The following is a 230686-nucleotide window of genomic DNA, read 5'->3' as shown; positions in this document are numbered from 1 at the left end:
CCCATTATAATTCACACCCGGAATGTAAAACATCATCTCTCTCTGTCCGCTTAATCCATTGTAACTGCGAGTATACTCATAACCTAGTTTTTGCATATTCTCATCCGGTAATGAAACTGATTGTTGCCCAGTACTACCACCCATACTTGAAAAGATAGGTAAAGGCAGCACGGTATAATTAACCTTTTGATCCACCCAAGGTACAAGAATACCCTCAATGACTTTAGCTTTGTAAGTCTGCAAAGTTCCGTTCAAAAAACCACTGAAGTTCACTTGCCCCGTCTGCACTTGATCCGGTCCGCTAATCTGGCTCATCAACTGCTCGCTGTACATCGCACGCTCATAACTGGAACTTGTTAAATACTGATTGCCGACAATAACTCCGAATAATGCCACGACCGATACAACGAGCGATAGAGATAATGTACGAATCGTTGTTTTTCGTTTGGCCTTTTTAATCATTTTGCTCACATCCACTGCATCTTCCTGTTCAAACGGTCGGTTCATTCTCACTCACTCCCATACTTTTTCTTAAATTGTTGTCTGGCTTGATATAACGATGCTTTAACTTGCTCCATCCGCATGTCAAGCAACTCCGCAATCTCCTGGTACGAGAGCTCCATCTCATATTTCATAATCAGCAGTTGTCTGTGCAGCGGAGCAAGTTCACCGAGCACAGCTTCCACTGTTTCTTTCTTCTCCTGCTGTAGAATGGCATCCTCAGGAAGCGTTGAATCCGGTATTTCCACACTTTCGATGGGAACCATCGCCCATTTCTTCCGGCGGCAGAGATCATAATAACGGTTGATCGCAACTTTATAGAGCCACGCGCTGAACTTCCCTTTTTCAATCGAGTCGATATATAAAAAAGCTTTGTACACCGTTTCCTGCAAAATATCCTCTGCATCCGATGGGGAAGCACCTAATCTGATTAGATAGTGCCGGATTTCTCTAAGTTTAGGCTGTAGTTGTTCATTTATCTGTCCGGCGTCCATGCTTCACCACCTTTCATAGGTATAACGGGCGGATGAACTGAATGTTAATCGTTCAGTTAAAAAAGTTTTGCGGCCTAGTGTATGTACATAAAAAAATCCCGGCGCACGAGCACCGAGATTCTCTGTAAAGATGGACGTTTATAGATCTTTGTTAATCCTAAATATAACATATATCACTTTTCATTCATCGAAGTTATTAACGCCCCGAAACCCGGCCTTCCATCTTGCGGAATCGAATCAAAGACCAGATCGTCAGCAATGCAAGTACACCGAGACAGATGCTAATACTGAACCGGTTGCCTTCATCAAACACAAACATCAGAGCAATGACGCTCAGGATCAAGACAACGGCTCCGGTGATGTAAGGAAATCCCCACACCTTGAATGTAGGCTGCACCGGATACTTTTTACGCAATTTAAGCTGAGAAGCAGCGATGCAGATCCAGACCAGAATCACAACAAAGCCCGGAACCGCAAGCAACACTCTAAACAGCTGATCTTGGGCAAACAATCCTAACAAGGAACCTGCCAGCAGAACAACGGTACACACCAGCAATGTATTAATCGGGCTACCGTTGCGGTTGGTTTTGGCGAGTGCTTTGGGTGCCTCCCCGCCGACAGCCATAGAGTGCATCATGCGGGATGCCCCATAAATGCCCGAGTTCGCCGCGGACAACACCGCCGTCACCAAGATAAAGTTCATAATATGTGCAGCACCCGGCAGACCAGTTGACGCCAGTACCTGTACAAATGGGCTGCTTTCCGGCCCAATCTCGTTCCAAGGAATCAGACCACAGATGATCAGAATCGGCAAAGTGAAGAATAAAATGATTCTGAACATGAAATTGCCCACGATCTTGGGCATCACTTTCTCCGCATTTTCCGTTTCCGTCAAGGTCAGGCCGATCAGCTCCGATCCTCCATACGAGAACATAACTACAAGCAGGGCCGAGAAGATCGACGTCAATCCGTTCGGAAAGAACCCGCCAGCTTGTGTATAGTTTTGCAGATATGGTGTGTTGTCACTTGGAATAATACCAAAGATCAGCCCTGCCCCGAGCACGATAAAAATAATAATCATCGCAATTTTGATCCCGGCCAGCCAAAACTCGAATTCCCCGAATACACCCACACTGAGTAGATTCACCAATATAATGAAAGCCGCACATGCCAGACTGAGCATCCACAGCGGTACGTCCGCGAACCAATATTGCAGGAAACTGCCCGCTGCGATGACTTCGATAACACATACGGATAACCACAGGAAGCAATACATCCATCCCATAATAAACGAAACTCTGCTTCCGAACGCTTCCTGTACAAAATCTTTCATATTTCTGTTCTTGTACACCGTAGCCATCTCTGCCATGGCAGCCATAACCACAAGCAGCAGTAATCCGGCAAAAATGTACGTTACAATGACACCTGGGCCTGCAAGTCCAATCGTGCCTGCGCTCCCTTTAAAAATGCCTGTCCCAATGACACCCCCCATCGCCATAAAGGTAATGTGTCTGGGTTTTAATTTTTTCTGTAATGATTCTTCCGTCTGAGTCTGAGCCAATTGAAATCCTCCTGAGGTACAAAAACGTCTGTAATCCTTGTCTATTTTTTTGAGCAATATAAAGTCCAGTATACCCTATCCATGATGAAACAGCCCACCCATTCTGTATGGCCAATTCATCCCAAACATATGACATGCCTATGATTTATACCCTTTAAGTGTACAAAGTAATCGGTATGTTGCCCATGTTACCAAACAATATCCCACCCCATACATCAGCCATACATCCAGGTTGGCGGTGAACGTCGCCCAATCACTGGTGATAAACAACAAAGGCAGCAAGAAAGATACACCCAAAGCAATTGTCCTACTGCACCGTTTCGAAGCCTTCAAAACATACCAGCAAGCCCCCATAATTACAGCCAACATAGGACACAACACAAATACCGGAAACAAGGGGTTCATTCCTTCAAACCACCAGTAGAGCATGTTCCATGCCCCCTCCATTCTCTGATGCGTCACAGCGTTCAAATCCCGAATTTTAGTTTACCACTTTTTGCGCTGTATGAACTGTATCAAATGTTTCATTTTTTCCTCAAAACTATAAACACTTCAACGCATAAATTAACGTCAAAAACCAGCCCCCCTATACTAGAGAGACTGGCTGTTTTCGTTAAGATTCGTCATCTATAATGTTATTTAATAACTTTGGTCATAAATGAACTGTTCGGGTCTAGAATATAATCCGCAAACGGCTCGCAATATTCAAAACCAAAGTCTTCATACAGCTTGCGTGCCGGGATAAAAGAATCCATCGAACCCGTTTCCAGACTGATACGCTGATATCCGCGAGTTGTCGCCTCTGCAATGATATGCGTCAAAATATGGCGGGCTACCCCTTTGCGTAAATGAGCGGAAGCCGTACGCATCGATTTCAGTTCAGCATGCTCCGCGTTCAGTTCCTTGATCGCCCCGCAGCCGAGCAGTTCCTCTCCGTCCCATGCACACCAGAACGTAATCTCGGGTTTCTTCAGTCCATCCAGATTCAGTGCATGTATACTTTCTGGCGGCGAATCCGCTGCCATGCCCATCAAATGTTCCGCGATTAACGCTTTTACCTGATTTCCATTCAAATCATCCACTCTTATTTCCATCGTTCCCACTCCTGCCGACATTTTGTAATTTATCTCTCTCCACGAAGCTGATCAATGATTATATATTACAACGATGTCAGGTTTTATGACAACAGTCACTTCATGCTGGAAAACGATAAGAAAGTGGGTGGATTATATTATGATTGCTGATACGATACTGCTGTCATCTGGCATGGCTCACACGCAAACATGTAATACACACCTTCACCATTTTCCTGAATCATCTCACCGTCCAACTGTCCGATGGCTTTCATCGTAGCAGAGCAGGCTGGACATACTGGATAATCTGCATCTTGCACCCAGCCGGGGTGACCCCCAACCTGTGATATAGAAGGTTCCATTGCCCACTCACTACCATGGAAAGGCTGACGTGGTTCAGACGCAATATGGAACAAACGCCGCTGTTCCTGTTCCCGTGCTCCTTCTGCCCTTTCTCCCTCGCCAACAAGGCTGCCTACCTCTAAGGTGTTTGAGCCTATTCCCGAAACATCTACGCTCATCTCTTCCACATCAATATCATCAAAACCATCCGGCTTCAAATTATGTCTACTCCAGATCGGATTCCCTGTTGCATCCATCTCCATGTACACCACGCTGAAACCGCTACAGACCAGACAGGTCTGCACATCAAGGTGTGGAGCGTTCCAGTGAACAGAATGAAGCGCCGGATGTTTCACCTGTAAATTCATTAAGCTAATGAATGGATTGCTGCACCACGGGCAATGAGTGGAGCTTGGTACAAGTAAAGAAACCGGAGCACCCTCAAGGTTTTCCCTCTCTCTTCCCGCTACGTTGCTCTCTCCTGTTTCATATAGTGAATAACTTGGGGTGATAAACAATTCCCTGCGTTGACCATCTTCGGTTAACTCCCAGCCTGCTTGTAAGGTATAACGCTCAGGTGCCACATACAGCCTGCTAGCCCAGTCAGGCGGAGACTGCTTCCACTGCCAGAACTGTTGTACAACCACTTCGTCACCGATATAAGCCAGCATGATCAGGATATGGTTTCGATTCTCTTCATCCGTATTCACCCGTTGTAACAGATGATCTCGCATTTCCCCAGAGGCGCTCTTGAACAAAACCGCTGGATAAACGATCTCCCGCTCCAACAGCTCCGGAATCTCCGCAATCAGGGGCAGATCATGGTAACACACAAGGTACAGCAAAATGTCCTTGCCCGTGTCCTCATCATCTGAGCGAATCAGTTCCATCGCGTATTGTTTCATCTCATGCTGCTGCTCTGTTGATAGGGACAGATACACCTGTTCCATGGAGTTTTTATACGGTACGTACCGAATAAGTTCATCGTATGTGCGGGGTTCATGCATGATTTTCAAAATCTGCACTGCGTCCGTAATGCCCTCATACAGATCGACATCACGCCGATTCGCTTCAATATAACGCTGATGTGCCTCCCGTTCCATCTCCTGCTTGCAAGGCATACAATACCCACCTGTTTTAGCTGCTGTTGCTGGTAAAATCATATGGTCGCATCCTTCGCGTACACACGGAATACGTTCTGTCATGCTCCCGCCTCCTTCAACCTTTAGGAATGATATCCAAGTTGCTCCTTGGTGAATTCGTAAAACGCAAGTGCATCCTCACTGCTCGCAAATCCTGCTTGAGCTATTTTCTCACTGCCGCCGCCTTTGCCTTGGTATGCCCCGAGATTTCCTTTGAAAAACGGCCCGCACGCCCATTCCGGCGGCTGTCCATTCTGTGCCAGCACAACTTTCGCTTCCGAGATGCTGGCAAACAGCACCAAACCCTCATGCTCTTCTGTAAGTTTGGTAGCAAGGCTTTGCATGTCCTTGAGTGATTTGTCTTCGAAAATCCGGGCAATAACCAGCCCTTCCCGTGCCGCAAGCAGTTCCTGTGCGTAGTAAGCATCGTTGGTAGATTTTATAGCATTCAGCTCGCTTTGCAGCTGTTTCTGCTCCTGCTCCATTTTCTCAATACGCTCCAGCAGTTCGTCACGGCTTGTCTTTAATTTGGTCGTAATACCATTCAGTACTTCCTGTGCTTCCTTGAATTCGTTCAAGGCTCTTGTGCCGCATTTAAAATAAATCCGGGTACTGCCCTTAACCTTTTCGGTTTTCAGAAGCTTGATGATACCAATCTCGCCCGTTGCCGCTACATGTGTGCCACCGCAGGCATTGTGCTCCACACCTTCAATCTCCACGATGCGAAGGTCCTCCGTCACCGTAGGCTGCTTCACCAAAGGCAAACGCGCCGCTTCTTCCGCGGTAACCCATGAAGTACGAATCGCTGCATTGCGAACAATCTGCCGATTCACCTCTTGTTCAATCCTAGCGAGCTGTTCCGCGCTGAGAGTCTCCGCAGCTACGTCAATCGTTGCGTAGTCCGTGCCCAAGTGAAAACTGAGCGTCATCGCATCCGTCAGCTTCAACGTGACTGCCGACAACAAATGCTGGCCCGTATGATGCTGCATGTGGTCGAACCTCCGCTCCCAATCCAGCTCACATTGCACTTCATCCTGCTCCGGGGAACGTTCTAACTTATGCCACACTTCTCCATCTTCCAGATTCACATCCAGAACCGCAATGCCGCCAATCTGTCCCAGATCACACGGTTGTCCGCCTCCATGCGGATAAAATGCCGTCTCGGCGAGCGTAACGTATACGCCATCTTCTTTCGTCACTCGATTGGTAATATGTGTATGCCACTCGCGCGTGTACGCAGCGTCATAGTAGAGTTTTTGAGTCATTGAATGGATTCGTTCCCTTCTCGTTCAAGTAAGTTACATCTACTCTCAGATTACACTATTTCCCATAGCTAAAGCCAATATTGCTACTTCGCTCTCCACTTTCATGTAATTGAGATCTTTCTGTAGACTATAAACTATCTATTAAATTCTATGGTTCCGGGTCTACTCAATATAAAAAAGACCGCTCTGTAAGCCATAGCCTACAGAGCGGTCTATATTCTATCCAACGTTTCATCTGAAAATGTTGGATATGTAGCCCTTTGATTACACCGGAACGGAGATGACAGACTAATGCTGGAGAAGCGGAGCGCTCGCCTTTATCCCCCGATTTTCCCCTAAGGAAAAAGTTCAATAAAAATCGGGGGATAACAGCGATCGAAAGCATAGTCAGTCATCGGAGTGGTCAAGTGTAATCTAAGGCCACGCCATATCTTTTTTCACATTAAACCAAGTTCCAGAAGAGAACGGTATTCGCCACCGTCACCATCGTAAACAGCAACGTATTCACAAATGCCGCGAGCCATACATTATTCGTTTTCTCAAACAATTTGCGTGCGTATACGGCAGCGATGATCAGACATGGCACCAGCGCGAACAACAGAATGCCGTTCAGTGCTTGAGTTGGATACAGTGCCACACCTGTCATAAAGTCTTTGCCATACTGTGCCAGCATCCACAATACCAATCCGCCAACATTCAGTACAATCGCAAGGAACATACCACCGCGTTTGCCGCGCGTATTGGCGTTCAGTGCAACGGCACTCACAAAGTAATAGATCAGGAACAGTGGTGCATAACGCAGTGCAGTCACGAAATGTGCCTGTTCAAACGTACGTACCGCAAATGTCCAGATCCGGAAGTCCGTTCCGAAGATCGCCTGTACCGCGAACAATAGTGCATAGCCGATAACAATAGCGAGTACAGCTGTTACAAGGCTGGCAATAATGGTTCCGATATTCAAGCTAATGCCGTAATCACTGAAACGAGTGCCTGCCTCCTTTTTGGAGAAATAGTGGAATGCAAAGGTCACTAGAATCATAATCAACGCCGATACCAAGGCCCAGTATACGATCTGGTTCGTCGTTGGTTCATTGAAGTATGTGCCTGTAACGACAATTTTGCTCGCATAGTTAAACACAACCCACATGACCAGAGATACAATAGCCAGCAGCACGCTGCCTACGCCGATATTTTTCATCCGGCGGCTTGCCGCATAATCATTCTTTTTGCTTCCAGCCAAGATAAATCCAATGACTGCACCAAGCACACTTGCGATCAACAAGATCAGAGCAATGATACGCAATACATTCAATCCGTCTGCCGATTTATCCATTAGCGTTGGGAAAAGAATAGCCGGGATCAGCGTGCTGAACGCAATCGCGAGCCAGTAGATCGTTTTTTGCTTGCCACTTACGGCAGCGGAAACTGTTGCGATCTCGTTGCTAACCGCCTTACGCAGCAATGGCAGTCTAAGTAGCAACGTAATCAACGGTACAATCATCAGGAAGAAACCGATCAATGCTACAAAGTTAAAGGCTTCCTTCGCCCACCAGATCTGATTTCCCGATCCCAGATTCACATTCGTCTGGTTCGGTGACGTTACCCCATTGAAAGCATGTGCGTAAAAGTCGATCAGATGTCCCGTTGTCGTTGGTGAAAAATGGTTCCACGGGTGAGTCTGATTCGGTGTAAACATGATGTGCTCGCCTATTTGCGAAGGACGTACCACTTTGCCGTCAACCATCAGGTCACCAGACTGAACTTCAGTAAACTTGTCTGTTTCCGCTCTTGGCGCATCTGCAGCCAGTCCGAGGAATGCTTTACCCGAGATCGTTGCGGCAAAATCTTTGCGCATCACGGTGCCTTTGATTTCTTTTTCAGCGGCTGTTTTCTCTTCGTCGGATTTATTGAAGAAAAACTCGTCATACTTACCCGCAATCATCCCTACCGTACGGCTACCAAAAGCAGCTTGCAGCTGATCCTGTGGTGCCACGGCAGCGGCATATGAATAATCTGCCCCTACAGAGATTCCTGTATAGATCATACGATGTCCTGTTTGCAACGATGTCATCTCATCCATGTACATGGAGAGCAGCGTTGAGAATCCGCCCATGGAGTGCCCGCTCACAGCAACATATGCGTTACCTTTATCATCTTTTTTGGTGAAATCCTGATCATAGATATATTTAGCCGCATCGAATTGAGAATAAATCCAGAATGTGCCGAACATATCTTTCACCGGAATAGGTGCACTCCAGCGAGAGTCCCCGTGATCATACATATCAAGTGCGAGTACGATGTAACCACGTCTGGACATCTCAATGGCAGGTGCATCCTGCATTTCTTTCGTGTTTAAATAACCATGCGTTGTAATAATAACCGGTCTTTTGTCATCAGCACCCGCGCCTTTTGGCATGTACAGCAGACCCGATAACGTTCCGTGGTCGGCCTGGAATTTGATCTCTTTAACCTTGACGGAATAGAAGGATGTGTTGAACATGCCGGCAAACAAGCTGCCGAAAATAACTAGAACGAGTGATAAAACCAGCAACCCCTGCGGTTTTTTCAAGAATGATGTGACTGTTCTCATAGTTGGCTCCTTTAGTAATATAAAATGCGATATAACTTGAAATCCATATATTTACACATGCACTTCGATGACAGAATAACCTTCCGATCGCTGTTATCCCCAGATTTTTTGATTCCCTTTTATAAAGGGAAAATCCGGTGATAAAGGCGAACGCTTCGCTTCTTCAGGTTTTTTCTGTCCTCTCCGTTATTGTGTAATTTAATAGTTCAAATTATATAGATAAATAGATATCACTATGCATACGCTTCCCTCAAGGAAATGAGCGAGACAGCATGTCATAATGTAGTTAACAATACAAGCCAACAATAAATCTAAATTTAATTATTCAAATTCGATGTAAATGAGTACATGTAAATATTGACTCAATATAGCCTAAAAAAGGCACACATAACGACGCCGGACTCCGGCGCCGTCACCTGTGTCAATGCATATCTGTATCGTTCTGATATCTATATCGTCATGCAAACAAATTTAATGAACCTCTTCTTACTTCAAAGACTCGGACAGTTCGGTGAAAATAACACCCAGCGCATACGCGCCAGCATCCGGATATCCCAGACTTCGGTCACCGACCGTACCTGCGCGTCCCATACGTGCTACGATATCTTCGGTTTTCTTCGCACCTTCAACCGCTGCCGCCGCAGCTTTGGCAAATACAGCTTTGAAGTCATCGCCAGACTCTGCACTTTGCGTCCACGCATCTGCGCATGGTACGAGTGCATCGATCAACGTTTTATCGCCTACAACCGCACCGCGTCCGAAGGAACGCTCACCCGTTGCTTGAATGCCTTGAACGGCTGCCTGAATCATTTCAGCAAACTCAGCAACGTTCAAATGCTGCTTCTCACCTACCGCTTTGCCCGCTGCACGGAATGCCGAACCCCAGATTGGACCGGATGCTCCGCCGCAATACTCCATGATCACCAGAGAGCACGCATCGAGGAATGAGCCGATATCTTTTTTCTCTTCGTTAACGATGTGGTTCCACTCACGCTTCAATTGACGGAAACCTTTGGCTACACTCATCCCGAAGTCGCCGTCACCGGCATGGGAATCCAGTTCACAGAACGGCACTTCGTTCTTAATGATGATTTCGCCCATTTTATCGATCAGGTAAACCATGTTATCCAGTGAGAACTGATTATTTTCAACAACAGCTGCTGACGCATCCGTCTGCACCTCATAGGATACCGGAGCATCCTCAGTCACAACCGCTTCCAGCGCTTCGGAGTAAGCAACTTGTGCCACTGGAGGGCCAGACACTTTAAATGCAGGTGTGTCGCTTTCCTTAAACAACAAGGTTTTTAATTCCTCATCCAGCTTCAGAATCGTTACCGATGCACCCGCCATGTCAATACTGGTCATGTAGTTGCCCACGAATGTCGTCGCTACATTAAGACCCGCCTGTCCTGCAAGCTCACGTTGAACTGAATTGTTGAGCAGGTACAGTTCTTGCAGAGGTGTCGCACCAAAACCGTTCACAAGCACAGCGATCTCGGCAGACGCATCCTGATCCAGCTTCATATCTTTGAGCAATGCGGACACCATACGTCCTGCAAGCTCATCTGCAGAAACAATTTTTTCACGACGAATACCCGGCTCACCATGGATACCTACCCCGAACTCCATCTCGTCTTCCGCGATTTCGAAGGTTGGTGTTCCCTTGGCAGGCACCGTACAAGACGTGAATCCAAAACCGATACTGCGCACGTTCTGCGCCGCTTTCTCGGCAACAGCCTTCACTTCTTCCAGGCTACGTCCTTCTTCCGCTGCTGCGCCGGCAATTTTATGAACCAGAACGGTTCCGGCCACGCCGCGGCGTCCTACCGTATACAAGCTGTCTTGCACAGCGATGTCATCTTCCACACGTACATATTGCACGTTGATGCCATCTTCTTCAGCCAGATGTGCTGCGTTCTTGAAGTTCATCATGTCGCCGCTGTAGTTTTTGATGATGAGCAGTGTACCTTTGTTGCTTGCCGTTGCTTTGATCGCTTGATATACCTGGATTTGCGAAGGGGATGCAAATACATCGCCGCATACCGCTGCATCCAGCATACCTTTACCGACATAACCAGCATGTGCTGGCTCGTGACCGCTACCGCCGCCGCTGATCAGGCTGACTTTGTCCGCTTGAATCTCTCTGCGTTTGATCACTTTATATTTTTTCAGGAACTCCAGCTCCGGGTGCGCAAGCGCGATCCCGTTGCACATTTCCATGACAACATGTTCAGCCTGATTAATGATTTTTTTCATTTATTTTGCCTCCTGGCGTGCTTTGTACTCCCGTCCGATTCGGTCAGCTGCTGCGATCGCCGCGGCTACTTCAGGAACAGTAATCGGGAATGGCATCGCGTGGATGGATTCCTCTGGAATGCACGCAATCTCTGCTACTTTCAACAACTCTTCTTGTGTTATGGTTTCTACGCCGATATCTGCAAGACTTACAGGCAATCCTACGGAAAGACAGAAGTCCATCACTTGGTGCAATTCTTCGGTTGGCGCATTTTCAAGGACGAGCTGTGCAATCGTACCGAAGGACACTTTTTCACCGTGGAAATAGTGGTGTGTGCCTTCCAGAACTGTCAGACCATTGTGGATCGCATGAGCTGCAGCCAAACCTCCGCTTTCGAATCCAAGACCGGACAACAGGATGTTCGTTTCTACGATGTTTTCCAGGGCTTGAGTTACTACGTTGCTGTCGCTCGCTACTTTTGCTTTAGCGCCGTCCGTCAGCAGCATTTCGTAACACAATTTAGCAAGTGCCAGTGCTGCATTTGTCCCTACAGCAGAAGGTGTGTACCCTTCACGGGAACCCATTGGCAGACTTGCATTCACACGGGAGTACGATTTTGCTGTTGCTCTTGCCTCGAAGTAAGTAGACAGCGCATCTCCCATACCGGATACGAGGAAACGTGTTGGTGCATTCGCAATAACCGTTGTGTCTACGAGCACCACGCTTGGGCTTTGTTTGAAGTATGCATAATCGTCAAAAGAACCTTCTGGTGTGTACAATACTGCCGAGTGGCTTGTCGGCGCGTCTGTTGCTGCAATCGTTGGACAGATGATTAATGCATCACCTTCAGCAACACATTTTGCAGCATCAATGGCTTTACCGCCACCGAGACCGATCGTGCATGTGCAGCCTTTTTCTTTCGCAATTTCTTGCAAACGAGCAACTTCCTCACGTGAACATTCGCCTCTAAAACCGCTTTCAACAAACGTGATATTGAATTTTTCTGCTGTTGCATCCAGCTTGGCTTTAACACGCTGTACATCGTCCGGGTGTGCAATCAACAACGCAGAATCTCCGAAGGATTTTACGAAATAACCCAGGTTCAACAATTCGTCTTCGCCTTGCACGTACTTGGTTGGGCTGATAAATGCTTTTCTCATAATATGATATGCCTCCTAAAAGTAGATTCGATAGAATGTTTTGCGCAGCAACGCTTGTCCTTCTTGACTTGAATTCGGAGGTTAAGGTGGCTCGCTCCGTGTTACATCAAATTTTAATTGTTGCAATTGACCTAAATATAACGCAGAAACAAGAGGTTTACAGTGGACTTTGATAACAAATTATTATAATTTGCAATCGTAATTTTTTGCTTTTTCGCATAATCGTGGTATGTTATTGTCATGAGATGGTTGAATTATGACCTCCCATGTTCCATTACCCGTCCTGTTCACGTCTTAATATGTACAACTTTCAACTTTTTAACGACTCTCCGATCGATGAATTCGGTCTGCCACGGAGGTTTTTCATATGATTAAAGAATATCTGCACATCAATAAAATACTGGATCTGGACAAGTGGAAGCGCCTTCAAGATTCCCTTGCCACCGTCACCAAACTTGCCATTCTTACCGTCGATTATAAAGGCATACCCGTCACCAGCCACAGTAGCTGTCAAGCATTCTGCCAGAACGTTCGCAAAGATCCCGAGCTTCTTCCCTACTGCCAAAAATGTGATTCTCGCGGCGGTTTGGAAGCTGTCCGCCTTAACGAACCTTACGTTTATCTCTGTCATTTCAATATCATTGATATTGCGATTCCAATTACGATTGATGGAAAATACATTGGTGCTGTGATGGCTGGACAAGTCAAGCTGGCTGACCCCGAGAAGGGGAATGACCTAGAGCAGATTGTGACGTCCAAAAACGTACCGATGCATGATGCGAAAATGAAGGAGTTACAGGCAGAATATGATCAATTGCCCGTCATGACCTATGAGGAGATTGTAAAAATTTCGAATATGTTGTCGCTACTGTGCAACTATATTGTAGAAGAAGCTTTGAATAAAAATCTGCTAGTCGAGATGTTCGAGAAAGCTTCAGGCAATCAGGAGTCCGTCAACTTGTCCACCATCCTGCCAGGGTATTCGATCCGCAACATCGAGTCGATCAAAAAGGAAATGACCAATGCCATTGCGGACGCTTATCTCAAAAATAGTCCAAGTGACACGGAGAGCCTCAATCCGGTGCTCCAGCCTGCTTTTGAATATATCCATAGCCATAAGAGCGAACAAGTGTCTCTTAAACAAGCAGCCGATCTGTGCCACCTGAGTCCAAGCTACTTCAGCAGGTTATTCGCCAAGGAGACCGGAGAAAACTTCACCACCTATCTCGCCAAGCTCAAAGTCAAGTGGGCCAAACAGCTGCTGGAGGTCACGGACATGCCCGTTTCACAGATCAGCGATGAACTGGGATTTAATGAATCGGGGTATTTTATTAAAATATTTAAAAAGTTCGAGGAAATCACACCTGCCCTCTATCGTAAATATATTCAGGAGAGCTGATTAACCTGTGATATGTTTTTCATATCAATCATGCGCTTAATAGATATTTCACCTAATTATCTGCACTTGCTACAATGGAGTCCAGATGAGTAAGGAGGCATGACAAATGGAATATCGCAAATTGGGAAACAGCGGTTTAACCGTCAGTGAGATTTCGCTGGGCAACTGGATTACACATGGATCACAAGTTGATGATCCAACAGCACAAGCTTGTGTCCAAGCTGCATTGGAGGCAGGTATTACGACATTTGATACGGCAGACGTATATTCGGATACCAAGGCGGAAACCGTGCTGGGACAGGCTCTCAAGGGAGTACCAAGAGAGAGTATTGAACTATGCACCAAAGTCTGTCATCCAACTGGCCCAGGTCACAATAACAGAGGACTTTCCCGCAAACATATTATGGAAGCCTGCAGTGCTTCATTACAACGATTGCAAACGGATTATATCGATGTCTATTACGCTCACCGCTATGATCCACACACTCCACTGGAAGAGACATTCCTTGCGTTTGCTGATCTTGTTCGTCAAGGCAAGGTTCATTATATTGGGGTTAGTGAATGGACAGCTGCTCAGATTGAGCAAGGCTCCGCACTAGCTAAAGAGTTGCGTGTACCTTTCATCGCAAGTCAGCCGCAGTATTCGATGTTATGGCGTGTAATTGAGCAAGAAGTTGTGCCCGCAAGTGTACAGGCAGGTCTGGGACAGATTACATGGTCTCCACTCGCTCAAGGCATACTATCGGGTAAATACCTTCCGTATGAAGCAGTGCCACCCGGATCACGGGCAGCAGCTAAAGCAGGGAAACCCTTCTTCAACAAGCTCGCCGGTCGTTGGCTGCACGATGATGTGCTGACTGCTGTACAACAGCTTCTTCCTCTAGCGAAGGAACTAGATCTGACTCTTCCTCAACTCGCTGTTGCCTGGGTTCTTCAACATCCCTACGTCAGCTCAGTGATTATTGGGGCATCCGGGCCAGAACAGGTACTGGAAAATGTAAAAGCTTCCGGTGTAAAACTGGATCAGGATATCCTCACTCGAATGGATGAAATATTAGGAAAATGGATTGAGAGAAATCCTGTCCTGACAGGTTAGTGGTGATCAGTCGATCTTGTCCATGTGTATAAAACGGGTGACCACACCCTGATTCATGTCCGTCCGCCATGCCATGTATAAGGGCACGGAGGGCGGTTTTTCTATTAAAGGTAAAAATACCACACCTCTGCGCTGAAACACCTCCACCGAAGAAGGAACAATGGAAACTCCCATGCCTGCAGCAACGAGGTTCACAATCGTATACATTTGGATTGCTTCCTGCGTAATTCGCGGTTCTACCCCATGCTCCCTGCAATACTCCCGAACGAGACGATGAAACGGTGAGCCCAAATGGCTAGGGAACAAAATAAAATCCTCTTCCGCCAAGTCAGTAATCGACACTTGAATTTGCTCTGCCAAAGGGTGATCGTTTGGAACCACCACCATTAACGTTTCTTCCTGGAAGATCCGGAAAGACACATTTGGCGTATGCTCCTGATATCGTAAAAATCCAATATGGATCTGTCCATCTTGCAGTGCCTGCAGCTGTTCAGAAGATGTCATCTCACGCAGTGTAATTTCGATCTGTGGGTACGCTGCTCGAAATCGCCTTAGCATATCGACCATCATACTGCCTGAAGCCGAATCCACAAAAGCTACCGTTATATGACCAACGACGCCTTGGTCAACCTTCTGTGTGAGATGGATCGATCGTTCAAGCTGAGTCAAAATTAATCTTGCCTGATCTAGAAATACGGCTCCCGCAGGCGTTAGCCTAACCATCTTTTTCGTACGTTCCAACAGCTTAACACCTAGTTCTTCTTCCAGATTTCGGATCTGTTGACTCAGTGGCGGCTGAGTCATATTTAATCTTTCGGCCGCACGATGGAAATGAAGTTCCTCCGCCACGGCGATAAAGTAGCGTAACTTTCGAATATCCATTAAACCTGATCCACCTCCCACTGCCCTCTCCCGTTACTTCATCTGCTCATCCACCCAGATGGCAGACTCGGCATGCATCGTCATGAGTGCACAGAAATCAGACTTGATCTCGACCAAAGGGGCATCCTCACCGCTGTCATGTATGAGCATTAACACTTTTCCAGAGGATTCATCCAGAACGGCTATGCTACCCTCACCGAATCCGCCGATTGGAAAAAGCTTCAGCCCGCCAGGCAGGTCGTATTCCTTCTCGTACTCTCGATATGCATCCAGAAACTCGGGATACGCCCAATCCAGCTCTTTGACTGAATACAAGGCGGGATCACCAAAGTTACAGGCCCCGAATTCTAGTAGCAGCGCACGGTAAGCCGCAGGCAGCTTCACTTGGTACTTTTGCTCAAAATTGTTGATGTCCTGCTCGGTTTCAGGTTTACTGCCACTCCCCATCGATGTACCGTATGCCTGCACCAACAACTCTCGAATCGGGTCTAGTTCCACGGATCTCATCTGTTTTGCAACTCCCCGTCCAGCCAAGTCAGTGCATCTCGCAGCTTGTCCTGCGGCACCGTATCGTATCGGTCCCCTGTCGACATTTCAAATGAGCAGCTATTACCTCCGGTTTTGTTCAGATAAGATGTAATCGCGATATCAAACTGCTGCGCCATCTGCACAAGCAAGGGCTCTACCTCGGAAGCTGCGAGTGCAAAGTGAACGTGAAACATATTGGACACAGGCTGATCAGGAACCGTTCTGATTCCGTGGCATGCATTAAACAGTGAGGCCAGTTCCTTGGCCTGCTCGTAATAATGTCCCATTTTGCCAACACGTTCGTTGAAATAATACCGGGAGCTTAGAATATACGGATACAGTCCAATCAGATCGCCGCCATGCCGCCGTTTCCACACCTTGGATTCCTGCATGATCTCCGTATCCCCAGCAAGAATAGCTCCTGCAATGCCGCCAATGCCTTTGTAAAAAGAGATGTACACACTATCAAACAAACTGCAAATCTCCGCAGGTGTTTTCCCATAATAAGGTGTGATCTCGAACAGGCGTGCTCCGTCCAGATGCAGCTTGATCCCGTGCTCACGGCAGTACGTCGAGATCGCCTCCAATTCCTCATAAGCCGGCAGTTGCCCGCCAATCTCACGTTGTGGCAATTCAAGTAACAAACAGGCGTATTTCTCCTCAATCCCTTTCACATCGCCCAGTGTAATCAAACGATCCGCCTCGCCCAGCAAAATGCTTTCGATCTGATGCAACTCCTTTAGCCCATCTTCTTCATGAATCTCCAGATGAGACAGCGGATGATACGCCACGCGCTTGATACCTGCCCGGTCACACCAGATGCGAAGCGCAATCTGCTGCGCCATCGTGCCGCTTGGGAAAAATACCGCCGATTCCTTCCCTAGCACATCTGCCATCTCCTGTTGAAACTCATCAATGATTGAGCCATTCCCGTAGTGGTCACTGAACGTTTCTCCATCCACCTGTTCCAGCGCTTCCTGCAGCACTTTCACTTTGCGGCTACCGTGTCCGCCTATAATGTACTTTGCCTGATTAAACGCGTCAGGAAGTGTTACTTTGTTATTTTGTTCTACATCATTATCGTTTTGAGTGCCTGTACGTTTAACCAAAATCAATCACTCCTTTAATTATTCCGGTACCGTCATAATTTCCACTAGAGCCTGAAGTGCGTTAGAACTATGTTCACCATGAGCATACACAAATCCTACTTCCAAACGAGAATACGGATCAGGCAGTGATACAATGTCTACCTCACCTCTGGCTGCTGCTTGAGCCACCGAAGAACGAGGAAGCAAGGACACGCCTAAACCGGCAGTAACACCATTAATAATGGTATCGAGTGTCCCATATTCCATGACTTTTAGTGAATGAACCCCTTGAGTTTTCAAAAAATCCTCCGCTTGAGCTCGGTGGCTGCATCCAACCTCAAAAAATAACATCGGCCTGCTGAGTAGCACAGACATATCATGTTCACCTGGTTTAACGATCAGCACCAGCTCATCGTCGTACATTTTCATATAATTCAGCTTCTCATGTTTGACCGGACCATACACCAGAGCACCATGTAATTCATGCTCGATAACCTTTTGGTTCAGATCGTGTGTCCCCCCTGTCACAAGGGAATAATGTACATTGGGATAACTTGCACAATACTCCGCCAGTAGTGGCGTCAGGAAACGGGAGGCTGCGGTCTCGATTGAGCCTATACGAAGATTGCCAGCTGGTGGACTTCCATCCTGCGCGGCCTGCTCTGCTTCAGATAATAATTCCAATATTCGATCTGCATACCCTAGCAGATTCTCTCCTGCCGGAGTGAGTAACATCCCCCGATTGGAACGATGAAACAACGGCACTTGAAGCTGCGCTTCCAATTGTTTGATCCGTGTAGTTACGTTGGATTGCACATAATTAAGTGCGGTGGCGGCTTTAGTGATACTGCCTTCGCGGGCAACCGCCTGGAATATTTTCAAATCCCCTGCATCCATTTTCTTCTCACCTGCTTGTCTTTATATCAGAGCATTCCGCCCTATTGAGATGTCGTACATCAGGCTAAACACTCTTCATTTCTTCACGTATTCTTATCTATCATTATTCCTGATACTGACCTTCATTTCTGTTTATTTTACGTGTTTCCATCTCGCCTGTACAATGACACCGTAGACACCGTAATGAGTCTTCTATCTACTTTACAAGAACACTACAAACTGATGACAGAGTAACCATATTATACAGGGAGGTAACATCCATGAACGTATCCAAAACAATGAACGCCATCATACATTCAGGTCATCGCGGCCTTGAAGGTCTTCAATATTCAACCTTTCCAACACCTGAAGCAGGTCTCGGACAAGTCGTTGTAGAGCTTCGCGCAGCTGGACTTAATCATCGCGATCTCTTCATTATGTCAGATCGTACGCCTCAAGACACTCCGCTTATTCCCGGATCGGACGGGGCAGGCATTGTGGTAGAGGTTGGGGAAGATGTGAATCATCTTTCCGTAGGTGACGAGGTAATTATTCATCCGACGCTCGGCTGGGAGCATACCGCAGAAGTGCCTGTCGTTCCAGGTATAGTCGGCGGCCCTTCGCATGGAACACTAGCGCAATATATTACACTGCCTGCCAGCAATGTGCTGCCCAAACCTGAACATCTCTCCTGGATTGAAGCTGGTGTATTGTCTCTTTCTGCACTGACGGCGTATCGTGCGCTGTTCACTCGCGGGGGGCTGAAAGCAGGCGAACATCTTCTGATTCCCGGAATCGGAGGTGGTGTCGCAACGTATGCTCTTCTTATGGCTTTAGCTGCAGGAGCGAAGGTCACCGTAACATCTAGAAGTGAGGTTAAACGAGCTGAGGCATTACGTCTCGGGGCTCATCAAGCTTTAGACAGTCATGCCGATTGGAAGAGTACGATGAATATTCAAGAGCCTGTTGATATCATTCTGGACAGTATTGGACAAGCGATGTTCCCCAAATACGAAAGTGTCATCCGACCTGGCGGACGAATTGTGATGTTTGGTGCAAGCTCCGGCGATGACCTGCATGTGCCAATTCGTTCGATCTTTTTCCCGCAAATCAGCTTGATCGGTACCTCCATGGGTAGCCGTGAAGAGTTTGTGCAGATGTTGGAGTGGGTAGAAAAACATAAGATTCGTCCTGTCGTAGACAGCACTTATCCACTGCAAAATACGGCACAGGCGTTTGAACGCATGGAAAATGGCGAGCAGTTCGGCAATATCGCGATTACGATGCGCTAAACAACGACCTTTTTACCATGAACTTTCCCCTTATCAATGATAGACTAATGCTTAGACATGGTCATCAGATAGGGGGATTTGTCTTTGACTCGTTTTCTTAAACGTCACATGAAACGCACTATCATTTTGCTGGTTGTATTTTTGCTTGCTGCTCAGATCCCTCTGGTGAAGGAATTGCTGGCTAGAGGAGCTACAACTTTATACGTAGCTGTCAAATATCCAGATCAAACGATCACATTTGAACACTTTGAATATGAGCCGCACTTTGGCGACTATATCATTTCTTATAGGGCGTCAAAAGGTGCTGGCCCAGATCTAACATTAGCACCAAAAATGCTACCCATTTTCGTGAAATATGATCCATGGGATCAGCCTATGTCAGACTAACCGGGACTGCAATCACCTAAATCGTTCAATACATTTTATTATTCAGGAGGTTCGGTACAGTAATGTCCAATCATGAACATCTCGTCTTATTCGTTCGCAAAATTATGAACGCGGAAGGAACGGAGCAAGAGCTCGATGATATGTTGACTGAAGTGCAGAAAGCTCTTCCTTATGCGGAGGTCAGTAATCTGATTTTCTGGGATGAACGCGAATTAACTGCGGAGCAGATCGTAGAAGAAGCACTTCAAGCTCGCTCAATACAGCTCCCGCCCCAATCATGAACTTATGCAGGAGGTCATAATATACATGTCTAATGAAGAAAAAGATGTTGCAATCGGGGCTCTGGATTTAAACTTAGCCACTTCAGAGGAAAAACAGGAAGCACTCCGTCAGATCATCGAATTACATGATCCTGAACTCACTGCGCAGGTTCTTGCTCTTAGTATGAATACGCACGAGGAAGATTTAGTACGCATCGAAGCTTGGCGTGCACTAGGTATGGCAGAAAATTCTCCCCTCTTGCCTAATATCCGTGAAGCAGCAGGTCAGCTAGTACGTAATCCAGAAGAAGACGAGGATGTACAGATTTATGCTCTACTAGCGTTAGCCCTTCTCCCTGTTACCGAAGTTGAAATCCAGCTAGCTCAGGAGGTCATTGAATCGGAAGCCTACATACTGCTTCAAAGTGCTGCTTTTGATATTGTAAAAGCAAACAAACATCTACCGCATGCTGTGCTGGCGCTGGAATCACTCCAAACTCATTCCGAGTTCGGTACTTCGGCAGTACGGGAACTTCAATCTGTATCGGGACGTGATCAGTCATGAGTTCAAGTGATGAACAGCGATCGCCAGAGCAAGCTGGTCAACATTTAACAGAGGAAACGACTAAGGCAGTATATCTAACTCAAGGCGAGATTCATGCCATTCAGAAGGCACTTCTTTTTCTCAAATTCGAATGTGAAGAGACCGCCTCTTTGTTGTACTCAGGCAGTCCCTTATTAAATAGTTCTCTTAGCAAGCTGAGAGAAGCAGACATTCACGGCGAATTTTCCAATCAGTTCCACTCTCGCCCTAATCCTCATGCGGAAGCGTTTATGCGTGATAAGCTAGAGCGTTCCTATGCCGAAGAGCATGTTCCTCATGAACGGACAGAAGCACAACTGAATGACATTTGGCAGAGTTGCATGTTCCCTTTTCCCGTGGAGCTATACAAGCGGGGACTTGGTCCCAAATAGCTTAAAGTCCTTCCCCTGTGGAAGGGCAACCTACGTGAGTTGTTTATACATTAAGTGTTTCTGCGTTATATGCTTCTGCGTTAAGTGTTTTGTGTTTAGCTTCCCATCTTGATGTTTTCTGTAGAAACGTACATAAAGCCAGCCCAGGCATTCTCGGACGATCTAATAATGTATAGTTTAAATTCTTTCATTTCGGTCCACTATTGAAGCGAATTACAGGTATAATGTAGAAAAGTTGGATGATTCATTACATACAGGAGGCGAATTATGGAAACGGAAGGTTTACGGGGCGTCGAGCAGCTTGCTCTAAAGAAACATAAGATTTACAAACAGAGCCTGATTCGATATCTGGCGCGTTCCATGCTGGCCAGCATGTTCATTGGCTTCGGCGTAATTGTGGCATTTAAGACAGGTAATTTCTTCTACATGGAAGAATCCCCATTTACATACCCTATGGCAGCCATTACGTTCGGTGCGGCAATTATTCTGATTGCCTATGGCGGCGGTGACCTATTTACAGGTAATACGTTCTATTACACCTATGCGGCATTACGCAAAAAACTGCGCTGGTTTGAAGTGGTTAAGCTGTGGATTGCGAGCTACAGTGGAAACTTGATGGGCGCGGCGGTATTTGCCCTGTTGATTTATCTTACGGGACTATTCGATTCGGCACAGGTGAACGGTTTCTTACTCAGTGTAGTCGAGCACAAAATGGAAGCTCCAGCGATGCAGCTCTTTTTCCGCGGAATCCTCTGTAACTGGCTTGTGTGTCTGGCGTTCTTTGTACCGATGTTTATGAAAGAGAATGGCGCCAAGATGTTTGCCATGATGCTCTTTGTATTCTGCTTTTTTATCTCGGGATACGAGCACAGCATTGCGAATATGTGTACGTTTGCGATTGCGCTTGTGTTAAACCACCCGGGCACAATCTCGTTCGGTGGTGTGATTCACAACCTGGTACCTGTGACGCTCGGTAATCTCGTAGGGGGCGTGTTGCTGATGGGCTTCATGTACTATGCAGTGAACAAACCGTTCCTGGACGATGAAGAGACACATTAATTTTCGAAAAAAGGTCCTCCTTCCTGCCCAGTCTAACGACAGCGGCCCATGGTAAGAGGGAAACCCAAAACCCCCGGTGGTATCTCTCCTGCTCTGGAGATACCACCGGGGGTTTTACTTTACCTGCTGTCCATCCGGAGATAAAGGCGGATGGACAGGTTGTTCAATCATCCAAGTTTCCTGTACAGATTGCTTTATGATCTACTGATATAACAGATGCTTCACCCTGAATTAGGCCCCTGCTCGCTTCATCTCCAGATGCAGCAACGGAAACGGATTACCCGAGCTGTCCAGTTCGGATCGTCCTGTCTGCACAAATCCCAGCTTTTCATAAAACCTCGCTGCATCCTCATTCTGCTCATTCACATCTACTCTAAGTTCTGTACCTTTGATTTTCATCGTTTGATGAATCAGAAATCGCCCGACGCCTTGTCCCTGAAAATATTCGTCTACAAATAACATTTCAATAAAGCTATTGTCCAGACCGATAAAAGCGATCGGTTCCTGCTCGTTATCCAGTGCTTCCCAAACCTCTACTTGCTTCTGTTCCAGAGCTTCACTCACCATCTTTTTATAAAATAAAATGTGATGCTCCTCCAGAAAGGTATGTGTTGCTCGAACAGCACGCTCCCAGATCTTAACCAACTTGGCATGATCCTGCTCCCGATAAGGTACCATTAACATGTTCAATTCACTCTCCTTTGTCAGTAAACATGATGTAATGATGTAGGCATATAACCCGAACAGCTTTATTTTCCGGTAGGCTTACACCCAATTCCTGCGTATATCTTAGCATATTCGATCCCCCTCGACACCTGCGAACAGCATCACAACAAACCAACACGCAGATCATGTCACTTTTGTATATCCAAACGAAACGGTATAAACAACAGACCGCCTCCAATTGAGGCGGTCTGTAATCATTCATCTGTTGTCATTCATCTGTACATGTGTGGTTAGTGCTGCAACTGTGCCAGAATCTGCGGATCTTTGATTTTCTTGTCCTCAGCCAGCAGCGCGATCTTGGACAAAATCTCAGCGGTTCTTGGATCTTCATCCAGGAATGGCAGGAAGATTCTTCCGCGATGCTGGCTATGCACAGGCACGATATACATTGCACCAGTGGCCTGCTTGAAGACATTACCGCTTCCCAAATGAACGGCATATTCACCCAGTTCACCTTCGATTCGTGCATAATTGCCGTCCAAACGCACATTATCCAGCTTGAGCAAACGCAAAGACTCACTCACAATGACATGTCGCATCTCTATGGTCGTCAGACTTGCCTCCGGGTCCACACCGCCCACATGTGTGATGCTAACCACGAGATCAATATCACGCATGACCTCTGAGAAGAACACCTGTGGTACATCCTTCAATTCTACAGGTTTATACGTGCGACGATCATAGAATTGAACGGTCTCCAGCGTAGGTGCTTCGGTATCCGCCGGTGAGAACCAGTCAGCCATCGCATAAAGATTGGCGATTAAGTTGTGCTCGTAACTTACCTTCTGCAGTCCCTCTTCATAACTTACGGTCCACTGACGCCCTTTCAGCAAGCTTACCGTTTTATTTGGCTGAATCTGATAGCCTGCGTAGCGGCGAGATACTATGCCTTGAGCAAGCTCATCCTCATTAGGCAGATACAGTTCGCGGAAAACCTGCTTAAACGGCTGACGCTCCTGACGATTGAACAGATCCCGCTGGAATTCGCTCCACTTGCCGCTCCGATACAGATGTAGCGGATGTGCAATCAGCAGCTGATCCTCTTCATTCAAAACGTGAATAACTTCCTCGGCTCCCGGAGCAAGCAATCCACCGGCTGCAGCATCGAATCTTCCCAGCTGTTCACCCGATTTGAAAATCAACGTTTTCAACAACGGACGAATAACCGGATTGTTCATCAGACTAGCAATCTCCTGGCGCCTAAAGGAAGTGCCTGCGATCATGGAACGTTCCAGTTCCTGCCTAGCCCGTCGATACTGATCCACAAGATCGGATTTCAACTCTTTCAACTCTGCAATATATCCGTCCTTTTTGAAACGAGCTGGGACTGATTTCAGCACTTTGCCCTTGCTGACAATTACCAGATCCGACTGACCCTCCTCATCAATCACAAGGTGAGCCGCCGTATCTTCATCCAGTGCATGTGGTTCGAAGTAGGATTTCACCTCATCCAGCTTACGCGCCTCCATGTCCCACATCAGACGTGTTACATCGGCATACCCTGCGTTCCGTGCAAGATTCCCCAGTGCAATCTGGGATGCCAGTCCTTCACTAGCACGTCGCTGCGCTCCAAACTGCTTGCTCTGGAGCTGGAACTTCTGGATAAAGTCGTAGCGTTCTCTTACATCCTGATCCCGTTCTTCTGCCAGTGGTATGAGACTGTAGGTCAGTAAGTGATCCTTGTTGCGCTTGTCTGCAACCGAATCATACATTTCCTTCAGACTGAGTTTGCCAAGTGCCGCATCAGCAAACAATTGTGATCTGCGATGGTTGGCTCCGCCAGAGATATATTTGGCACAATCGTACAGCAGGTTGAACCGTTCTTCTCCAACCTCAGCATAAGCCTCTTCAAACCAAGCGATATCGAAGGCACCATCATTAAAGTCCTGCGGCGTAATTGGAGAATAATGCGCAACAATTGTCTCCTTCTCCGCACTGAATTGTTCATTAATGTGAGCATGGAAGTACCAAGCCGCACTACGGAGCCCTTTCCAGCCTAGATGTTTCGCCACAAGTTCCATCCATTGCGGTGCATACATGGCGGCCTCCAGCAGCTTTTTCTCCTTAACCGGATACTTCTGTAGGAGTTCCGCCAGCAACTGCTCATCTTCCCCAGCCCTTGGATGACAGTGCTTAATGAGATAACTGAACATTTCTTTACGCGTTGTATTACCTTCACCGTAACTATAAATATACCCACGAACAAACGTATCCTGATCCATGGCCGCAACCAGATGCACCCAATGTTCCATGCCTTCAATACGTTCCAGTTTCATAGCCAGATTACTCACTTCAGTAGATAGTTCCCCCCGGGTCAGTTCAATCTCCAGAATACGATTGACCACCGTATCGCGCAGATAAACCAGCTTCGGATCATCTTTGATCCGCTCTGTACGCGCGGAGGTCATGTCACGAACGAACAAATAACGGGACTGTCCCACCAACAGCTGACGGTAGATCTCCTGATCATTAATCAGCTCTAATTGATAGGCTCGCAGGAAATCATCAAGTGACAGGAGGGACAATGGATGGTAAGGCTCTACCAGATGAGAGAATTGATAAGCGGTTTGGAAGTATCGCTTGAAGCTCGCGTCGTCATACACGGCATTCCGGACGATATATTTCCACGGGTCTGTCAGAATCTGAAGCATTCCCATTTCCTTCTCCATTTGCTCTGCAGGCATACTTAAAATAATGGAACCCCATGCCTTTTCTGCAATCTCGAAGATTTCAGCTGGATCACTATCCTGAAATGCAGCCGAGATCAATGCATGAACCTGATCCTTATATGGCAGTGTGCCCATTAACTCGTGCAGCTTCACCATCTCATTCAATGAATAGGTCTGTTCGGCAAATGTTTTGCGCCAACCCTCTAGTAACGGCATCTTTCTTAATTGGTCATAATCATACTGCTCTCGATAAAAAGAATAATGTTCATCCAATGTGCCGTTCAGCTTGCCTAACTGCAGTTCGACATATAACTGTAGCAGCTCAATGCTGCTTAGACCGTTTTGCTCGAAATATTGCTTCCACACTTCATCCAATGGAAATTGATCCAGCTGTTTCATGTTTGACCGCTCTCCATAAGGAACTTTAGAGCGAAGACTTGTCCCCACAAGCAGTGTATCTTTGTAACCTGCATAATACTCCACGACATATTCATGATCCCTGTGCTCATGAACCAGTTCATTCAATCCTTTCAGGAAGGCACTGATCTTATCCAGAGAAGCACTAAATATATCCTTCGGCTTGTAGCCAGAAAGGTCACGTTCTTCATCGAGCAGCGGTTGCCGTTGATTCGGATCAAATAAACCATACCCATTGGAGGCTGTGTAACGACTTCCTTCTTCAAGCAGTTTGTCCAGCAGTTTCTGTTCCTTGGCCGTAGGCTTCTCCAGTTCTTCTGCGAATGGCTTGAGCTGTTCCAGTTGCTCTGCACGTGCCGTATCCGTTTTAATCTCCGTTAACAGTTCAAGTGCACCCAGACGTTGCAGCTCATTCTTCGTTTTTAGTAATCGTTGAACTGAATCTTTCAACTTCTCAACAGGTTGCAACAACAGGGCTTGAATCACCTTTTGCCGGAGTGACCCCGTCTTGAGTTTTAACAGTACTTCCATCTGCTGCAGCTCATTTTCGGTTAATACCAACTTTTTCACTTTTTGCAATGCACTTTCACGGTTACTCATGCTTTTGTCAGACAAACTTTCAAACACAAACTGGCGCTGCACCTCGTGATCAGGCTCTTGCACAAACTGCGACAGAAGCTCTCCGCGCATTTCGGGGCTTAATCGATCCTTGAGAGCAATGATCTCAGCAATCCATTCCGCATCCATATCATAAGCAGCCAAATACAACATTTTTTTGATGACGTCATCACTAGCGATCTGATAGTGCACAAAATCCAGCACACCTGAAGGCCCGCCTACACCGCCCTTAGGAATGAAGTCCAGCATCTGTTTGAATTGATCAAAGTCATGACGGCGTGCCTGTTTATCTTCAAGCACATCCCAGCGAGGCACATAGACACTACGTTGGTGCTCTCCCTCTTCAAAGCTCCAATTATGCGAATACGCCGCCGTATAATTTTGCACAACCCAGTGCATTAGTTCTGGATGTTGCACACCCAGATGATTACGCGCCATAGCAAGACGAAGCCCGAGGTACTGGCTATTGGCCAGAACGTACTGAGCTACAATCTTCTGGTACATCTCACCCTGATCCATGATCTCTGTAACCTTAGGTTGCAAATCATTCTCTTCAATGACCGCTGTGGCCCACAGGCTGATGAACAGTCTATTAGCGTTTTTCTCCTGTCTCCACGCCTCACGAACATCCTCATTCACCAGGGCCTCATAGGCCTGTTCAATTAATTGTGTCGCCACACGCTGGTTGGCCGCTTCAATCCCGATCCCTGTCCATACCCCCAAGGCTCTTACAACCGAGCTAAACCGAATGAGATTGTTGTCCAGGATAATTTTCAATATGTAAATATACGCTTCAAGCGTACCCTCATCCATTCGTTCCACAATGCTCTGGCGAAGCCCTTCCTGCAATCTTGCTGCAATTAGAAGCTCACCAACCATATGATACGCATCCACCTGTTCACTCATAAAAATGCCTTTGATCATCTCATTTGTCAGTAACGCAGCCTGATTATCCCCATAGATAATATCGTGCAGTGCCTGCTTGACTTCAACGTTCGAATGATCCAGTTCATAGGCAATACAGTCCGGCAGTACCGAGCGGAATTCATGCTGGTTAAGCATGTTTGGCTCACGAACGGTCAGATACTCTATCAAACTGAATCCTCTAGCCTCCATCCGGAATAATCCGAGCAGCTTGCGCATCACATGAACGACGTGTTGTCTTGGATCGGATGTCCGGAAAGGTCTGCGTTCATAGCTTGTACTATATGGGTAGAGCGTCGCACCTTCGGCAATATAACGGAATTTGGCAACAAACCCGTCAGAGGTCAGATGCTCAAGCACCTCAAGGATTGGCTGGAATAATGGCTGCTGCGTCTCCAACGCAAGGCTGATAAGCTGTCTTTCTATACTAAAATAGTCCCCTTCATCCCCACGCAAGTAAGTTGACTCTGCCAATGTTACCATGTATTTCGCTATTTCCAGCTCGGTGCCTGTAAGCGCACCTGCTCTCTCCTGTAATCCCTTTATATAAGCTTGTACCTGATCTTCCTGATTCATCCTGTTCTCCTCCTTATCATCCTGCTTCTCCCTACCACAGACGTCCGGCTAACATTGTGAAGCGGATAAATGTCACATGAGCTCCGTCCTCAATGCTTATCACATCATCCAGCTCTGCCAACTCTTCATCATTCAGAAACACTTTGTATAACCCATCTTCATAGGCAAGGATCGCGGCTTCCTTCGCTTCCCCGAGATTGGGAATACCCTCGCCATGCACCCTACCAAAACCCACTTTTCCCGTAGCTCCCTGCGCATCGATATCTTCAGGCATAAGATAGACAAGCATCGAAGCCGCATCTTTCCTCTCTTGAAAAGCTTGCACCTGCTGTTCGACCATACTCTCGATAAGCAGCCGAAGTGTGCGGGTTGTTTCCGGAAGTTCCGCCGCTTGTTTGGCGAGAGCCGGTTTACGTTTGCCCAAACTTTTCACTGTAATCCATACCTTCAAAGCATCGCTCCTCCTTTTTCATTGACTTCATTCATAACTTGCTTCACAGCTTCTTCCATAGCTTTGCCTATAAAAAAAAACAATTTATTACAAATGTCTACATCCCATTCAATCAAGAGTTAATACCCGAAAGCAATAGATTGCAAAACACACCAAATACGTACATATGTACCCCTAATGAACATCATAACTAAATTGTTCTTCTCTTTCATGGGCCAATATTCATGTTTCCATCGAACCAACGAACTAGGGCGTGTCTCGCCCCCCCCTAAAGCCCATTTGCACTTATAACGCAAAAAGCCGCTCCACCCCATGAAACATCATGAGATGTGCAGCTATTCAATCTTTTAACGATACGTAAATAAATGTATTAGACCAGTCGTAAGGGCTGAATTGTTACCGCTGCTGTTTTGAATCCAGGCATTCGGCAGAAGGGGTCCAGATCAGGTCTTGTTGCCCGGTTCACATTCTGGATCCCCCCCCAGTGCATAGGTACAAATAGCGTATCCTCACGGATGGATGCCCTGATTCGTGAACGAACAGTAAAGCTGCCATAGGCTGACTGAACCTCTACCCACTCCCCGTCACGAATGCGATGACGAGCAGCCGTCGACGGGTGAAGCTCAACGAAGTTTTCTAATTCCCGCGCCGCCAGTGCCGGACTTCTACGCGTTTGCACACCGGTTAGATAATGAGGAAGAATGCGCCCATTGGTTAGAATCAGGGGAAAATCGTCCGAGACATCATCCCAGCCCCGGCTTGATCCCAAAGTAAACGTAGCCCTACTGTCAGCATGTGCAAATCGATCATGAAACAGCAGACCCTCGCCCCGATCATCCTCGGAAGGACAAGGCCAGTATACTCCTTGCTCCTTACGCAGACGTTCATACGTAATCCCGTAATAATCTGCTACCCCGCCGCGACTTGCAATCCGCAGTTCGTTGAATATATCCTCAGCCTTCATATATTGGAACAACGAACCTTTACCCAGTTTCTCAGCAATGCGGCACAAAATGTCCCAATCATCTAATGTTTCTCCTGGTGCAATCCTTCCTTTTCCCCGCAGAAGAACCCGTCCCTCCAGATTGGTGAGTGTGCCTTCATTCTCCATATATGCTGTCACTGGCAGAACAAGATCCGCCATTCTGGCTGTTTCGGACAGAAACATATCGGCTACAACCAGAAAATCAAGCTTGCGAAGTCCCTCTTCCACCAAACGTACATTTGGATTCGAAACGACCGGATTAGAGCCCATCACGAGCAATGCACGAATCTCCTGCTCATGGATTCGTTCCATCATCTCATAAGCCGATACACCTTTGCCTGGCAAAAGAGCTGGGTCTATTCCCCAGATCGATGCTATATATGCACGATCCTCCTCATTTTCAATGGAACGATAACCTGGAAGCTGATCTGCCTTTTGCCCGTGTTCTCGTCCACCTTGTCCGTTTCCCTGCCCGGTTATGGCACCATATCCACAGCCTGTTCTTCCGATTTTGCCAGTCGCGAGCACCAGATTCAGAAAATGCCGAACAGCCATATGTCCATCCGTCTGTTGCTCCACCCCGCGTGCCGTCATGACCATGCCCGTTTGCGCTTTACCATAAGCCAAAGCTGCCTGACGAATCAAGTCCAGTTCAACTCCGCATGCTTCCGCGGCCTGTTCAAGCTCTAAAATTTCCATCTCTCGCACAAGTTCCTCGTATCCGGTTGTCCGTTCCTGAATAAAGCTAGAATCGGCCAACCCAGCATCCATAATGATCTTCAGCATCGCATCAGCCAGAATTGAATCCATACCTGGCTTTACCTGAAGGTGAAGATCAGCAATGGCTGCTGTTGCCGTCTTGCGAGGATCAATCACAATCATAAACGTTCCATTTTCCTTGGCTTCATTGAAGTACGGTAACAGCGTTGGCTGACACTCCGCTATGTTCGTCCCTGCCAGAATAATACACCTGGCTTTGGGAATATCCGAGAGCGGAAACGTTAAACCGCGATCCATTCCGAAAACTTTACTGCCCGCAGAAGCTGCTGCTGACATGCAGAAGCGACCGTTATAATCGATGTATTTGCTACGGAGTGCCACCCGCGTAAATTTCCCAAGCAGATACGCGGTTTCATTGGTCAACGAACCGCCGCCGTATACTCCTACGGTATCTAAGCCATAAGTCGCTTGGAGCCGTTGCATACGATCAGCAATCGTCTTTATCGCTTCATCCCATGAGCAAGGCTGCAGTTCTCCCTCGCGGCGAATGAGCGGATACATTAGACGCTCGGAACTAAACACTTGCTGGTGAGCATTCATGCCCTTTACGCAGAGTCGACCCTGCGAAGCTTTATTAGGCAAGCCCTGAACCGTATACTCCGCTACACTCTGACCTGCAACGGGAGCAGTAAGTTCTTCTACGGACATCTTGCATTGCACGCTGCAATAAGGACATTGAGTCTCTTTTACATATAGCTTAGACGTAGCTTGTTCCGTATCTATCGCTTCCATCATCACCCACTCCTTCCTATTCGAAATATTCATTAAGATCACGCTCTCGCCTGGGCAATGGGCACTTCAGAAAGTGTCCCAGCTCCTCCTTCAGCATCAGTTCCGCACTCTTGTATACGATTAAATGTAAGTTCCTGCTGTAACTGTGTATCCAAAAGCGTTTTCCGAATCGACATGATTCCAAGTCGTTCCGTCCACACCCATACTGGTTCATCAAACCAAGCCGTTTGCCGATACCATTGCAGACAGGCCGATGCGAGAATGAACGCTTGCTGCTCCGATTCGACTGTCCCGAGTAGAGAGCCTTCCTTCACCGGATGCCCAGCATGACCTCCGACATAAATTTCCCATCCAGCCGGAGAAGCCTGTAGTCCTAAATCCGCAACCAGCACATTCACCGGGGATCGAGAATCCCAGGCAATAGCGATGTTCACTTCGGAAGGCATCGTTGCAGTTTTCCAATAAGTACGTAGTCTCGTCTCCAGCTCACTTGCAGAAATACTGGAAGCCAATGATGACACATGTCGTTCCGAATAGATGTGAACCATCCGATCATGTTCCTGCGCAAGTTCCCCTTGTAAATCTTCCGAGTCCAGTCCGTATGGGTCTGTTTTCAGTTCTGTTTTCACATCATCTTCTGTAGAAGACAGTATGAACCCTGAAACATAAACATAATAGCGAATTGCAGGAAGGCATACCGGACACCCGTGTTCCGAATGCCAGTTCAGCCGCTTCAACAGTGAACTGATCTGTGCTCTTTCCAATGGAAGGACTGGAGATCCAAAGTTCGCGATGCCAACTTCTTTGGAAGATGTCCTCAGGATTACGCTCACCTGATCCTTCAGCTCTTCATGACTCATTTCCGTACAGTGACATACAGGCAGGATAACAGCCTTCTTCTCCGCACCGCCTGATTCAGCACTTGTGCTGAAACCTCCATCAAGCTCTACACGTTTCGCGTGTTTCAGCAGCGCAGCCACCATGGGTTTACAGCCGCCGCATGAACCTGAAGCTTTCGTTTGCTCTTTCACTTGTTCCTCGGTCTCCAGACCTTGCTCCTGAATAGCTTTCATAATTACTGCTTTCGTTACATTGTTGCAAGCGCAGACCGTTTCCTGACTTGGAAGAGCAGCAGCAGCCGTCTCTGCTGGATCTGTTGCGCCTTCTTTCGGAGCTGGAGCCAGTTCAGCTACATCCGCTCCACGCTGCACCAAGCTCAGCAGGGCTGTACCCTCGACCGTGTTGCCAAACAAAATGGCACCTCTGACCTTGCCAGCTTGCATCAGCACTTTTTTGTACGTGCCCTGAATGCCATCCAAGTGCTGAATCGCCGTTTGCATTCGGTCACCGCTGATTTCGCCTGCCGAGAAAACATCTACCCCCGATACTTTCAACTGAGAATAAGGGACAGAACCCGCATACCCCGGCACCTCCTGTCCGCACAATGTGCGCGCCAGTACCTTCCCCTGCTCATACAGCGGTGCTACCAGACCATAACTGATCCCCCGATGCTCTGCACATTCTCCCACGGCATATATATCAGGTACGCTGGTACGCATATGATCGTCAACCACAACAGCACGTTGTGTGGCAATGCCGCTTCTCCTGGCCAGATCCACATTCGGCCGAATTCCGACAGCGACAATGACAACCTGTGCCTCAAGCTTCGATCCATCTGTGAACAGCAGCCCCTGAGCTTGTGAACGTCCGGTAATCTTCTGCGTATTTTTATTCAAAAGAAAGGACATGCCCTGAGCTTCAAGCTCACGCTGAAGCATCAACGCAGCCTCGTAATCGAGTTGTCGATTCATAATATAAGGCGCATTATGAACCACCACGGCTTCCATCCCCAGATGCAGCAGCCCCCGTGCTGCCTCCAGCCCAAGCAAACCTCCACCGATAACAGCCGCTTTGCGGTACGTCTTGGAGTAATCTGCCATACGGGTACAATCGTCAATCGTGCGAAAGGACATGACACGTTCCTTATCGATCCCCGGAATGGGTGGAATGAACGGAGAAGAACCCGTCGCGAGGATCAATATGTCGTATGTTTCCTTTTTGCCAGATTCCGTCTCGATCAACTTGGTACGAGGATCGATCCGTTGCACAGTCTCACCTGTACACAACCGGATATTACGCTCTGCATACCAGGTCCAGTCATTGATGATGATGTCCTGTATGGAATGTTCACCCTGAAGAACTTTGGATAACATAATGCGATTGTAGTTAGGCCGGGGTTCCGTCCCGTAGATGACAATCTCATACGTATCCGGTGCCAGGTTAACAATTTCTTCTACACATTTCACTCCAGCCATGCCATTGCCGATAACCACCAGTTTCTTTCTACTCATGGGCCGCCCCCTATCCCTTTCACATCTGCAAACTAACAGAATAACCCCTTTTCCATTAAGGGAAAAGGGGCACCATTGCCTCCGAGCTCTACACGCCATTGTGCAGATTCTTATTAAATTCAGATTAATTGAATTTAAAATATATGTCAACTAAATTGACATAGAATATTGAAAATTAGGTTATGAACTAATTATTTCAAAATTTAATGTTATTTTTGTTGACATTACCTTTTTCTCTTTTTATAATTTGAATCAAAATCACAGCGATGTGATCATCTCAGAAGCGGGAACACAAAGACGTGTACCGCCTGTCGGCAACGGGGCCGCAAATCGTTCTGTATCAGGACGGCTTGCGGCCTTTTTCTGCCCAAACGAAAACATAGAGACATAACAAAGAACCTACTTGGATGAGGAGCGATGAGGAATGGTAGAGAGCAAAAGTTTTTGGAAAAGTGGGCATAAGCCCACGCTGTTCGGAGCATTTATGTATTTTGACATCAGTTTTATGATCTGGGGTATGCTCGGTCCGCTCGCCGTTATTATTGCCATGGATTATCCGATGACCCCATTGGAAAAAGCAAATTTGGTTGCCCTGCCCATTCTCGGGGGTTCCATCCTGCGGCTGGTGCTTGGCTTCATGTCCGATTATATTGGTCCCAAATTAACCGCTCAGATCGGTATGTTATTCACCCTCGTTCCATTGTTGCTAGGCTGGCTATGGGTGGATTCACTCAGCCAACTGTATGTCGTAGCACTTTTACTCGGCGTAGCAGGCGCTTCATTCGCTGCCGCACTGCCGCTTGCAGGTCAGTGGTATCCTAAAGAACATCAAGGACTTGCCATGGGTATAGCCGGAGCAGGTAATAGCGGAACGGTACTTGCTACATTGTTCGCCAACCGTCTTGCCACTCATTTTGGCAGCTGGGAAGTTGTTTTTGGACTCGCGATCATCCCGATTGTTATCGTCTTTATCCTCTTTTCGATCTTCGCCAAAAACAGTCCGAATCGTCCGGAACCCAAAAAGCTGTCTCAATACGGAACATTGCTTAAGCAAAAAGATGCATGGGTATTCTGTGCTTTCTATTGTGTTACCTTTGGCGGTTTCGTTGGACTTTGTAATTATCTGACCATTTTCTTTAATACCCAATATGGTCTTTCAGCGGTTCATGCCGCCGACATTACAACATTCTGTGTGATTGCAGGTAGCTTCTTCCGTCCTGTTGGCGGTTTCCTGGCAGATAAAATTGGCGGAACCCGAATGTTGACCTTTCTCTACTCCGGTGCCTGTATTATGCTACTCGGTGTATCTTTCCTGCCCCCTCTTCCGGTCGTCATTGTAATGTTGTTCCTCGGCATGATGTGCCTTGGAGCCGGGAATGGTTCTGTATTCCAACTCGTTCCACAACGTTTTGGCAACGAGATCGGCCTGATGACAGGCATCGTAGGTGCTGCCGGGGGTTTGGGTGGTTACGCGCTGCCACTCATTCTGGGACAACTGTATAGCACGTATCAGTCTTACACACCAGGCTTCGTTATTCTTAGTCTGATCGCCGCTGTATCCCTGTGTCTTGTTCTATTCATGCAATCCCGCTGGCGGGTAAGCTGGCTGAACAGAAGCGGCAAGGGAATTGCAGATTCAACGACACTGACGTCTTGATCCCATACCTGGGGCTGTCCAAGACAGGATTTCAAGCAATAGAAAAGCCTTCAAACCCACTTTAGCGGTGGTTTTGAAGGCTTTTTCGTTCAACGTTTGGGACTGGCTTATCCGTCGGTAGCCTTTTGGGACAGTCCCTCCAACCTTAACTATTCAAGCCGTGATGCTCAGGCCAGATATTTTTGAAGAATAATGACGGCATTATGTCCGCCGAACCCGAAAGAATTGGACATGCCGATCTGCAAGTTGGCCTCTCTTGCTACATTGGGGACGTAATCCAGATCACATTCAAGATCGCGCTGCTCCTGATTGATCGTTGGCGGAATAATACCATGCCGCAGTGTTTGAATAAGAGATATCGCTTCTGCTCCCCCCGCAGCACCCAACATATGACCTGTCATGGATTTGTTCGCAGTAATCGGAACACGATAGGCCGCTTCGCCAAAAAGCTGTTTGATCGCTCTCGTTTCAGAAAGATCACCTGCCTCTGTGCTGGTGGCATGAGCGTTGATCACATCGATATTTTCTGGCTCCAGTTGCGCATCTCGCAGCGCTGCCTTCATCGCCAGATAAGCACCTCGACCTTCGGGATGAGTGGCTACCATATGATATGCATCGGAAGTAGCCCCATATCCGATAACCTCGGCGAGAATATTCGCACCTCTTGCCTGTGCATGAGATAAGGCTTCCACAATCAGGATACCTGCTCCCTCAGCCATGACAAACCCGTCTCTGCCTGCATCAAATGGTCGGCTTGCCGCTGTATAAGCTTCATTCCTGGTCGATAACGCTGTTGCATTGCCGAAACTGGCTAGTGATATCTCGGTGACCGCCGCTTCGGTTCCTCCAGCAAAAATAACATCTGCTCCTCCGTGACGAATCAGACGGAACGCTTCACCAATGGCTGTGTTGCCTATAGAGCAAGCTGTTACCGGAGAGAGCGTTGGCCCCCAGCATCCAAATCTCATACTAACGGTGGCTGCCGCCATATTGGATATCATCATGGGTACAAGGGTTGGACTTACTCGCGATGCTCCACGTTCCGATAGAACGCTACCCTGATCCATTAAGGTTTGAATACCTCCAATGCCCGAGCCAATATATACACCGATCCGCTCTCGGTCTAGCGACTCCAGCACAAGCCCGGAATCCGCTAACGCCTGATCTGCTGCCGCAACAGCAAATTGTACAAACCGATCCATACGCCTAGCTTCTTTACGTCCAAATCTTGCTTCTCCATCAAAATCACGAATCAATCCGCCCATTCTCGTTTTATACAATGCGCTGTCCAGATGTTCGATTGGGGAAACGCCCGACCTGCCTTCTTTCAAAGCGTTCCAGAATGTATCTACATTATTGCCGAGTGGAGAGATCACACCCATTCCTGTAATTACAACACGTTCCATACTCATACCGGTGTGTCCTCCCTGTAACGTTCTTCATTTGGCTTCCTATTGCTTATGCATTCATAGTGCCATTTTTATATATCCTATTACAAGTTGGCGTTTATCATAGTATAATGACTACCATGATAAACAGATTGAAGGTGAAGTATTGAGTGAAACAATTCGATTACAAGCCCTGTCTGCTTTTTTGAAAACACAGCGTTCCAGGCTCTCCCCCGAAATGGTTGGTTTACCTGCCGGTGGGCGGCGAAGAACACCTGGTCTGAGAAGAGAAGAAGTGGCACAATTGGCCGGTGTGAGCACAACCTGGTACACCTGGCTGGAACAAGGGCGCAGTATCCAGGTATCACACTCGGTCTTAGATAATGTCGCTTCGGCACTCCGACTCACTGCAGATGAACGTAAATACTTGTTTTCACTAGCGATGGAGCATTATTCAGATCTTCCCGTACCGGAACCAGACACGCTTCAGCTTCACCCTTCATTACAGAAGATTTTGCAGGAGCTGCGATACTGTCCTACTATCATTTCCGATCGGCGTTGCTACATTGTGGGTTGGAATGAGGCTGCCGCACAGGTCTTTATGGACTTTGAACAGATTCCCTTAGAACAGCGTAATATGATCAGTCTGGTTTTTGATCGAAAAGAGTTGCGCAGGCTTGCGGTGAACTGGGAGGACTTCGTCAGCGGATTTTTATCCATTTTTCGTGGCTATTATGGTCGTTATGTCGACGATGAATGGTATAATTTATTTTTGGATGACATGATCAATCGCCACCCTGATTTTCAAACATTGTGGAAGCAAAGCAGTGTAAGCAGCGCTCCTGATGTATGGATCGAGTTCAGACATTCCAAAGCAGGCAAAATGTTGTTTGACCTTACTTCATTACAGGTTCAAGGCAATTCCGATTTGCGATGCAGCATTTATACACCCGCACCAGAAACGGCAACGGAGCGCAAACTCATGCAACTGCTTGAACGAAGTAATGAATCCTGAACTGCTAGCCGAGGAAAGCGACATCCATAACCTAACATATCTATATAACGTGGATTCAGAAAGGGACACCATGACCAAAGTGCTTATTATCGAGGACGACAACATGCTGGGTGACACTTTATCCTTGTATTTACAAGGTGAAGGATACGAAGTATCTCGTGTAGATACCATCGGGAGTGCACTTTTGCAGCTTGAGACCAGACCAGATATCATTTTAATAGACCTGATGTTACCTGATTCGGGAGGGAAAAATCCATGTGCAATCATGCGCGAACATACCTCCCTGCCGATGATTGTCATTTCTTCGTTAACCAAGGTGTCCGAACGTATTCGTTCATTAACCGACGGAGCAGATGATTTTGTCTGCAAACCTTTTAGCATGCAGGAATTAAAAGCACGTATGGAGGCTGTACTGCGACGTTATGCTTTATTAGAAAACTCCTTAGTGAGAGAAACGGAAACAGGGTTAACCCTTGATCTGGCACGCCGGACCATCCTGCTGAATAATCGCAGAGTCGAAACGACGTTTTCCGAATTTGAAATCATGAAACTGTTCGTTCTAAATCCTGGAAAAGTGTTCAGCCGTTACGCCCTGATCGAAGCCATCCGCGGAATAGATGCCTATATCAATGACCGCACCATCGATGTGCACATCACAAAACTCCGCAAGAAAATCGAAGATAACCCCAAAACCCCCCAATATATTCAAACCATCTGGGGGGTCGGATATAAATTTACACCTTAAGCATCACAAGATCGCTCTTCTGATCGCGTTTACCACGGGAGTGATTCCGTAATGTGATTAATTTCTTGCTGCACCTTCTGCAGGCTGGAGATCAGTTCATCTTCGGGAAATGGAACCGACAGAATGGATTCCAAATGTAGAACGGTTTGCAGCAGACTCACGGCATGCAGATGGGCCGCAACGCCTTTGAGAGAATGAGTACTTCTTACCATATCCTCCATCTGTTGATGATCTAGATAGGTCAGTATTTTTTGCTCAAACCCACCGTATTCCAGAGAAAACTTATTCAGTGCATACTGTAAAATGTGGAGTTTATCATCCATCTGTTTCAGCGCCTTGCCTGTATCAATCCCTCTGATTTGATGCATGCCTCTTAGATCAATCCAGGTTGTCAGTACGTCCTTGAGCTGCTGTTCATCCATCGGTTTGGTCAGAATGGCATTCATCCCTGACTCTAAATAGAGTTTATGATCTCTCTTCGCATTGTTCGCCGTAAGTGCAATAACGGGCAAGTGATCGTACTGCCTCATCTGGCGAATATGTTTAACCGCCTCCAGTCCGTCCATTTCCGGCATGTACAAATCCATCAATATTAACTTCCACTGCTTTACGTGCAGCTTCTCCAGCACTTCTATTCCATCATTTACCACTGTAACTTCAAAGCCAAGCTGCTGAAGCAGCACCCGAATCGCAATCTGATTAATCTCATGATCCTCTGCCACCAAAATGGCTCCCTGATACAATTGGCCAGAAGACGGATGCTTATTTATATTCTGGTTCAAATTCTGTGCTTCTCCATCCTGCAGTGCCAGCAATGCTTCAAATAGCCCGACACGGGTGATCGGCTTAAACAGGATTGCCCTCGGATCCCGATGGTATCGCTCGCTCGCACGAGTATCCCCGCTGACTGCACGCGTATATCCTAACACTTGAATCCGGACATCCTTCAATCTGTCCATTAAACGACCCCAATCCGGATCATCGTATACATGTTCCTTATCCATATCAAACATGATCAATATAGAAGACGATTCGTCACCGTCATGATCAAATTTGTGGTTAATCAGCACCTCTTCTAAAGAATCATAAAGTTCAGGCCTGAGTCCGAATGAACGCAGCATCTGTTCCAGATTCTCTGCAACTCTTCTGTCCCTTTCTACAATCATCACATTATTTACAGCATATAACAAAGGATAAGTTGGAAGGAATGAACGTTCCTCCGTTTCTGTCAATTCATATACCAGTTCAAATGTAAACATGCTGTATTCACCAAGTACACTTTCCACTTGCAAACTGCCGCCCAAAGAGGTGATTAGAAGGTAACAAATGACTAACCCCAAGCCAGATCCTCCGTACTTCCGATAGGTTGAGGGTTCTGCCTGACTGAACGGCACAAATAAACGCTCCATCTGTTCAGGAGAGATGCCAATCCCGGTATCCTCCACCTCAAAACGAACTTCAACACGTTGATCCTCAAGTGTAAGTACTTCCGCGTGAAATATGACATAGCCTTCATCCGTAAATTTGATAGCGTTGTTAAGCAGATTAATCAGAATTTGCTCCAATCGAAACGGATCACCGATTACCGTTAGAGGAAGCTCGGAATCGGTATGAAAAATGATCATAATGTCCTTGTTCCCGATGGTAGTACTGATCTGATCGGCCACTCGCTTGAATACATCCTCTAGAGAAAAGGGAACATTCTCGACATTAAACATGCCTGCTTCTATTTTTGAAAAATCTAAAATATCATTAACCAGCGTTAATAAGGATTGTGAGGATACGGTGATCTTGCTTATATAATCCTGCTGCTGAGGAGTTAGAGGTGTTCGTTGGAGCAAAGAGCTAAAACTGGTAATGCTGTTCAGTGGCGTCCGCAACTCATGGCTCATCAAGGCCAGGAACTCACTCTTTGCCTGACTGGCTTTATCTGCCTTCACACGTCTGTACCGGTCTGTGACATCCTGAAAGACCGCTTTAATCTGCTCACTGGATCTGGAGGATTTGAGCGGATAAAAATAAACTCGAACATGCAATTCATCACTTTCTCCGATCCGGAAGATCAACTCTGTGTCATGAGTGGTTCTGGTTGACACCACTTCTTGTAAAACCGTACCCCAACACTCTGACTTTTCCATCACGAGCAAGTCCGCGAGTGCACGACCAATAATCTGTTGCCTGTCTGCCTGAAGAACATCCAGAAACTTCTGGTTAATTGAAACGATGTTGCCCTTGATGTCCAACCCTGCCACCCAATTGGTGGATACTCGCTCCAGAACCCGGTAGCGCTCCTCACTTTCCTGAACCCTTCGTCTAACAGCACGGTGTTCCGTAATATCAAGTCCATACCCAATGATATACTTCACCACTCCGTCGTCTAAGATAGGCTCCAACTTGACGAGCGCATAATTCCCCTTATGCTCTATCTCAAAAAAAAAGTATTCACCTTTCAGGGCTCTGTTGAATTGTGTCTTCAAAAACTGTATTTTATCTGAAGGCAAAACACTAATATGCCCTACCTGGAAGCTCTCCTCCAGACTTCGCATATCCATACCCAGATGAGACAGCATCTCTCCTTCGAGCAAGAGAAATTCAAATTTCCCGTTCAGCTTGCGTAGTTTAAACGTAAATCCTGGCTGTCTGCGCAGCATCTCCAGCATCTCCTGCTCTTTTTGAATCACCAGATGTCTGTACTGATGATTCTGATTCAGGAAATAGATGAACAACACAACCAGCAACATACATAGAATTTGAGACAGCAAGGTAATCCAGTGACTATAAGGTGTCGATGGATACGTCATTACCATCGTGAACTGGTAAACCGAAATGAATAAGAGCGATCCGGAAAACCATCGGAGATTAAATTGGTGTATATACCTGAAATTCAAGGATACGGCCAGAACAAAAATAAGTTCATACAGTGCATAATCCAGGTTTTCAACAGACGGCAAAAAACCTGCATTGATTCTAAATATCCACAAACCTGCAAAGGTAATAAATGCGGTTCCGCCCCCACCATAATAGGCAGCAAGAAGATATACGATGGATCTAAAATTTAACATCGTGCCGTCATCCAAAATAATGGAGTAGTAGTACAACGCTGTGCCTAACATGCTCATCGCGATCCCAATGATCAATCTAGAGGTAATTGATGGCTTCTGCCGATTACTCGATTGATTCAGGTAGTGATGAACAAGGAAGACAATTATTAAAATTAATGTAAAATTCAAAACGAGATCGCGTAGCAAAGTTCACCATCCAATTTACGACTTAAAGCTTGTTTAACATACGAAAAGACAGGCCGGATGGGCCGATTGTACTTCCGCAATAATCAAATCATATTACGCGTCCTCCCCTTATTCAATCGCGGATATTGCCTTATTTCTCCCCAATTCCTCCTCCTTTCTTCTAACATTTACCCTTCGATACACAATCCAAAAACTTCCTCAAGATAACTACACTAAATATAAAAAAGGAGCCTCTCGGCTCCCTAATACTTGAACTGCTGGATCAGACGTTGCAGATGTTCTGCCATATTTGACAAGCTTCTTGCAGAAGCTGATATTTCCTCCATCGAAGCAAGCTGTTCTTCCGATGAAGCTGCAACCTCCTCAGATGTTGACGCATTAGCTGAAGCAATGTGAGCCAGTTCACTAGATACAGCGCCAACCTCCTGCACTCCAGCCGTAATCTGCTGTGAAGTGGCTGCAATCTCTTCAATCTGAGGTGTTGTCTCCCGCATGCTCTCCAAAATACGTTCGAACTTCTGAATAGCTTCAGTGGAAATCTCCATCCCCTGTTCGACCTCTAATGCCACTTTCTTCATCATATCAACGGATTCCAATGTATCTTTCTGTACAGCAGACGTCAGCATGGTAATATCTTGAGCAGACTGCTGCGATTGCTCTGCGAGCTTGCGAACTTCTCCCGCCACTACGGCAAATCCGTTCCCGTGCGCACCTGCACGTGCCGCTTCAATCGATGCATTCAGGGCCAGTAAATTCGTTTGTTTCGCCATATTTCCCATCAATTCGGTAATTGCCGAGATTTGCTCCGATCGTTCATCTAACGTCTGAATGATAAGACTCATCTGCATCACTGTCTCTTGAATCGATTTCATCTGATCTACCGTCTGCTTAACCGTATTGCCGCCTTCCTCAGCCTGTAACGTGGTCTGTTTGGCTAACTCGGACACATGTACGGATCTATCCGCAATATTGGAAACACCTGACGTAATTTCGCGCATAGCCTCATGATTATGTTCAATTCCATGCATTTGCTTCTCAGCACCCAGCGTAATTTCCTGAATCGCTCTGGCAACCTGTTCACTCGCGGCACTGGTCATCTCTGCACTCTGCGTCATCTCTTCTGATGAAGAAACGACCTGTCCCGCGCTATGCTCTACATTCTGGATCAGCAAGCGCAGATTGATCTGCATTTTGCCAAAAGCGTCACTAAGTTCGCCAAGTTCATCCGAACTTTTACTTACAATGGTCTGTGTCAGATCTCCTTCACTCACTTGTATCGCTTGATTTTTCAATTCTCTGATCGGTCTAATAATAGAGCGCATGACAAGCCAAATGATTACAGCACCGATACCCAGACAAGATAACAGCACAATCATCATACGATGCAGAATCGAAGCTGTTGCTTCATCTACTTCGGTGAAAAACATCGTACCTGCGATTTTCCAATTGGTTGAACCATTCGTTAAATAATACATAACCTTGGGTTCATCATTATAGACATAATCGAATGTGCCTGATTCGTTATCAAACACCTCTGCCCAAAATGACTCTTTCGCCTCTGATCCAGCCGGGCTGCTCGGGTGATAGATATACTTTTTGCTACGATCCAGCAAGACCATATATCCCTGCTCCCCCACCTTGATCTTGCCTATTGCACTGCTGATGTCGTTCAAATCCAGATCAAGACTGACCACACCGGAGCGGTCGTCCAATACCTTTGCAATCGAAACCGTGACTGAATTGGTAGCTGTGGAGATATACGGGTCTGTGACGATAACCTGATCAGGTTGACTCATCGCTTCCGTATACCAGGGTCTGGTGCGTGGGTCGTAATCTTGTGGAGTGGCTGTATCCGAAGAAGATAAATATTTGCCGTTTTGATCACCTACACTGACGAGAACCACATCCGGGTTCTGCCCGATGAATCCTTTTATTTCTTCCAGCATGTTTGCTTCTGAATTTTTAATTGTGTCTGCATTAAAAACCTTTGCGTAATATTCAGCCTGTTGTCGTTTCACATTAATGATTAAATCAATCGTACTATTAGCTAAATTCACATTTTCCTCTGCACTATGTAGAATTTGTTTCTTCACTTCTTCTTTGGCATTGTTATATGACAATACACCTATAGTGATGGAAGGGGCCGCCAAAAAGATAATGAAGGACATAATCAGTTTGACTTTAAAATCGGTTAATATCTTTCCTAACCACCCTGATTCTTTGTTGTTTAACGACAATTCACTCTACCTCTTCCATATTAAATTGATATTTTCACTAACATACAAAAAAGTTATTAAGCAAATTAAATCAATTTAGCACCATGTTTATTAAGTTTCTAAACAGTTGTTAACAGAAGTCAGATCCAAAGCAAAAAGACCCGGGCATATTCGCTCGGATCTCAATTCTCAAACTACTATTCTGATCTGTATCTTAGAATGCCGGGATAGCAATATCTGCATAGTTTTTTTCGAAAAAGGCTTTCACTTCAGGGCCGGCCATACGTTTAGCCAGCTTTTGAATGGCATCCGAGTCTTTGTTGTCCTCACGAGCTACCATGGTGATCGCAAAATGAGAATCGTCCTTCTCAGTCAACAAAGCATCCTTCTTTGGTGTCAGACCGAGCGGACTAGCATAGGCTGGAGTCATTGCTACCATATCCGCATCATCCATCATACGGGCAAGCATCAGAAGGTCCACTTCTTTGAACTTGAAGTTCTTTTTATTCTCTGTGATGTCTGCTTGTGTTGCATTAAAGCCTACACCCTCTTTGAGTTTAATCAGACCATTTTGCTCCATCATCACAAGGGAGCGCCCGATATTGGAAGGATCATTGGCAATCGCAATCGTTGCACCTTCCGGCAATTCATTGATGGACTTGTAGGTTTTGGAGTATCCACCATAGATCGCGTTGTAGATGGGCTGCACAGGAACCAGGTTGGCATTGTTCGCCTCGTTATACTGTTTCATATAGGGTACATGTTGAAAGAAGTTGGCGTCCACTTCTTTGTTCGCCAGTGCAGTATTCGGCTGTACGTTATCCGACAGCACCACAATCTCCAGATTTACGCCATCTTCTTTAAGAAGCGGCTTAACGATATCCAGTACATCCGTCATTGGCGGAATCAATGTGGCTACTTTAAGTGTGACTTCCTGTCCGGCTTGTGATTCTTGCTTCGCACCTTCAGTGGTTGGTGTTTCTTCTTTTTTCCCGCAGGCGGATACAACCATCATAACCGCGAGCAGCATGAGCATCAATTTTACTTTCATTGAATATTTACCCCTTCTCTGTACAATCTGTAGTCATTTTTTTAAAAAGTTCATTACTGCAGTTGTCTTTCTTGTCCCTCTGATTACGGTGTTGCTTCCACTTCTCTGTAAGCTGCTAACGTCTTCAGGATCTGCGATCCAACCAGCGTGATAATCGGCTACCTGTGAACTGAATGATCTGCACAAGCACAATCATGATAATAATCGTAAATATCATGATTTCCGTTTCGAAGCGTTGATAACCATAACGAATGGCAAAATCGCCAACACCGCCACCGCCCACAATACCCATTACCGTAGAATAGGAAACAAAACTGATCGTTGCTGTAGTAAGTCCCAGCACAAGACCAGACCTTGCCTCCACGTACAGGAATTTAAGGACAAGTTGCACGGTTGAGGCTCCCATAGAGGAGGCCGCTTCGATGACACCTTTAGGCACATCGAGTAGCGCCTGTTCGACAAGGCGGGCATAATAAGCGATAGCAATGACCGACAGAGGCACCGTGGCAGCGAGCGTACCGATCGATGTACCTACTACCAACCGAGTGAATGGGATCATGAATACGACCAGCAAAAGGAATGGAAAGGAGCGAATGATATTCACAAGACTGCCCAGTACCGTAAACAAAGCTCGATTCTGGTATCGTTGCCCTCTGCGGAACAGGTACAATAGTGTACCGAGAGGCAATCCGACCAGAACAGCCGCTGCAATGGAAATCCCGACCATCACAAACGTCTCTCCGATAGCTTGCCAGATTTCGTGCTGGTATTTAAGCACGGACTCAGGTAACATCATCGCTTATCCTCCCGTTCCACCAGATGCCGGGCTGCCGTTCCCATTCCCGTTTCCGTTCCACCGAAGGTGTCGTCTGCAAGCAGTGAAGTAAGGATATCCGGCTGTGGCGCCGGGATACTGCGAACTTCCGATTCAGATAAGGTACGCACAATCTGTCCCTCTTTCATCACCGTAATACGGTGACATAATCGACGAGCCACTTCCATCTCATGGGTCACAACAACAATGGTTACACCCATTGTCTCGTTTACGTGGCGCAACATATCCAATATTCCACCTGTTGTCTGCGGATCAAGTGAAGATGTGGGTTCATCACAGAGCAATACAGCTGGATGACTGGCAAGCGCTCTGGCAATGGCAACTCGCTGCTTCTGTCCTCCGCTCAGCTGTGCCGGATACTGGTTCGCTTTGTCCTCCAGTCCTACGAATCGTAGCACTTCTAACCCTCGCTCTCGCCGCTGTGAACGTGATTTACCCGCGAGTTCCAGCGGCATACTCACATTGCTCAGCACCGTACGATTGCTGACCAGATTAAAATGCTGGAAGATCATGCCGATAGACCTGCGTGCCTGACGTAAGTCTCGCTCATTCATTCCGGTTAGATGCTGACCATTGACGGTAACCTCCCCGTCATCAGGATGTTCCAAACCGTTGATCATCCGTAGCAAGGTCGACTTTCCTGCCCCGCTGGAACCAATAATGCCATGAATCTCACCTTCACCTATTTCAAGCGAGATGGATCGCAAGGCCTCGAACCCCTGATCCGCACGGGAACCGCGCTCATTGAACCGCTTGCTCACACCATATAATGAAATCATGGAGATTCCTCCCGTGAATGATCATGTATGGTTCCCTCAAGTATCTTTCAAGAATCTTTCAAGAACACATGAAGAAAGCCCGCACAGCCGATAACCGGAGCGCGAGCAATCCTGTTCATTTATAATAAAACAACATGGCGGCTCAGACAAGCTTTTAAAAAGAGATCTCTTCTTCCAGCAGATCAGCTGGATAGACACGGAAACGCCCGTTAGCCGATCCAACGTAAACCATATCGTCCATTCGGTTGATCATGCCATTCTTCGCATCCCGATCTCGATGCTCCGGAGTCCCCATGACTACATCATGCACACGCCCTAGCAGAGTCCCATCCTTCTTATCCATTACAAGCAAATCCTCATTTCGCGGGAGCAACAAGCGATCTCCGATAATGAGGTAACTGCCCTGATTGGTCGAATATTGGTTTGCTCCAACAGATTCTTGTGCATCCCACCGTGTCTCCCCGGTACGGTAATCCACGGCGGCAGGATATCCGTTTTTAATGACATACAGATGATCTGCATCTTGTAGCCCGCGTTCAATCTTCGCATCAACCGTCCAGCGAATCTTTCCTGAACCTGGATCGAATAAGGAGGTTGTATATTCGTTGTAATCACCGTACATATTTCCTTTTTGATTCTGACGAATCAGCACCATACCATCATTCAGTACTTCTATCTGCTGACCTATACGTGCAGGAATTAGAGCTTGTTTCTTACCAGAAGACAGATCAAGTAGCACCCACTGATCATCCAGCAACATCCAGCGCCTAAGGGGCGCTGGGGCAAAAGGATCATAACGATGGATGCCGTCAAAATAGGAATCATTCTCGATATGATCTATCGCGGATGGTTCAGATTCAACCTGCCAAACCGTGCGTCCCGTTAGAGGCTCTGCGGCAACAAGCTGATTTTTCTCCTGATATAGAACATAAGGCTCATCGGCGTTTCGATTAACTAATTGATATCCTTTCGTTAACTTCTTGCTCCATAATCGTTTACCGTTTGAGCTATTCAGCACATGAATCCACCCATTCCTGGAGCCTTCAACAACAGGGGTGTTTATAATGACTACATTTTGGGCAGCCTTAATGCCGTTTAACCGTACCTTATTATCCATATTTTTCTTGTTTTTACTGTCATTCCGCTGATCTTGTCCCTCAGGTCTGTATTCCCATAAAAGCTTTCCGTCTTTCAGGTTGATATGGCGCACATGATCCACATATTGTTTGCGATCCGTGTCATAACTTGTGAACAGCGTAACGGCATCCCGGTTCGTATTTAATATTGCTTGAGCAGGGCCAAATCCTGTATGCACTCTCCAGAGCATTTTCCCTGTATGTCGATCCAGTGCGTAGAAGGAATTATCATAATGCATACCGCTAAAACCGCCATCATCCCCCTTCATCAGGAGTACATCCTCTGTGCCAGCTTGCAAAAAGGTGTAGTTCAAGTCCCCCTGATTCACCCATTCAGGTTTCATTGGTAGCGTTTGCGGAATAAACTTGCCCGCAGCAATTTGCGTAGTATAAACAAACCGATCCAAACGACTATAGCTTCCACTAGCAGCTTCATTCTGTCGATCCGCTAGCAGATTCCAGCGAATCTCGGTCAGCTTCATATTTTTATCAAACGTTAACAACAACTGTGCATCATTCCGCTCATATCTCCACGTCTGTCCAATCCGCATCGGATCTCCGGTTTCATTCATATTTCTGGATTGTTCTTTCCAGTCCGGTTCCCCTAACCAATTGACGGCCTGTCTGGCGGTCGTTGTCTGATCCAGCTTCGTATCTACCAAATGGCGGAGCAACGAGGCTTGCAACGATGATTCACTTGTAAACCATCCATCGGGAACAGGAGTTTGACTCGCGATATCTTTTTTCTTGATCCAGAGTATTACATGGTGATAACCTGTCGACTCCCTACTCCAGATGCGCGGTGCAATAGAAACACCATACCAATCCTTCCACTCTGACACGATGAGTGCCTGTTCCGATAGAGCCTCATTGGTAGGCCATGTAACAGCACTATCTGGAGTAAGATACAGCTTGCCACCGGTTTTGATCGTGAACGTGCGGGGGTTCGTCTCCGTCATGATGTTACTCTGTTTAAGTGCATACCAGCCAGGAAGCCAGTAGCTATAACGATCCTTGGTCTTGACCTGTATCCACTCCCCCTGAACCGCGGCCAGAGTATACTTATCCGATGGTGTTGTAAGATATGTAATCTTCATTTGATCTGCAGCGATGCGGTTGTCTTTGCGTCCACCGAAAAGTGGCAGGCCCTTTCTTAAAGTTATACTTTCTCCCTTCTTATAGGGGACCTTGAGCGATGCCTGTTGCGATGAGAGCGGGGTCAATGGCTGAGATAACGTGGATGTGTTTAAATCCGTACTTGGAATTTGAATCTGAAGTTCCTGATCCAGCATCTGTTGCTTTGAAGCCTGAGCCTGTCCGCCAGATGCATCCGCCTGTGTCTCTGTCATCATACAGCCTGTTAGCAACAGTGCAGTGATTCCTGTCAAAGTAACGCATTGAGTATAACCCCATATGTTTCGTTCAGGCCCCTTCTTCACACGCATTCATCCCCCAATAGAAGTTATTTCCATATAAGACGCTCTTCCTTTCAAAAAGTTACCTGTTTCCCAAACGAATTTTGGAAAAAACTATATTCTTTTCATTCCATTATATGCCATGACTTAGTAGTTTAATATACAGGAATTAGGTTAATATCTTATGAATGTTCCATTAATATGCAACTTTTGGGATAACTGATCCGTCTAGTGACTTGAAAGGAGAATGATCATGAAAAACAACACACAATCACACAATGCTCGATGGAAGCAAAAAAAATGGAAGATGCTGCTGGCCGCCTCCATTCTGACCGCAGGAACAGCTCCTGCACTGTTCACGCCTATGGTGGCTGAAGCAGCCGCTACAACAAAACCTACGGCTTACATTAACAATACACCTGCAGAATACGATGTGATCATCCGCCAAGGGGTCACGTACATTGCCCTGACTGAACTGCAATTTCTCGGAGATTATACCTTCGGTTATGATAATAAGAGCAAACAAATCAGCATCAAAACAGGTAGTGACCAATACGTGCTGACACCCAATAGTAAAACGATGAAAAAGAATGGCCAGGATGCCACCCTGTCCTCGGCTCCAATTCTGGTAAAAGGAAAAGCGATGCTGCCACTTCGTGCCATTGGTGAAACGTTTGGCGCACAAGTGCGCTGGAACCAGGCTGCCAAGGAAGCTTATATTTACACCACCAATGCTTCCGTAGTGAAGGATTACAACGGTTCCGATTTGACGGCAGCCCGTGAAGCAGCGTTGCAGCTGCCGCGGCTTTCAAGTTTCGGCCAACCACGCCTACAGGTGAAAAATCCGCTCGGGCCAGTAGATTCATCAACAGCTTATATTTTTGAACAAGGACAAAAAAACAGCTTCTTCATGATTGAGGATAACGATCTGGTCAGTTACTATACAATCACGAACGGAAATGCCATGCTGAAATGGCAGGCTAATCTGGGTAAACAAGCCGGAACGATTGGTGATTTGTTCTTTATTAAAACCAAGCCCGCTGCCGAAGCAGGAACCCGTCCTTCTGTCGGTGGTAAAACACTCGTATCCTTCAAATACTCCCTCATGCTGGAAGAAACCGCCTATGAGATGATGAACAAGAAGGGCTCACTTGCAAGCGGCTCTGTTGCTCCAGCCAAAGGCAAGATTATGGTTGAAGTGCCTGAGGAAAAATAGTTCGTTTGGAAGTAAAGATAGGTTGAATAAAGAGAATGCTTGCACTAAGAATATCGCAATAGAAACAAAAAAAACGGGATGAGATAGCACAAGCTACTCTCATCCCGTTTTCGTTGTTGTTCAGTTACTACCTCGGCAGATGCCCATTTACTCTACAGTAATAAACAGTAATAATTTGTCACTATTTTGCACCTGCTTGCAACAAAATAGCTTCGATCTCCTTAAAGCCTTTTGCTCTGGCATGACGGAGAGGAGACACACCATCGCCATCAGCCAGATTAACATCAGCCCCATGAAGAATGAGCAATTCAATGGTCTCCTGTTGTCGTTCATTGCCATCGTTTAGAATGATTGCTTCTAGCAATGCTGTCCATCCTAATCGATTCACATGGTTCACATCTACCGTGGTATTGGTCAATAGCTCTCGCACCACGTCAACGTATCCATGCTCCGAAGCGGGGATGAGCGCCGTTCCTCCGTACCGGTTTGTGATAGCAGGGTCTGCTCCTGCCTGAATAGTTAACTTCAAAATATCCAAATACCCTTCAGCACCCGCATATAAAAACGGACTATTCAACATGTCATCCTGCTGGTTAACATCCGCACCTGCTTCAATCAGCTTTTGCACAGATGCGGTATCCTGATTGTACGTTGCAATCATCAGGGCCGTTCTTCCGCTCTGATCTTGAGCCTGAACTTCTGCCCCCTGCTGAAGGAGCTTTTCGATACTCTTCGTATCTTTTGCTTCAGCTGCACTGAATAACTGCTGATTTAGTGAAGCCATGTGGCTTCCCTCCTTTAGGTTACTTTTTTCGTTAAGCATACAGCCTTGAACGAACAGCACACTGCTGATCAGAATAATCAGCATCAGGAATTTGTTCATGGGTCCTCCTTACTGCTGTACCACCGTTACCGATGATGCAACACTCCAATCGCCAACCGGGTTCAGCGTATAGATCGTGCCGGAGATCAGCTTTTCTCCATTCGCGAGTTCAAATACACCTGTTGCACCTCTCCGGCTTGAATATTTATACGCCGCTGTCAGGACTTGCCCATCTGGTGCGGTCAGGGTAACACTCCGTCCAGAGAATAGTTCATCTTCCGGATCTTGGGCAAGTGTCACTTCAATGGCACTATCACTCGCAGCTTTAGCGCTCTCAACGACTAATGATTCGAATGATTTCGCCGTGAACGAAGCATGTTCGATATTAGCCCATTCGGAAGTCACGGTGTAAGATACCCCTGGTTTCAGAATCTGGCCTTCTGGCAATCGGAATTTGGGTTCTTGTCTGCCATCTGTGGATTGAGTAAACGGAACATATCTGGCAATGATCGGTTCGCCATTTTCCGGCGTAATGGTCACTTGTCTTGCCTGCATGGACGAAATAATTTGATATGTCTTGCCGTCTGCCTGCTCCTGATCGTTCAGAATGAAGGCATTAGTGCCACGGCCCGCGCTGTATGCCGAAATAATATAACCGTAATCCACCACACCTTTTTCCTTCAAAGCTTCAATCTCAAACGTATCATTCGTGACCTGACGCACTTGAGTCATATTAACTTTAACGTCACTGCCTTTAAATGAACCAGCATCTTGTCCTTTATATGTAAGGCTGTATGTTTCTCCAGCTTGTTGAACGGATGTCGGCACGATGTATGTAGCAACAGAACCTGTTTTCAAACGTGGCATATTGGTTAAGGTTAGCCCCCCGCTGAATGCAAAGTCTGTCCGGGATTTGGCAAACACTTCATCTTCTGCTGTGAGCGGCCTGTCCAAAGTAATTACGAGCGTCATGTTATTCAGCGGTTTGATACTTTCAATGCGGACTTGATCCGAAGGAATGGCTTGATACGCCTTCTGCAACAACACTGCCGTTTCGCCCCGTGTCACAGAGCCCGTTTCTTCGTAGAAAGCACTCATCCAATGGTGTACGGACTTCACATCCCGTTTTAATGCTTTAGATATAACCTCTTCCAGCTCCGCATCCGTTACCAGACTTTGAGGATGGAACTCGCCATCCACGGACTGCATGATGCCCATCTCCACTGTTTTCAGCGCATACGGTGCATACCAAGCATTCGCCTGGATATCCGTTAACGTTGCTGTACTGTCTCCTGTCTTGTTCTGCAAATCAAATGTTCTATAAATCAATGAAGCTAACTCTGCACGTGTGATCGCCCGAAGCTCACCCATCGATTGATCGCTATATCCGTTCATGATCCCAAGACGGTTCAGTTCTTTGATAGCCGCCTGTACCTGTTGATTCGTAAGCTGTGTCGCTGTAGCGGAAATAGAAGTTGTGAATCCGTCTGCCTGAGCTTGAGGTGTTGTGAATGGAAGTGTCGCTGTTCCCAATGCGGTTATGGTTAATAGTACTACTAGTTTACGAGCTGTAAGATTCATGAAATGTTCTTCCCCTCTGTAGGTAGTTGTTGCATCTATCTATAGCGTAGGGGATAAAAAGAAACTCCACAGGACAAATATATTAAAAAAATATAAACTGCAACGAATCTTTCTCTAAACTTATATGGTGAAACGATACCCCGCACCCCAGACCGTTTTGATGTATTCGGGATGCTTCGGATCACTCTCCAGTTTCCCGCGCAGCTTGCGAACATGCACTGTTACCGTTGCAATATCACCATTCGATTCCATGCCCCAGATCCGTTCGAACAGATCGGATTTGCTGAATACGCGGTTCGGATGACTCGCCAAAAATACAAGCAGATCAAATTCTTTGGTGGTGATGCCCACCTCTTCTCCGTTCAAAAATACACGGCGTGATCCCTTGTCGATGTGAAGTCCGCGAATGTGAATCTCATCCTGTTCAGCAGGTTTGCTCTTACCGAGCAATCTCTCGTACCGGGTCAGGTGAGCTTTGGCTCTTGCGACCAGTTCGCTTGGGCTGAACGGCTTCGTAATGAAATCGTCGACACCGAGATTAAACGTGCGGATTTTATCGATCTCCTCTTTTTTCGCGGATACGACAAGGATCGGCACTTCCTTCTCCTCACGAATGAGCCTGCATAATTCGAAGCCGTCCATACCTGGAAGCATCAAATCTACGATGACAAGTCGGTAATTCTCGTCCAGAACACGGCGTAAACCTTCATCCCCGTTATGACACAGCTCTACCGTAAATCCGTGGAGTTCGAAATAGTCCCGCTCCAGTTCGGCGATGGTCGTTTCATCCTCAATGATCAGAATATCAGTCATGCTTTTTCCCCCTTTCATCTATGAGCCGTTTCAATTGGATATGGATGCTTGTGCCTTCACCCAGCTTGCTTTTTGCCCAGATTAAACCACCATGTCCAGCTACAATCTGGTGGGCAATAGCCAGCCCAAGACCACTTCCGCCCGTAGACGAGTTGCGTGACTGCTCGGCTCGGTAGAAACGCTCAAATATATGAGGCAGATCTTCCTCGGATATGCCTTTTCCATTATCCTGGAATATAATGGTATTCCACTCCTGATCGGCTTCAAGAATAATGTAGAGTCGTTTGTCGTCATCATTCATATATTTCAGTGCATTCTCTACGATGTTAACTACTGTGCGCTGTAATTTATCGAGATCAACAGCAGACACCACGGAGCCTGATGCTCGGTTATGCCATTCAAGTGCTACACCCTTATCCTCCAGATCATATCGCAATTCCTCGATGCTATCCTCTATAAAATCAACCAGATCGATCGGATTAAACACAAAGGGTTCCTGGTTCAAATCCAGTTTGGAGTATAGAAACAATTCATCCACCAGTTTATCCATGCTAACCGCTTTGGAATGAATAATGTTCACGTAAGTGTCCATCTTCTCCGGTGTGTTCGCTACCCCATCCCGAATTCCCTCAATATACCCTTTAATATTAGTAATCGGCGTGCGAAGATCATGCGAGATGTTGGAGATCAGCTCTCTGCGGTTAATCTCATCTTGCTGCCTTAGCTCATTGGATCGTTGCAACTGTTTGCGCATACTCTCAAATGCCTCACTCAGCTGTCCAACTTCGTCATTGGAGTCCAGTTCAAGCTTGAAAGACAAATTACCGTTTTTGATCTGTTCGGCCGAACTTCGGAGCTGATGCAACGGTTGAATGAAACTACGTGTGATCCAGCGGAACAAAAGCAGGTTCGCGATGATTAGGACACTAATCAACAGGAGAGACATCACAGGTAACAGCTTGCGAGTCAGTTCTGCAAAGGGGCTTCTTTCCCGAATAACAAAGATGCTGCCCCGTTCTCCATCGGAATAATTAAAATCAAACTTGGCATACGCATAGAAACGCTCACCGATATTAAATGTGCTTCGAATCTGGTTGTTATTCAGATCATAGGCGGGCAATGCCTGTCCCAATCCGGGTTGGTGGAATGTCCGCGATTCAAAGATCGGACTGTTCTCACGCCTCACATAGAGCCCGGATTTCTCGGCTCGAAGCTTCATATCGTATTCACGGAGCAATACCTTGTCCTGCAGCTCGTCCGGATTACTTTTCGCCGTAAACTTCATCTCTTGAAAGATCGTCTCTCCCTGCTCCGTGAGAGGATTGATCTGATAATGGACTTTGTATATATCTCGGAAACTTTGCAAATCTCCTGTTGCCGCAATCGTATAGAGACTTGCTGTAAGCAAAATAAACAGGAGACTGATAACAAGCATGCCTGTAAACGAAAGTAGCATTTTGATGCGAATTGACATATGTATCCCCTCTTAATCATGCGATTGGTACAGTTATTTAGTGCACATGTTATCACAAGATGCTTCCTGTTGCCCATATGCAAATCCAATTGGCTACATGTCGTGGTATGGCTATGAGCATAAAAAACAGGGTGAAGCAGCATTTCCTCCGCTTCACCCTGTATGGTGCATATGGCTTAATGATATAAGCCACATGGTTTGGAGCATTTCGCTCAGTGCAGTTTAATACTGCGTATTACCGGACTGGCTCGTTTTACCCGAAGCAAATCCTTTGAACAGCGTTGGCACTTTGGAATAACGGGTATTTGTAATTCGGCCTTGGGAGCTACTGCTGTCGGTGCGCATAATGGCATCTTTTACGTTCGAGATGTTGGAATTATCAAGAGTCATGTTGACAGTGAATGTTGTGCCTCCATTTTGCCGCACCAGCTTGCCGATATCATCGGCACGGAAGTTCTTAATGTTAATTGTGCCTGCCGCATTGATCTGGAACACTTTATCGTACGCTTTGTATGCCGCACCGCCTGTAATATTCACCGTTCCTGACGATTTTAGCGTCAACGCGTCCTCGCCCACATCCTGCCATACCACATTGGAGATATTACAGTTACCATAACAATGTACACCGTCTGCCGCTGGCGCACCAATGATGACATTTTTCAGTGTAGCGCCTGCTTCCAGCCGGAAGACCGGCTTCTGATTCTCTGCTTGAGAACCGTCACCCAAAGTAGACGGATTGGCAACAAAGGTTTTCCCCTGTCCATCGTACGTCGTACCCTTAGGTACAACAATCGTTGAGTTTACAACTGTCGGCGCAGCCGCTGCGGGTAGTACACCAAATATGGAAGCGACCAGACCGGCGGACAACAACAGCGTTAACATTTTTTTCATCATCAACATCCTCCCTTAATATGAGTAAATTCGTCTCCAAGCACGCTGGCTTGTCTCACAGAACCGCAGAAGAGAACACCGCTCGGAACCTGTCTTCATCCTACAAAAAAAGGGAGATTACAGGAATAATCTTGAGATCAGATTTACATTTTTCAGCATAAATTCAGATGGTAATGCCTTGTTATTTGAATATCGTATTTTTGATATGCACCGATATTAACTCGTAATATGCTGTTTTTACCTTTAAATTCCATTAAAAAAAGCCCTATCGTCTGATGCCAGGCAATAGGACCTTAAAACGTTTTATCTATACTTCTCAGACAAGCCTGACTTCGCTAGAAATTATCCTACGATGTGCCACACCTTCTCAAGCTCCTGCTCCGAACCGCTGACGGTATCCGCACTTGCGGCAAAGTTCTTCTACGGCTTCCCGTTTGGAAAAACCGTACACCAGATTGTTTGCACGCTCTCCGTCCACAATGTCGGAAAAAGACTTCTCATGGATGTTCCCAAGGTTGATGACCCCTTCTCCATCCAGACAACATGGAACCACGGTTCCATCAACAAGCACAGCTGCCTGACTACGAAGTGCATGGCAAAAACCTTTACCATCATCTTCAGGGGCATCGAGACTTGGCCACTGGAATTCATGATCCTGATTCAGGTATACGTTAGGTGCAATTTTTACGCCGCTACCTGGAAGAACCTTTTCTTCAATCCGGAAGTCCAGATTAAATTCCCGTTCGAGCACCTCAAGCGTCTCCCGATTTCGATTCATCTGAGCATTGGTGAAGTTATCCTGTGTCAGATTCCATAATCGGAACGACACAATGACATTATGTTTCACCGCTTCACGCACAAAAGACAAAATGTTACGTAAGTATCCGTCACGATCCGTAGAACCTTCATGACCATCAAAGCTGTGCAGTGAGAAATTCATCTGTCTCAGTGCAGGTTTACCCAATAATTTATGCTGTGTCTTCGGCAGCAGTGTACCGTTGGTCGTAATGTTAACTTTAAATCCCTTGGCATGAGCCATATCCAGCAGCAAGTCAATTTTGGGATGAAGGAGCGGTTCCCCTTTGACGTGCAGGTAGATATGTTTCGTGTGTGGTTTGATCTGATCCAATATATTATTAAAGACTTCAGGGTCGATAAATCCTTTGGCTCGCTTCGTTTGCGGACAAAAACTGCATGCCAAATTACAGATGCTTGTAATTTCAATATATACTTTCTTGAACGTTTTCAACTCAGGGTCCCCATTCTGCCGGGAGGAACAACAGTCCTGCCCTCATTCGTAGTACGGCCATATGAGCCAATCCCCATTATATCGGGTTAACGAGCCTAGGTAAATCGTAATCAGAGGATCCCAACAAAAGTCCAGTATATTTTCATCATAATTTCAAAACACACATACCCTCCCTATTTACATTAAGCCAAGTTGGATATATGCTGAGGACATAACTGCATATCTTGTACATTTACACTGGGGGAGCCTTGCGGCTGAGACGAATACGACGATTCGGACCCTTTGAACCTGATCTGGATTATACCAGCGGAGGGAAGTGGAGCAGCTTTTATTGGCAGTGGATGATCTCTATCCTTAATGGGGTCAACTTCAGTTCAAACGTATAGCTCCGCTCATTTCTCCGGAAATGGGCGGGGCTTTTTTGAATTTTGGCGATGTGGTTACTAGTGTGCTGGTTGCTTGATGACCGAGAAACTAGCCGTTCAAAATAAAAATTTCGAAACAAGGAAAATTCCTTTCCCGAGTATGGATTCAAATGTTCCGAATATAAAATCTCTGTCATCCCGTGAGAAGAAAGCAGTTATTGGGAGCATGATGCAAAATGCTCTTCTTGTCGATATCTGAGTGTGATTCACTCTCATCACCATCAAGATCATTCGAAATCAAGGAGGAAATGGCGATGTCTTATCTGGAACGTGTACGATCACTCAATCCTTTGGTTCATAATATTACCAATCTTGTGGTTGCCCCTTTTACGGCAAATGGTCTGCTTGCCCTCGGAGCCTCTCCGTTTATGGCCTATGCTCAGGAAGAAGTCGCTGACGTCGCTCGAATGGCTGGCGCGGTGGTTCTGAACATCGGCACATTGGATGAAAGGGTCATTCAAGCGATACGTCTAGCCGGACAATCAGCTAATGCACATCATGTACCTGTTGTACTTGATCCTGTCGGTGCAGGAGCCACAACATATCGCACGGATACAGTACAGATGCTGGTTCGTGAGCTTCGCCTTACGGTATTGCGAGGCAATGTCGCCGAAGTCGCTCATGTCATTGGTGTACCATGGAATATCAAAGGTGTGGATGCCGGGGCTGGCGAGGGAGACCGAATAGACATTGCCGAGCGGGCAGCGCAACAGCTTGACTGTATTGTTGTCATTACAGGCCAGTACGACATTATTACTGACGGATATCATACTTTCCTCACAAGCAACGGACATGCATTGCTCACCCAAGTTACCGGGGCAGGCTGTCTGCTCAGCTCAGTTATTGGTGCTTTTGCTGCGATTGCCAAGCCGAGGCGCGACTTGCTGAACAGTGTGGTGGAGGCTGTCTCAACCTATGGTATAGCCGCTGAACAGGCTGCAGTGCGAACGGCTCATCAGGGGCCGGGCAGCTTTCAGATTGAATTGTTAAATCAACTGGCGCAGGTCACACCTTCACTGTTCTCCGAGCATGCACAAATCCGTCAGATTCGTGGAGGTGTGTAATGAATATTGCTCAAGCGTTAACGATTGCCGGGTCTGATAATGGTGGCGGTGCAGGAATTCAGGCGGACCTCAAAACCTTTCAGGAACTTGGTGTATACGGCATGACGGTCATTACTGCAATCGCCGCGCAGAACACAACAGGGGTTCAAGGCGTGTTTCCAATTGATTATGATGGCATTGCACAGCAACTTGATTCAACGGGAACCGACTTTCAGCCGCGTGCCATCAAGACAGGTATGCTGTATAGTGCAGAGATTATTCGTCTTGTTGCGGCAAAATGGCAGCAATTCGGCTGGTCTAATCTGGTCATCGATCCGGTGATGGTTGCCAAAGGAGGTGCGCCTCTGCTGCAACAGGAGGCTGTGCAAGCACTCATTCATGATCTGCTCCCCCATGCCTTGCTTATTACACCTAACATCCCGGAAGCCGAACTACTTATCGGGAAATCGATTCGGAACCTGAGCGAGCGTGAGGAAGCCGCCAAGCAATTGGTGCGGATGGGTTCAACGTATGCCTTGATCAAAGGAGGACATGATACCGGCAGCGGTATGGTTATTGATGTCTTGTATGACGGGCATTCCTTTCATTATTTGGAGAACCTTCGTGTCATGACACGTCATACCCACGGAACCGGCTGCACATTCTCTGCTGCCATTACCGCGGAACTGGCGAAGGGTTCCCCTATTCTGGCTGCCGTTACGACCGCTCGAGCATTCATTCAGGCAGCCATTGAAGATGAGCTGGGATTCGGGACCGGGCACGGGCCAACGAATCACTTTGCGTACCAGCGCAGACAGCGAGGTGAACGCTGATGCGTAGATGGGATACGGAAGCGGTGCGCCGCGCGCTGCCGTTGTATTTGGTAATGGGCAGCGTCAATACGACGCGTGACCCGGTGGAGGTGCTCCGCCAGGCGATTACTGGCGGCATCACGCTGTTCCAGTTCCGCGAGAAGGGAACTGGTGCCCTGACAGGCGAAGCCCGCATGACGCTTGCGCTGCGGCTTCGCGAGGTGTGCAGCCAGCACGGGATACCGTTCATCGTGAACGATGATGTGGAGCTGGCTGTGGCCGTAGAGGCCGACGGTGTGCACGTCGGCCAGGACGATGCGGACGCGGCGCTGGTACGCGCCCGCATCGGCGAAGGGCGGATGCTTGGCGTATCCGCCCACTCCGCCCTTGAAGCCCGCCATGCCGTGCAGGCGGGCGCAGACTATCTTGGCGTCGGGCCGATGTACCCGACGCGCTCCAAAGCGGATGCCCACGCTGTGCTGGGCCCCGCCGGGGTTGCGGAACTGCGCGCCGCAGGCATCGCAGTTCCGGTGGTCGGTATCGGCGGCATTACGCCCGATACCGCGGCCGCCGTGATGGCGGCTGGAGCCGACGGCATAGCCGTCATCTCCGCCATCGCGGGCGCGGCCGATGTGCACGCAGCGACTGCACAGCTCGCTGCGATCACCCGCAGGGAGCAGGCATAGCCATGCTCCCCGCCCGATAATGCAAAGGATGCAGCCACTCGCTCTGCATCCTTTGCATTCTTATTTTATTCTTCGCATCCTTTGTCTCCTTTGTCTCCTTCACATCCTTTGTCTCCTTTTTTCTCCTTTACCTCCTTCTGCAACCTATACATCCTCCTACATCCTTTTTCAACCTTATCCTTCCGCAATTTTTACATCTTTTATCTTCCTTATCTTTCCACAACCTGTGCATCCTGTTGCACCTGTTACATCCTTCTGCATCCTATAAAAACCTTTCACCTTTCTCACCTTCTTCCCACCTTGCATCACGCATCCATTTCATCCCAAGCTTATTTAATATATAAATCATTTTTGTTATAAAGCTTCACATTTACAAATGATTATCTTTTAATTACTATGAATATAAAAGCATCTCCCAAAAATCACCTATAGAATAAAAGGAAGTGAGTTTATGGATCAGATCGATAGAAACATCCTGTTTCATATGGAAAATCAAGCCAGATTGTCCATGACCGAATTAGGAAAATTGGTGGGACTTTCACAGCCAGCCGTCACGGAACGTGTAAAACGACTGGAGGAAAGTGGTGTTATTGAAGGGTACCGCACCATCATTAATCCGCAAAAATTAGGAAAACAGAGTACATCCTATCTACTATTTCAGACTAGAGAATGCACTGCTTTCCTTGATTTCTGCCGTATGTCGCCCGAAGTTGTAGAATGTTATCGCGTCAGTGGAGAACACAATTATTTATTGAAAGTCATGACAGATTCTATTGCGGACTTAGAGGCATTCGGAAATCAATGTGACAAATACGGAACCTATACTACACTTATCGCAATGTCCTCGCCTATTGCATCCAAAAACCTAATTGATGAACCCCAGTTCCTGATCTCAAAGGAATCCTAACCATTCATCTTTTCTATTTTAGATATCACCATTTCAAGGTGAACTAGGAAATCCGTGTTTTTTAGAGCACAACGTGATGAGAAGAGCGATAAACAACAATATCACCAAGGAACCCGGCAGGAATCTAGCTCCGCTCCAATGAAGCAGGATAGCACCAACCATACCTCCCGCACCGATCCCTAGATTCCATGCCGTTACCAACATCGATTGGGCGATATCGGCACTGCGGCCTCCTGCATGTGCAATAGCTGTTTGGAGTAACGTTGCCGCTCCGCCAAAGGTCAATCCCCATGCAATCACTCCTATAATGATAACAGCCGGCTGATTGCTCCAGATTGCCATCGCCGCTGAGGCAAAAGCAAATATCGCAACACTTAATAGCACCAGTATCCTTAAGTAGCGATCAATCAGCAGTCCAATAATCCAAATACCCATCACTGAAGTTACGCCAAATAGGAGTAAAATCAGATCAACTCTATGGGCCAGTGCTGTATTTTCCAGAAAAGGAGAAATGTAAGTATACAAAATATTATGAGCTAACACCCAGGCAAGCACCACAAATAAAATAGGCCGTATTCCAGGAAGAAACAGGATTTTATGCAGTGAGAGTTGATTCTGCTTGACCTCACCTTCATAATCTGGAACTTTCCAGAACACCCATACAATAAGCGCGAGCGTCAATATAGATATCGTTCCAAAGATTAAACGCCAGCTTACATACGTTCCAAAAAAAGTACCGATCGGAACACCAAGCGCTAATGCCAAAGGTGTACCTGCCATAGCAACGGCTATAGCTTTTCCTTTTAATGACTCTGGCACCATCCGACGTGCATATCCAGCGGTCATTCCCCATAGCACCCCCGCTGCTACTCCTGCACAAAAACGTGCAATCAACGTTATAACATATACCGAAGATAAGGCATTCACCGTGTTAAATAGGAGAAAACCTATAATACATAGCAGCAAAAGAGGTCTACGTCTCCACCCGCGAGTTGCCACAGTCAGTGGAATTGCCGCTGCCAGAGAGCCTGCAGCATACAACGTAACAAGTTGTCCGGCTTTTGCCTGCGTTATGCCAAGACCCATGGCAATCTGAGGGAGTAGCCCAGCAGGCAGGCTTTCAGTAAGTATGCAGATAAATCCTGCCATAGCTAACGCCAGTAGAGCCGCCCATGGAAGACTTTGTTTTTGGGCATATGTATCGTCTTTAATGGAATACATCTCGTTTGAAATCACAATGAAAGCCCCTTTATTCTGTATTTTGGATAGCTCGAATACTCACTTGCTATCTTTATTAAGCTTACAGAAATAAGCAGAGGTTTTGCATAAAGCATTAAAGGTACTTAAGCTTGTTAACGAAGAAAAACCTTGTTTTTCACAAGCTTTGCTTTGAATTCCTATGATGCTCCTTTTTCACATCATTAACGTATTGACTCTCACGTAACGTGACATTGTACAATTCATGGTGTAAGGAGGTTTCACCCATGGCCATGAAAGTAAAAGAAGTCTCCGAACTTGCTTCAATCAGTGTGCGCACACTGCATCACTATGACGAGATCGGGCTACTTGTTCCAGATCAGGTCACTGATGCCGGATATCGAATGTATTCGGATGCCAATCTGGAACGACTTCAGCAGATTTTATTTTTCAAAGAACTCGGCTTCTCGCTGAAAGAAATCAAAAACATTTTAGATGACCCCGCCTTTGATGCGGAGGAAGCATTGCATATGCACAAACTCATTTTGCTGGAAAAACGCCAGCGTCTGGATCAAATGATTACCACCATCGATAAAACCGTACTACATCTAAGAGGAGAGATTGAAATTACCCCTAAAGAACAATTTCAGGGTTTTGATTTTAGTCAAAATCCGTACGAACAGGAAGCCCGTGAGCGCTGGGGTGACAACGCCGTCAATGAGGCAAACCAGAAATTAAATGACCAGCCGGCTGACAAACAAAAAGAACGATCTAATCAGATGAATGATATCTTTAGACGGTTAGCTACCATTCGCCACACTACACCCGAATCTGCCGTAGCACAGGCCGAGATTAAACAATGGTACATTTACCTGAATGAGATCGGGAACTATTCCCCAGAAGCCTTCAAAGGACTTGGTCAGATGTATGTGGATGATGAACGTTTCACGCAGAATATTGATCAGTTTGGCGAGGGGCTGGCACAATTCATGTGTCATGCCATGGCTGTATTTGCCGACACCAGAAAATAAGGTAACATCTGTACTTGCTGATCTGAGTTATTTTCCTTCCACTAGCAAAAGGACGTAACGCCTGAGGCGTTACGTCCTTTATTAGATCTTCGCTTATCCTCAGCCGCAATGTGATCATCCTAATGCCGATGTCCACTCCGAGAAATCCGTACTTTGATCTTTTTTAATCTTTACTTTACTCTTTACTCTGATTTTTACTCTAGCCCTTATGCTCTTTTCTATTTATCCTGGCTCTACTCTACTTTGCTTTGTTATTACTGCTCACTTACTAAGCATGTAATCTGCATCCGTTTAGCTGTTCTTACGCTCTTGGTGCTTGATCCGAGGTAGATGCTTCGGATGCCATGCTTGTTTTCGCCATCCGGCCTGGAATTTGCCAAGCAGATACGATCGCCAAAACAATGAACAACCAGTCTGTAGGCTCACTGAAATATTCCTTAATCGTTTCCGTAAATGCACTTATCATTTCCCCATCAAACACCAAAGTCAGTACGCTCACGTCTGTAAACAATTCCGATGTAAAGTAAACCACCGTCAAATACTTGCCAAGCAAAATGCCCACCAGTGCGAAAACAACAGCGATAATTTTGTGCACCGTTGCAATTTGTTTGTTCGAGAACAACACGACAGCGTACCCGCATAGTACACCAACCAGTATCGCAATAAGTCCAACCTCATACTCCGTCATAGCTGCAACCGCAGCCCATACCACACCTCCCAGTATGGCAGCAATCAATCCACCGATAATCGGCATCCCAATCTTAATTCCTTGCTTCTCTTCCACGATGTCTTTCCCTCCTGAGTCATGCTTATACTATATTTCCAGATTTCACCTTTCCTATAAAACCACAAAAAGCTTCAAATTTCAACATATTTCTGTGATTTGTTACATATATTCATACATATTTAGAGATAGCTTCTCATCTAAATCCGTCATTACTATATAGCTCCATCGATCTAATTCCTTTATTTTGAATCACTCTATGTAAAAAACACCCCTTCCACAGCCTCAATCGCTGTAAAAGAGATGTCTATTTCACCTAGCCTAGCCTTATAGAGAATCCATATAATGATTATACCTGAGCTTCTTTGGAAGGCTGTATAACAGCTGCAATCTGTTTAAGAATGGCATCGACCGAAGCAGGATCATGTACATCATATTCGTCTATATTCAAACGCAGTACAGGACATGCTGTAAACTGATTGATCCATACGGAATAACGCTCATGCATGTGTTCCCAATACGAGCGGTCTGTCTGGATCTCCATCTCACGTCCACGTTCCGTAATTCGGTTCAGAATCGATGGCAGACTGCCTTCGAGATAGATCAGAACATCAGGGTGTGGAAAATAAGGCGTCATAACCATCGCTTCAAACAAGCTGCTATAGGTCTCAAAATCGGTAGCAGACATCGTCCCCTGATCCGCATGCATCTGTGCAAAGATACCCGTATCCTCATAGATCGAGCGGTCCTGTACAAAACCCCCGCCCATTTCAAAAATCTTTTTTTGCTCTTTAAAACGCTCAGCGAGGAAATAGATTTGCAGATGAAAACTCCAACGCTCAAAGTCATGATAAAACTTTTCCAAATACGGATTATGATCAACCTGCTCAAGAGACGTTTTGAAATTCAAACGATCTGCGAGTGCTGCCGTTAGTGTGGATTTTCCCACTCCTACCGTTCCTGCTACTGTAATTAATGCATTCGAAGGAATGCCATAGTTATTCATATCATAAGCTCCTTTACTTGATTAACAATCTGCCTGAAATGCTCGGGATGTTCCACGAAGTCAAGTTGCTCCGCATCGATTTTGAGAATGACCGGCGGATTCGTGCCATTGGCCAAATAATCCATACCTGTTTTATAGTCGGCAATCAACTGTTCCATATAAGCAGGGTCCATATCTTGCTCAAAGGAACGCCCACGCTTGTTGATCCGGTACATCAAGGTATCCAGCTCAGCTTCAATGTAAAGCACCAGATTCGGTTTGGGCAGGTCATCCGTTAACAAATGATAGATTTGGCGGTATTTATCCCGCTTTGTTCCTTTTAAGGTACGCTCAGCGAAAATCATATTTTTATAGATATGATAATCTGAAACGACCGGGCTGTTCTGCTGAATAAAGTGTACACCAGTGTCTTCTAGTTGCTTAAACCGGTTGCATAGAAAAAACATTTCGAGTTGGAAACTCCACTCGTCAATATCCTGATAAAAGGAGGCTAAAAACGGGTTCTCCTCAACAATTTCTTTAACCAGCGGAAGGTTTAATTCGTGGGAAAGCATCGTAGCTAACGTTGTTTTCCCCGCTCCGATTGGACCTTCAACAGCTATAAACGGGGCTGATTTCATGGTGTTACTGTTCCTCCTCGTAATTATGCGTGTTCCGTTTCAATATAGACCCCACCTATTGTATCACAGCTTAGCGCATTGGAAAGGCAGTATTTTATGTATAAAACAAGTCAAATCGACATGATTAGCCATACTTGCTTCGTATCATAACTCGAACCATTTTTTATTTAGTCTATACTGGCTTATACTTATGCAACTAAATAAAAAGACACACCTGATTTTCATCAAGTGTGTCTTTGATTTGCTTGGCGGCGTCCTACTCTCCCAGGACCCTGCGGTCCAAGTACCATCGGCGCTAGAGGGCTTAACGGTCGTGTTCGGGATGGGTACGTGTGGAACCCCTCCGCCATCGCCACCAAACGCGATTGGTCGAAGCAATGCTTCTTCCATCATTCAGAACTGAAAATCATACACACACTCGGTGATGTACCCATTTTCACTTCATTCAGAGTGTTGTTCTCTGAAAACTAGATTCGAAACGAAACGTACGCGACTAAAACTTGCTATTGGATAAGCCCTCGACCGATTAGTACTGGTCAGCTCCATGCATTGCTGCACTTCCACCCCCAGCCTATCTACCTCGTCGTCTTCAAGGGGTCTTACATACTGGGAAATCTCATCTTGAGGGGGGCTTCACGCTTAGATGCTTTCAGCGCTTATCCCGTCCGTACATAGCTACCCAGCGGTGCTCCTGGCGGAACAACTGGTACACCAGCGGTACGTCCATCCCGGTCCTCTCGTACTAAGGACAGCTCCTCTCAAATTTCCTACGCCCACGACAGATAGGGACCGAACTGTCTCACGACGTTCTGAACCCAGCTCGCGTACCGCTTTAATGGGCGAACAGCCCAACCCTTGGGACCTACTTCAGCCCCAGGATGCGATGAGCCGACATCGAGGTGCCAAACCTCCCCGTCGATGTGGACTCTTGGGGGAGATAAGCCTGTTATCCCCAGGGTAGCTTTTATCCGTTGAGCGATGGCCCTTCCATGCGGTACCACCGGATCACTAAGCCCGACTTTCGTCCCTGCTCGACTTGTAGGTCTCGCAGTCAAGCTCCCTTATGCCTTTGCACTCTTCGAATGATTTCCAACCATTCTGAGGGAACCTTTGGGCGCCTCCGTTACTCTTTAGGAGGCGACCGCCCCAGTCAAACTGCCCACCTGACACTGTCCCCGTACCCGCTAAGGGCACCAGGTTAGAACCTAGATACGATCAGGGTGGTATCCCAACGGTGCCTCCACGCAAGCTGGCGCTCACGCTTCAAAGGCTCCCACCTATCCTGTACAGATCGTACCCAAATTCAATATCAAGCTGCAGTAAAGCTCCATGGGGTCTTTCCGTCTTGTCGCGGGTAACCTGCATCTTCACAGGTATTAAAATTTCACCGGATCTCTCGTTGAGACAGCGCCCAAGTCGTTACGCCATTCGTGCGGGTCAGAATTTACCTGACAAGGAATTTCGCTACCTTAGGACCGTTATAGTTACGGCCGCCGTTTACTGGGGCTTCGGTTCACAGCTTCGGATTGCTCCTAACCACTCCCCTTAACCTTCCAGCACCGGGCAGGCGTCAGCCCGTATACTTCGCCTTACGGCTTCGCACAGACCTGTGTTTTTGCTAAACAGTCGCTTGGGCCTTTTCACTGCGGCCCCCTCGTGCTATTCACACTACCGGGGCACCCCTTCTCCCGAAGTTACGGGGTCATTTTGCCGAGTTCCTTAACGAGAGTTCTTCCGCGCGCCTTAGAATTCTCTTCTCGCCTACCTGTGTCGGTTTGCGGTACGGGCACCTTCATCTGGCTAGAGGCTTTTCTTGGCAGTGTGAGATCATGACCTTCGCTACTGTAATTTTCACTCCCCATCACAGCTCAGCCTTACGATGTGCGGATTTGCCTACACATCAGCCTCACTGCTTGGACAGGCATCCATCAGCCTGCGTCACTACCCTACTGCGTCCCCCCATCGCTCGTAACGATTTACGGTGGTACAGGAATTTCGACCTGTTGTCCTTCGACTACGCCTTTCGGCCTCGCCTTAGGTCCCGACTTACCCTGAGCGGACGAGCCTTCCTCAGGAACCCTTAGGCTTTCGGCGGATCAGATTCTCACTGATCTTTTCGTTACTCATACCGGCATTCTCACTTGTATAATGTCCAGCGCTCCTTACGGTACACCTTCAACCCTTATACAACGCTCCCCTACCCCTGATGCAAGCATCAAGCCATAGCTTCGGTGGTGTGTTTAGCCCCGTTACATTTTCGGCGCAGAGTCACTCGACCAGTGAGCTATTACGCACTCTTTCAATGGTGGCTGCTTCTAAGCCAACATCCTGGTTGTCTGTGCAACTCCACATCCTTTCCCACTTAACACACACTTGGGGACCTTAGCTGATGGTCTGGGCTGTTTCCCTTTTGACAATGGATCTTAGCACTCACTGTCTGACTCCCGGAAGTAAGTCTATGGCATTCGGAGTTTGACTGAGCTTGGTAACCCTTGCGGGCCCCGCACCCAATCAGTGCTCTACCTCCACGACTCTGTTTTCCGAGGCTAGCCCTAAAGCTATTTCGGGGAGAACCAGCTATCTCCGAGTTCGATTGGAATTTCTCCGCTACCCCCACCTCATCCCCGCATTTTTCAACATGCGTGGGTTCGGGCCTCCAGTGCGTGTTACCGCACCTTCACCCTGGACAGGGGTAGATCACCCGGTTTCGGGTCTACGTCCACGTACTCATTCGCCCTATTCAGACTCGCTTTCGCTGCGGCTCCGGCTCTTCACCTTAACCTTGCACGGGAACGTAACTCGCCGGTTCATTCTACAAAAGGCACGCCATCACCCCTAAAACGGGCTCTGACTTTTTGTAAGCACACGGTTTCAGGTTCTATTTCACTCCCCTTCCGGGGTGCTTTTCACCTTTCCCTCACGGTACTGCTTCACTATCGGTCGCTAGGAAGTATTTAGCCTTGGCAGATGGTCCTGCCGGATTCATACGGGGTTTCACGTGCCCCGCACTACTCGGGATCCGTCTCGGAGGGAACAGACTTTCAATTACAGGGCTTTTACCTTCTTTGGCGGGCCTTTCCAGACCTCTTCGCTTAACCGGTTCCTTTGTAACTCCATGTGAGACGTCCCACAACCCCAAAGAGCAAGCCCCTTGGTTTGGGCTTCTCCGCGTTCGCTCGCCGCTACTGACGGAATCACTATTGTTTTCTCTTCCTCAGGGTACTTAGATGTTTCAGTTCCCCTGGTATGCCTCACACTAACCTATGTATTCAGTTAGGTGTAACTGGAAATTACCCCAGCTGGGTTTCCCCATTCGGACATCCCCGGATCAAAGCTTGCTTACAGCTCCCCGAGGCAGTTTCGTTGTTCGCCACGTCCTTCATCGGCTCCTAGCGCCTAGGCATCCTCCGTGTGCTCTTAGTAGCTTAACCTCGTTCTCCGGTTTCGGCTGCTCGCTTCCCTTGTTTTGCTTCGCAAAGCCAAAAGTCGCTCCCATCCGATACCATCGTACGTGCAATCTACCGTTTTTATTGAAACTTGTTGAACACAAGTTCAGCTAAAAAGGAATGTTCTAATTCGCGTTTGTTTCGTTTCGATATCTAGTTTTCAAAGAACAAATCGTTTGGTTCGGGCCGTTCACGGATGTGTCGGTCGAATAAACGAGAAGTTTTGAGAGTTTGAGCTCTCAAAACTGAGCAACGAGTGAGTAACTAGCCGACCTGGCTAGATTTTAGTTTTGAATGTCTTCGTTGCAGAAGACGATTCTCCATAGAAAGGAGGTGATCCAGCCGCACCTTCCGATACGGCTACCTTGTTACGACTTCACCCCAATCATCTATCCCACCTTCGGCGGCTGGCTCCTTGCGGTTACCCCACCGACTTCGGGTGTTATAAACTCTCGTGGTGTGACGGGCGGTGTGTACAAGACCCGGGAACGTATTCACCGCGGCATGCTGATCCGCGATTACTAGCAATTCCGACTTCATGCAGGCGAGTTGCAGCCTGCAATCCGAACTGAGACCGGCTTTGGTGGGATTAGCTCCATCTCGCGATTTCGCAGCCCGTTGTACCGGCCATTGTAGTACGTGTGTAGCCCAGGTCATAAGGGGCATGATGATTTGACGTCATCCCCACCTTCCTCCGGTTTGTCACCGGCAGTCTATCTAGAGTGCCCACCCGAAGTGCTGGCAACTAAATATAAGGGTTGCGCTCGTTGCGGGACTTAACCCAACATCTCACGACACGAGCTGACGACAACCATGCACCACCTGTCTCAACTTTCCCCGAAGGGCACCTGATGCATCTCTGCTTCGTTAGTTGGATGTCAAGACCTGGTAAGGTTCTTCGCGTTGCTTCGAATTAAACCACATACTCCACTGCTTGTGCGGGTCCCCGTCAATTCCTTTGAGTTTCAGTCTTGCGACCGTACTCCCCAGGCGGAGTGCTTAATGTGTTAACTTCGGCACCAAGGGTATCGAAACCCCTAACACCTAGCACTCATCGTTTACGGCGTGGACTACCAGGGTATCTAATCCTGTTTGCTCCCCACGCTTTCGCGCCTCAGCGTCAGTTACAGCCCAGAGAGTCGCCTTCGCCACTGGTGTTCCTCCACATCTCTACGCATTTCACCGCTACACGTGGAATTCCACTCTCCTCTTCTGCACTCAAGTCACGCAGTTTCCAGTGCGATCCGGGGTTGAGCCCCGGGATTAAACACCAGACTTACATGACCGCCTGCGCGCGCTTTACGCCCAATAATTCCGGACAACGCTTGCCCCCTACGTATTACCGCGGCTGCTGGCACGTAGTTAGCCGGGGCTTTCTTCTCAGGTACCGTCACCTTGAGAGCAGTTACTCTCTCAAGCGTTCTTCCCTGGCAACAGAGCTTTACGATCCGAAAACCTTCATCACTCACGCGGCATTGCTCCGTCAGGCTTTCGCCCATTGCGGAAGATTCCCTACTGCTGCCTCCCGTAGGAGTCTGGGCCGTGTCTCAGTCCCAGTGTGGCCGATCACCCTCTCAGGTCGGCTACGCATCGTCGCCTTGGTGAGCCGTTACCTCACCAACTAGCTAATGCGCCGCAGGCCCATCCCCAAGTGACAGATTGCTCCGTCTTTCCAGTTCCCTTCAGGCGAAGAAAACAAGTATTCGGTATTAGCTACCGTTTCCGGTAGTTGTCCCAAGCTTGAGGGCAGGTTGCCTACGTGTTACTCACCCGTCCGCCGCTAAGTATCAGGAAAGCAAGCTTTCCATCAACTCCGCTCGACTTGCATGTATTAGGCATGCCGCCAGCGTTCGTCCTGAGCCAGGATCAAACTCTCCAATAAAGATGAATTTCGCAGCGTCGTTAAACGCTGTGCAACTCATCGGGGTATTGAAAAGAGCGATAAGCTCATTTTGAATCTGACGAGATTAAAAATCTCATTTGTGTTCCAGTTTTCATACAGCCGGATGGCATGTACCAAAACCTTCACGTTCATTCTGCAAGCAGAATGTTTTACTCACTCGTTGTTCAGTTTTCAAAGATCAAACTTGTTTCCGTTACCGAAAGTAGTTCGTTTCAGCAACTCTTATATAATATCATGTCCGAACCAACTTTGCAAGCTCTTTTTTTAAGTTTCTTTCGAAGCTTATTTCATTCGCTTGCCGCACCGTGTAAGCAGTGTTTTCTTGGCCGGAATAAGAATATACCATGGTTCACTTCTACTTGTAAAGCATTATTTATTAAATGTAATATTCCATATTGTGGGCTATACTCTCAGTTTACCGCACTCCAATTTAGGGACACTTTGTGTTTAAGTCACATTATCTTATGATACCTGTCGTCTATTATATAAACTTAAAAACGACATGAAGCATTCCAGTTTAATATTAACACCTATATATAGAAGGAACCTTATTAAATGTCCGTTCCCCATCTCTGCATTAAAAAAAGCAGCAGTTTTTCAGATACGCTTACCGCATCTGAAAAACTGCTGATCTTTAACAAATGATTTTCTGGATCAATGTTGCCTCTATCATTGCCCCTTTACTAGGACTTGTCTGTTGCTGATTCGGAATTTTCTTTATTCTTGGTGCCTTTACTTTTATAAGGCTTCGGGGTACTTTTCGCCCGGTTAGCAGCGGCTTGCCAGCGATTCCATCCCTTTTTACCCGTTCCACGACCTGTGCCACCCTTGCCTTTTGCTTTGCTCATCTTATCACTCCAATAATCCTGTCTATGCCTAAAATGATCTTCTTTGGTAACAATCCATTGTAACCTAGCCTAGGTGATTCACTTCCAGCAATTCTTATTATACCAAAATTGAAGTGTTCACGTTTAAATGTAGCAAAATTACACTTGAACCTTAGGCTCTTGTACAGATTTAACACTTCTTAGCACACGTAAGGATAATAAGAAACAAATGCCAAGCACGGCCGCAGCCGATACATAAGGGTAGTTGATATTCACATCAAACAACGCTCCAGCTACGATGGGTCCAGCGATGTTGCCCAGACTGGTGTACGCGGAGTTCAATCCAGCGATGAACCCCTGCTGCTCCTCAGCCAACTTGGACATCTGTGTGCTGATCGCCGGGCGCAAAATATCCATACCCAAGAAGACGGTAAATGTGACAACAAGGATCAGCCAGTACGTGTGAACAAACAAGGTTAATAACACAAATACAGATACAAACAGCAGACATACACTGATCACTTTCTTCTCACCAAATGTGTTCAGTAGCCAGCCAATCAGGGATACCTGCACAACTGCTCCGGCAATGGAACCAAACGTTATGATAAAGGCGATATCTGTGGTGGTGAAACCAAACTTTTTATACACAAAGAGCGAGAACACACTCTCGTAGTTAGCCAAACCAAAAGCCATAACAAAGACGATAATCAAACTAAAAAAGTACGGTTCTCGATAAGAGTTTACAAGTTGAGTGAACATACCCGGTGCTTTTACTTTTGCCACACTTTTTACAGGTGCAGCTTGCTCACTCGTGCTCCGCTCGGATTCGGGCAAAATAACAAGCGTAATAATTGCAGCCAGTAAGCCGGCTACGCCTGCAGCGTAAAAGGGAACTCGTATGCCAAACTCTGCAATATATCCGCCAATTCCTGGTCCAATAATAAAACCTGTCGAAATCGCTGCGTTTATGAGTCCCATGCCTTTACCACGCTCTTCTTCCGTTGTGATATCAGCCGTATAGGCCATAACCGCAGGAAAGATCATCGCCGCGCCAATACCACCCAGCATCCGGGCTGCGAAGAGTAGGTAAGGTGCATTTACCGCACCAAACATAAATTCTGAAACCGCAAAGATCAGCATCCCGAATACGATAATCTTTTTGCGACCCCACTGGTCTGACCATCTTCCTGCAGCTGGAGAGAACAGGAACTGTGTGAATGAGAACGCCGCGAACAGAAGTCCCATCGTGAAGCCCGTTATATGAAGTAAATTCATATAAGCAGGCATAATCGGCACAACCAAACCTATTCCCATAAATACGAGAAAAATATTAAACATCAACAGCAGCAGTGCACCCCTGTTACGTGTCAGTAAAGCCATGATTCCATCCTCCATCGTTGTCTAATTATGCTGTTTATCCTTGGCAATCCCGTGCAGAAATACACCGGCTGCTTGGCGGTACAATGCGAGAGCCTCGTCGGGTTCCAGCTTACGCGACATTTGACTAAGCCCTATAATGGTACTTTCCAAAATCAACGCAAGATGCTCTACATTCTGATCATTGAACTCCCCGCTGTCTATTCCTTCTTGAATCAGCTGTTTATTGAATTGGATGTGCCGCTCAAACAATACTGCGATTCGTTCTTCAATATCATTCTCTTTTTGCGTTCCAGTGAAGAACTCGTCGGCTGCTTTCGTTAAAGGATGATTGATATCATCCATAATGAGCTGTTCCGCCAGGCCATAGATTTTCTCGGTGGAAGTGTGATACAGATGCACTTTTGACTTCCAGCTTGCTTCCCACTCCCGATCCCATTCATCAATAAGATAGAGAAAAAGCCCTTCTTTACTTTTAAAATGATAATATATATTCCCCTTGCTGCTTCCTGTCGCCGCGACGATATCCTCTATAGATGTTGCTTTAAATCCTTTTTGTACAAAAAGGGCTTTGGATGCATCCGCTAGTTTTTTCTTAGTCTGCTCGGACTGGAGCTGCTTTTTATTCAAACTCACAACCTTCACTCCATTCTTATATACTGAACATTCGTTCTGTATTCTATCAAATATATACCTAACCCGCAATATAAAAAGGAGAACCCGCTATTCTGCGAATCCTCCCTGATGATGTAACATCAATTACATAAGGTTACTTCTATTGCTTTAATCTGTTTAAATCAGACACCTTATTATATGCTATTGACCTTCAACGGATCATGCTATTTGATCTTCTTACCTTGCCCATGCAATATTTTCAATTGACCATTTTCGTATCCGACTTGGTAGGTCACATTATACCGGGTCGTTACATATTCTCCGTCCTTACGTTCTTCAGCAGCAATCACACCGCTTACTTCCATCTCTTCCTTACTCGTGCTCGTAGACGAAACTTTTTCCAGACTTACGTAACTGGTATTCGTATAACCTTCACGGAACTTGGCATAACTCGTGCCGCTCTGCCAGTCACTTCCGAGCAGGGCATAAGCAGACACATAATCACTCATACTCAGGTAGTCGTAAAATCCAGCCACTAACCCTTCAGCTTCAGATAATGCGGCCGACGAGGTCTGCGAGGATGAATCCCTGACCGTTTGCACCGCTTTGGCATCCGGGGAACGTTCCGACCATTGCTGTACCTGCTTTAACACACTCGTGATGGGTATGCTGAACCCGATTCCGCCCTCCTGTTTCACAACAGTTGAATTAATACCAAGCACCTCTCCCGTCTCGGCATTAATCAGCGGGCCCCCGCTGTTCCCGTTGGTAATCGGTGCGGAGATTTGATACAAGTTCGTGTATATATAAGGCGGTATTTCAAAACTACGGTCAAGTCCACTGATAATACCGGTAGTCACCGTATTTTCAAAACCGAGCGGACTGCCGAGTGCAAGAATCTCATCGCCAACCTCCGCTTTAGCAGATGCGATGGGCAGAGGTTCCATTTTCACAAGATCCGGGACTCTGACAACAGCCACATCCGTTTCTTCGCCAAAACCAATCACCGTACCCTGATATTCCTGATGATCCAAGGTGCGAATCGTCACCTCTTTGGAACCCTCCACGACATGCGCATTGGTAATGACATCGCCTTTGTTATTATATAAGAAGCCGGAGCCCAGACCATCGCTACTTTCAATCGTAACGACTTTTTTCTGACTATCTTCAATAATCTGTTTACGCGTTTTCTTCTCCGTTGTGTTTGAAGTTGCCTTTGCAATGGGCTTATCATCCTGTTTAGAGGAAGCAACAGCCAGTTTGGGAGCTAACGTCATTTCATCTGCTGTATGCTGTTGAATCCAAAACACGCCTCCTGCTCCAGCTCCAAGGATAATAATACTGGAAATGATCGTTCCCCACATCCGTTTGCTCATTTTATCGTCCCCCTACTCCACATACCATGATGCATTCGTAACTGTCACATTCGCTGCTTCATATACCCCATAATAGGAGGTTTCAAAATATCCCTCTGCACCTACATCCAATATAGACGGGTACACATAAACATCTGTCTCGCCGATGTAATCGCCATTGGAGGCATTTATGCTAACGATAAGAGCCACGGATGAGATCGGACGTGTTCCCTGATTAAACACCGCCCCGCTAATATGCAAGTCCCCATACTCGTCAAGCTCGGCAGACAGATCCGTTACATATACGGCCCCCGTACGATTGCGAAGCTCCTCCTCTGCTGCCTGCTGCTCTGCAAGTCGAATACGTTCTTCCTCTGCTTTCTCAAACGCCTTCTTCTCACGCAATACCTCATCCCGGTATTTGGCCAGCTTTTGGTCATCTGGTGCATAAGATAATCCGTTGTCCACGGTTTGCAGTGCTGCTGTAAAATCACGTTTTTTCACTTGCTGCTCTGCCTGCTTGTAACTAATACCTGCCAGCTTCTCGGTGATCTGCTTCTGCACAGCTTCGGCTTCCTTACCGCTGAGCTTGGATATCGTTTTGAGTTTATCTGCGAGTGCCTCCACAGTTGTTAACTGATCAATTTCCTTCTTCACTTTTAAAACAGCCAAGGTTACCTTTCGATTATTCAAGGCTGCTCTTGTTTTATCAAACACCGGCTCTTGCCGTTCGTTTAATGTTTTTGCTGCCGTTTGAATGACTTTATCCGCTTCGGACAGCTTGCCTGTTTTGAGTAAGTTAGCAGCTTCGTCCATCTGTTTCCATAGATCGCTTGCTTTCGCTGTAATCTGCCTGTCTTGAACAAGCGCTTTTACATCCGGTCTTTGGGCAAGAGCTTTGTCCAGCAAATCCAAAGCTTCTTCATATTTCCCGCCCAATGCAGCTTGCTCCGCCTCGAGATGCAGTGTCTTCACCTGAGCGTTAATCAGATTCTCCTGATTATAATAATACGTTAACAACGCACCCATAATTGCTGCAAGCAGCAGTGGGATTACCCATAGAAATGGACTGTTCTTGCGCTTAACCCCCGTTCCGGTTGCAGTTGCATTGCGTGGTTCCAGCCCTGCTGGCTCCGACCAGATTTGCTCCTCTGTGGAGCTGAATTGTTTCAACGGGGTTCCACACTTCTGACAGTGGTCTTCTCCGGATTTATTTTTCGTCCCACATATGTGACAGTACACCACGATCCCTCCAAACTAAACGTATGTAAATTCAGATTTGTCATCTGTTGTTTTGTTCTGTTGCCTAATCTCGGGGTGAATCGACATTTATCATATAGCAAAAAGGTAAAATGCACCATATACTCCTGACGAAAAAAATAAAAATAGCCCTCCTGTCTCCAGGAAGGCCTTGGCGTATATTCCGCGAGTCGTATCGATACGAGTCGTTTGATACGAATATAGTTGATTGATTTTATCCAGTCTGATGATCTATTCTGTCTGATTGGAGGGAAAAGCACTCAAATTGATATAGGAAACCTCCCACAGATGGTTGTCCAAGTCTTGAAAGCTCCGTCCATACATGAATCCGTGATCCTGAGGCTCATTATATGGTTTCGCTCCTGCATCAAGTGCAGCTTGTGCAATCGCATCTACTTGTTCCCGGGATTCAACAGATAAGGCTACGATCACTTCAGCTGTATCAGCCGCATTTGCAATTTTTTTCGTGATGAAGGATTGGAAGCGTTCTTCCACCAGCAGCATGGCATAGATATTGTCTCCAACAATCATACAGGTAGCCTTATCGTCCGTAAACTGGGCATTGAACTCAAATCCCACTTTCGTAAAGAAATCAACCGATTTCTTCAAATCCTGGACTGGCAAGTTAACAAAAATCTGATTTGCGCGAACAGCCACCATCGATCACCTCGGATTCCTAGAATAGATTCCACCCCAAAAATATCATCTCGCATATGCGCTGTCAATTCGGTATAATAAGGTTATTCCAACATGTGAGGTGAAAAGGATGTTGTTCCCAATCGTTCGAAGTAATTAATTGTCGGGCTGGATCAAAACGCGTACCAGCTACCAAGGGGTAGGTCTGTCCATTTGAGCCTGTTCGATGTGTAAAAGAACGATTGTACATGACAACAAGTCCTGATCATAACATCATATATTGGAGGATCAATTTAATATGACAAAACAATGGGATTACAACACATTTTATGAACGTGTCGGTCAGCAAAATGGATGGGATTTTAGCACGATGAAGGTTGTTTCTGAACCCGCAGACTGGGACTTCTACCGGGAAGTTACTCGCCACACGCAACTATCCGATCTGTTGCTGGATATTGGCACAGGTGGGGGCGAAGCGGTGCTTTCCATTGCAGAACACGCTCATCTGCTTGTTGGCATCGATTTGGCTCAGGGCATGATCGAGACCGCGCAGCGAAATCTGGCAAAGGCTGTGAACTGCTCCAATGTCCGATTCATGCAAATGGACGCGGACCACTTACAGTTTCCGAATCATTTCTTCAATATCGTATCCTGCAGACATTCCGCATTCTCGGCAGCAGAAGTGTACAACGTTCTCACAGAGGATGGGGTATTCCTGACCCAGCAAGTCAGCGAGCACGATAAAGTAAATATAGCGCAAGCTTTTGGACGCGGACAACATTTCGGCATTGAACCTGGAACGCTGCTGGATAAGTACAAACAGGAGCTGAAACATGCAGGTTTCCAGCACATCGAAGTTCGCGAATATAATGTATGCGAGCATTATGCTACACCGGAAGATCTCTTGTTTCTGCTGACGCATACGCCTATTGTTCCTCATTTTGGAGAGTTCGCATCGGATCTGAACATCTTCGAGCAGTTTGTGCAGGATAACCGAGACGAGAAAGGTATCCGTACCAACTCGGCACGGTTCATGATTACGGCCAAAAAATGATAGTTAATAAATAATCTGATATAAACTATATGAAATGAAATAAAATTAAATAGATAGAATAAAAAACGCGCCTTGGTGAACCAGTTTGGTTCCAGCCAAGAGCGCGTTTTTGGGTTTGGTCTTTTCATTCAATCTGATCCGAAAGGCACCACTGGATTACGATTATTGCTCAAGCTCTAACTTCTCCAAAAACGGCTTCAGACGATCCACCACATAGTGGCTACCACCGCGGCCGTTCACCTCTTCGATCACGGCTGCCAACAAGAACGACGGTGACTCGGTGTCAAACGTAACGAAAAATCCGTTCTCCTGGCCTTGCTCGCCTTTCTTCGCTTTCAATTCCGCGGTTCCCGTTTTGCCTGCAAGACCGCCAGCAATAGAGCTGAGTGTATGTGCCGTCCCGCCTTGGCGAGATACGACCTGTTTGAGCGCGTATTTAACGGTATTTGCTACATCCGGTGTGATAATCACCTCAGGATTGGAGGTCTCTTTTCCAACAATCAATACAGGGTTCACTAGCTTGCCTTCATTCACAAACGGCGTAAAGGCAGCAGCCAGATGAATGGGTGACATCAACATCTCCCCCTGACCATATGACGTGTCGGCCAGCAGCACCTCGGAAGTCAGGTCCCTGTGTGCTTCGTTCGCATACTGGCTTGGCTTCAAATACAGTTCATCCAGTCCGAAATTGTTCCCGAACCCGAACTTCTGAATTCCCTCGATAAACTTGGCACTGCCCATCTCCGTTGCTTCCATCGCAAAATAAATATTGTCCGAGTACACCAGGGCATCAACCATATTTACAGGGCTCAAGCTCTTCACCCGTTTAACGTAGTATCCACCCCAACTCTCGTTCTTCCTCCATTGCAAACCAGAAATATCATGTGTTTTGTCTGCTGTTGTGATGTTCTCCATGAGACCTGCCGCTGCAGTAACCGCTTTGAAGGTAGATCCTGGAGCATATCGTGTCGTTACTCGATTGATAAAAGGGAGCTTTTCGTTTGCCGAATAAGCATCCCACTCGGCCTGCGTCAGACCTGTAACCATTTTATTCGGATTGTAGGAAGGCGAACTCGCCAGAGCAAGCAGGTTCCCATCCTTCGGATTCATCAGCACCATTGCCCCGGCGTCACCACCGCCAGCGAGCGTCTGATATAACCTTTGCTGCTGTGCGGAACTGATGGTTAGTTGCACATCCTTGCCATCCACTGCATCCTTACGAATCAATTCGGAGCGAGTGTTGCCGGCTTCATCTGTAATCTCAATCAGACCACCACGCTCACCGCGCAGTTGCTTCTCCATGGACTGCTCCAATCCCGCTTTGCCGATCCAATCTTCCGCACGGTAATACCCTTCGGTATCTTTATCCAAGTCTTCCTTGGTAGCCTTGCGTACATATCCGATCAGATGTGCTGCTGCCTCACCAAGCGGATAATATCGAATTTCCTTGCTTTGCAGGGCAACTCCGCGCAGAGAATCCGGTACATCGAACTCCTCCGTGGAACCGATCGGCACAAAAAATTCCGGTTTTACCCATGTCTGACCAAGTGTCTTCTGAATGGCTTCTACGGACACCTTGTAATGATCTGCGATGCGAGTAATCATCTGATCCGGGTTCTCTCCGAGCTTCTCGGGCACGATGCCCCACTCGTTCATTGTGCCTTGGGTTGCCAGTGGCAACCCGTCACGATCTACAATATCGCCTCGATTCGGGAACAGCGTTTTGACACGAACTTTGCTCCCTTTCACCATATCATTAAGAATCAGGGATGGCTGCCAGTTAATCTGCCAGATTTTGCTTCCGTCCTCAAGCTCCTGTCGAACCAGCTTTAACGTATGTGTCTCGCTGACTTCACCCAGAAACGTTGCCAGATTCAAGTTATAATCGACCTCGTACAGGTCTGGATTACTTACAGCCTGTTTTGACTTATCTTGCGTCTCGCCATCATCTGTCGTTGTTTTTGATTCAACCTGCGTCTCGCTTCCACTTGCGGTCCCTGAGGTTTGAGCGTCAGCACCAGTGTCAGAGCCAGCAGCCTTTTCTGGCTTCAGTTCAGCCTTAATGGTAGAAATCTGCATTCCTGAGTAAATGGCGTTGTATTTCTCGACAAACTGTTCCTTGGTCATGCCTGCCTCGGCCAACGAAGCAGGTGACATCAACGAATACATCTGGTCGAACTCTTTCTTTTGCAGATGCTCTATGTACTGATTTACCGTCGTCTGGGGTTTCGGTTCCTCTGGTTTGCTATTCTGCATATAAAGATACATTCCGATGCCACCTGCAAATAGAATCGGCAAAAGTCCATATAATAATTTACGTTTCGATTTCATGTCACATCACCTCTACTCTATACTATAAATTTCCTGTGCAGATTAAACAATGTAACAAATCTGATGAATTTGTCATTAAAAATAGCCTTAAGCTCACATAATATGTTTAAATAAGAATAGTGAATTACATACTAGAGCTTTTTTGCGATGCAAAAGGCTGAAAAGGAGCCCGATGATGGAAATCAGCTATTTTTTACTCCCAAAAGCCGAAGTGGCCTATATCGAGTCTACCGCTTCCATGAAAGATGCTATTGAGCAGTTGGAATCGCACCACTACACCGCCATTCCCGTAATTGATCCGGATGGAAAATATGTTGCTACTCTGTCCGAAGGTGATCTGTTATGGAAAATGCGCAATACGCCCGGATTGACATTTGATAATATGGATCAAGTGCAGGTCAATGAGATTAGTAATCGCATCTATAACGAATGTGTTTACATCGAAGCAGAGATGGAGGATATGCTGACACTTGCGGCAGACCAAAACTTTGTACCTGTAGTGGATATAGATCGTGTCTTTCTCGGAATTATTCGTCGTAAAGATATCATTGAATACTACACCCGCAACATATCGGATTAGAATTAAACTGAAGAAACCGATCAGTCTCATGCTGAAGCTGTTGTCTGCATGAGATACTACGAAGAAGACGAGCCCATGGGTTCGTCTTTTTTGGCATCGTGTCCTGAATATCATGTTCAGAATTCGTTCAGAACGCTATTGTAGTATGGACATATCTTTAAGCTAAAACCCTGTTAATTCTTTAAACATGAATAAAGAGAGGTATGTTCCTTGAATCGTTTAAGCACACGCAAGAAAATACTGGTTACTGCAACGGTGATTATGTCTTGTATATACGTTATATGGCGTACATTTTTTACGATCCCTTTCGGCCATGGCCCACTCGCTGTAACCGCTGGCCTTGCCCTCCTGATTGTTGAACTTATCGGCATGTTCGAACTGGCTGTGCATTTTTATAATATGACCCGGCTTGAATATCCCGAACTGCCCGTCGTTGATGAGTCACTGTATCCTGATGTCGATGTCTTTATTGCTACGTATAATGAACCTGCATCCTTGCTTTTCAAAACGATTAACGGCTGCCTCAACATGGATTATCCGGATCGCTCCAAAGTACATATCTACCTGTGTGACGACTCCAATCGTCCCGAGATGAGAGAGCTGGCTAATCATATGGGGATTAACTATCTGACCCGGACAGAGCATATTCACGCCAAAGCTGGAAACTTGAACAACGCCATGAAACATACTGCCTCCCCTCTAATCGCCACCTTTGATGCCGATATGATTCCGAAGCATGATTTTCTGACGTCCTGTGTGCCTTATTTTCTGACAGGAGAAAAAATTGGCTTCGTTCAAACTCCACAAAGCTTCTATAATCCCGATCAGTTTCAATATAATCTGTATTCCGAAGCTCGAATTCCGAATGAACAGGACTACTTCTATCGCGATGTGCAGGTCGGACGGAACAAATCCAACTCCGTCATCTACGGCGGAACCAATACAGTTCTGTCGAGGCAGGCACTCGAAGATGTGGGCGGTTTCTATACCGGCTCCATTACTGAGGATTTTGCCACTGGCATTGAAATGCAGAGCAAAGGGTATCGCTGTTTTGCCACCAATAAAGTACTTGCCTCGGGACTTGCTCCCGGTGATCTGAAAAGCCTGATCAAGCAACGCCAGCGCTGGGCACGTGGTTGTATCCAGACCGGCAGAAAAATGAATATTCTGTTCAAACGAGGACTTACGTTTGCCCAAAGACTGAATTATATCTCTTCTATAACCTATTGGTATTCCGGTCTTAAACGAGTGCTGTATATCATGTCACCGATTCTGTTTGCCGTCTTCGGTGTGCTCGTAGTGAAATGTACCATTCTAGAGATTCTGGTCTTCTGGCTGCCGATGTATCTGTTAACCAATACGTGTCTGCGCATGTTGTCAGGTAATATTCGAACTACGAAATGGACGAATGTATACGAAACCATTCTTTTTCCATCACTGCTACCTGCGGTCATTCTGGAAACACTTGGAATCACCATGAATAAATTTGCGGTGACTCGTAAAGACGGTGCTCATAACGACCGTAGCTACCAGCTCAAACAGATCATTCCGCATCTGATTCTTGCTGTGTTGTCGGTCATAGGTATTGTGAATTGTATTCACTGGACATTTAGTCAGGGTACCATTGGATTTCTCGTTGTTCTATACTGGCTGTTGATTAATTTCTACAACATTATGATGTCGATCTTTTTCCTCAGCGGACGTAAAGTGTTCCGTAACTATGAGCGTATTCTGGCTACAGTCGATTGTACGCTAGCTACAGAAGGCGAAACCCTATCATGTGTTACTCACGATATTTCAGAAGGCGGGATCGCTATTGTGTTCGATACCCCTAGATACATTCCGAGCGAAGCCGAATTTGCTGTACGGTTGGTGACCGACCATTACTCAAGTGAGTTTACAGCTAAAGTAACACATGTGACTTCATTCGGTAATCAGTGGAAATATGCGTTTAAAGTGCACGAGATTACAGAACAGGATCAGCGGCAGTTGTTACATATTGTGTATGACCGCGAACCTACGCTTCCACAGAAGCTGGATAAAGATATTAGTACATTCGAGGACATCCGTCTGAATTTTGTAAAACGCGGACAAGTGGGCCTCATGTCCAACCGCAAGCTGGCACGCATTCCGCTGAACCATGAACTGGACACACCTGAATATGGAACCGTTACGCTGATGGACTTTAACTATGAATTTTTGCTTGTAAACATATCACGGCAGGAAATGGTCTATGAGCTTCGTTTGCCGCTTGCCGAGGGACTCGTTCTTGACTGTATATGGGTGAAGTCGATGCGAAGCAAACATGGCATTCTGTACCGGATCAGAAATATTCAGGACATTGCCCGAAATGGACAGATGCCTGAACTGGAAGCTCTTTTGAAACAATGGAATGTGGCGTATACCGAGGCAGACAAACCAAAACGCCCAGTACAGAATAAAAGCTTCATCTCGAGTGATGAACTCGACGAGATGGCCTATTTATAACATGGAGGCAAAGAACGCATGAGTACGAAATGGCAGCAATGGCTGCTTGTCGCAATCCTCACAGTTTTATCAAGCTTATACCTCACTGCTGCTGCTTCGGCTCAGCCGGATCAGATGCAGTGGAGCGAGAGTTCTACAAAGGTATGGAATAATGGAGCCAAAGTGCAGTCCAAGCTGAATCGTAACGGTAGCTTACAGATCAACACTTCGACACAGGGGCTACAAAAAGGCTATTACTCCGCCTATGTATATGAGCTGCAAAACAGGGATTGGTCGGACTATAGCGAGTTAAGATTCTCGATTCGCAGTGATTCAGATCAGACGCTCCCGCTAAACGTTGTCATTACACGAACGGATCAATCGGCACTGACGGTGGCGGATCAACGCAATGTCATCCTCGTTCCCAAAGCAACCAAAGAGCCGAAGCTGGTTCATCCGGTAGATGGGTTAATAAGGCTGGGGCCCGGGTTTGAGGGGGAGATTCGTGTTCCCTTTTCCAGCCTTATGGTACGAAATCATGCAACTACGGTCGGCCGTGTCACACCGGGGAAAATGCTGAGCTGGGGCATCACGATGACCACGACGGAAAACGCAAAGCTGAATTACCGCGTTGGAAATATCAAACTGGTTCCTAGGAAAGAAGCTGTTGCAGAAAACCAATTATCTTCTGTAACGATCAAAGGTGATGAGCGAGTCGTGAAACCGGTGGCCGGTGAATCGGTTGCAACGTATACCGTTAGTGGCCTGCAGGCGACAGCATCGAAAGCTTTGGAAAAGCCAGAAGTAGAAGTGAACTTCCAGCTTGCTCATCCTGTACAGGGCGTAAGCATCACATCGGATGGCCTACTGACCGTTGGAACGGACGCCGCAAAAGCCGAGGTGGTGACTATTCGTGCGCTGGTGGACCAGCAGTGGAATCTCGATTATACCGTCAAGCTTGATCGTTCCACGGCGATGCAGATGAAGGAAGCGGATGGAACACCGCGTTTCATCCCCTCCCCAGGCCAGGTTTCCAAAGTGCTGGAACCTTCCACCGTATGGTTACGACCATGGATGGAATGGATGATCCGTATCGGTCTTCTTCTGATTGGACTCGCGGTGGTTATTCCATATTGGCTGTGGCGCAAACTTCAGCACGGCGCACAAGCGGGGAAGCAACGATCGATGAATCATCGCAGGTCCAAGCGGATATTTAAAATGTAGCTTTTATTTCATCATTAACATCATCTAGGAGGAAAGGCAGTGCTCTTTTCCAGTGTAGTCTTTTTATTTTATTTCTTGCCTCTTGTACTGGGGCTGTATTATATATTGCGGTTTTCTGTGACGCTGAAAAATATGTTGTTGCTTGTGGCAAGCCTGTTCTTCTACGCATGGGGTGAACCCCGTTTTGTGCTGGTTATGCTGGTCTCCATCGCACTGAATTACGTTTTCGCACTGCTCGTGGACAAGTACCGGGATCGGCGCAGTGCCGCTTATACCGTTATCACCATGATGCTCGTTGCCAATCTGGGTATGCTGTTTGTTTATAAATACCTGGCGTTTGCCCTGCGCATTGTCAATGAAAGCACTGGCTTTGGCCTCAGCATTCCGCATATTGCGTTGCCGCTCGGCATTTCCTTTTTCACCTTCCATGCGATCTCCTACGTCATTGATGTGTACCGCGGACATGGCAGTGTGCAGAAAAATCCATTTTATGTAGCCCTCTATATTTCCTTCTTCCCGCAGCTTGTTGCCGGGCCCATTCTGCGTTACAACATGATTGCAGATCAGATGATACATCGGAAAGAAAGCTGGGACAAGTTCGCAGTCGGCTGCTGCCGTTTCATCGTGGGATTGAGTAAAAAAGTACTGTTATCCAACAGCATGGCGATCGTGGCCGATCATGCATTCAGCATGGGTGGAACGGGTGATATGGCTTCAAGCCTGGCTTGGCTGGGAGCGATCGCTTATACATTGCAGATTTATTTCGACTTCTCGGGTTATTCCGATATGGCGATTGGACTCGCGCTTATGTTTGGATTCAAGTTTGAAGAAAACTTCCGGTATCCGTATATCTCACGCTCCATCACCGAATTTTGGCGCCGCTGGCACATCTCGCTGGGCACCTGGTTCAAGGAATATGTCTACTTCCCGCTGGGAGGATCACGCGTTAGCAATAAAGATAAAATGATCCGCAATCTGCTGGTTGTCTGGGGACTGACGGGCATCTGGCACGGGGCGGAATGGACATTTGTCATCTGGGGTCTAATCAACTTCGCGTTCATTGCACTGGAGAAAATTTTCAACCTTGATAAGAGCACACGGTATGCTCCGCTCCGACATGTCTATGCCATGTTTGTTGTGGTCATTGGATGGGTGATTTTCCGTTCACCGGACTTGTTACAGGCTGGCAACTACCTTGGCAATATGTTCGGACTGTATGGCAACGGGTTCTGGAGTGATACGACCTGGATGTTCATGAAAGAATATGCCCTTTTCTTCATTCTCGGCATTCTGTTCTCTACACCACTTGCCTTACGGATGAACAAATGGATGGTGGATGGTGTACGCTTCGGTAAACCGCTTGAACTGCTTTACCCAGTGACCATTATTGCTCTGTTCCTTGTGTGTGTATCCTACTTGGTCAAAGGAACATACAACCCGTTCATATATTTTAATTTCTGAGAGAAGGATTTCATATGCATAATTTTTTTGCCAAAAAGAGAATGACCGCCTTTCTCTTCATCCTTGTGCTCGCCACGTTATCGATCTTGAATATGATTCATTCTTTCGGGCCCTTGAAAAAAACACTGGCGTCAGCAGACTACCGTTTCTCCAATGCCAAAGGCATCATCAACGAACTGGATGCCGACATCAATGAGCATGTTTTTGAGAAGTTCGGGTTCGTCGAAGCCTATGGATACTTGCAGTCACTCATGTGGAAGAACGAAGAGAACAACTTCGAGGTGGTCAAAGATACGGAGGGTAAGCTTCACTATACGTATTTCGCCACGGGGCCAACGGATACGACAGAGCTTTCTGACCGGGTTGCAGAGCTAGGGGCACAATTGGGGGCAAAAACCAAACTTACCTATGTCATGACACCTGACAAATATGTACGTGGCTATACAACATTTCCGGAAGGCATACCTTATAACTACAATAACGAAACGGCCGATGGTTTTCTGGATCATCTGAAGCAGAGCGGAATCGATACGCTGGATCTGCGCGAAGGATTATTGGAGAGTGGCATACCGGCGAAGGATTTGTTTTTCACAACCGATCATCACTGGAAAATCAAAACGGCCTTCTGGGCCTTCGGCCAGCTGGTTCATCATTTGGACGGGCTGTACAATAAGCCGCTTGATCCCGAGCATTATTTTACAGACGTAAGCAACTATAATGTAATCCCTTATAAGGATTTCTTTATCGGCTCACAGGGCCGCAAAACCGGGAAATATTATGCGGGAGATGATGATTTTGATCTCATATATCCCAAATTCAAAACCAACTATTCTTTTTATTTTAAGACAGGTGAGACGGAAGCTACCTTGAATGGTCGCTTTGAGGATGCGTTGCTAACAACATATCCCCTGAATGTAAAGGGTGCTGCGTATGACCTGACAGCAGACAAATACTTTACGTATCTGTACGGCAATCAGGGAATCATACATGTGACGAATAAAGACAATCCCAACGGACTCAAGGTTATGTTTATCAAAGATTCGCTGGCCGTGCCTATGATTTCTTTTCTCTCGACGGTTGTCTCCGATGTGTATCTGATTGACCCACGGTATTATACGGGAGACATTATAAATTTTGCGAAAAAGACCGATTTGGATCATGTCTTTGTATCGATCTCTCCTCAAGACCTCGTCGATGAGTTTTTCCCTTACGGAAAGAACGACGTGAACGGTCAATACACCAGATCTAAGTAAAATATCGTTCATTGAGTTATAACATATAAAAGGGTACTACCTCGGCATTCATAGCCCGGGAGCACCCTTTTACTGTTACAGCGTCGTCACTTCTGCCAATTCAAAATACCACTCCAGGAAGGCATTGAAATCCGCCCATTGCGGCTTGCTCTCTCCGTTCAGGAAACGTTCAATCGACTCGCCGAGTTCAACCAGAACAACTTCACCAGTCTGGCGATTATAGAAAAAACCACCTTCCCCTTCAAAGCTGTCCAGCGGAATGTAAGCCTCAGGCAATCCAAGTGTAAGTTGAGAAATGTGCATATCCTGTAGATATACTGTATTCTCGATCACCCAACAGATCTGATATAGCTCCTGATGCCTGCTATAAAATGTCGGTCCATCCTCGGCATACAAGTAGAATTGTGCAAAATCCGAGCTCAAATCGATATCCAGCTTACGCAGTGCTTCCTCGTATTCAGGCGGTACATCTTCATGCCACCAGCCTTTCACGCGGCAATGTTCAATGACTTTGGTGGATAACATCACAAACCCCCTCATCCATGGTATACGTCGTTTAATATTTCATTCTAATTCCAACGTTTCTCTATTTAGAGATTAGCATGATTCTAGAGGGCTGCACAAATAAAGCGAATAACACTTATGCCCGGGGGACATCAGAGTTTTTAAGAGAATACTTCACGCCGGCGGAAGCTGCGATAGGTAAATACAACAACGCCAATCGTAAGTATGCTTATCACCGCCATGTATAACGTAAAATAAGACAGATTCATTCCTAAAATCGAATAATGAATATCGTATTGAAAAAGTCTTGTCACCCTGATCATCGTGCTTAATTGGAAATTTTCCAGCCATCTCATCCATCCTGAATTTAGATGTAACACATCATACGCCAGGTAAGGCAGGCCTACAATTGCAGCACTCACCGATACAGCAATAAACGGCGTGGAACTGAGAACAGATACCAGTAATACAATGCATCCAAAAACAAGACTGCCTGCCGTATGAGTCAAAAACTGAACTACATAGTATTGAAGTGCTGTAAATCGATACGGTGAGAACTCGTAATTAAACGTGTCAAAATACATCGCTACACTCTGAATTGGCGTATCCGCGCCAGCCAGATTGCCAAACCGTAACCAATACACTTGCAAATTCACACCGGTAAACACTACGACACACACTACAACGTAGATCATAGAAGCTAATAATTTTGCAGTTACAAGTTTGCTTTTGCCCCGTTTGCTGCTGCGTAACAAGGAAGCTGTCCCCAGTGCATATTCGTTCGCAAATACTGGAGCCAGACCGAGCAGAATAAAGATAATCATAAATACAGTACCGAACTGATCGATATATTCCAGTGCATAGGCCCAAGGTTTATTGTAGTGAACTTCGGTTACGTCTACGGTTCGTGTTCGAACCTGACCATTCTCATCATAACGTGTATAGTTATTTTTCGTTTCGTGCGAGAAATTAGTAATGTCATAAAAAACACCATTCGGGTAAACATATTCATTGTTTAATCCTACAATCTGCATATGGTCTCTGGCCATGTTTGCTTTTTCTTCTGTTATAGGGCCCTCATATGGCCTGTAATCCTTGGAACCATCCGATAAACCAGCATGTTGGAGAAACGAATAAGCGACGAGAAAAACAAGGAAGACGGCAAAGGTTATAGCGATGCTCTTACGCATCATGATTTTAATTAGTTCAAAACGGATTAACCGAATCATGATTCAGCCTCCTCTCCAAAAAAGTGCATGTATACATCTTCGAGTCTGGGTGATTCAGGCACAGCTTCCGGGATCGGCTTTTCTTTGGACAAAATCCGGGCGGTTATACCTTCTGGTGAATAGGAGAGACTGCTTACTTTGAATCTGGCATTCAGTTCTGTAAGTTGTGATTCCAATATGCGTGCTTTCCATACCCTATCTTGCATACTCGTCATAATTGCTTTTGGTGTATCATGCAGGATCAGCTTGCCTTCATTCATTAAAAGCAACCTTTTACATGAAAACTCCAAATCCGAAATGATGTGCGTAGACAACAAGACAAGACGCTCCCTTCCGAGCTCGCCGATCATATTCCGGAATCGAATCCGCTCTTTCGGATCAAGACCGACTGTAGGTTCATCCAAAATGAGAATCTGTGGATCGTTCAGCAAGGCTTGAGCAATGCCCAATCGCTGTTTCATGCCTCCAGAGAATGTACCGATTTTATCATTTGCCTTGTTCTCCAAGCCAACCAGAGCTAACACTTCTCGCACACGAACTTTGGCCTGACTCCCGCTCAATCCTTTCAAGGAGCACATATACATTAGAAATTTAGACGCACTAAACCGGTTGTAAAATCCCAAACGTTGCGGCATATATCCAATCATATTTCGATAATGCTCCCCCATATGTTGAATAGACTTTCCATCCAGTCTAATCTGTCCCGATGTAGGCTTGGAGATATCTACGAGCATTCGCAGCAAGGTTGTTTTTCCGGCTCCATTCGGTCCAAGCAAACCGTAGACTCCTTCATTGGACAACTCGAGCGAAAACGACTCCACTACCCATTTGTCTTTATATTTTTTGGACACGTTATCCATGGTCAGTATCAAAGGAATACCCTCTTTCTGTCTGTGATGTATATTTTCTCACCAGCTGATAGGTTTGACGGACCAACACTCCTCCCCCAATGAGAGAGATAACGGCTAGCAATGAGGGTTGAACGGTCTCAATGAATATATGGACTTCCTTAAGACCAAGCACAAACTGTACTAAAGCAAACCAGAAAATCAAGAAAATGCTGACTGCTGTTCCACTTCTGACACGCATCGCAAGCCACAAACTTGCCCCTGCGGAGATAAGCAATTGTGTATACAGAAGCCCGGCAGACTTCCATGTCAACAATTCTCCTGTTCCGTCAGATACCAATAACATTAATAAAAATACAAATACGATATTGCCGGAGAGTACAACGATCAATCGTGCGAGCATTAGTTGTTGTGCGGTGATTTTACAAGTCAGTTCTATCTCCATCAGTCCCAAATCCCGGCCTTTGAACACCTCGAGCAATCCGAGGACAAAAGGGATGGGTACCAAGAAAAGCACACTCAAGGTTGGATCCATCGAATGTTGACGCCCTAACCAGAACCCAAGCAGCAGAAGTACTGCACATGCTATCCAGTAGAATTTATGAAAGATGCTTATTTCACCTCTGATCACCTGCAGCAATTCCTTGGTTAAGCTGCCAGAACCCCATCTCTGTTGAGAACTTTCGGGTTCAGGCATATATGCACTCAGCTCAAGAATGGTTCTGTTGATCTCTGCTTCCGAGGGAAATTCGACTGGATACTGATTCAAATGAGAGGCCATTTCACTATACTCATCTATCTCGAACTCCGTTTTGGAGTGAGTCTTATTTTTATCGTTCGTGTGTTTCATGCCAATCACCCCCTGTGATAATCTGCTTCAGTTTCGAAATTCCTAAACGTATTCGTGACTTCGCCGTTGATTCACTGGTTCCCGTCACTTCTGCAACCTCTCGAATTTTCAATCCATTGTAATAGTTTAAAATAACGGCATCCCGTTGCTGCTCTGGCAAACTTAGCACGGCTTGTCTGACTTGATCGTTCTGGTTTCGCTTCTGAAAAATGTCCCAGACGTTCTGATGTTCACTGGAAGGGAACGTCTCTTCCGTTAGTTCCGTCTCTCTCTGCTGCCGCTTATATTCCCGTCCGCGGAAATAGTCCAGACAATGGTTCACTGCAATTTTTAACAGCCAATGCTCGAACTTTCCTGTGCTCTGATACATTTTCAGAGACTTCATCATTTTGATAAAAACCTCTTGGGTCAGATCATATGCCGTGTGGTATTCTCCTATTTTTCGATAGATATATGCGAATACCGATTTATAGTGGCGTTTAACCAACACCTCCATTGCTGCCCGACTGCCTTTATGAATCTCATAGATCAGCTCTTCATCTGTCAACGTTCCCTCACCCCCTCAATCTAAATAACGATACCCGGACAAGAAAAGATCAAAAATATATTATGTATCAACTGATGGTGAAACTTTCCTTCTGCACCACCGTCTAAATAAAGGAATACCCCTCAAAGGAGATGACTATGCGAATAAGCTGCAGCCCCGGTTTTCCCGGAAGTATGATCGGTTCTATTGATCTGAGACCAACGGAGGTCAACCCGAGAAGTCAAATTACAGCGCATGTTGATCCGGAACTTATTGCGATCCCTTATATAACTGATCCCGACTTCGGATCACACTTTGATGTAATGAAGATGATGAATGGTACATATAAGGAAGAGTTTCACAAGAGTTATGACGTGGAGTTTACCATCGATGTAGATAAAAAAGGTTATATCACACAGTTCGAGCATACCTTTCAGTTAGAGCGTTACTTGGACTTAATCCGCACGCAGTCGTACCGGGTCATTCAGACGAATTGGCGCGGGCAGGCCTTCCATGTGATGACTTACAGTTATATGGAAGAGGTTATTAACCCGAACAATGTTATTTTCCGCTGTACGAATGCAGAGGATGTCTTCGTTGTCGCTGAGCTGGCTCCTTTTCGTACAGGTGGGATTGTAGAGCAACCGGGCAGTCTGTATCTTCACTTTCGTGCGCTAATCTCGGCTCGGGATGACCTGTACCCCATTGATTATATGCTCCAACCGGATTTCGATCTGAATCTGGACTGAGCCAATTGGATATGAAAGTTATAAAAGAAGAACATACGTTATCCTGTGTCTAAGGGTAGCCTATGTTCTTTTTTTCGCGCCTTTCTAAATTTCACCTTAAGCAAAATCACCAAAACAGACGATACATATATATAAAGTTACATTTGCATTTGTTTCTGGTGCGCGAAGATGAGAGGAGTTTTACAAAAATCATGACGGGTATAAAAATGAAAATCAGCTCGCTGCTTGCTCTGCCACTCGCTGGCCTGTTATTGCTTCTGGGCGGAACGCAAACCGCTCATGCAGAACAGATCGATAGCTTGCTTCCCGAGCGTAGTCAACAAGAAATCGACCAGAAGTGGAATGAGTGGATGAGGGTTGATCAAACGCTCCCTATGTTTACCGAAACACCTTCCACCGTTTTCCCTTATTCCGCTGGCTCACTTAATGAGAGATATCTGGAGCAAGGCTTGAATGCTGCCAATTTCTATCGGTATATTGCCGGTATGTCCGGCGATCTTGTACTCGACCCGGCATTGAATATGCAAGCTCAGCATGGGGCTGTTGTTGTCTCCACCGGTGGGCAGCTTAGCCATTCCCCTGAACAACCGGCAGATATGCCAAAGGATTTTTATGATAAAGGCTACATCTCTGCTTCCTCATCTAACCTGCATGTCACCAGCAATGACAAATTCAATGTACTGGTTGGAAGCATCAAGGGCTACATGAATGACTCGCATGCATCCAATATTGATCGGCTAGGGCATCGCCGCTGGATATTAAGCCCGAAGCTGCAGCGAATTGGATTCGGACTGGCTTCCCACCAAGAGGAAGAGCAAACTCGTTATTACAGCAGCATGCAAGTTTTTGACCAAAGCAGAACTCAGGTTATACCTTATAACTACAGCCTGTTTCCCAATCAAGGTGCCTTCCCGATCGAAGCCTTCGGTGCCCTGCAGGCCTGGTCCGTTCAATTAAATAATGACGTGTTCGCAAAACCTGAATTGGAAAAGGTTCACGTCGAAATGATCCGAACCTCTGATCAGCGGAAATGGACGTTTAACCAGCAAGAGAACACGGAATTCCCTTTCCCTTTCGAATACTACAATGTAGACCCCTCAAACAAACGCTGGTTTGAGCAGGCCTATTTTAATGTCGAGACATCCAATTTCGGCGATAATAGCGCTATTATTTTTCGTCCTGACGATGTGCAGTTGTTGAAAAACGGTGATACCTTCCAAGTACATATTACAGGTCTGCAAAAGAAAGACGGTTCTCCCGCTGAAATCTCCTATACGACACGTTTCTTCCATGTAGACGGCGGGCAGGATCCGACTTTAACCAAGATTACACCTGTAAAATCAAATCTAACTTTGCGAGTAGGAGACACTGTAGACACCCCCTCCGTAACAGCGATTCTCGGGGATGGAACGTTATACTCTCCATTTTCCAACCTGACCTACACAACATCTTCGGATAAGATCGTGATCCGGAATGGCAAAATTGTCGGAACAAAGGTCGGTAAAACCGATTTGCGAATCCGTTTTGCCGGGAAAGAAGCGGTTGTCACGGTCATAGTTAAAAAAATGCTCCATTACACAGATATTCAGACTCACTGGGCTAAAGATGATATTCTGTGGGCTATTCAGCAAAATATGGTTACCGGGTATGAAAACGACACCTTCAGGCCCAATGCTCAGGTGAGCGAAGCCGAGTTTCTTTCCATGCTGTTTAATATGTATGCCAACTCCAAATACCTGCGGTATATGGATAAGACCGATGCTCCGGGTGCGAACTGGAGTGATCGTTACTATACCTATGCATCTAGACTCAATCTTCCTCTAGAGGCCAGCATTCGAAACCCTAAGCTACGCAATCATGCGCTGAATAGAACAGAGGTTGCTATTATTGTCGCCAGTCTTGGCGGCCGAAACTATGTTAAAGATGAAGATGCCATTCAATATTTGCTGAATATGGGCTACTCCTCCGGCAAAACATCAGCTACAGTCGAAGGTTATGCTGGCAAGGAATTATTCACCCGGGCAGAAGCCGTTGTGTTTCTGAGGAATTTAGAGGGCAAAGGATTCGAACCTTGGGGCAGACCCGAACAAGTCACTGAAGTAGAGCATAGTGAGAAGAAGGGTAACCTCCCGGATGGTACTGTTCAGGCCGAGTATACTGTTGATCACACCTTGACTTTGCGAGGTACGTTTAAAGCCTATGCCGGTCACACCATTCCGATTGATATCAACGGTCCTTCACCAGAAATACTGCTTATTCAGTCCGAAAACGTAACTCTGGATGCAGACGGAAGCTTCAAACTGACGATCAAGGTAAACGAACAAAATACCAAACACCTCAATCTTTACTTGAATGTAAAAAAAGATTACTCCTACTTTATTCGTGTAGAGGAAGGAAAAATGGCCATTAACGAATACACAGAGAGTTAAATGCGTCAGGAACAAGAAATGTTAGACTCTGGTGACAACTAAAACAGCACCTCACGAAACTAGCCAAGGCATAGTAATCAATTGCCCTGCTTGTACTTCGGGAGGTGCTTTTCATAGAACCAGCAACCACATCTACTTTTAAACAGAACTTTACCATCTGGTACGAAGGATTCATTTTATTAAAACCAACTAACTAATACATCCTCCCTTGGTTGCTCCAATCGACAGCTTATTGCCTGAGCACATCCGTACTGAAACTGTTTCTGTGGATACAAACGGCCGTTTTAGCCTGACAGTTCGCAATCTCGGCGTGTCTGATCTGAACATCTACCTGCAGGTGAGTCCATACTATATGTATCTGATTCCTGCGGCCAATAACTCTAATATCACCTACTTTTTTGAATAGAAGCTCTCTTGCAAGAGGTAAGGACAGTAAAATATCCGGATGATCATTCATCCGGATTTTGTTGTAAATCCTATTTTTCAATACCTTGGGTATAGATATCCCTGAACTCATCTGTATATAGAACCTCTATACATCCTGACCAATTGAGAATTGAACCAATAAAATCAGGTATATCCAGCCCCTTCATTTCGTACGTTTCTTCTGTATTCACCGTTCCTGCTGCATCTTCAATCAGCGTCACTTGGAATCCCTCGTGTTCAGCAGTAATTGCAGTAAACAGACAACAATATTCCATGTTAAAGCCAACGATGAATACATGCTCTACCTGCTGATCGCATAACCAATTTTTCAATTCACTATTACTGAAGGCACTTGGTTTGTTCTTTTCCAGGACAAGATGCTGTTTGGTATCCACAACAATCTCCAGATTATCTACTTTCCTACAATAGAGTGAGGATTCTTCATTCTGTTCATCAATATGTTTGGTAAAAACAATGGGCCAATTCATCTGCTCAAACACGGCCATGACCGATTCAATCTTCTCCACGGTTGTCGACACATCTCTTAGATTGATTAGCCCCTGCTGAACATCAAGTACAATTAGACATTTATTCATCCGTATATTCCTTTCACCCATTACGAATTCCCAATCTATTCTTTTTTATTGCGTTTCTTCTCCAGAGCATTTCCCACGTTTTCTTGTACCCTAAATTCAACAATCTGGCGAATCAGTTCCTCTGGCAACGGCTCATCGAGTGGAAACTGCACGGAGCCCTTTGCTCCCTTAAACCTGGAGAGCTGTTCCTTGAATACAAGAATACCGCTGGGTGCAGGATAGAACCCGATATGTTTTGTGTACGCGGCAAAATGAACCAGATTCCCATGCTGCGCATATGTAGGCATTTTGTAACTAATCTTTTCTTCAGCGAGCGGAGCAGCTTCCCGAATGATCTGCCGTAACCTCTGTAATTTCAATTGCACATCCACGGGAAATGCAGCAATATATTCATTCACTAGCTCCGAATGCTGTATGTTTTGATCCATCTTGCCCTCCTTCCGCCACGCAGGTTAACGTCGTTCGCGGCGAGTAGTATCGGTTTTATTGTACTACATCAGATCATATTCTTCTGCTGAAGTTGAAAAGATTCTAACAAAAAAGACACTCGTCTGAGTGTCTGTATGCTGGTATAATTTAAATTGTACAGCCAATTTGTGGTGGGTATTGATCATCTCCTGAGAAAACAGCAACCTCAGCCTGTTTTGTTTCAAATTAATTGGACTCTACAACGTCATGGCCCTTCCATTACGCATCAGATAATCTTCTTTTTCCTTGTAATCTGGCATAATGCTACCTAACCGCCTCCAGAACGAGCGGTCATGATTCATATGATGAATATGGCACAGCTCATGGATAATGACGTAATCAATGACCTCTAGTGGTGCCATGGCAAGGCGGTAATTAAACGTCAGTTTTTTGTCCCAGCTACAGCTCCCCCATTTTGTAGGCGAGTCCACGATGTCGATCGACTTTGGCTTCACCTTCAGTTCCTGCTGATAACGTGTAATTCGCTGACCTATTATGCGTTTGCATTCGGCAAAATAAAACTTTTTCAGATTCGCACGCAGCTCCTCTTCCGTAAATCCCTCTACCGAAATTAAATCATGTAAGGCATAGGCTTTACCAAACAGCAGGAATGCTCCCTTGCCCTCCTTCTCGTATTCCTTGGCCTGGGGACCGTCCAGCACCTGCTTCATTCGGGCAGATTTTTGTATAATCTCAGTTCCATACTGCATAATCAGTTGCCGAATTACTTCCTCACTTGTGCCATTTGGTGCCTTAACCGTGACCATGTAGGGCAAATCCATAGTGACGGACGCCTTTTTTCGTTTGCCTAATTCGATATGACATGTAATCATTTGTCCCTGAATCTCGATGTTAATCATGTTTGGTGTACTCCGTTCCCGTAAATTAAGCTCTTTGTTGATTATACCATTCAGATGAATAACATCCGAAAAATCCATATTGAATATTTATACATCTTTATGTAATATTATTTAATCAAATCATTATATCGTCTATATCCTATGTTAGGAGGATAAGCCACATGTATGCAACAGAAAATAAATTTCGTCTAATTGAAGAATTAACGCTCAACCACTGGCAACCTTTATCAACCTCACTGTATGACGGCTGGGTGCTACGTTTTGCCAAAGGATACTCGAAACGTGCCAACTCTGTTCAACCGATTTACGCTTCTACTCTGGATGTGCATGAAAAGATTGAGGTTTGTGAAAATATCTACACGTCTAACCAGTTACATACCATTTTTAAAATTACACCGTTCATTCAGCCAAGCGAATTGGATCAGCTTCTGCAGGATAAAGGTTATATCGTTGTGGATCGAACCCTTATACAACTTCGAGATCTTAAGGATCTGAAAGTTCCTGAACATCTGGAAGTGCACATTGAAGAACAGTTAACGGACAGATGGTTAAGTCATTTTTGCCGTTTGAATGGGGCCAACGAAGAATCCAGAGCAACCATGACACAGATGTTATTCAATGTCCGTGCAATAACGGGATTCATCACACTGTCTATTGACGGTTGTATAGTGGCTTGTGGGCTTGGTGTGGTTGAACGTGGATTCATTGGACTCCATGACATCATTACAGATCCGACCTATCGCAATCGCGGACTGGCGGAACAGATGATTCTGCACCTGCTGCATTGGGGAAAAAGCCATGGTGCTGTTTCAAGTTATCTGCAAGTCGTCGAGGGCAACGCACCCGCAAGACGACTTTATGCAAAATTGGGTTACACCGATGCCTATTCGTATTGGTACAGGGTTAAAAATTATACATAGTAAAGCTTCATCACGCGGTTAATTGCTGCTATAACAATCAGGCCTCCCTTATCATACTAAGGAAAGCCTGTTTTTACGTATTCCTTTTTACGTATTCCTTTTTACTTATCGCTTTTGATTTATTGCTTTTTAGTTATTGGTTATTGGTTATAACACTCAGCTAGGTTCCTATTGTTGCCAACACACATATACTTTATTGCCTTAAGCAATCATGTAAGGTGAGTCCTCCAAGGTTATTCTCTATTCTTGATTATATCCACTACGATTGAACCATTCTATCATCGTTTTTATATAAAAATGACGTGCCACTATACCTATGAATAGGTCTACAAACTCTCTATTTACGCCTTGACAATAGTCCAATATGACCATAAACTAGCAAAGTATTAGGGAAATAATAGGAGGTTTACGCGGTAAGAGGATTGAAAATGAGTTTTACCCAGAAAAAGTAGAAAGCGGTGTACCATGAAACGACTATTTTTGATAATGTTTGCACTTACTTTGCTACTGGCTGGATGCCAGAGTAATGATCAGGAAAGCAGCACACCCGATAACAAGTCAAATGAACCCAAACAAGGCTCCAGCATTTTAAGCTTGAAAGAAAAGTATGGCACAGCCTCGGAAAAAGCAATTATGCCTATGTATAATGTAGCGCAGGATGAAGAATTTACGTTTAAGTTCAAAGGTGATATGAGTAAAATAGATTATTATTCCAATGATATCATTTCAGTACATACCGATATTAAAGGCCTTAAAGCCAGTAGAGTACGTTGGTTGGTAGATTACAAGGATAATAGTGTTTCCGTAAGGCCAATGGGCTGGGGTGTTCTGAGTTCCGATTCCATGCGAACCAAGGGCCAAAGTAGCTGGGGTGGTGCTCCAATCTACTACATTCGTCTGAACTATGATCCGGATGCAGAGAATCCCACTTTGCTTGATGAACCCATCATTATACCTTTCACGGTAAAGTCCGAACTCCCGGTACCTAAACTGAGATATGAGATTGACAAAGACAGACGATTCAAGCTGGTCTGGGATCAGGTTGATGGTGCAACCGGGTACAAAATATATAAGCGATTAGATTTTAAAGGTAACATTTTTGATAATACGAATCTACCTCTCGCAGGGGCAGAGAGTGCTTATGATGACGCTATTCCTTTGTTTGTCACGACAACAACCGAAACAACCTTTAATGACTTTATGAAAGATGGGCGTGGCGGACTCGGAACTCATCGTGAAATTACATCACATCAAAATCTTGGACTTAAAGGTGAATACTACGTCACCGCAATCGGGAACGGCAAAGAATCTAACTTTAGTAACGGAGTAGCTACGGCCCCGCTTGCAATGCAATTACCCTCTACCATGAAAGAGCAGCTCTATCTTAACAAATTGAAAAACGTCAACGAACTGCCTCAGAAAATAACAGTAGAGTATAATGACGGCTCCTTGGCACGTGAAACGATTGTCTATGATGCGGCTAATGTAGAGATTTCAGAGTTTAATGAAACTAATATCCCTTTCCACGTCAAGGGATCGGCACTTAAAAGCTACGTCCGCGTAGAGAACGTTACTCAGGAAGATCTGGATCAATTGACACAGCAACGTGTGGCCGATTCCAGTAACGGATTCGTAGAGCCTAAAAATAATACACCTTATGTACCTGCACCGGATGTACCAACCATTATTAACAACAATGACACACCACCAGTGGTAGAAGAAAAATCGGACTCAGCCTCTGCAGCAGAGAACAATGATACTACCAGCGGCGAAGCTACCGATCAAACGGCGAGTGAATCTGCGGGCGATCCTTCGGAAGAGACATCTGCTCCTGAAACAGATACAGATACAAATACAAATACAAATACAAATACAAATACAAGTGCAGGTGCAGGTGCAGAAGCAGATCCAGAATCTGAGCAAAACCTTATAGATGAGCAGAAATCTAATACCGAGCAAAATGTGGAACAAGGCAATGAGGAGATCGTGCCCGAGCCGGCTACAGGTGATGAATTCATTAACGCAGATTCTGCGCTGGAAGAAGTTCTGGCTAAAAATATAATTGCCGCTCAGGACAGCATCTCACTGAAAGCTTTCCCTGAAGCACAAAATTTCACAACACTCTCGGATGTTGTCTTGAAAGTCATGTACCAGAATCCGCTGATTCTTGGGGTAGAAGGCTTCGAATATAACTACGGGACACTAACCCTTTCGATCTATTACAAAGAGTCGGCTGCAGACATTCAGAGAAAACAAAACGAAATTATCGCCAAAGCCAAAGAGGTTGTTTCCACTATTATTAAACAAGGCATGAGCGATGACGAGAAACGCAAAGCCATCTACGATTATTTGAACGACAATGCAAAATATGATGATGCTGCACTCGAAAATGCAGAGCAAAACAACTTTAAACACGTTGATGCACAATATAACGACTCATTTACCACCTATGGTATTCTCGTTAAAGGTGTGGGCGTATGCGCAAGTTATGCTTCTGTATACAAGCTGCTTTCGGATCTGTCCGGTTTGGAGAGTATCGTGGTTACGGGAGCCTCTAGCGGCGTACCTCATGCATGGAACAAGGTGAAAATCGGAGACGAGTGGTTAAACGTTGATGCAACCAATAATTTGACCAACTCCGGAATTCCTTATTTCTTGTACAACGCCAATGATGAGACAGCTGCAAGTCAGAAAACGATCGCGGATAAAGACTACTGGCTGGATTCTGAACTCGGGTTGTTTAAGGGCGAAAGTGACGCCAATGATTATTATGTACAGAACAAACTTGAAGTCGATTCAATTAACGATTATAAGAGCAAGGCCGAGGCACATCTGAAAAAAGGAGAGACATCGGTCATTCTTCGTTTTGCCAAACCGGTTGACTCGGACGAACTGATGACAGCAGCAGGCGAAGCATTGACTGCTGTAAATGAAGCCCTCCTGGATAATGCTCAGCTTGCCACACTAGGTAGCTATGTCATACTGGAAACCAAGCCAGAACAGAACTAATACGCTTCATTGCTTCATAAATATCATAATGTCTGGAGCATACCTCGCTCAGGACATGCATAAGGGACAAAGCAGCGGAATGACTGCTTTGTCCCTTTTTCTTGACAATAACAAGATAACGTAACCAGTTAAAAAGTTGATGAGGCTGCCAACAGCCTAGTCCCTATCCATAATCCCGTGAATGAATCGCTTATGGACTAACTGTACCACCATTGGCATTCAAGGTCTCTCCGCTCACATAGCTCGACTCCTGACTGGCCAGAAATACGTACGCCGGAGCCATCTCGACAGGCTGTCCTGCCCGGCCGAGCGGTGTATTGTTGCCGAATTCAGCCAGTTTCTCTACAGGCTGCCCACCAACAATCTGTAATGGTGTCCACACCGGCCCTGGCGCGACAACATTCACACGAATACCTTTGCTGCCGACTTGCTGGGCGAGCGCTTTACTAAAGGTATTAATGGATGCTTTTGTTGTTGCATAATCCAATAGAATCGGTGATGGCTTGTACGCCTGAATGGATGACGTGTTGATGATTGAGCCGCCTGCCTTCATATGTTTGACCGCTGCTTTGTTAAGCCAGAACATGGAATACACATTTGTTTTGAACGTAGCATCGAATTGTTCTGTCGTTAGATCTTCGATCTGCTCAACAAACTGCTGTTTTCCCGCCACATTAGCCAGAATATCGATGCCACCGAGTTCTTTGACTGCCGTTTCAATCAGTTGTTCACAGTATTTCTCATCCTTCAGATCGCCCGGAATGGCAATAGCTCTTCGGCCAGCTTCCTCGATCAATTGCACGACTTCCTTGGCGTCCGCTTCTTCCTCCGGCAGATAGGAGAGTACAACGTCCGCTCCTTCACGTGCGTAAGCAATGGCTGCCGCCCGGCCAATCCCGCTATCCGCACCGGTAACAACCGCTTTACGCCCGGTTAGACGGCCGCTACCTTTATACGTTTTTTCACCGCAATCCGGAACAGGAGTCATCTCACGCTGCAATCCCGGCTCATCCTGCTGTTGTTTCCACTCCGGAGTTGCCTTCGGATATTGTGTCGTTGGATCTTGAATCGAATGCTGATCTTGCGTAGCCATGTTTGGTTCCTCCTCGGTTCAAATGTATGTGTTGTGAATTTCATCTGTGTAAAGGTTCACTCTTTCCTTTGTAACCGAGTTGCCCGGTATTTAAACTGAAAAAAGCACTCCTTCAACATACGGACTCTTTGCGAGTCACTGGGTATGTTCAAGAAGTGCATCATCATTGTTGCCTTTTATTTGGGATCGTTAGCTTTGGTCTGACGGCCGCCGATGCCAAATACATAATAACCAACCACTACAATCGCCATAAACGTTGCGCCCACAATCAGCGGCAGACGTGTATCCGGGTTAAAGGCCATACCGATAATGACCAGAATCAGATACACAATAATAATGTAATTGCTGATGGGGAACCATTTGGACTTGAAGTTATGCTCCGCAAGGTCCTTCCCCCAGCGCTTTCTGAATCTGAACTGACTGAACGCCAGTGCAAACCAAGGCACCATGCCTGGCAATACACTTGCACTGTAGATGTACAGGAACAGCTTCGAATCCGGCATCAGATAGTTAAGTACAACCCCGATCAGAAGAAGAGAGATGGTCACTACGATACTGTTGCGGGGAACCCCGCCTTTGGACAACTTTTTGAAAAAGGCAGGCGCTTGTCCGTTCTCTGCCAGTGTGTACAACATCCGTCCTGCGCTGTAGATCCCGCTGTTACATCCCGACATCGCTGCTGTCAGCACCACGAAGTTAATAATGCCCGCCGCTGCAACAATGCCGACTTTGGCAAAGGTAAGTACGAATGGACTCCCGGTCTCCCCTACCTCGTTCCACGGATACAACGTAACGATCACAAATATCGCACCTACGTAGAAAATGAGAATACGCCACACAATATTTTTGATCGCTTTGCGCAGTGTATGTTTCGGATTTTCTGCTTCTCCGGCCGTAATTCCGACCATTTCAACGCCCTGATAAGCAGCTGTTACGATACACAGTGCAAACAGGAATCCTTTGATTCCTCCGGGGAAGAAGCCTCCATGACTAATTAGATTAGACAAACCGATCGGTTGTCCTCCATTACCCCATCCGAAGAAAATAAGACCTGTTCCGATAACAATCATCGCCACAATGGCGGTTACCTTAATCATCGCAAACCAGAACTCGAATTCGCCATAGAACTTAACTGCTGCCAGATTGGCAGCCGCAATAATGAATACCCCGATGAGCGCAGGAATCCATTGTGGGATATCCGGGAACCAGTAACCCACATAAATCCCGATTGCCGTAACTTCGGCCATGCCCACCGTAACCCATAGGAACCAATAGCTCCAGGCTGTTAAGAACCCGGCAAGCGGGCTGATATATTTGTGAGCAAATGTTGCAAACGAACCGGTCACCGGCTCCTGAATCAACATCTCCCCCATAATACGCATAACAAAGAAGATAATGATCCCGGCCAGCAAATAGGCCAGTAACACGGACGGACCTGCCCATTTGATCGTGCTTGCCGATCCCATGAACAACCCCACGCCAATCGTACCGCCGAGCGCAATCAGCTCAACATGGCGGGGTTTTAGCCCTCTCGATAGTTCCTTTGATTCCAAGTGATTCTCCCCTTTTCTTAAATACAGCTTCCAATTGTCATTTCACTTCAATTCGCTCACATTAACGCAATGCAGAATTACTTCATCAAATTGTACGAGATGTGAAGCAGAAATACAATATGGATTATGAGGAAGTAAGCACTCACAGGTACATATGTCAAAATTTGCTCAAATATTCAATCATTTCTTTGTGATACGAGTAGCACTTTTATTAATGTTATCGGAACTTTTACAGTGGAAGTCACGTATGATTTTTATGCCCTTTACCAACCGATCCATGAAAATTAAATGAGGAGGATAAAGATGCCAAGCTTGTTATTGATCTTATTTCTGTTTAACCTTTCCCTGTTTCTACTGCATGAGATGGATGCCATCCGACGATCCGAATGGAAATTGTTTATCGTATTAAAAGATATGGAAGCAGAAAAAGCATATACATATTTCACCTGGATTCATCTTCCACTGTACACGATCATCTTCTCGCTTCTTTTCAGTTCCTATCAGACCATAACATTCTGGGTACTAGATGTATTTTTTATCATACATACCGTGTTACACTTCTTTTTCGAAAAGCATCCTCAGAACGAATTTAAAAATAGTTTCTCCAGATCGTTGATCTATCCCATGGGATGCATTGCACTGATTCATTTAATATTCCTTATGTTGAAATAACCATTACTAATCATTAGGAGGGTTGCACATGCAACCACAACTGCTGGAAAAAGCCGAATTATTCGTTTCTAACACCCTGATGCTCAAGAAACCATTCAAATGGCAGAATCCCATCATGCGCCGTTTGGCGGCGTTGCTATATGTAGTGGAGAATAAAAGTATAGATCCAGAAGCCATTCAGCAAAGCAACGACTTAATGAAGCAGCACACCAAACGTTTCTCTGCATTTAGGGGCCCTTCTTCCTTTCATTTTGCAGCTATGCTTTCTCTGACAACGGACCAACTTACAAGACTGCAACATACGATTCAAGTCCACGACTTGATGAAAGAAATCAAGTTCCGCAACTCTGACTACCTGGTGATGGCTGCCTATCAGATCGCTGCTCAAGTGCCGCCTGATCAATTTCAGCATACCGTGGAACGTGCCAAAGCATTCTATGATCGTATGAAAAAAGAGCATCCCTTCCTCACAGGACATGATGACTATATTTTCACAGCGATGTTATCCCTCTCGGATCTTGAAGTGGACACTGCTATCGCGCATATGGAGCAGCTTTATCGGGAGTTAAAACCTCATTTTTCCGCGAAAAACAGCGTGCAGACCTTAACACACATTCTCGTTATCGGGGATGGCGAATCTCAGGCCAGTGATCGTTTGCTGGCTTTAAGCGAGGCTTTCCGTTCAAGGAATCTTCGGATGGATAAGACGTACACATTGCCTTCACTCGCACTCTTTGCACTATTGCCAGCAGAGATCGACTTGCTGGTAGATCAGGTTATTGAAACATATGACTGGTTAAGAACTCAACAGGGTTTTGGGGCGTGGTCTATAAACAAACAGGAGTTGCTGCTGTTCTCATCTGCATTGACTGCACTTCAACACGTGGAGAGTCTACAGAATGAGATCCTTACATCTTCCATGTCTACAACGATTACCAACATTATCGTCGCTCAGCAAGCCGCCATGTCGGCAGCAGCCGCTGCAGCAGCTGCAACAGCTGCCTCTTCCGCTCAATCATAGTTGATTTTGGTAGTGCAAAATTGAATATTGCTATAATAATTGATCATATTTAGCACCAACAAGTAAATAAAAAACGATTATGCGAGTAAACCTGCATAATCGTTTTTTTAAGGACAGTTACTTTTTATTACATATGGATTAGTTCACTATACAATACCTGTATCACGAAACTCCTCAATAAAGTCATTCAACCAATCCTCGCCATAATCCAGCGCACCCATATCACTATCAATAAAGGCCACATCCAGACCCATCACCCAGAACCTGCGAGCGATAATAAACAGGTCGACCGCCTGTTCATCTGCATCTGTAAAGCTCCGAACGGATCGATATCCTTTCATCAACGCATCCCATAGCTTTTGTTTCTGCTCCGAATCACCCGACTGCCGTTTCCGAATCTTCACTTGGGCCAAATCATACGCACGCCATCCCGGAGCAGCCCATTCGAAATCATAATGGATGAAGCGTTCCTGCTGCTCAAACACATTGTTGTTTCCATGCATATCGCCATGACACAAACCATAATCCAGCCCGGTACTGGAGATGGTAAAAATCTTTTCTTTTAATACGTTAGCAAACGTTTGCAGAAATGTTGCTTCCTCACAACCCTCTCCGATGTAACGCAGAATTCGTTCAAGCGGCTCATCGATGAGAAATTTCGTATCTAGTTTAAACCTTGCATGTACTGACTCCAACTCCGTTACTGATGCCGAAGCAAGTTCTCTCTCCTGTTCCAACTTAATCCCATCCATAGCTTGGTGCAGTTCAGCAGCAGACCGGCCAAAAGCGTAGCAGGAATCCTCATCCTCCAGATTATTTTCTGTTCCATCAATATAGTGAAAGAGCACAGCTGCCCGCTTTCCTTCAGCCGCATCCAGCATCGTATACCCGGTCTGATCTTTCGTTGGGATAAAGCCTCCAACCTCTGTATGCACACTCGAACCGAGACCTTCTTTTAGTGCAGTCAACATACCCAATTCATAACGAACATCCGCTTCCGCCACCTCGGTACGATATATACGCAATATATAAGTTCCTGTGCTTGTGCTTACGCGGTAAGTATCATTCAAACCTCGCAGCCAAAACCTGCATTCCTGCCACGTTCCGATATCATAATGTGCTTGCAATGCCCACTCCAGATATGCCGGATTTAGCACCGAACGTAAAGCCGTTGCATGATTAAACATAGTCAAGTTCCTTCCTGTCTGATATATCATTAATATACTTAATATATATCATAAAGGAATTTATTGGAACGTTTATTAAGGAGCCGCTTTAGCGGTTACGACTTTCCACTTTTGCTGCTGCTCAAGCTTAGTTTCCAACCCAGAACCAGACAAAGCTGCACACTCCCGAAACGCAAAATGTTTACATCCCTTACACTTCTCTTCGTTCAGATGCCTTAATGCATAAGTAATAGCTTCTCCCGTATGTTCAAACCGATGTGCCGGATCTAACCGTTCCAGCAACCCCGTTCGTTTCAGCATTTCGAGTGGCTGCTCCTGAAGGCCCGACAACAGTATGATCCCGCCCGAACGTTCAAAATGCTTGATTAAACTCGCCAAATTAGCCTCTCCCGTTGTATCGATAAAAGGAACTTTCCCCATGCGCAACAAGAGCATGCCTGGACGCTCCGGAAGTGAATCCATAACCGATTTTTCAAACATATCCGCTGCACCAAAAAATAACGGCCCTTCAATCGTGTATAGGCTGATCTGTGGACAATCATGTCCCTCCCGTACCATGTGAGCCATGACCTTCTCATGTTTATGATCCGGATCAGGCAGTACCTTGGCCACTTTCAGCATCTCGCTCATTCGTTTCACAAATAGAATGACCGCCAGGATCAATCCCACCTCCACCGCAGTCGTAAGGCTTGTGAATACAGTAAGGAGAAAAGTCAAAAGCAGCACAAGCGAATCCCCTGTTCTGGTTCGCAATACATGGGCAAAAGATTTCCGCTCACTCATATTCCAGGCTACTAACATCAGAACAGGTGCCATGCTGGCAAGCGGAATATGGGATGCATACGGTGCAAACAAAAGCAGGACAAGCAGCACAACAACACCGTGAATTACACCCGACAATGGAGATACCGCACCGGATTTGATATTCGTTGCCGTACGAGCAATCGCTCCTGTGGCAGGAATACCACCGAAAAGTGGTGTGACAAGGTTGGCAACACCCTGCCCGATTAATTCCCGGTTGCTGTTATGGCGACTGCCCGTCATACCATCGGCGACAACGGCAGACAACAAGGATTCAATACCACCGAGCATAGCAATGACAAAAGCAGGCTGTAGTAAATTTACGATACGTTCCCAGGTGATCTCCGGCAGATGAAACCCAGGTAAATTCCCCGGAATCTCTCCGAAGGAGGAGCCAATCGTAGCCACCTGATCTTTAAAGAAGACGGCTGCAACAACGGTGGAACATATCAGACCCAGCAGGGAAGCAGGCACTTTAGGTGCAAACTTCGGCACAAGCAGAAGAACAGCCAGGCACACCCCCGCTGTCAGCAAACTGTATATATTAATCGTCCCGATGTGCATCCCGATCTCTTTCATATTGGAGTAGAAATCCTCATGTTTCGTGACACCCGTAAGTCCCAGCACATTCACGATCTGTCCACTAAAAATCAAAACAGCGATGCCTGCTGTAAAGCCAATCGTCACGGGTCTTGGAATGAATTTAATTAATGCTCCGAGTTTGAATACCCCCATAACAATGAGCATCAGTCCAGCCATCATGCCAGCAATCAGCAAATTTTCATAACCATACTGCATGACTATAGCAAAAAGAATCGGAATAAATGCCCCGGTCGGACCACCGATCTGAAATTTGGAGCCGCCCAGCAGTGAAATCAGAATACCTGCAATAATGGTGGTATACAATCCATATTCCGGCTTGACTCCAGAGGCAATGGCAAAGGCCATCCCTAAAGGAATCGCAATAATACCTACAATCAGTCCCGATATCAGATCCTTGCGAAAATCAGCTATTCGATACCCCGCATATCTCCCGATGCCTCTCATGCCCCATAACCTTCTTTTCTTCATATATTTGAATATTTGAATATAATTAGAACACTACTCCCTGATATATGCCCTGTCAAATGCAAATATCACAATTTCCGAGGATTATACTCCCGCACCCTAATGACAACCCAAAAAAACAAGAGTCTCCGTGCAAACTTACGGTCGCTCCTGTTTCCTGTGTCAATTGTCTTTACGTATATCCTCCAGCATCGAAATCGCATCGACCAGATGATTATCGAAGATCTGCTTGGCAACGGCCAGCAGTTCCTTAATCAGCGGATCACGAAGGGAGTAGGTGACTGTAGTACCTTCTTTCATGCCCTGTACTACATTTTTGCTGCGCAGTACAGCCAGCTGCTGGGATACCGCAGAACCTTCCGTTCCAAGAATGCTTTGCAGTTCATTGACGCTTTTATCTCCTTCGCTCAGCAACTCCAAAATGCGAATGCGCATCGGATGTGCCAGTGCTTTGAAGAAATCGGCTTTGAACTGTTGTACGCTCTGATTCATACCCTTTGCTCCTTCAATCGAACTCATCAACATGTTCCTATCATACCATAGAACGAAGTCCGGACTTCCATTCACACGATATGATATGATGAAAAAGCAAGTCCACTTTCCTGTACAAAGGAGCGGTAAGCATGTCCAACTCATCCGAATATTCTCCCTCTGGCGTCCCTATTCTTCGGCATAAAGATATGGATCGTGAGTGGCAATCCACTTCTTACGCAGAAGACGAATGGCTGGAACGTATTGAGAAACACGCGGACAAATATCTCGGCGAAGCCGAATCCGTGTTCCATGAGCTGGTGTCAGACCAAGTTCATATTGATGTTCATTTCATTCGTCCAACACCAGAACGCAATTATTACACATTGTATACCACAGGCATGAGTGCCTTGCCTATGAACACGCCTGGAGATGCAGAGGATTATAAGTATGCAGAACTGATGATATGTTTACCTCCGGATTGGCCTCTATTAGAGGAAGAACTAGAGGAACCCGATAATTACTGGCCGATCCGATGGTTGAAAACGATGGCCCGACTGCCACATGACTATGACACCTGGCTGAGTTGGGGGCATACGGTGCCCAATGGCGACCCGCCAACGCCATTTTCCAACAATACAGATATGTGTGCCTTTATCGTATTGCCTCCGCTGGAGACTGACGAGGATTTCCTCACACTGGACATGGGAGATGGGCATACTGTGCACTTCTATGCGATCCTCCCCATTTATCTGGAAGAGCTTGAACACAAGCTAGAGCATGGCTTGGACGCTCTGCTTGACCAATTTGAAGCACATGATGTGAACGAAATTTTGGATGTAAACCGGGTCAATACCTGCGGGAATGCGTAGCATCAATCATTGGACATACCTCTGCAATCCCTACTGAGCACGACTTGAATACAAATTCATGAAAAAGCTTCAGAAGACATGAAGGAATGCATGGTTTATGCAGTTACGAACGCTTGCAGAAAGCATTAAACGGCCTTACTCCCCATTCATTAAAGGATTAAGGCCGCTTAAACATTTTATCTTCTTAATTAATCCTGGACCTATTTGTCCAGCTTCATAAATTGTTGAAATTCTTTTCGAGTCATTTTTTTGATCGGTTTAACCTTTTTGGCTGCTGTATTATATATAAAAAGACTCATTTGATCGGAAGGGTACTCACTAATGTAATCGAACGATTTCCCGTTTTTGTGCCAAAGGATAACCCCTGTACTGATATAGTTTATTGTACGCGGTATATACTCAAAAGAGCCTTTCTTCGCATCGTATATGGCTAGTGAACTCTTCTCCGTATTCCCGTATGAAATCGCGAGCTTATCCTCCACAGGTGACCAGTTAAATGAAGTGATACTCTCTACGCCTTTCTTACCTTCCTCTGCAAGGCGATCATTTAAAATCGTGGATTCACCTGTCTTCAGGTTCACAAGAATGACAGCATTACCGGCACTTTTTGCTGCCTGCACAGCCACCCAATTACCTGAATTTGAATCAACAACACGTATTATTTCATGCCATTTTTCTCCCAAATCATCAGCTTTTATTTTCTGTTTCATCTTTCCTTTAGAAATGACAATAGAACGAATTACTTTGGATTCTGATGCAGGGACGTTTTCTTCCTCTACGATGTTTACGATTAATTCAATATTTTTCCCTTTCCAGATCACTTTGTTCTTACTTAACGTTTTTTGGAATTTGGGAACTTCTTGATACAAATCGGGTTCTACCGATGCAGATTTTATAGAAGTTAATGATGTCATCTTACTACCCTGATCAGCTGATACTTGAGAGACCCCGGACAAAGTTGTCATGACTCCTATCGCTAATACACTCGACAGGATGGTTTTTGCAGCTTTCATTATACAATCTCTCCTTCAATGAGAGTTTAATTGTACGAACCGTATTCGAACCAGTCAAAGTCGGCAACCTGATCAGAAGACTTACCATTACTGCTGCTGAACATGCCGATGCAGCACCCAACAAAACCGCCAGCCACTTCCGTGCTCAAGCTGGTCGTATCCACTTGTCCTGCAACCAGATGGTACTCACTTCCATCTGTACTGTAATAGAAGCTGAGCTGTTGTCCAAGCGCCGCCATCTTGAGGTATACACGTGGAGCATCCCCGTCCAGGACAACTTGATCAACCTGTGTTTCCTCACCACCAAGCCATGTCATCACCCGCAGTACTTGCTTGTCTCCTTCACGTGCCCGTTCGATCCGCACATGATACTGGTCATTCTGGATAACCACCAGACCTGCTGTCTCATATTCATGCTGCGGCACAAATTCCATCGCAGTCGCTGCGACATAATCCATATGCCGCTGCCGTACGCAGACAAAGCTGGGATTCTCAAGTTCCTTCAATGTTTGCGGTTTCAGCTTCAGGCGCAGGTAACCTTTGCGTTCGGTCAACGAGTACAAGTTCTCCTGAGGATTGCGCAGGAACATCCATTGCAAGCCCAGATGATCGGTATCAAAGTGTTCACAGCGCAAATCCGGTGCTACTGGCGCTGCTGGCAGATTCAGCACACCTTGCTCCTCCAGCTTACCCAGCCCCCGATTGACGACTGGCCAGCCATCCTCCCATTCCACCGAAGCAATGAATGTCTCCCGGCCAAGATTACTGAACCCACCGCCGTATGGTCTGGAAGCCAGCATCACCATGAACCATTCTCCATTAGGAGCTTGTACCAAATCCGCATGGCCTACATTGATTACTGGATAATGCTTGCCCATATGACGATGGGTAATAATCGGATTATTCGGATTACCGGCATAACCGCCGGTCAAACTGCTGCTGCGTGCAATGGTAACCGCATGGTTCAGACCTGTGCCGCCTTCGGCAATCATCAGGTAATAATACTCGCCGATTTTATACAAATGCGGTCCTTCTGGCCAAATCACATCTACCATCGCCCCACGCCACAGAACATAGCTGTCTCCTACCAGCCTCATACTACCGAGATCCAGCTCACGTAGCCACACTTCCCAGTTGCCATTGTAACGGACACCTTCCGAACAAGGCCGTGTACCTAAATAGTATGCTTTGCCGTCTTCATCGAAAAAAATCGTTGGATCAATGCCTTCCGCACCTTCAATAAAATAAGGATCAGACCATGGCCCAGCCGGATCGGTAGCGGTTACAACAAAGTTCCCACCATGCGTCGCATTCGTTGTAATCATATAAAAGAGCCCCTCATGATGCCGAAGCGTCGGTGCAAAAATCCCCTGCGAATGCCCTGCGCCCTCCAGATTAAGCTGAGACTCACGATCCAGCACATTGCCGATCTGCTTCCAATGAACCAGATCACGGCTGTGAAAGATCGGAACGCCAGGAAAATAGGCAAACGTGGATGTGACCAGATAAAAGTCTTCCCCTACCCCGCAGACAGACGGGTCTGGATAAAACCCAGGCATAATCGGATTATTAAACGTGCATTGCTCGCCTTGATTAACATTGTTCATTCTTTTACCCCTCCAATGGTGAGTCCAGTGACAAAGTATTTTTGCAAGAATGGATAAAGCACAACAATGGGCATGGCCGTCACGATGGTAATGGCTGCCCGAATGGACACGGGGGTGACCATATTGGTCACATTTTTGTATTGATCCACATTGACCGTTCCCCCTTGTGACGTTGCCGAAGATAACAGCTTCATCAGTTCGTATTGCAGGGTGGTCAAATTGCGGTTGCCTGCCGTATAGAGCATGGAGTCAAACCAGGAGTTCCACTGACCTACGGCAATAAAGAGTGCAACCGTAGCCAGCACTGGCTTAGAGAGCGGAAGCACAATACGCATAAAGATGCGGAAATCTCCTGCACCATCCATCTTCGCTGATTCAATCAGTCCTTCGGATAACCCCTGAATATAGGTACGGATGACGATCATGTTGAATACCCCGATCAGTCCGGGAATAATGTAAACCCAGAAACTGTTCAGCAGTCCCACTTGTTTGATCAACATGTAGCCAGGAATCAAGCCGCCGCTGAAATACATCGTGATCACAAAGAGTGTCGTGACAAACTTATTGAACATGTATTCCTTACGGCTCAGTACATAAGCCAGCATGGCTGTACAGAAGAGCTGTACCACGGTTCCAATGACCGTTCTGGCAACTGAAATAAATGCCGCTTGGGTCAGATGTGGATTTTGGAACACGGAAACATAGTTTTGCAGCGTCCACTCTCTCGGCCATAGATAGATCCCCCCGCGAATCGTATCCAGACCGTTATTGAAAGATACGGCAATGGTGTTTAAAAAAGGATATAACGTAACAACCATAACAAGCAACATAAATATGCCATTGGTGATAGAGAAAATAGAGTCACCCAAGCTTCGTTTTCCGCTAATTCGATTCACAGCGCTGCCCCCTTATCATATCAACCGCTCTTCCCCAAGAGATTTGGCAATCCCGTTGGCGATAAAGATGAGCACCAGACTGACCACACTTTTGAAGATCCCTGCCGCGGTGGCAAGTGAGTAGTTTCCAAGATTAATCCCATATTTCAGCACAAAAATATCAATCGTCTCGGATACATCCTGCACCAGTCCGTTCCCCAGCAAATATTGAATCTCAAAGCCTGCATTCAGTACGTTACCCACGTTGATAATCAGCAGGATAATGATGGTTGGTTTGATGCTCGGAAGCGTGACGTTCCACATTTTGCGAAAACGACCTGCTCCATCGATGGACGCTGCCTCATACAAACTTGGATTAATCGAAGCCATAGATGCCAGATAAATAATTGTGCCCCAGCCGATCTCTTTCCACATGCTCGACAGACCAACGATTCCCCAGAAGTACTTCGGTTCGGCAAAAAAATTAATTGGTGTATCGATCAGCCCCAGCTTGGTCATCAGCACATTCACAATCCCGTTTTCCGTTGACAATACATTTGCAACGATACCTGTCACGATGATCCACGACAGAAAGTGTGGTAGGTAAGAAACGGTCTGCACGACACGTTTAAACAAAACCAGCCGCAGTTCATTGAGCAAGAGCGCCAGACCAATCGAACCGACAAATCCCAGAAACAGACTGATCAGACTCATCGCCAGTGTATTACGAATGACTCGTAAGAAGGTCGGGTCTGTAAATAACGTTCGAAAGTGATCCAGTCCTGCCCAATCCTGCTCCATAAAACCAATGCCCGGTCTGTAATTCTGAAAAGCCATGAGCCAGCCCCATAGAGGCCCATATGCAAAAATAGCAATAAACGCAATGAAGGGGAATGACATCCACATCAATTGGCGCTGACTTTTCATTCTGGACAAGTTATACCCGAGCCAGCTTTTCCCCGAAGGGATATGCCTGGTATTTACCGAAGTCTGCAACTCCTTTTTAGCCATGCTTTTCTCTCTCCTTGATTACGAGTTTTATCTATATCATCCGAAGCGGATGAATTCGAATCCATTCCTGTCCAATGGGTACACGTTTATGTGTGGATTAAGAAAGGCTACAGGATGTCCCATAGCCTCTCTGCCTTGACCTTAGCTATTACCTACTGGTATTGCTTATCTTGCTTCTTATCGTATAACCTGTCTTACTACTTGCATCTGTTTTACCTGTTTAACCCCACAGCTCTACACGTCTGCGCACCTCTTCGGTCAGTGCGTCCTCATAGGCTTTAATATCTGCACTTTCTTTCAGTGTGGATTGATATTCTTCCCACGCCTGATCAAACTCTGCTGGTGACGTCATGATCACTTTAGGCAACCATTTGCGCTTCACATCGTCCATCTTCTGTCTGGCGATGGTCTCTGGTTTATTCGGTTCAAAATTGAACGTATAGATCGGGAACCATGGTTCATTCTCTTCAGCAGGCTCCAGGAAATCCGTGAATTTGGTATATCCGTAAGCCTTGAGCACTTTTTTATCAATGTCATTCAGTGTAGCAAGGTACTCTTCAGGCTGTTCTTTCGGGTCCATCGCATTTTTACCGTCGGCTGTCATGCCTTCATGGTGAGGGAAATAGACCAGCGGGCTTCCTGTGTTGGCGAGTACCCAGTCCGGATCTTTCGAATTGGCGCGTTGCTCCTCGTTACGAGAGAATACCCCTTTGTCATCCACCTGATAATCCACATCTTTTTGTCCCCACGTTCTTAGAACTTCCGTCTCCGGATCAAGCAGATCGTTAATGTATTGAAGCGCTCCTTCAACATCTTTACAGCTCTTCGTGATCGCAAGTCCGCCGTTGACGTTCAGAATCGGCTTATGCTGATAACGCCCTTTTACATCTTCGGACAACGTAATGGACAGTGGTACATAGGTTCTTTCATACAGCTTTTGTTTAACGAGAGAAGCCTCTGCGTCAAGGAACTGCCATCCCTGATCGACCATTCCAAGTACGCGTCCCGTTGAAATTTTGGAAATGTACTGATCGTAGTTGGCTGTGAACGTCTCGTTGTCAACAAGCCCTTTGTTGTAGACTTCATTGATCTTTTTAAAATAAGCCTTGGCTTCGGGAATCGTATTGTAGTTTTTTGCTGTTAATGTAGCCTTGTCGATAATAGCGGCACCTTCGTTCGGGTAACCTGCCAGGAACAACGGCGGATTCTCCAGTGCGAAGTAACGCCAGTCGTAAGAAATGATCTCGAATCCGATCGTCGGCTGACCGTTAATCGTTGGATTCGCTGCTTTATATTTTTCGATCAAGTCGAAGTACTGATCCAGTGTTTTGATCGTTGGGTAGTTGGCCCATTCCAACACTGCTTTTTGAATCCAGAACGCTTCTCCATCATGGGATACTTTCATGGACTCGCCCTGTAAATTTCCGAATTGCGGAATGAAGTAGATATGACCATCCGTTGAATTCTTCATTTTCTTCCAGTTGTCACCGAGATAATTTTTGATATTCGGGTATTTGTCGATATAGTCTTCAAGTGGCACAAGCGCACCGGCAGATACTAACTGCTGTGTACCATCACTTCCATCAATAAAGTCTGGATATTCACCACCTGCAATCATGACTCCGATCCGTTCTTTGGCGGTCTGACCGGTAAGCCAGTCCATCGTGACCCGTACGCCTGTTTTTTCCTCAATAGCCTTCATCACCCGGTTATCATCAGGTGCGAGCTTGCCTGGTACAGCAAAAAATGCGGAAAACTGCTTCAGATCTTTTCCATCTGCCGTCTTCTCTTCCGTTTTGGATGCCCCTGGTGTACAACCAGCAAGCACAACCGTAAACATCAACGTCAGCAGAATGAGCTGCCTTAATCTTTTTCTGACATCCTTTTTCATCATGACCCCTCCAGCAAAGTATGTTGAGAGACACTCTTTAGAAAGCGCTTTCCAAAGGCTGATTTAAAATTATCATTGTTGCCTGCTCTCCTCAACGGGACAAACTATAGGCCCCATCCGAATAATTCCAGATAAGCAAAAAATCCTGCTCCCCTTTCAAGGAGTGCAGGATGACGAATCCGAGGCAGGCATCGCTTGAGCCCTTTTTCGATATTGGGCAGGTGTCTCTCCCTTGATTTTTTCGAAGCGGTTAATAAAATAATCCGAATCCCGATATCCCACCATCGCTGCGATCTCATACACTCTGTAATCCGTTCTGCGCAATAACCGAGTGGCCTCTTCAATGCGAATCTGATTCAGGTAATCACTGAAACTCACGCTATAATGCTTTTTGAATATCTGGCCCAGATACGCACTGTTCATGAAAAAATGCTCTCCGAGCAGCTTTAGGCTAATATTTTCCATATAATGCTCATGAATATAAACCTCGACTCGGCCCAGCACGCCCATCGCATTCCACTTCTGCCGTTCTTTCAGTTTCTCTGCACATGTATATGAAAACTCGCACAGATTCTCGATATTCTCTTCCATAGACAACATGGCATAGTTCTCCTGCAGAAACGTCGACTGCATCCATTGCTCATCTGAATTCAGATCCGAATTGTCCCTGTTCACCAGCCCAAGTAACGTGTAAGCCAAATAATGAAGATGAATGCCTACGATGCCCGGCTCGATGCGCTGCTCCAGAAAAAAATGAAAAATGGCCTGCGCACGAACACGTATTTCTTCGATCCGTTGCTCCTCGATTGCCTGAATTAGTCCGTCGAAGAGCTGTTTTTCCCGCCCGGCAGGTTGATTGGTGAATACACTTGTGTCCATATGTTCAAAATAATAAATCGGCCCGTACGCACTAAAGAAACGCAAACTTTTGATCTTACCGCAAGAATAATAGGACTCATGGAGTTCCTCCAGCCCGTCAACTTCTTTGCCCACATAGATGGCTATGGATGCACCCTGTATCTGACTTAGCTCTGTATACAGCCTTGTGACGTATTGTTCCAGTGATAATGCCTCACGTTTCAGCAACAGGTCGGTCACAATATGCAGCACCCTGTTTCTCTCTCCCGTGAAGGATTTCAGAACATGTCCTGCGTAATTCTGGTTTATATGGCCTTCCACGTGCAGACTTCCATCGGTTTGCTGCTGTTCTCGCTCCGATTCCGTTTCAATCATCAAGCATCTAAACTTGGATACATCCCCATAAGAGGCTTGGATAGTGGCGAAAGTATCCTCATCTGCTGTTCCAAGCAAAATCGATTGCACCTGTTGAGCCATAACGATCTGTTCCTGTTTTTTCTGATGCCGCTTCTCTTCTGTTCTCGCCAAAAAGGAGACTTTGAACGCCTCCAGCACTTGCAGTAGCTCGTCCTTCACAATCGGTTTAAGTATATAATCGTTCACCTGATACTTGATAGCTTGTTTGGCGTACTCGAACTCATAGAACCCGCTGAGCAGCACCATTTTCAACTCGTCACCGTACTCTTCATATACAATCTTGGCCAGCTGCATCCCATCCATTTCCGGCATTTTAATGTCGGATATGACGAGATCAGGCTTCATTTTACGGATACAATCGAGCGCCTGCAGCCCGTTCGAAGCCTGTCCACAAATCTGAAACCCAAGCGCGTTCCAATCGATCAGCAAAATAAGTCCTTGGCGAATAAATGGCTCATCGTCCACAATCAGCACGTTGATCATATCCCCGCTCCTTATTCCTGAGATGCTTGTACAAGCGGAATGTGTATTCGAATAATTGTCCCCTTGTACCTTTCACTATCGATATCCACCTGCACCGTTTCATCAAAATACATTCGGAGCCGAATATAAGCATTCATCACCCCAATACTGCTCAGCTCGCTAAGCCGCTCCAGACTTGGATCAAGCAGCATACGATGAAGCATAGACAGCTTATCTTGCTCCATACCAACCCCGGTATCTTGGATGAGGATGTGCAATTGATCGTTTTTCTTCTGGAATTCCACTTCCACGACACCATCATTCAAACTGCCCTCAATACCATGAATACACGCATTTTCTACAAACGTTAATACGGTCAACTTCGGAATCTTCATCTCCAAAATGTCTGCATCCGTAACGTTAATAACGAACTTTAACTTCTCGCCAAAGCGGTATTGCTGGATCACCAGATAACTCTCGACAAAACGAATTTCATCCTGAATGGTGACCAGATCGTTGCCCCAATTAATCGTTTGCCTTAACAGCAGCGCCAGCTTCTGAATAATGTCAGAGGTTTCATGTTCATCCTTGATCAGACTGCGCATGCGGATCGTCTCAAGGGTGTTAAACATAAAATGTGGATTGACCTGGCTCTGGAGCGCCTTTAATTCAGCCTGTTTCTTCGAAAGCTCTAACGCCTGCCGTTCGACCTGTCCTTTGAACACAATCTCGATCAGATTTTTGATCTTAATGACCATCATGTTGTAGCTATGGGTTAGGCTGCCGATCTCATCCTTGCCAGCGGGTTCTGCAATGACCTCGAATTGCTCCTGTTTAACTTGATCCAGATGTTTGGCAATCCGGCCCACCCTATGAACGAGGGATCTGGAGATCAGCCAGATGAGCAGTGTCGGCACCAGCAGATTAAGAATGATCAGCAGCATCAGATTAAACCTGGAATCTACGATCTCCGTCAGAAAATCCAGTTTTTCTCCACGCACGATAATTTGCCAGTTTTCCGATACAACCGGGATTAATTCCGCAGACTGCCCAGCATCCTTCACCATACTCGACATCAGGTGAAACGGCTTCCGTGGCTGATTCATCTGTGCATCATTGGAAAAAATAATCCGGTCATTCGAAACGATATATATTTTCCCGCCTGCTCCCTCATTCTTGAATGACTTGTTAATAAAGGCGTAGTCAAGATCTACCTTTAACACTTTCTCTACTTGCTGTTTCCCGAAATAATTAAGCTTGCGAATAATGCTAACCTTACGACCGCCTTGACTCTGCGACATCTCTGCCTGCTGCTTGTCAAAATAGGAATAGATCATCATCTGGTCATCCGTATTCATCAGTGCTTGATACCATTCACTCTTGCGGATATCGTCGTTCAGCTTGATGAAGTTGCCGCCATTCACGAACGTATCGTTGTCCACATAAAACGTCACCTGATTCACTTGCTGGTAACTGTAATAATAACGAACCAGATTGTTGCCGCTCAGCATATCATAATATGCAAAATAATAATCTTCCTGATTGTTGTATTTGGATTCCATAAACCGATTGAGTGTGGCATCCGTGTATAAAAAATTGGATACGTACAAGCTATTGTCCAAGCTGTTCCGCAGATTAAAGCGAATCCGCTGCTGCATTTCATTGATCCGGCTCTGTTCCTTGGCTTCAATCTGTCCCTTGATGCTTTGATAAAATACGGCATTCGTTGCCAGTACGGGAACCAGTACACAAAAAATAAACATTATGTATAACTTCGTTCTAAGACTCCAATCATCCAGTAACTGAATACGCTTACAGTTCAACTTGCGTTTCATGTCCGTTGTTGTCTCCCCCACCCGTGTCATCCATTAACACCATTATAACGAGCCATGGTGATAATGGAATACACGTTTCGGACTAACATCTTACATATTTGCGTTTGAAACCTAGTTGATTGCGGTCCAGTGCCTTTTGAATATTGTCGGAAGCACTGATCTGCTTGCTTTTCGGCTTGTCCAGACCCACTTCAAGTGGACCAACCCTTTTGGCCGTTTCCACCGCTAGCTCATGCAACGGAACATATGACATAGCGACAGTGTAGATAAATAGATTCATAGCTATTTTTGCACGTTCAGGCGCACTGTGTATCGTTTGTTCTACCTGCTCAAGCATCTGTCTAAGTTTACTTTCCTCAAACTCGGTATCCTTGCGGTTGCCCAAAAGCCAGCAGTAACAACTCCATCCGCTGGACATTCGCAACTCTTCTCCGCTCGCAATCCAGGTGTCTGCAACCTCCTGGGCAATATCCGTCTCCGCTAAAGTTACAGCAACGATATAATCGGACACCATATAGAAATACGCCGCATCCATCCAGCGATCAAAATCGGCGTGGGTCATCGCTTTCGGGTCAGCTATAACACCTGCAAAGTACATGGCATCATAGTTGCCTGTCGCATACAATTGCTCAGCAAGCGGCTGATTTTTCTTGATTTGCTTCGCCATCGGTTTCATCGCCCCTGTCGCAACTCCAAACAAGGGTTCATGCGCACCGTTGGATATATAGATCTTTTTTGTACGTTCTTTGCCCAGAGCCTCAAGCTCTTGCATAACCTCGTTTACATTCATTTGAGCAGCTCCTTTGGAAGGATTAAGTTTACACGGACACTCCGATGACAGAAAATCCTTCTAATCGCTGTTATCCCCAGATTTTTTTCGATTCCCTCTTTCAAGGGAAAAATCCGGTGATAAGCGTATGCTTTCGATGCAGCTTTCTTTCAGAAAGCTTTTAGGCGACCGCTTCGCTTTTTCAGTTTTTTTCTGTCCTCTCCGTTAAAGTGTAAACTGAATCCGTTTAGTCTCATAGTAATTAAAATCAACTCGCGCTATACATAGCTTCAAGTTTTGACATAACTTTTCATTAGTCTAGCACATCAGGCGGTATGCCCATACATGTAACGTATGGCATTCAGCGATAAAATGCTGCATCGGTCATAGTAAAAAGCCCAAAGCTTTGCAGTGTATATACTGCGTGCCTTGAACTTTCTTGTGTCACACGAATCATTTGCCACTACGATGAAAGAACAACGGTAGCTGATGTTACACCGATGCCTGTGCCCCAATTCGAGTGATGACCGTATCAAATGGAGCGAGATGCAGGGTCTTCATCCCATATTCCGTGTCAATTGTTGCCGTCTGTGCTTGATCACTGTTGTTGATCACAACCAACTTGCCACTCTCGGGATAATACGCACACTCGGTAAGCACATTATCCGTAATGTACTTCGTATTATGCTGCTCGTTGCCCGCAAAGCGGATCAGATTAAGCAGTAGCCTTGCATTTGCCCAACTGAACTCAAAAGAGGACAGATAAATGCCGTTCCCTCTGCCAAAAGCATGCACAGACAACGTAATTTCGCCTTCTATTTCCTGTACTACCTCAGCCGTTCCATCGGTTAGATTGAGTTGCGGCTTACCTCTCACTGTTGCACCTTCCGGCATAAGATCATGCCGATCCTGCACATCATAGGCCCATTTTCCATGCACTACACGTGCACCTGTATCCTCATCAATCCCAAGCACATGGGCCATTCGGAAAAAGGTATCATACCCTTCCACCGCTGACGGCTGGTTGATGCCAATGAATGCGCCTCCATCGTGCACCCAACGGGTGAGCTGATCTACACATGCCGTGTCATGCCAGTGCTCGCCACCGCTCCATGCAAAACCGGCTCTTCCGGCATTAATGACGACATCCACCTCGTTCAGTACACCCTGGCGAATATCTTCAAAATCGATAAACCGTACGTCTACTGGCAGTCCAGATAACGCCTCATTCACATGAATCAAATCATGCATATACGTCTCATGGAAATGCCCCGACAACGTCCACGATCTCAACCTGCCCCAGCTATGGAGCACCGCCACCCGGGTCTGAAGCTGCACCGGTTGACCGGCCTGATGCAGCTCTTTGATCTCCCTGAACTCATCCGTGACCTTCTCGATATATTCCACAAAATCAGGATAAGGCTCCACCAAATGCAGGTATCCGCCCAGACCAATCCGGTCGATTTTCTCGCGCAGCAACGCGCGCCGGATGTTGATCCAGTAATTTTTTGCATCGAGTGTTGGGTTACCACCTTCCTTAAACGTTGGCAGTCCGCCGAGACCAACAGGAAACAGATACGGGTGAAGACGAATTTCATGTGTATCCACTTTGATGCCTGAGCACATTCTAGCCTCATACCCGGAGAAGACACATTTGATCATGCCATCGAAGCCAAACTCTACAAAGCGATCATTATACGGCTCCATACCCACCCAGCTATCGTCATAAAATACATAGGCCAGTTTGCCATGCTGATGCACGATATTAATCAGTTTTTGACCAAACTCAATGACAAAATCATTGATAAACGCCATCCAATCCAGCTTATGCTGCCCCGCAGGCATATGGCTGACCTGGTATTTCCCGCCATTCACAAAATCTTCTGCGGTGAGTGCATAGCCATATTTTTCAGCAAATAAATCGAGCGCTCTTGAACTCACCGTGAAATCATACGAGCCCCAGTCCGAGAACAGATGGCGGTTCCGTTCATCACTGCCCCAGATCCAGGCAAAATTATAGAAAAGCGACGTAAATCGAACAACCGTTGTTTCCGGGTGGGCAACGCACCACTTTTCCATCCAATCCAGCAGATAAGTCTGCGTGTCCTCATAGATGGGATCGATCTGCATCAGGTGCTCCTTGTCCCAGTGGTTGGTTGTATGGTTATACATGGAAATCTCTTCCCAGATGCGATAAACCATGAAACTTGCCGTGTATTTATGCCAAGGCGTAATGCCGGTAATGACCACGTTTCCCGATTCCCTTTCGTAGTTCCACTGGCTTCTCGGCACTTCCTGCCCCGTCGTCCGGTCATATACCTGCCAGTATTTCAATGCTTCCTTCGAATCGTTCACCCTGAACTGTTCGGCAAAAAAGTCCTCCATCAGATAGATGGAGATATAATCCTGCACCGCCACCTTGGGCTGGGTAACCAGAAAACATTGCTGTAGCTTATCGGAATTCCTCGATGCCCACGCATTATGATCCCGGATGATGCAGATGGTCGAATAAATGCCGTAACCTGCCTGTATGATCTCATCCGACAACTTGGTCCCGTCACTGTCACGGATGACATCTGCTCCCCAGCGTTCGGCCAGTTCCAGCGTTAATGCTTCGTAGCCCGATTCTCCCGGTAAAGTGAACGAGCCTTTGGTTGTTTTCGGCAATTCGGTCCCCCCCTTATCTCAACATGTCTGACAGAAAAGCGAGTGCCAATCCTTGCCCCCAACCCTGGCTCCAATCCTTCGGAATGTTGCGGTACCCATCGCGATCCTTCATCACAGCCGTCCCACCGGATACTCCTAACACACGCCCGTCTTCACTGATATTGCTCAACACGCCTTGCAGAGCCTTTTGCACATATTTCGTATGCAGCGGGTTGTCGTTATTGATCATAGCTGCGGCAATGCCACACGATGCAGAAACTTCCTCATATGATTCCGGATCATCCAGCACGGTACGCCACAATCCGTTTTCCGTCTGTAGCAACTTGAGGGCCGCAAGTTGATCACGCAATGAACACTCTACGTCCATACATTGTGGGTACAAGTACCACTCTTTAAGCTGCGGTTTCACTTGGGACATCGTGTAAGCTCCCCACGCATTCGCTCGTCCCCAGTAAAATCCGGACATGTGATCCTTGTTTACGTTGTTATAACCGTGGTACCACAAGCCAGTGCTAGGATCTTGGAGGTATTTGATATGCCAGTAATACTGATTCAGGGCATCCTGAATCATCGCTTCGTCTTTCAGCTTACTGCCCACTCGTAGCAGAAAAAAAGCCGCCATAAATAGCGTATCCGCCCAGGCCTGTTCGGGAAAATCATTCGATGTCGATACGGTATGTTGCAGCACGCGGTCGCCAAAGCGGAGCGCATGGTTTTGCAGATAATCCACTTTGCTCATTACGATATCCCAGTACTTCTGATCCCCGGTCTCTTCGTATAACGTGATCAGCACATGCCCCATCGCACATGTATTCACCGTCCAGCTAGGCAAACCCAGCTCTATATATTCATCCGCCCATTTCACCAGTCTATCCAGAATCTCCTGATCCCCTGTCGTTTGATAGGCTCTCGATACCCCGTAATAGGCTACGCCGCATGGCCAATCCCAAGTCAGATCCATATCCAGTGTTTTGCTCGTTACGTTCTGAATTACGTTTAAAATTTGTTCACGGTCGTATTTCACTTGCAGCATTGATATTCCCCTCTCATGCGCACACTTCTCAACATTTGAGTAAAAGAAGTGACCGTCCTGTGATGTAAACGCTTTACTTATTTCATTGTACGCAGTAAAATAGTCAGCATCTAAGCATATTCGCAACAAAACTGCGCAATTTCGATCATTTATAATCCGACGAATGGGAGCAGCTGAACATGCCCAAACCGAAGAAACCTATCATTGAATACCGCCACTATAGCTTGCCCATCGATTTTCCGGTTCTGTTGCTCAGCGGGGAGCGCTGGAAAATCTCAGATATCAAGAGTAAGCATCTGCATTTCCATAATCATATGGAGATCGGCATCTGTTATTCGGATGGCGGGGTGATGGAGATTAAGGGAGAACGTGTTCCATTCCGAGCTGGAGACGTCACATTTCTCCCACGTTATTTACCCCATACCACCTACAGTTCACCTAATACCGCAAGCAGGTGGGCTTATCTCTTTTTTTCACCGGAAGAACTGTTCCAACATTCATTAAAAATACAGCAGAGCACCCTGGAACCTAATCTCCACGTAATTCAAGCAAGCCGTTGTGTGTTACATAAAGATCAATATCCGAAGGTGTATACGCTGGCGACATCCATTGTAGAGGAGATCCAGCGCCAGTCCCCTTTTTACCGGGAAAGTGCATATGGACTTCTAATGTCGCTGTATATTGAATTGCTGCGTATCCAATCAAACGATGAGAACAATCACAACCGAAATCTACACCAGGAACCGGAACAGACACAAGAATCGGAGCTTCATAAGCGTCACCATGATCTCGTTATATCTCCTGCCCTGGAGTTCATTACGCGAAGTTATATGATGCCGGTGACGATTGACGAGCTTGCAGAGTTATGTCATCTGAGTACTACCCATTTTCGCCGTAAATTTCAAGAGATTATGGGTACGACACCGCTTGATTTCCTGAACAGCACACGTGTAGAAGAGGCCTGCAAACGATTAAAAAGTACCGATGCCTCCGTACTCTCGATTTCCGAGCAGGTCGGTTTCAGGTCTATCTCCAGCTTCAACCGCTGTTTCGCCAGATTAATCGGCGAGTCACCAAAGGCATGGCGTACAGGGGCTCATATGGAAGCCCAATCTGCCAAAGCATCCATTCTGGCATTTACAGGCTGGTTGTAATCTACATAATAAAAAAGGGGCTGTCCCATAAGTCATAAAAAAAACTTGGGATAGCCCTATTCTCCAAAATTATACAACAAAAAGAAACCGTTCTTTGGTAAAATGGAAGTGCGACCCACCATTTACAAAAGGAGACGGTTTCTTTGTACATTCAATATACCATGAATCAACTTTTCTTGCCAATGGATTTGGAGACAGATATCCCCGAAAATCACCTCGTCCGTGTTGTGAATGAGGCCGTCCATGGCCTGAGCGACTCCATTTTCAACGCCGCATACCCTGGTGGTGGTCGCCACAGCTATCATCCCAAAATGCTCACTAAAATCATCATTTACGCCTACACCCAGCGCATCTATTCTTCCCGGCAAATCGCCAAGGCGGTTCGCGAAAATATCATGTTCATGTGGCTCGCCGGGCGACAGCAGCCAGACTTCCGTACCATTAATCGCTTTCGTTCCGAGCGGATGAAAACGGTACTGGAAACTGTGTTTACCCATGTACTGGAGCTGCTGGTTCAGGAGCAATATGTATCCTTGGATCACTATTTTCTGGACGGAACCAAGCTTGAAGCGAGTGCGAATCGCTACACCTTTGTATGGAAAAAAGCCGTCGTTAAGCATCAGGCCAAGCTGCAAGAAAAAGTACATACCCTGTTTCAAGCCATCGAAGAAGCAGAAAACGAAGAAGATGCCCTCCACACGGGGGCGGATCTGCCTGAACTTGGTGAAACCTCGGCGCTCACAGCGGAAAAGCTGGAGCAAGCCGTCCAGCAATTGGAGGAAAAACTCAGCGAAAAAACCAAGGACAAAACACTCAAGAAAGCGGTGCGCCAGTTGCGAAAGGACTTGCTGCCCCGGCTGCACAAATACGAGCATCAAATCCAAACGGCTGGTGAGCGAAACAGCTACAGTAAAACCGATCCGGACGCCACCTTCATGCGAATGAAAGAGGACCACATGCGAAATGGTCAATTGAAACCGGGATACAATGTGCAGATCGGAACAGAAAATCAGTTTGTTTTGGGTTACAGTGTGCATCAGCGGCCCACGGACACCAAATGTCTGAAGCCCCATCTGGATCATCTGGAAGAAATGCTTGGCCAAAGACCCAAGATCGTCATTGCCGATGCTGGGTATGGTAGTGAGGAAAATTACAGCTATATGGAAGAAAAAAATATCCAAGGGATCGTCAAATACGGGACGTATCACAAAGAAAAAACAAAGGCTTTTAGGCAAGCCATTGGTAAAGTCGACAACTGGGATTACAATGAAACGTCAGATACATGGACTTGTGCGGCAGGACAGACGTTGCATTTCCGGGTTGAAAACCGATCGGAAACGGAGAGCGGCTACACGATTCGAACCCGTCATTACCGGAGTGAGGATTGTAGCCAGTGCCCCTTGAAATCGACATGCACCAAGGCTCAAGGTAACCGAGAGATTGCGGTCAGCATGACCTACATGCGGCAAAAAAACGAGATGCGAGAGCGGTTGCGTAGTGAGGAAGGATATACGCTTTCCGTTCGGCGCATGATCGAGCCAGAAAGTGTGTTTGGACAGCTCAAAAACAATCGGGGATTCCGAAGATTCCTGCTTCGCGGCTTGCAAAAAGTAAGCCTGGAGGTCGGGTGGCTTTGCCTTGCTCACAATCTGCTTAAAAAAGCTACACTGACGGAAAAACGAAAAAAGGACAAAGCAGGATGAGCTTCTGCTTTGTCCTTTTTGGACGTATCGGTGTTATATCTCTTCACCGATGTGTGATTTTAGGGGCTTTTGAGACAGCCCCTTTTTGTCGTACAATAAACAAAAAATAAACAAGATAATTGTCGAAATTCATTTGCACCCCCTGGGGATATCCGCTACAATTCCGATAGAATACTAGAGATGATTGGTAATCTCCCAAAGGAGCAGCAAAACGTGTTATTACGAATTTCAGGTGTTGTTCTCACCGTGATACTTGCTGTTACGTTGCTGGTTCTATCCACCGCAAGAGAACCGCAAGCTGCCGCGCTTCATGCCCGTCAAGGCATTCTGGATCTATCAACCTGGAACCCAAAGCTAGACGATCGCATCAGGCTAGACGGAGAATGGGAATTTTATTGGAAAAGGCTACTGCCAGCTCCAGCTCATACCGCGGATCCAAAACAACAAGGAACACCAGCATCCCCTGATGCTTATGCCAAGGTTCCCGGTACTTGGGGCCCCGTTCGGGTAGGGGATGAACGATTACCGTCCTACGGTTTTGCTACATACCGGCTTGTCCTGCGCAATACCCCCGTTGAAGGCACTCTTGCCATCAAGAAGAGCAACATCCGTTTCGCCAGCGAAATTTACGTGAATGGCACCAAACTGTTGGAAGACGGTCAAGCCGTGGAAAAAACAGCGGGGTACACTGCAGGCAATTCACCACAAATCGGTTTTTTCCCGTATCATGGCGGCGACATAGAGATACTGGTTCGAGTCGCTAACTATGACTATCCCAATGCAGGCATCTCAGGCCCCCTTTTTTTGGGGGAACAGGCTGCCATGTTAAAAAGCCATCAGAACCGCACAGCCATTGAACTGGCAACTTTGGCTGTACTGGCTACCATATCCATCATTTTTCTCATCAGTTATTTGGGATCTGCCCTATATCGAAACCGGGACGACTCCTTGCTACTACTAGGCCTTATATGCCTGTTATATGCCCTCTACAATGGTATGATCAGTGAACGGGTATTGGCAGCAACAAGCACAGATCTTTCATTTAGTACGTTATATAAATTAAAAGATTTTTGCTCCGTTGCCTGTCTCGGCTTGCTGATCTTTTATTTCTACCGTTTCAGGAAAGGCATGTTCTCGGGGGCGATTACCTCTGTAACCCTATTTATTTTTGGCGCATATATCAGTTTGCTCGTACTCTTTCCTATCTCCGTCTATGTGTTAGCTGCACCTTATGTTATCGGACTGTACACGTTGATTCTGCTATGGCTTTTGGTGCAATGTGCTTTGAGGTTTGTGCTTAGCGAGAAAGGAGAACGGTTATCAAGCTTTCTATGGTACGCAGCCATGCTCTGTATCACGCTTTACTGTCTGGACATCAACCTGTTCTCGATCTCACTCAAAGAAAACGTTAATATCGGGCAGGTATGTATCGTACTGTTCAGCATCCTGATGTTATTTCTAGCCGTCCTGCGGCTCTTCGAGGCCTACCTTACGGTTCGATCTCTGAAGGATCAGCTTCTCCTGCTCGATCAGGTTAAGGATGATTTTCTATCCAACACATCGCATGAGCTCAAAACACCGCTCAACGCCATCGTTAATATTAGTGAAAGTCTGCTCAAAGGTTCGGAAGGCCCGCTCACCGATGAACAAGCACATAATCTGGCGATTGTGACGGGCAGTGGCCGACGTTTGACGTACCTGGTGGATGAGCTGCTGGACTATTCCAAAATGAAGCATGGAGACATCTCGCTGCACCGCTCAGCCACAGACCTGTCCTCCTATGTCGAATCAGTGTTGCGCATGCACTCCTTCCTGCTAGGTACCAAAAAGGTGGAACTGATCAACGATATCCCTGCCTATTTCCCGGCAATTTATGCTGACGGGAATCGTCTTGTTCAGATTCTGCACAATCTGATCGGCAATGCTGTCAAATTCACGGAACAGGGTTCTGTCCGGATAAGTGCTACACTCGTCCAGGGAAAAGCAGCACTGCGCATTACCGATACGGGACGTGGCATCAGCCCCGATAAGTTGGAACATATCTTCCTGCCATTTGAACAGGAAGCAGATGACGGGCCTATGGTTGCCGGAGGCACAGGTCTGGGTCTAAGCATCACGCGCAAGCTTGTTGAGATGCACGGCGGAACCATTCACGCCGAATCAACGCTGGGTCAAGGCGCCACATTTATTTTGACGTTCCCACTGGCTGAAGGTAAAAAAGAGAAACGTGCCAACGTGACGCCTTTCAGCATGGCGCCTACGGTTTCGGGAAATCGAGAACTGAGGTATGAAGAACCTGTCATTATGCAAGGGGTACGGAATGAGTGGATTCTCGTGGTTGACGATGATGCAGCCAATCTGCAAACCATCGTGGGTCTACTGAAGCTGGAAGGGTACAGTTATGCCGTTACATCCCGTTCTCAATCGGTAATGATGTTGCTAGACAAGCTTCCTGCCGTGCATCTGGTGATTGCCGATATCATGATGCCAGGTATGTCGGGGTATGAACTGCTCGACCGGATTCGGGAGCGCTTCTCCCCTTCCGAACTGCCCGTGCTCATGCTAACAGCAGGCAATAAAGCTCATCAATTAAAGCTTGCACTGGAGAAAGGTGCCAATGATTTTGTATCCAAGCCTTTTGAATCGGAGGAATTGCTTGCACGAATCGGAGGTCTAACCCGGATGAAAACATCCGTTCAGGCTGCACGAAATGCCGAAATTTCCTTTTTGCGCTCCCAGATTAACCCGCACTTTCTATATAACGCATTGAACGCCATTGCCGAATTATGTGTGGATGCGCCAGATGAGGCAGAACGATTGATTTTACAATTATCCAGTTATTTGCGGGGCAGTGTTCACTTCAAACATCTGGATTCCAAGACAAGCCTGGAGAACGAACTGGGTATGATCGAGGCCTATGTAGCCATTGAACAGGCACGCTTCGGATCAAGGCTCGAAGTCATTATCGATGTGGATGCTGATGTGGATCGAACTATGCCGATTCCGCCGCTCATCCTGCAGCCCTTGATCGAAAATGCTATTCGGCATGGTCTGATGTCCCGTGTTGGCGGCGGCCGTGTGATGCTGTCTATTCGTAATCTCAGCGAAACGGAAACTAGGTTTACCATTGAAGACAACGGCATAGGTATGACGAAACAGAAAATGAAAGAGATCCGCCAAGTCGCCGACGGTAGCACAGGTGTCGGTTTATGGAATATATCCAGCAGACTCAAACTGCTGTACAACAGGGATTTTCGGATGGAAAGCCATGATGGAGAAGGAACACGTATTACGCTCGATCTTCCCATTCAACACCAGAGCATGAAGGGTAACGGGAGGGACTTTACATGATAAAAGTAATTATCGTAGACGATGAGGATCTATCGCTCAAACGCCTAAAACGGATCTTGACTGAAAGTGGAGTTATTGAGGTATGTGAAGTATTCCATGACCCGGAGAAAGCTTGCGAATATGCTGCAAGTCACAGTTTTGATGCTGCTTTTCTGGATATTACCATGCCACGAATCTCAGGGATGCAACTGATCGGCGAATTGCGCAAGCATCACGCCTCCCTTCCGATTGTGCTGGTCACAGGATATGAGGAATATGCGATACAGGCTTTTGAAAAAGAAGTCATTGACTATATCATCAAACCTGTGACAGCCGAGCGTGTGAGCCGTACGATTCAGCGCTTGCAGCAGCTTCTCCGCAACACAGCTATCTCATCGGAGCCGGTTTCCCCACCTCCTCGTCTTACTGTGCGTATGTTTGGCGATTTTACTGTGCTCGATGGAGCGAATGTAGACACTCCTGTGAAACTACGAACGCCTAAAACAGAGGAATTGCTGGCATTCCTTCTATGTGCGAAGTCGACGAGCCGTGATGTACTGGCTGATACGTTATGGAAAGACCTCAGTCCACAGAAAGCCTGGACTAATATCAACTCAACGCTGTACTACGTCAGGCGTGCGGTTGGGGATAATAGCGATGTTCCTCTTATCCAGAAAGACCGAAACGGGATTCGTATTGACCGTGATTCCATCGATTGTGATCTGTATGAGTTTGAAGCGTTATTTCGCCAGATCCGTCAAACTTCAACCTATTCACCTGAGATGTTCGAAAGAATAGACACCTTGTATCGGGGTGAGCTTTTGAAAGGGCGGCATTATGAATGGGCACTCGCATGGTCAAGACAGCTCGAGATGGACTTCATCACAATAATGGAAACAGCTGCTCAATATCATATCGGGCAAAAACAGCCCCTGCGGACACTGCATTATTTGGATCGCATCCTTCAAATGGATTCTATTCGGGAGGATATTCACCGTGAGAAGATTGTGATATATCTTTCACTGGGGCGGCGGACTGAAGCCCAGTGGCAATACCAGCTTCTTGAGGAATTGCTTCAAGAAGAATTGGGCTCCCGCCCAGCAGCTGATATCCAGCAGTTGTTGAATTAATCCTAACTGAGCCAGACATAGAGACAGACCTAAGACAATTAAAGCCCAAGCATAACGGAATGACCGCATGCTTGGGCTTTTTGATGTTTAAGTTGAATTAAGTTTTGTTTTGTCTAGTAGAACTTAATTTACGTTTGAAGTTAAGTTACAGATTCTCTGTAGCCAGCGTAAACCCTTCAATCACTGCATCTTCATCCACTTCAATCATGATACAACGTCTTCCCTGGTAGTTGACTTGTCTCACATATTTGAGATCCTGCGGACTAATCGAAATGGTCGCCACCTTGGTATCGATTTTGATGGACTTGGAAGTGTACTTCGGCATCACGCTGTTTGCCTTAAGCTCATAGTTTTTATTGTCTACGATCGTCTCAAAAGCACGCTCCACCTTCTCGGTGGTCAGTTCTTCCACGCCGCTCGCCGTAAGCAGACGTTCCACATCTTTGTAATCTAGCTTCGGTGGCTCTTCCTCATGTGATTCCTCGTTCACTTCAATGACCCGGTTAATCTCTTCATACACATGGGCCAGCGTGGTGGCATCCATCTGCTCACCCGTGATCTCTTTGACGATATCTTCGAATATCGCCCGCTCCTCCAGTGCCGTTACAGAGCGCTCACCATTCAGCACATTTTCTACAAAATGAGGGTCTGGGAAATTGGATTTTCCTGTGCAATACAGCACACGGTTTACATCCGAATAGTTGTCCGTCACGCTTGGATACAGGAATCCCTGCTCCGGCGTACTCAATTTGATGATCGGATCAACGATGATGTTGTACTTGAATTCCCTTTCCACATAATCAAACAGCATCGTCTTCCGCTGTTTCTCCGTGGAATTCATGCTGCACAGGATGAAGGGATGAGCAAACACCTCATTTTTCTCGCTTTCCTCCGTTGCTTCATTTCTCGCTTGGGTTGGCAGATAATACTGCCCTTTGATAAACGTAACGACCATATCCCGTTCATATTTGGCATCGGCCATCATACGCTCCACGAGTGTGAGCATCAGATCCTGCCACTCATCCGGGTCACCTGTAACGAGGGCCTGGTGAAGCATAACCTGTGCTGGCTCCTCCGCCTCTTCCTGGAATTTCAGTTCGAACAGTTTCTGATCCAGTTCGCCTGTCAGCAATTTTTTGAAATTACCCATGTATAACTCTTGCTTCTCCCGATCCACCAGTTCAAAAGGGTGGCGTTCCCAGTGATAGATTTCATTGGTTTCTTTCGTAATATAGACATTCAGGATGTCGTAAATGTTCAGCAGGTCATGATCCAGCTTGAATTGTTTGCGAATGTGCGCGACTTCTTTTTTATTCATGATTCGTTAGACAACTCCTCAAGTAAATTGGCTTTACAAGTATAAACGATAAAAAAAAGCTTCGCCAGAAGGAGGTTTAATGTTAGAGGTTTTGTACAGGACATAGCCCTGTAAAATAGCAAAAACACACCTTTATAGGCGCGTATTCTAGACGATCTATACTAGACTGTACTTGCTTGGTAACAGTTCAAATACCAGGAAATATGTGGTACAATCACATAGCAATGGAAAGGCTATATGGGCGGTCGGCTAATCTCCCGGAAGGGAGGTGATGCCTTGTGACAGTATTTGAATCCTTGATGCTGATGCTAACCTTTGGTTTGCTGATTACAGCACTACTGTCCAATAAAGACAAGTAGACCGCCCCCCTGCTAAGGATGCGGTCTACCAATTGATTCGTACCTCTGCTTGAAAGCCTACCGCCCTTAAAAGCGGCTATTGCATGGAGAGTCGTGTTAGCGCACGGCTCTTTCTGCATTATAAGCTCTTTCTGCCCTTATTATAACATGGTGATTTGATATTTCAATTGGTACAGCTCCATTAATTCCTAGCTCATTTCCTTTCAATTGATTAACCTAAACAACATCTGTCCATGTCCAAGCAACGTGAAGCTATGGTTGAAACGCACTTAATCCGTTAAGTTCATGATAGTTATTTATGATAATTATTCACGCCTATTTGTAGGATGGAAAAGATGGCATTACGTTATTTTCAAAAAACAGGACAAGGAAGGAAGCGAGTCAGATCATGAGTATTAACACCAATGCAATGATGGGATTTGCCCCTGCGCTGGGCTGGAATTCATGGAATACGTTTACGTGGGACATCAATGAGCAATTGATTCGGGATGTTGCCGATGTGTTTGTAACGGAAGGTTACCAGGACGCCGGGTACGAGTACATTGTCATTGACGATTGCTGGAGCTTGAAGGAGCGAGATGCGGACGGCAATCTGGTCGTAGACCTTGCCAAATTCCCGAGTGGAATGAAGGCGCTTGCAGATTATATCCACGACAAAGGCCTGAAGTTTGGCATGTACTCCTGTGTCGGAACACATACTTGTGCTGGATATCCAGGCAGCTTCGAGCATGAATTTCAGGATGCAGCATTATTCGCCGAGTGGGGCGTGGATTATTTAAAATATGACTACTGCTTCAAGCCGCGCCACGTCTCGGGTGAATTGTTATACAAACGCATGAGTCTTGCGCTCAAAAACTGCGGCCGCGATATTCTTTTCTCCGCCTGCAACTGGGGTGAGGACAACGTCTACGAATGGATTCGCGAATCAGGTGCGCATATGTACCGCTCCACCGGAGATATTCGCGACAATTGGGATTCGGTCAAAGAACTGGCTCTTTCACAGCTCGGAAAACAAAGCTATACCGGCTCCTTCTGCCACAATGATATGGATATGCTCATCGTTGGCATGTACGGCGGAAGTAACAATGACTTTATCGGTAGCATTGGTGGCTGCAACGATATTGAATACAAAACCCATTTCTCCCTCTGGTCGATGATGGGTTCACCGCTTATGATTGGGTGTGATGTGCGCAAAGCCAATCAGGTTACCAAGGACATTTTGCTGAATCCCGATCTGCTTGCCATTAATCAGGACGCAGAGGCACGCGGGGCTTACCGCATCAAACCTGAGCCGCAATGGTTCCATACCGATGATGTATTCATGCTCGTAAAGGTACTTACGGACGGTGATCTGGCGATTGGTTTCTTCAATCTGAGCGACAGCCAGCGCGAACTGTCCCTGCAATTTTGGGATATGGGATTGCCTTACGCATCAGGTTACTCCCTGTCCCTCTATGACTGCTGGGAGCACAAGGAACTCGGTGTATTCCGCGAGCGTTACGCTCCCGTCGTAGCGGCCCATGATTGTCTCGTCGTGCGAGCCAAACTGGTGAAATAAATGGCACAAAGCCGGCTGTGCACAACCTGTCAGGTTCCGCTCACTTCCGACGATGTCGGCATCTATCTAAAATTAGTCTCGCTAACAGCCCGGCAATTTGTCTGCATCGATTGTCTCGGGGTGAAGCTGAATTGCGGACGGGAGCCGATTGAGAAACTGATTCGGTACTTCCGCGAGTCTGGAAATTGTGCTCTTTTTCGCTAAACCCGATCTTTAATCTATCTTACTATATAAGCTGAACTGAAGATTTTACACAGTCCACTCGGATGACAGAATAAACCCTTCAAGCGCTGTTAGCGGCGTACCGACTCACTCGCGTACTGAACCGAAGCTATCTTAGCCTAACGTTTTGCTTGTTTCTGGTGCAACATCATGTAGGCTGATGGCGTATGTGATGTTGCCTTTTTGAATACTCTGGAAAAATAAAGCGGATCATTATATCCTACCGAATATGCTATGGATTGAATGGACAATTGAGATGACTCAAGGAGCTCGCAGGCACGCCGGATACGACATGCCGTGATGTACGTTGACACCGATTGACCTGTAGCTTCTTTGAACCTGCGAAATAAATAGCTTCGCTCCAGATTTACGGCCTGTACAATCTCTGCCACCGTCAGGGACAATTGCCAGTAGTTTTGCTCGATATAGGTTTTTGCCATCCATACCTCATCTCTGGTTTCTGTCTGCTTCTCACTCGGGAAAAATTCCATGTAATAGGACAGTAACAGCTGCAAACGTGCATCCGCTCTTAATACTTCACTTGGTGATGCACCTGCATTCCAGGCCAAATGAAACCATGGCTCCATCGTTTCCGGTGCAACTGGCAGTACAGGGTGCTTAACCGATAGTTGTGTCATATCTACGATTCGCCCCGCGTCTCGTCCGTTGAACTCGATCCATACGTACTCCCACGGGTCCGCCGGATCGGGGTAGTAATAGATTTCTTTTTGCGGAAAAAGGATAAAGCTCTCCCCGGCACCCAGCCGAAAATGCCGTCCGTCGGTTTCCAGTGTGCCCTGCCCTCGAATGATAAAATGTAGTGCATAGACGTCACGCACGCCGGGTCCCCACTTGTGAAGATTGACCGGTTTATGTCCGCCGCTGATAAAATAAACCTGGCTCACCCTGCTCCTGTCTCGCCATAATGAGTCCACTCCCAGCACCTCCATTTGTGATAACAGTCATTATATATCATTATGAGGGGGTATTGGTTTAATTTCGATGCTGGAAACAACGCTTCAAGTTGCTTATGATAGAGACAGAGGGCATACCGCCCAGCAGATTTGTAAGCGCAACCAAACATCTTGGATCGACATACATGAACGATGTTCAATTCAGAGAGGAGAATGTTGTGTGCTTAGAACTGTTACGGTCGAAAATGGTCAAGTTCAGGGATTGCCTGCCGCAGATCCACGTATTACAAGCTTTAAAGGTATTCCGTTCGCCGCGCCCCCTGTAGGCCGGAATCGCTGGCGTGCGCCACAGCCTGCTTCCGATTGGGATGGTGTACTACAAGCCTTTGATTTTGCACCGACCTCCATGCAGGCACCAACTGTCATTGATGATAATAACATTTACACAAGGGAATGGGCTGTTGATCCCGATCTGCCGATGAATGAAGATTGTCTGTATCTAAATGTATGGACACCTGCCAAACGAACAGATGAGAAGCTGCCTGTCTTTGTCTGGTATTTCGGTGGTGGACTCCAAGTGGGACACACGGCCGAGATGGAATTCGACGGTGAACGCATTGCACGCAGAGGCATTGTGGTTGTGACCATCAATTACCGCTTGAATGCATTTGGCTTCTTGTGTCACCCCGAGATTAGTGCCGAGTCACCGCATGCACCGGCAAACTTTGGACATCTGGATCAGCAGGCAGGAACAGCCTGGGTAAAACGTAACATTGCTGCGTTCGGTGGTGACCCGGATCAAATTACAATCGGGGGACAGTCTGCTGGCGGTGGCAGCGTTCTTAGTCAGATGACGTCTCCGCAAAACAAAGACCTATTTCAGCGCGCTGTCATCATGAGCGGTATAGCAACAGAGCTGTATCCGAACGTTCCTGTGCCTGCCGTTCGCAGTACGCTACGGGATGCCGAGCAGAAAGGCGTTGAATTCTTCGGTTTTCTGGGGGTAGCTTCACTGGAGGAAGCCAGACAGATGGATGCCCTTACTTTACGGGATAAAATCCTCGAATTTCGAAGCTTCTGGGGAACGGTCATTGATGATCAATTCTGTATAGGCGATCCGTTCACACGCTTCATGCAACATAAGCGTGAACTTGTTCCCGTCATGCTTGGGCATACATCCTCCGAGTTCTGGACCAAGCCTGCGGTAAGCAGTGTGGAGGAACTGAAACAGATGGCTACAGAGCTATTTGGCGAGGATGCTCCTGCCTTCTTAGAGCGATGTGAAGCCGGTACTGGCGATCTGGATCATGCCTTACAACTGGCTTCTGTGCGCATGATTGAACATGCCATTCAGCTGGTAATCCGCTCTAATAGCGGTCATCCGTCGGAAACACCACTCTATTATTATAATTTCGACGCAGAGATTCCGGGCTGGGATCAGCCAGGCACGTTCCATTCGGTTGATCTATGGTTCTTTTTTGAGACACTCGCCAAATGCTGGCGCCCTTTCACGGGTAAACATTATGATCTGGCACGCCAGATGTGCAATTATCTATCGAATTTCATTGCGACAGGTGATCCTAATGGCTTGGATTCCACCGGTAAACCTCTACCCTACTGGATTCCGAGCAGTACCGAGCAGCCATATCGTATGGAATTTGGTGATCTGGCCCAGCTGCAGCGTGCCGTACCGGAACCTGTGCTTGAATTAGTGATTGAATCCTTTTTCAAAAAGCAAAATGAACCTGTGGTTTAATACGTGTAGCATTTTCTCCTCTGAAGGCTGTGCGGTCACGCATGGCCCTCTTCTTTCCGAGCTGATTATCTTAGTGGAGATCACTTTTGTTAGCCAATTTGCACACTATATTTACAAAAAAAATCACATATCAATAGACTATCCTTATTCTACCATGGTAAAATTGATCATATTACTCCACTTTAGATAGAGGTATAACATATGATTATTTCGCATAACTTAGCGGCTACTAGTGCACATAGGAGAATTCAAGAAAACGCCCGCAATAACTCTATCCATTTAAAGAAACTATCTTCCGGGCAAAGAATTGATAGTGCGTCTGATGATGCAGCAGGACTAGCAATATCCGAGAAAATGAGGGCACAGATTCGGGGACTTGACCAAGCAAATCGAAATATACAGGATGGGATTTCTCTTGTTCAAACAGCAGAAGGTGGACTGCAAGAAATTTCAGCTATTTTACAAAGACAGAGAGAACTGATTGTTCAGGGTCTAAATGATACATACAACACTAACGATCGTCAGATGATTGAAAGCGAGATCAAAGAGCTTACGAATGAAATAAACCACATTTCCCAAGGCACAAGCTATAACACGATAAACTTGTTGGCAAGAGATGATTATGAAATACTGGCGGATCGTTCGAGTTCTAGTACAAACACTTCCCTTACTGAGCCGCCTACAATTTCAACCATACAGAAAACTGTAGTTTATGCACCCTCTGGGACACCCCCAGAAGCAAGACACTTGACCAGCCATTCTAATACGTCATCTACAACTCAGACACATACAAACACAAATGTAATTACTCCGATAACCTCGCAGGATTTGATACAAAGTTACAACGAATATAATGTGGATACTTATACAACAACTAAAACAGATACAGAGCGTTCAGTATATGAAACATTAGCACCTACAACCGATCCGCAATATTCAGCACCAGACTATTGGCATGCTTCGGGAACGAATACAACTTGGTTTGGGCCCAAAACATTAGGTCGTGTTTATGGCACGATGAGTGAGAATGTAGAAGTCGATGGCATTATGCGACCAGTGGAGTATACATCTAGAAGCAATACCGGTACAGTTCCGGCTTGGGATCATATGTGGTTTCCAAATAGCGAGGTATCGATAAAAAGAATCCGGACTATACTTCCAGATAATTCGATGCAAATCGAATATATCATAAATAACGGAAATCCAACGGATACGAATTTAAAGCTAAGTAACCTAGTTAACCCGCCTGATAATTCAGTGATGACAGATGCAAATGGGCTACTTCTCCCCAACGGTGTAACATCCATTAATTCGCCATCTGGAAATACAACATATACGATGACAGGAACGGAAGCAAATGCTAGTATTACATTCGATAATTCACTCGGATCTCTATCACCAACCCAACTTGCAATTCATAATCCCGCAGGGGCACAACCCACAATTAATTTTGATTGGGATGTTAACATCCCTTCTCAATCAAGTATAACGTTTGCTTTCAATTACGGTCCTTTCTCATTAAATTTGGATGTATTGGAACGTACATACGAAACAGAAGTGTCTACACGCATAGAAACAACTACAAATGTCGAGATCAAGGACATAGACTATATCACACCGAAACTCACGGTCCAAGCCGGAGCAAATCAAGGGCAACATATGGATATCCCTTTATTCAACGTGCAGGCTGATGAGTTAGGCATTACAACGATGGGCTTGTTACCACCATCTATTCAGGACCAAGCATTATCTCGTGTAGACAAAGCCATTTCCAAAATTTCCAGTATTCGTGGAATATACGGTTCAATCCAAAATCGAATGGAACATACATTAAACAATACAAGTAATGCTACAGAGAATTTGAGTAATGCAGAATCCCGAATTAGAGATGCAGACATGGCCAAAGAAATGTTAGAGTATACAAAATCAAATATTTTATTGCAGGCTGCACAAGCCATGCTCACACAATCGAATCAAAGCCCTCAATCCGTTCTACAACTACTCCACCAGTGAACAAAATTTAAGGGTGTCCCAAAAGCCATTTATAAGGCTTTTGGGACACCCCCTTTTTGATCTTGGCTGCTTTCTATTACGCTCTTTGATGCTTAAATACTACTACGTTAAACGTTACTCCCACTCAAAAGCTCCAGTATACAATTGATAATACGTACCTTTCGCCGCTAGCAGCTGTTTGTGGTCACCACGTTCCTTGATATGGCCATGTTCCATGACCATTATGGCATCGGAATTCCGCACGGTAGACAAACGGTGTGCAATGACGAATACCGTTCGGCCCTGCATCAGATTATCCATGCCCTTCTGAACCAGCGCTTCGGTACGTGTATCAATGGATGAAGTGGCTTCATCCAGAATCATGACAGGCGGATCGGCAATAGCCGCTCTGGCAATCGCCAGCAGTTGACTCTGCCCCTGTGACAGTCCGTTGCCGTTGCCATCTAGCCGGGTCTCATACCCGTCAGGCAAACGTTCAATAAAACTCGCCGCATACGACAACTTCGCCGCCTGGATCACCTCTTCGTCACTGGCGTCCAGTCTTCCATAGCGAATATTCTCAGCGACCGTACCCGAGAACAGATGGGTATCCTGCAGAACTATTCCCAACGAACGCCGCAAATCCGCTTTTCGAATACGCTGAATGTTAATGCCATCATAGATAATCTCGCCTTCTGTAATATCGTAGAAACGATTGAGCAGGTTGGATACAGTAGTTTTGCCCGCACCCGTTGCACCTACGAATGCGAGTTTCTGTCCAGTCATGGCATACAACGTAATATTCTGGAGCACTTGTTTCTTTCCGTCATACGTGAAGCAGACGTCCTTAAACTCCACTTTGCCTTTCAGAACAACGCTTGTTCCGTCTTCCAGTTTCCAGACCCATCCGGGCTGTTCCTGATTTATCTCCAAGGTCACACGGCCTTCATCTGCTTCAGGCTGTTCATCCATCATGTTAAATATCCGCTGAGCCCCTGCAACAGCTACGACAAACATGCTGACCTGCGAGGAGATTTCGGCAATCGGCATTGTGAAATTACGGGATAAACTCAAAAAAGCTGCAATAATCCCCAGACTTAGACCGGCGTTCCAGCCCGATATGGACATAGCTCCGCCCGCAATAGCCACAAGCACGTAGATTAATGTGGACAGATTCTCATTGATTGGCATGAGGATATTCGAATATTTGTTAGCTGTCGCCGAATCGTCAAACAATTTATCATTCAGATGTGCGAATTGTTCCATCGCTTTTTGCTCGCGACCAAACACCTGCACTACCTTTTGCCCATGAATGATCTCCTCGATATATCCATCCACAATCCCGATGGACTCCTGTTGCTGAAAAAAGTGCTCGGTTGCCTTGGTACCGACGGTTTTGGTAACCCAAAGCATGGCGAGTGCACCTATCACAACCACGATCGTTAACGGCACATCAAGAAACAACATCGTACCGAGAACGACCACCACTGTCACGGCAGTGGACAACAGCTGGGGCAATCCATCCGTCAGCATCATGTTCAGTGTATCCACATCGTTCGTGTAATGACTCATAATATCCCCGTGCGCTTTACGGTCAAAATATTTAATCGGCAACTTCTGCATGTGATCGAATAAGCGGTCACGAATCCTCTTCATAATCTGTTGTGAGACGGTAATCATCAGCCGTTTCGAGACAAATGTACTGATGACTCCAGCAGCATAGATCACAGCCAGAATGATTAAAGCCTGTAACAAGGCATCAAAAACCGGATTTTGATTTCCAAGTAGCGGCGTAATAAAGTCGTCGATCAGCAATCGCAGAAAGGCCGCTGAAGCAACAGAGACGGCAGAACTCACCAGCACCAGGATCAGCGCTAGTGTCGTTCTGAATTTGTAATATTTAAAGTAGGTTAGCAGACGTTTTATCGTCCGGCCATATTGAATGTTATCCATCCAGTGCTTCACCGCCTTTCGTCTGTGTATAATAAGCCTCTTGATAAATTGTATTTCGACCCAGCAGTTCCTCATGGGTTCCGTTATCTACCATCTTGCCTTCGTCCAGCACGAGAATCTGATCCGCATCTTCAACAGATGCAATACGCTGGGCGATAATAATTTTGGTTGTATCCGGTATGCTTTCTTTGAAAACGTTGCGGATTAACGCGTCGGTCCGTGTATCTACGGCGCTGGTGGAATCATCCAGAATCAGAATCTTCGGTTTTTTGAGCAAAGCTCTGGCAATACACAGTCTCTGCTTCTGACCTCCCGAAACATTCGTACCGCCTTGTGCCAAATGAGTGTCATATCCATCCGGAAACGTGGAAATAAACTCATGTGCCTGTGCCGCTTTGCACGCCTCAATCAACTCTTCATCAGTAGCATGTTCATTGCCCCAACGCAGATTCTCCTTAATCGTGCCTTCAAACAGGACGTTTTTTTGCAATACCATCGCGACCTGGCTGCGAAGCAAACTTAGATCGTATTCCTTCACATTGACACCACTGACAAGCACTTCACCCTCACTCGCATCATACAGACGTGGAATCAACTGTACCAAGGTGGATTTTGCACTGCCCGCAGCTCCAATAATACCGATCGTCTGTCCCGAAGCTATCCGCAGATTTATATCAGACAGGGCATAATTCTCGGCTTTATTAGAGTAACGGAAGGATACATTACGGAATTCAATCTCTCCATTGTGCAGCTCTGTAACTGGCGATTCAGGGCTGGTAATGTCCGGCTGTTCACTTAACAGGTCATTAATCCGTCCCGCCGAAGCACGAGCAATGGCAACCATAATGACAACAATCCCCAGAGTCATCAAACTCATCAGAATTTGCATGGAATACGCGAATACACTCGTAAGCTCCCCGGTAGTCATGTTTCCGCCCACAACCAGTTTGGCCCCGATCCATGAGATGATCAGCATCACGGCATACATCACAATTTGCATCAGTGGAAGTTCAAACGACAGAATGCGTTCTGCCTTGGCCATCTGTGCAAATATTCGCTGAGATACGGCCTGAAACTTGGATACCTCACGCTCTTCTCGCACATAGGACTTCACAACCCGGATGCCGCGTACGTTTTCCTGAACAACTTTATTGAGATCATCGTAACTGTCAAAGGCACGCTCAAATATTGGAAAAGAATACTTCATGATGATCATCATGCCAATTGCCAGCACGGGTATAACAATCACGAACCATGTAGCGATGGACGGGCTGATACGATACGTCATAATCGTTGCAAAAATCATCATAACCGGGCTGCGGAAGGCAATCCGGATAATCATCAGAAATGCATTTTGCACATGCGTAATATCCGTAGTCAGCCTGGTGACGATGCCTGAAGTCGAGAATTTATCCATATTGGAGTACGACAGCTGCTGCACATGACGGAACAGATCATAACGCAGATTTTTGCCAAACCCCGACATTGCAATTGCAGAATGTTTACCTGCCAGCGCACCAAAGACCAGAGACACCAGGGCAAACAACACCAGTATCAAGCCGTACTTGGTCACCTGATCCATCTGGCCCCCGGTAATCCCCTTATCAATTAATTCAGCCATAAACAATGGAATAATGACTTCCATAGCTACTTCGCCAAGTAAAAACAACGGCGTCAGCCACGTGTCTTTTTTATATTCCCCTACACTTTGCAGTAATTTCCTGACCATAAGCATTCTCCTCATCTAAAATAAACACCCTGATCTGCGATCTAAAGGTAGATCGGCGGTCAGAACAGCTGTATTATAAACTGTATAGTAACTATACAGTCAATCCATTATTTTCGACCTGGAGGTACTTATGCATTCCAATGAAATGTTGTCCATTAGCGCTTTTTCCAAGCTGTCCGAGGTTTCGCGCAAAACCCTCATTTACTACGACCGCATTGGTCTGTTCAAGCCTGCCTATGTGGCGGATAACGGTTATCGCTATTACAGCCACAGCCAGTTTGAAACAATCGGCGTTATTCATATTTTCAAAGAGCTGGGCATGTCCCTGGAGGAAATTCAGCAACATCTCGGTGAGCGTTCTCCCGAAACGACTCTTCAACTTCTACGTAAACAGGAGGAAAATCTGCAGTTGCAGATTGCCAAACTAACTCAGGCTAAACAAATGATTATTCAGCGTGCGGAAAATATAGAGCAATCCATGCACCTGGACACCAGCCAAATGCATGTCATCTGGCAACCTGAAACCCCCTTGCTGCTGAGCCGCCGCATCTACTCATCCAAAAAGGAGTTTCCTGAGGAACTATGGGAGGATTTTCGGGTGCGTTTGAACAAGGAACATGCACCGCTCGGTTATCCCGGCGGTGTCATCATTCCTAAAGTGGATCTACTCCGGAAAAACGGAGATATGATCTCCCATATGTACAGCTATATGACCACAGAGCATCATGAGCAGGCGTATATGCCGGAGGGATTCTATCTGGTGTCTTACGCCAGAGCCGACTATGGAGATACCGAGAAGTTTTTTCCGCAAATCTTTGATCATATAGAGAAGAAACAATATGTCATTAAGGGGGACGCATACGAAGATTACATGCAGGATGAGATTGTGTTGCAGCATGCGGAGGATTACCTGGTTCGGGTTATGGTGCACATTGAGGAGCCGAGTGATAAAGGAGATCTATATAAGTTGAACTAAAGATTTTACACAGCCCACTCCAATGACAGAATAACCTTCCAATCGCTGTTATCTCCAGATTTTTTGAATTCCCTTCTCCAAAGGGGAAAATCCGGTGATAAAGGCGAACGTTCCGCTTTTTCAGGTTTTTTCTGTCCTCTCCGTTATTGTGTAAAAGAATGGTTCAACTTATATAGCAACTTAACTTAACTTAACTTAGCTTAACTAGGCTTAATTCAAATCAAAAAAGGAACCATTCGCAGCCTGCCGAATCGTTCCTTTATATTACTGTGAGGACTGCCCTATTTCATCTAACCTACTGCAATCTAGATTTCATTTACACCCTTAACAAACCACGAAAACCTCTTGCAGCGTAATAAGACTCCGCACCATTATGGTACATAAACACGGTATCGTAACGGCGGTCACAAAAGATAGCTCCACCCCGCTGTCTAATATGTTCAGGTGTCGCCACCCAGCTGGATGTTTTCAGATCAAAGTTGCCTAGTTGCTGCAACTCCCGATACTGAGTCTCACTTAGAAGCTCAATGCCCATCTCGATGCACATCTGACCCGCGCTGTGTTTGGGTTTGTTCTCTTTGCGAGCGTCCAGTGCGGCCTGATCATAACATACACTGCGGCGACCCTTGGGACTCTCTGCTGAACAGTCTATAAAGATATATTCACCTGTCTCACTATCCAACTCCACAACATCCGGTTCGCCGCCCGTCTTCTCCATCTCGTGCAGTGACCATAGTTTGTCCGGGTGTGCTTCCAGTTTAGCCTCTACGTTAGCCCAATCCAGATCGGAATGACGACTCATATTCTTTTCAAAACGGGTCTTTAATGCCTTGAACAATTCATCACGTTGTTCCGGTGACAGTTCTTTTTCATTTTCAATGGAGTTCGTTGTCATCCTCATTCTCCCCCGGTTCATCATCGGAATTTGTATTACACTGATCCTACTGATTGTATTGAAAATAAAAACGAAAAACAACCTGTCCCGTTCACAGGTTGTTTACCTCGGCATCCAGCTGCTGAGCAAGCCGGGTTATGCCAAACACCGCTGTCTTGCTTGTGCCTCCAAGAGACTCAGATTGAAACCCGGTTGGCAGCTGCTCCCCCACAATAGGAAGATTCTCGAGCTGTACACCTGCTGTATCCAGCAGATACACTCGTTTGGCAATCCGCAGCATCTCATCCAGAAACACGGTTAACAGTGTAAGCGGAATGACCTTCCAGATATCTGTAACGATTGCCGTCTGGTACGTGCCTTCCTCACAGAAATTGACAAACCCTGCTTTGTAGGTGGTATGGACGTCTGGTCTCTGAGTGCGCATAATCTCGGTATTCTTCTGATTACATGCGAATACATCGGTGATATTTAACCTGTCTGCAAACGCCGGAGTGACATACCCGACTGCCAAATGTCTGCCTTCTTCCTGCAAACCGAGTTGGGCCGGGTCAAGATCTTCGTAATCTTGCGGCAGATGTTGATCCGCAACATTAAACTGTGCAAGCAACATTTCATAAATAAAGTTTTGATTCACATAGGACAGCTCCACGGGAAGCTCCTGATGCAGCTTCACAAAATGCAGATGATTCTTCCGACTTGTCATCTCTACCGGATTAAATTGCTTATGTGGCAAATGTAACGCACGTAGTGAAGGGTCTGCCCGAAAATGAAATCCTGATTTCCACAGGCGGTAACCTAGCTCCAGATCCTCGTGCCCCCAGCCGTGGAACGACTCATCGAATCCGCCCACCTGTCTCAGCAGACGGGTCTCCACCGAAACCATGCTTGTCCAAAACATCGTCCATGGAGCAGAACTTCGATCCAGATCATTTTCATAAAAATCAAACTGCAATTGTCTGGAGTCAGGATAAGCCTTCAGCATCGGATTCCGCAAACAGGCCTCAGGATGCTCCGAGGAAGCAATAGATTGCAAGTATTTGGCGAGCGGTTGCTCGTGATCCTTTTGATTCATGCCATGAACTGTGCCGAGTCCAACCGTATGTTCGTGACATTGATGAAATTGAATGACATTAAGAATCATATCCGCACCGATCAGTACACCGGTGTCCAGATATACACATATTTCATGTTTAGCCAAGTGCAACCCCATGTTCCGCGCTGTCCCTGCCCGAAACCCCAAATCCTTCTGGTAACAGTATCTCAGATCCAGATCGTCTTCGAAGGAACAGGCGACCTCCTTCGTATCATCACTTGACCCGTCATCACATACAATGACCTCAAATAAGGAGGTGTCCGCCTCCTGATGTTTCAGGCATACGAGCGTGCGCTCCAGCAAATCGGAGTGATTATATGTAGGAATGATGACGGTGACTCCTTTGGTCATCTAACATGCCTCCTTCCTGAACTTGAACCATTCCACGGTCTGTGCACGTAACCAGTTTCATATTTCGATCCACGACATCCACAATGTTGTAATCGATGTCTCTGCCCCGTTTTTTCAAAGAAGCAAGGGCCGCTAGCAGAGGAAGAATTTCCGTTCTTGGACTTAAGCAATAACATACAGACGAGGTTCTCAACGCTTCCATGAGGAGATGGGGAATCATCTCCGGTCTGTACATCGTCCACACTGGAGTGATGATACAGCCATCGAAAGATAATGCATCAAACGGCATACAGCTCCCGGTTAGCCTGTAGACCTTTTTTCCAGAGACATTCATCAGCCCTTCGCTCATCTCTCTGGGGTCAATCAGTGTACTCACCTGCGATAGAGCAAACAGCTCGGCATCATAACCTACCAGTAAAAAGTGAGTACCATAGCTTGAAGTGACCGTCTGTATAACCTTCTGCATCACATGGGTCAAGGTATCTTCCTCCACGAGGGTGTCGGTTATGGCTATTGCTGCGCTTGCCGAGGCGGTACTATCTGTCACTGAATCCTTCTTCCAGTCATGCAGCTTGAGCAGGAATAATTCAATCTCCATCGCAGGATATTTTCGCAAAAACATTCTGGCATTCACCGCCTGATCCCGCATTCGCTTCGCCTCATCCACCTCATGTGGCACATGTACAGCCCAAGCCGACCGGCTTAAATGGAGTGAATAGCCTGATTGCACAAGTCTGTATCCGACCTCGATATCCTCAATGCCCCAGCCTTTGAACCTGTGCTCAAATCCACCTGCGCGCTGTAACGCTGTTCGGGAAACAGAGATATTTCCTGACCAGAATACGGCCCAAGGCCACTGTAATTGCATCAACTGATCCTGCACCGGTTCATAATATTTCTCACGCTCGTCTGGCATACGCCCGGATTCATGTTCGAACCATCTCATAAAAGCTTCTAGCTCCAGTTTTCCCTCATAATTCAGCTCTTCCCGGTGCATGCCCTTCTTCCCATAGATATAACCAATCACCACATCATGCCCGGCACGCTGCATGGCCATATGTTCACCAACAAAGTCAGCGCACACAATCGTATCTGCATCCAAAAAGATAACAACATCCTCCGCAGATTCACGGATCGCCCGGTTTCGTTTGTCGGATACCGTTGTATGTGCCGGAGTGTCCATGTAATGAATACGCAGCTTGTCTCCAAAGGCATTCCTGAGCGGTTCAAAAGAAATCGTTCCGCCCTGATCCACCAGCCAGACGGAAAAGTCCGAGTAATGCTGACCAGCGAGTGCTTGCAAAGTCAGGTGTAACACATCCGGTTTGCCATACACCGGGATAATGACCGCCACGTTCATAACCGTTTCTCCACAAGCTGAGGTGAAAAGCTTTCCAGAACGCAAGAGGTCAGATGATCCAATGCTGTACCGTCGTAAGCATAGGTTTGAAGCTGTGTTTCTCCACGTAAAATCTCACTCGCATACGTAGCAATCCGGCCTTGATCCAGCTCGGACTCCTCTAGCCACCGGACATAACCTCTCTCTGCCATTTGCCTCGCATACACAATGTTGTAGGGATTCACTTCTTCCCGCCGGGGAACCGCGATAGCGGGTACACCCAGCGAAGCCAATTCCCACAACGTGGTATGACCACCTCTGCACACCACCAGGGAGCTATCTCTCACTTCGTCCATAAAAGAGCCCGGGTCAGCAATAAAATGTGTCGTTTCATCCCCGAGCCGCTGCAATGATCTGGTCAATGTGCCGCTGTACACCAGCTTGATATAATCCGTTTCCCCCTTCAGATCCGCTATTGCTTTTTTGAAAAAGGGAACGTCCGCAATCGTCGCTGAGCCTGACGTAATGATGATTTTTTTCTCCCTGGCCTCTGTCCGTTCAGGCACCTCGACCACTGGGCCCACAAAATGCAGCTTCTCCCGAATCGAGTCCGATGCAGGGAACATCCAGTGTTCCTGCTGATCCACAATCGCGATTCGATCCGCCATTTGCAGATAACCAAGCGTCTCCTGTTCATCCTCCATCCAATTGGTGATGAAGCAGGTTGGGATGCCCAAACTTCGGGCGAGTGGTAATACGAGTAGCTCTTCATCCACCACGATGCCGCCGGGTTGTGTGCTGCGTATCAAGTCCAGCAACTTCAGAATTCGCTCGGCACTACTGCCAGCAGACGGCAGTTCGAGATCAATCAGATGACCTGAATACGCCCTCTGTACATATTGAAATCCGGAGGAATAAGACGCAAAAATGACCTCATGATTTAACTGAATAAGCCGCTGGGCAACAAGCAGATCACGCTTCGCATGTCCAAATCCGTTTCCACGTGAGACAATGAGTATCTTCATTGATATTTCCCCTTTCCTTGGCTTTCCCATGTCATCCGGCGGACGCGGCCATTCCCTGCTTCCTCAGCAAAGCCACCTGCGCACCGTACATATCCCGAAATACGCCATCTTCCTCCAGCAGTCTGAGGGGTGCACCTTCCTGCACAATCTGTCCGTCCGCCATCACATAGACCCTGTCACAATGCATAACGGTGCTGACTCGATGCGCAATCAGCAGAGCTGCTTTACCCTGGGCTGCAAATTGTTTGACACTCCGAACGACACTTTCCTCCATCACCGGGTCCATTGCAGCCGTAGGTTCATCCAGGATGAGCATGGTCCGGGTATTAGCCATCGCCCGTGCAACTGCCACACGTTGCCATTGCCCGCCCGACAGCTCCGTTCCGTCTGTATATCCTGCACCCAGTCGTTTGCCTCCACTTCGCTCGGTGATATCCTGTACAAGCTGCTGCGCGGCCTCACTCCACTCCCGATGAAGCCCGACATTTTGCTGAATACTCAGCGGGAATCGCGCAAAGTCGGCATAAGCAACAGAGATTGTACGCAGTCTGTCCGCATGCAAGCTCGGTTTTCCATCCACCCAAATCTGACCCTCGGAAGGCTCGAGCAAGCCACAGATCAGATTGCACAGCGTTGTTTTACCAGCCCCATTCTCCCCCACCAGCCCGACGAGCTCTCCAGTGCGAAAATGCATCGTCACATCCGTCAGCACAGGCTTGCTGCTATTGGGATAGGAGAATCCAACTCCATTCAGTTCGATTTCTTGGTCCGCTTCCTTGGCCGTGGTCTCGACTTGATCTGCCGTATCTTTGGCTAGAAAACGAGAGAGATTGGATGCGGTGAGTAATTCACTGGTAAACATACGCAGCTCCAGTACAAATGCATTGGCTTTGCCAAGCAATTCATCAATCAATTGAAAGGCGATGATTAAACCGCCGATAGAAGAACTGGCTGTCAGAATGGATACCATATAGGCCGCAGAGATGAGAAGAAGCTGACCGATCTGCATCACCCCTGATGTCTTTTGGGAGGTAAGGAGAAAGGATTGATGGGTCTTGCTGATGTCAGCAAATGTATTTTTCCAAAGACTCACAATATGTGGGGAGTATCCAAAAAGCTTGCGTTCCTTACCCAGTTGAAAATCCATGACGGTGCTGCGGTAATAATTTTCACGGATACGCTGTCCTGACAGCTGATTCTCCACGTTAAACATCTGACGACCCAGCTTGTATTGTTTGAATACAACAAAAGCAAAGGTCACCATCATTACCAGACACCCGATTTTCGTAACGAACCATAGCGCTGTACCCAAGCTGATCAGAGTAACTGCGGCACTAAGAACATCCAGCGCAAGTGTGAGAACGCGATGGCCACGATCCAGACCGTTCGCTGCCTTCTCCGCAGATTCGGAGAACGAGGCATCGAGAAGTTTCTGGTAGGGCACTTTATTGTATTGATCGATATACAGCTCTTTGGCGGCTCGCCCCAAGTGAACACGTAGTCCCTCCAGTGCAATGCCGTATAACGAATCCATCAATTTCTCTCCGATGGTTGCCGCTGCAAACCAGGCCATCAGCATAATCATGCGATCGAGATCCACCCCGGTAATCACCTGCTGAACGGCATATCCGAATAGAAAAATGCGAACGGCGGGCAATATCCCTTTGAACAGGGTCACAGAGAGAGCAAATGCAATCCACGGTAACAGCTTTCGTTTGTTCTTTACCTTGGTCAACCACATTAGGCCACGTCCCCTCCTTCCTCTTCCTTCATCGTCTCCATAAAAGAAGAAGAAGCTTTCCACATCGCTTGATAAGGTTGGCTTCTTTCAAGCAGTCCCTCATGCGTTCCATAGTCCCGAATTTCCCCCTGATCCATCAGGAGAACCGTATCGGCAAAAGCACAACCTACCAGACGGTGAACAACGAATAACACGGTATACCCCTCTAATCGGTTAATAATAGACTCCAGAATGCTTAGTTCGTTACTCGGGTCAAGTTTGGACGTCGGTTCATCCATAATGATGACTGAGCCTGCCCGATAAATAGCCCGGAACATACTTCTAGCTAAAGCCAGCCGCTGCCACTGCCCTTCTGAAAGATCCGATCCTCCGACTTCCGGCCACAGTTCGGTTTGCAACCCTTCTGGCAGCGTGTTTACAAATTGGGCATTGGTCAGCTTCAACGCTTCCATCATGCCATCGGTATGCTCCTTACGAGTGATGTCACCCAGATACACATTCTCGGCAGCGGATAGTTTATAACGTCCGTAGTCTTGCAGGCAGAAGCCACCCACATCCTCCGACGCTACGGAACCCTGATCCGGCTTCAATAGCCCTGCAAGCATCAGCATCAAGGTGCTTTTGCCTGAACCGTTGGCGCCAACGATCGCCACCTTGGCTCCGCGTTCCACATCAAAGTTGATATTTTTCAGTACATCATGTTCTCCGTCATAACTGAACGTTAATTGGCGAACAGATATTGCATAGGTAGAATGGATATCATTATTTGTGCAGTCAACTGCGCCTGTGACTGTGACTGTATCCATCCCCGCATCTGGAGTTGTGTCTGCACTTTTGGCAACAGCTGTGTTTGCAAAAGTCCCCGTAACCGGGTCTGCCGTCTTGTTCGACTGTTCCTCTGCAGGCTGCTCAATCAACTCCGCCAAAAATATTTTCCGCCCCAGCCAGTGCTTGCCTTGAGTGAGGACCAGACCCAGCAACTGTTCCAGATGCAGGCCTCCGATAAGCAATGCCGCAACTTCGCCCGGATGCAAGGTACCTTGCCAAAGTTTCCATAGCCCCACCAGCAATACAATGGTTGTCACAACCCCACTGCCGAGTTGACCTGCCAGCCTGTAAAATCCGGTCTTGACCATTTGTCTGATCGTTAACCGCGCGATTCGAATCTGCTCTGCCTGCCATTTACCTTTCACCCAACTGGATATACCAAAAATACGCATTTCTTTGGCCGATTTAAACGTGGTCAGCAAGTCCAGAAACGTTCCTTCAAGCCTCGTTGTTTCCGAGATGCTCTGCAGAAAATCCGATTCAGTAGCTGCTGCCTTTTTCATGAGCCACACATTAAGCACCGTTCCAGCGAGAATTAGCAGCGGCGCCCACCATGCTACTACTAGCAAGATCCATGTCAGGGAGAATCCCGTTATAATGACCTGGAGTAAAGCCGTCAACCCGTCCAGTCCACCATGATAGATCGAGTTGACGGATTCGGAAGTGCTTGATATTCGGTTTCGCGTTGTCGCCTGGAGCAACTCGTTCTCTGTTCTGCGATTCACGTTATCGAATAAACGGATAGAGAGATTGTGATAGACGTGATCTTTTACTTTTCTAAGAAAATAGGGCTGTATCACGTTGAGCAAAATCGCAATCGTGCCAGCCCCGGCAATAATACCTATGTATGCTAAAGAGGCGTTGCGGTCGCCGTTAGCCAGTTGATTGACTGAATGCTTGATCGCCCATACCATGAAGCCAGGCCACACGCCGAGTGCAAAAATAAGTGCTAACAATGCCCATATGGCCCGATCTCCTGCCCGGACGATCATCCACATCTGGACAAACCCGGCATGTACACGGCTCATAATATTCTCCTTCCCGAGGCAGAATCCACGAAAGCAATCGGTGTATGAATCTGCGACAATACGGAAGTCTCGATATAATACCCTGGTTCAGTACGAACCGAAGGGCACAATAAAACAAATTTCCAGGAGGCATCAGCATCTTGATCAATGAGCAGACAGAGGGTTTCTGTCGTACCAAATTGCTTCTGACCTGTCGCATGGTCATACGTTACAGCTGCTTCTTGATGACTATGCTGGATATGATGCCTGGAGCAGATCTCTGCAGCACCTTCCGCATTCCATGGTAAGACCAGAAACGGATACGTCCTCCCCGATCCACCTTCCTCCTCTGACTCTGCAATATCATAATAATCCGCAATCCATCTGGTATTTGCCAAAAGATTGTACTGATCCTTTATGGAGACTCGAACCTTTTTCTGGATCGTATGTACGACCGTCATAGGGATGTCATGACGCACCTCTTCCAGATGCGGAGGCGGCCAGTGGGCATTCAGACTGCGAACATATTGAACCAGATGATCCCCAAACCCCAGCTTGCCGTCATATTGCGAGAGTGCCCACTGGTAGACTAATTTGTCTTCTTCATGAAAAATCAAATCGATATTCGTGCTGAAAAAGTGGTCCACCTCAATCAAAATGATCGCCGAAACCAAATTAATCAAATATGGCTTCAAGCCTTCCTTTACTTCTCCATATTCCTCTTCGTGAGCAAGCAGCCATTCTTTAACGAGATAATGAATACCACCTCGCGCGAAGAAAGAGACGGTCAGGTTAAAGTCATCCCACAAATGAAGCGGTGGCGCGCCAAAGGCCAAATGTACGGAGGTGGACGTTGCTTTGCTCAGACTGGCTCCAAATCTCCCAATCTGCGGAGGAGGCATGGTGGATAACGGGTACAGCTTTAATTCAACCACCTCGGCAATGTCGAAATTCTGTATTAACGGTGCAATATATTCCCGAATGGCTCCACATTGTGAAGCCATATGATTTTCATACTCAGCCATAACTTCATCTGCTTTGTTATCGGCAGATGCTGCTAATATACGTTTGACCAGCTTCACTTCAGGCCCAGTCTGCACGGCTAACATATCTTTCAAAAGCAAACTGCCCCAATATCGATACACATTAGAACGGAGACCCCGATTACGGATAAGATTCAAAAGCGCAGGCGGATAGTTTCGTTCCTGAGGAACCGTCCATAACTTATCTTGTCTTAATTCATTAATAGCTCTACACATCTCCAACAACAGCGGATATTGCCCAACTCGTACACGAAATGTCGGCATCTCGTTCCGGCTTCCCTTCTTCCCTGGTACTACATGTCAACGCAAGGCTCTTCCTCCTTGCGCTGACACATGCAGGTTATGACGGCGTGACTACGTGAGAAAAAACGAACGATTTTCTTCAATGCTGCTTCTCCATTGCTTGGGCACTGCGTTTTCTGGAAAAATAGCTGCCACAGGGCAGGCCAGATCACACAAGCCACAATCGGTACATACCGATGGATTAATATAATATTGCTTGGCACCCGGAGATGTCTGAATGGCTTCTTCCGGGCAAGCCACGATACATTTCGCCAACACTTCTCCTTCGCATGTGGCGGTAATTACCCATGACATACGGTTGTCCCCCTCATATGAAAACCTATAATCGCTGCAATGCTTAGTTCCGCATGCAGGGTATTCCAGTACTGGGTGGCTGTTCGGGCCACGAAATCGACATCACTCATGCCAATAATACCGGCAGATTCATCCGTTTCTCTCGCCACCTCATAACCTGCAAAGATCACGACCCTGCTAGCAGCATGCGGCAGCCGAGATAGATGCTGCCTTGCACCTTCATGAATGACAACGGCTGTCCATCCCTTCTCCCGCATACTTATTAGCTGGCTGAACGGATTTTCCGCAAGGACAATATCTACACCAAAGGCACGGGATAACACTTCGCAGGTTGAAGTACCCATGGCATCAGGATGAACCACAACCTTCATTTCAGTTGGTGACCCATGTGAATCAGCTAAGGTCGAGTGACCTTGATCGGGATTGTGATCCGGGTTCTGATGGAGCATTGGATCTTCCGGTATGTCCAGCCGTCCCAAAATATCATCTCGCTTTACAGGAGGATCAGACAAGTGATTGCGGTCACCTGCAGTAACAACGAAGTCATGTCCAAGGCTGATAATACGATGAGCCAGAAAGCCGTTCATCTGGTCACGAACCAGCACAACATCGCCTTCTTTGATCTCCTCCAGCAAAGGATGAACAGCAACGCGTTGCCCCTGAACAAGAAGAGGATACATGCAGTTGCCATCGATCACGATTGGGATAGACTTTCCTTGTTGCAATGCGTGTATCAGGAAATCCTGTCTGCGGGTACTAAGCATTCGTTCAGAACTCCCATTTTGGATAATGCCGTTACAAAATCCCGGATATCGTCCTCGACATGATCTTCCTCGCTAATATTAAATTTCAGTTTAATCTGTTTGCCCATCTCCTCAAGAGATTGTGCAGAATCGGCAAGCATGTTCCATACCGCTTTACTGACATCATCCTCCAAGACAAACACCTCGCCAGAATCCGAAAGAATGAATATTCCCTCTACATTCTCATCAAAAAAAACATCATCGGCTATTTGAAACCACTGGCTCATTGGTTTTACCTCCTGCCATTTTGAAATAAGCGACCATTTTTCTACGAATACCACGTCTGATGCCTGAACAATCCTGCGAATCGGTTCCATCGACATCACCTGTGGCTCCCCAATGGAATGCACGGCAACCTCCGCCGCAAGATTCCCTGAACGTACACTTCATGCACTCTGGCAGCGTGTGTACCGTCCTGTTCCGCGAGCGTTCAAACACCTCCGACGTCTCCCATATTTCCCGAAGTGATTTCTCCCGAATCGATCCAGCGTGAAACATCGGAGAATGCATCAGCTTACAAGGGAAAACGTTACCCTTCGCATCAATTGAAAACTCACTCGTGCCGTGACCGCAATGGCGTCTACGCTCATACTGCCTTACGTTCAAGGCATGGCAGTCTTCATGGGCATCGCCCATCTCAATATCCAGCATCCGATCCGCGATGCGGCGGCGTTCACCAAAGTTCAGTCCTTGCATGCGGTCATCTCCGCGGCCAAGCGTTGCTAGCGGTACAATATTCAAGCGTACCGAGCGCTCCGTTGCGAACTTTAGCATGGGATCAACCGAATCACGGTTATGCTTGGTCACCGTTTGGTTAATTTTTAATTTGATTCCGGCTTCCAGAATCAGATCAATGGCTTTACGCGCTCGTTCCCACGTATTTATACCACGGTTGGCTTCATGCTCCTCTTTATCGAGCGAGTCAAAGCTGATCGTAAACAAATCCACCAGTTTGGCAATTTCGTTGACCTTTTCACGGCTATTAATCAACGTGCCGTTACTGATTACATTGACTCGTAATCCAATTTCCTTACTGTAGGCCATCAGTTCCATAATATCTTTACGTATAAATGCCTCACCGCCCGTAAATACGATGGTACTGGTGCCCAGTTCCTTGATCTGTCTGATCATGTCTTTGGCTTCTTCGGTATTCATATCCCCATTCATCGAGCGCTCCGGACTGCTGTCCGCGTAACAATAAATACAGCTCAGATTACATTTGTAGGTGGTTACAAAATAAACAGCGGTAGGGGGCACCTTGCCTATTCCCTGCTTCTGCATCACATCCAGCAAGTGATACTCGGCAGGTCTTTCTCCTTGATAGGCCACACGGTACATCAGCATTTTTCGAGCAACCTGTTTCACCTGCTGAGGGTTCAGACCGGATTCAATCAATTCTGCTGCCGACTTCCCGTCATATATCAATTCCGACGCAATCTCATACTCGCTTGGTGAGTACACAACCCAACAGTTGAGTTGAACGTTATGTACGACATAATGACCATCCTCGTAGTACACTGCGACATCCGGAATATGCAATCGTTCCTCTATTTGCATGAACAAGCCTCCAGTAATCAAGATAAGAGGCCGATAAACAGGCCTCTTTGTGTGTTCATGAAGAATAAATGATTAACATCCGTAACCGCCGCCCACTGAAAATGCACAGCCACAGCCGCAGCCTGCTGCTACAGCAATCGCTGCAGATTCCAATTTGCGGAAAGTTGGTTTTTTGTAATTCGTCATATTTTCTCACCTCCTCTCATATAACAACGAAAAGTAAGCGCTTGCAAAGTTTAGACGAAAAAGGTTTATTCCAAGAGGAAGCTGTCAGAGAAAACATAGAAGCTGAATGAATTAATCGTAAAAAGTATGGAGTGAAGGCTTGTCTAGCACAAAGGTTGTACATTCAAGTCTAGTTTACAACGAAAGGAGGGAATCAAGAGGTTAGTCTAGGAAGTGTACGTGAACATCAAGTTCATTGAAATTGAGATTGGGTTTTATCATGGGATATGTCGTAGAGTCCTGTGTATGACTTATTGTAGAATTAATTCTTCAATGCCATGATACTTGCGATGTATTTAATTCCATTAAATTGAATTTTTTTTCTAGAATACTTCCATTTTTTTGCTGTGTCAACTGTTTTTTTGAATATTCTGTGAACGATCCATTCCTGTTGTAACGGTTCGATCCGTTGCAATGTCCTGAAGTGCCTGTTCAAACCGTTCAGCAATGTTTTGAACTGCATACCTTCTCACCGAATCTCTGCATACTTCAGGTTCAGGAAGCCGTAGATGACCCTGAATAATGCCGTCCAAAATAGACGTCAATTGTTCCAGATTTTCAGGCTCATATAGCCAGCCATTGCTGTCATTCACAATCTCTCCTGGCCCATACTTGCAGTTACTTGAGATCACTGGAATTCCTCTGGAAAGGGCTTCGATCAGAACCAGCCCAAACGGTTCCGTATCGGATGCCAGAACTAATGAAGTGGCACTATGCACCGTATCCCACGGCCTTTGCTGCCATCCATGCCAAACGATATGATCTTGCAGCCCCAATTGTCGGGACAGTTCTACTAACGGTTCATATTGACCCCCGTCACCAATGATGTGTAATTCAAAGCATTCCTTTTGCAAAGGGGAAAACGCCTTCAAAATCTGATCCACATTTTTTACCTTGGCCAGTCTTCCAACAACTAGAAATACGGGATGAGGTGCTCTGTTCACATATGGAATGTTATCAAATTTCACGGGATTATAGACCAGCTTATTGTGTTTTTCGGGAAAAACACAGTTTAAATCTTTTAAATTCCCTTCACTGATCGCCAAATGGCCATCCGCAGCCCGTAAATCTTCGAAGAATTGATAGTAAAAATCCAGATTAAAATGAAGCCAGCTAACCACCGGCACTTGCCTATCTAACCGCTTCACTGCCATTGTTGCAGCTTTCACGCCGATAGCGCCTGTTGAGACAATGATATCTGCTCTGGGGATATCTTTCATGACGTCCGCCAAGGCAGCAGAATACATATTGAACAAAATATTCTTTGGGATATAATCGTTGATCTTGGCAGACAGAGTAATCGTGTTTATCCCCTCTTCCCAGGTACGATCTTCCGATTCTCTTCTTAAAATTACGGTCACATCATGCCTCTGTTTGAGTTCATGATAGATTAACGAAAGGACTGTTTCCATTCCACCTCGGCCACTGAGCGCAATATCCACGACAAATATCATGTTCAATACGGGATACCTCCTTAAGTGCAGATCATTAGTAAGCAAAATTCATGCCAATTTTCTAGCATTTCCCACCAAATACTAACACTTCTCTGCTTTAAAGTAAATTGATCTTTTTTGATATCTATTACTTAATTAATATGATCAATTAAACATGAATTACATGACATTCATTCGAACCTCTGATAAACTACGCTATATAGATATCCAATGGAGGAAAAAAAATGAAAGAGTTTATATTTATGTTGTCATTCCTGATGTACACTTTTAACACCTTGATGATCTACACCGGGGGCGGTGGTGACGTGTCTCCTGCTGTTTCTATCCAGGATGAGGCCCCTTCTTTTGCATGGGAAGAACAGATTGCTCACATCGCCAACAACCAGCAATCCCCGAAGGAAAAGGCTGCTGCAGTGGAGAAACTGGCCAAGGAATACGTCCCGACTACCGAAGAGCTTGAGGAATTCAAAGTATATGTTCTAAATGAGTTTCTTAATTTGAGATATCTTGACGATAGTTCAAACGACAAATATATGTTAAGTGGTATATTTCAGGCTATTGCCCTGGAGCATCATGACCTTGACCTTCTCAGGGATTTTGCCAAGGCCTTCTATCACAATACCAAAAACGTATATACCGGAGTAACCAAGCCCGGAAGCGACAGTGTACTGAAATATGAAGAGCAAATGTTTGAATCCATTAATGCGGGCCGCTAAACCGTCACCGAGCCATTTTTTATGAAAATTGAATCATCCAAAAAAAGCGGTACAGAATGATCTCTGTACCGCTTTTCCTGTGACGTTATTCAAGTATGGTCCAGCTGTCGAGCGCCTGTAACCGGACGGCTTCATGCGCATGCTGCCGGTAAGCCCTTAAGCGATTGCGGCAATCCTGATTCCATGCTAGTTCCTCACCAGCAATCTTCAGTAACGACAACCCTACCCAGGAAGACGCCATATCCGTCCGCACATTCAACATATCTATGATGTGAAGCAATTGCTCCGGTTTCCAATATCCTTTCCCATCAAGCACCGTACGTACAATCTGCCGATCAACCGATTCAAGTACATACGGATGCGCATTAACGATATCAATAACAGGGTGTAACCCTTGAACCGTCTGATCTGGCTTGCTCCAGTCCAGTGCAGCCAGATATAGACGTATCATGGTGAGCTTCAGCGATTCCTGATGCTGAAGTGCCTTGATTATGGCTACATATAATGGAGCAAGTTTCCTTTTCACGGATAGAGATACCGAGACGAGTTGATCGATCAGCTCCAGCAAACGTTGACGATGCGGTAAATCTCGCTCTCTGCCTGCGTTCCAGTCATCTTTGGCCTCCACTTCTGCCAACTTCCGGATGATTTGTACGACCCGATCATTCACTTTCCCGTCCCTGCTAACCGTGACCAAAGCATGAATCGCCGATTTCCAGCGCGTACCATCCTGCAGATCAATTAGTGCTTTGCCAGCACATTCCGCAATGATCTCTGCACTCACCTGTGCCCAGTATGACATCGCATAAAAGGCTTCCATCGATACAAGCGGGTCATCATGGGCCGCTATTTCGGTAATCCATTGTAAATATCGCAGTCGCGATTCCACCGGAAGGGCATCCGGCCTTTGATTCAGCAAACTGCGTGCAATGTCCCGATCCGAAGAGGAAGCCATAACACTCATCATCGCCCAGCTTCGCTCGTCATCCAGACATTGTCTGGCCGCATGACCAATGGCAATGATGACATCCTTGTGCCTGTTCGGCTTCTCGAATTCACGGACGAGTAAGCTCACGCTCTGACTGCTTTTATAAGCTCCCAGCAGTCGCACCGCTTCTTTCCGCACCGTAATCTTGAGTTTCTCACGGTCTAAAAGGTCCGAAAGCATGGACGTGAGCAGCACCGGATTCACCCTGCGTGCACACCTCGGAATGGAATACATCGCCACTCGTGCACGATCTCCATCCAGATGGTTTAACAGCACCGCAAGAGCCTCTTCTGGTTCCTCCGTTAACGAAAAAGCATGCAGTGCAGCCTCCACGATATGTACTTCCGGATCAGTTAGTAGCTTCTCTAGTAAGGGATTCGAACGATAATCCGGCATGCCTGCCAAACTGCGCATCGCATTTGCACGCTCATAGAAGCTTCGCTTGTTGTCTTGTGCCACCCGGTCAAGTAGCGAAGCAAGCGCTTGTTGCTGACGAGGCAACCAGCGGTAAAAGCCATTATACGCTGGAACGAGATAGATGGTTTTCCCCGTTAAATGCTTGCCTTTGAGGACTTTGCCAGAAATAAACGGATCAAGCCACTCCTGACGCTTCCGGTGCAAGTGCTCGAACACTTCATAGAATGAGATGAATGTCGGATCAAGATCCAGCAGTTCCCTAACCCGTTTATCCCTGGTCTTGTAGGGAGCGAGCCAGTACCTGACGGCTTGAGCCGCTGACTTTTTACTCTTCACCAATTCCTCGAGCAGGTCGTGCAGTTTGGGCAGTCGATCAATCGCTTTGCCAAATGCACTAGCCATCTGCAAAACGACGTAGTCACTCTCCCGTTTATTCGCTTCTATACCTATGGCATAGATTTCGTCAAATAAGGTTTCGAGCGCGGCCTGCGGGAGTGTGTCCCACTCTCTGGAAAATAACATAAACTGCCCATCACGCATCGCCATTCGTTTGAGTGCTCTCAGCGCAAATTGGAACAAGGGACGCTCGGGTTCACTTGCATGCTCCAGCAACATGTCAAAAGCCAATTGCTCGACTCCTGTTCTCGTTCCATACGAAGTATCTCTGGCCTCAATAACACTGTCGACCAAGATCGTCAGATGTGGCACATGCTCTTCCTTAAACATCGTGACTGGACATCTCGATAGTTCGGCCATAACCATGAATCGCACCGGGTCCTGATCGTTTTTCACTCTTGTCAGGAACCGTAACGTTTCCTCCATCCCACTACGGGACAGAGCTGTGCTTTGTATCAGCCGGGAATACGCCATAGCACGCTCATCCGCATTCGACACCTGAACAGACTGTTCCAGCGTTTCTCTAACTTGTGCAATCAGACGACGTGCTGTCATTTCGAACGTTTTTCCCCGGTCTTCCCGGACTTCTCGCAAGTTAAGCATGCGAACCGCTTCCTTGTCGCGCAACTGATGCGGTAGGACATCGAGCAAAGTCATAGGGAATACTCGGTTCGTTCGCTCCTGCTCCGGATATGCGGCATTAAATAACGCTTCACGACTGGATGGCGCGAGCGTATCCAGCACCTTTGCCACTTGAAAAGGTGCTTCGGCAAGCATGGTCACCAGTGCAGTCCAATGTGCAGTGGTGAAGTATCTTCTCTTTTTCAATACACCCGCCGGTACCCCGTTGTTCAGCAGATATGCTCTTGTCTCCTGCCTCGTGAGCAGTTCAAATACTTGCTCAGGGTTAGTCTTAATCAAAGTACCGAGTTGATGTTTGATGACAGGATGAATCAACTCTTTGGGTCCATAAGATAGTGCATATTCCAGGACAACCGCAGGTCTGAACATACTCAGCTTCTCTACAGCCGTGCTCATCTTAGCCCATACGCTGGACCTGTCGCTCTCCGATACTTGATTCAAGTTATTTTCTAAGAAAGCAGCGACCAGATCCGGGTACCGGGATGTTATGGTTCGCCAATTATTAATTGCATATCCAAGCTGTGGCAACCGTGTGCGAACCGTTGCTTCACCACACATGGATAGCAGAAAAATAGCGTCATCTGCGCCCCAACGTTCCAATACAACCGGCAACAGCCGTTCCGCCCAGTCCTGCCTTGTATACTTCACAATACTTCTCAGCAGCTGCTGACGGCAATGGTGCGACATCGAAACAATCTCGGATTCAATGTCATACCCCGGATCAGTGACCACCTCTGCCAACATCCCTGCTGCTCGTCCCCTAACCCCGGCCTTAGAATGATTCAATGCGTGTATAACAGCTTGTGCATCCTTGACCGCACCAGCTCCGGTTAATGCCAGATGTGCCTCGTACGCTGTCCCGCTGTCCAGCAGCTCAAGCAGCAACGCCGCGTAATCTTTCGGGGCCACCGCCAGATGACTTCGTCCCAGCCGCGCAATCTCTTTCATTCGGTTCGAATAACCCAGCGAGCCCAGTTCTTCTAAAATACGTTTTTTATTCAGTGGAGTATGATTGTTCTTCACAAGACCCTCTCCCCTCATGTTGTCACTTGCACTTTCATTTCCACATACTCTTTTTTCTTTTTGTCACTCTTTATGTGACTTTTTCTATAACTCTCTTATATAACCCTTCCCAGCACCTGGAAGTTACATCGAATAAGCGAAAATGTTTTATTTATGTCCAAACTGCCCTACTCCCCATGGCCTGTATTAACTGTTACTTCGGATCTTCTTTACTGAGAATAACAGGCAATTCAATCTGTAAAATAAAGGTGTCCGCTTGCTGAGATATCTTCAGTGTCCCGTTATGCTGTTCGATTATTTTCTGACAACTGACCAGTCCAATCTCATTGCTGTCCTTCGTTTTATCAACAGATCTAACCCGGTTTCGAGCGGTTATGATCAACGTCTGCAGCTTAAGGGATAACTCGATATCGACTGGATGAGAACGATCCGCATACTTCTTTATATTGGAGAACATATTATCGAACACACGGCGAATGGCTACGAGATTCATCTCTAGTAAAAAGGGCCGTTCCGCATGCTTCTGCTGCAAGTGAATATCGAAACCTTCCATTACGGCCAGTTGCTCATCCAGGAGCTGATCAATCAACTCCCGCCCATCATAGATTTCGAATTCCACTTCCTCTTCCTCTGATGCAGAGGATACTGTGAAGTACTCGAACAACTTGTCTGATAAAATTTTGATCTGGAACGCCTTTTCCCGGCTGTTGTGAATATACTTGTGCAGATCCTCTTGTGTCTTGTATTTGCCCAGCTCAATAATGTCCATGTATCCAAGTAGAATCGTGAGCGGTGTGCGCAAATCATGAGAAATTGCCGTTATTAACTCTCGATTCGCCGTTCTCACCCGTTCCTCACTGCCAAGCCGTTCCACAAACGATTTGCGCATCTCGTCGATACTCCATGCCAGCGATGACAACTCGTCTTTACCTGATACAGTAATCTTATAATCCAGATTGCCGCCTTCCAGTATTTTAATCTCACGCTCCAGCTTGCCAATATACGATATTTTCTGATTAATGATGAGCAGGAAGGCAAGAATGAACGCAATCAATGCGATGAATACCGTCAAGATCAGAAGCAGGTTATAGTATTGATATTCATAGAAGCCAACCAGATAAATCTGTGCCGTCTGATCGGCAAACTGCACGGTTGTAATCGGTGTTCTGGACGGTAAAAACTGAGTTAACAGCTCTTTGTTAATCGCAGGATCAGCTTCCGTGTTGGATGCATAAATCAATTTATCCTGTTCAAATATGAATAGCTCCAAATACCGCTCCCCACGAATCCATTCCGAGAGCCTTTCATGATTCTGCGAGGACAAGTGCTCACTGCTAACCATGGTCTGGAACCGTTCCAGCGCATCCCTTTGCCTGTTTTCGATAAACGTCGATTTGCTTAGATAACTGTCCAGCGCTGTTTCGCCAACCACCTGCAAGACGATGAATGTACCTACGGAAACGAAGAGAGAGAGAATAAGTGCAAGTACCAGCTTGAGCTTCAGTTTTTTCCCGATAAGCAGTTTATTCAACTTTGTACCCCTTCCCCCAAACCGTCTTCACATATTTAGGTTGCTGCGGGTCATCTTCCAGCTTGTTTCTCAGATTACGAATGTGAACCATCACGGTGTTATTACATGTATAAAAATAAGGCTGTTGCCACACGCTCTCATAGATATTTTCGGCTGAGAACACCTTTCTTCGTTTCGATGCCAGCAGTAACAAAATTTGATACTCAATGTCGGTCAGCGAGATTTCTCGTTCGCCGATAAATACGGTTTTGGCATCCTGATGAATCGTCAGATCCTTCACCACAATGTGCTCGGATTCCTCAACCTTCTCCTTGCCCCGGTATACATAATATCTACGAAGCAGCGCTTTGACCCTGGCCACCAGCTCGGTATATGAGAATGGCTTGGACAAAAAGTCATCGCTCCCCGACGAAAATGCCAATTGTTTATCTGAATCCTGTGTTTTCGCTGTAAGGAACAGGATCGGCGCACTGGTTTTTTCACGAATCTCCAGACACGCCTTCAGTCCTGACTTATTGGGCATCATCATATCCAGAATAATAAGATCGGTCTCTTCTGTTACTTTATCAATCGCATCTTGGCCGTCTACGGCTTCAATGACTTCGTAATTTTCACTTTCTAGTAAAATCTTTACGATTTCACGAATCTCACTGTTGTCGTCTGCAATCAGAATCTGCTTGTTGTTATTCATTCGAAATCCCTCCGTTCATTTCAGTATAGTTTGCCAGTCTCATCAGAGCCAGCTCACCGGGACCTCCTTAAGAATTCTTCAGAAGTTAGGTAGGTATCTCTTCATGATTTCGTTTTATACTATGAATAGTGAATGTCATTACAAAAAGGGGTCTTAAGTTATGCCGAAAATCTCAAAACGTATCGTGATGAAAGTATTGCTTGGTCTGATCGCTGTCGTGTCCGCGGTTCTACTGATCTATTATGCACCAGCGATCATCAAAATCATGTCGTCGATGGAAAACTTCAGAGCTTATATTCATTCAACGGGACATTGGGGCCCGATCATGTTTATTTTATTTCAAATTCTACAGATCGTCGTTGCACCTATTCCCGGAGAGATCGTACAGATAGCCGGGGGATATATCTACGGTACCGCACTCGGTTCCTTCTATACAACGGTCGGTCTGATTTTAGGGTCAGCCATCGCCTTCTATTTTACTCGTTTTATCGGTCGTGATTTTGTATCGCGCCTGCTGCAGAAGCAAAATGGGAAATGGATTTCTTTCATGCATGATGAGCGCAAGTTTGCTATCTTTTTATTTATCTTTTTTGTAATTCCGGGCTTACCAAAGGATATGCTGGTATTCGTTGCCGCGCTGACCTCCATTAGCTCCTTGCGTTTCTTCATCATTCTGCTGGTAGCACGAGTGCCATGGATTGTCGGATCGGCTATGGTAGGTTCAACGATTCAAACACAGCAGTATACGATCGCTATCATCATATCCGTTATTGCTGTTGTCGGTTTTGTACTCGGATATATTTACAAAGACAAGTTAATGAACATTTTCTCCAAAGCGGATAAAACGGATAAGACCAATGAGGTTATAGAGATCAATGAAATTAGCGAGACAAAAGAAGTCAGCACAACGATCAAACCCAAAACTGTACCCGCTATAGTTAAGTCGAGAGACTTGGCACCCAAAAAGGGATAAACTGTATTTAATTTTTCATGATCTAACATCTTATTGCACCATTCAAAAAACGAAATAAGGAGCAGATGCCATTCATCTGTCTCCATCATCATTGGAGGAATCATCTATGCAAACGATTGAAACTGATCGATTAATTTTACGCAATTTTGCCGCATCGGACGCTGCCGGGTTACTCGAATATACTGCAAATCCGCGGGTCAACTGCTTTATGGATCAACAGCTGACAACGCTAGAAGACGCCGTTGCAGAGGTCGAAAAAAGAAGCAAGGACGACTCCCATATTGCTGTGTGTTTGAAAGACAGTAACGAAATCATTGGAGAGCTGTTTGGTATGACAGAAGGTCATGATCCAAATTCAGAATCAGGTTCGGATTCAGGTTCGGAATCCAATTCAAAATCGGATCCCGATACGTATAGTATCGGCTGGAATTTCAATGGAAGGTTTGAAGGAAAGGGATATGCCAGTGAGGGTGCTCGTGCTTTCATGCAACATCTGTTTATGGAACAGGACATTCGGAGAATTTACGCTTATGTCGAAGACGATAATTTCCGTTCCCAGAAGCTGTGTGAGAAGCTGGGCATGCGCAGGGAAGGGCTGTTCCTGGAGTTTATTTCTTTTGTGAAAAATGAAGATGGCACGCCGAAATACGAGAACACGTATCAATATGCGATATTAAAAAAAGAATGGCTGGAACACCAGGCTGCAGCCGAATAGTAGATCTATTGATTCATCACGTGAGTTGATTTATGGAGTGAATTATTCAAGCACAGGCAATAGCACCACCTAACTATAAAAAAAGCGGTAGCCTCTTTCCGACTGAATTTCGGGACAGGCTGCCGCTTCTTATGTTTATCTAGTGTCCAACAATGTGCCAAGTACTTTCTCCGCCATAGCCTTACCTTGAGAGATACAGTCCGGTACGCCAATTCCTCGGTATCCCCCGCCGCCAACGTAAACCCCTGGCATAACGTCTTCAAGCATCTGCTCCACCTCAGCGATTCGTTTCAGATGCCCGACTTGATATTGGGGCATGGACAGCGGTAATCGGTTAATCTCTGTAAAAACAGGCTCTGCAGAGATACCCATCGTCTCCTGTAATTCTCGGCGTACTTCGGCAATGATATCGTCATCCGCCAGCTGATGACTTACGGGGTCACGACCGTATTTCCCCACATAAGCTCGCAAAAGAATGTGGCCTTCCGGCGCTGTGTGTGCCCACTTGGACGAAGTCCAGGTACAGGCCGTAATTTTGCGTTCTTCCTTACGTGGCACAACAAAGCCCGCTGCATTCAGATCAACACCCACATCCTGCTTGCGATAAGCCAGCACAACGTTCATCACCGAAGCATACGGGATGGAACGCAGCCGTTCTGCAATCGGCTCTTGCTCATGTGCGAGTATGTCCGCTGCTGCATACGCTGGAGTTGCGATCACTACCGCATCTGCTGCAAGCATCGTTCCATTGCTAAAATGAATCTTATAACGCCCACGATCTTTTTCTTGCCCTGAGCCCTTATTCTTATCTTTGGTTTGCTCTTGTTCCTGATCTGCCTTCGTCACACGAGAGATTTCCGTATTTCGAATCAAATGCGCTCTCGTTGATAAAGCTTGCTCTAGTTGTGTCACCACCCCCTCCAAACCGCCACTTGCACTCATAAACATACTTCTTGCAGCCGTGCCCGGTGGTTGTGAAGCAGGTTGGGAAACTGAACGGGTTACCGAATGGGTTATCGGTTGAGCTGTCGGCTGGGTAGCTTGCTTTGGAGCTCGGCTTTTTCTCATACCCAACATGCCCACGATCAGGCTGCGATGTTTCTGTTCCGTCTCTTGCAGCATCGGGAAGGTCGCCTGTACACTTAGTCCGTCTGCATTGCCAGCATATATACCGGCCAAGAGCGGCTCAGCGATCTGTTCCAGCACTTCATCACCGAGTCGTCTGCGCAACAGATGCCCTAGCGACTCATCCTCCCCGCCAGGCCGCCGCGGCAACACAAGATCCGCCGCCGCTCGCATCTTGCCCCGCAGTGACAATAAACGAGTTGTTACGAAGGGTTTCCACTTCGTCGGCACACCGAGCATAAAACCATCCGGAATCGGATGCAGTTTATTCCGATAGGCGATGTAGCTATGCGACACCCCTGGACGCGTACCAACGAGTTCTTCACCCATACCGAGCTCCTGCATAAGCTCAATGATGGATGTTTTCCGTGCGAGAAAAGAATCGGGCCCCCGTTCGATCACAAATCCTTCCCTTTTACCGGTGTGCACATGTCCACCGAATCGATCATTTTTTTCAACAATAATAAGTTCTACTGTAATCTCATTCGCTCTGCAAAACTGTTCAATATAATAAGCTGCGCTCAATCCGGTAATCCCACCGCCAGCAATAACAACTTGTTTCGTCCGTTGATTGTCCATGCTACACTTCCCGCCATATAAACTTTAACGCACCGCCACCGGGGTATAGGCACAGGAAGGATCACTGGCCATATAATCTCCCGTCATTGCGTACGCTCTTGCTCTGGAGCCGCCGCACATCGTTTTGTACTCGCAGACTCCACATTTCCCGTTCAATTTCGACTTATCCCGCAAGGTCTGCATCACAGGTGACTTTCGGTACACCTCAATCAGCGACTCATCCTTCACATTACCGCACACCACAGGCAAGAAACCGCTAGGATAGACGTCCCCCGTATGACTGATGAACACAAAACCATCTCCATCATTGACTCCTTGCGGTGCACGTCCCAGCATATCTTTGCGTTTGGCGAAAACCGAGGCCAGCCCCGAGGTCTGCTCTAAATTCTGCCGTGAGTTCTGCTCTACATTTTGTCCCCAGTTTGATTTTGAGATTTGCTTCAAGTTCTGCTCTGAACCCTGTTTCGCTCCTGTTGCTGTCCGTTGCTGCATCATGACCCGTCTGTAGTGTGGCGCCTCCGTTGATTTCACGCCGTAAGGCATCTCATGAGCAAGTTGCACCATCCACTTCATGATTTGCTCATGCTCTTCCGCTGTGATCATATCTTTCTCCTGAGCCCTGCCTGTCGGAATGAGGAAAAACAGACTCCACAGCACAACGCCCATCTCTTTCACCTTACGGCTGATCGCCTCCAGATCGTGAAGATTATAACGGGAAACGGTGGTGTTAATTTGAATCGGAATGTCTGCTTCCTGCAAAAATGTGATGCCTCTCATTGTCATGTCATACGAACCTCTAGTTCCGCGAAAATGATCATGAATTTCGGCCGTTGACCCGTCCAGACTGAATGCCCAGCGGGATAAACCAACCTCTTTGGCTCGCGTAATCGCCGCTTGTGTGACTTTAGGGGTGGCGCTGGGTGTCATGGATACGGGTAGCCCCTTCTCCCGGATCGCATAGTCCGCCAGTTCAAACAGATCTGGTCGCATTAAAGGATCACCACCCGTGAAAACAAATAACGGCTGCTCCTCCAAAGCGGCGATATCATCAATCAGCCTTTTCCCCTGTTCGGTGGTCAGTTGACGCGGATCGGCCCGATGCTGAGCCTCTGCCCGACAATGTACACATTTCAGTGCACATGCCCGGGTCACTTCCCAGATCACGATGAACGGATATTGGGTATAGTCGCGTGGCTTTAACTGCGACCTTAACTGCTGCATTTGCGCCTTGATCTGTGGCATCGCCATCCATTTTCCCCCTATCTACATGCCATTAAGTGTAGATCAGATGTAAGGTCAGGAAAGTGAGAAGAATCACAATGAGGACATAACCGTCACAAGTCAACGAATTCGCCAATATAAAAAACGACCTCTCCCGAATTGTGTTCGGAAAAGATCGCCGTATAAAGGCATCACGTATGGTTGAATCTCGCTCCCCATTTACGAGGCATCCTCTATGTCTATGTCACGCCCATGAAAATATCTATCTTATGATGTGGATTAGCTTCCCCAGTATTGCTTCGCAATCTGCTGCCCCTGGTGAATCTTCGCCCACTGCTGGGCTTCGCTCAATTCGTTCCCGCCATCACAGGAGGCAAAACCGCATTGGTGAGACAGTAGCAGCCTGTCCTTATCAATGATCTTGGAGGCTTCGTCCAGTAGACGAACCACGCGCTCCTCATCATCAAGTGTACTTGTTTTGGAGGACAACAATCCTAGTACAATTTCCGTATCCGGTCTGTCTTTGAACACTTCCAGCGCTTCAATGGAACCGGCGCGGTCATCATCCCACTCCAGGAAGAAACGGTCATACTTCAATTGCTTCAAGAACAGATTCGCAATCTTCACATACGATCCGCCGCCCATATTACGGGAATCATAGTTCCCGCGGCAGTTATGTGTCCACATTTTCAGACCCAGGCTATGACCGAAGTCAATGACCGTATTGTTGATATCAATAAACTCCGTGGCGAGGCCCTGTACTTCCTCTTGATTAATATGCTCTCCGGTAAACGGCGAGTTCGGATTGTCGTCTGCAAACAACTCCCACAGGCAGTCATCCATCTGCAAAATCGTACCGCCCGCATCTGCAAACTCCTGCACAAATTCCGTATAAGCACTCACCAGACCCGCTTTCAGTTCCTGTGTATTCTGGTATACTGCGTCCTTACCCCCAATGTTGTCCGACCAGGACAATTCACCGAAAATATGGGATGGTGACGGAATGCAAAGTTTAGTCTGTTGATCACCCGCTTGTTCTTGCAACTGCTTGAACAGTTGAATGAAATGATGATTCTTGCCGCTTAGTTCACCTGTGATACGTAGTCCAATATCTTTGCGTGTTTCATATTTGGAAGTGCCGTCCACATCCCGGAAAAAGTACCCATGATCCGCAATATAACGCTCCACTCCGCCAAATCCCCACACAAAGTCGAGATGCCACATCGATTTGGAAAATTCGCCGTCCGTGATAACAGACAAGTCGTTCTCGATCTCTTTTTGGATCACTTGTTCAATCGCTTTCGTCTCACATTGCTGGTATCCTTGAAAGTTTTCATAGAATGGATACTGGATATCATCCCGGTGTTCAATCTGTGTTTTATATGTCAGCAGCTCTTCCGGCCGCAATAAACTGCCTACGATCTGGAACTTGTCAGTCATGTAAATAACCCCCTCGTTGTATATGATTATCATATCACGCGGAGAGGGGTTAGAAGAGATACCAAAAAAGTATGACTGGTTATAGTTTCAAGCTATAACAACTGGGGAACAAACACATGTATGCTCTGCAATTTTGATGTTTAGTTTTTAGTCTTTTCCCTCTATTGAAATCATCTCACAGTCATTGAATATTGCAAACCGCTCGAAACATTCCTTCACCACGGCTACAAGTTCTTCGGTTGGCTGCATGCCTTTTTCGTACCAGACATGTTTAACAACAAGCCTTCCAGATTTCCGTTCCACGATAATCTCGGCTCTCCCAATGAACCGGTCTCCATACAGTAAGGGCAACACATAATAACCAAATTTCCGTTTGAGAGCTGGCGTATAGATCTCCCATTTATAGTCGAACTCAAACAATGCATAAATAAGCTTTCTATCCCACATTAAATTATCCAGTGGAGCAATTAATTCGCAACGCTCTTGTAACTCCGGATTTTGCAGTATGTGTTCAATCATAGGTAAGTCTTCTGTCCGGCAGTATAAACGTTCCTTGATTTGTTCTACCTCAACAGCAATAATGCGATCCTCCAGCAATAGCTCATGAAAAGCCCTGTTCCGCTGCTCTGTCTTTAACCCCCATATATTAAGCCAGGCATCGGATGCACGATTCCACAGTAAACCAACCGCACCGATTCGGCGCAATACTCTCCACTTGTGATGATCTAATTCGTTCAATAACGGTTCCGGAGCGTGCAATAAATCAGATTGTATGTGCTTCTCAGCCAGATCATAATATTTACGTGTTCCTTTTTTATGATGGATAACCAGTTCACCTGTCGAATACATCTGCTCCAACACCGAGCGCGAAACATTGTTCCCACTACTCCAGTGAATGGCTGAACGCCAAGTGAAATCTCCTTCTAGTTGCAATGCATTTAATTCATTCGAACTTACCGGACCAACTTGCTGTATATAATCCCGTACTTGCCTTGTGAGCGTCTCCATCTGGGGATAGCTTTCGGCATGCTGTCTGGCCGCTTGTCTGTACCGTTCGAAATAAGGCCAGTCCTCAATAGAGATTATAGCTAGATTCTTATCGGGATAATCCATCAGTAATCGATCTTCATACAATAACTCTTCGAGCATGTTCTTGCTAAATCCACGAATGCGTGACTGCAATACTAACTCGGCATTTTTTCCACAGATATCGATAGGATCATATTGAAGGCAACCAACCTGTCTTGTAAATTCCATGACCCCTGACTTTCCGACATATTGATGCTCCCCCAATAACCCATGCTTTAACAATAAAAACCGCCTGGCTTGCCGTCTGGTTAATTGTATCATTGGACGTATTCACCCCTTAACAAGTTCAACCTCCGAACAAAACGTATGTTCTTATTTTATTCTAACTTTTTTTGAAGTATGAAAACAATATGTAGTACATAATTACAATAAAAAATCCAAATTTTGTTGGATTCCTGGCTAATAGGAATACAAAAAGGAATCATTAGTCTTTACCTTTATTGCCATTATCGTGCACCTATGAAAATATGTATTATGGTATAATTACGTAGCAATGGAAAGGCTGATATGGGCGGTCGGCTAATCTCCCGGAAGGGAGGTGATGCCTTGTGACAGTGTTTGAAGCGATTATGCTAATGCTAACCTTCGGTTTGCTAGTTGTAGCGCTACTGTCCGATAAACACAAGTAGACCGCCCCCCTTGCAAAGGTCGCGGTCTACTTGGTCGTGTATCCTCTTGTTTGAAGCCCACCGCCCTTAAAAGCGGCTATTGTGCAAAGAGTCGTGTTACAGCACGGCTCTCTTTGCATTATAAGCTGTTTATAAGCTTAGTATAACATGTAATATTCAAATTTCACACCGTCCTACGGCGCAGTTCGTAAAAATACTGCACGGCAGAATGCTTCATTTTAATCGAATCCGACATGTTCAGAATCCGCTTTTTGCCCACCCGTCTGTCGATCAGCGCCAAAATATTGAGCAGAATGTCATTGCTCTCCAGATTGTCCTCGATTGAAGTGGCCAGAAACGTAGTGGCTACCGCAGTGAAATTCGATTTGCTCAACGCGGTCTGAGCCGCCAACAGCTCTTTCGCATGAGATGTGCTTTTTCTACCTCGCACCATGATCTCAAGTCGTTCTTCCGGCACAGCCCCTTTCGTTTCTTTACGAATGGCTTCGATCTCTTCAAGACTTACAGGAATGACAATATTCGGATCATTTTTGATCTCCTGATCGTTTTTATACCACTGAATGGGCGTCGTTGTATCTACCATATTGAGGATGTTTTTCTGATCCACAGTCAGGTAACAGCTCCCCGATCTATCCGGCAAAAAGCGATAGCTGGTCGCCCGATATGCTACTGTTCCAGCCAGTGCGGGGCTAAGAAAACTGTCTAATTGTTGTTTTAATTTACTCCAGGACATAGTTCCTCCTATGATTGAACCCGTTCTATCCGCCGGGAAGCCTACCCGAGCGAAAATTATCTCGATTATAACACAGCCTGACGAACTAATAACCCCGAGAGCTTATACATGTCTATTCTCCTTGACCCCACCTGAAAAGCTTCTACCTTCATTCAAGTATTCTTCAATAATCCAGTCCTCCTGCTCTCCAAAACGTATATTAGAAAAATTTAACTTCACTGAAAGGAGGTTTTTATCTCCATGACTCACACATTTTCTTTTGTTGATGCTATCATGAAGATATTCAAATATTTATAGCGAATTTTGTAGATTGGGGTCAACTTCATGTTCAGGGATATTCTGCGAGTCAGTTCTCGTACGATCTTGCTTCACATCATTTTTGTCGTTGTTATCGGTTTGGTCATAAGCTACGCCATCATGTCTGCACCAGAATCCCCTCCCATTCGAAGCGAAAAAGGCCTACTCGATTTAACTCAGGATCACATTCGTACGAATCCTGTAAAGTTAGAGGGGGAATGGACATTTTACTGGCATGAGTTGCTTTCGCCTGAGGATATACGGAACCGGATCGAAAAGGGTGTGCTGTCTGACCGATATATCAATATCCCTGGATCATGGTTAGGCTACCGATTGGATGGTCAAGAACTTACAGGAGAAGGCTTTGCCACTTTTCGTCTGCTCATTAAGCTTAGCGAGCAGGACAGCAATGAGCGACTTGCGCTGCGGCTACCTACCATTTTCCATGCTTATAAACTATGGGTAGATGGAGAACTGCTTACAGCAGCCGGTACGGTTGGTCAGGACAAAAGTGACATGACACCGCAACTGGCAACAAGACTGGTGTTCTTTGAGCCCAAGAGCGACACGGTAGAACTGGTCATGCAAGTATCCAACTTCTATCATAATCGGGGCGGTATCACCAAGGAAATAGAACTAGGTGGCAGTAACGTATTAACGGTCCAGACTAAGCTGAAGGTTGCCGCAGATATGTTTATAACGGCAAGTCTGCTCGTCATTGGCATATATAATCTAATGTTGTTCTTGCTCCGTCGTCAGGACAGAGCGCCGTTATACTTTGGTTTGTTTACCTTGTTGTTTGGCATCCGATCCTTGCTGAACGGCGAGCTGATGTTTACACAATTTTTTCCTGATTTCCCGTGGGAATTGCAGTTTAAAATGGAATATCTGACTCTTTGTCTTGGTGGGTATGTCATTACCAAGTATTATGAATGTATTTTCCCGAATTATGTCTCGCCCTGGTTCCGTCTTGGCAGCCGAATCGCGACGGGATTGCTATGCCTAGTTGTTATCGTAACGCCTGCACTGATCTATACCAAATTGTTAATGCTGATTGGTGTGGTCGTTGTTCTGCATATGGCATATCTAATGGTTGGGCTGGCCAAGGCGGCCAAGCGGCGGTTGGAGGGAGCCCTGGTTTTCCTACTCGTATCGGTGGTTGCTTTAATAACGGTGATTAACGACTTTTTATATTTCAATGAGTGGTCGCCAATTGGAAATACTTCACCAGCAGGTCTGTTGATATTTACGATTGCACAGCTGATTCTACTCTCTTCCAGATTCACAAGGGCTGCAACAAACGAGGTACGGATTGCCCGTGAGCTTCAGGAAGCGAATGACAGGCTTACCGGTATGAACACCAATCTGGAGCAACTCGTGAAGGAACGCACATCTGCGCTATCGGCAGCTCACGAAGACCTGCGTACATCGTATGAGCAGTTACTTCGCTCAGAGCATGGAAGGAAGAAGCTCCTCGCCTATATTACGCATGATTTGCGACTGCCGCTGTCCAGCATGCTCGGTTATGTCGAAGCTGTAAAAGACAGGGTGAAACCGGAGCGCGATGAACAGTACCTGAAGTATATCCGTGATAGCACGATACGGATTAATCATATGATCGGTGAGTTGTCCTTCTTGTCACATCTGGAGACAGGACAAGTAGAATATCACATGGAGCCGGTTCATGCAGCCGACTTCTTACATCGTTTTTTTGAACAATATGAGCTGGTTGTGCTTGATGCAGGATTGGATTTCACACTGGACATCAGAACAGGGGAAGAACACCACTCTGACTTTCCGATCATTAAAATGGATGAGCAAAGATTAGAGCAGGCATTGTTTAATCTCGTATCCAACGCAATGAAGTTCACCTCTACTGGCGGAAGGATATGTCTTGCTCTAGCCGTGGACGAGACAGAAGATGACCCTTGTGTGATCATTAGTGTACAAGACTCTGGTATGGGTATTCCGCCGGATCAACTTGAGCAAATCTTTGATCGTAATTACCGATATGATCGGCCAAGCACGGACATGAAAGTAGAGGGCAGCGGACTCGGACTCGCGATTTGCAGAGAAATTGTGCAAGCACACGGAGGAAGCGTTCATGCAGACAGCGACGGCGAGACGGGATCAATATTTTATATATCGATGCCACTGTATTCAAAAAGCAGGAAGGTGACCGCATGAAGGACACGTACAAAATTATGATCGTCGATGACGATCCCCATATTTGCGAGATTGTTCAGGCGTATTGTGAACGAGAAGGTTTTAATTCTTTTTATAGCCATACCGGGACAGAAGCCATGCAGCAGCTTACAACATTTAACCCGGACTTGATTGTGCTGGATGTCATGCTGGCGAACGAAAACGGCATTGACTGGTGCAGGAACGCAAGAGGTTATACCGATGCGCCGATCTTGTTTCTGAGCAGCCATGAGGAAGATGAGGTAAAGATCAGCGCATTAACGGATGGCGGCGATGATTATGTGACCAAGCCGTTTAGTCCAGGCGTACTCATGGCCAAAATTAAGGCACATCTTCGCAGAGTCTCGTCAAGTAGACGTGAACAACTGTTGGAGTTATCAGGAATGACACTGGATTTCTATGCACAGTCCGTCAACATAGGCAATAAACCGATCTTTTTATCCAAAAAAGAATTTAGTCTCCTCTCGTATATGGCACAACATGTGAATCGGGTTATCTCTGTCGATACGTTGTTCAATCTCGTCTGGGGTATGGAAAGTCTAGAGGATACGAGAACAGTCGCTGTACATATCAGTAATCTGCGTAAAAAAATAGAGGATGATCCTCTCCATCCGGAGAGAATTATTACGATTCGGGGAGCCGGGTACATGCTGGCCTCGTCATAACTATTTTCATATTTCAACTCGGCTTTAGTATTTTCAACTCAGCGATTTGCTGGCTAGACACACCTTTAGCCGCATGTTGCCAGAATAAGCGCAAGACGTGGACTGGAATCCGTGGTCAATGTGCTTGACCCTTCCGGTAACGTCTTTTTGTTTAGCAGAAAATAAAAAAGAATTGTCCTTTATGCCGTTATTTCTGCATATTAAAAAAAGCCCAAGCGGTCATCCCGCTTGAGCGATTTGGAAATGGATAACTCTTCATTCCGAGTATGCTCCTGTTATGAGACACCGGAGGTGCCACCTTCAATTACAACTTCCAGCAACAAGGGTATACTATGGGCGATTTCAAGTACTTTTTTCTTCCGCCTCCGCCTTCTCTATCTGTTCCTTCCTTACAAACTCATCGAGCAACTCACGTACTTTAGCGGTTGTTTTAGCATTCATCAAGTTACCTCTCAGCTCACTTGCACCGCGGAATCCACGAACGTAAATCTTAAAAAAACGCGCCAAAGGACTGAACGAACGAGGTTCCAGCTCCGAGTATTGATCATGCAGATCCAGATGCAGCCGCAGCAGATGAAGGAACTCCTCCGTCGTGTGCTCCCTCGGCTCCTTCTCAAAGGCAAACGGATTCTGGAATATGCCCCGTCCAATCATTATGCCGTCCACGCCGTATTGCTCTGCCAATTTCAGGCCAGCTTCCCGGTCGAGGATATCCCCATTAATGGTTAGCAGTGTATTCGGTGCGATCTCATCCCTCAGTTTTTTGATCTCGGGAATCAGTTCCCAGTGGGCATCCACCTTGCTCATTTCCTCTCTTGTGCGCAGGTGAATGGACAGATTCACGATGTCTTGCTGCAAAATATGAGTTAACCAGTCGCGCCACTCATCGACCTCGGTGAAACCCAACCTTGTTTTCACGCTGACCGGTAAGCCTCCAGCTTTCGCCGCTTGAATAATCTCCGCAGCAAGGGCAGGTCGGCAGATCAGGCCACTTCCTTTGCCATTCTCCGCTACATTGGCTACAGGACAGCCCATATTAATATCGATACCCTTGAACCCTTCCTTTGCCATGCCAATGCTCATCTCGCGGAAGAACTCGGGCTTGTCTCCCCAAATATGCGCCACAATCGGCTGTTCGTCTTCGGTAAAAGTCAACCGTCCGCGCACACTTTTGTTGCCCTCCGGGTGACAATAACTTTCCGTATTCGCAAACTCTGTAAAAAATACATCCGGTCTGCCCGCCTCACTGACGACATGCCGAAACACCACATCGGTCACATCTTCCATCGGCGCAAGTATAAAAAATGGTCGTGGCAATTCACGCCAAAAATTGTCTTTCGTCATATCCAAAACCTCTCTATACATACTAGGAAAATTCTTTATCCTGAAAATATTCAAACATCTGTAGCTCAATTATATCACACCCCTTAAAGAAGCATACTTCTCCTGTAAAAATGAAAACATTTGACATTAATATATATTGGAGATATTATAGACATATTTAGTCTTTAATTAAAAAGCGAATTGTTATTCGCTTATAAAGGAGATTAATGAAATGGATATACTACTGAGTCAGTATGAAATGATTAAACGAACAAGAGAATCCCTCTTCCGAATGTGTGAGACGATGTCCCCTGAATCATACTTGCAAACCGCCGACAAATTAGGTGGGGAATCCATCCGCAACCTGCATGTTCATGTCTCAGATTGTTATCGCATATGGCTAGGTGTTCGCGGTCTTGGACGAACCATTCCCAAGCTAAAGCCAGAATCCATTAGAAATGTACTGGAAATGCGTGCATTATTTACAGAGACAGATTTGCTAGTAGATGAATTTCTTCATCATTTCAAAGACAATTGGGACGCAGACATTCAAGCCAGTTGGATGAGTGAAACCGCTGAATTAAGCGAATTATGGCTTTTCACCCATTGCACAACCCATGAATTCCATCATCGAGGGCAAATTACGAAAATCGCAAGACTTCTCGGAACCATTCCTCCCAAAATGAATTTATCTAAAATAAAATAATCACATTCATCTTCACTGGTTTTCACTTGCTGATCCACAGAGGCTCAACTACAATGAAACTCGGGTAGCTCATTATTAACATTCATATAAAGTGGAGGTCTATATCACATATGGAAATTTCATTAGATATCATGAAGGACAAGGTTGAATGCCTTCAAGCTTATGACTTTCAAGAATTGGAACGAGCGATCGATGAACGGATGGGCGTGAACAAAGCCCTTCTTCTACGTGTAAAGCTAGTTCAGCATCAAGTTACGTTTGATCCTGTTCGCAACAAAATGTTGTACAGTGCAGTGGTACATTTTGCTGTAGATTAATGGGTTCATGTGGAGTTACCGCATAATCTTAATTGAGGTACAACCAGCAGGTCTTCCAAGAGGGATCACCTGCTGGTGCTGTATAACGGATTAGAATCCGGTCAAATTACAAGTTAAAGAACTATTACACTACCCTCTTCGTCACGAGCAGCATACTACTAATTACTTTTTGCGAATTCCGTTAGTAATGGAGAGTACATCATAAGGGCATTATTAGCAGTGATGAATTCATCATCAATCCATTCTCCCTCTGGATTAAAAATACGCCGATGTAACACATTACTTCTGACATATCCTCCCCAATGCTGTTGTTCAATGCGGTGCTGTTTCTCGTAGATTTCATAAGAATATAAGGCTTTCTCTTCTGCACGCCATTCTCCTCTTAGCACATGATCTTTCAACTCCAGATGAAGCTGGTATGATATTGACGTAGGATTGGAGATCATCAGATCCAGGTAGTTATACGCACACGTTGCCCCGCTGCCAAACGGTTGTGTGCGGTTTGAGTCCGGGAAAACATCATAACTATGTCGATGTCGCTCAACAACAGCAAGCGGTGTATGAAGTGTCATCCAATAAATAAGGTTTGAGAGCTGACAGAGCCCTCCGCCAACCCCCGGTTTGAAGCCACCATAAAATAATATCATGCCAGGAACATAACCTTTGCGAGCTGTCGTTTTGCCGATCAGCTTCCAATAGGACATCGTTTCACCCGGTCGAAGGATAAGTCCATTAAGTCGCCCGATCGCGATCGACAGATTGATTTCTTTGTTATGCTGGAGCCACATATCAACGTCCTTCAGCTTTCGAAGGGTGGGTGTTTCATGATGAAATACAACATGTGGGAGAATTTCAGCTGAGAAGGTTTTTGCAAATGTAGTACCGTCAACCAGCCATCTCGCATACCTTCGCCAAGTATAATATGTTTTCCCCAACATTAGTCGCAGGCTGGACCTCGGAATAGGTTTCCGCATGACTTCAATTCCCCCTTTGTAGACAATCTACTCCTAGGCGTTTATTCCTCTATAATAGGACGTCTTCATTTTCCATAGAGTTACGGCCTAAATGCTTTTCCGATGAAAAAATAAAGCAAAAAGACCCCAATTCAAAAATTGAGGTCTGATTAAAGCGAACTACAATCTGCCATAGTTCCGCAGCACCGATAACGTAAAAATCGTATGATACGCTTGCCAATGCTTCAAGTCATGCTCATCACTCCAGCCACCGTCTTCCCGTTGCGAGGTTTCTAGATCATTCAACAACTTATTCAGCAAATCCTTTGGCACTGCTTGGGCAACTCTGGTGTTGGGTGTGTTCGCAAATTGAAAAAGAGAAAACTGATTTTTCTCCGTTGCGTTTTGAGCACATTTCAGAATATTGTCGATTGTTGCTTCTATAAGAGGTCTATTCTCAGGCGTATCTTCCAGATTGAGATAGTAGTCATGGGCGTGGTACGCCATAAACAGCCAATCATTGGCCTGAATGTGCTCTAGCGAGAGGCTAGATTTCGCCCACTTCGATGTCGATGCAGCTAGGGAAGCGGAGCAAATCCCCTGTTTCATCAAATTCCCTGTAATTGAATCGGGTGCGGACTGCCCGCCACTACTCCACCATGAAGCATGGGGGTACTTATGTAAGGAATCAGGATTCTTCAAAGAGCCATCTTCATTTCGATTGCATTCAACCCAATCCACCGTACCAATCAACACATCGGTCAGTGACAGATTCATATCCCTGCCCATGGTCAGCAGAAACTCCAGCGCAAGCGGATGCGAATCCGGGCATTTGATATCATGTTCCAAACCATGCCCCCACCCGCCGTCCGCATTTTTGTAACAGAGCAGGCACTGATACAGTCGTTCAACCGAGCCGCCTTCAAAAAGATAACTAAATAACGCTTGCTCCCAAAGCACACCGTTAGCATATACAAAATCCCTTGCCTTCTCTATGGATACTGGCATACCGTGACCTCCATTCGAACTCAACATAGTTGAACGTAATGTAATAATCCCATGAAATCCTGTGAATTCCTGCTTTGCCTGATCAATTGATTGAGGCATAAAATATATGCTGATCAAACGGTTCACAATCTTTACTATAGCTTATTTAAGGCAGCGTCCAGTATCTCTTCCCTCACTTGCTTGGGTAATTCATATCGATCATTTCTCAATGCGTATGGATTAATTTCCACACGTTTTCCTGCATCCGTCTCCCTTTTAGCAAACATTGCTAACATGTCCAGCGGATTTGAGGCTTCTCTAAGCAGAATACTCCTTAATTCCTCCAACAACCGCTGACAATGGACTTCTGGAAAAGTGAACAGCCCGTCACAACTCTGATCGTGTGATTCGTAATTGTCAGCATGATTAACAACGGTCCAATCAGACCACCGGGACTTAACCTTATGGGACAGGTTTGGAATGTCATTCGCATGCCAATATTCTAATTTCTTTGACGTGAGATCGATATGAAATCCCCCGACAGGGAACTGCTCCGTCCACTCTCCTAAACGAAGGTTTCTGTAACCATTGGATTGATCAATTGTATTGATCAGTTCAGGACCGTAAAATAAATATCCCTCAATTCCTCCACATAAGGGGAAGAAAAGCATTTCATTCTCAGTAAACTTTACACTCGCTACCGTATCTACCCAACTCTTCTCTTCTGGAGGTCCCAGACTTCCATTATTAACCTCCTCTTCATAACCTGTTAACACATTCTCCTTCGGATAACCTACATATGCTGCTAAATCAGTTATCCCTTCATATGCCCATTGAATGCTCCATCCATGCCAAATGATCCTCATGAGTCGTAAATACAGATTTCTTAACGGAATGTTATATAGGATGTCCTCACCACCATATAACAAAAGTTTCTTTTGATCGAAATCAAGAATGGTCCCGCCTTCTGCCCAAACGTCATTCAACCATCCTGACTCATCTACTTCCAATTGCATCTCAACAAAAGCAAGGGCATATTGTTCTCCCCAGAATATATCTCCTGGCAGAGTATTCGCACACCAATGACTGTAATACAACGTATAAGATTTGTTCCTAACGACGACTAAATTTGCCCGTTGTCCCAATACTCTCCCCCATTTCATCGTTCATTGTACATTCGTTTGAAAAGAGAATCTCCTCACCTGCAATTATACGATGAACTGTAGCGATGAGCATGTCTTACTTCTTTATTTTGACAAATGAATATAGTTACAGTAAACTGTAAACAATACAGTCAAGTGTAACAAAAACAGTTTAATGTCATAGGAGGTGTGTCATGAATAGTTATACAGCTAAACAAGTCGCTGAAATTCTCCAGCAAGATGACCCGCGTATAAATCTGCGAACCGTGAGGTACTACACCCAAATCGGAATGGTAACTCCGCTTAAATTAATGGGCAACAAGAGGGTTTACACGGATAACCATCTTCATCATTTTCGCGCAATCATCACCCTATCCAGAACAGGTGAGACTCTGGCCTCCATTCAGGAAACCTTAAAGCAACTTTCTATGGAAGATATCGAGAAAATTAGCCAGCAAATCACGTTGGTTGAATCCGGTCGCATTATTGAAAACGAAACCCTCCGGATCACAGACGATGTTATCATCACGATCAGCCCTCGCATATCTGCGGAGGTCAAACAGAGAGTCATCGATTCTGTATCACAAGCACTAAGGGGTGAAAATTTGTAATGGCGGATATTCAGTTAGCAAAGTCCAAGATGGAAAACGAAGAAGGCATGAATCATCTGTGGATACAGCTCCATCCAGAGGATCTAACCCAGACGCTTGAAATCAAGATCCAATTGCCAGAAGGCATATATCGTTCCAAGAATCTGAATGGGCTGGTCGAGAACGTTCAAGGACATATTGTGGTGGATGCGATAGATACTCCTTACCACGATGTGATTATAGAAATCTTTACGCAAGATGCGGTTTTATGCGGTGAAGTGACCATCGTAGTAAGCTTAATGACCTCAAAGACAACCGTACATCAACACATTTCGATTCAAGTCGTCCCTGAAGAAGAAATGGATACCGCCGAGATTAATGAGCAAGTTATTGAACGAATCAAAGCTTTAAGCAACGCTTCTCCTACCCATGAGGATGACGATAATGTCAGCAATATCATTTACATTCAGCCAAAGATCATGGAACAAAGGATGTCTCATCTCGAAAAAAATTATCGCATTGACTATGAATACTAATTTGAATACTAAAGGGGTGATCACTATGAATCTGATACCTTATGTTGTCGAACAATCCTCTCGCGGGGAACGCACCTACGACATTTACTCCAGGCTGTGCAAGACCGAATCTTGTTTGTGTCCGGGGAGATTACAGACTCGGTAGCCAACACCGTTATTGCACAGCTTCTCTATTTGGATGCCATGGACTCAGAAAAAGACATTCATATGTACATTAATTCACCTGGTGGTTCCATTACAGCAGGTATGGGCATTTATGATGCCATGCATTTAGTTAAAGCCGATGTATCTACACTATGTGTTGGCATGGCTGCATCAATGGGTGCATTTTTACTATCCACGGGTGCAAAAGGGAAACGATTTGCCCTTCCAAACAGCGAAATTATGATTCACCAACCTCTCGGCGGAGCACAAGGCCAAGCGACGGATATTGCCATTAGTGCTAAACGCATTCTTCGATTGCGGGATAACATCAACAACATCCTATCTGAACAGACCGACCAACCCTTGGAGAAGATTGAACGAGATACAGACAGAGACAACTTTATGAATGCAACGGAAGCCAAAGATTATGGTTTAATTGACAGGGTGCTCCATGAAGCACAATAAAGAAAGAATGGATGGTGATTCTCCACCGCTTTAATTACAGCCATTACCGTTCTTACTGACGATCAAGAAATTACATAAATGTATGTACAAATGAAAGAGCTGCGCAGTATTAGCGGTTCTTTCATTTGTTATTGCATATTAATCCTTTGATGTTAAATGAAGGATTTTAGAACTTTACGTTGAATAATTAATCGAATTAATATTTGGTAGAAATGTAAGTATAATTACCAACCGTTAATAGACTCATCAACAAGAAAAAGGAGAACAGAATATGCAGGATTTACAATTTGTTAAGAATTATAAAAACAATGATACACTTCGAAACAGTTTTTTTGAGCTCGCTGCTAGTACATTCGATATCCATTTTGAAAATTGGTACCAACAAGGTTGCTGGGGCGAAGGATACATTCCTTTTTCATATGTAGATGGAGATCAGGTTGTTGCCAACGCTTCGGTCAATATCCTTGAACTGATCATCCACGGAGAGAAGAAAAAAGCAATCCAAATTGGCACGGTGATGACACATCCCGACTACCGCAAGAAAGGACTATCCAAGCGTTTAATGAACAAAATTCTGGAGGAATACGAGAACAAGTACGATGTCATGTATCTTTTTGCCAATGAATCCGTTCTTGATTTCTACCCTAAGTTTGGGTTCAAACCCTTAGAAGAGCACCTGTTTTCGATGGATTTCCACAGTACAGCTAACCCATTAGAATCTGCGAGTCTGCGGAAACTAGATGTAACTGATGCAGAGGATGTTCGCCTTATTCACCAATTCGCATCGCAAAGACTGCCTGTTTCCAAGCGGTTTGCAACTGACCACACTCCCGGCATATTCATGTTTTATTGCTTGAATGTGTTTAATAATGATATTTATTATTTGGAAAACGAAAAGGTCATCGTCATTTATCAAAAAGAAAACAGTAATATCGACCTTTTTGATGTTGTCAGCTTAAACGAAATCAATATGAAAGATATTTTGAATACGATTGCAGATGCAGACACAGAGAAAGTAACGTTTCATTTCACCCCGGATGAGAACAAAGATATCGATTTAGAAAGCACAATGACCAATGAAGGCCTTTTTGTAAAAACCCATGGTGATCAAATATACCCTGTTCACGTTAAGCATCCGGTTACCTCCATTGCGTAAAGGTATATAGGCTGAGCACATCGCCTAATCCTAGTGGTATTCAAGACACAGCAACAAGGAGCTGGAATTGTACAGTAATGTACTGTCCCCGCTCCTGCTTGCTTACTCCATGCCTTATCACAAGTGCCAGCAGCCCTTCATCATTTCTGCCCTGATAATATATGCAACACACTTCATGTTGGAGTTCAGGTCTTTCTTAATGTCACAGGATTCGCTTCTGTTCTTTCTTGACTCGGACCGATCTGAGCCACAAGCCGATTCCAACGAGTAAAACCGATGTAATAACACCTGTCGTTGGACTGAGCCAAAAATCCCCCGCCTTGTTTAGTGTGATGATTCCGGCTACTGATATTAGCGTGGTAGGCACCCCATCTTCCACAGCGTGCATGAGTACACACGGCCAGACTGATTTCGTAAGACGATATATTTCAACGTACATGATGGACCACGCGACCATCAACACACAGCCTATGAGGAGAAAGCTTATTCTCGTGGTTGTCTCAAAGTAAACGTTCGGCAGGAAGACCATATAATAAGCCGCATGCCATAGGGCCCATACAAGGCCAGACACGAGATAAAGCGTCCAGTCATTAAACTTAAGCTCAATCAGTTTGGGAGTTAAATATCCACGCCAAGCAAACTCTTCAAATATGTTTTTTATAAAGCTGCCTGCAATGGATACACCGACGAGGGATAGAAGTGTGCTTACTTCAATATCAGAAGCAGAGGCGCTATTGATAAGAAATGCAAGACCAACAACGATAACTGCTACGCCCGGATAGATCGCAATAGATGCAGCATACCATTTCATATTCCCTTTAAAATTGAACCTCACACCAATATCCTTCCAATCCCGATTCACTATTCGCAGCACGAGCATCGTGAGCATCGGCAATACCAGCCACAATCCCATGCCTATCGAATTTTGTTCCGGTTGTTCGCGCATCTTCGTATCCACCCATACACCAATCCAACCGCTTGCTAACACCACCACGATGAATACAAGCAGACTGAGCTTTCTTCTTCCTGTTGAGATGTTAACTACAATCCCCTCCCATTTATGATTGTTCGAATTCAAAACGTCAAATAAATTCAGTTGATATATATTATGCAACCTATCCTTCAACTAGTTTCGAGAAAAGCACTTAATAAAAATAGGGTTCAAGAATCTATGGAAGATTCTTGAACCCTGCTGATTTCGGGTATCTAACGAATAAAGATAGATAAAATTTCATATTTTCTGTAATACTTCTATTTATGTACTTTAATACTAGCGAACATTACGATGTGAAAAGACATAAGTAGAGATTACCAGTAATAATACTACCCAAACAAATTGCATGCCCAACCCTGACCATTTTTCTAGAAAAGCAGTAGACTCAGGTAACGAAAAAAGGTTCATTACTGCAAGAGTGGGTAAAAATTTTGCTGATTGAGAAATTGAAAGAAACATGTGGCTCAGTCCCAACATCAGGGGGAGCATTATAGCCAGTGGTACGATAAGCGATTTTGTAATTACAGATAGAGAAGCGGTTATCAAGGCCATTTGGACCCAACTAAGTATACTTAGAGGTAAACTTTTAGCCATCATCATTGCATAAGCTGACGACCATTCCATATCTAATTGAATGAACAGCACAAGAGAACAAATAATACTCGCGGCGATCCCGGCAATTACGGTAATTAGTGCATTATTGATAAATTTCACACCTATTAATTTTAGTCTTGATGGTTGCGTGAGAAGTGTAGTTCTTAATGCAGAGTTAGAGTATTCTTGTCCAAAATAGGCTGCACTGGCGACAATAACACCTGGATGACCTAAATAGAGTGCTTGTAAACAAAGCGAAAAAATTTCTTTTTGCTCCCTCGATGTTGATGTATCTAAGGTTAATAGGTATAGAAGCGGAACAACAACGGCCCCAAGTATACCCAAAATACACCAGCCAAACGAAAGAAATTTAGTCTTTTCACTTAGCAGCGCAGCATACATCAATATCTCCCCCCTACATCTTTACGAATAAAGGTGTAACAAGAAGTGGATAAAGCTAAAATCGCCCATAACAGAAGAACAACAATGCCTTTTAAAGGATCATGCTCAAAAGGATCTGTTGGTGTTGCAAAGAGAAGATTACCAGCAGCCACCGGAAGGTACAATCCCCAATCCCACTTTTGAGCTAGATATAAGCCTAAATTATAAATTTGGGGAACCAAAAAAGCTAAAGGCACTATTGCATTTTTAAAGACCATGCCTAATCCAAAAGAAAGGATCGTGAGTAAAATCCAATCCAGGACCGAATAACCAATATACTGCCATGCTGTAGAACTTAAAGAAATTGGGGGTAATCCCTGCTCCCCTAATGTGAAATGTGTAACTGAGATGGTTAAATATATAGCTGTACTTGAAATAATTACACCGCAGATTATAATTGCGAGTACTTTTGCACAAAATATCTGAATCCGACTACTCTGACAAAGTAAGGTTGTGCGTAGTTGATGATGTAAATATTCATTCCCTCCAATCATCCCTCCAAATATAACCATTGGTAGTAGACCAAAAGGAACTAATTCAAACCCAAAATAGTCTAATGCAGGCAAAGCATTTAATAGACCAGCTTGAGTCTCTGGCGTGGCGTCTAAACCGATTTTAAGATAACCTCTTGCTGTTATTAATGCAAGTAAGGGTTGAACAACGATAGCAACAGCACAAATAACCCACCACATTTTCATCGAAACAATCTTGTTCAGTTCGAATCTTACGCATCTAAAAATGGATTTCATCATCATGCCCCGCCCTCAGTAAGAGAAAAAAATACATCTTCCAGTGATTCCAGGTCCTTCATAACATCTTTAATCTCACCAGCAGTTATGATTTGCCCCTGGTTAATAATAACTACATCGTCTGCCACAGCTTCCACTTCAGAAAGAATATGTGAAGACAACAACACCGTCTTCCCCATATCTGATTGCTGACGAATAAACTTTCTAAACCAGCGTATTCCCGTGGGATCGAGCCCGTTGGTTGGTTCATCCAGCACAAGAAATTGTGGATCACCCAAAAGTGCGGCCGCAAGTCCAAGTCGTTGTCCTTCACCTAACGATAAAGTTCCTATTTTCGCTTTATGTTTATCTGATAAACCTACGATATCCAGCACCTCTGACACACGATCAATCGAAATGTTATTGCTTTGTGCTATAATTTTCAGATGAGTTTTCACCTTTCTAGAAGGCGCTCCCCCTACCCCATCAAAAGCAGCCCCTACCACTTTCAATGGAGTGTCATACGCTGTATACTTTTGCCCACCAAAAGTTGCTGTTCCTGTTGAATGATCCAGTCCTAATAAAATACGAAGTGTTGAACTTTTCCCCGCACCATTTGGTCCAAGAAAAGCTGTAATTCTTCCTTCTTTTGCTTCAAAGGACACATCGTTCAATATTTGTTTTTGTCCATGTTTTTTATGCAATTTTGATATTAGAATGCTTTTTTGTTCACTCACCAAATCCACTACCTCCTTAGGTTAGATACTTTTTGCAAAGTTCAACACGCACCAATAATAGAGACCGAACCACTGATAAATCATGGCCCGCTCCTCTGATAAAGTTGTACTAGATTCCACAATGAAGATATATAACTTTTAAGGGCATTTATCTATTATACAACTAATTTTTTCCTCCCATAAAACATTATAACATTTTGCCAATTACGGTAACACTACCTGACTGAAGGTCATAGGAGTTTGATAGTTTCACGTCACTCTATGATCCTGAGCTGTTTATCATGAAAGAAGGTGAATCCAGACTGCATGATATGCGTATAAAGATAATAATTCTATTTCCTCTTTTATGATAAAATTGCAGTTGATACTTGGGGATACAGAAGGTTGGATAGACTAGACAAGTTATAATGAAAGCAGATAACAGATCTGATTTTACAATCATCATGATGAAGGGGGAGGCATCCGTGGCATTTATTCCGTTAAACTGTCCCAATTGCAACGGAAGAATTGAATACAAGGAGGGGCAAGTTTTAAAGTGCCCATATTGTGAAACAGAGCTTTTGTTGAAGCAAAATAATGTGTACTATGTAGACCAAACCATTAATCATTACCACGGGACGCCCCCTAAAGCAGCACCGAAGCCGAACGTCTCCGTAAGGCTATTACTGATACTGATGTTAGTCCTATCGGGTGCCATCAGTGCTTATTTTTACTCCAGTACGAGTTCTACTCTTCAAAAAACAGAAGCCAATCTGCCTGTACGCAAGATGCCGGAAAGTGAGGTTCTGCTCTCCTTTTTGCGAGATATCTTTGATAAAGGATCTGCCTTGCCGACAGAAGAGGAGCTTGCTCGTGTGCGCTATCTGACCGTAGATTATCTGGATAGTGACCAGTGGCAGTTTACCTATAGCTTCTCCGATCCCTTCAGTGATGAAAAGGCCGAGAAGATCACTTATGTTACTCAGGACAAGAAACTGAACACACAGGAGATTGATCAGCGAGATTTTGAAGCCTTTACGGGACTTACCGCACTCGACCTGACGGGAACCTATGAAATTGCCCAGACAGATCAAACCACATTTGCTCATATGTCCGGCTTAAAAAGTTATGGTGGTGCTTTTAACGAATCCTTTAATTCTTTTTCCGGCTACTTTGGTGACAAATCTAAAATTACGCACCTGACTACCCAGCTCCGCAGCAATCAGGAATTAGCCTTACTGCTGGAATTTCCTAACCTGAACTCTTTATCGATTACTTATGTCGATGAGTCCGTAACGGATTTCCACCTGTTAAACAAACTGCCGCTCAAGTCCTTGTCGCTCACTTTTGTCAATGAACTGGGATGGTTGTCATCCATGACCGGGCTGACATCCTTATCCATCAACTACAGTGAAACTACAGACTTGCAGCCGTTATATGCGTTAACCCAGCTTCAAGAACTTCAGCTTTCCTATTTAAAAAACGTGAAGTCCATCGACTTTGTGCAAAATATGCCTGCTCTACAGAAGCTGGACATCGAGAATTTGAACTTTTCCAGTTTGGAACCGTTAGCCGGTAAAACCTCGATTACCAAACTGCGCCTGGCTTCCTTAAGCAAGCTTAGTTCAACAAAGGCCATAAATAGTTTATCCTCATTGCGGGAATTGACGTTATCTGGATACTACGAGAATGCAGAAGCTCTGAATTTGCCTAATGCAGGCAAGGTAGAAATCCCTGGCTCTTTCCTCACCGGGTTGAAAGCACCGTCTGCAACCAGCCTGACCCTTCGAGGCAGAAGTGGAGAGTTAAATCTGGCCACACTAGCAAAATTTCCGAAGCTGGAACAGCTCTCCCTCTGGGAAATCAGTGACATCACTCGTCTAATCGCTCTGAATCGTTTGTCACAGCTGCAGACGCTGAACATTTACGACTCTGGACTTTACACAGAGAGTGATGCCTTATTTCGTTTGAAGCAGGTGAAATCGCTGGTGTGCTCGGAGTGCAGGCTAAATTTCGAACAAAAGGCAGGAGCGGAGAACAAAGTACTTGAACACCTAACCTTAGAGGAGCCCTATTTTAACATTAATAATACCTCCGTCAGTGAAATTGACCAGATGATGCCTTACTTTTCCAAACTGTCTGCCCTGCGTTCTTTCACCCTGCAAGACAGTAATTTGGCTTCACTTGAATTTATGAGCAACTGGCGAGCTATGGAAGAACTCCATCTCGAGAACAATGCCATTTCCAATATCGAGGTCTTAAGCAAGCTACCCAATTTGAAAAAAGTATATCTGTCCGGCAATTCGGTGCAGAACAAGTCCGTGCTTGGAACGGACGTGAAGGTATACTAACCAAGTGTACAGATATAAATGGAAATTTTTAAAACTCCTGTGATTATCATTACATGATACAAAAAGCCGACTGCACTGTTTCAGAGCAATCGGCTTTTGATTTAACTTTTCATGTTTCCGTAAAACTATTGATTATAGTTCCGTCCACTTTGCGTATATGGTACGTGTAAAGTTTCCGTTTATGACAAATTGCTCAAAATCATAGGGAACGGTTAAACCTTCATTTCTATACCATCCCTCAAATACAAATCCTGGCTTTGTCGGAGGTTCAGGTACTTTGACATAATTTTTGCTGCCGAGAATCTGAGTCTCTACTGCTGAGCCTCCATTAGTCTCGAAATTCACCGTATAAATATCACTCCACATTGCAATCAAGGTGAAGTTCCCTGTCACCGGTGTTTCGAAATCGTAAGGAATTTTAGTCGAGAAATTCTTGGTCCATCCGTAAATGATTTTTCCGGGATTGGATGGAAGTTCAGAGGGGTCAGGTGCATGAGCCACATCGCCCTCAACCACGATCTTGCGAAGCGCTGGAGTCATGTCAATGCCTGCGTCGAACTTGACCGTAAACAGAGCCTTCCATTTTACATACAGCATCATATTCGCCGTCACCGGAGTTGCAAAGTCAAACACGGTGGTCAACCCTTCATCGCTGTACCAACCCCCAAACACATAACCTTCCCGCACCGGTTCGGCAGGGGTCGTAACTAAACTTCCTTCGACCACGGTTTTTGGATCGACTACTGGTGCCCCACCCTTAAGGTCGAAGTTTACTGTGAATAAAGGTGTCCATTTCGCATACAACGTAACGTTTGTCGTCACTGGCGATGCAAAATTGTAGGCATCCGTTAAACCTTCATCGCTATACCAACCACCGAATACATAGCCTGCCTGCGTTGGGGATGCAGGTGTCGTAGCCTTGGCATTGTACTCCATCTGTTGACTATTAACTGTCGAACCGCCTTTACTGTCAAAGCTTACCGTGAATACAGGCACCCACTTCGCATACAGCGTAATAGGACCTACGACTGGACTACGAAAGTTGTATGCGTTCGTCAAGTCAGTGTCACTATACCAACCTTTGAACGCGTACCCCTCTCTTGTTGGCGTTGATGGTGTATCAGCCAATTCTTTATAATACACGGACTGGCTGCTCACCTTGGTACCATTACTCATAAAGCTTACCTCATAACTGTTCGTTTGCCATGTCGTGTATAATTCATAATTCCGTTTGATCGGTGTTGTGAAATCAAATGGTTGGCTCCGTGCCTCTTTATCTCTCCAATACAGGAAGGTGTAGCCCTCTCTTGGTTTTGGTTCGAATGACTCTGCCACGCCACCTTCTTTCACCATCTGCTGTTGTAACAGCGCAGCACTCGTCTCGTAGAATCGCACTTGATACTCTTTTTTCTGAGCAATGGTCCATTTCGCATACAGTGTGATATTGCCTTTTACAGTTTCAGTTGTGAAATTATAACCTTTAGTCAAGCCTGCGTCGCTAAACCAACCTGCGAACACATATCCTGTTCTTGTTGGCGACTTGGGTGCTACGGCTTTATCCCCCCCGTAAACCGTCTGGTCAGGGACTACTGATCCTTCATTACTGTCGAAGCTCATCGTGTAACTGCTCATCCATTTCGCGTACAGTGTAGTCGGGCTCACCACTGGCATCGCAAAATTGTAAGGCTTCGTCAACGCACTGTCGCTGTACCATCCTCCGAATGTATAATCTTTCCGTGTTGGAGGCTCTGGTTCGCTTGCCGCTCCGCCATAATCCAACATTTGATCAGGCACTTCTTCCTCTCCGCCATTACTATTGAAGCTGACGGTGTATTGTTCGATGTCCCACTTCGCCGTATACTCGACATCCTGCGCAGGCATCGTTGCTTGAGGAACAGGCGCCCATCCTTTGAATTGATGGCCTTGCCAGATCGGATCACCAATATGGATTGAAGTCGTTGCTCCATAGGGTACGTTGTCGACGACCTTTTTAGGTGTGCTTTGATCTTTATAATCCATTGTCAGCTTATACATATTACGCTTGTAGTACACTCTTAGAATCGTTGTACCGTTGCCCGCAATGTTGGCTTCCAGCACAGTACCAGGAAACGCTGTGTCTACAGTGAATCCTTCGTAAGACTTGATGGATTCGACAGGCAGTGTTGCCTTTGTATCGGTTGTACCGTAACGCGTTTCCGTATCTGCAACTGTGTACGTCGGTTGTCCAATATCTTGCTTCAGGTATACGACTTTGTAAGGCATATCATCCTTGGCTGTCCACTTTGCCGTAAAAGTCGTAGATTCTGTCGGCATCGTAGTTGGCATATAAGGTGACCAGCCTGCAAACTTATATCCCTGTCTTGATGGGACCGGAATTCGACTCACGATATTCGTATAGATCAAGTCGGTGATTTGCTTTTCTGAAGCACCCTCATAACCTAAGTTGAAAGTTGCAGTCTTACTGATCGGCTTATAGTAAACGTTCAGTATAGTTGAACCGTCTCCTTTAATAACACCTTTTGTCGTACCTTCCATGTAACCTCGATCTTTGTATCGATCAGAGGTAATAAGAACAAGCTCATTGGTTGTGCCCGTCTTGATTTCCCAATCCGCAAGCGTAGACGATTTACCAGAGTTTGGATCCATCAAATGATGATTAACTCTGTATGGAGTATCTGTGTTTACAGTCCAATGCGCATACAGATAGGATAAGCCTGCAGGCATCCGATTCGGAATGTCTACTTTGGTACCCCCATCTCTAGCCGTATACCAGCCATCGAACGTGTATCCTGGATTTTTAGGGATTTTGTTTTTCACCGTAAGTGCTGCATTAAAGGCGGCACTTACGATCTCGGATGGCTCTCCATTCAATGGGTTGAATTCGATCGAAAGGTCACCATCTTTATTCTTAATCCAGTTTAATGGAATGGTACGCTTGATCGGAGTGGACTTGAATGATAGAGGTGCTGCCTTCCAAGTAATTACCAGCATCCCTGTACTCGATTTGCTCCTCCAGTCCTTCACACTAATCTGCTTTCTCTCCGGGTTATAGATGAAATCGCCGCTAACTTGAATATCGAAATGCGAAATATCAAATACTTCCTGGATGTCCATACCTGTTTTCAGATCAAAGCCTTTCATCTTGAGCCATGACTGCGGCAAATCTATAATGCTGGCCCCGCCAGGCCCTCCCCTAAAGATCAAACCAAGCTCATCATCCTGCGGGTAGGCAAAGTCCTCGATGCTTTCTTGCATGCCCGCTGTATATAGCGGCCATGTATTCTCATAGAGTGGAAGGCTATCTTCTAACATCCCATCACCCAATTGAGCCCCTATTTCAACTTCCAAATAAATTCCAATTTCTATAAACAAGGCACCTAACGTTTTGCTGGTCTGTACCCCGCTCACATTCTTCAACTGATAGAAGAAGAACCCCCATAGATTCACGTACACCCCAGGTTCAACGGCGAGCCCGATGCTGTTCAAATCAACACTACCAATCCCTGCTTTGAGCTCCATATGAATACCGGCTCGCAAACCTATTGTGCCCATGACATAGAAGGTAAACTGGTAGTCTCCATCTCCCGGTAAGCTTACCGTATTGCTTGATCCGCTGAAACTTAATACGCGTAAAGTCACCGAGTAACGCTTGGCGCTTTTATAATAGAAATCCGCTCCAATGGACAGATTTACTTGAGCGCTGACGACAAACTCCGCTTCGAATTTGACTTCGATGATTCCGTAAGCCACTCGCTTGCTTTTTTCAATGAGCGTCTTCTTGATTAGCGATACCCATTCCGTTTCATCCTCCAGCATCTCTTGATACTGTTCCTTCAGCTTCTCTTCATCTAAAGAAGAATCGTCACCTTCACCATCCATGATAGCTTTGATCTCGGTTGCGATATTGCGTACTTGACCTAACTTGCCAGATGTTTTGGCATCCAACCAGTTGTCAAACTTGTCAACTTCAACAAAACCCGTCTCTGCGGTAATGTTGATACCGGTATAACTGTAGGCATCGAGATTCGCGGTAATCACATAATCATCAATGCTATACCAATACGGAATCCCCCACGCTGTCAGCCAGTGCCCTTGCATATCACCATTAATACCTAGATCCAGCGCGATCTCTTGAACAAAAGCACCTGTCATATGAATGACGAAATCATGATCTTTAGTAGCATCTACGACAATATCAGCACTCACTTGCAAGGTTGCGCTCACCCCGGAGCTTCGGCCATTAATATGTTTCAAATGTGTGCCTAGCGATGCATTAACTTGCAGATTCTCTACCCTTACCCGACTATTTTTCCCTGAAGAGGACTGCGCTTTAATCTGCTGGATTCCCTTCAGTTCTTCCGTTTCCATTGCCAAATTGGAAAGATAGTCTGCAGCTTTATTGACGAATCCACTAGCGGTCGCTTGCTGCTCGATCTGATTTTCAAGTTGCTTAATTTGTTTGTCCGATAACAGATCATCGCCGTCTATGGCCTGCTTCTGATAGATATTGAAAGCATTCTGGATGTCTTCTAGCGTGACGTTCTCATACTTGATGATATCCATCTCAGCAGCAGGTGTTATCGATGTAATACGCCCATAATGAGTAACACGCCCGGAATCTTCTGCGGCGAATGTCCCTTCATAAAATCCGATAAAATCGCCCACATCCACGGTGGTTAGCTCATTTAATCCAAAAGGTTTATACAGGCTGTCGCTATAATTCATAGCCGTGTGCTCAATCGTGATAGAGTTGTTGTCTGGATCACCATCTGTATCCGCCTCTATGCTAACCGGTAATACATCTGGTCTAAACAACACTTGATCGGTACTGGCTCGTCCATAAGTATAGGTGTTGCCATTCACCGCTGTAATTTGAATATAGGCGACATCCCCGTTATCTGCGTCAGTCGTATTGACTGTACGCTTATCCGGACGAAGTCCTTGATAGATTGCAACGGTATCACCAACCTGGATCGAGGTACTGCCGTCATACTTAAACGTGCCTCCACTTGCATTCGCTTTTCCAAGTGAATTCTTGCTACCACCTACTGTTGTAGTGATCACTGGAATTGCGGGCGAACCTACCTCTGCACCGTTCAACATCATATCCGTGACTTCTTGGAAATCCAGATAGATCATATTCGCATTAAGCGGAACGTTCATGGCTTCTCGCTTGGCAACACTAAACACATAAATGCTTGTGGTTGCATCTTGGCCCTGGAAGGACAAATTCTCATCCGTTAACGTCAACTGATACGTATTACCTTCAACAAACTTGCCGTCTTCAGCAGCCGAAGCGACGGTGAAAAGACCGTTCCCTCCCGTGACTGTAACTCCTGCAAAATCCGGATTCGCCGTGTCAATGAACGTTAGTCCAGCTTTGACTTCCGTTGCTGACAAACTGCCCGAAGCATCTTGCAGCGTGATAGTGAAGTCCGGCTTCACATTTAAGACAGAGTAACTCGGCATGCGCTGTACAGCATTTTCCACGCTATCTGTATATTTGGCATACAGTTTGGTATCGGCAGTTACCGTGCTTCCTTCCGCAAAGATGGACGAGAGATCACTTTCGGTAAACCAGCCTTGAAAGATGTAACCTTCCTTGATCGGCACAGGCAGGTTCGTCAGCTTTTCGTTGCCGCGCACCTTCTGCGCTTTGACTGCCGTACCTCCGTTGCTATCGAAAGTAAGTGTATACGTCTTATTATCCGTGCCGCCGTTCCCTCCTGGAGCTTCACCACCGTTGTTGCCTCCCGGTGTTCCACTGCCACCATTGTTGTCACTAGGGGTTCCTCCACCCCCTCCGCCGCCACTGCCACCATTGTTTCCTCCAGGGCTTGGCGTTGAATTCGGATTTGGCGTCACCGTTGGTGTTGGTTCTGGAGTCGGTGTTGGTGTCGGGGTGACCGTCGATGGATTCTGACTTCTCCACGCCTCCACAACCGCATTGTTCCGCATAAACAGAACGGCTGCTTCCGCGCGGGACGCTTGCACGCGTGGATTAAAATTTCCTTTTTCATCACCCGTGAACACGCCCGCTTGCCACAGCTTCACAACCGCTTCCGCTGCCCAAGACGAAACTTTAGCGAGATCGGCAGGTTTTGTCGTGATTGGATTGCCTGTCTGATAAGGAATCTGTTCGCTTTCCAAATATCGCAGCGTCATTGTTGCCATCTGTTCTCGGGATACGGTGGCATCTGGCGAGTATTTACCTGCGCCTGTACCGTCGGTAATGCCTTTCTGCACTGCCCATTCAATATATGGCGTATACCAACTACCTACCTGAACATCGGCAAAACTCGAAGTCGTATATGCCCCTGTATCTACCCCGGCCATCCTTCCGAGTGCTGTAACATACATGGCACGTGTCATTGTACCTTTAGGCGAGAAGGTGCTGGCGGTCGTACCGCTAAATATGCCCTTCTCCTGTACCTGGGTGACTGCATCATAGAACCAGTCTGTTGGACTCACATCTTGGAATTCACTAGATTTGGTTACTATTGTCTGCTTCATGGGCAGGTCAGCTGCTGCTGCCGACTCCTCTGGCAATACAGGAATAGCATTCATAACCAAGCTGATGACCAGCAACCACACCAGTATCCGCGAACTTACCTTCCACCCCTGTCTTATTGCTTGTTTCACTCTCATTCATCCCTTCTATGTATAGATCAGACTTAAAAAAAAAACACTGAGCCGAAGAAAGAACACTTCGTAAGCATCTACTTTTTCGGCTGAATTCCCTGTTCGAAGCCAAGATGTAGTCAGTGATCCTTTATAATCAAAAGCGTTTTTTTAAATATCCACCTGAGGCTCCTTAATTAGGGGAAGATTTCTTTAACAACCTGTTGATTGACTAAGCAGACTGGCAGTGAAAACCAGTAACCTCGGTCGGGATCACCGGTTTCCTGCAAATCAAGTTTCTCAGATCTAGGGATCAAACGGGGAAGAAACATTGGCATAACGAATGACGTTGTCCAAGCTACGGTGTTCTTCGCGTTCGGGATATACACATTAACTCGAGTACCTGGGCTGAGGGGCTTCCGGCTACTTTCGAATGTGTCACCCCTCCAGCTTCACTTGAGCCGCAGGAACGGGGGAATCCTTGAATATTGCACGATCGAGTGCTTCAAGAGAGACAGCATAACCTCCAAGAAATGGCTAACTCAACAAATTGAAGTCTTCCAGCCACCTTTCTTATCAGAAGGCCGGCGACACTGACACTAGCGAATCATGTCGTTTTTTCATCCGTATTTTAGCATGCTAGATGGTATGAATTGTGGATTATAAAGAAAACTTTAAGTTCGACAGAATTTAACGAAGCGTATGAAATAACCGGGATTATGAATATTTATAAAGCGGAGGGGACCTGAGTCAGGAGGATAAACTACTTGTAAAAGGGGGAGATAAAAGATAATAAAAAAATAGCGATGTAAGGGAGGTAAGTCCCTACGCCGCTATTTTTTAATGGTTTCTGTATTCTTGTTTCTTGAATCAAGTTTACTTCCTCTTAGCAGGTATCTTATGTTTTATTACATTGCTCTATTCCTTTTGTAGTTACTATCATCCACCCTTTACAGAGGGATTTTTCCTCGAAATTAGTACCTAAACCCAACCGCAATTATTAAAGAAACGTATACATTATTGTTATAACAAGAGCAACCACCATGAATAAAAAAGGTAGAATCGTTAAAGTTATTCCTGCAATCGCCATTCCTCTTCCTTTAGATGACTTTATTGCACTTAATCCTAATGGAAAACCCAGCAATGAGGAAATACCTGCGATAATAAAAAATGTTAAACCTGCTCCACTTGCAGATGTAACCACCTCTGCTACAATTGCTAAGACGACGAAAATGGCAGTTATAATACCCAAAATCATTGAGACAATAGCAGCCCCTAGCCTATTCTTTAGTGGCTTTGGCTTTACTTTATTTACTGTTTTACTTAAAGCTTGAGTAGACATAAAGTAGTGCTCCTTTTTACCTATGTATTTTGTCCTATTAGCAAATAATACCTTTATCCTTTAACTCTTTCAACATCTTTTATAAAGTTGTGGAAGTGAGTTCAAAAACCACACGATGGACGAGCTTCTAGATACGTTTAGTATTGGAAGATCCCTGATTCCACATGACTAATGTATTGTAACCAAAGCAAAACAAAAAAAACGGCATCTCTGCCGTTTGTGTTTAACGTGTTGATGCAGACAGCGGTGGTCCATTCTCTGTTCGGGGCGGTTTTCATACGATGAAAAGACACATGCACAGTATTCATGTTGCTGCTTCTCATTTCTAGCAATATTAGATGTGATTTATCTGAAAGCCGTTAACATTAAAAACAATTGATTATGAAAACGCACTTCATTCGTATAGATTTTTTTAAATAAACCAATACATTTGTCTATGATTTCTCCACTGAACTTTTGGGACATAATGGCTTTATTTGAATAGATCCTTACCGTCTTCCAGTCATGAATAATTTGGTCCAATAACGGGTCAAGCGTATGTTTTGCGTTGATATGATCCATGTTGTACTTATAGAGCGTATTTAACCTGTATTTCTCAGAACATTTTCTATAAATCGTACTGCTCAGTGTTTCTATAATCGTTTCATTTTTTATAATGAGCTCATAATTTTCTGCGAGCAACAGTATATTATTCAAACTTTCCGTTATTTCATTTTGATACCTGCACATATTTTCTACGAATGTATTGATGGTTGTGTCTGCTGACTTCTTATTGTCCAAGATCTCATGATTACCGGGGGGCACTAGCGCATATTCCCAAAAGTAGTCTGGCATCTTTACGTGTTCCGAAGTCATGCATGACGATTTAAATTCTGAAAATGGCAGAGAATATTGTCTGTATTCTGTAATATCATCAACCGTATATATTTCCTCGTTCGTAACATTGAGGCCATAGACAAAAACAGGGTGCAGTCCATGTTTTTTGTTATAATAAAAGTCTCTCCCGCGTTGATAAAATAAATCAATGAATATGGAAATCGGATGACCACTAGAAATAGAGCTTATGATCTCATCTTGTAACGTATCTAGTGCAGGGGATTTTTTACGAATAGAGATTCCCATGTCCTCAAGGATCTGATCTCCCTCCTCAAGATCCAACACCTCTAACTTGAAATATCCTCTTGTTTGTATTTTTTGTTCATTAAATCTATAAATACTAATGACATTATTCAAAATCGGCAATTCATTTTTTCTGAAATATCTAACAAGTGTTAACATCAAATTGTAGCCGCAATTAAAATAAGGAAAATTATGATGAGGAAACATTTTTGTCATGCCGTCGAAGGGCTGAAAGGTGTCCAGGGAAATCAATTCTTCCATACCATATTTCTCCTATACTAGGACGTGTCTTGAAACCTACTGAAGTGCATCTTTTACCGCCTTTTCGCCCCCTGCTACGTCACTTTCCCTTGACGTGCCCCGGCACGCCTGCGGAAAACTTCCTGGCTTGGAACGAAAATTCAGCAAAATCTACCGCCTTCAGAGTTTTCAGACACGCCCAAAATTATTGTTGATATTACGGCTATATTACCTCTTAACAAGGTTCATCATACGGTATTGCCGCGTTCCATCTTTCATCTCTTCATATTTCTTCGAGCCGGGCAATGCGATGAAATCATGAATATCTCCAATATTCGTGCTCGCTTTGGCGTTGCTCGCAATCCCTTGTGTGCCAGTACGCTGCTTCGCACTCTCATCACAGGATAGAAGAACATTCGAAGTCACATCCTGATTACGGATTACAGACAGGCCTGCTTCCTCTAACAGTCTGATGTTCTGCGCTACCTGATCTCCCAGCATCAACTCCGTATACAGAAATACGCCGCCAACTCTCATGATCCGGTACACCTCTTCATAGAATTGTGATCGGTTCGGATAGGCATGTGCGGATTCTATATTTAACACCACATCGAAGCTTTCGTCCGCAAACGGTATATTCTCCGCATCGCCGACGAGATAGAAAGATTCCCCCCCTCGGGATTTGGCATTGCAATAGGCTATATTCGCCGGGCAGATGTCGAGACCGACAATAGACAGCGGCTTGAAATATTTAGACAGAGCTGCTATGTTCCCTCCCCTGCCGCATCCAATGTCGATCACCTGCCGCTCCCGAATCTCCGTCCTGCCCACTGTCTCAAGCAGCAGCTTGACTGAGTTTCTATTCCATATATCGCTCGGCTCGATCACCGCATGTTGCTCATTATCGTACGGGACATAACCATAATTTAAAAAGGTGGCGAATCGGCCTATACCGGACAGCGCAAGAGAGTGCGAAATCTCGCTATAATCCCGAATTTCAGCCTCTTTCCGGTTCCATTCGGAAGGGTGGGCAACCTGCTCCCGCCGGTCGAGCATCGATACATAACGATCATCGATCTTATATACCGCATCGCAGTTGCAGCATTGCAGCAACGCCTCCGACTGGGCAAGCATACCCTTACAACTGGAGCATACCAACTTTGCATGCAGATGCTGTATCATGACGATCACCCTGCCGATATATGCATCTGATTCAACGCGTACACATTGAAGTAATTGGGGATATTCAAGTCTTCGTAGTAATCGATCACGACATTGAAGCTGTTGGTTCGGAAAATGTTCTCTAGCCTGCTGATCTGTTCTCCGTCCAGTCCATGTACCTCCATTACAATTTGCCTGATTTTGCCCCAATCCTCCGGCTCTATGCCTTCCAGCGCCTCAAACTCACTTTTTTCCACATCGATTTTGAGCAGATCAATGACGTTCATATCATAATAACGGATCATTTCAGAGATCGTAGTTAACTTGCATCGGTGGATTTGTTCATTCAGAAACTTCGGCGACATCAGTTGATCCACAAACCGGTTTAGCATCCGCGGGTCGTCGAAATGATCCCGGTAATGGTTGATTAAACCGTATCGGAGATCCTGATCGTGGTTCTCCCGGTATCTGATCTGGACAGAATCCGTGGACATCGTGGGGAAATAGGCAAACTCCGCTTCCTTGATCTCATTGGAAAGTCCGACGTTAACTGTTGTTACGCGAGGCAACGAGCTCGTATTCATCTCCAAGAGCTTAAACGTCGGAGGCAGTGGCTCAAAAGCATATACCTTGCAGTTGCTCTTGCTGCTGACATATAGGGTGAACATGCCGATATTTGCCCCGACGTCCATGACCGTGCCATGATCCGGGAGCGTAATCCCGTGTTTGAAATACATCTCCTTTTGGAAAATCTCGTTGTAGAGGAACTCGGTCTCGCCTTCGTTGTTTTGATAGATTTCGATCCCGTTGTGCAGCCGCTTCTTGACAGTAGTCTCTGTCTGCGGCGAAAAGCTCTTGTACTCCATCTTGCTCATGCACTTCACCCTCTCAACCATTTGTTATTGGCATTTCTCTAACTGCTGGCGCTCTCATAGTGTCTGACGGCCAGCTTCCAGAACAGCCTGACGACCAGAAGCGATATCACAGGAGCTACAAAAATCCATATTCCAAGGAAGAAGTCCAAGCGGTCGATCAAATAAACCGATGGCATGTTGGTAATAAACAAGATAGGCACGACATACAGTCCTATTCTCTGTAGCCATTTGGGGTATATGTACATTGGCATATTGTTAAAATCCCAACATTTGTCAATTATATCGAAGATCGAACCGGACTTCACCGTCCAGAAAGCAAGAATTTGCGGAAGCAGAAGCACCGAGTAGGTCACGATCGTGCTGCTCAAGATCACGCCGATATATCCGGCCACGTGGATAAAGCTTGGCTCGATACCAAGCCGCCGCCAAGCCACTACGATCATCGTGATCCCGGCGATCAGGTTCGGAATAGGAAATGCGTAGTTAACGTTTCGGAATGAAATCATGAACTGCAGCGATAGCGGCTTCGTCATATACAAGTCCAGCGTTCCGTTACGGATATGGCCGGAAAATCTATAAAAGTTATCCATAAACAATCCGGTATAGATTGCGATCATAATCGTATAGGTCCCGGTGAAGATCATCATCTGGTCCGGAGAAATTCCATTAATTTCGATCCCCAGCTGGAAAACGAAGATGACATAGATCAGCTTGGAAAACAGAAATACGGTCTCCATGATCAAACCGGAGTAGAAATTCGCTTTGTATTCCATATAACCGACCAAACTGTTCTTTGCGAAAATAAAAAACATACGTACGTGCTTCCGAATCTCACTCAAGCGGATACTCACAGACCTAACCTCCAACGGCTACATATTTCTTCATCCCGGAATCCCAAGCCAACTTGGAAATGACCAAAAGCACCGTTACCCAAACGGCCTGTAAGAGGAGCCCGCTCACGATCTCATGAACCGCCAAGCTCCCGAGGATGATCTTAACCGGGAAGAATACGACATACTGGAACGGTAAATAGCTGGAGATTGTGGCGAACGTATCTCCGAAAATATTAAGCGGAAAGATGGCGCCGCTGAGCAGATAGACGCCTTGATTGAACGCGATATACACGCCCCAAACCTCAGTAATGATGAACGCGAGCGCACTAATCGAATAAAAAAGCAGGAAGTTGATGAGCATTCCGAACAAAATACTGACCAGGAACATAACGATCTGCCCCACTCTAAGCGGAAACCCCCAAATCTGAATAAACACGGTCATCAGTATGACGAATAAGACAAGTACGACCCCGGTCTGAACCGTTTTCTCACCGAAAAAATTACATATCCGATAGCTGAAATAATGAATGGGCTGAGCGATAAATTTGCTTAGTCCGCCCGTCTTGATGTCATTCGCGATCTCCCCTTCGAAGCCGGCAGAAACCAGCTTGGAGACGACGCCGGACAACACGGAATAAATGATGATCTGTGAATACGTATAGCCGTTAATAATCTCTTGCGGCGAACTGCGGAACACAGCTGTCCAGAGGAAGCATTGCACGAGTATGATAAAGCCGCCGCTGATAATGCCCATCAGGAAATCGGTCCGGTACTCCATCGCGTTCTGAAGCGCAAGGATGTACGTCCTTTTATACTTCTTCAAGGCTTTCATGTCTGACCCCATCTTTCTGATATAAGCTTTCGATGCCTCGCTCGACAGGTATATCTTCAACTGTGAAATCGAGGATCGGGAACCGGTCCAGTATCATTTTGGAAAGCCGCTGGAGGTCATGCTTATCAATTTCCATGACGGCATTCATGCCGTCATGTTGAGTAATCGTGCCATAGTCGCTTAGTGCTTGCCTCGGCACTTCATCCGTAAATTGCAGCTTGATAATCTTTTTGGCATGCAACAGCTCGTTCACACGCCGAAGATCGCCGTCGTATACAATCTTCCCCTGATTGATGATGATCGCTCGTTTGCATAGATCCTCAATATCCGCCATGTAGTGGCTTGTCAGAATGACCGTTGCCTTCGTCTGCTCGTTATAATACTTCAGAAACTCCCGAATGCGTTTCTGGGAAATCAGATCAAGTCCGATTGTAGGCTCATCCAGGAAAATCACCTTCGGCCGGTGGATTAGCGACGCAATAAGTTCCATCTTCATCCGTTCCCCCAGCGAGAGTCTCCGCACCTGAATATTGAGCAGATCTTTAACGTCAAGCATCTCTGTAAGCTCATCCAGCACAAGATTGTAGGGCTTATCCTCGACCTCATAAATGCATTTGTTCAGGTACAACGATTCGTTCGCCGGTAAATCCCACCACAACTGTGATTTCTGCCCCATCACGATGGAGAACTGCATTTTGAATTCTTTTTTTCGTTCCCAAGGGACATAGCCTAATACCGTCGCTTGCCCGCTTGTCGGATACAAGATGCCGGACAGCATCTTAAGCGTAGTTGTTTTGCCGGAACCGTTCGGGCCTAAAAATCCGACCATCTCACCCTGCTCGATTACAAGGGATATGTCGCTAACCGCGTCTTTGATCAGTGATTTCCGCCTCACTAAATTTTTGAGCGATTTTTTGAGCCCCAGTTCTTTCTCGTAATACTTGAAGCTTTTCGATAACCCCTCCATCTGGATAATACTCACTTGTGCACCTCATTTATGTGAATTTAGAATCGTTATACACCGTGCAAATGCAAGACACTGCACTTGGAACAAGCCGGTGTCAGTCGTTCATCCATCATTTCCCTTATCCTTTTGTAAGTCATGCTATGCCATAATTCCTGTACTGACGTATCATGTAATTTGCCGATCTCGAACTCCTTGAAAAATTTGCATGCGATAATTGTTCCATCGGGCGTAATGTCCATCCGGTTCGAGAGAGCCAGGCACTTCTTGTTCATCGTGCCTTTACCCCTCACCTCTTTGCCGAGCACGAAATCTTCAATCTGGTCATGATCCAGATTCGGCTGGTAGCGTAGACGCATTTTCCAGACCCGATGATTCACCCGGTCCAACTCGCTCATCAAAGCAGGGATACGCTCCGGATTGAGCTTGTAGTTAAAAGCGTGCCAGCTTCGTTCGCCCCTGTGCTCGCTCGCCGGAAGGAAGTCGAACTTCTCGTCAAAGTAATTGTCCATTCCCTGCGTGCATTCGTCCGAGATGTACCACGGGAAGCAGACCATGACCATATCTACACCGACGCCCTCCAGAAAGTCCAGTAGATCGTAAAGCTTGTCAGTCATACCATCGTTAACGACGGTATGGATCGTAATTTTGCCCTTGAACCGGTTTTCCTTGCGCAGCTCGACCAGCTTCCGGATCGCATCTATCGCCTTGCTGAATACCCCTTTGCCACGAAGTGCATCATTCTCTTCTTCGAATCCATCAAGCGCAATGAGCAGCTCCAGGTTGTCGGAGATTCTCAGCAAGGCGTCCAGCTTTCGCTCGATCAGCACCGCGTTCGTACAGATCGTCGTCTCACGGGGATGGGCTTCAAGCAAATCGGCTAAACGGTCGAAATGGCTGTATACAAGCGGCTCGCCGCCCCAGATATAGAGTCTCGACTTGGCTGGTTCCGTCTCAAGGATCAGCTTCTCCAGCAGCCCGTAGTCGAGCTGTTCGCGTTGCTGCTCCGGTGTCATGAAGTGATGGTAGCCGGTGTCATTCCATTGATAGCAATGTTTGCAGCGCAAGTTGCATTGGTTCGTCAGTTTAATCCCGACCGACTCTGGCAACGGTGTCGCGTAACCCGCTATTTTCTCCATGTTCCGCTTGGTTTCCACCGTATTCTTGATCGTACGTTTCAATATTTGCAGATCCTTAGCGGAATGCTTAATCTCGGATTTCGGATTCATATCAACACACCCTTCTTAAACGTAATAGGTTATTCACATGAATCAGTAGATATAATACCTTGAACAAGCCGTACAAATCGGAAGCATATTTTTTTTCATATACGCGCGATACTCTTTGTAATTGTCACTGCGCCAGATATCCAGCAAATTCTCTTCGTTCACGTTGCCGAAGGTCAAATCATAGAAGGCATGGCAGGGCGAAACATCACCTCTTGCCGTAATCTCCGCATAGGTCCATGGAAGAGAGCAACGGTTTCGTTTATCCGCCATCTGATGGAATTGTCCCGAGAAATAGTTATGCAAATTCGGTTCATCTATCGTCTTCGGATAGGTAATCACATCGATACTGTTTTTCAAGCAATACTCTTTAACATTATTGAGCTGTCTCGTCAATTCGGGAATATCGATCTGGCTGAACGAACTATTGTCTTTCCAGACCATCCCCTTGGCATACGGAGCTTCATGCACGCCGAATTCCTCACGAAGAACCTCCACATATTGGGCATACTGCTCTTCCGTGGCATAGAGCTGCACTTCCATGCTGATATGGTCCAACATTGATAAGTCGATATGCTTAAAGAAAAATTCCTCGACGTACATATAGGTCAAGGGTGTAATGATAAAGGATACACCCATCTTCGGAAATTGCTTGCCTTTGCTTTGCCGGAGCTCATAGAGCTTCTCGATTCCTTTGATTACTTTCTTGAACACGCCTTTGCCCCTCTGCCTGTCGTTGATTTCCTCAGGGCCGTCAAGCGACACCCAGATCTTATTAGGCGGAGTCTCGACTAACATCTCGGCATGCTTCTCAAGCAGTGTGCCGTTCGTAGGGAAGTCCGCTATGCTTCCATAATGATTGATCATGGCGAGAATGTCGCTCAGCCAAGGGTACATCAGCGGTTCGCCGCCGAAGAAATCGTAATACGGCTTGCCGGGACTGCACTCGACGATGATCTTTTTGATCAGCTCCGGGTCCAGCTGCGCTAATGTTTTTTTGCTTTTGTAGGGTCCTTCGAGTCCCCACTCGTAACACATCTTACATCGTAAATTGCACTCCTCCAGCAGCTGCAAGACGATCCATCTCGGATAGCTTACCGTTTCCTTGGCCACACTCAATTTACTTAAGCTCATCGCATTACCCCTTCTGCCATTGATATCTTAGCTCTTCGTTAACGCAACCCTTGAACAATAGTGATCCACATAATTCGTCCGTTCACCGGGTCTGTTCTTGATCGCTTGATGCATCTTCTTAAGGATATCTACAGAAAAATCCATCTCTCGCCACTTCTCGTAGCGTATTCCAAATCCAAGCGACTCCCACAATTCCAGATTGCTAAGCTCATGACTGCCGAACGGCTCCAAAAGAATAAGAGGGGTTTCGGAGGCAAGCGAGTCGATCAATGTGCCCGCTCCCGGCTTGGCCACGATAGCCATTGCCTCAGAAGCGACGTCAAATAACCAATGATGATCAGCTTCAGCGGTGTATGAATTCGTATCTTCTCCTGCTATTTCAATATATGGCGGAAATTCATGCAGGCCGTTCGAGCTCTTCACCCAAGAACACCATTCCGGATCGTTCATCCAATATCGGTGATTGGGATCGGGCTTCGCTTCCTTCCAGTCGTAAGCTACAATATCAAGCCCGTAGTTATGGCTGACAAGCTCTGGAATTGTATTTTGATAAGTGCCCATCCCCCAGCCGCCGCCATGAACAACAAGCCGCCGCTTCCTTGATTCAAAGGGCAGTGGCGTACCAGAAAGAACCGGAATTTCGTATCGAATTGCCATCTTATCGGTGTCATAGAGACAAGCATTGTAATAATGCTCGTCATACCGGGGATGAAACTTCTTCAGGCTCTTCCAGGACGGAGCCAGATCTGAATCGACGTAGAGCAGGTCTACATGAATTGGATTCGGTAACATCTTCTCCCTATACAAATCCAGAATATAGACCCAGTGTCCGGATAGCGATATGAATTCGTAGCGTTCTTCCGCTTCCCACGTCTCCAGCAATAGCTCGACCTGGGCGTAATCTATACTCCCCCGGATATCCATCGGCATTTTGGCCGAAAAATTGGCAAGTGCGAAATTATTGTGGTAAGCCGTTCTGCTATCTGCAATATGCTCCCTCTTGTCATGCTCCAAATAGCTTTCGAACACGAGCACTTCCGCCTTGATATCTCTTTTCCCGAACTCGCTTGCAGCTAACAGACCGGGAATATAGAACCCCAGACCGAAACCCGAGCATAGAATCGTTACTTTCCGCTTCCCCATAAACTCTCTTCCTCCATCCATGGTTTCAAGCACTTCGGAATGCATCAGGGGGCGATCTTGAAGGATAACGACGACAGAACCTCCTTAAGTTTCGCGGACAATCGTTCGTTATCCCCTGCCCTCTCAACCAGCGAATAATACAATCTGCCCTTCACCTGCTTATTCCGGATCCCCTTGCACTCGCTGACGACCTTGTTAATAAAGAGTGTATTCGCGCTTAACGGTAGCATGCCAAACCCTTGATCAGGCTTATATAGAACACCCTCGCGGTCCAGCGATTCCAGCAATTGATCGAATGATACATCCCCTGCAAACTGTAAAGTCGCATGTGTCATACTCCCGGCCGCACCGTGCTTCTCGAGATACCGGTCGACGTAATGCTTGATCAGACTCATCGATCTCCTTGCATTGACCTCAACAATTGGAACGATACGGCCGTCTCTTAGCAACATCGAATCGACGCATACGTGCCCGTGATAACCCGACTGGTAAAGCTCACGGGCGACCAGCTTCATTACATCAAAGTACTCCGCTTCGTGCAGCATATGAAGCAGCCTCTCATCGGCTGTATAGGAGCCTTGGTAAGCGAAATTGTGATTGACCAATTGCTGCACAGAGACATGCCGATACGTACCGTCCGGATCGATGTGGAATTGGCAAGAGAAATCCAGCTCCTTGAGGAGGAACGGCTCAATAATAAATCGAAGCGTTTTTCCTTTTTTGCACTGATTGGCGAGATAGGATGTGACCCGCTGCAAGATCGCTTCCGACTCGATTAGCAAATTCCCCTTCCCAGATACCCCAAACTCATCTTTGATCAGGAAGGGGCCTTGTTTCAGCAGAGCCAAGCCGGTTGACAGCAACTCTTCGTGAGAATAGACCGTCTGGCTGTCACACTGAAGCCCAAGGCGACGGTTCAATTCGGTCGAATACAGCTTAGAGTTGACCTTCTGAACCGTCTCGACAGCTGGGGAATCCTGTTCCAGACCGAAACGAGCAGCAGCACGGTCCGCCCCCGGAATGACCGCAAAGGGTGACAATCGGGCGCCGTTCAGCCAATCGGGATCCATGTCACCCACTTGATCCGTTGAGGTGAGCAGGTCGAATATATTGGCGGTTCTGCCTGCGCTTCCTCCATCAGGACGCTCAAGATCGGTTGAATTAGACAGAAATTTGAATCCGATCTCATTCAAATACGCTTTATGAGAAGCGTTCATTCGATAACGGGTAATGAGCCTATCCTGTGCCCCGCAAAAAGGGAAGAGCAGCTCATCCATGGCCATCACGACATTCTCCATTTCAGGATCGTGAACCGATGGCAGTTTGGCTTGATTAGGGTCACGCCAGAAGCGTTCCGCGTCAAACATCCCGATCATGAGCTCGGACTTGCGTCTATCGTTCATGCAGATGCCGTCTTCTGCAGCTCCGAGATATAATTGCAGAAGACTGTAACCGATTCCATGCAATCGAATTCGAATTGTTCGAAATCAATTTCAATACCGAAGTTCTCCTCCACCTTCAATAAGAAAGTAATTAGTTGTAAAGAGTCCAATCCCCCGTCTTCCATGATGCTGGAATGCCCGTTCAAGCTGTTTTCCAGCTGGGCTTCGTCCTTGACTTCGCTTATCATCGCTATGATCTGTTCCTGCATAGGTACCTCCCGTTTAATGGATATATTGAACCTGGTAATACTGGATCGTTCTAGCGAGTGCATTATGCAAACTGATCACCGGTTCCAAGTCCATGATGGTGGCTTCCGGCAGATTCTTCAAATTAACTGGCTGTTCATACGTAAGGTTCGTGAGCGTTGCGTTGCTCCCAAACGAAATAGGAATGGTTCTATGCATGATTCACAAGATGTCGGGTCAAATACTAGGAGAGATTCTTGAGGTGATTGGATTCGCTGTGGTGTGGTTGTGCCGAAAAAAGCGCTTGAAGCAATGCGGATCGTTGAAAGCTGAGACGGCAATAGCCTGCCAGCAAACGGAATCTTTAAGACAAGAGCAAAGGTTTGGCTTACGCAAAACGCTGCATCGCAACGATTATAATCCCGGCATCACTCCCTCCAAAAAATGCCCTGATCACTACTGGCTTCGGGCTGAGGATTCTATTCCGGTGCAAGAAGAGATATCCACAACTGCCATCATCTGCTCCCGCAACATTACTGAATACCCACCGTCCTCAGCCATCGTTCAAGGAATATGGATTCTTCATTTTCTATATTCGTAATCAGCGTTTGTAAGCTTTCGGAAATACTCGTATCCCTTGTCAAATTATATTTAATCGCTAGATTCACAAGGATCTTTGCTTTAAGTTCAATGGCTGTGAATTCATCTATATGCTCTTGATTTAATTCAATCAAATGCCGATTATCGTACAAGTACTTGAATCTTAGCGTCATGATCTTCTTATGATCATAGAGTAAATGAAAGGGCCTTATATCAAGCATAGCCTTATGTTCGGATATCTCTTTCGCATAATTAAATAGTGTTGTGTATATTTGCATGCCGAAGTCAAGATTATGCCTGTCGCCCCCATAGTTGAACATCTCCCAATACTCCGGCGTTTTGTTAGTGAAATAATTTCTTATCGAATTTACCAGGGTATCTGCACTGAATTTATCCTGATATTGATCATTGAATGTATACAGATAAACCATTTCTCTTAGATAATCATGATTCGTTGTTAGATGATTCATGTCGAACGCTAGATTGAAATCATTAAATGATATCTCAGCCTGACTATACACCCCGTTCTTAAAAAAATCGGAAACATACAATATCTCTCTATCCAAATCATAGCCGTATACAAATATGTCATGATGTAATTGAAGTTTATTGTAACGATCGCTTAGGGGCACGTAGAAATAATTGATCATGGTATGGACATAGTTATTCGCATTAATATTTTCTATAATAAAATGAACAACAGAGTCCCATTTTGTTGTAACAGTATCTCTATGTATCTTTTGAGAAGTAATCCATTTGCACGCATCCGATGGCCGCAGCTCATAAGTCACAGGGAAATAAAAATCTCCCCACTGATGTTTATAATCTTTGTTAATGAATAATTGGATGTAATTGTTAAATATCCATGTGTGAGCACACTCGTAATGGGTAAGTATGGACAAGAGATGAGCATGTTGCGTATAGGTTGTAATCATTGGATAACTGACCGGCAATAATTTTCTGCCTAACGTTTGAGTTGAATTGTTCAACCTTTCGTTCACCCCTGTTTTTTTGGTTAGCTGGCTTAAGGATTCCGAATCAGTATATCTCATTTAGCAATAAGCGCTTCGTGCTTGCCCTGTCCAGTTTTCCTGTTTTTGTTTTTGGAATGTGATCGATAATCCTCCATTGTCTAGGCACTTTATACGATGACAAATGCAAGTTGCAATGTCGTGTCAGTGCATCTATGTCAATCAGGCATTCATTGAAAACTTTCAGAAACGCGATAGGAACCTCACCTAAAAGATCATCGTGTACACCAACAACCATGACCTCCTCCACTTCTTTCAAGCCGTACAAAAACTCCTCGATTTCTTCCGGATAGATATTGATACCGCCAGATATAATGATATTCTTCTTTCGGCCTGTCAGTATAAGACACCCTGATTCATTCCAATATCCCAAATCTCCCGTCTTTAACCAACCCTCAACAATGGTAGCGTTCGTTAACTCCGGGTTTTTGTAATAACCGAGCATCACATTCGGGCCCTTGACCCAAATTTCTCCGATCGCTGTTCCTTCAACCTCATTCTCTTTTTCGTCAACAAGACGAATGGAAACATCATTGATGGGTGATCCACAGGATAAGTAACGCTCTCCCCGTTCCATCATGCTCACCCGCGGAGAAGCTTCGGTCAATCCATAGGTTTGAATAATGTCCGCGTGAGGAAATACAGTCTGAAGATGGTCTACTAATTTCGCGGGAGTCGCCGCACCGCTAATTACAATACATTGAATAGAATCGAAGGCACTCCAGTTCTTTGTCTGATGGAAATCGGAAACAAAGTGCATCAATTGCGTAGGCACCGCCGAGAATGCCGTGACTGCTTTATTCTGAAACAGTTTAAACGCTGTACGCGGTAGCAAGGGCAAGCTGATAAGTTTAATTCGGGTTCCATATAACATGCAAGAAATCAATTGCGTGACAATCGTAGAACTAAAATGAACGGGCATCGTTACCAGAAACGAATCTTGATTCGTATACCCCACCTTTTTGCCATGTGCCAGCGCATTCGTTAATACATTCCAATGGGATAACATAACGATTTTAGATTTTCCGGTTGTGCCCGATGTAGGAAGGAGAATTGCACATTGATTGGGATCGGACTGATTGGTTAACGAGATCGATTCGAACGAAGGCATGGGTTCTTGCGATAAATCCTGAGCGGTAACCCAAGGAATGTCGCAATTGATATGCGCGGACTGTGCAGATTTGCTGATAACCAATTGGGCGTCACTGGCATTTAAAATATTTTCAATCTCAGTATTGGATGCCGAATAAGGAACCGGTACTAACACATAACCGCAGAATTGAATGCCCAGCGCCGCAAAAATGAACAAGGGTTCATTATTTGTGTATAATGCAACATGACTTCCGGGCTCAAGCTTAAAATTCTTGCGGAGATATAAAGCAGTCAAGTAAGCTTCTGTCATCACCTCGGCGTAAGTCCATTGCTGCTTTAGATCTTCAAGGATAATATGATCTTGGCGATTAGAGGCCTCCAGAAATAAACGCTGAATGATCGTCATCATAGCGTTTTCTCAGTCAAATAATTAAGGATTAACCCAGCCGTGGAGAAATTCTCAAATAACAGATCTTCATCAGGGATCGAGATGTTAAACTTTGATTCCACTAAAACAATAAGCTTGACGAAGCCTACGGAATCGATCCCTTGGTCCAACAAACGGGTATCATGATCTTTCGGATACTCGATGTCCAGTTCAGCAAAAATTTCGTCTTTCAAGATCAATTCTATTGATTTAGACATCATGTTTCCCCCGTTAGATAATCTTTAGAAAAAGGCTGATTAAAGAGGATAATATACGTGAAGAGCAAGTGAGAGTGATTGTGAAGAAGAATAAGTTCATAAATATAGAAAAGGTGAATTTGTACTGAAAGAGTTGTTTATAGAGTTGTATGCAGAGATGCTGCAATTCATGTTGGAGGCGGAGTATGACAAGATGCAGGACACAAAAAGCTTGACGCGAAGAGTACAACGACGGAAATAATTGAGGGTTACCATCGTCAACATCGCAAAGACCAAAAAAAGCATTTCCCCAAGCCATGAAGCGTTGCTGAAAATGCTTTACAAAACGAAGAGGAATATCACGCGTAAATGGATAGGGCATGTACAAAACTGGGACTAAGTAACCCCTTCCCTCTTCATTTTCTCCCTCGACGGGATTGAACTATATTGCGTAAAATGTTGCTTGGAGAGCGTTTACACTAGTGCTTTACAGCACCAAGCAATTGATATATTAAATATAATTACATATATGCCAATTGTCAACAGTTTTGAAAAAGCCCGTTGATGCCAAGGAGATGGCACAAAAATGACACGGAAGAACAACTCCGTGCCTAACTGTAAGGAAGTTGGAACAACAAGAAGTGTAGGAATTAATTCTGCCCCTTCCATTTAAGCACCGCCACCGATTCCACGTGTGTCGTATGCGAGTAACGATGATTCATTGGCGCCCAGGATTGACCGATCCAAAAATATGATATGGCGTTATCCCCTTTGTAAATAGGCTATCAATCAGTCCGACCAATTCTTCTGATGATAGATCTTTGCCGCTTCGTATCCAAAGACGAAACATAGATATTAATGTTGATATGTAAAACTCAATAATATATGGTGCTAAAGCATCGTTTGTTGGAAAGTCCACAATCAATCGCTCAAAGGGAATTTCTCTTTTCAAACGTTCAATAAAATGAACAGAACCATAGTCGCCCAAGAGGGCTTTAAGAACTGAAATGTCTTCTGCATTTTCCAAGCATTGAAGTGCATCTTGGAAAGTATGTGTAGAAAACTCTCTGCCTGCCATTTCCTCGTTAATGGACTTCAAAATACGCTCTTCAACGTAGTCCAACAACTCATAGATATCCGTAAAGTATTGATAAAATGTACTGCGATTATATCCTGATTGTTTAGCAATCTCTTGAATGGATATTTTTTCGATGGGTTTTCGGCTATATAAATCGCAGAATACATTTACAAAAGTCTGCCTTGTTTTGTCCGTCATTTCAGGTTGCTTATGCATGATTTCCCTCCATTTTCCGTTCAATCCGTCCAACCCATCATACGACAGATATTAAAAATCTGATGGTTGATGAGTGTATAGTGAATCCATACAATAACATTGTACAACACGTTGTTGGATAATCAATAAGGACGAAAATATATTTCAGGAGGAAATATGAGAATTCTATTCTTTGGTAGAGGTTTAATATCGACCCAATATGCTTGGGCTTTTGAAAAGGCAGGCCATACCGTTGAGTTTTACGTTAGGAAAGGGAGAAAAGCAACCTTCGGAAGCCATGTAGAGCTTGAAATGTGGGACGCACGAAGAGGGAAACAGCTCATAAAGGAAAGCTGGAACGTCCAACTACATGAGGAGATACGCCCCAATTATGATCTCATTATTGTAAGTGTCCACACCGAACATCTTCCTGAGGCAGCACAACTACTGTCGACTGTTGCAGGAACCACTCCTGTCCTCATATTCAATAACATTTGGCAAGATTTGAAATCAGCGATCTCACCCTTGGTTATGAACAATGTTGTCTTTGGCTTCCCGGGAGCAGGAGGCGGCATCACGGACAATAGGCTCAGAGGCGGCTTTTTTAAAAGGATATTTCTTGAAAAACCACGGGAAGGCACGGCACAAATAAACAACAAGGTCAAAGATCTGTTTGAAAGTACCCATTTTAAAATTAGTTGGATCAAGGATATGCAAAACTGGCTATGGAATCACTTTGCCATGAATGCGGCTATGGAATCCGAAGTTTTGAGACGAGGAAGCTTTCCAGCACTCTTGAATCATCGTGACTCATTCGCCAATCTTGGGAAGAATATGAGGGAAATTGCACCTGTACTTCAAGCAAGAGGTGCAAAACTTGATATCATTTCTCTACTGCTGACTAAAATTCCACCGCCACTTCTCAGTATGCTTTTTAACAAGGTTATTTTTGCAAAGGGCAGCCTAGCACGACTTTCCATTGAATATAACAATACTAAAGCAGGTTTTTCGGTACTTGAAGTTGTGAAAGATGCAAAAAATTAGGTATACCTTTACCACGTCTTACTGCAGCTTGGGAAAATAATGAGCCACACAATGTTATTGAAAACTGATTCACCCGCCGAACAGAAGCCACAATCACTGCTTTGCGCTAAATATATTATTTTGATAAAAACAACAATAGCAATAGCCCGAACTTTAGAAGCTTCGGGCTAAATAGCTATTTTAACAAAAACATAGGGCCCCAGAATACTACTCCCTCACCAACATCGCCACCGACTCCACATGCACCGTAAGGGGGAACATATCCACCGGAGTTACCTCCACTGTGCGATAACCGCCATCTTCCAGCACGCGCAGATCACGTGCCAGCGTACTCGGATTACAGCTCACGTACACCACGCGCTCCGGCTTCATCTCCAGGATGGTATCGAGCAGACGCGGGTCGCAGCCTTTGCGCGGGGGATCGACAACGATGACATCGGCTTCGATGCCTTGTTCTTTCCAGCGCGGGATGACGTCCTCGGAGGCACCAACTTCGAACTTCACGTTCTTCATCTCGTTCAGCATCGCATTGCTGCGTGCATCCTCAATCGCTTCGGGCACAATCTCTACCCCGTACACCTGATCTGCATGCTGTGCCAGGAAAAGAGAGATCGTTCCGATGCCGCAATACGCATCGATTACAGTTTCTTTGCCGCTCAGTCCAGCGTATTCTACTGTTTTTCCATATAGCACTTCGGTCTGTACCGGATTGACCTGGTAGAACGAACGCGGAGAGATTGCAAATTGCACATCCCCGATAAAATCATAGATTACATCGCGGCCCCACAGGACACGGGTCTCATCACCGAAAATAACGTTCGTCTGCTTTTTGTTCACGTTCTGACAGATGCTCGCCACTTGAGGAATGGCTTCACGGATACTGCCGATCCACTCATCTTTGTGTTGAATATCCCGGCCATTCGTCACCAGAACGAGCATCATCTCGCCTGTACGGAACGCTTTTTTTACTACGACATGACGCAGCAGGCCGCGGCCAGTTTCTTCGTTGTATGCACTGATGCCGAGGTGGCTGCCGATCTCCTTCACCTTCGCCACGACTTCATCATTATGCTCGTGCTGAATAAGACAGGTCTCCATGTCGATGATTCGGTGACTTCCTTTCGCATAGAAACCACCCACCAAACCACCTTCGGTTACACCAATCGGCACCTGTGCCTTGTTCCGGTAACGCCACGGCTCGTCCATGCCCATTGTTGGCAGGACACGAATCGCGTGTTCTGTATCTTCTTCGCTCGTGTCACTGTCCACCAACACGTTCAGCTTCCCGATCCGCTGTAAATTATCGATCACAAGCTGACGTTTCCACGCCAGTTGACCAGCGTAGCTCATATGCTGAATCTGACATCCGCCGCATTGATCGTAGATCGGACATGGCGCGGATACACGGTCCGGACTGGCTTTGACAATCTCAAGCAACTTGGCGTAGCCATACTGCTTCTTGGTTTTCATGACGCGCACGCGCACGGTTTCCCCAGGAAGGGCACCCTGCACGAATAGTGTGTATCCATCTGCACGGCCTACACCCTCGCCGTCATGATTCATGCCAATGATCTCAATGACGGTTTCTTCATTTTTGCTAACGGGCAATCCTTCAATTGGTGCGGATTCACGTGCTCTGCCTTTGGAACGCGAACCAGACAGGGATGCACCGTTTGGCCGTACCTCTTTACCAGACTGACTTGTAGATAGACGAGTTGATTGAGTTGATTGACTTGGCTGACGGGAAGCTGAAGCTTTCCCTTTCCCCTGAGGAGCAGCCGAATTCCGGCGGTTTTTTCCACGACCGCTGCGGTTCGTATTAGACAACGTACATTCACTTCTTTCTTATATAGTACACCGCCTGACATGACGGTGAGTTAATCTAAGCTTTTTCGAACTGTTTCGAACTTTTCCGTAATTTCCGTCATCTTAATAAAAGAATTGCCTTCTTCACGCCAAAAATAACGTTCCAAAATTCTAACGAATCTCAGAAACGTTATTTCATTGTAACATTTATTTACCGATGGAACAGCTGCAGATGATGCTTTAGATTCGTAAACGTCGCAGGCAACGTGCCGCCTAGCTCACCGTCCAGATTCAGTTGTACATAGCCTGGGGAATTGACTTCCATGTGATCCGTCTGGAAATGAACAACCTTTTTGTCGTTCAGATGCTCTCCGCGCAGCGCCAAAGTAACAAGACGAATCATATCCGCCAGATTACACTTGCGTACACCAATGACATCGAACAACCCATCATCAATGGTTGCCCCCGGAGCCAGCTTCTCGAAGCCGCCTACGGAGTTCGTATTGGCAATGAGGAACAGCATGAATTCATCATGAATTTCTTCCTGGCCATTCGCACGAATGATTAATTCCTGCGGGGACAGGCTTGCCATTTTCTCAATCCCCTTCATATAATAGGCCAGTTGCCCGATCATCGTTTTCAAACGACTCGGCACTTCATAAGTCAGTTCGGTTAACGATCCGCCGCCGGCGATGTTGATAAAATATCTGTCATTCGCCTTGCCCAGATCGAGTGGGCGGGTCTGCTGCTGAATAACCAGATCCACATAATCTTCCCATTGTCTCGGAATCCCGAGCGCACGCGCAAAGTCATTGGTCGTCCCCAGAGGAAACACACCCAGTGGAGGGCGATTGTCCCGCTCAGCCATACCATTAATGACCTCATATAACGTACCGTCTCCGCCAGCAGCAATAATCATGTCGTATCCGCGTTCAATCGCCAGTTCCGCTTCCCGGGTCGCATCGCCTTCCCCCGTTGTAGCATGACACGAAGCCTCAATACCGCCTTGATCCAAACGTTGCAAAATATCAGCTAGACGTTTCTTCATTTCTTCCCGGCCTGAAGTCGGATTATATATTAATCGAGCTCTTTTCATCTGATACGCCACCTATTCCACATTATCCATGAGTCCGAATGACCTCATCTTCTTACGCTGCATCAGTCCACCAAGGGGCATCATTATAATTAACACAACCATGAACTTTCGTTAATCCTGCCCAAACACTATATATAACTATGCCAGAGGAATGACGTCCCATTCCAAAAGCTATTGCTTCTATCATATCATCAAATGTAAAGATGTCCTAGCCTATTCCAGCCGTGATTTTTGCATAAATCAAACGCCCGAAGTCCCTTACCCTAATAAACATACCAAAGTCATCTTGAAACCGATCTTTCCATCTTCTTTTGTAAAAAAACCACTGATCTTCCATTCTGCCCGCTTGCACCGGAATTAATCTCCATACTATCTGCTGTCCGCAACTAATTATAGTATGACAAAAATATACAGCAAATTTACAAATCTCAATATAAAAATATAATTCAAATCAATATTTTTCCAGTACCCTATAGTAACAGACTGCTCAATACATAATTTGCTTCACTCTACTACGTTTGTAAAGGAGAATTGCACAATGCAAAAAACAAAGAAACTTGTACTTATGATTATGGTCATCCTTCTCGCCTACTTGCCTATGGGTACCGTTGCGGAAGCTGCTGTCATTAATCATGACCAGGTCGTCGGTTTTCAAGAAGTCACACCCGTAACAGTCACGCAAATCACAGCCAAACGTTTCCAGCCTTTTCTGAAGGTCTATCATGGATGCGTGCCTTTCCCAGCCGTTGATGCGCAAGGCAACACCAGCGCAGGTTTGGCAACGTCCGGATCACACAATGGCGGATGCGGTTCCAACCTGGGTCAGGTCTATTCACGTTCTGCTTGGCATAATGGCGTGTGGGCCATCATGTACGCATGGTACTTCCCTAAAGACAACCCATCTCCGGGATTTGGACATCGGCATGACTGGGAAGGCATTGTGGTATGGGTAGATAATCCGGCCGTAGCCAATCCGAAAGTACTCTCGATCGCCTATTCAGGTCATGGTCAGTTCACCAAAGTGGCCCCAAACAACAGCAACATGCAGGGCGATCATCCGAAAATTTCTTATAATAGCACCTGGCCGCTCAACCACGAGCTAGGTGTAACCAATGTCGTCGGGGGAACTCAGCCGCTGATCGGTTGGGATGATCTGACTCCAGCCGCGCGTAGTGCCCTCAACACAACAGACTTTGGCAGTGCGAATGTTCCTTTTAACGATAACAACTTTGCGAACAATCTGAATAAGGCCTGGTTTAGATAATAAAACAAATAGATCAGTTGTTAACAATATTAATTTTTGGTGCTTTTGCTCGTTTCTAATGGTATAAAAGAACCCCCTTCAAGTGAGTAGCCAGGGAGCAGCTCACTTGAAGGGGGTTCTTCATGAAGTTATTGTATTCCAAGATTTGTTCGTTTCGTTCCGTAAGCCAACCTCATAATCCGATTTTTCTACCTGCACGGAGTTGTTTATACCAGAAATACACGGTGCAGCCCACGCAATAACCCAGCAGAGCCGCACTTGCAGCCGCGAGAAGCATGACCGAAAATACATACCCTGCGGCTACCCAGCCGATTGAGAACGAGATGAACGCCAGAGACAGGAAAAGAACAGCCAGAATATTGTTGAATCGTTGCAACTCCACCGCCTGCGTCTCTGTTCCTTTACCATTCAACACAGCTTTACCGATCTGTACAAACAGATTTAACTTGCCACCCGAAGCGAGCCCAAGCACCTGAATGATCCACAGCAATCCCAGAACGGCTAACGGATTGAACATAAACGAGAGTATAACAAACAATACGATCCCAACTTGATTCGCTTTTACGTAGCGCATAGGCACTTCTCGCATCTCCATATCTCCTTATCCCCATTTTATTAGTTGGTTTTATTGTAGTCGGTATTTGTCTAAGGAGCAACAGAAAAGAGAAGATCCTATCTCATAACACATTGGTCTAGACAGGTGTAAAAGTGTAAAATAACTTCAACATACTCCGTCTATAATGACTTCCAAGGGAGCCAAAATGCTTCCTGTTTGATCAGATCAGCGACCGTAGCGTTACCCATCATAAAAGGTTGGAGAATACTGGTCTTATTATCATCAAAAAACCACGTCCAAGGACGTGGTTTTTTTTATACTATTCACCTGCTGAGTCCTAGGGCTTGTCTTGAAACCTAGAGACGCCATTTCATGAGAAAATCTAACCATCAACCTTATCACACTTCTCCAGCAAAAACTGGATCTGGCGCTCCAGCCACTGCCCAAGCAGCGGATGAGGCAACAACGTTTCCCCACTGTATGCATATTCCAACTCTTTAAGCCGACTTGGAATAACATGCTGGGTAAAATAACCGGCACTCAAAAACAGCGGTGCCACGATTACACGGCATGCACGCTCTTCGCTCCAGTATTTCGCCTTGTCATATACACTTTCCGGATTAAGCAAGGCATAGTCCGTATGTGCGACTCCACTGATTTGCTGTACTCGTTCCGCAAGCGAGGAGATGCCAGCTTCCCAGCGCTGACGGAATCCATCGTGGATACTACCATGGCCGACAAGCAAAATCATTTCCTGCTCAGGCTGCTTCGATAGTGACCGAACCTTGTCCCATACCATCACCGCAATATCAGGATCATTATCCACCGGATAGCCGAAATGAACCCGAGCTTTTACCTCAAATGGTTCGAGATCCGTTTCACGTTCAGGTGCATCTTTGGCCCCAATGGCATATTCTATCTCATCCACATGCGTACTGCCAGACGATACAAACAGAGGCACGACCAACAGATCGGTTACGCCTTGCGCTTCCAGTCGGTTAATCCCGTCCTGGATCATACGCCCATCGACCAATTCCAGAAATCCAGCTTCAACAGGCAAAGAGTCAGGCAGATTCAACCGGGAAATCGCGTCATCGACGGACTCTACCCAGGTCTTCTCCTGAGAACCGTGACTAATGATGAGTACACCCGGCTTCTTCATGACTTAGCGCCCCAGGCGTTCCAGTGTCATTTTATAACCGTCATTACCGTAATTCAGACAACGCTTAACCCGAGAAATCGTAGCCGTGCTCGCGCCCGTCTCCGCTTCAATCTGGTTATACGTGTTGCCTTTGCCTAGCATACGTGCCACTTCCAGCCGCTGGGACATGGATTGGATCTCGTTCACGGTGCAGAGGTCATCAAAAAAGACATAACACTCTTCAATATCCTTAAGTGTAAGGATGGCCTCAAATAGTTGTTCAATGCTTTTATCATTTAGCTTTTTCAGCTGCATTTTATCATCATCCCCTAGCGGTTACTGTGTACATACATTGTACCTAGCCTGAGTTGGTATTTCAAGCGTTAACGATTTCACGCACTACAGAACAAAAACACATGTTACCGCTTACAAACAGTACTCTTGTCCTCCCCAGACGGACAACCAGCATAAAAACTGTGTTAATTCCCCCTTTATGGGTGGACATTTCCGATTATTCATCTAGGTTTTTAAACCTTATAATTGTTACAATTTTGTGTCTAAACTTCATTTTTATTCCTTAAAACAGCTTCTCATCTCTTTTGCTGGCCTGCGCCCAAATCCGCAAATATCCCGTTTTCCGTGATACTCGCCTACGCCGCCTCTCCGCGGATGACATACAGTATATCAAAAGGGAGTTCCACCCTGCTTGTTACGGCCGTATCCCACACAATTAATTTCACGATGCAACGGAATTCCGAAATCGATGGTGGAACGCAATTCCGAAAATCTAATATAGAAGGAACGTGATCGTTCATGCCACAGCATTACTATCATCGCCAGCCAGGAACAAGGCAACGCCCAGCTCCCAATCCCAATGGCCATCGGCAAGCTCGTACTTCGGCTTATGTACCTTATGAGACCGTCCCACGCTCTTTGAATGAAACCCAGGTCCAGCCGATGTATCCCGGGGTTAATCCGACTTATCCAGGCTTCGCCGAGGTTGAAGCATCCGGTCTGGTGCCCTATGGGCAGAGTGTTAGCGGAGGAGTCTATGGCAGCGACATCGTGCCTGCTACGCCAGTCGTTCCGACTCAAGCCCCTGCCTCTTCAGGCAGCTCCGGTTTTTCCCTTGCCAACTTAGGTGAGTTAAAAGGCATGATTGACCGCTTCGGCGGCATTGACGGCATTATGAGCGGCGTGGCCAAAATGCAAAAGGTCGTTGGCGGTATTCAGCAGATGGCCCCGATGATGAAACTGGTGATGGGCATTCTGCCTTTTGGAAAAAATAAAAACAGTAGCAGCGAAGCCGACGCTGATTATGAAGAATACTCGAAACCTCGCCCGCGCAAACGCCGCAAAAAAACGACAGGTGCACAGCGGAAACGCACCTCTTCCCCAGCGCGCCGGAAAAACGCAACATCCAAACCGCGTCCCAAAAGACGCAAAAGTTAACTCTATTCAGGCACTCCCCTTACAAAGGCGGGTGCCTTAACCTTTTTGAACAACTAAAAAGCAAGAACTTATGTTCTTATCCTGGAAAATGGGGTATACTAGAGACTACATATAAGGAGGCAGACCATGGAACTGTTCAAAGATAAATATACACCCACTCTCATTGATCGAACCGCCAATCAGTTGCATCAATTTTATCCAGAGTTACAAACACAGCGATTCCGCGAACTGGTTTTCGCTGAAGGCTGGGAAGCGCTGGAGTTCAAGGCAAGGATACGTCGGATTACGGAATCTTTGACCCATGTTCTGCCCGCCGATTACGAACAAGCCTTACATATCCTTGAACAGGCAGCTCCACAGTTGCGCGGGGTTGAGTACCTTTTTGTGCCTGATTTCATTGAAGTGAATGGACTTGCCCCCGAAAACTACGAGTTATCGATGAAATATCTTACCGTATTTACACCGTATTCAAGTTCCGAGTTTGCGGTGCGGCCGTTCATTCAGCGTTATCCACTACAGACGATGAAACAGTTGATGGAATGGACGGAAAGCAATGATCAGCATATTCGCAGGCTGGCCAGCGAAGGCAGTCGCCCTCGTTTACCTTGGGGAGCCAAGCTTGGGGAATTCATTGTTGACCCTACCCCAGTTCTTCCCATTTTGCATGCACTGCGACAGGACGAGTCCCTCTATGTACGAAAAAGTGTAGCGAATCACCTCAATGACATTTCCAAGGATCATCCGAATCTTGTTCTAGATCTTGCTAAGGCTTGGTACGGTCAGAACACACATACCGACTGGATTATTCGGCACGCAAGCCGTTCATTGCTTAAGAAGGGACACCCTTCTGCACTGATTCTGTTCGGCTATCACAAGCAAGAGGCTATTCATATTGAAAACCTGAAGCTGGAGCGGGAGGAAATTTCCACAGGTGAGGATTTGCATTTTTCATTCGATGTGGTCAATACAAGCGGTGAACCGCAAATGCTGAGGCTTGAATATGAGATTGGTTATATGAAGGCGAATGGTAAACAAGCACCTAAGCGATTTAAATGCTCCGACAAAATGTATGCAAATGGTCGCAGCACCGTCACTACCAAACAATCGTTCAAACTCATTACGACACGTAAATATTACGCGGGGCTGCATACGCTTACGATCATTGTAAATGGACAGGAAACGGAAACCGTCTCTTTTGTGCTGGAGGTCGACTAAGCTCCAACGGCGAACCCCATTTTAGTTGTGCACAAGTCGCTGTAAGCGAAACACTTATACACATGTGGATAGCAGCATGGAAACGGAGAAAAGGTCTGTTCTAATCATCAGAACCAAGCCGTCCGGCAACACTCCTTTGAACAAAGAATATCTTCTGCTTAGGAGGTTCGCTTGACGGCCCTTTTTTCAATCCATTCGATAACCTTGATTACTTAAACCAGCCGCGTTTCACAAACCAGGCCACCATACAGCCTCCCAGGACAAACATCAGTAATAACACAGCACCGTATCCATACCTCCACTGAAGCTCGGGCATATGGGCGAAGTTCATGCCGTAGATACCTGCAATTAGAGTGAGTGGCATAAATACCGTCGTAATGACCGTCAGTGTTTTCATAATCTGATTCATCCGATTCGAATTCAACGAAATATAACTATCGCGCAAGTCTGCCGTCATCTCCCGATCGGCTTCAATCATATCCGTCAGTTTGAGTAGATGGTCATAAATATCGGTGAAATATGCCGTATGTTCCCCTGTTCGCTGTACATGTTGCGAATTAATGACCCGGTAGAGCAGATCCCGCATAGGGACAACAGTGCGTCTAAGCTTCAGGAGTCGACTGCGCAGGTCAAACACCTGATTCATCAATTCTTCTACAGACTCCTGACCGCCCCGATTTTCCAGTTCAGCCAGCTCATCCTCAATGGCAAATAGCGACGGAAAATAGTGATCGACCAGTTTGTCCATCACTGTATATGCTGCCGCCACCGGCCCTCTTGCCCAGATGGTACGCTCATGCGCGTGTTTCAGCAGTCTGTCCCAGGCCTCATCCACTTCTTCCAGTTTCCCATGATGAAAGGACACCAGAAAGTTCTGTCCCAGAAAAAGATCTACCTCTTCTGCCTCCAGCGTGGCCGGATTCAGCGCATGTAACACTAGAAACTGCAGATTCTCATAGTAATCCAGCTTGGGACGCTGTAATACGTGCAGACAGTCTTCAATCGCAAGTGGGTGAAAATGAAAATATGTATCCAGTAGCCGACTTTCTTCTTCGGTAGGCTGGTTGAAATCTGCCCATACCCAGGCAAAATCGTTTAAATCAAGCTGCTCCAGCGGCATGTTCACCGTGACTTGATGATCCCGCGTAATCGCAAGTGTACGAATCATGGATTGGACCACGTCCTTGTCTTATCGAAGTTCTGATTTCATTGTATACTCTGGACAACAAAAAAAGCCAACCCTGTTGGCTTCTCTCATTTCCCCTATCCACAGTTCCCTGTATCCACAGGAAGGTTTCTTTTGGTTTATCATTCCACGGATGGCTATCCACATATCCAGCCTGTCCACACGTTCGTGCACAGGCATTTCTTCAACTCATTGTATATTTATCCACATATCCCGATATTCACATCGTTATGAACAGGTTCGTCCTTCACTTACTGTATCCGATCGATGGATACCCGGTCCTTCTGTTGACAACTATTTAGAAAATAATCCAGTACAACAGACCTGCAAGTGCTCCGGTAATTGGAATCGTAATGAACCACGTAATGATGATACGTCCAGCCAGTCCCCATTTTACAGCCGAGAAACGTTTCGCCGAACCTACACCCAGAATCGCGGATGTGATTGCGTGTGTCGTACTTACCGGAAGGTGCAACAATGTTGCTGTGAAAATAACGGATGCAGCAGATAAATCGGCAGCAAAGCCGTTAATCGGTTCGATTTTAAAAATCTTGGTCCCCATCGTTTTGATGATTTTCCAACCACCTACCGATGTCCCCAGGGCCATAGCTGTTGCTGCTGAAATTTTAACCCACAGTGGTACTTCAAGATGATCCTGTACCTTGGCTGCGACGAGTGCAAATGTAATAATCCCCATCGCTTTCTGCGCATCGTTGGTACCATGCGTGAATGCCTGCAGGGCGGCCGTGAAGATCTGTACCGTACGGAAGCCTTTATTCACATTGTGCGGACTGCGTTTGGCAAACACATATTTAAGAATCGTCATGACGATATAACCAATGGCAAAAGCAATCAGAGGTGACAACAGCAAACCTCCGACGATATCAATGAATCCACTCCATTTCACTTTGTCCGAGCCTGCTCCAACGAGCACTGCACCTGCGAGCGCTCCGATTAACGCATGTGAAGAAGATGAAGGAATTCCAAACCACCAGGTAACCAAATTCCAGATGATCGCGGCAATCAAGGTGACGATGACAACCTCGATCCCGTTATCAAGCTTGGTGGGGTCCGTCACGCTCCCCCCAATCGTCTTCGCAACACCCGTAAACATCATCGCACCAACAAAATTCATCACGGCCGCCAAAATAATGGCGCGGCGCGGCGTCAGTGCACGTGTGGATACCGATGTTGCAATGGCATTAGCCGTGTCGTGGAAACCGTTGATGAAGTCAAACGCCAGTGCAAGGAAGACGACTATACCTAATACCCAAATCGTTGTTTCCATTATTTTCTGGCTCCTTAAGAATTACGCATGATGATGGATTCAAGAACGTTCGCAACATGCTCGCAAGCATCCGTTGTTGTTTCAAGGCGTTCGTAGATCTCTTTACGCTTGATCAATTCAATCGGATCGGATACCGTAGCGAATAGATTCTTGATACAGTTACGCAATACTTCGTCGCCTTGGTTTTCCAAATCATTCAAGCGAATGGTATATTCACGAATCGCCAGCAATTTTTTCTGGGACAGCAAATGAATCGCCTTCTGAATTTCGTAAGCCGATTGGCGCAAAATCTCTGCAAATTGAACGATATATTCGTCCGGTTCCACCAAATTGTACATATAAAAACGTGAAGCTGTAGCTTCAATGCCGTCCAATACGTCATCAAGAGTTGTTGTCAGTTCCATAATATCATCGCGTTCGATCGGCGTGATAAATGTTTTGTTGAGTTCTGTAATGATCGTGTGCACGTAGTCATCACATTGTGACTCGTACTTTTTCATTTCATTAGCAAAAAGAGTTACATCCTGAAGGTTGGAAACATGCTGGGAGAAATAATCTGCCGCTTGAACAACCGTATCTGCCATATTCTCCAGTGTTTCAAAAAATATGTCCTTCTTCTTCTTAATCTTCATAGCTCTATCCCCTCTTCGAGAAATTGCGCCGATAACCGATGAAACATGAAATGACAACCTTTGATATCTTATCATATTTGTTTCATGGTTTGTACAAAAGCTGCGATCCTTTTTTATATTCTTCTCATATTAACCTGAAATGAATCTTAATTATTTGGAATTATGGCAAAATCAGACTCCGATTTTACACTGCGTTTACAAAACTCCACAAAAGTCGACGCGTGACCCAAAACAAATTTTCATAAAAAGTGCGATGATACGACAACACCTCGTTACAAATCTTAACCTTTTTCATCGCTTTCTTTCATTTCAGCGTGGAGATGATTGATTCATTACGATGCTCTACATTTGTCTAAGGCCCATTATTGTTCCGCCAGCTTCACATGATCTGCAAACTGTGGATGGTTCGGCACAATGCTAATGAAGGTTTTGCCGGGCACCAGATTCATTTCACGCCCATCCTTCACAAAACGGATAATATCTCCCTCTTTTCTAACCCATTGTCCACGAATCATCTTGCCCTTCTGAAACAGCATCGCCTCACCGCCATGATCCACGTTCACGGATAACCTGCCTACATCGTCGAGCACCTTATGGTCTGCCCCCGCAACAATGATATTGGACGCACCTAACTGACTGCCGTTATCTTTATCCTGATCTGGCTTCCCGTTCACCATTCTCATATATCGTCCGCTAACTTCATCATAATCATACGTTACTTTATAACTATTCAATAAATAATGGAGCTCAAACTGCTTCACACTCTCTCCAGTAGAGGTAGCCCCTGCCTCGTCATACTTGTACACAGGAGATTGGAATTCATGGCTGTACCCTTTCTTGTCCGTACCTTCTCTAAGCTTGTCCACAGATGTATATAGATTGTGAGGCGCTTTGCGTTCTTTGGAACGCCAGAAGTAAGGCCCACCATTCGAAATTTCATCCATGTGTTGTTTATGCTGTTTTTGCAAAATGGAATAGGCCTCCGGACTGCCTCCGGCATGAATAAGCACCCCGTCATAACTTTCACCAAGCTCAATCAGGTATGGACGAATGCTACGTATGGGGCCGACGGTTTCTGCTCCACCTTCACTCTGAAAAATAGCAATAAATCGAGTGATGCCGCCTTCGGCAAGCACCTCAATAATAATGTCCGCTGCACTCAACCCTGATTGGGGACGTGCTGCCGGTGCATTGTTGATCATCACTGCCAGCGGTCTCTGTGTAGCGGATTCGTCTACGGCTAATCCCGTAAGAGGTGCTATAAAGGCAGGAGTAGCGGGTACCTCAACCTGGTTCTCTTCCTGAATCGGTGCAGGTGTGGGCTCCGGCTGGGGAATTTGGGCGACCTCTTTGTTCTGGCAAGCAGCAAGACTCATGGCAAGAAAGCAGATCGATGCTGCCGATACGGCTTTGCTCCAAGAAAAAGACTTCAATATAGGACCTCCTGAACGATTTGGCTGATTTTCTTCTGCTTATCATGTGATATATCTCTCATGCAGACAACCATCTCACGTATTTCTTTCCATTTAATCACAACACTTCCGTTTTGTCTGCGCCTAGTAAACCTTGTCTCATCTCAGATATTGCCTTTGAATCATAAAATGAGCAAATAAATATGTCCTAAATGTGAACTTCTTAAACCTTACTTAAAATTTGAACTAGATTGTGATTTTAATCACAAACAAAACACCTTTCCGAATATACAATAAAGACATCAAAGGTGATCACTTAGAAAAACAAAAACAACACACACTAGATTCCATAAAAGGAGTGGTTTATATGTTCAGCTTCAACCAATGGCTTAGAGAAAACAAAGTGGCAATGTGGATTTTAACAGTACTTCGGGTGTACATCGGATATGACTGGATGACTCACGGATGGAGCAAATTGACCGGCGGATTCCAAGCTGGCGGATTCCTCACAGGAGCACTTGAAAAAGCAACAGGCGATCATCCAGCGGTTCAAGCTTGGTGGGCAACGTTCCTTGAAAAGTTCGCTATTCCAAATGCCGGATTATTCGACTTCGTCATCCCGCTCGGTGAATTCCTGGTAGGTTTGGGACTCATCCTTGGATGCTTCACTACACTGGCTGCTCTGATGGCGATGGTCATGAACTTTGCGTTCCTCTTCTCGGGTACAGTAAGCACAAACGCTCAACTGGTATTGCTCCAAATCTTCATCGTCGTAGCTGGTGCAAATGCAGGTAAAATCGGTCTGGATCACTGGGTACTGCCTTACCTTCGCGGATTGTTCAAAAAGGACAGAAGCATTCAGCCAACAGACACGCCAACCATCACACCCACTAAGAAAACAGCTTAAACGCTATAATAAATAAGAAATTCGGCCCTGCTCCCTCCCCTTGGAGCAGGGCTTTTTATTGCACTTGCCCAACAGTAGAATCCCATATTATGATAGTTATAAAGTCTATCAGAGCAAAGGAGTATCCCTATGCCCACTCAACGCCGTCTCGAAACGGACGCCGACTTTCAGGAAGCTATGACCTTAAAACATAAAATCAGGGTATTTAAAGATAATCACCAGATTGACTCTGGTGGCATTATCATTCGTTTTGACGAAAAAACCATTGTTGTTCAGTCCAGTGTCAGTGAGTTGGCCTATCACTCACGTACAGAATGTGAGTTATTCGAACTTCGCAAGTAGTGTTATATATCCGGCTTTGGGCAAAAGCTCAAATATAACAACAACACTATAAAATTCCTTAATACCAAAAAAGGTTCCACGCAGTCAATAACAGACGCGTGGAACCTTTTTACATATTAAAATTTTACATTATCGTCCTGATCAAATTCCCGAAACATAACCGAACATTTAGATCTTTAACGTGCTCATCTGCTCTAAGTTATATGCCGTCACCAAACTGCCAGCAATTCAAACTTAATGTGCCGCAGGCATACGACTGAAACAGACGCTTCGCTGTGCGAGACATATCCGCTGTGCCCATGGCGTAGAACAATGGTGCCATATGTTCCATGCCATAGGACGGAACTGCCGTCCGAGCATGAGGGGCTTTTTTTTCATACAGAAACAATTCTCTCGTATTCCACTGCTGCAAACGTTCCGCGAGCCAGTCATCGAACTCTACGGCCCAATCCTGCGGCTCATCATCCTGTGCCAGCATTCTCAGATTATGCACCGTTCCACCACTACCAATCATGAGCACATTATCATGCCTGAGTTGCTCCAACATACGCCCAATATCATACTGCTCTTGCGGGGAACGAAGTGAATCCACCGATACGGCAATAACGGGAATGTTCGCCTCTGGGTACATATGCAGCAGTGGCACCCATACACCATGATCCAGCCCCCGCCCTCGAACAGGTCGATGTGGCAAGTTGCTTCGCGAGAATAACGCACAGATCTCATCCGCAATCTCGGTCTGCCCCGCCGCAGGGTACTGTATGTTATACATTGCTGAAGGGTATCCGTAAAAATCATGCAGGGTCTGATGGGATTCATCCATCGTCACCGAAGGCTCGGGACAATCCCAGTGTGCGGTGAATACAACGATGGCCTTTGGAGCTGGCAGCCTGTCTCCAAGTTCGTTCAAAAATTGAGTGTAGTCACTGCTCTCCAACGCCAGAGTGGGAGAACCATGCGCAATGAATAGTGCGGGTAATGTCATTGCTGCCAACCTCCAGACACGGATAGGATGCTTACCTCTCTATTTTACCCCGAAGAAGGCGCTTTTCCAAGTTAATACCCGTGACTTTTGATTGATGACGTTTGGCTTATGGCTTAGATCATCCAGTGTTGCCAGTTCTCTTCAATCTTCTGACGCTCCCCGAGCCATTCTCTCGTACGTGTAATCAGTTGTTCACGCTCTTTACCAGATGAGAAGGTATGATTGCCCTGGAAAATGATTTCCTTGTCGCAGCGCCCTTCTTGGCGCATCCAGAAGACTTTTTGATACAGAAACGCATAGTCTACAGGGATGACCTCGTCCGAAGTACCGTGCACAACCAGCACATCGCCGCTGAACTTCACCGCTTCCTGGAATGGCTGATGCTCTGCCAGAGAGTTGAAGAATTTGGGAGTGAACCTGTAGCCGAGATAATCGGCAGCTCCTGCTTTTACACCGTCATCATACACATCTCTACCCGTAATCTTCACGATATCGTTGAACGGGTAACCGACAGCCGACCACATGACGAGATTTTTGACCCGTTTGTCACGTACAG

Annotated in this window: 185 protein-coding genes, 3 rRNA genes, 1 pseudogene and 1 riboswitch (2 of these 190 running past the window's edge); of the genes and pseudogenes, 60 read left to right on the top strand and 129 right to left on the bottom strand. The window is 46.0% G+C overall.

What is annotated here, in order from left to right; translation table 11 throughout:
• From AC1VYS_RS04855 to AC1VYS_RS04810, 10 genes are all read right to left on the bottom strand, one after another.
• Positions 1 to 507, bottom strand: partial view of an anti sigma factor C-terminal domain-containing protein gene (locus tag AC1VYS_RS04855; RefSeq protein WP_482913237.1) — the 5' end (the start) only. 507 nt of this gene lie to the left of the window's left edge; only the first 507 of its 1014 coding nucleotides appear in the window; the start codon lies at positions 505 to 507; its stop codon lies beyond the left edge, outside the window.
• 2 nt (positions 508 to 509) lie between these two features.
• A complete protein-coding gene (locus tag AC1VYS_RS04850) occupies positions 510 to 995 on the bottom strand; it encodes an RNA polymerase sigma factor (RefSeq protein ID WP_482913236.1) in 486 nt (161 codons plus the stop codon).
• A 196-nt stretch (positions 996 to 1191) separates the two neighbouring features.
• Positions 1192 to 2556 (bottom strand): amino acid permease, encoded by a 1365-nt coding sequence (locus AC1VYS_RS04845; RefSeq protein ID WP_482913235.1) that lies wholly within the window; start codon positions 2554 to 2556, stop codon positions 1192 to 1194.
• A 138-nt stretch (positions 2557 to 2694) separates the two neighbouring features.
• Positions 2695 to 3018, bottom strand: coding sequence for a hypothetical protein (locus AC1VYS_RS04840; RefSeq protein ID WP_482934477.1), 324 nt, complete (start codon positions 3016 to 3018; stop codon positions 2695 to 2697).
• Positions 3019 to 3191: 173 nt separating this feature from the next.
• Positions 3192 to 3650 (bottom strand): GNAT family N-acetyltransferase, encoded by a 459-nt coding sequence (locus AC1VYS_RS04835; RefSeq protein WP_482913234.1) that lies wholly within the window; start codon positions 3648 to 3650, stop codon positions 3192 to 3194.
• 137 nt (positions 3651 to 3787) lie between these two features.
• Entirely contained in the window at positions 3788 to 5176 is a 1389-nt protein-coding gene (locus tag AC1VYS_RS04830; RefSeq protein ID WP_482913233.1) for a DUF1963 domain-containing protein, read from the bottom strand.
• 20 nt (positions 5177 to 5196) lie between these two features.
• Positions 5197 to 6378 (bottom strand): alanyl-tRNA editing protein, encoded by a 1182-nt coding sequence (locus AC1VYS_RS04825; RefSeq protein ID WP_482913232.1) that lies wholly within the window; start codon positions 6376 to 6378, stop codon positions 5197 to 5199.
• 442 nt (positions 6379 to 6820) lie between these two features.
• The gene (locus AC1VYS_RS04820) at positions 6821 to 8968 is read right to left on the bottom strand and encodes an alpha/beta hydrolase family protein (RefSeq protein WP_482913231.1); all 2148 of its coding nucleotides are present in this window, start codon (positions 8966 to 8968) and stop codon (positions 6821 to 6823) included.
• 486 nt (positions 8969 to 9454) lie between these two features.
• On the bottom strand, positions 9455 to 11224 hold the full coding sequence (dhaK, locus tag AC1VYS_RS04815) for a dihydroxyacetone kinase subunit DhaK (protein ID WP_482913230.1): 1770 nt from the start codon (positions 11222 to 11224) through the stop codon (positions 9455 to 9457).
• Positions 11225 to 12364, bottom strand: coding sequence for a glycerol dehydrogenase (locus AC1VYS_RS04810; RefSeq protein WP_090917434.1), 1140 nt, complete (start codon positions 12362 to 12364; stop codon positions 11225 to 11227).
• Between the two features lie 367 nt (positions 12365 to 12731).
• Between AC1VYS_RS04810 and AC1VYS_RS04805 the strand changes: the two genes are divergently transcribed.
• Positions 12732 to 13763 (top strand): PocR ligand-binding domain-containing protein, encoded by a 1032-nt coding sequence (locus AC1VYS_RS04805; protein WP_154891146.1) that lies wholly within the window; start codon positions 12732 to 12734, stop codon positions 13761 to 13763.
• Between the two features lie 106 nt (positions 13764 to 13869).
• The gene (locus AC1VYS_RS04800) at positions 13870 to 14859 is read left to right on the top strand and encodes an aldo/keto reductase family protein (RefSeq protein WP_482913229.1); all 990 of its coding nucleotides are present in this window, start codon (positions 13870 to 13872) and stop codon (positions 14857 to 14859) included.
• Between the two features lie 6 nt (positions 14860 to 14865).
• Here AC1VYS_RS04800 and AC1VYS_RS04795 read toward each other — a convergent pair whose 3' ends face one another.
• The 4 genes from AC1VYS_RS04795 to AC1VYS_RS04780 are packed head-to-tail and all read right to left on the bottom strand — an operon-like array spanning position 14866 to position 18254.
• The gene (locus AC1VYS_RS04795; RefSeq protein WP_482913228.1) at positions 14866 to 15741 is read right to left on the bottom strand and encodes a LysR family transcriptional regulator; all 876 of its coding nucleotides are present in this window, start codon (positions 15739 to 15741) and stop codon (positions 14866 to 14868) included.
• Between the two features lie 33 nt (positions 15742 to 15774).
• The gene (locus AC1VYS_RS04790) at positions 15775 to 16248 is read right to left on the bottom strand and encodes an SMI1/KNR4 family protein (protein ID WP_482913227.1); all 474 of its coding nucleotides are present in this window, start codon (positions 16246 to 16248) and stop codon (positions 15775 to 15777) included.
• A complete protein-coding gene (locus AC1VYS_RS04785; protein WP_482913226.1) occupies positions 16245 to 17378 on the bottom strand; it encodes a threonine aldolase family protein in 1134 nt (377 codons plus the stop codon). The genes AC1VYS_RS04790 and AC1VYS_RS04785 overlap by 4 nt, the downstream gene beginning before the upstream one ends.
• An 18-nt stretch (positions 17379 to 17396) precedes the next feature.
• A complete protein-coding gene (locus AC1VYS_RS04780) occupies positions 17397 to 18254 on the bottom strand; it encodes a LysR family transcriptional regulator (protein WP_482913225.1) in 858 nt (285 codons plus the stop codon).
• 278 nt (positions 18255 to 18532) lie between these two features.
• On the opposite strand from AC1VYS_RS04780, the gene AC1VYS_RS04775 reads away from it, so the two are divergent.
• From AC1VYS_RS04775 to AC1VYS_RS04750, 6 genes are all read left to right on the top strand, one after another.
• Positions 18533 to 19525, top strand: a complete 993-nt coding sequence (locus tag AC1VYS_RS04775) for a zinc-binding dehydrogenase (protein ID WP_482914911.1) — start codon at positions 18533 to 18535, stop codon at positions 19523 to 19525.
• A gap of 108 nt (positions 19526 to 19633) precedes the next feature.
• The gene (locus AC1VYS_RS04770) at positions 19634 to 19912 is read left to right on the top strand and encodes a hypothetical protein (protein ID WP_482934476.1); all 279 of its coding nucleotides are present in this window, start codon (positions 19634 to 19636) and stop codon (positions 19910 to 19912) included.
• A gap of 62 nt (positions 19913 to 19974) precedes the next feature.
• Entirely contained in the window at positions 19975 to 20193 is a 219-nt protein-coding gene (locus AC1VYS_RS04765; RefSeq protein WP_482913223.1) for a bacteriocin immunity protein, read from the top strand.
• Between the two features lie 25 nt (positions 20194 to 20218).
• Positions 20219 to 20737, top strand: coding sequence for a hypothetical protein (locus AC1VYS_RS04760; protein WP_482913222.1), 519 nt, complete (start codon positions 20219 to 20221; stop codon positions 20735 to 20737).
• A complete protein-coding gene (locus tag AC1VYS_RS04755) occupies positions 20734 to 21147 on the top strand; it encodes a hypothetical protein (protein ID WP_482913221.1) in 414 nt (137 codons plus the stop codon). Before AC1VYS_RS04760 ends, AC1VYS_RS04755 begins: the two co-directional genes overlap by 4 nt.
• Before the next feature lie 267 nt (positions 21148 to 21414).
• Complete coding sequence (locus AC1VYS_RS04750; protein ID WP_482913220.1) at positions 21415 to 22206, top strand: formate/nitrite transporter family protein; 792 nt, start codon at positions 21415 to 21417, stop codon at positions 22204 to 22206.
• 231 nt (positions 22207 to 22437) lie between these two features.
• Here the strand turns inward: AC1VYS_RS04750 and AC1VYS_RS04745 are convergent, their stop codons facing one another.
• The 5 genes from AC1VYS_RS04745 to AC1VYS_RS04725 form a co-directional block, all read right to left on the bottom strand.
• Positions 22438 to 22896 (bottom strand): acetyltransferase, encoded by a 459-nt coding sequence (locus tag AC1VYS_RS04745; protein WP_482913219.1) that lies wholly within the window; start codon positions 22894 to 22896, stop codon positions 22438 to 22440.
• A gap of 266 nt (positions 22897 to 23162) precedes the next feature.
• Positions 23163 to 28136, bottom strand: coding sequence for a DUF5724 domain-containing protein (locus AC1VYS_RS04740; RefSeq protein ID WP_482913218.1), 4974 nt, complete (start codon positions 28134 to 28136; stop codon positions 23163 to 23165).
• Positions 28137 to 28167: 31 nt separating this feature from the next.
• Entirely contained in the window at positions 28168 to 28587 is a 420-nt protein-coding gene (locus AC1VYS_RS04735; protein WP_482913217.1) for a hypothetical protein, read from the bottom strand.
• A 370-nt stretch (positions 28588 to 28957) separates the two neighbouring features.
• Positions 28958 to 31084: an assimilatory nitrate reductase catalytic subunit NasC gene (gene nasC / locus AC1VYS_RS04730; protein WP_482913216.1), complete on the bottom strand. Its 2127-nt coding sequence runs from the start codon at positions 31082 to 31084 to the stop codon at positions 28958 to 28960.
• A gap of 38 nt (positions 31085 to 31122) precedes the next feature.
• Complete coding sequence (locus AC1VYS_RS04725) at positions 31123 to 33435, bottom strand: FAD-dependent oxidoreductase (RefSeq protein WP_482913215.1); 2313 nt, start codon at positions 33433 to 33435, stop codon at positions 31123 to 31125.
• Positions 33436 to 33859: 424 nt separating this feature from the next.
• Here AC1VYS_RS04725 and AC1VYS_RS04720 point away from each other — a divergent pair, with 424 nt between their 5' ends.
• Positions 33860 to 35092 (top strand): nitrate/nitrite transporter, encoded by a 1233-nt coding sequence (locus AC1VYS_RS04720; RefSeq protein ID WP_482913214.1) that lies wholly within the window; start codon positions 33860 to 33862, stop codon positions 35090 to 35092.
• Positions 35093 to 35259: 167 nt separating this feature from the next.
• Here the strand turns inward: AC1VYS_RS04720 and fabF are convergent, their stop codons facing one another.
• Positions 35260 to 36498 carry a beta-ketoacyl-ACP synthase II gene (gene fabF / locus AC1VYS_RS04715; protein ID WP_482914910.1) on the bottom strand — a complete coding sequence of 413 codons (1239 nt, stop codon included), beginning with the start codon at positions 36496 to 36498 and terminating at the stop codon, positions 35260 to 35262.
• A 148-nt stretch (positions 36499 to 36646) separates the two neighbouring features.
• Between fabF and AC1VYS_RS04710 the strand changes: the two genes are divergently transcribed.
• The gene (locus AC1VYS_RS04710) at positions 36647 to 37495 is read left to right on the top strand and encodes a helix-turn-helix transcriptional regulator (RefSeq protein WP_482913213.1); all 849 of its coding nucleotides are present in this window, start codon (positions 36647 to 36649) and stop codon (positions 37493 to 37495) included.
• A gap of 70 nt (positions 37496 to 37565) precedes the next feature.
• A complete protein-coding gene (locus tag AC1VYS_RS04705; RefSeq protein WP_482914909.1) occupies positions 37566 to 38240 on the top strand; it encodes a response regulator transcription factor in 675 nt (224 codons plus the stop codon).
• Positions 38241 to 38269: 29 nt separating this feature from the next.
• Here AC1VYS_RS04705 and AC1VYS_RS04700 read toward each other — a convergent pair whose 3' ends face one another.
• From AC1VYS_RS04700 to AC1VYS_RS04675, 6 genes are all read right to left on the bottom strand, one after another.
• The gene (locus tag AC1VYS_RS04700) at positions 38270 to 41470 is read right to left on the bottom strand and encodes a response regulator (protein ID WP_482913212.1); all 3201 of its coding nucleotides are present in this window, start codon (positions 41468 to 41470) and stop codon (positions 38270 to 38272) included.
• A gap of 260 nt (positions 41471 to 41730) precedes the next feature.
• Positions 41731 to 43656, bottom strand: coding sequence for a methyl-accepting chemotaxis protein (locus AC1VYS_RS04695; RefSeq protein WP_482934475.1), 1926 nt, complete (start codon positions 43654 to 43656; stop codon positions 41731 to 41733).
• Positions 43657 to 43918: 262 nt separating this feature from the next.
• Positions 43919 to 44755: a MetQ/NlpA family ABC transporter substrate-binding protein gene (locus AC1VYS_RS04690; RefSeq protein WP_482913210.1), complete on the bottom strand. Its 837-nt coding sequence runs from the start codon at positions 44753 to 44755 to the stop codon at positions 43919 to 43921.
• Positions 44756 to 44879: 124 nt separating this feature from the next.
• Positions 44880 to 45551 carry a methionine ABC transporter permease gene (locus AC1VYS_RS04685; protein WP_482913209.1) on the bottom strand — a complete coding sequence of 224 codons (672 nt, stop codon included), beginning with the start codon at positions 45549 to 45551 and terminating at the stop codon, positions 44880 to 44882.
• Complete coding sequence (locus tag AC1VYS_RS04680) at positions 45548 to 46369, bottom strand: methionine ABC transporter ATP-binding protein (protein ID WP_482913208.1); 822 nt, start codon at positions 46367 to 46369, stop codon at positions 45548 to 45550. Before AC1VYS_RS04680 ends, AC1VYS_RS04685 begins: the two co-directional genes overlap by 4 nt.
• A gap of 154 nt (positions 46370 to 46523) precedes the next feature.
• Positions 46524 to 48893 carry an outer membrane protein assembly factor BamB family protein gene (locus AC1VYS_RS04675; RefSeq protein ID WP_482934474.1) on the bottom strand — a complete coding sequence of 790 codons (2370 nt, stop codon included), beginning with the start codon at positions 48891 to 48893 and terminating at the stop codon, positions 46524 to 46526.
• A gap of 280 nt (positions 48894 to 49173) precedes the next feature.
• On the opposite strand from AC1VYS_RS04675, the gene AC1VYS_RS04670 reads away from it, so the two are divergent.
• Positions 49174 to 50136, top strand: coding sequence for a copper amine oxidase N-terminal domain-containing protein (locus tag AC1VYS_RS04670; protein ID WP_482913206.1), 963 nt, complete (start codon positions 49174 to 49176; stop codon positions 50134 to 50136).
• 181 nt (positions 50137 to 50317) lie between these two features.
• Here the strand turns inward: AC1VYS_RS04670 and AC1VYS_RS04665 are convergent, their stop codons facing one another.
• The 6 genes from AC1VYS_RS04665 to AC1VYS_RS04640 all read right to left on the bottom strand — a co-directional run bounded on the left by AC1VYS_RS04665 (position 50318) and on the right by AC1VYS_RS04640 (position 56967).
• The gene (locus tag AC1VYS_RS04665; RefSeq protein ID WP_482913205.1) at positions 50318 to 51019 is read right to left on the bottom strand and encodes an ankyrin repeat domain-containing protein; all 702 of its coding nucleotides are present in this window, start codon (positions 51017 to 51019) and stop codon (positions 50318 to 50320) included.
• A gap of 9 nt (positions 51020 to 51028) precedes the next feature.
• Complete coding sequence (locus AC1VYS_RS04660; protein WP_482913204.1) at positions 51029 to 52540, bottom strand: S-layer homology domain-containing protein; 1512 nt, start codon at positions 52538 to 52540, stop codon at positions 51029 to 51031.
• Positions 52541 to 52660: 120 nt separating this feature from the next.
• Complete coding sequence (locus AC1VYS_RS04655) at positions 52661 to 53353, bottom strand: response regulator transcription factor (protein ID WP_482913203.1); 693 nt, start codon at positions 53351 to 53353, stop codon at positions 52661 to 52663.
• Positions 53346 to 54827 (bottom strand): sensor histidine kinase, encoded by a 1482-nt coding sequence (locus AC1VYS_RS04650; RefSeq protein WP_482913202.1) that lies wholly within the window; start codon positions 54825 to 54827, stop codon positions 53346 to 53348. Before AC1VYS_RS04650 ends, AC1VYS_RS04655 begins: the two co-directional genes overlap by 8 nt.
• Positions 54828 to 55049: 222 nt before the next feature.
• Positions 55050 to 55718: a pectate lyase gene (locus AC1VYS_RS04645; protein ID WP_482913201.1), complete on the bottom strand. Its 669-nt coding sequence runs from the start codon at positions 55716 to 55718 to the stop codon at positions 55050 to 55052.
• A 367-nt stretch (positions 55719 to 56085) separates the two neighbouring features.
• On the bottom strand, positions 56086 to 56967 hold the full coding sequence (locus AC1VYS_RS04640; RefSeq protein WP_251507479.1) for a radical SAM/SPASM domain-containing protein: 882 nt from the start codon (positions 56965 to 56967) through the stop codon (positions 56086 to 56088).
• A gap of 229 nt (positions 56968 to 57196) precedes the next feature.
• A riboswitch (TPP riboswitch) is annotated at positions 57197 to 57299 on the top strand.
• A gap of 347 nt (positions 57300 to 57646) precedes the next feature.
• Here AC1VYS_RS04640 and thiM point away from each other — a divergent pair.
• From thiM to AC1VYS_RS04620, 4 genes are all read left to right on the top strand, one after another.
• The gene (thiM, locus tag AC1VYS_RS04635) at positions 57647 to 58456 is read left to right on the top strand and encodes a hydroxyethylthiazole kinase (RefSeq protein ID WP_482913200.1); all 810 of its coding nucleotides are present in this window, start codon (positions 57647 to 57649) and stop codon (positions 58454 to 58456) included.
• Complete coding sequence (gene thiD, locus AC1VYS_RS04630; RefSeq protein WP_482913199.1) at positions 58456 to 59268, top strand: bifunctional hydroxymethylpyrimidine kinase/phosphomethylpyrimidine kinase; 813 nt, start codon at positions 58456 to 58458, stop codon at positions 59266 to 59268. Before thiM ends, thiD begins: the two co-directional genes overlap by 1 nt.
• Positions 59268 to 59933: a thiamine phosphate synthase gene (thiE, locus tag AC1VYS_RS04625; protein WP_482913198.1), complete on the top strand. Its 666-nt coding sequence runs from the start codon at positions 59268 to 59270 to the stop codon at positions 59931 to 59933. The genes thiD and thiE overlap by 1 nt, the downstream gene beginning before the upstream one ends.
• 451 nt (positions 59934 to 60384) lie before the next feature.
• On the top strand, positions 60385 to 60840 hold the full coding sequence (locus AC1VYS_RS04620; protein WP_090917359.1) for an Lrp/AsnC family transcriptional regulator: 456 nt from the start codon (positions 60385 to 60387) through the stop codon (positions 60838 to 60840).
• A 33-nt stretch (positions 60841 to 60873) separates the two neighbouring features.
• On the opposite strand, the gene AC1VYS_RS04615 is transcribed toward AC1VYS_RS04620, so the two are convergent.
• Positions 60874 to 62061, bottom strand: coding sequence for an MFS transporter (locus AC1VYS_RS04615; RefSeq protein WP_482914908.1), 1188 nt, complete (start codon positions 62059 to 62061; stop codon positions 60874 to 60876).
• Between the two features lie 263 nt (positions 62062 to 62324).
• Here AC1VYS_RS04615 and AC1VYS_RS04610 point away from each other — a divergent pair, with 263 nt between their 5' ends.
• Positions 62325 to 63068: a MerR family transcriptional regulator gene (locus tag AC1VYS_RS04610; protein ID WP_482913197.1), complete on the top strand. Its 744-nt coding sequence runs from the start codon at positions 62325 to 62327 to the stop codon at positions 63066 to 63068.
• 301 nt (positions 63069 to 63369) lie between these two features.
• Here AC1VYS_RS04610 and AC1VYS_RS04605 read toward each other — a convergent pair whose 3' ends face one another.
• From AC1VYS_RS04605 to AC1VYS_RS04550, 12 genes are all read right to left on the bottom strand, one after another.
• Positions 63370 to 63852 (bottom strand): hypothetical protein, encoded by a 483-nt coding sequence (locus tag AC1VYS_RS04605; protein ID WP_482913196.1) that lies wholly within the window; start codon positions 63850 to 63852, stop codon positions 63370 to 63372.
• A gap of 289 nt (positions 63853 to 64141) precedes the next feature.
• Entirely contained in the window at positions 64142 to 64798 is a 657-nt protein-coding gene (locus AC1VYS_RS04600) for a deoxynucleoside kinase (protein WP_482913195.1), read from the bottom strand.
• Positions 64795 to 65418 carry a deoxynucleoside kinase gene (locus tag AC1VYS_RS04595; protein WP_482913194.1) on the bottom strand — a complete coding sequence of 208 codons (624 nt, stop codon included), beginning with the start codon at positions 65416 to 65418 and terminating at the stop codon, positions 64795 to 64797. The genes AC1VYS_RS04600 and AC1VYS_RS04595 overlap by 4 nt, the downstream gene beginning before the upstream one ends.
• A gap of 243 nt (positions 65419 to 65661) precedes the next feature.
• Positions 65662 to 65778 (bottom strand): 5S ribosomal RNA (gene rrf / locus AC1VYS_RS04590).
• Between the two features lie 146 nt (positions 65779 to 65924).
• Positions 65925 to 68849, bottom strand: a 23S ribosomal RNA gene (locus AC1VYS_RS04585).
• Positions 68850 to 69190: 341 nt separating this feature from the next.
• Positions 69191 to 70746: ribosomal RNA gene (locus tag AC1VYS_RS04580) — 16S ribosomal RNA — on the bottom strand.
• The 16S, 23S and 5S rRNA genes sit together here, the layout of an rRNA operon.
• 704 nt (positions 70747 to 71450) lie before the next feature.
• A complete protein-coding gene (locus tag AC1VYS_RS04575; protein ID WP_482913193.1) occupies positions 71451 to 71615 on the bottom strand; it encodes a DUF3934 family protein in 165 nt (54 codons plus the stop codon).
• A gap of 138 nt (positions 71616 to 71753) precedes the next feature.
• Positions 71754 to 72974: an MFS transporter gene (locus tag AC1VYS_RS04570; protein WP_482913192.1), complete on the bottom strand. Its 1221-nt coding sequence runs from the start codon at positions 72972 to 72974 to the stop codon at positions 71754 to 71756.
• Between the two features lie 21 nt (positions 72975 to 72995).
• On the bottom strand, positions 72996 to 73601 hold the full coding sequence (locus AC1VYS_RS04565) for a TetR/AcrR family transcriptional regulator (protein WP_482914907.1): 606 nt from the start codon (positions 73599 to 73601) through the stop codon (positions 72996 to 72998).
• 209 nt (positions 73602 to 73810) lie between these two features.
• The gene (locus AC1VYS_RS04560; RefSeq protein ID WP_482913191.1) at positions 73811 to 74962 is read right to left on the bottom strand and encodes a S1C family serine protease; all 1152 of its coding nucleotides are present in this window, start codon (positions 74960 to 74962) and stop codon (positions 73811 to 73813) included.
• 12 nt (positions 74963 to 74974) lie between these two features.
• Positions 74975 to 76114 (bottom strand): hypothetical protein, encoded by a 1140-nt coding sequence (locus AC1VYS_RS04555; RefSeq protein ID WP_482913190.1) that lies wholly within the window; start codon positions 76112 to 76114, stop codon positions 74975 to 74977.
• Between the two features lie 318 nt (positions 76115 to 76432).
• On the bottom strand, positions 76433 to 76858 hold the full coding sequence (locus AC1VYS_RS04550) for a VOC family protein (protein ID WP_482913189.1): 426 nt from the start codon (positions 76856 to 76858) through the stop codon (positions 76433 to 76435).
• 277 nt (positions 76859 to 77135) lie between these two features.
• On the opposite strand from AC1VYS_RS04550, the gene AC1VYS_RS04545 reads away from it, so the two are divergent.
• Positions 77136 to 77891: a class I SAM-dependent methyltransferase gene (locus AC1VYS_RS04545; protein ID WP_482913188.1), complete on the top strand. Its 756-nt coding sequence runs from the start codon at positions 77136 to 77138 to the stop codon at positions 77889 to 77891.
• 162 nt (positions 77892 to 78053) lie between these two features.
• Here AC1VYS_RS04545 and AC1VYS_RS04540 read toward each other — a convergent pair whose 3' ends face one another.
• Positions 78054 to 80222 (bottom strand): penicillin-binding transpeptidase domain-containing protein, encoded by a 2169-nt coding sequence (locus AC1VYS_RS04540; RefSeq protein WP_482913187.1) that lies wholly within the window; start codon positions 80220 to 80222, stop codon positions 78054 to 78056.
• 175 nt (positions 80223 to 80397) lie between these two features.
• Between AC1VYS_RS04540 and AC1VYS_RS04535 the strand changes: the two genes are divergently transcribed.
• The 5 genes from AC1VYS_RS04535 (at position 80398) to AC1VYS_RS04515 (ending at position 87206) form a co-directional block, all read left to right on the top strand.
• Positions 80398 to 80802 (top strand): CBS domain-containing protein, encoded by a 405-nt coding sequence (locus AC1VYS_RS04535; protein ID WP_441929648.1) that lies wholly within the window; start codon positions 80398 to 80400, stop codon positions 80800 to 80802.
• 210 nt (positions 80803 to 81012) lie between these two features.
• Entirely contained in the window at positions 81013 to 83289 is a 2277-nt protein-coding gene (locus AC1VYS_RS04530) for a glycosyltransferase (RefSeq protein WP_482913186.1), read from the top strand.
• A gap of 18 nt (positions 83290 to 83307) precedes the next feature.
• The gene (locus tag AC1VYS_RS04525; RefSeq protein WP_482913185.1) at positions 83308 to 84492 is read left to right on the top strand and encodes a hypothetical protein; all 1185 of its coding nucleotides are present in this window, start codon (positions 83308 to 83310) and stop codon (positions 84490 to 84492) included.
• Positions 84493 to 84531: 39 nt separating this feature from the next.
• The gene (locus tag AC1VYS_RS04520) at positions 84532 to 85953 is read left to right on the top strand and encodes an MBOAT family O-acyltransferase (protein WP_482913184.1); all 1422 of its coding nucleotides are present in this window, start codon (positions 84532 to 84534) and stop codon (positions 85951 to 85953) included.
• 14 nt (positions 85954 to 85967) lie between these two features.
• Complete coding sequence (locus AC1VYS_RS04515) at positions 85968 to 87206, top strand: alginate O-acetyltransferase AlgX-related protein (protein ID WP_482913183.1); 1239 nt, start codon at positions 85968 to 85970, stop codon at positions 87204 to 87206.
• Between the two features lie 75 nt (positions 87207 to 87281).
• Here AC1VYS_RS04515 and AC1VYS_RS04510 read toward each other — a convergent pair whose 3' ends face one another.
• From AC1VYS_RS04510 to AC1VYS_RS04490, 5 genes are all read right to left on the bottom strand, one after another.
• A complete protein-coding gene (locus AC1VYS_RS04510; protein ID WP_482913182.1) occupies positions 87282 to 87731 on the bottom strand; it encodes a hypothetical protein in 450 nt (149 codons plus the stop codon).
• Positions 87732 to 87871: 140 nt separating this feature from the next.
• A complete protein-coding gene (locus tag AC1VYS_RS04505) occupies positions 87872 to 88939 on the bottom strand; it encodes a hypothetical protein (protein WP_482913181.1) in 1068 nt (355 codons plus the stop codon).
• The gene (locus AC1VYS_RS04500) at positions 88936 to 89799 is read right to left on the bottom strand and encodes an ABC transporter ATP-binding protein (protein WP_482934534.1); all 864 of its coding nucleotides are present in this window, start codon (positions 89797 to 89799) and stop codon (positions 88936 to 88938) included. Before AC1VYS_RS04500 ends, AC1VYS_RS04505 begins: the two co-directional genes overlap by 4 nt.
• Positions 89792 to 90637 (bottom strand): hypothetical protein, encoded by an 846-nt coding sequence (locus AC1VYS_RS04495; RefSeq protein ID WP_482913179.1) that lies wholly within the window; start codon positions 90635 to 90637, stop codon positions 89792 to 89794. The genes AC1VYS_RS04500 and AC1VYS_RS04495 overlap by 8 nt, the downstream gene beginning before the upstream one ends.
• A complete protein-coding gene (locus tag AC1VYS_RS04490) occupies positions 90618 to 91184 on the bottom strand; it encodes an RNA polymerase sigma factor (protein WP_482913178.1) in 567 nt (188 codons plus the stop codon). Before AC1VYS_RS04490 ends, AC1VYS_RS04495 begins: the two co-directional genes overlap by 20 nt.
• A gap of 173 nt (positions 91185 to 91357) precedes the next feature.
• Between AC1VYS_RS04490 and AC1VYS_RS04485 the strand changes: the two genes are divergently transcribed.
• Positions 91358 to 91912 (top strand): hypothetical protein, encoded by a 555-nt coding sequence (locus AC1VYS_RS04485; protein WP_482934473.1) that lies wholly within the window; start codon positions 91358 to 91360, stop codon positions 91910 to 91912.
• A gap of 191 nt (positions 91913 to 92103) precedes the next feature.
• Positions 92104 to 94341 (top strand): S-layer homology domain-containing protein, encoded by a 2238-nt coding sequence (locus AC1VYS_RS04480; protein ID WP_482913176.1) that lies wholly within the window; start codon positions 92104 to 92106, stop codon positions 94339 to 94341.
• Between the two features lie 476 nt (positions 94342 to 94817).
• Here the strand turns inward: AC1VYS_RS04480 and AC1VYS_RS04475 are convergent, their stop codons facing one another.
• The 3 genes from AC1VYS_RS04475 to AC1VYS_RS04465 all read right to left on the bottom strand — a co-directional run bounded on the left by AC1VYS_RS04475 (position 94818) and on the right by AC1VYS_RS04465 (position 96688).
• Entirely contained in the window at positions 94818 to 95363 is a 546-nt protein-coding gene (locus AC1VYS_RS04475; RefSeq protein WP_482913174.1) for a cysteine hydrolase family protein, read from the bottom strand.
• Between the two features lie 35 nt (positions 95364 to 95398).
• Positions 95399 to 95791, bottom strand: a complete 393-nt coding sequence (locus tag AC1VYS_RS04470) for an iron chaperone (protein WP_482913173.1) — start codon at positions 95789 to 95791, stop codon at positions 95399 to 95401.
• 237 nt (positions 95792 to 96028) lie between these two features.
• Positions 96029 to 96688, bottom strand: coding sequence for a M48 family metallopeptidase (locus AC1VYS_RS04465; protein ID WP_482914906.1), 660 nt, complete (start codon positions 96686 to 96688; stop codon positions 96029 to 96031).
• 164 nt (positions 96689 to 96852) lie between these two features.
• On the opposite strand from AC1VYS_RS04465, the gene AC1VYS_RS04460 reads away from it, so the two are divergent.
• Positions 96853 to 97611: a GNAT family N-acetyltransferase gene (locus AC1VYS_RS04460; protein WP_482913172.1), complete on the top strand. Its 759-nt coding sequence runs from the start codon at positions 96853 to 96855 to the stop codon at positions 97609 to 97611.
• Positions 97612 to 98097: 486 nt separating this feature from the next.
• Entirely contained in the window at positions 98098 to 100620 is a 2523-nt protein-coding gene (locus AC1VYS_RS04455; RefSeq protein WP_482913171.1) for a transglutaminase domain-containing protein, read from the top strand.
• A 190-nt stretch (positions 100621 to 100810) separates the two neighbouring features.
• Here AC1VYS_RS04455 and AC1VYS_RS04450 read toward each other — a convergent pair whose 3' ends face one another.
• Positions 100811 to 101713 (bottom strand): SDR family oxidoreductase, encoded by a 903-nt coding sequence (locus AC1VYS_RS04450; protein WP_441929579.1) that lies wholly within the window; start codon positions 101711 to 101713, stop codon positions 100811 to 100813.
• 176 nt (positions 101714 to 101889) lie between these two features.
• Positions 101890 to 103266, bottom strand: coding sequence for an amino acid permease (locus AC1VYS_RS04445; protein ID WP_482913170.1), 1377 nt, complete (start codon positions 103264 to 103266; stop codon positions 101890 to 101892).
• A 303-nt stretch (positions 103267 to 103569) separates the two neighbouring features.
• On the opposite strand from AC1VYS_RS04445, the gene AC1VYS_RS04440 reads away from it, so the two are divergent.
• Positions 103570 to 103938: a DUF6713 family protein gene (locus tag AC1VYS_RS04440; RefSeq protein WP_482913169.1), complete on the top strand. Its 369-nt coding sequence runs from the start codon at positions 103570 to 103572 to the stop codon at positions 103936 to 103938.
• Between the two features lie 28 nt (positions 103939 to 103966).
• Positions 103967 to 104959 carry a DUF4003 family protein gene (locus AC1VYS_RS04435; protein ID WP_482913168.1) on the top strand — a complete coding sequence of 331 codons (993 nt, stop codon included), beginning with the start codon at positions 103967 to 103969 and terminating at the stop codon, positions 104957 to 104959.
• Between the two features lie 146 nt (positions 104960 to 105105).
• On the opposite strand, the gene AC1VYS_RS04430 is transcribed toward AC1VYS_RS04435, so the two are convergent.
• The 3 genes from AC1VYS_RS04430 to AC1VYS_RS04420 all read right to left on the bottom strand — a co-directional run bounded on the left by AC1VYS_RS04430 (position 105106) and on the right by AC1VYS_RS04420 (position 108507).
• Positions 105106 to 106146: a phosphotransferase gene (locus AC1VYS_RS04430; RefSeq protein ID WP_482913167.1), complete on the bottom strand. Its 1041-nt coding sequence runs from the start codon at positions 106144 to 106146 to the stop codon at positions 105106 to 105108.
• Between the two features lie 75 nt (positions 106147 to 106221).
• On the bottom strand, positions 106222 to 107994 hold the full coding sequence (locus tag AC1VYS_RS04425; protein WP_482914905.1) for a SulP family inorganic anion transporter: 1773 nt from the start codon (positions 107992 to 107994) through the stop codon (positions 106222 to 106224).
• 183 nt (positions 107995 to 108177) lie between these two features.
• Entirely contained in the window at positions 108178 to 108507 is a 330-nt protein-coding gene (locus AC1VYS_RS04420) for an ArsR/SmtB family transcription factor (protein WP_482913166.1), read from the bottom strand.
• A 131-nt stretch (positions 108508 to 108638) separates the two neighbouring features.
• On the opposite strand from AC1VYS_RS04420, the gene AC1VYS_RS04415 reads away from it, so the two are divergent.
• A complete protein-coding gene (locus AC1VYS_RS04415) occupies positions 108639 to 109358 on the top strand; it encodes a suppressor of fused domain protein (RefSeq protein WP_482913165.1) in 720 nt (239 codons plus the stop codon).
• 200 nt (positions 109359 to 109558) lie between these two features.
• Here AC1VYS_RS04415 and AC1VYS_RS04410 read toward each other — a convergent pair whose 3' ends face one another.
• The 10 genes from AC1VYS_RS04410 to AC1VYS_RS04365 form a co-directional block, all read right to left on the bottom strand.
• Positions 109559 to 110371, bottom strand: a complete 813-nt coding sequence (locus AC1VYS_RS04410) for a hypothetical protein (RefSeq protein ID WP_482913164.1) — start codon at positions 110369 to 110371, stop codon at positions 109559 to 109561.
• A gap of 26 nt (positions 110372 to 110397) precedes the next feature.
• Entirely contained in the window at positions 110398 to 111978 is a 1581-nt protein-coding gene (locus AC1VYS_RS04405) for a glycoside hydrolase family 43 protein (protein WP_482913163.1), read from the bottom strand.
• The gene (locus AC1VYS_RS04400; protein WP_186375587.1) at positions 111975 to 112874 is read right to left on the bottom strand and encodes a carbohydrate ABC transporter permease; all 900 of its coding nucleotides are present in this window, start codon (positions 112872 to 112874) and stop codon (positions 111975 to 111977) included. Before AC1VYS_RS04400 ends, AC1VYS_RS04405 begins: the two co-directional genes overlap by 4 nt.
• A gap of 15 nt (positions 112875 to 112889) precedes the next feature.
• The gene (locus AC1VYS_RS04395; RefSeq protein WP_482913162.1) at positions 112890 to 113864 is read right to left on the bottom strand and encodes an ABC transporter permease; all 975 of its coding nucleotides are present in this window, start codon (positions 113862 to 113864) and stop codon (positions 112890 to 112892) included.
• A 220-nt stretch (positions 113865 to 114084) separates the two neighbouring features.
• Positions 114085 to 115755 (bottom strand): extracellular solute-binding protein, encoded by a 1671-nt coding sequence (locus tag AC1VYS_RS04390; protein WP_482913161.1) that lies wholly within the window; start codon positions 115753 to 115755, stop codon positions 114085 to 114087.
• 156 nt (positions 115756 to 115911) lie between these two features.
• Positions 115912 to 117513, bottom strand: a complete 1602-nt coding sequence (locus tag AC1VYS_RS04385; protein ID WP_482913160.1) for a response regulator transcription factor — start codon at positions 117511 to 117513, stop codon at positions 115912 to 115914.
• An 11-nt stretch (positions 117514 to 117524) separates the two neighbouring features.
• Complete coding sequence (locus AC1VYS_RS04380; protein WP_482913159.1) at positions 117525 to 119327, bottom strand: sensor histidine kinase; 1803 nt, start codon at positions 119325 to 119327, stop codon at positions 117525 to 117527.
• A gap of 82 nt (positions 119328 to 119409) precedes the next feature.
• The gene (locus tag AC1VYS_RS04375; RefSeq protein ID WP_482913158.1) at positions 119410 to 120117 is read right to left on the bottom strand and encodes a DNA alkylation repair protein; all 708 of its coding nucleotides are present in this window, start codon (positions 120115 to 120117) and stop codon (positions 119410 to 119412) included.
• Positions 120118 to 120588: 471 nt separating this feature from the next.
• The gene (gnpA, locus tag AC1VYS_RS04370) at positions 120589 to 122763 is read right to left on the bottom strand and encodes a 1,3-beta-galactosyl-N-acetylhexosamine phosphorylase (RefSeq protein WP_482913157.1); all 2175 of its coding nucleotides are present in this window, start codon (positions 122761 to 122763) and stop codon (positions 120589 to 120591) included.
• A 13-nt stretch (positions 122764 to 122776) separates the two neighbouring features.
• Positions 122777 to 123796: a glycoside hydrolase family 88/105 protein gene (locus AC1VYS_RS04365; protein WP_482913156.1), complete on the bottom strand. Its 1020-nt coding sequence runs from the start codon at positions 123794 to 123796 to the stop codon at positions 122777 to 122779.
• 179 nt (positions 123797 to 123975) lie between these two features.
• Here AC1VYS_RS04365 and AC1VYS_RS04360 point away from each other — a divergent pair, with 179 nt between their 5' ends.
• The 4 genes from AC1VYS_RS04360 to AC1VYS_RS04345 all read left to right on the top strand — a co-directional run bounded on the left by AC1VYS_RS04360 (position 123976) and on the right by AC1VYS_RS04345 (position 131113).
• Entirely contained in the window at positions 123976 to 124950 is a 975-nt protein-coding gene (locus tag AC1VYS_RS04360) for an AraC family transcriptional regulator (RefSeq protein ID WP_482913155.1), read from the top strand.
• 143 nt (positions 124951 to 125093) lie between these two features.
• The gene (locus AC1VYS_RS04355) at positions 125094 to 126653 is read left to right on the top strand and encodes an IS1182 family transposase (protein ID WP_482911585.1); all 1560 of its coding nucleotides are present in this window, start codon (positions 125094 to 125096) and stop codon (positions 126651 to 126653) included.
• Positions 126654 to 126866: 213 nt separating this feature from the next.
• Positions 126867 to 130004, top strand: a complete 3138-nt coding sequence (locus tag AC1VYS_RS04350) for an ATP-binding protein (RefSeq protein ID WP_482913154.1) — start codon at positions 126867 to 126869, stop codon at positions 130002 to 130004.
• Complete coding sequence (locus AC1VYS_RS04345; RefSeq protein WP_482913153.1) at positions 130001 to 131113, top strand: response regulator; 1113 nt, start codon at positions 130001 to 130003, stop codon at positions 131111 to 131113. The genes AC1VYS_RS04350 and AC1VYS_RS04345 overlap by 4 nt, the downstream gene beginning before the upstream one ends.
• Before the next feature lie 145 nt (positions 131114 to 131258).
• Here the strand turns inward: AC1VYS_RS04345 and AC1VYS_RS04340 are convergent, their stop codons facing one another.
• Positions 131259 to 132431, bottom strand: a complete 1173-nt coding sequence (locus tag AC1VYS_RS04340) for a DUF4317 domain-containing protein (protein WP_482913152.1) — start codon at positions 132429 to 132431, stop codon at positions 131259 to 131261.
• Between the two features lie 278 nt (positions 132432 to 132709).
• On the opposite strand from AC1VYS_RS04340, the gene AC1VYS_RS04335 reads away from it, so the two are divergent.
• From AC1VYS_RS04335 to AC1VYS_RS04325, 3 genes are all read left to right on the top strand, one after another.
• Positions 132710 to 132790 carry a putative holin-like toxin gene (locus AC1VYS_RS04335; protein ID WP_353056773.1) on the top strand — a complete coding sequence of 27 codons (81 nt, stop codon included), beginning with the start codon at positions 132710 to 132712 and terminating at the stop codon, positions 132788 to 132790.
• A gap of 388 nt (positions 132791 to 133178) precedes the next feature.
• Entirely contained in the window at positions 133179 to 134348 is a 1170-nt protein-coding gene (locus AC1VYS_RS04330) for a glycoside hydrolase family 27 protein (protein WP_482913151.1), read from the top strand.
• Positions 134349 to 134552, top strand: coding sequence for a hypothetical protein (locus AC1VYS_RS04325; protein ID WP_154891664.1), 204 nt, complete (start codon positions 134349 to 134351; stop codon positions 134550 to 134552). It begins immediately after the preceding gene.
• A 137-nt stretch (positions 134553 to 134689) separates the two neighbouring features.
• Here the strand turns inward: AC1VYS_RS04325 and AC1VYS_RS04320 are convergent, their stop codons facing one another.
• Complete coding sequence (locus AC1VYS_RS04320; RefSeq protein ID WP_482913150.1) at positions 134690 to 135505, bottom strand: AraC family transcriptional regulator; 816 nt, start codon at positions 135503 to 135505, stop codon at positions 134690 to 134692.
• A 199-nt stretch (positions 135506 to 135704) separates the two neighbouring features.
• Between AC1VYS_RS04320 and AC1VYS_RS04315 the strand changes: the two genes are divergently transcribed.
• A complete protein-coding gene (locus AC1VYS_RS04315) occupies positions 135705 to 137240 on the top strand; it encodes a carboxylesterase/lipase family protein (RefSeq protein ID WP_482913149.1) in 1536 nt (511 codons plus the stop codon).
• A 201-nt stretch (positions 137241 to 137441) separates the two neighbouring features.
• Positions 137442 to 139253 carry a flagellin N-terminal helical domain-containing protein gene (locus AC1VYS_RS04310; RefSeq protein WP_482913148.1) on the top strand — a complete coding sequence of 604 codons (1812 nt, stop codon included), beginning with the start codon at positions 137442 to 137444 and terminating at the stop codon, positions 139251 to 139253.
• A 114-nt stretch (positions 139254 to 139367) separates the two neighbouring features.
• On the opposite strand, the gene AC1VYS_RS04305 is transcribed toward AC1VYS_RS04310, so the two are convergent.
• Both AC1VYS_RS04305 and AC1VYS_RS04300 read right to left on the bottom strand, forming a co-directional pair.
• Positions 139368 to 141185, bottom strand: a complete 1818-nt coding sequence (locus AC1VYS_RS04305) for an ABC transporter ATP-binding protein (RefSeq protein ID WP_482913147.1) — start codon at positions 141183 to 141185, stop codon at positions 139368 to 139370.
• Positions 141178 to 142914, bottom strand: coding sequence for an ABC transporter ATP-binding protein (locus tag AC1VYS_RS04300; protein WP_482913146.1), 1737 nt, complete (start codon positions 142912 to 142914; stop codon positions 141178 to 141180). The genes AC1VYS_RS04305 and AC1VYS_RS04300 overlap by 8 nt, the downstream gene beginning before the upstream one ends.
• Before the next feature lie 130 nt (positions 142915 to 143044).
• On the opposite strand from AC1VYS_RS04300, the gene AC1VYS_RS04295 reads away from it, so the two are divergent.
• Positions 143045 to 143890 carry a MerR family transcriptional regulator gene (locus AC1VYS_RS04295; RefSeq protein ID WP_482913145.1) on the top strand — a complete coding sequence of 282 codons (846 nt, stop codon included), beginning with the start codon at positions 143045 to 143047 and terminating at the stop codon, positions 143888 to 143890.
• 316 nt (positions 143891 to 144206) lie between these two features.
• Here AC1VYS_RS04295 and AC1VYS_RS04290 read toward each other — a convergent pair whose 3' ends face one another.
• The 12 genes from AC1VYS_RS04290 to AC1VYS_RS04235 all read right to left on the bottom strand — a co-directional run bounded on the left by AC1VYS_RS04290 (position 144207) and on the right by AC1VYS_RS04235 (position 157848).
• Positions 144207 to 144785, bottom strand: a complete 579-nt coding sequence (locus tag AC1VYS_RS04290; protein WP_482913144.1) for a DUF4256 domain-containing protein — start codon at positions 144783 to 144785, stop codon at positions 144207 to 144209.
• Positions 144786 to 144876: 91 nt separating this feature from the next.
• Positions 144877 to 146229, bottom strand: coding sequence for a glycosyltransferase (locus AC1VYS_RS04285; protein ID WP_482913143.1), 1353 nt, complete (start codon positions 146227 to 146229; stop codon positions 144877 to 144879).
• Positions 146192 to 147589 (bottom strand): glycosyltransferase family 2 protein, encoded by a 1398-nt coding sequence (locus AC1VYS_RS04280; RefSeq protein WP_482913142.1) that lies wholly within the window; start codon positions 147587 to 147589, stop codon positions 146192 to 146194. The genes AC1VYS_RS04285 and AC1VYS_RS04280 overlap by 38 nt, the downstream gene beginning before the upstream one ends.
• Complete coding sequence (locus tag AC1VYS_RS04275) at positions 147586 to 148593, bottom strand: glycosyltransferase (RefSeq protein WP_482913141.1); 1008 nt, start codon at positions 148591 to 148593, stop codon at positions 147586 to 147588. Before AC1VYS_RS04275 ends, AC1VYS_RS04280 begins: the two co-directional genes overlap by 4 nt.
• Positions 148594 to 148624: 31 nt before the next feature.
• Positions 148625 to 150328: an ATP-binding cassette domain-containing protein gene (locus AC1VYS_RS04270; protein ID WP_482934472.1), complete on the bottom strand. Its 1704-nt coding sequence runs from the start codon at positions 150326 to 150328 to the stop codon at positions 148625 to 148627.
• 5 nt (positions 150329 to 150333) lie between these two features.
• A complete protein-coding gene (locus tag AC1VYS_RS04265) occupies positions 150334 to 152190 on the bottom strand; it encodes an ATP-binding cassette domain-containing protein (protein WP_482913139.1) in 1857 nt (618 codons plus the stop codon).
• Entirely contained in the window at positions 152187 to 153476 is a 1290-nt protein-coding gene (locus AC1VYS_RS04260; protein ID WP_482913138.1) for a hypothetical protein, read from the bottom strand. The genes AC1VYS_RS04265 and AC1VYS_RS04260 overlap by 4 nt, the downstream gene beginning before the upstream one ends.
• 90 nt (positions 153477 to 153566) lie before the next feature.
• A complete protein-coding gene (locus tag AC1VYS_RS04255; protein WP_482913137.1) occupies positions 153567 to 153809 on the bottom strand; it encodes an indolepyruvate ferredoxin oxidoreductase subunit alpha in 243 nt (80 codons plus the stop codon).
• Entirely contained in the window at positions 153797 to 154573 is a 777-nt protein-coding gene (locus AC1VYS_RS04250) for a S24/S26 family peptidase (protein ID WP_482913136.1), read from the bottom strand. Before AC1VYS_RS04250 ends, AC1VYS_RS04255 begins: the two co-directional genes overlap by 13 nt.
• Complete coding sequence (locus AC1VYS_RS04245) at positions 154543 to 154839, bottom strand: PqqD family peptide modification chaperone (protein ID WP_482913135.1); 297 nt, start codon at positions 154837 to 154839, stop codon at positions 154543 to 154545. The genes AC1VYS_RS04250 and AC1VYS_RS04245 overlap by 31 nt, the downstream gene beginning before the upstream one ends.
• Complete coding sequence (locus AC1VYS_RS04240) at positions 154811 to 156169, bottom strand: radical SAM protein (RefSeq protein ID WP_482913134.1); 1359 nt, start codon at positions 156167 to 156169, stop codon at positions 154811 to 154813. Before AC1VYS_RS04240 ends, AC1VYS_RS04245 begins: the two co-directional genes overlap by 29 nt.
• 575 nt (positions 156170 to 156744) lie before the next feature.
• Positions 156745 to 157848, bottom strand: coding sequence for a glycosyltransferase (locus AC1VYS_RS04235; RefSeq protein WP_482914904.1), 1104 nt, complete (start codon positions 157846 to 157848; stop codon positions 156745 to 156747).
• A gap of 224 nt (positions 157849 to 158072) precedes the next feature.
• On the opposite strand from AC1VYS_RS04235, the gene AC1VYS_RS04230 reads away from it, so the two are divergent.
• Entirely contained in the window at positions 158073 to 158564 is a 492-nt protein-coding gene (locus AC1VYS_RS04230) for a hypothetical protein (RefSeq protein WP_482913133.1), read from the top strand.
• 85 nt (positions 158565 to 158649) lie between these two features.
• On the opposite strand, the gene AC1VYS_RS04225 is transcribed toward AC1VYS_RS04230, so the two are convergent.
• The 3 genes from AC1VYS_RS04225 to AC1VYS_RS04215 form a co-directional block, all read right to left on the bottom strand.
• Complete coding sequence (locus AC1VYS_RS04225; RefSeq protein ID WP_482913132.1) at positions 158650 to 162030, bottom strand: HEAT repeat domain-containing protein; 3381 nt, start codon at positions 162028 to 162030, stop codon at positions 158650 to 158652.
• Between the two features lie 193 nt (positions 162031 to 162223).
• A complete protein-coding gene (locus tag AC1VYS_RS04220; protein WP_482913131.1) occupies positions 162224 to 163561 on the bottom strand; it encodes a sensor histidine kinase in 1338 nt (445 codons plus the stop codon).
• Positions 163554 to 164252 carry a response regulator transcription factor gene (locus AC1VYS_RS04215; protein ID WP_482913130.1) on the bottom strand — a complete coding sequence of 233 codons (699 nt, stop codon included), beginning with the start codon at positions 164250 to 164252 and terminating at the stop codon, positions 163554 to 163556. Before AC1VYS_RS04215 ends, AC1VYS_RS04220 begins: the two co-directional genes overlap by 8 nt.
• 160 nt (positions 164253 to 164412) lie before the next feature.
• Between AC1VYS_RS04215 and AC1VYS_RS04210 the strand changes: the two genes are divergently transcribed.
• Positions 164413 to 165225, top strand: coding sequence for a TVP38/TMEM64 family protein (locus AC1VYS_RS04210; protein ID WP_482913129.1), 813 nt, complete (start codon positions 164413 to 164415; stop codon positions 165223 to 165225).
• Between the two features lie 106 nt (positions 165226 to 165331).
• Positions 165332 to 165940: a GNAT family N-acetyltransferase gene (locus tag AC1VYS_RS04205; protein ID WP_482913128.1), complete on the top strand. Its 609-nt coding sequence runs from the start codon at positions 165332 to 165334 to the stop codon at positions 165938 to 165940.
• A gap of 135 nt (positions 165941 to 166075) precedes the next feature.
• Here the strand turns inward: AC1VYS_RS04205 and hemG are convergent, their stop codons facing one another.
• The 4 genes from hemG to AC1VYS_RS04185 form a co-directional block, all read right to left on the bottom strand.
• On the bottom strand, positions 166076 to 167644 hold the full coding sequence (gene hemG / locus AC1VYS_RS04200; RefSeq protein WP_482913127.1) for a protoporphyrinogen oxidase: 1569 nt from the start codon (positions 167642 to 167644) through the stop codon (positions 166076 to 166078).
• Between the two features lie 24 nt (positions 167645 to 167668).
• Entirely contained in the window at positions 167669 to 168886 is a 1218-nt protein-coding gene (locus AC1VYS_RS04195) for a TIGR04053 family radical SAM/SPASM domain-containing protein (protein WP_482914903.1), read from the bottom strand.
• Between the two features lie 258 nt (positions 168887 to 169144).
• Positions 169145 to 170305 (bottom strand): cobalamin-independent methionine synthase II family protein, encoded by a 1161-nt coding sequence (locus AC1VYS_RS04190; protein ID WP_482913126.1) that lies wholly within the window; start codon positions 170303 to 170305, stop codon positions 169145 to 169147.
• A gap of 147 nt (positions 170306 to 170452) precedes the next feature.
• The gene (locus AC1VYS_RS04185; protein WP_482913125.1) at positions 170453 to 171562 is read right to left on the bottom strand and encodes a winged helix-turn-helix domain-containing protein; all 1110 of its coding nucleotides are present in this window, start codon (positions 171560 to 171562) and stop codon (positions 170453 to 170455) included.
• 380 nt (positions 171563 to 171942) lie between these two features.
• On the opposite strand from AC1VYS_RS04185, the gene AC1VYS_RS04180 reads away from it, so the two are divergent.
• Positions 171943 to 172023: a putative holin-like toxin gene (locus AC1VYS_RS04180; RefSeq protein WP_464681272.1), complete on the top strand. Its 81-nt coding sequence runs from the start codon at positions 171943 to 171945 to the stop codon at positions 172021 to 172023.
• 163 nt (positions 172024 to 172186) lie between these two features.
• Here the strand turns inward: AC1VYS_RS04180 and AC1VYS_RS04175 are convergent, their stop codons facing one another.
• Positions 172187 to 172756: an SF0329 family protein gene (locus tag AC1VYS_RS04175; protein WP_482913124.1), complete on the bottom strand. Its 570-nt coding sequence runs from the start codon at positions 172754 to 172756 to the stop codon at positions 172187 to 172189.
• A gap of 324 nt (positions 172757 to 173080) precedes the next feature.
• Here AC1VYS_RS04175 and AC1VYS_RS04170 point away from each other — a divergent pair, with 324 nt between their 5' ends.
• Positions 173081 to 175240, top strand: a complete 2160-nt coding sequence (locus AC1VYS_RS04170) for an ATP-binding protein (protein ID WP_482913123.1) — start codon at positions 173081 to 173083, stop codon at positions 175238 to 175240.
• On the top strand, positions 175237 to 175923 hold the full coding sequence (locus AC1VYS_RS04165; RefSeq protein WP_482913122.1) for a response regulator transcription factor: 687 nt from the start codon (positions 175237 to 175239) through the stop codon (positions 175921 to 175923). The genes AC1VYS_RS04170 and AC1VYS_RS04165 overlap by 4 nt, the downstream gene beginning before the upstream one ends.
• A gap of 342 nt (positions 175924 to 176265) precedes the next feature.
• On the opposite strand, the gene AC1VYS_RS04160 is transcribed toward AC1VYS_RS04165, so the two are convergent.
• A complete protein-coding gene (locus AC1VYS_RS04160) occupies positions 176266 to 177267 on the bottom strand; it encodes a tRNA dihydrouridine synthase (protein WP_482913121.1) in 1002 nt (333 codons plus the stop codon).
• A gap of 211 nt (positions 177268 to 177478) precedes the next feature.
• On the opposite strand from AC1VYS_RS04160, the gene AC1VYS_RS04155 reads away from it, so the two are divergent.
• Positions 177479 to 177952: a DinB family protein gene (locus AC1VYS_RS04155; protein WP_482913120.1), complete on the top strand. Its 474-nt coding sequence runs from the start codon at positions 177479 to 177481 to the stop codon at positions 177950 to 177952.
• 110 nt (positions 177953 to 178062) lie between these two features.
• Entirely contained in the window at positions 178063 to 178269 is a 207-nt protein-coding gene (locus AC1VYS_RS04150; protein ID WP_154960348.1) for a DUF2536 family protein, read from the top strand.
• 158 nt (positions 178270 to 178427) lie between these two features.
• Here the strand turns inward: AC1VYS_RS04150 and AC1VYS_RS04145 are convergent, their stop codons facing one another.
• From AC1VYS_RS04145 to AC1VYS_RS04135, 3 genes are all read right to left on the bottom strand, one after another.
• Positions 178428 to 179243, bottom strand: coding sequence for a VanW family protein (locus AC1VYS_RS04145; protein ID WP_482913119.1), 816 nt, complete (start codon positions 179241 to 179243; stop codon positions 178428 to 178430).
• A gap of 159 nt (positions 179244 to 179402) precedes the next feature.
• Positions 179403 to 180230 carry a hypothetical protein gene (locus tag AC1VYS_RS04140; protein ID WP_482913118.1) on the bottom strand — a complete coding sequence of 276 codons (828 nt, stop codon included), beginning with the start codon at positions 180228 to 180230 and terminating at the stop codon, positions 179403 to 179405.
• Between the two features lie 134 nt (positions 180231 to 180364).
• On the bottom strand, positions 180365 to 181219 hold the full coding sequence (locus AC1VYS_RS04135; protein WP_482913117.1) for a hypothetical protein: 855 nt from the start codon (positions 181217 to 181219) through the stop codon (positions 180365 to 180367).
• Between the two features lie 326 nt (positions 181220 to 181545).
• Here AC1VYS_RS04135 and AC1VYS_RS04130 point away from each other — a divergent pair, with 326 nt between their 5' ends.
• The 4 genes and pseudogenes from AC1VYS_RS04130 to AC1VYS_RS04115 all read left to right on the top strand — a co-directional run bounded on the left by AC1VYS_RS04130 (position 181546) and on the right by AC1VYS_RS04115 (position 184242).
• The gene (locus AC1VYS_RS04130; protein WP_482913116.1) at positions 181546 to 181962 is read left to right on the top strand and encodes a MerR family transcriptional regulator; all 417 of its coding nucleotides are present in this window, start codon (positions 181546 to 181548) and stop codon (positions 181960 to 181962) included.
• Entirely contained in the window at positions 181962 to 182477 is a 516-nt protein-coding gene (locus AC1VYS_RS04125; protein ID WP_482913115.1) for a hypothetical protein, read from the top strand. Before AC1VYS_RS04130 ends, AC1VYS_RS04125 begins: the two co-directional genes overlap by 1 nt.
• 25 nt (positions 182478 to 182502) lie before the next feature.
• A pseudogene (gene clpP, locus AC1VYS_RS04120) lies at positions 182503 to 183086 on the top strand (ATP-dependent Clp endopeptidase proteolytic subunit ClpP).
• Between the two features lie 271 nt (positions 183087 to 183357).
• A complete protein-coding gene (locus AC1VYS_RS04115) occupies positions 183358 to 184242 on the top strand; it encodes a GNAT family N-acetyltransferase (RefSeq protein ID WP_482913114.1) in 885 nt (294 codons plus the stop codon).
• A 202-nt stretch (positions 184243 to 184444) separates the two neighbouring features.
• Here AC1VYS_RS04115 and AC1VYS_RS04110 read toward each other — a convergent pair whose 3' ends face one another.
• The 4 genes from AC1VYS_RS04110 to AC1VYS_RS04095 all read right to left on the bottom strand — a co-directional run bounded on the left by AC1VYS_RS04110 (position 184445) and on the right by AC1VYS_RS04095 (position 187736).
• The gene (locus tag AC1VYS_RS04110) at positions 184445 to 185230 is read right to left on the bottom strand and encodes a CPBP family glutamic-type intramembrane protease (protein WP_482913113.1); all 786 of its coding nucleotides are present in this window, start codon (positions 185228 to 185230) and stop codon (positions 184445 to 184447) included.
• 282 nt (positions 185231 to 185512) lie between these two features.
• Positions 185513 to 186232: an ABC transporter permease gene (locus tag AC1VYS_RS04105; RefSeq protein ID WP_482913112.1), complete on the bottom strand. Its 720-nt coding sequence runs from the start codon at positions 186230 to 186232 to the stop codon at positions 185513 to 185515.
• Positions 186232 to 186969, bottom strand: coding sequence for an ABC transporter permease (locus tag AC1VYS_RS04100; RefSeq protein WP_482913111.1), 738 nt, complete (start codon positions 186967 to 186969; stop codon positions 186232 to 186234). Before AC1VYS_RS04100 ends, AC1VYS_RS04105 begins: the two co-directional genes overlap by 1 nt.
• Before the next feature lie 53 nt (positions 186970 to 187022).
• Positions 187023 to 187736, bottom strand: coding sequence for an ABC transporter ATP-binding protein (locus AC1VYS_RS04095; protein ID WP_482913110.1), 714 nt, complete (start codon positions 187734 to 187736; stop codon positions 187023 to 187025).
• 560 nt (positions 187737 to 188296) lie between these two features.
• Here AC1VYS_RS04095 and AC1VYS_RS04090 point away from each other — a divergent pair.
• Positions 188297 to 190066: a leucine-rich repeat domain-containing protein gene (locus AC1VYS_RS04090; RefSeq protein WP_482934471.1), complete on the top strand. Its 1770-nt coding sequence runs from the start codon at positions 188297 to 188299 to the stop codon at positions 190064 to 190066.
• 132 nt (positions 190067 to 190198) lie between these two features.
• Here the strand turns inward: AC1VYS_RS04090 and AC1VYS_RS04085 are convergent, their stop codons facing one another.
• Complete coding sequence (locus AC1VYS_RS04085) at positions 190199 to 196714, bottom strand: InlB B-repeat-containing protein (RefSeq protein ID WP_482913108.1); 6516 nt, start codon at positions 196712 to 196714, stop codon at positions 190199 to 190201.
• A gap of 1016 nt (positions 196715 to 197730) precedes the next feature.
• On the opposite strand from AC1VYS_RS04085, the gene AC1VYS_RS04080 reads away from it, so the two are divergent.
• Positions 197731 to 198021 (top strand): hypothetical protein, encoded by a 291-nt coding sequence (locus AC1VYS_RS04080; RefSeq protein ID WP_482913107.1) that lies wholly within the window; start codon positions 197731 to 197733, stop codon positions 198019 to 198021.
• A 353-nt stretch (positions 198022 to 198374) separates the two neighbouring features.
• Here AC1VYS_RS04080 and AC1VYS_RS04075 read toward each other — a convergent pair whose 3' ends face one another.
• The 16 genes from AC1VYS_RS04075 to AC1VYS_RS04000 form a co-directional block, all read right to left on the bottom strand.
• Entirely contained in the window at positions 198375 to 199409 is a 1035-nt protein-coding gene (locus tag AC1VYS_RS04075) for a hypothetical protein (RefSeq protein WP_482913106.1), read from the bottom strand.
• Positions 199410 to 199616: 207 nt separating this feature from the next.
• Positions 199617 to 200570, bottom strand: a complete 954-nt coding sequence (locus AC1VYS_RS04070) for a class I SAM-dependent methyltransferase (protein WP_482913105.1) — start codon at positions 200568 to 200570, stop codon at positions 199617 to 199619.
• A gap of 5 nt (positions 200571 to 200575) precedes the next feature.
• On the bottom strand, positions 200576 to 201424 hold the full coding sequence (locus AC1VYS_RS04065) for an FkbM family methyltransferase (protein WP_482913104.1): 849 nt from the start codon (positions 201422 to 201424) through the stop codon (positions 200576 to 200578).
• A 38-nt stretch (positions 201425 to 201462) separates the two neighbouring features.
• Entirely contained in the window at positions 201463 to 202275 is an 813-nt protein-coding gene (locus tag AC1VYS_RS04060) for an ABC transporter permease (protein ID WP_482913103.1), read from the bottom strand.
• A gap of 4 nt (positions 202276 to 202279) precedes the next feature.
• Positions 202280 to 203080 carry an ABC transporter permease gene (locus tag AC1VYS_RS04055; RefSeq protein ID WP_482934470.1) on the bottom strand — a complete coding sequence of 267 codons (801 nt, stop codon included), beginning with the start codon at positions 203078 to 203080 and terminating at the stop codon, positions 202280 to 202282.
• Positions 203067 to 204071 carry an ABC transporter ATP-binding protein gene (locus AC1VYS_RS04050; protein WP_482913101.1) on the bottom strand — a complete coding sequence of 335 codons (1005 nt, stop codon included), beginning with the start codon at positions 204069 to 204071 and terminating at the stop codon, positions 203067 to 203069. The genes AC1VYS_RS04055 and AC1VYS_RS04050 overlap by 14 nt, the downstream gene beginning before the upstream one ends.
• Positions 204072 to 204103: 32 nt before the next feature.
• Positions 204104 to 205282: a radical SAM protein gene (locus AC1VYS_RS04045; protein WP_482913100.1), complete on the bottom strand. Its 1179-nt coding sequence runs from the start codon at positions 205280 to 205282 to the stop codon at positions 204104 to 204106.
• 42 nt (positions 205283 to 205324) lie between these two features.
• Positions 205325 to 206413 carry a radical SAM/SPASM domain-containing protein gene (locus AC1VYS_RS04040; protein ID WP_482913099.1) on the bottom strand — a complete coding sequence of 363 codons (1089 nt, stop codon included), beginning with the start codon at positions 206411 to 206413 and terminating at the stop codon, positions 205325 to 205327.
• A 27-nt stretch (positions 206414 to 206440) separates the two neighbouring features.
• Positions 206441 to 207556, bottom strand: coding sequence for a UDP-glucuronosyltransferase (locus tag AC1VYS_RS04035; protein ID WP_482913098.1), 1116 nt, complete (start codon positions 207554 to 207556; stop codon positions 206441 to 206443).
• A gap of 44 nt (positions 207557 to 207600) precedes the next feature.
• Positions 207601 to 208959, bottom strand: a complete 1359-nt coding sequence (locus tag AC1VYS_RS04030) for an ATP-grasp domain-containing protein (protein WP_482913097.1) — start codon at positions 208957 to 208959, stop codon at positions 207601 to 207603.
• Positions 208956 to 209207 (bottom strand): acyl carrier protein, encoded by a 252-nt coding sequence (locus AC1VYS_RS04025; protein ID WP_482913096.1) that lies wholly within the window; start codon positions 209205 to 209207, stop codon positions 208956 to 208958. Before AC1VYS_RS04025 ends, AC1VYS_RS04030 begins: the two co-directional genes overlap by 4 nt.
• A gap of 13 nt (positions 209208 to 209220) precedes the next feature.
• Complete coding sequence (locus AC1VYS_RS04020; protein ID WP_482913095.1) at positions 209221 to 209403, bottom strand: hypothetical protein; 183 nt, start codon at positions 209401 to 209403, stop codon at positions 209221 to 209223.
• A 314-nt stretch (positions 209404 to 209717) separates the two neighbouring features.
• Positions 209718 to 210836: a hypothetical protein gene (locus AC1VYS_RS04015; RefSeq protein WP_482913094.1), complete on the bottom strand. Its 1119-nt coding sequence runs from the start codon at positions 210834 to 210836 to the stop codon at positions 209718 to 209720.
• Positions 210823 to 212316, bottom strand: coding sequence for a class I adenylate-forming enzyme family protein (locus AC1VYS_RS04010; RefSeq protein ID WP_482913093.1), 1494 nt, complete (start codon positions 212314 to 212316; stop codon positions 210823 to 210825). Before AC1VYS_RS04010 ends, AC1VYS_RS04015 begins: the two co-directional genes overlap by 14 nt.
• Positions 212313 to 212552 carry a phosphopantetheine-binding protein gene (locus AC1VYS_RS04005; protein WP_482913092.1) on the bottom strand — a complete coding sequence of 80 codons (240 nt, stop codon included), beginning with the start codon at positions 212550 to 212552 and terminating at the stop codon, positions 212313 to 212315. The genes AC1VYS_RS04010 and AC1VYS_RS04005 overlap by 4 nt, the downstream gene beginning before the upstream one ends.
• Before the next feature lie 697 nt (positions 212553 to 213249).
• Positions 213250 to 213825, bottom strand: a complete 576-nt coding sequence (locus tag AC1VYS_RS04000; RefSeq protein ID WP_482913091.1) for a TetR/AcrR family transcriptional regulator — start codon at positions 213823 to 213825, stop codon at positions 213250 to 213252.
• A 156-nt stretch (positions 213826 to 213981) separates the two neighbouring features.
• Here AC1VYS_RS04000 and AC1VYS_RS03995 point away from each other — a divergent pair, with 156 nt between their 5' ends.
• A complete protein-coding gene (locus tag AC1VYS_RS03995) occupies positions 213982 to 214848 on the top strand; it encodes a ketopantoate reductase family protein (RefSeq protein ID WP_482913090.1) in 867 nt (288 codons plus the stop codon).
• A gap of 207 nt (positions 214849 to 215055) precedes the next feature.
• Here the strand turns inward: AC1VYS_RS03995 and rlmD are convergent, their stop codons facing one another.
• The gene (gene rlmD / locus AC1VYS_RS03990; RefSeq protein WP_482913089.1) at positions 215056 to 216675 is read right to left on the bottom strand and encodes a 23S rRNA (uracil(1939)-C(5))-methyltransferase RlmD; all 1620 of its coding nucleotides are present in this window, start codon (positions 216673 to 216675) and stop codon (positions 215056 to 215058) included.
• A gap of 190 nt (positions 216676 to 216865) precedes the next feature.
• A complete protein-coding gene (locus AC1VYS_RS03985) occupies positions 216866 to 217750 on the bottom strand; it encodes a diacylglycerol kinase (RefSeq protein WP_090923311.1) in 885 nt (294 codons plus the stop codon).
• Positions 217751 to 218315: 565 nt separating this feature from the next.
• On the opposite strand from AC1VYS_RS03985, the gene AC1VYS_RS03980 reads away from it, so the two are divergent.
• On the top strand, positions 218316 to 219014 hold the full coding sequence (locus AC1VYS_RS03980; protein ID WP_482914902.1) for an NPP1 family protein: 699 nt from the start codon (positions 218316 to 218318) through the stop codon (positions 219012 to 219014).
• Between the two features lie 172 nt (positions 219015 to 219186).
• Here the strand turns inward: AC1VYS_RS03980 and AC1VYS_RS03975 are convergent, their stop codons facing one another.
• The 3 genes from AC1VYS_RS03975 to AC1VYS_RS03965 all read right to left on the bottom strand — a co-directional run bounded on the left by AC1VYS_RS03975 (position 219187) and on the right by AC1VYS_RS03965 (position 221026).
• A complete protein-coding gene (locus AC1VYS_RS03975) occupies positions 219187 to 219603 on the bottom strand; it encodes a DUF4395 domain-containing protein (protein WP_482913088.1) in 417 nt (138 codons plus the stop codon).
• A gap of 349 nt (positions 219604 to 219952) precedes the next feature.
• Positions 219953 to 220732 carry a sirohydrochlorin chelatase gene (locus tag AC1VYS_RS03970; RefSeq protein ID WP_482913087.1) on the bottom strand — a complete coding sequence of 260 codons (780 nt, stop codon included), beginning with the start codon at positions 220730 to 220732 and terminating at the stop codon, positions 219953 to 219955.
• Between the two features lie 3 nt (positions 220733 to 220735).
• Entirely contained in the window at positions 220736 to 221026 is a 291-nt protein-coding gene (locus AC1VYS_RS03965) for a YerC/YecD family TrpR-related protein (protein WP_017690665.1), read from the bottom strand.
• Between the two features lie 498 nt (positions 221027 to 221524).
• On the opposite strand from AC1VYS_RS03965, the gene AC1VYS_RS03960 reads away from it, so the two are divergent.
• Positions 221525 to 222163, top strand: a complete 639-nt coding sequence (locus AC1VYS_RS03960) for a tyrosine protein kinase (RefSeq protein WP_482913086.1) — start codon at positions 221525 to 221527, stop codon at positions 222161 to 222163.
• Between the two features lie 126 nt (positions 222164 to 222289).
• Positions 222290 to 223378 (top strand): DNA alkylation repair protein, encoded by a 1089-nt coding sequence (locus tag AC1VYS_RS03955; protein WP_482913085.1) that lies wholly within the window; start codon positions 222290 to 222292, stop codon positions 223376 to 223378.
• 208 nt (positions 223379 to 223586) lie between these two features.
• On the opposite strand, the gene corA is transcribed toward AC1VYS_RS03955, so the two are convergent.
• From corA to AC1VYS_RS03935, 4 genes are all read right to left on the bottom strand, one after another.
• Entirely contained in the window at positions 223587 to 224546 is a 960-nt protein-coding gene (gene corA, locus AC1VYS_RS03950) for a magnesium/cobalt transporter CorA (protein WP_482913084.1), read from the bottom strand.
• Positions 224547 to 224862: 316 nt separating this feature from the next.
• Positions 224863 to 225852, bottom strand: a complete 990-nt coding sequence (locus AC1VYS_RS03945) for an inorganic phosphate transporter (RefSeq protein ID WP_090923317.1) — start codon at positions 225850 to 225852, stop codon at positions 224863 to 224865.
• Between the two features lie 14 nt (positions 225853 to 225866).
• Positions 225867 to 226484 carry a DUF47 domain-containing protein gene (locus AC1VYS_RS03940; RefSeq protein WP_221788374.1) on the bottom strand — a complete coding sequence of 206 codons (618 nt, stop codon included), beginning with the start codon at positions 226482 to 226484 and terminating at the stop codon, positions 225867 to 225869.
• A 362-nt stretch (positions 226485 to 226846) separates the two neighbouring features.
• A complete protein-coding gene (locus tag AC1VYS_RS03935) occupies positions 226847 to 227917 on the bottom strand; it encodes a DUF3048 domain-containing protein (RefSeq protein WP_482913083.1) in 1071 nt (356 codons plus the stop codon).
• A gap of 346 nt (positions 227918 to 228263) precedes the next feature.
• Here AC1VYS_RS03935 and AC1VYS_RS03930 point away from each other — a divergent pair, with 346 nt between their 5' ends.
• Together AC1VYS_RS03930 and AC1VYS_RS03925 are read left to right on the top strand one after the other, a co-directional pair.
• Positions 228264 to 228803: a DoxX family protein gene (locus AC1VYS_RS03930; protein WP_482913082.1), complete on the top strand. Its 540-nt coding sequence runs from the start codon at positions 228264 to 228266 to the stop codon at positions 228801 to 228803.
• Positions 228804 to 228932: 129 nt separating this feature from the next.
• Entirely contained in the window at positions 228933 to 229145 is a 213-nt protein-coding gene (locus tag AC1VYS_RS03925) for a hypothetical protein (protein WP_434748049.1), read from the top strand.
• Between the two features lie 199 nt (positions 229146 to 229344).
• Here the strand turns inward: AC1VYS_RS03925 and AC1VYS_RS03920 are convergent, their stop codons facing one another.
• Both AC1VYS_RS03920 and AC1VYS_RS03915 read right to left on the bottom strand, forming a co-directional pair.
• Positions 229345 to 230130 (bottom strand): DODA-type extradiol aromatic ring-opening family dioxygenase, encoded by a 786-nt coding sequence (locus tag AC1VYS_RS03920; protein ID WP_482913081.1) that lies wholly within the window; start codon positions 230128 to 230130, stop codon positions 229345 to 229347.
• Between the two features lie 113 nt (positions 230131 to 230243).
• Positions 230244 to 230686: the 3' portion of an alpha/beta hydrolase gene (locus tag AC1VYS_RS03915; RefSeq protein ID WP_482913080.1), read on the bottom strand. 388 nt of this gene lie beyond the right edge of the window; the window shows 443 of its 831 coding nt (coding positions 389-831); its start codon lies beyond the right edge, outside the window; it ends in the stop codon at positions 230244 to 230246.

Source organism: Paenibacillus sp. G34, assembly GCF_056856875.1.
This window is presented reverse-complemented; position numbering and strand designations above follow the sequence as displayed.

What these genes read in the sequence shown, in the direction of transcription:
- AC1VYS_RS04235 (WP_482914904.1), bottom strand. Translation starts at nt 157,848, where the DNA reads ATGATATTTGTCGTGGATATTGCGCTCAGTGGCCGAGGTGGAATGGAA.
- AC1VYS_RS04680 (WP_482913208.1), bottom strand. Translation starts at nt 46,369, where the DNA reads ATGATTTCATTATATGGTGTGAGCAAGCGGTTCAATGAGCGCGGTTCC.
- AC1VYS_RS04455 (WP_482913171.1), top strand. Translation starts at nt 98,098, where the DNA reads ATGTTTGCACTTACTTTGCTACTGGCTGGATGCCAGAGTAATGATCAG.
- AC1VYS_RS04080 (WP_482913107.1), top strand. Translation starts at nt 197,731, where the DNA reads ATGAATAAAAAAGGTAGAATCGTTAAAGTTATTCCTGCAATCGCCATT.
- AC1VYS_RS04765 (WP_482913223.1), top strand. Translation starts at nt 19,975, where the DNA reads ATGTCCAATCATGAACATCTCGTCTTATTCGTTCGCAAAATTATGAAC.
- AC1VYS_RS03970 (WP_482913087.1), bottom strand. Translation starts at nt 220,732, where the DNA reads ATGAAGAAGCCGGGTGTACTCATCATTAGTCACGGTTCTCAGGAGAAG.
- AC1VYS_RS04600 (WP_482913195.1), bottom strand. Translation starts at nt 64,798, where the DNA reads ATGAATAACTATGGCATTCCTTCGAATGCATTAATTACAGTAGCAGGA.
- AC1VYS_RS03940 (WP_221788374.1), bottom strand. Translation starts at nt 226,484, where the DNA reads ATGAAGATTAAGAAGAAGAAGGACATATTTTTTGAAACACTGGAGAAT.
- AC1VYS_RS04145 (WP_482913119.1), bottom strand. Translation starts at nt 179,243, where the DNA reads ATGCGGAAACCTATTCCGAGGTCCAGCCTGCGACTAATGTTGGGGAAA.
- AC1VYS_RS04030 (WP_482913097.1), bottom strand. Translation starts at nt 208,959, where the DNA reads ATGAACGATAGACGCAAGTCCGAGCTCATGATCGGGATGTTTGACGCG.
- AC1VYS_RS04275 (WP_482913141.1), bottom strand. Translation starts at nt 148,593, where the DNA reads ATGAAGATACTCATTGTCTCACGTGGAAACGGATTTGGACATGCGAAG.
- AC1VYS_RS04495 (WP_482913179.1), bottom strand. Translation starts at nt 90,637, where the DNA reads ATGAAACACACGAACGATAAAAATAAGACTCACTCCAAAACGGAGTTC.
- AC1VYS_RS04460 (WP_482913172.1), top strand. Translation starts at nt 96,853, where the DNA reads ATGTATGCAACAGAAAATAAATTTCGTCTAATTGAAGAATTAACGCTC.
- AC1VYS_RS04165 (WP_482913122.1), top strand. Translation starts at nt 175,237, where the DNA reads ATGAAGGACACGTACAAAATTATGATCGTCGATGACGATCCCCATATT.
- AC1VYS_RS04125 (WP_482913115.1), top strand. Translation starts at nt 181,962, where the DNA reads ATGGCGGATATTCAGTTAGCAAAGTCCAAGATGGAAAACGAAGAAGGC.
- AC1VYS_RS04415 (WP_482913165.1), top strand. Translation starts at nt 108,639, where the DNA reads ATGTCCAACTCATCCGAATATTCTCCCTCTGGCGTCCCTATTCTTCGG.
- AC1VYS_RS04065 (WP_482913104.1), bottom strand. Translation starts at nt 201,424, where the DNA reads ATGAGCAAGATGGAGTACAAGAGCTTTTCGCCGCAGACAGAGACTACT.
- AC1VYS_RS04105 (WP_482913112.1), bottom strand. Translation starts at nt 186,232, where the DNA reads ATGTATGCTGCGCTGCTAAGTGAAAAGACTAAATTTCTTTCGTTTGGC.
- AC1VYS_RS04365 (WP_482913156.1), bottom strand. Translation starts at nt 123,796, where the DNA reads ATGCTGCAAGTGAAATACGACCGTGAACAAATTTTAAACGTAATTCAG.
- AC1VYS_RS04575 (WP_482913193.1), bottom strand. Translation starts at nt 71,615, where the DNA reads ATGAGCAAAGCAAAAGGCAAGGGTGGCACAGGTCGTGGAACGGGTAAA.
- AC1VYS_RS04285 (WP_482913143.1), bottom strand. Translation starts at nt 146,229, where the DNA reads ATGACCAAAGGAGTCACCGTCATCATTCCTACATATAATCACTCCGAT.
- AC1VYS_RS04155 (WP_482913120.1), top strand. Translation starts at nt 177,479, where the DNA reads ATGGATATACTACTGAGTCAGTATGAAATGATTAAACGAACAAGAGAA.
- AC1VYS_RS04775 (WP_482914911.1), top strand. Translation starts at nt 18,533, where the DNA reads ATGAACGCCATCATACATTCAGGTCATCGCGGCCTTGAAGGTCTTCAA.
- AC1VYS_RS04130 (WP_482913116.1), top strand. Translation starts at nt 181,546, where the DNA reads ATGAATAGTTATACAGCTAAACAAGTCGCTGAAATTCTCCAGCAAGAT.
- AC1VYS_RS04115 (WP_482913114.1), top strand. Translation starts at nt 183,358, where the DNA reads ATGCAGGATTTACAATTTGTTAAGAATTATAAAAACAATGATACACTT.
- AC1VYS_RS04690 (WP_482913210.1), bottom strand. Translation starts at nt 44,755, where the DNA reads ATGAAAGTAAAATTGATGCTCATGCTGCTCGCGGTTATGATGGTTGTA.
- AC1VYS_RS04505 (WP_482913181.1), bottom strand. Translation starts at nt 88,939, where the DNA reads ATGATTCGGTTAATCCGTTTTGAACTAATTAAAATCATGATGCGTAAG.
- AC1VYS_RS04295 (WP_482913145.1), top strand. Translation starts at nt 143,045, where the DNA reads ATGCATTCCAATGAAATGTTGTCCATTAGCGCTTTTTCCAAGCTGTCC.
- AC1VYS_RS04040 (WP_482913099.1), bottom strand. Translation starts at nt 206,413, where the DNA reads ATGAGCTTAAGTAAATTGAGTGTGGCCAAGGAAACGGTAAGCTATCCG.
- AC1VYS_RS04835 (WP_482913234.1), bottom strand. Translation starts at nt 3,650, where the DNA reads ATGGAAATAAGAGTGGATGATTTGAATGGAAATCAGGTAAAAGCGTTA.
- AC1VYS_RS04245 (WP_482913135.1), bottom strand. Translation starts at nt 154,839, where the DNA reads ATGAGCCAGTGGTTTCAAATAGCCGATGATGTTTTTTTTGATGAGAAT.
- AC1VYS_RS04820 (WP_482913231.1), bottom strand. Translation starts at nt 8,968, where the DNA reads ATGAGAACAGTCACATCATTCTTGAAAAAACCGCAGGGGTTGCTGGTT.
- AC1VYS_RS04665 (WP_482913205.1), bottom strand. Translation starts at nt 51,019, where the DNA reads ATGAACAAATTCCTGATGCTGATTATTCTGATCAGCAGTGTGCTGTTC.
- AC1VYS_RS04560 (WP_482913191.1), bottom strand. Translation starts at nt 74,962, where the DNA reads ATGAGCAAACGGATGTGGGGAACGATCATTTCCAGTATTATTATCCTT.
- AC1VYS_RS03930 (WP_482913082.1), top strand. Translation starts at nt 228,264, where the DNA reads ATGTTCAGCTTCAACCAATGGCTTAGAGAAAACAAAGTGGCAATGTGG.
- AC1VYS_RS04250 (WP_482913136.1), bottom strand. Translation starts at nt 154,573, where the DNA reads ATGCTTAGTACCCGCAGACAGGATTTCCTGATACACGCATTGCAACAA.
- AC1VYS_RS04100 (WP_482913111.1), bottom strand. Translation starts at nt 186,969, where the DNA reads ATGAAAATGTGGTGGGTTATTTGTGCTGTTGCTATCGTTGTTCAACCC.
- AC1VYS_RS04525 (WP_482913185.1), top strand. Translation starts at nt 83,308, where the DNA reads ATGAGTACGAAATGGCAGCAATGGCTGCTTGTCGCAATCCTCACAGTT.
- AC1VYS_RS03920 (WP_482913081.1), bottom strand. Translation starts at nt 230,130, where the DNA reads ATGACATTACCCGCACTATTCATTGCGCATGGTTCTCCCACTCTGGCG.
- AC1VYS_RS04830 (WP_482913233.1), bottom strand. Translation starts at nt 5,176, where the DNA reads ATGACAGAACGTATTCCGTGTGTACGCGAAGGATGCGACCATATGATT.
- AC1VYS_RS04615 (WP_482914908.1), bottom strand. Translation starts at nt 62,061, where the DNA reads ATGTATTCCATTAAAGACGATACATATGCCCAAAAACAAAGTCTTCCA.
- AC1VYS_RS04645 (WP_482913201.1), bottom strand. Translation starts at nt 55,718, where the DNA reads ATGAAAAAAATGTTAACGCTGTTGTTGTCCGCCGGTCTGGTCGCTTCC.
- AC1VYS_RS03985 (WP_090923311.1), bottom strand. Translation starts at nt 217,750, where the DNA reads ATGAAAAGAGCTCGATTAATATATAATCCGACTTCAGGCCGGGAAGAA.
- AC1VYS_RS03995 (WP_482913090.1), top strand. Translation starts at nt 213,982, where the DNA reads ATGAGAATTCTATTCTTTGGTAGAGGTTTAATATCGACCCAATATGCT.
- AC1VYS_RS04760 (WP_482913222.1), top strand. Translation starts at nt 20,219, where the DNA reads ATGTCTAATGAAGAAAAAGATGTTGCAATCGGGGCTCTGGATTTAAAC.
- AC1VYS_RS04010 (WP_482913093.1), bottom strand. Translation starts at nt 212,316, where the DNA reads ATGATGACGATCATTCAGCGTTTATTTCTGGAGGCCTCTAATCGCCAA.
- AC1VYS_RS04020 (WP_482913095.1), bottom strand. Translation starts at nt 209,403, where the DNA reads ATGCATAGAACCATTCCTATTTCGTTTGGGAGCAACGCAACGCTCACG.
- AC1VYS_RS04175 (WP_482913124.1), bottom strand. Translation starts at nt 172,756, where the DNA reads ATGTCCTGGAGTAAATTAAAACAACAATTAGACAGTTTTCTTAGCCCC.
- AC1VYS_RS04780 (WP_482913225.1), bottom strand. Translation starts at nt 18,254, where the DNA reads ATGGATGCAGGGGATTTGAAAATATTCCAGGCGGTTGCCCGCGAAGGC.
- AC1VYS_RS04500 (WP_482934534.1), bottom strand. Translation starts at nt 89,799, where the DNA reads ATGGATAACGTGTCCAAAAAATATAAAGACAAATGGGTAGTGGAGTCG.
- AC1VYS_RS04070 (WP_482913105.1), bottom strand. Translation starts at nt 200,570, where the DNA reads ATGATACAGCATCTGCATGCAAAGTTGGTATGCTCCAGTTGTAAGGGT.
- thiE (WP_482913198.1), top strand. Translation starts at nt 59,268, where the DNA reads ATGCGTAGATGGGATACGGAAGCGGTGCGCCGCGCGCTGCCGTTGTAT.
- AC1VYS_RS04790 (WP_482913227.1), bottom strand. Translation starts at nt 16,248, where the DNA reads ATGAGATCCGTGGAACTAGACCCGATTCGAGAGTTGTTGGTGCAGGCA.
- AC1VYS_RS04305 (WP_482913147.1), bottom strand. Translation starts at nt 141,185, where the DNA reads ATGGATAACATTCAATATGGCCGGACGATAAAACGTCTGCTAACCTAC.
- AC1VYS_RS04395 (WP_482913162.1), bottom strand. Translation starts at nt 113,864, where the DNA reads ATGGCTAAAAAGGAGTTGCAGACTTCGGTAAATACCAGGCATATCCCT.
- hemG (WP_482913127.1), bottom strand. Translation starts at nt 167,644, where the DNA reads ATGGACAATCAACGGACGAAACAAGTTGTTATTGCTGGCGGTGGGATT.
- AC1VYS_RS04515 (WP_482913183.1), top strand. Translation starts at nt 85,968, where the DNA reads ATGCATAATTTTTTTGCCAAAAAGAGAATGACCGCCTTTCTCTTCATC.
- AC1VYS_RS04720 (WP_482913214.1), top strand. Translation starts at nt 33,860, where the DNA reads ATGGTAGAGAGCAAAAGTTTTTGGAAAAGTGGGCATAAGCCCACGCTG.
- AC1VYS_RS04265 (WP_482913139.1), bottom strand. Translation starts at nt 152,190, where the DNA reads ATGAGCCGTGTACATGCCGGGTTTGTCCAGATGTGGATGATCGTCCGG.
- AC1VYS_RS04540 (WP_482913187.1), bottom strand. Translation starts at nt 80,222, where the DNA reads ATGAAATCGAAACGTAAATTATTATATGGACTTTTGCCGATTCTATTT.
- AC1VYS_RS04405 (WP_482913163.1), bottom strand. Translation starts at nt 111,978, where the DNA reads ATGAACAATGTTAATCAAGGCGAGCAATGCACGTTTAATAATCCGATT.
- AC1VYS_RS03980 (WP_482914902.1), top strand. Translation starts at nt 218,316, where the DNA reads ATGATTATGGTCATCCTTCTCGCCTACTTGCCTATGGGTACCGTTGCG.
- AC1VYS_RS04410 (WP_482913164.1), bottom strand. Translation starts at nt 110,371, where the DNA reads ATGAAAGCTGCAAAAACCATCCTGTCGAGTGTATTAGCGATAGGAGTC.
- AC1VYS_RS04430 (WP_482913167.1), bottom strand. Translation starts at nt 106,146, where the DNA reads ATGTTTAATCATGCAACGGCTTTACGTTCGGTGCTAAATCCGGCATAT.
- dhaK (WP_482913230.1), bottom strand. Translation starts at nt 11,224, where the DNA reads ATGAAAAAAATCATTAATCAGGCTGAACATGTTGTCATGGAAATGTGC.
- AC1VYS_RS04755 (WP_482913221.1), top strand. Translation starts at nt 20,734, where the DNA reads ATGAGTTCAAGTGATGAACAGCGATCGCCAGAGCAAGCTGGTCAACAT.
- AC1VYS_RS04240 (WP_482913134.1), bottom strand. Translation starts at nt 156,169, where the DNA reads ATGCAAATAGAGGAACGATTGCATATTCCGGATGTCGCAGTGTACTAC.
- fabF (WP_482914910.1), bottom strand. Translation starts at nt 36,498, where the DNA reads ATGGAACGTGTTGTAATTACAGGAATGGGTGTGATCTCTCCACTCGGC.
- AC1VYS_RS04385 (WP_482913160.1), bottom strand. Translation starts at nt 117,513, where the DNA reads ATGATCAACGTGCTGATTGTGGACGATGAGCCATTTATTCGCCAAGGA.
- AC1VYS_RS04570 (WP_482913192.1), bottom strand. Translation starts at nt 72,974, where the DNA reads ATGGCTTTACTGACACGTAACAGGGGTGCACTGCTGCTGTTGATGTTT.
- AC1VYS_RS04475 (WP_482913174.1), bottom strand. Translation starts at nt 95,363, where the DNA reads ATGAATAAATGTCTAATTGTACTTGATGTTCAGCAGGGGCTAATCAAT.
- AC1VYS_RS04420 (WP_482913166.1), bottom strand. Translation starts at nt 108,507, where the DNA reads ATGAATCAGAGCGTACAACAGTTCAAAGCCGATTTCTTCAAAGCACTG.
- AC1VYS_RS04185 (WP_482913125.1), bottom strand. Translation starts at nt 171,562, where the DNA reads ATGGAATTTACAAGACAGGTTGGTTGCCTTCAATATGATCCTATCGAT.
- AC1VYS_RS04000 (WP_482913091.1), bottom strand. Translation starts at nt 213,825, where the DNA reads ATGCATAAGCAACCTGAAATGACGGACAAAACAAGGCAGACTTTTGTA.
- AC1VYS_RS04725 (WP_482913215.1), bottom strand. Translation starts at nt 33,435, where the DNA reads ATGAGTAGAAAGAAACTGGTGGTTATCGGCAATGGCATGGCTGGAGTG.
- AC1VYS_RS04470 (WP_482913173.1), bottom strand. Translation starts at nt 95,791, where the DNA reads ATGGATCAAAACATACAGCATTCGGAGCTAGTGAATGAATATATTGCT.
- AC1VYS_RS04210 (WP_482913129.1), top strand. Translation starts at nt 164,413, where the DNA reads ATGCCGAAAATCTCAAAACGTATCGTGATGAAAGTATTGCTTGGTCTG.
- AC1VYS_RS03955 (WP_482913085.1), top strand. Translation starts at nt 222,290, where the DNA reads ATGGAACTGTTCAAAGATAAATATACACCCACTCTCATTGATCGAACC.
- AC1VYS_RS04650 (WP_482913202.1), bottom strand. Translation starts at nt 54,827, where the DNA reads ATGTCAATTCGCATCAAAATGCTACTTTCGTTTACAGGCATGCTTGTT.
- AC1VYS_RS04340 (WP_482913152.1), bottom strand. Translation starts at nt 132,431, where the DNA reads ATGAATAAAAAAGAAGTCGCGCACATTCGCAAACAATTCAAGCTGGAT.
- AC1VYS_RS04205 (WP_482913128.1), top strand. Translation starts at nt 165,332, where the DNA reads ATGCAAACGATTGAAACTGATCGATTAATTTTACGCAATTTTGCCGCA.
- AC1VYS_RS04255 (WP_482913137.1), bottom strand. Translation starts at nt 153,809, where the DNA reads ATGTCATGGGTAATTACCGCCACATGCGAAGGAGAAGTGTTGGCGAAA.
- AC1VYS_RS04330 (WP_482913151.1), top strand. Translation starts at nt 133,179, where the DNA reads ATGAGTATTAACACCAATGCAATGATGGGATTTGCCCCTGCGCTGGGC.
- AC1VYS_RS04770 (WP_482934476.1), top strand. Translation starts at nt 19,634, where the DNA reads ATGAAACGCACTATCATTTTGCTGGTTGTATTTTTGCTTGCTGCTCAG.
- thiD (WP_482913199.1), top strand. Translation starts at nt 58,456, where the DNA reads ATGAATATTGCTCAAGCGTTAACGATTGCCGGGTCTGATAATGGTGGC.
- AC1VYS_RS04195 (WP_482914903.1), bottom strand. Translation starts at nt 168,886, where the DNA reads ATGCCACAGATCAAGGCGCAAATGCAGCAGTTAAGGTCGCAGTTAAAG.
- AC1VYS_RS04510 (WP_482913182.1), bottom strand. Translation starts at nt 87,731, where the DNA reads ATGTTATCCACCAAAGTCATTGAACATTGCCGCGTGAAAGGCTGGTGG.
- AC1VYS_RS04610 (WP_482913197.1), top strand. Translation starts at nt 62,325, where the DNA reads ATGGCCATGAAAGTAAAAGAAGTCTCCGAACTTGCTTCAATCAGTGTG.
- corA (WP_482913084.1), bottom strand. Translation starts at nt 224,546, where the DNA reads ATGATTCGTACACTTGCGATTACGCGGGATCATCAAGTCACGGTGAAC.
- AC1VYS_RS04435 (WP_482913168.1), top strand. Translation starts at nt 103,967, where the DNA reads ATGCAACCACAACTGCTGGAAAAAGCCGAATTATTCGTTTCTAACACC.
- AC1VYS_RS04345 (WP_482913153.1), top strand. Translation starts at nt 130,001, where the DNA reads ATGATAAAAGTAATTATCGTAGACGATGAGGATCTATCGCTCAAACGC.
- AC1VYS_RS04380 (WP_482913159.1), bottom strand. Translation starts at nt 119,327, where the DNA reads ATGAAACGCAAGTTGAACTGTAAGCGTATTCAGTTACTGGATGATTGG.
- AC1VYS_RS04375 (WP_482913158.1), bottom strand. Translation starts at nt 120,117, where the DNA reads ATGAATGTAAACGAGGTTATGCAAGAGCTTGAGGCTCTGGGCAAAGAA.
- nasC (WP_482913216.1), bottom strand. Translation starts at nt 31,084, where the DNA reads ATGGAAGCGATAGATACGGAACAAGCTACGTCTAAGCTATATGTAAAA.
- AC1VYS_RS04620 (WP_090917359.1), top strand. Translation starts at nt 60,385, where the DNA reads ATGGATCAGATCGATAGAAACATCCTGTTTCATATGGAAAATCAAGCC.
- AC1VYS_RS04290 (WP_482913144.1), bottom strand. Translation starts at nt 144,785, where the DNA reads ATGACAACGAACTCCATTGAAAATGAAAAAGAACTGTCACCGGAACAA.
- AC1VYS_RS04045 (WP_482913100.1), bottom strand. Translation starts at nt 205,282, where the DNA reads ATGAATCCGAAATCCGAGATTAAGCATTCCGCTAAGGATCTGCAAATA.
- AC1VYS_RS04075 (WP_482913106.1), bottom strand. Translation starts at nt 199,409, where the DNA reads ATGGAAGAATTGATTTCCCTGGACACCTTTCAGCCCTTCGACGGCATG.
- AC1VYS_RS03945 (WP_090923317.1), bottom strand. Translation starts at nt 225,852, where the DNA reads ATGGAAACAACGATTTGGGTATTAGGTATAGTCGTCTTCCTTGCACTG.
- AC1VYS_RS04005 (WP_482913092.1), bottom strand. Translation starts at nt 212,552, where the DNA reads ATGTCTAAATCAATAGAATTGATCTTGAAAGACGAAATTTTTGCTGAA.
- AC1VYS_RS04260 (WP_482913138.1), bottom strand. Translation starts at nt 153,476, where the DNA reads ATGCCGACATTTCGTGTACGAGTTGGGCAATATCCGCTGTTGTTGGAG.
- AC1VYS_RS04750 (WP_482913220.1), top strand. Translation starts at nt 21,415, where the DNA reads ATGGAAACGGAAGGTTTACGGGGCGTCGAGCAGCTTGCTCTAAAGAAA.
- AC1VYS_RS04805 (WP_154891146.1), top strand. Translation starts at nt 12,732, where the DNA reads ATGATTAAAGAATATCTGCACATCAATAAAATACTGGATCTGGACAAG.
- AC1VYS_RS04360 (WP_482913155.1), top strand. Translation starts at nt 123,976, where the DNA reads ATGCCCAAACCGAAGAAACCTATCATTGAATACCGCCACTATAGCTTG.
- thiM (WP_482913200.1), top strand. Translation starts at nt 57,647, where the DNA reads ATGTCTTATCTGGAACGTGTACGATCACTCAATCCTTTGGTTCATAAT.
- AC1VYS_RS04810 (WP_090917434.1), bottom strand. Translation starts at nt 12,364, where the DNA reads ATGAGAAAAGCATTTATCAGCCCAACCAAGTACGTGCAAGGCGAAGAC.
- AC1VYS_RS04170 (WP_482913123.1), top strand. Translation starts at nt 173,081, where the DNA reads ATGTTCAGGGATATTCTGCGAGTCAGTTCTCGTACGATCTTGCTTCAC.
- AC1VYS_RS03965 (WP_017690665.1), bottom strand. Translation starts at nt 221,026, where the DNA reads ATGCAGCTGAAAAAGCTAAATGATAAAAGCATTGAACAACTATTTGAG.
- AC1VYS_RS04015 (WP_482913094.1), bottom strand. Translation starts at nt 210,836, where the DNA reads ATGAGATATACTGATTCGGAATCCTTAAGCCAGCTAACCAAAAAAACA.
- AC1VYS_RS04425 (WP_482914905.1), bottom strand. Translation starts at nt 107,994, where the DNA reads ATGAGAGGCATCGGGAGATATGCGGGGTATCGAATAGCTGATTTTCGC.
- AC1VYS_RS04215 (WP_482913130.1), bottom strand. Translation starts at nt 164,252, where the DNA reads ATGAATAACAACAAGCAGATTCTGATTGCAGACGACAACAGTGAGATT.
- AC1VYS_RS04595 (WP_482913194.1), bottom strand. Translation starts at nt 65,418, where the DNA reads ATGAAATCAGCCCCGTTTATAGCTGTTGAAGGTCCAATCGGAGCGGGG.
- AC1VYS_RS04740 (WP_482913218.1), bottom strand. Translation starts at nt 28,136, where the DNA reads ATGAATCAGGAAGATCAGGTACAAGCTTATATAAAGGGATTACAGGAG.
- AC1VYS_RS04825 (WP_482913232.1), bottom strand. Translation starts at nt 6,378, where the DNA reads ATGACTCAAAAACTCTACTATGACGCTGCGTACACGCGCGAGTGGCAT.
- AC1VYS_RS04440 (WP_482913169.1), top strand. Translation starts at nt 103,570, where the DNA reads ATGCCAAGCTTGTTATTGATCTTATTTCTGTTTAACCTTTCCCTGTTT.
- AC1VYS_RS04670 (WP_482913206.1), top strand. Translation starts at nt 49,174, where the DNA reads ATGAAAAACAACACACAATCACACAATGCTCGATGGAAGCAAAAAAAA.
- AC1VYS_RS04300 (WP_482913146.1), bottom strand. Translation starts at nt 142,914, where the DNA reads ATGGTCAGGAAATTACTGCAAAGTGTAGGGGAATATAAAAAAGACACG.
- AC1VYS_RS04160 (WP_482913121.1), bottom strand. Translation starts at nt 177,267, where the DNA reads ATGACGAAAGACAATTTTTGGCGTGAATTGCCACGACCATTTTTTATA.
- AC1VYS_RS04485 (WP_482934473.1), top strand. Translation starts at nt 91,358, where the DNA reads ATGATCGGTTCTATTGATCTGAGACCAACGGAGGTCAACCCGAGAAGT.
- AC1VYS_RS04480 (WP_482913176.1), top strand. Translation starts at nt 92,104, where the DNA reads ATGACGGGTATAAAAATGAAAATCAGCTCGCTGCTTGCTCTGCCACTC.
- AC1VYS_RS03960 (WP_482913086.1), top strand. Translation starts at nt 221,525, where the DNA reads ATGCCACAGCATTACTATCATCGCCAGCCAGGAACAAGGCAACGCCCA.
- AC1VYS_RS04190 (WP_482913126.1), bottom strand. Translation starts at nt 170,305, where the DNA reads ATGACTGACAAGTTCCAGATCGTAGGCAGTTTATTGCGGCCGGAAGAG.
- AC1VYS_RS04535 (WP_441929648.1), top strand. Translation starts at nt 80,398, where the DNA reads ATGGAAATCAGCTATTTTTTACTCCCAAAAGCCGAAGTGGCCTATATC.
- AC1VYS_RS04695 (WP_482934475.1), bottom strand. Translation starts at nt 43,656, where the DNA reads ATGTCCTTCATTATCTTTTTGGCGGCCCCTTCCATCACTATAGGTGTA.
- AC1VYS_RS04450 (WP_441929579.1), bottom strand. Translation starts at nt 101,713, where the DNA reads ATGGCTACGCAAGATCAGCATTCGATTCAAGATCCAACGACACAATAT.
- AC1VYS_RS04280 (WP_482913142.1), bottom strand. Translation starts at nt 147,589, where the DNA reads ATGAACGTGGCGGTCATTATCCCGGTGTATGGCAAACCGGATGTGTTA.
- AC1VYS_RS04035 (WP_482913098.1), bottom strand. Translation starts at nt 207,556, where the DNA reads ATGGGGAAGCGGAAAGTAACGATTCTATGCTCGGGTTTCGGTCTGGGG.
- AC1VYS_RS04150 (WP_154960348.1), top strand. Translation starts at nt 178,063, where the DNA reads ATGGAAATTTCATTAGATATCATGAAGGACAAGGTTGAATGCCTTCAA.
- AC1VYS_RS04140 (WP_482913118.1), bottom strand. Translation starts at nt 180,230, where the DNA reads ATGCCAGTATCCATAGAGAAGGCAAGGGATTTTGTATATGCTAACGGT.
- AC1VYS_RS04660 (WP_482913204.1), bottom strand. Translation starts at nt 52,540, where the DNA reads ATGAATCTTACAGCTCGTAAACTAGTAGTACTATTAACCATAACCGCA.
- AC1VYS_RS04310 (WP_482913148.1), top strand. Translation starts at nt 137,442, where the DNA reads ATGATTATTTCGCATAACTTAGCGGCTACTAGTGCACATAGGAGAATT.
- AC1VYS_RS04850 (WP_482913236.1), bottom strand. Translation starts at nt 995, where the DNA reads ATGGACGCCGGACAGATAAATGAACAACTACAGCCTAAACTTAGAGAA.
- AC1VYS_RS04325 (WP_154891664.1), top strand. Translation starts at nt 134,349, where the DNA reads ATGGCACAAAGCCGGCTGTGCACAACCTGTCAGGTTCCGCTCACTTCC.
- AC1VYS_RS04795 (WP_482913228.1), bottom strand. Translation starts at nt 15,741, where the DNA reads ATGGATATTCGAAAGTTACGCTACTTTATCGCCGTGGCGGAGGAACTT.
- AC1VYS_RS03975 (WP_482913088.1), bottom strand. Translation starts at nt 219,603, where the DNA reads ATGCGAGAAGTGCCTATGCGCTACGTAAAAGCGAATCAAGTTGGGATC.
- AC1VYS_RS04655 (WP_482913203.1), bottom strand. Translation starts at nt 53,353, where the DNA reads ATGACTGATATTCTGATCATTGAGGATGAAACGACCATCGCCGAACTG.
- AC1VYS_RS04390 (WP_482913161.1), bottom strand. Translation starts at nt 115,755, where the DNA reads ATGAAAAAGGATGTCAGAAAAAGATTAAGGCAGCTCATTCTGCTGACG.
- AC1VYS_RS04800 (WP_482913229.1), top strand. Translation starts at nt 13,870, where the DNA reads ATGGAATATCGCAAATTGGGAAACAGCGGTTTAACCGTCAGTGAGATT.
- AC1VYS_RS04685 (WP_482913209.1), bottom strand. Translation starts at nt 45,551, where the DNA reads ATGATGTTACCTGAGTCCGTGCTTAAATACCAGCACGAAATCTGGCAA.
- AC1VYS_RS04025 (WP_482913096.1), bottom strand. Translation starts at nt 209,207, where the DNA reads ATGCAGGAACAGATCATAGCGATGATAAGCGAAGTCAAGGACGAAGCC.
- AC1VYS_RS04705 (WP_482914909.1), top strand. Translation starts at nt 37,566, where the DNA reads ATGACCAAAGTGCTTATTATCGAGGACGACAACATGCTGGGTGACACT.
- AC1VYS_RS04230 (WP_482913133.1), top strand. Translation starts at nt 158,073, where the DNA reads ATGAAAGAGTTTATATTTATGTTGTCATTCCTGATGTACACTTTTAAC.
- AC1VYS_RS04545 (WP_482913188.1), top strand. Translation starts at nt 77,136, where the DNA reads ATGACAAAACAATGGGATTACAACACATTTTATGAACGTGTCGGTCAG.
- AC1VYS_RS04085 (WP_482913108.1), bottom strand. Translation starts at nt 196,714, where the DNA reads ATGAGAGTGAAACAAGCAATAAGACAGGGGTGGAAGGTAAGTTCGCGG.
- AC1VYS_RS03925 (WP_434748049.1), top strand. Translation starts at nt 228,933, where the DNA reads ATGCCCACTCAACGCCGTCTCGAAACGGACGCCGACTTTCAGGAAGCT.